Below are 172,503 nucleotides of genomic sequence, written 5' to 3'. Positions count from 1 at the left end.
CGGTCTTGCGTTTCCGACTCTATCAGACTCTTTCCTGTCCGATTCCCCGTCGGAGCGGGGCCGCCTTCCAGTTTTCCGCTTTCGCGTTTCCCTTTTCAGCGATTCCGACTCTATCAGATTCATTCGGCGTGTTCTGCTTCGTGAATTCTGATGACCTTCGGATTGGTCTTGCCTTTCGGCTGATCCGACTTTAGCAGATGCATTCGGGCCGATTCATCGGCCTTGGTGGTCTGGATGTCGAATCGAAGGGGCCGCATGGAAATTCGATTCCCGCTGCGAGCCGCATAGAAATGATCAATTGCTCTCGCAGTATGTCCTACTTCGAGGCAACCGTTCAAATCTACCTCCCCACGCCAACCGTGTCAACGGTCGTTGTGGGGCGAAGAGGAGACTAACAGGTGTCGGGCGGGATACGCACATCAGGCGGCGACAGGGAGTTCGGCGCTGCGGTCTGCGGCCTCGACGTCTCCCGTCTCGCCCTCTCGTACGGCCCGTCCGCCGAGGATGTAGACGTAGCAGAGGAAGGCCGCCTCAGCTGCTACGCCGATGGCGATGCGCGCCCAGGTGGGGAGGCCGGACGGGGTCACGAAGCCCTCTATCAGGCCCGATACGAAGAGGACGAGCGCCAGGCCGATGGCCATGCCGAGCGCGGCGCGGCCCTGCTGGGCCATGGCGGTGCGTCGGCTGTAGGGGCCCGGGTCGATCAGTGTCCATCCGAGTCGGAGTCCCGTACCCGCGGCGACGAAGACCGCTGTCAGTTCGAGCAGGCCGTGCGGGAGTATCAGCCCCAGGAAGATGTCGAGGCGGCCGGCCGAGGACATCAGGCCGATGCCGACTCCCAGGTTGAGCACGTTGACGAAGAGGATCCAGACGACCGGGAGGCAGAGAAAGGCGCCCAGGACGAGGCACATGGCGGCGGCCTGGGCGTTGTTCGTCCAGACCTGCGCCGCGAAGGACGCCGCCGGATGGCTTGAGTAGTACGTCTCGTACTCACCCCCGGGTCTGGTCATCCGGCGCAGCTCGTCCGGGGCCGCGATCGCCGACTGGATCTCGGGGTGTGCCCCGATCCACAAGCCGATGACGGCGGCCAGCAGGGTGGAGAGGATCGCCGTCGGGATCCACCAGCGCCGGGAGCGGTAGACAGCCGCAGGAAAACCGGCCGTAAGGAATCGGGCGGCGTCGCGCCAGGTGGCCCGGCGGGCTCCGGTGACCGTGGCGCGGGCTCGGGCCACGAGCTGGGTGAGGCGCGTCGTGAGCGCCGGGTCCGGGGCGGTGGACTGGATCAGTGAGAGATGGGTGGCCGTGCGCTGGTAGAGAGCGACGAGTTCGTCGGCCTCGGCTCCGGTGAGGCGGCGCCCGCGGCGCAGGAGCTGGTCCAGGCGGTCCCACTCTGCGCGGTGGGCTGTCACGAAGACATCGAGGTCCATGGGCGGCTGCTGCTCCAGGCACTGGGTGCGTACGGTCCCTACTACTGCGCCGCCCACTGCGCGGCCGGCGCACCGCTGCCGCTGCTCCTGCCACTGCCACTGCCACTGCCGCGACGCGCTGCGGGCCAGCTTGGCAGACTGAGGACTTCAGGGGCAGAGAAGGTCCGGCGATGGGTGGGGCACCGGTGAATGAGCTTGTGACGGGCGACGCGGTGGTACTCGGGCTGCGCCCGGCGAGGCTGCCGAGCCGGGCGCTGGCGGTCGCCATCGACCTGGCGGTCGCCTGGACGGCCTATGTGCTGGTGTCGGTCGCCATCGCGCTGTCGACGGGCTCCCTCGACGAGGCGGCGGTCATGGCGCTGTCAGTCGCCTCGTTTGTGCTGGTCCTGGTGGGCGGTCCGATCGCCGTGGAGACCCTCAGCCATGGACGCTCGCTGGGGAAGATGGCGTGCGGACTGCGCGTGGTCCGGGACGACGGCGGGCCCATCCGCTTTCGGCAGGCGCTGGTGCGCGGGGCGATAGGGGTCGTGGAGATTTTGCTGTCGTTCGGGGTCATCGCCTGTATCGCGTCGCTGGTCTCGGCGCGGGGGCGGCGGATCGGGGACGTCTTCGCGGGGACCCTGGTCGTACGGGAGCGGGTGCCGGTGACGCATACGGCCATGGTCCCGCCGCCCCCGCCGTGGCTCGCGGGCCGGTTCGCCGAGCTGGACCTGTCCTCGGTGCCGGACGATCTGTGGCTCGCGATACGCCAGTACCTGACGCGGATGGGGCAGCTCGACGCCGGGGTGAGCTGGTCGATGGCCGAGCGGCTCGCGGGCGAGCTGGCGGCGCGCACCGGAGCGCCGGCGCCGCAGGGGATCCCCTCGGGCGCCTATCTGGCCGCCGTCGTGCATGAGCGGCAGGCCCGGGACGCCCGACGGGCCTTCGGTGCCTCCCTGGGCCCCATGTCTGGGCCCAGCGTCCCCGACGTTCCCCGCCCAGCCCCGGCCCCCGCCCAGGCGGCTGTCCCGGCCCAGGCCGCCGCTCCAGGCCCTTTCCGGGCTCCGGCTCCCGCACCGCTTCCGTCCACCACGCCCACGCAGTCCGAAGCCGGTGCGCCCCCGGCCACCGGGTTCGCCCCACCGGCGTAGGCGTCGGGGCCGGGTCGGGCAGGGCAGGGCACGCGTCGGGGCACCAAGGCGTCGCGGCTCAGAGCGTCAAGGCGTCAGGGCAGGACCGACGGTGGGGATTCCAGGTCTTCGAGCTCGATGCCGGGGGCCGAGAGGACCACATCGCCGGCGAGGTGAACCGTGTGCTGTTCGCCCGTGTCCAGGGCGCTGACCTGGTACTCGTCCACGGTCAGGGGTCCATTGTCAGTGCCGTGCGCTTCACTGTTCACCAGGGCCCAGGACTGATCGAGAGTACGGGGAGCGAGGACGGGATCCGTGAAGGCGACCAGGCGTACGCGGGTCGCGGGGGAACCGGGGGTGAGACGCAGCAGTCGCGCGGTCGCGACGAGGAACGCGGGGGAGGTGCCGGTGAAGGCATGGGCGCGGACGTTGCCTTCGGTGGCGTGGGTGCCGGTGGGGTCGGTACGGACCCAGGTGACGCCGTCGAGTGCGGCGCCACGGATCTGCCAGCTCGCGGCGTGGAGTTGAAGACGGATGGGGCGGCCGAGTTCGTCGAGGGCCAGATCGACGGAGCCGGAGTGGTCGCCGGAGGGAGTGGTGATCTGAGAGACATAGCGCCAGCCGGAGGGGCCGGGGGCGCAGTGGAAGTGTTCGTCACCGAGAGGAGCGTGATCGTGCGGATCATGGAGCGAATAACGGCCGCGGGGCATGGGGGCTTTCCGGTCCTTCGGGTCCTTCGGGTTCTTCCGGTCCTTCGGGTCCTCGGCGTCTGACACCTTTCCTCACCGCGCACGGGACAGGCCCCCGACACGGGGGTGCGGGGGCCTGTCCGGTACCGCGGGGGTACCCATGGCTTACGGGGGCACCTGCTGAGGACCGAGGTAGGCGGCAGTCCGGCTATGAGCTGTCCGGCTGGATCGCCGTGCGGCAGGTGTACAGCCGGACCGCCCGTACCTCAGAGGGTGTGTCAGTAGCGGTAGTGGTCCGGCTTGTACGGGCCCTCGACCTTGACGCCGATGTAGTCGGCCTGCTCGGGACGGAGCGTCGTCAGCTTCACACCGAGCGCGTCGAGGTGGAGGCGGGCGACCTTCTCGTCCAGGTGCTTGGGGAGCACGTAGACGTCGGTCGGGTACTCCTCCGGCTTGGTGAACAGCTCGATCTGGGCCAGGGTCTGGTCCGCGAACGAGTTGGACATCACGAAGGACGGGTGGCCGGTCGCGTTGCCCAGGTTCAGCAGGCGGCCCTCGGACAGGACGATGAGCGTTTTCCCGTCCGGGAAGGTCCAGGTGTGGACCTGCGGCTTGACCTCGTCCTTGACGATGCCGTCGATCTTGGCGAGGCCGGCCATGTCGATCTCGTTGTCGAAGTGACCGATGTTCCCGACGATCGCCTGGTGCTTCATCTTGGCCATGTCCGAGGCCATGATGATGTCCTTGTTGCCCGTGGTCGTCACGAAGATGTCGGCGATGCCGACGACATCGTCGAGGGTCGAGACCTGGTAGCCGTCCATCGCCGCCTGGAGGGCGCAGATCGGGTCGATCTCCGTGATGATCACGCGGGCGCCCTGGCCGCGCAGCGACTCCGCGCAGCCCTTGCCGACGTCGCCGTAGCCGAAGACGACCGCGACCTTGCCGCCGATGAGGACGTCGGTGGCGCGGTTGATGCCGTCGATCAGGGAGTGGCGGCAGCCGTACTTGTTGTCGAACTTGGACTTGGTGACCGCGTCATTGACGTTGATCGCCGGGAAGAGAAGGCTTCCGTCGCGGTGCATCTCGTACAGACGGTGCACGCCGGTGGTGGTCTCTTCGGTGACACCGCGGATCTCGGACGCCAGACGGGTCCACTTCTGCGGGTTCTCGGAGAGGGTGCGGTTCAGCAGACGGAGGATGTAGCCGAACTCCTCGCTGTCCGCGGTGGCCGGGTCGGGGGCCGCGCCGGCCTTCTCGAACTCGACGCCCTTGTGCACCAGGAGGGTGGCGTCACCACCGTCGTCGAGGATCATGTTCGGGCCGCCGGTGGGCGTGTTCGGCCACGTCAGGGCCTGCTCCGTGCACCACCAGTACTCCTCCAGCGTCTCGCCCTTCCAGGCGTAGACCGGGACACCCTGGGGGTTCTCGGGGGTGCCCTCGGGGCCGACCGCGATGGCGGCGGCGGCGTGGTCCTGGGTGGAGAAGATGTTGCAGGACGCCCAGCGGACCTCGGCACCGAGGGCCGTCAGGGTCTCGATGAGGACCGCGGTCTGCACCGTCATGTGCAGGGAGCCGGTGATACGCGCGCCGGCCAGCGGCTGGGTGGCCGCGTACTCCTTGCGGATCGACATCAGACCGGGCATCTCGTGCTCGGCGAGGGTGATCTCCTTGCGGCCGAACTCGGCGAGCGAGAGATCGGCGACCTTGAAGTCCTGTCGGTTGGCGACAGTCGTCATAACGAGCTGCTCCTCGTAAATCGGGTCGAGGGTGGGTACGTGCGGCTGGCTCTGCGGCGGCGGGCATACGAATGCCCGGGCCCCCGCGGCACAGTCCGTCGGAGGCCCTCTCTCCCTCGGCCGGTCCGCGACTGCGGGCCGCCCGACCGCCATCAGCAGCGACGTCTGGCTCTGCAGACGAATCTACACCGACCGGCCCACGGCCCCACAGCCGAACGGAAAACGGATCATGAAGTGATCACGGTCGGGCCATGGGGATCGGGAGTGGAGCCAGGAGGGGAGCCGGGATCGGGGCGGGGAGTGGGGCGGGGAGGGTTCAGGAGTCGGTGGTACCGCCGGGGGCCTGACTGGCCTGGTCCTTACCGGGGTTGGTGCCCGCCGCGGCGGCCGTCTCGCTGTAGATGTCCGGCTCCAGATAGATCACGCGGGCGATCGGGACCGCCTCGCGGATCCGGGACTCGGCGGCGTTGATGGCCTGGGCGACCTCGCCGGCCGTGTCGTTGTGCTCGACCGCGATCTTGGCGGCGACCAGCAGTTCCTCGGGGCCGAGGTGGAGCGTACGCATGTGGATGATGCCGGTCACCACATCACCGTCGACGAGCGCCTTCTTGATCTTCTCCACGTCCTCGGTGCCGGCGGACTCGCCGAGGAGGAGGGACTTCGTCTCGGCTGCCAGTACCACCGCGATCAGGATGAGGAGGATGCCGATGCAGAGGGTGCCGATGCCGTCCCAGATGCCGTTGCCGGTCCCCAGGGCCAGCCCCACACCCGCCAGGGCGAGTACGAGACCGACGAGCGCGCCGAGGTCCTCCAGGAGCACGACGGGGAGTTCGGGGGCCTTGGCGCGGCGGACGAACTGCGTCCAGGAGAGCGAGCCCCGCGTGACGTTCGACTCCTTGATGGCCGTACGGAACGAGAACGCCTCCGCGATGATCGCGAAGACGAGCACGCCGACCGGCCAGTACCAGGCCTCGATCTCGTGGGGGTGCTTGATCTTCTCGTAGCCCTCGTAGATGGCGAACATGCCACCGACGGAGAACAGCACGATCGAGACGAGGAAGGCATAGATATAACGCTCACGGCCGTAGCCGAAGGGATGCTGCGGGGTCGCCTCGCGCTTCGCCTTCTTGCCGCCGAGAAGCAGCAGCCCCTGGTTGCCGGAGTCGGCGAGGGAGTGCACGCTCTCCGCGAGCATCGACGACGAACCACTGAAGAGGAACGCCACGAACTTGGCTACTGCGATCGCGAGGTTGGCGCTCAGCGCCGCCACGATCGCCTTGGTTCCGCCTGACGCGCTCATTGGGTGCGAGGTGTCCCTTCATCGGTGCTGCGGCCCTGGCGCCGCGGTACGGCGGGACATTGTTGCAGCCGCCGGAACGGCCGGCGCATCAGACCACCACTGTGGCCCGGAACACGGTGCCCGTACCGGACAGTTCGGCCTTCTCGCCCGCCGCGACGAAGACCGAGCCGCCCGGGGCCAGCTCGATGTCGTTCGCCAGCGGTGCGCCCGCCGTGCAGAGCAGGATCTGGGGCGTCGCGGCGGTGAGGTCGCGCGGCTCGGCGCCGGGCGCGAGGGCGTAGCGGGAGAGCCTGAACTCGTCGATGGGCGTCTCGTACAGTTCCTCGCCCGTGGGCGACGCCTCCGGGCGCAGGACACCGGGGTCGGTCGCCTCGAAGCGGACGATACGGAGCAGCTCGGGTACGTCCACGTGCTTGGGGGTGAGCCCGCAGCGCAGGACATTGTCCGAGTTGGCCATGATCTCGACGCCGAGGCCGTTGAGATAGGCGTGCGGGACGCCCGCGCCGAGGAAGAGCGCCTCGCCCGGCTGGAGTTGTACGTAGTTGAGCAGCATGGCGGCGATGACGCCCGGGTCGCCCGGGTAGTGGTGGGCGATCGAGACGTACGGCGCGTAGTCCCCGCCGAGCCGGTCCGCCGCCGTGGCCGCGGCGGTGACGGTGGCGGCCATCTCGTCCGGATCGGCGGTGAGGACGGCGGTCAGCACCTCGCGCAGCGCGGCCTCTTCGGGGTGGGCGCGCAGGAGGTCGACGTACGGCTTGAGCGAGTCGACGTCCAGCCGCGCGAGCAGCTCGGCGCTCGCCTCCGGGGCGCGGAAGCCGCACAGGCCGTCGAAGGGGGTGAGCGCGCAGATCAGTTCGGGCTTGTGGTTGGCGTCCTTGTAGTTGCGGTGCGGCGCGTCGACCGGGACCCCGCGGCGCTCCTCCGCCTCGTATCCCTCCTTCGCCTGGGCGAGGTCGGGGTGGACCTGGAGGGAGAGCGGGGAGCCGGCGGCGAGGAGCTTGAGCAGGAACGGCAGCCGGGGGCCGAACTTCCGGACGGCGGCCGCGCCGAGTTCCGCCTCGGGGTCCGCGTCGATGACGGCGGAGAGCGCCTGTGCGCCGGTGACATGGCCCCGGTCGAGACGGGACGGGGCTCCCGGGTGGGCGCCCATCCACATCTCGGCCTGGGGCTCACCCGTGGGAGCGGTGCCGAGCAGCTCCGGGATGGCGGTGGTCGAACCCCAGGCGTAGGGGCGCACGGTGTTGGAGAGGCGGTCCATGGGGTGAGCTTTCTCGTACGGGGTGACGGAACGGCGGCGTGCGGTGGCGGCACGGATGTGGCGAGGGTGAAGGTGTCGTGAGGGTGGGGGTGACGGTGAGGACGGGGACGGGGACGGGGACGGGGACGGGAGTGGGATTCGGGCTGGGGGACGGGGATTCGGGGCTGGTCGGTCGGAGGGCGTGCGGCCGGGTCGTACGGCCGGCGTGTGCGGGGCGGGCCGGGTCGGGCCGGCTCGCGGTCGCGCGGCCGGGTTCGGCTCGCGGTCGCGCGGGGGCCGGGCCCGGCGTACGGCCGCGGGGCCTGGTCCGGCCCACGACTACCGCGGCCGGTCCGGCCCACGACTACCGAGGTGCGCTCGGGCTCACGGCTACCGGGGTCCGCTCCGGCTCAGGCGGGGGCGGCCCCCGCGAGGGCCAGATAGACCGTGGCGAAGTCGGTGACGGCGATCAGCTCGGCGAGGGCCTCCAGCTCGCTGCCCTCTTCGGGCTCCAGTTCGCTGATGGCCGTGTCATGGCCGAGCGCGAGTTCGCGGGCGGCGGGGGCCGCGGTCAGTCCGCCCGCCGGACGGTCGCGGAGCAGGACGACACGGGCGCGCCACGCCTGCGGCTCCTCGACCCGGTCGCGGAAGAAGTCGTCGGGGTCGGCGGCGCCGCCCGCGAAGTGCCCGGCGAGCAGCGCGCTGTGGGCCGGGAGGGCTTCGGGCAGTTCGGCGGCGAGGGCGGGACGGCCGGTCAGTTCGGCCAGTACGGCGGCGAAGCGCCGCCCGGCAGGGGCGGCGGCCGGGCCCTCCGTCCAGATCAGCGGGAGGCTGTCGGCCAGCTCGGCGGCGAGGGTCTTGGCCGGGTTGCTGTACGTCGCGATGGCCAGGCCGCAGCGTTCGGCGGTGCGGTCCAGCCGGTCGGCGACGAGTTGGAGGGTCTCGGCCGGCGCGGTGAGCAGCCCGACGCGGTCCAGGAGCGCGAGCAGCGGGACGAACAGGGCCCAGAGCGCGCCGGGGCCGGTTACCGGTGTCGCCTCGGGCTCGTACCACTCGTCGAGGCCGGACCGACCGGGCTCACCAGCCTGTCCGTACGGACCGTTGCCGCCGTTGCCGCCGTTGCCGCCGTTCTGGGTGGACTGGCCGTACTGGCCGTTCGGTGCCGTGGCCATCGGGACCATCAGTCCGTGCGTCCCGCCGACGACCTCGCTCAGCGGCGACTGACGCGGGGCGACGGCGACGACCGTACAGCCGCGGCGGTACGCCTGCTCGGCGAGGAGCGCGAGGCCGGGCTCGCTGCCCTCCGTGGTGGCGATCAGCAGCAGGTCCACGGGGCCGGCCCAGCCCGGGAGCGTCCAGCGCAGCGCGCCCGCCGCGGCGGCGACGCCGGTGGGCCGGAGCCGGGTGACGGGCGCGGCGTTCGCGGTGAGCGCGGCGATCAGGTCGGCGACGCCGGTCGCGGCGGCGCCGGAACCGGCGATCAGTACGGCACGCGGACGGCCTTCCGGCGCGAGTCCGGTGATCCCGGCCTCCGCGGTGTGCCGAAGGGCGGTGCGCACTCTCGCTCCGGCCTCCGCGGCGCCGCGCAGCAGACCGTTGTGGTCGGCGTGGGCCAAAGCGTCGGGAGCGTCGAGCAACGACTCGTCGAGCATGGGGTTGGGCCTCCGATCGCCGGGCGCGGGCCTCGCGGGCACGGGGCGTTGACGCGGGGCGTTGTGGACAGCGCTTGCGTGGTCAGGCGGGGCGGCGTGCCTCGTCGACGAGGAGGACCGGGATGTCGTCCCGTACCGGATAGGCCAGACCGCAGTCCTCGCCGGTGCAGATCAGCTCGGGGGTGTCGGCCGCGGTGCGGTCGCTGAGCGGCGCGTGGCAGGCCGGACAGGCGAGGATCTCCAGAAGGCCGGCTTCGAGCGGCATGGGGATGGGGTCCCTTCGTGCGGGTGGTTCGGGCCATGTCAGGGTACCGCCGGGCACTGTCGGGCGGGGACCGCCGGCCGCCCCGGGCGGAGCAGGCCGCCCGGGGCCGGACCGACCGGCCACCGCGGGCCGCCCCGGACCGGACCGGCCGCCGCCGCCGTACGGTCGTGCCCCGCGTGGAGCCGCGTGCCGCCCGGACCCGCCCCGGCGGCACACGGCCACGCGGGGCTACGCGCGGATCAGCGCCAGCGTCTCGTCCCTGACCCGCTCCATCGTCGCCTTGTCGCGCGCCTCGACGTTCAGGCGCAGCAGCGGCTCCGTGTTGGAGGGGCGGAGGTTGAACCACCAGTCCGCCGCCGTCACCGTCAGCCCGTCCAGTTCGTCGAACGTGACGCCCTCGCGGGCGGCGAAGGCCGCGCGTACCGCCGCCGTGCGGGCCCGCTGGTCGTCGACCGTGGAGTTGATCTCTCCGGAGCCCGCGTAGCGGTCGTACGAGGCGACCAGCTCGGAGAGCGGTCCCCGCTGGCCGCCGAGCGCCGCCAGGACATGGAGCGCGGCGAGCATGCCCGTGTCGGCGTTCCAGAAGTCGCGGAAGTAGTAGTGCGCGGAGTGCTCGCCGCCGAAGACCGCTCCCGTACCGGCCATCTCCTGCTTGATGAAGGAGTGTCCGACGCGGGTGCGTACGGGCGTGCCGCCGTGCTCCCTGACGACCTCGGGGACCGACCAGGACGTGATGAGGTTGTGGATGATCGTCCCGCCCGGGTACTTGGCCAGCTCGCGCGCCGCGACCAGGGCGGTGATCGCCGACGGGGAGACGCCCTCGCCGCGCTCGTCGACGACGAAGCAGCGGTCGGCATCGCCGTCGAAGGCGAGTCCCAGATCGGCGCCCTCGGCCAGGACACGGGCCTGGAGGTCCACGATGTTCTTCGGGTCCAGCGGGTTGGCCTCGTGGTTCGGGAACGTACCGTCCAGCTCGAAGTACATCGGCACCACATCGAGCGGCAGGTCCGCGAAGACCGTCGGTACGGTGTGTCCGCCCATCCCGTTGCCCGCGTCCACGACGACCTTCAGCGGGCGGATCGCCGAGACGTCGACGAGGGACAGCAGATACGCGGCGTAGTCCGTGAGGGTGTCCCGTTGCCGGAGGTGGCCGGGCCTGGTGACCGAGGCCGGGGCACCGTCCGTCAGCCAGCCCTCGGCCAGCGCGCGGATCTCCGCCAGCCCGGTGTCCTGGCCGACCGGCGCCGCCCCGGCCCGGCACATCTTGATCCCGTTGTACTGGGCCGGGTTGTGGGACGCGGTGAACATCGCGCCGGGCAGGCCCATGTCCCCCGACGCGTAGTACAGCTGGTCGGTGGAGCACAGTCCGATGATCGTGGCGTCGGCTCCGCGCGAGACGGCGCCCCGGGCGAAGCTCGACGCCAGACCCGGTGAGGAGGGCCGCATGTCATGGCCGATCACGATCGCCTCGGCGCCGGTGACCTCGACGAAGGCGGCGCCGAAGAGCTCGGCGAGCCGGTCGTCCAGTTGATCCGGGTACACCCCTCGCACGTCGTACGCCTTCACGATCTGCGACAAATCGGCCACGGCCAACGCCTCCAGAAGTTCCTGTCACCGCGGTCTGCACGGTCTGCACGGTCTGCGGGGTCTGTTCGGTCTGCTCGGTCTGCTCGGTCTGTTGCGATCCGCACCGGCTGCTGTGATCCGCCGCGGCCCGCTTCAAACTACCCGCCGGACACCTGTCGACGGTCCGGCGGACAGCCGTAAGTCCCGGGACCCGGGCGACGGCCCGGGCGACGATCCCGGCGGCGCGTCCCACGGCGCGTCCCACGGCGCGTCCCACAAGGTCAGGGAAGCATCCACCCGAGCACCGCGGTGCTCTGCCCCAGCACGATGAGACACATCACCAGCAACAGGCCCAGGCTCCAGGGCAGTACCTTGCGCAGCAGATCCCCTTCCTTGCCCGCGAGTCCGACCGCGGCGCACGCGATCGTCAGGTTCTGCGGCGAGATCATCTTGCCGAGCACTCCCCCGGAGCTGTTCGCCGCCGCCAGCAGTTCGGGCGACAGGCCGGACTGGGCCGCCGCCGTCACCTGGAGCGCGCCGAAGAGTGCGTTGGCCGAGGTGTCCGAGCCCGAGACCGCGACGCCGAACCATCCCAGGATCGGCGAGAGGAACGCGAGTCCCGCGCCCGCCGCGGCGACGAAGTGGCCGATGGTGCCCGCCTGTCCGGACAGATTCATGACGTACGCGAGGGCCAGTACGGAGGTGACGGTGAGGATCGCGTACCGCAGTTCGTACACGGTCGCCGCCCACTCCCGCGCCGCGTCCTTCGCGCGTACGCCGAGGACGACGGCCGTGAGGAGACCGGCGAGCAGCACGAGCGTGCCGCCCGTCGCGACGAGGGGCAGCGAGAAGACATTGGCGCCGACGCGGTTCCCGTCCGGGTCCGCGGCATCGAGCAACGGCCAGTCGAACACGCGCGTCGCCCTGGCCAGCGTCTCCTTGACCGGCGGGATCTGGGCGACGGAGAAGATCACCACGATCAGTGCGTACGGGGCGTAGGCGCGCAGCACTTCGGGGCGCGGGTCCTCGCGGTCCAGGTCCTCGCTGCGTACGCCCGTGAGCACGGCGGCGCGCACCGGTTCCGACGCGGGCCTGCGTGCCGACGGTACGGCCACCAGCGCCGCCGCTCCGGCCAGCGCGGCGCCGATGTCGGCGAGTTGGGCGGAGACGTAGTTGGCGGCGAGGAACTGCGCGGCGGCGAAGGCGACTCCGCACGCCAGCGCGGGCGCCCAGGTCTCGCGCAGGCCCCGCCTGCCGTCGACGAGCCAGACCAGCACGAGCGGTACGACGAGCGCGAGCAGCGGGGTCTGCCGGCCGACGACGGAGGCGACGGTGTCCAGCGGCAGATCGGTGACCTGCGCGAGCGTCACCACGGGGGTGCCCATCGCGCCGAAGGCCACGGGCGCGGTGTTGGCGACGAGCGAGACGACGGCGGCCTTGACCGGGGAGAAGCCGAGCGCCACCAGCATCACCGAGCAGATGGCCACCGGCGCCCCGAAGCCCGCGAGCGCTTCGAGCAGCGCGCCGAAGCAGAAGGCGATGACGAGTGCCTGGATGCGGGGGTCGTCGGAGAGCCGCCCGAAGGAGCGGCGCAGGATGTCGAAGTGGTGGGTGCGGACCGTCATCCGGTACACCCAGAGGGCGTTGACGACGATCCACATGATCGGGAAGAGCCCGAAGAGCGCTCCCTGGACGCCCGCCGAGAGGGTCTGGCCGAGGGGCATGCCGAAGACGAGCCAGCCGACCAGCACGGCGACGGCGAGACCGATGACGCCCGCGCGGTGGGCTTTCATACGGAGGGCGCCGAGCAGGATCAGCACGGTGGCCAGCGGGAGGGCGGCGACGAGGGCGGAGAGGGCGAGCGAGTCGGCGACGGGTTCCAGTTGCTGTACGTACACGACAGTCCTCCGGATTCCGCGATACGGAAAGTGATCTCTCACGAGTGGAGGAATGGTCGTGTCCGCGCCAAGGCGAGGTCAATGGCCCGTACAGGATCCATACCGGAAAGCCGCAAAGAACGCCCCTGCGGCGCTCGGGACTCAGGGCTGCCGGCTCGGAGGCGCGGGGCGCTCGGGGCTCAGACGCGCGGGGGCTCCAGCGGCTCAGGGCTCAGGGGAGCGCAGTACCCGCAGATGCCCCCGGCGCCCGGCCTCCGTCGGATCCGCCCCGCGTGCGCCGTTGCCGCCACCCCCGGCCGCCCGCTCCTGCGGGCGCGCGGCTTCACGTACGGCGTTGGCGAGCGCCTCCAGATCGTCACCGCTCGGGCGCGCCGGAGCCGAGCCGTCCGTCAGGCGGACGACCTCCCAGCCGCGCGGAGCGGTCAGCCGCTCGCTGTGTTCCGCACACAGGTCGTAGCAGTGAGGCTCGGCATAGGTGGCGAGCGGGCCGAGGACCGCGGTCGAGTCGGCATAGACGTACGTCAGTGTCGCGACAGCAGGGCGGCCGCACGCGGTGCGCGAACAGCGACGTACAGGGCTCACGATGTTGGACGGTACCGCACTCTTGAGCGGGCCGCGACGACTCCCCACCAGGTCACTCCCCCGTGTCGCGGCGTGATATCCCACTCAACTTGGCCGGAAGTAACTGCCCTGACCTGCAGGGAAAGAAGAGTGACCGAACAGCGACACTCCGTTACCTGGTCACGACTTGGGGCAAAAGCCGTCAAGGGCGGCGAGAGCGGTGATCGCGGGGACGCCTGGAATCGAGCCCAAGCTTGGCCTGAATGCTCAATATGCGACATGCCGTACGAGGGTGCGGCAGTCGCGATGTCGGCGGCGCCGGGAGGGCTACCCTGCGTCAGTGATGGACAGTCCTGTACCGCCCCGCCCGACCGAACCACGGCCGCGCCGCCGCGACCGCCACGGCCGCGGTATGCGTGGGCCCGTCGCCCCGCCCCAGGTGCCGCTCTCGACCAGCCGCTCCGAGTCCTTCCACGATCTCGTGCGGGACTCCGTGGACCGGCTGGAACGGCGCTGGCCGCAGCTGGCCGAGGTGGATTTCCTGGTCATGGAGGTACCGAGCCCGCAGGACGACACCGTTCCGCTCGGCAGCTCGGTCCCGGCGGACAAGGACCACCCGGCGCGCATCCTGGTCTACCGGCGCCCCGTGGAGATCCGTACCAAGAACCGCGACGACCGCGCGCTGCTGGTGCACGAGGTCGTGGTCGAGCAGGTCGCGGAACTGCTGGGGCTGGCACCCGAGTCCGTCGACCCCCGGTACGGACAGGAATAGACCGGACGCACGCGGCCGGCGGCCCGGGGCGCCGCGGCGGGCAGCCCTGGGCGGGACAGCCCTCAGCTGCCGTCGTCCAGGATCGACAGGTCTTCCTTGGCCTTCGGTACGGACACGGTCCCCCGGTCGTCCGGCAGCGTCTGGACCGTGAACATGGGGATACCGTCCTCCGGCAGCGCCAGCGTGCGCGCCGCGTGGACCGGACCGCCGCCCGGCTGCGGCTCGACCGTCAGCGCGTACGAGCCCTTCAGGCCACTGGGCACGGGCGGGGTGACCGCCAGGGTCGTACCGCCCTCGACGGTGTACGTCTTCTCGGCCGGCTCGCCCCCTCCGGTCCCCGCCGAGGCCGTGACCTTGACCTTCGCGGTCGCGCCCGGGGCGGTCAGCGAGAGCGTCGAGCCCTTGGCGCGGTTGTCCGCGACGGTCGACCGCGACGCGATCGGCGCGGTCGCCGGAATGAACGCGATCTCCCGCTTCTCGCCCTTGCCGCGCACCACGCGCAGCGCCGCGACCACCGGGGCCGCGTGCCCGCCCTCCGCCGGGGTGAGGATCAGGGAACCCGCCTGCCCCTTGGTGATGTCCGCCAGTTCGAGGGTCGCCGTCATCCGCGACTTGATGTGCATGGTCTCGTTGCCCGCCGGGGTGATCGTGCCGTCGGCGCCCGCCAGTTGCACCTTCAGATCGGCGTCGTCGGAACCCGTCGCGAACGCCACCAGCCGTACGTCGGTCGCGTCCGCCGGGATCCCGGGCAGCACCAGCCGCGACGCCGGGTCCGCCGCGGCGGCCAGCCAGTCGCTGCCGCCCGCACCGTCCGCCACGCGCACCGCCGCGCCGACCCGGCCCGAGCGGGTGGTGACATGCACGGTCACATCGGCCGAGGCGGCGGTGGTCAGAGTGGAGAGCAGCACCGGCACGCTGGACCTGGCCGGCACCGGAATGCCCTCGCCCACCTCGGACTTGACCGCGCCGTCCTTCCCGTACAGCTCGATGTCGGCGACGGCTGCGGTGTCGTCGGGGTTGGTGAGATGGACGTAGTCCTGGCGCGACCTCTCGGTGCTCGCGCCGGGGAACCAGAAGTCCGTGTCGGGGACGGTGCAGCTCAGGCCGAGCACGCCGCGCGCGTCGCCGACGCTGACCGTGGTGGTCTGCTGGGTGGTCCAGCCGGGCGCCAGCCGGCCGGTGGCCGTGCCGACGAGGGCGGGGGCCTCGGCTCCGCTCGCCTCGACGGAGACGGGCTTGCCCGGCTCCTTCAGACTGAGGAACGGCTTGTCCTTCGCCGGGTCCTTCTTCGTGCCCCCCGCGTCGTCCTTCGCCTTGTCGCCGGACGCGCCCTCGTCGGCGGCGTCCACCAACGTGACGACGGACTCCGTCAGTTCGGCCGTGCCGTCCGTCCCGGCGTCGCCCGTGCCCGCCGGTGTGATGGAGGTGTACGTCGTCTCCGCGACGTCCGAGACGCTCGGCGCCGGGCAGAGCTGGCTGGTGCGCTCCACGGGCAGCCGGGCCGGGCTCCGGGCGGCCGCCGTACCAGCCGGGTCGGGCGCGGTGAGGGTGGCGAAGCCGGTGACGGCGGCGAGGGCGGTGGCGGCCGCGATGAGGGAGAGGGTCGTACGGTTCACTGGTTACTGCTCCCGTCGGGGCGCCGGCGCTGGTCGTTCTCCGTGCCGTCGGCGTAGGGCTGCTGGGACTGCGGTGGTTGCTGGGCCTGCTGGGGCTGTTGCGTCTGCTGCCCGTAGCCGTACGGGTCGTACTGCGACGGGTCGTACTGCGACGGGTCGTACTGCCCTTCCTGGTACTGGCCTTCGCCTGGGTACTGGCCCTCCTGGTACTGGCCCTCCCCCTGGTACTGGCCGGCCTGGTACTGCCCCTCCTGGTACTGGCCGCCCGCGGGGTACTGGCCTTCCTGGTACGGGTCGGCCTGGTACTGCTGATACGGCTGCTGCTGGTACTGGCCCTCGCCGTACTGTCCGCCGTACTGCTGCTCGTTCGGGTACTGGGCCTGCGTGTAGTCCGCGCCCGCGTACGTGTTGGCGTCCCACTCTCCGTACGGGGGCTGCTGGGGCACCGCCCCGTACGCCGACTGCCGCTCCCCGTCCCCGACTTGGTCCTGACCGGCGCCGTACGGCTCCTCAACGGGCGCCGCGGGCGCGGCCGGAGAGGCGGGAGAGGCAGGCGAGCCGGAAGGAGCCGGAGGGGCGGCGGGCGCCGGCGGCACGGCCGGCTGCTGCGCGGTCGCGTACTCCCCCGTCACATCCGTCACATCCGTCACGTCCGCGTCCGTCTCGCTCTTCTCCGGTCCCTCGGCCTCCGCCGCCGCACGCAGCCTGCGCGCGCGCCGGCCCTCGCCCGCCACCGGCTGCTCCGGGATGTCGATGTCCTCGTCGGGCAGGTCGTCGTCGATCTCCCGGCGCCGCCCCGGCAGGGCGAGCACCAGCAGGACGACGGTGAGCGCGCCCTGGGCCCAGATCCACGCGGTGTGCGTGATCGGGTCCTCGTACGTCAGGTCGAGACGGCCGCCCTCCGCGGGCAGTTCGAAGCCCTGGGCCCAGCCGTCGACGGTCTTCTTCGTGAGTACCGTGCCGTCGAGCGTGGCCTGCCAGCCCTCGGCGGCCCGGTCCGCGATCCGCAGCACGCGCCCGGAGGCTCCCGCCGGGATCTTCGTGTGCGCCTCGACCTGCGCGGACGCGACGGCCAGCGGCTCGCCCTCGCCCTTGCCGTCGACGATCGTGGCCCGCGAGATCTGCCGGTCGACGCGCCACAGCGCGCTGCCGTCCAGCTGGCTCAGCCGGGTCAGCCCGGGGGTGGCGTCCAGGACCCGGCCGGTCTGCCGCGGCACCCCGTCCCGTACGAGTACGTAGCGGATCGCGAAGCCGCTGAGCTGGTCGGTCTGGTCGGCGCCGGAGCCCGCGACGAGGTTGGCGACGACCTTGTCGAGCCGGGGATCGCCGCCGCCCGACGCGGTCAGTTCGGCGTCACCGAGCCGGCCGCCCGAGCCGCGGACCAGCGAGTACGAGACCTCGGCCGCCGATGTACCGCCGAGGACGAGCGTGCGCGGCTGGTCGCGGGTGATGCTCTCCTCCGCGACGAACGCGGGAACCTGCACCGGATCACGGCGCTCCAGCGGTCCGGACGCGCCGCTGATCATCCAGCCGAACGCGGCCAGCAGCGGGGCGAGTCCCGCCGCCACGGCGATGAGGACGGCGACGGGCTGGCGCCAGCCGAAGCTCTCCGCCGCGACGCGCTCCCTGGCGCCGTCCGCGCCGAGCACGGCCGCCGCGATCAGCGCGAGTCCGTAGAGCAGGGTGGCGGGGCCCGCCCAGCCCGAGTTGTTGGTGAGGACGGCGAAGACCAGCGCGAGGATCGCGACGGCCCAGGCCGAGCGGATCGCGAACTGCCGCTCACCGCGCAGCAGCGCCGCCAGCGCGGCCAGCACGATCCCGATCAGCAGGACACCGCCGGCCGCCTTGGGCCCGCCGGGGCTGATGCCGAGCAGATCGAGCGCGGAGGCCGTTCCCGTACCGAACTCCAGCCCCGCTTCCCGCAGGAAGGCGGACGGCGAGGTCAGCAGCGAGAGCGACCAGGGCGCCAGCAGCAGCAGGGGGGTGCCGAGCCCGGCGAGCACCCGCGGTCCGTAGGCGGCGAGGTCGTCGCGGCGCAGCGCCAGGACGCCGAGGCCGAGCAGCAGCGCCACCGGCCAGACGACGGGCGTGAAGGCCATCGCGAACGTCAGCAGGAAGGCGTACGCCCAGGTGGCGCGCCAGCTGCCGCGGCTCTCCCCGTTCGCGACGCCGCCCGCCCCGCCGCGCATCCCGTACGCGGCGACGGCGGCGCGGGCGATCAGCGGCAGCAGGACGGCGAGGACGGCCGTACCGAGCCGCCCGGTGGCCAGCGCGCCGGTCGCGGCGGGCAGGAAGGCGTACGCGACGCTCGCCCAGGCCCGCAGCAGCCGCGATTCGACCAGCGGGCGCGAGGCGAAGTAGGCGGTGACTCCGGCGAGCGGGACCGAGCAGACGAGGAGCAGGGTCAGCGCGAAGCCGGTGGAACCGAGGAACAGCGCGGAGAGCGCGGCGAGTACGGCGAGATAGGGGGGCGCGGTCTCGGTGACGCCGGTACCGACGGGATGCCAGCCGTCGGCGTACCGCGACCACAGGTCGGAGACATCGGCGGGCGCGGGCAGCAGCGCGCCGCCCGCGAGCGCGCCGCCGCCGAAGAGTCCGCGGCAGGAGACGAGCGAGACGAGCAGCAGGATCCCGAAGAGGACGGGTCCTGGCTTGTGCGCGAGCTTCTTCAGCCGGGCGAACTGCTCGATCTCCATGAAGTCGGCGTCGTCACCGCCGGGTCCCGACTCGACGGCGCCGTGCCGTGAGCCGCCCGCGTCGGCGTCCGAGTCGCCGCCGAGACTGCCGGCGATCTGCTCGACCGTGGCCCGGACGGTGGCGCCGGGCGGCGGGAAGAGCGGGCGCAGCTCGGCCGCCTCGACGACGCCCTTGCCGCGCTGCCGCCGGGCGCTGATGATCCGGCCGGGCCGCAGCAGGGTGCCGGAGAGTCCCATCACCTCGTCGACGGCCTGACCCGGCGCCTTGCCGACGAGATAGGCGAGGGTGCGCAGCAGGGTGCCGACGACCAGACGGAGCAGTACGTAGGGGAGGACGGCGGCCCGCGCGTTGGCGAGCATGGTGTAGACGGCGCCGGCCTTGTCGACGCGGTGCGGGTTGACGACGGAGCGGCCCGCGCAGTCGACCGTACGGCGCTCCCGGGCGGCTGCCTCGGCGTGCCGCAGCACGGCGTCGGGGGCGACGAGCACCCGGTGGCCCGCGGCGTGCACGCGCCAGCACAGGTCCACGTCGTCGCGCATCAGCGGGAGCCGGCGGTCGAAGCCGCCGAGTTCGTCCCAGACGTCGCGCCGGATGAGCATGCCGGCGCTGGAGACGGAGAGGACGGTACGGACCTGGTCGTGCTGGCCCTGGTCCTGTTCGCGCCGGTCGAGTCCGGTCCAGCGGCGTCCGCTGTTGGCGATGGAGACGCCGACTTCGAGGAGCTGCTTGCGGTCGTACCAGCCGCGCAGTTTGGGTCCGACGACCGCCGCGTACTGGTCGGAGTCGGCGACGCGCAGCAGCTCGGCGAGCGCGTCGGGGTCGGGCGCGCAGTCGTCGTGGAGGAGCCAGAGCCACTGCACCGGTTCGCCGTGCGGCAGTTCGGGCATGTCGTACGTGTCGTCGCGCCAGCTCCGGGTCACCGGGTCCCAGCCGCTCGGCCGCTTCAGATACGGCAGATCGTCGGGCGTGAGCACCCCCGCGGTGCGTACCGCCTCGTCCACGGCCGTACCGAATCCGGACCGGCGCGCGAGATGCAGGACGCGTTCCGCGCCGAGCGCTTCGGTGAGCAGCCGGGCGGAGTCGTCGGCGCTGCCGGTGTCGGCTGCCATGACGTTCTGTACGGGTCGTTCCTGGCCCAGCAGCCCGGCGAGGGCGTCGGGGAGCCAGCGCGCGCCGTCGTGGGCGACGAGCACCGCGGTCACGACGTGCCGGGGGAACTCGGGGGCGGTGGCGGCGGAAACGAACGCGGCGGTGGTGGGGGACATTGAGGTAGCGGGCCCTCCGGCCGGGGGGTCGCCCCGAAGGGGCGTGGGAGCGTCTCGGACGGGGCCCCACACTAACGGTAGGGGGGAGGGGCGGCGGACGGGCGGGAAACACAACGGTCCGCCGTCTGCGGGGAGGTGCAGACTGCGGACCGTGCCATACACGCCGTACACGCCGTACATAGGGAGCGGTGCCGGTGGTTCCGGGCGACCGGCCGGTGTTCGGTCCCGGCCACCGCGGCCGGGCGGGCCGGACGGCGGTCAGATCGCGGCCTTCTTCAGCCGGCGCCGTTCACGCTCCGACAAACCGCCCCAGATACCGAATCGCTCGTCATTGGCGAGGGCATACTCAAGGCATTCGGATCGGACCTCACAGGCGAGACAGACCTTCTTGGCCTCACGCGTCGAACCGCCCTTCTCGGGGAAGAAGGACTCGGGATCTGTCTGGGCGCACAAGGCGCGCTCCTGCCAGCCGAGTTCCTCGTCCGCGTCCTCGACCAGCAGTTGCTGGAACAGCTCGGTCATGTGCGCCCCTCGTCTGTCTTTTGCGTCCCCGTGATGTGGCCGCTATCGATTTCGGCCGAACGACACGAGTGAAATTACAAGTGCGGTGCTCCGGCCAGGTCAAGCCGAGATCTGCTATTGGGCCCGGTATTCACTCTGCGGAACCAAGGCTATGTGGAAAGTGTTCAAATCACCAAAAATCTGACACATGCCACTGGCCTGTTCGCATCCACCTCCTTCTCGACAAGAGAGACGTCGAGAATCGCAACCTTGTTGCGGATCACCCCCGGGAAGCGATCCGGATCACAGTCTGATCACAAGGGCGTGAAGGTGTTTACGAGCACGGTCGCTGCCCCATGTGTCCGCGCCCACCATCACCCAAACCGCTCTGCGCGCGGATCAACCGGATGAGGTGAAACATTGCGGCCAAATCGGCCATTGAGTTGACATCCGTCACCGGATTCGCAACCTTGGTTTCCATGCCAGCGAACCCCGCGCCCACCGCGACCCACCTCCGTGGACTCCGCAGCGCTCTCCGGGCCCGCTGTTGCTGTTGCGCTTCCGCCTGCTGTTGACGCCTCCGGGCTCCGGTCGGCCCTCACGCTCCTCCTGATCACTCTTCCGTGATCACCTTCGCGTCTTCCCCGCATTTCCTTCGCGACTCCCCCGCGATTCCACGCGCCCGTCGCGGCACCGCCGCACACCCTCTCCGCCGAGGAACCACCTCCCCCATGAACAGCGACAGCGACATCCAGATCGCCGGCGACCTCCTTGAGGTCCCGCATCTCCTCCAGCCCGCCCGGGAGCACCCGGCGACGGTGGCCGAGTTCGCCGGCCTCGCGCGCGCCCTCGCCGCCGACCGCGCGCAGTGGGCCCCGCTCGTCCAGTACGACGCCACCAGCCGCTGGTACCACCGGCTGCGCACCGGGCCCGGCTATGAGGTGTGGCTGCTCTCCTGGGTGCCCGGCCAGAGCAGCGGATCGCATGACCACGGCCTGTCCTCGGGCGTACTGACCGTGCTCGCCGGTGAACTGACGGAGCGTTCGGAGAGCGGAAGCCGCGCTCTCGCGCCGGGCGCGCAGCGGGTTTTCGCGCCGGGCTATGTCCATGAGGTCGTCAACGACGCGATCGAACCGGCCGTGAGCCTGCACATCTACTACCCGGGGCTGACGGACATGCCCATGCACTCCGCGAGCTGCGCCCCGGCGACCCAGGACGTCGTACCGGCCTGACATGCCCACCCGTCACCCGACCACCGCCCCTCAACGATCAGCCTGCGGCTGACAGACATGCCCACCCGTCACCCGACCACCGCCCCCCAACGATCAGCCCGCGGCTGACAGACTGGCCCACCCGTCACCCGACCACCGCCCCCCAACGATCAGCCTGCGGCTGACAGACTGTTCTTATGCGCATTGTGGTTCTGGCCGGCGGTATCGGCGGCGCCCGTTTTCTCCGTGGCCTCAAGCAGGCCGCGCCGGACGCGGACGTCACGGTGATCGGCAATACCGGTGACGACATCCATCTGTTCGGGCTGAAGGTCTGCCCCGACCTCGACACGGTGATGTACACCCTCGGCGGTGGCATCAATGAAGAACAGGGCTGGGGGCGTACGGACGAGACGTTCCAGGTCAAGACGGAGCTGGCGGCCTACGGCGTGGGACCCGAGTGGTTCGGACTCGGCGACCGCGACTTCGCCACCCATATCGTCCGTACGCAGATGCTCGGCGCCGGCTATCCGCTGAGCGCCGTCACCGAGGCGCTCTGTGCCCGCTGGAAGCCCGGCGTACGGCTGCTGCCCATGTCGGACGACCGCGTCGAGACGCATGTCGCCGTCGATGTGGACGGTGAGCGCAAGGCCGTGCACTTCCAGGAGTACTGGGTGAAGATGCGGGCGTCCGTGGACGCGCAGGCGGTCGTCCCGGTCGGCGCCGACCAGGCCAAGCCGGCGCCGGGGGTGCTGGAGGCGATCGCCGCGGCCGATGTCATCCTCTTCCCGCCGTCCAACCCCGTGGTCAGTATCGGGACGATCCTGGCCGTGCCCGGTATCCGGGAGGCCATCGCCGAGGCGGGCGTCCCGGTCGTCGGCCTCTCCCCCATCGTCGGGGACGCTCCGGTGCGCGGGATGGCCGACAAGGTGCTCGCCGCGATCGGCGTCGAGTCGACGGCCGAGGCCGTCGCCCTGCACTACGGCTCCGGGCTGCTGGACGGCTGGCTGGTCGACACCGTGGACGCGGCGGCGGTGGCCGGGATCGAGGCGGCGGGGATCCGCAGCCGCGCCGTCCCGCTGATGATGACCGACCTGGACGCGACCGCCGCGATGGCCCGTGAGGCGCTGGCGCTGGCCGAGGAGGTTCAGGCATGACGTCGTACCGCGTCCGCGCCCTGCCGGGACTGCCCGAGGTCCGTCCGGGCGACGACCTCGCCAAACTGATCGTGGCCGCCGGTCCCGGGCTCGTCGACGGCGATGTCCTGCTGGTCACCTCGAAGATCGTCTCCAAGGCCGAGGGCCGGATCCTGGCGGCCACGGACCGCGAGGCGGCGATCGACGCGGAGACCGTACGGGTCGTCGCGCGCCGCGGGCCCCTCCGTATCGTCGAGAACAAGCAGGGTCTGGTCATGGCGGCGGCCGGGGTCGACGCCTCCAACACCGCTGCCGGAACAGTGCTGTTGCTGCCGGAGGACTCCGACGCCTCGGCCCGGACGATACGGGAGGGGCTGCGCGACGCGCTCGGTGTGGACGTCGGGGTGATCGTCACCGACACCTTCGGGCGGCCCTGGCGCAACGGCCTCACCGATGTGGCGATCGGCGCCGCGGGCGTACGCGTCCTGGAGGACCTGCGCGGCGGGACCGACACCCAGGGCAACCCGCTGAACGCGACCGTCACCGCCCTCGCCGACGAACTGGCCGCCGCCGGTGACCTGGTGAAGGGCAAGGCCGAGGGGCTGCCGGTCGCCGTGGTGAGCGGCCTGGGCCAGCTCGTCGGCGACACGGACACGGACGCGCGGGCGCTGGTGCGGGTCGCGGCGGACGACATGTTCCGGCTCGGCACGTCCGAGGCGATACGGGAAGCGGTCACCCAGCGCCGTACGGTCCGGGAATTCACGGACGAGCCGGTCGACCCGGGCGCGGTCCGGCGCGCGGTCGCGGCCGCCGTCACCGCCCCGGCGCCGCATCACACGACACCGTGGCGGTTCGTCCTCCTGGAGTCGCCCGAGTCGCGCCTCCGCCTCCTCGACGCCATGCGCGACGCCTGGATCGCGGACCTGCGCCGCGACGGCAGGCCGGAGGAGTCCATCGCCAGGCGCGTACGCCGCGGCGATCTCCTGCGCGCGGCGCCGTACCTGGTGGTGCCATGCCTGGTGATGGACGGCTCGCACACCTACGGCGACCCCCGCCGCGACGGCGCGGAGCGCGAGATGTTCGTGGTCGCCATGGGCGCGGGCGTGCAGAACTTCCTGGTGGCGCTGGCGGGTGAGCGTCTCGGCTCCGCGTGGGTCTCCTCGACGATGTTCTGCCGGGATGTCGTACGGGACGTGCTGGACCTGCCCGAGGGCTGGGACCCGATGGGCGCGGTGGCGGTGGGCCACGCGGCGGCCCCGCCGAAGGACCGCCCGGCGCGCTCGCCGGAGTCCTTCCTCACGGTGCGGTAGGCACGCCGGATCTCTCCCTCACAGTCCGGCTCAGAGCCGGGCTCACAGCCGGGCGATGTTCCGGACCTCCATCCGGGGCGCCCGGCGGGCCGGGGTCCGGCCGCTGAGCAGGATCAGCCGGGTGGCGCGGTGCCGCTGGCCGGCGTACGGGGCGAGGAGTTCGAGCATCGCCGCGTCGTCGGCGTCCCGGTCGCCCGCGAGCGCGTGGCCGATGATGCCGGGAAGATGCAGATCGCCGACGGTGACGGCGTCGGGGGCGCCGTTGGAGCGCTGCACGACCTCGGCCGCGGTCCACGGGCCGATCCCCGGGATCAGCTCCAGCCGGGCGGCCGCACGCTCCGGCTCCATCGCCGCGGCCTCCTCCATCCGGCGCGCGACCCGGACGGCGCGCAGGATCGTCGAGGAGCGCTTGGCGTCGACGCCGGCCTTGTGCCACTCCCAGGAGGGGATCAGGGCCCAGGTCCGGGCGTCGGGCATGACGTACAGCCGCTCGCCCGGCGCGGATCCTGGCCCGGGTCCGGGCGCGGGCTCACCGTGTGTGCGTACCAGGATCCGCCAGGCGCGGTATGCCTCGACGGTGGTGACCTTCTGCTCCAGCACGGACGGGATCAGCGACTCCAGCACCAGTCCTGTGCGGCAGAGCCGCAGGCCCGGCCGGCGCCGCTGGGCCTCGACGACCAGGCGGTGGCGGGGGACGAACGCGTCCGGGTCGTCGCCCGCGCCGAGCAGCTCCGGGAGCTGCTCCAGCATCCACGCGGCGCCGGCGCCCCACGCCTCGGCCTCCACGACCCCACCGCGCCGCACGACCCGCAGCGTGCCGGGCCCGGCGGGCGTCCGGGAGGTCCGCCACACGGAACCGTCCGGGTACGCGCGAAACGTCGGATCGGCGGGCCCGCGCCGAAGCGGCCCGAGGACGAGCCCGAGGTCGTAGGGCTCGGGGGGCGTCCACCGGCGGCGTATGCCCACGGCGTCGGCGGCGCCCGCGGCGCCCGCGGGGCGCGGACGGGGCACCGGTCGTTGTGCGAAGCGGCCTGCCACGGTTGAGGTCCTCGGGGGTCGGGGTCACCCCCGAGGCTAAGCGGTGGACCGTCCGGCGGGGGTGCGGGGGTCTCCGCGGGCGGGGCCGGACGCGGTGCGCCGTCCGGTGCGCTCTCCTACGCGTCGGAGGAGAACCGCACCGCACCCGCCGGCAGTACCGCGTCGCACCACACCCGTACCCCCTGCCGCAGCTCGTTGTCCGCCCCGACCACCGCCCCGTCCCCCACCACCACGTCCGAGAGCACCGCCCGCGCGCCCACCCGGGCCCCCGCGCCTATCAGCGAGTCCGTGATCACCGCGCCCGGTTCCACGACGGCGCCGTCCAGGATCGTGCTGCCCGCGACGCGCGCGCCGTCGCCGATCAGGGCGGCCCGGCCGATCACCGTGCCGCCCGTGATCTTCGCGTCGGGGGCGACCGTGGCCGTGGGCAGGATCAGGCGTTCGCCGCACTGGCCCGGGACCGCCGGGGACGGGGCGCGGCCGAGGACGAGGTCCGCCGAGCCGCGTACGAAGGCCTGGGGGGTGCCCAGGTCCAGCCAGTACGTGGAGTCGACCATGCCCTGGAGGTGCGCGCCCGCGGCCAGCAGACCGGGGAAGGTCTCGCGTTCCACCGAGACCGGCCGGCCCGCCGGGATGGAGTCGATCACCGAGCGCCGGAACACATAGGCGCCGGCGTTGATCTGGTCGGTGACGATCTCCTCGGGCGTCTGCGGCTTCTCCAGGAAGGCCGTCACCCGCCCGTTCTCGTCGGTCGGCACCAGGCCGTAGGCGCGCGGGTCCTCGACCCGCGTCAGATGCAGCGAGACGTCCGCGCCGGATGACGCGTGGGTGCGGACGAGCGCCCGGATGTCGAGGCCCGTCAGGATGTCGCCGTTGAAGATCAGCACCGGCTCGTCGGGCCCGGAGTCCAGTCGGGAGGCCACATTCCGGATGGCGCCTCCCGTACCGAGCGGATCCCGCTCGGTCACGTACTCCAGGCTCAGGCCGAGGGACGAACCGTCGCCGAAGTACGGCTCGAAGACCTCGGCGAGGTAGGACGTCGCGAGGACGATGTGCTCGACGCCCGCCGCGCGCGCCCGCGCCAGCTGGTGCGTGAGGAACGGGACGCCGGCCGCCGGCACCATCGGCTTGGGGGTGCGGGCGGTGAGCGGCCGCAGCCGGGTGCCCTTGCCGCCGACCAGGAGGATCGCTTCTGTCACCGTGTCGTCTCCGCTTCCTGCTGGGGTCGGCGCTTCCGTCGGTACATGCATACACGTACGCGTACACGGAACCGACCAGTGTTCGCGGCCGCTCACGTCAGCGGCGCTGGTATCCGCCCGCCGCCTTCCGTACGGCGCTGAGCTTCCCGTAGAGCCGGTTTCCCGGACAGTCGGTGGAGAATCCGTCCCGGTGCCCGGAGATGGCGTTGAGCCTGACCTTTCTGCCCTTGCCGTACTTTCCGCTGCCCGCGGAGGTCAGCGTGACCTTCCCCCGCGCGTTGACGCCGTGCAGTGCGAGCTTCCACGCGGTGAGCTTGGCGACGGCGGTCGTCGCGGCGGCACGCGGATTCGTTCCGTCGTACGTTCCGAGGACGGCGATGCCCACGCTGTTGGTGTTGAAACCGAGTGTGTGGGCGCCCAGTACGGGCCTGGTCACTCCCCCGGCGCGGCCTTCGTAGATGTTTCCGCACTTGTCGATGGCGAAGTTGTAGCCGATGTCGCGCCAGCCGCTGCTCTTGACGTGGTAGCGGTAGATACTGCGCAGGACGGAGGGCGCCTGTCGGCAGCTGTAGTTGTTGCCCGTGCCGCTGTGGTGGACGAAGGCCGCCTTGAGGGTCTTGGAGTAGCCGAGCCGCTTCTCGCGGAGTCTCTCGTCCGCGCCCCAGCCCTGGCGCGTGATGATGCGCGGGCGCGGTGCGGCGTACGACCGCGCGGAGTCGGGCAGGGCGGCCGGTTCCATGGCCCTGGGCAGGGCCGGGAGCAGGTCCTCTGGGCCCTCGGGGCCCTCGGGGCCCTCGGGGCCCTCGGGGAGTGCCCAATCGCCGCCGCCCTCGGGGGAGATGGCGGTGTCGGGTACGGGCTCGCCGTCGTACGCCGGTTCGGCGCCTTCGTCCGGGGCGCCCCGCTGATCGTTTCCCGGGTCGATCAGTTCGAGCCGGAGCCCCCGCGGCAGCGGCGGGTACGCCGGGCCGTTCCCGGCCTCCTCGGCGGCCTGTACGCGCAGTTCCACGCCGTCCGAGCCACCGACCCAGAGCGGGGCGGTGGAGCCGCGTGTGTGTCCCGAGTCGCGTTCCGCCGTACCGGGGTCGGCGCCGTGTTCCCGGTTGTGCGTCTCCAGGTCCTGCCAGTCGGACCAGACGTGTGAACCGGCCGTGCGGGTGCGGACCTGGACCGTGCCGCGGAGTTCGGCGTCGGCGTCGTCCCATACGACGCCGAGCAGCGAGAAGGGACTGACGTCGCGCCGGGTCACGCCCTGTTCCGTGGCGGCGCCCGAGGACCGGTCCGAGCCGAGTGCGCTCAGCGGGAGCGACTGAGTGGAGCCCGGTACGTCTGCCGAGCCCGTGTTCTCCGTGTTCTCCGTGTTCTCCGTGTTCTGTGTGGCCTGTGGGACTTGTGGGGCGGCGCTCGCGCCCGACGGGGACAGCGGGAGGACCAGGGCGGCGGTGCACGCGACGCCGATCGAGGTTACAAGTGAGGCACGCATGTACCGATCCTGGGCGCGACCCGACCACCGCGCCCGCCGGAAAACTGACGGCCCGTCGGTCCAACCGGTGTACCCCGTCACCGGTACGGCGGTGGCGGTCCGGCCGCCCGGCGTACCCTTTCCCGGGTGAACTCCAGCGACCGTACCCCCGCCGACCTGCTGCGATCCGCTCTCGCCACGGACCCGGCCCGCCCCTTGGTCACGTTCTACGACGATGCCACCGGTGAGCGGGTCGAATTGTCCGTGGCCACCTTCGCCAATTGGGTGTCCAAGACCGCGAATCTGCTGCAGGGCGAGCTCGCCGCGGCGCCCGGCGACCGGCTCGCGCTGCTGCTTCCGGCGCACTGGCAGAGCGCGGTGTGGCTGCTCGCCTGTTCATCGGTCGGTGTGACGGTCGAGATCGGTGGTGACCCGGCCGGCGCGGATCTGGTGGTCAGCGGACCGGACACACTCGACGCGGCGCGCGCGTGCGGCGGCGAGCGGGTGGCGCTGGCGCTGCGTCCGCTGGGCGGCCGTTTCCCGCGCCCGCCCGAGGGCTTCATGGACTACGCGGTCGAGGTGCCGGGCCAGGGCGACCGGTTCGCGCCGTTCGCACCGGTGGACCCGGATGAATCCGCGCTGGTCGTGGGCGGTACGGAGCTGTCGGCGGCCCAACTCGTGGCGCGCGCGGGCGCGGACGCCGCGGAGCGCGGTCTCACGCCCGGCTCACGGCTGCTGTCGGGGCTGGCGTACGACAGTTGGGACGGGCTCTCGGCAGGGTTGTACGCCCCGCTCGCGGCGGGCGGGTCCGTTGTGCTCTGCCGCAACCTCGGGAAGCTGTCGGCGGAGGCGTTCGAACAGCGCGTCGAGAGCGAACGCGTGACCGACCGGGCGATGTGACGCACCGGCGGGCGGGCAAGACCGCTACCGGCCAAACTCGCCCGCCCGCCCCGCTCGTCCGAAGTGGCCGTTCCCCATCTGAGAATCCGCTGAGAAATCGACCCCACAAAGCACACTATCCGCTACATAACGGACCCCACTCTCAAGGCAGTCGCCCAACCTCTGTACGTGATCGGCGATACGCGCGACCCGCAGCACAACCAAGCGCGGCGCTCGCCCGTCTACCCCTGCAACCGGCGGCCCAGTGCGCCGCCGACGCCTTGAAGGATGGACGCAGACGTGACCGACAGAGCTGGCACGGCGACCGAACCGGACAACAAGTCCGGCAGTGAGCCGCCGACCGGAGCGCCTGGGCCCGACGACATCGATGCCGAGCCCGCCGCCACGCCCGCCAACCCCCGCCGCCACTGGCTGCGTTGGGCCGCGCTGGGCACCTCCGTCGTCATCCTGGCCACCGCCGGAGCCGGCTGGTGGTTCTATCAGAAGCTCGACGGGAACATCACCACCGACACCTCCGCCGCCACCGAGTTGCACACGTACGAGAAGGAACGCCCCACCCCGGTCGCCCTCGACGCGCAGAACATCCTGCTCATCGGCTCCGACAGCCGCTCCGGCGAGGGAAACAGCAAGTACGGGCGGGACGACGGCGGTTCACAGCGCTCCGACACCACGATCCTGCTGCACCTCGCGGCGGACCGGAAGAGCGCGACGGCCATGTCGATACCCCGCGACCTGATGGTGGAGATACCCGACTGCGCCAGGCCGGACGGCACCCGCGGCCAGGCCCGGTTCGCGCAGTTCAACTGGGCTTTCGAGACCGGCGGCGCCGCCTGCACGATCCGTACCGTCGAGAAGCTCACCGACATCCGCGTCGACCACCACATGGTGATCGACTTCAGCGGCTTCACGGACGTCGTGGACGCGGTGGACGGTGTCGAGGTCTGCCTCGACCAGCCGGTCAAGGACGTCCAGGCACGGCTCGAACTGCCCGCGGGCCGGCAGACCCTCGACGGCGAGCAGGCCCTCGGCTTCGTCCGCGCCCGCCATGGCATCGGTGACGGCAGCGACACCCAGCGCATGGACCGCCAGCAGCGATTCCTGGGGGCGCTCTTCAAGAAGGTGCAGAGCAATGGGGTGCTGCTCAATCCGGCCCGGCTCTATCCGGTGCTGGACGCGGCGACGAAGTCCCTCACCACCGACTCGGGGCTGGACTCTCTCGGCGACCTTTACGAACTGGCACGCTCGATGCGGAGCGTACCGATGGAAAAGGTGCAATTCCTGACCGTGCCGCGCCAGCCGTACAGTCAGGACCCGAATCGCGACGAACTCATCCCGTCCGCCGCGACCAGCCTCTTCGAGCGGCTGCGCGAGGACCAGCCCGTGTCGGTCTCGGCGGACGGGCAGGACGGGCAGGACGGGCAGGACGGGCAGGACGCGGGGAAGAGCGACGGAGAGGGTGACGGAAAGAGTGACGACACCGTGAAGAATTCGCGGAACGACAGCGGCGGCGGCAGCGAGACCGGGGCGACGGGGAGCCCTTCCCCGGCCCCCACTTTCCAGGGGACAAATGCCGCGGCGGGCATGTGCGGGTAAAGCCCGGCCCAAAGGCAGCTCTTCAGTCCATGAAGATTGGGCGGATTGCCCGCTTGTAAGGGATGAGGAATTTGTCACCAGCGTCGCTGGACGTCGAACGGGGCGGATAGTGTGACGCGATCCGGTGCATCCGGCCGTCAGGTCGCGCACTACAGGATCGAAAGACCGAGCGTCTTCGGGGGAAGACGCCTCGCGTGGCACCGACGGAGGATTCAAGCAACCGTGGATGCGCAAAGCCGTGGACAGGCGGACGAAATCGACCCCGCCGACCAGTGGGTCCTCAACCCGCAGACCGGTAATTACGAACTGCGACTGGACCACTCCACAGAGCAGCCGCCCTCCCCCCGGCCGCGCGGCGCCAGAAGAGCGAACGCTCCGCGAAAGGCGCCCGTGAGCCCCCCGTCCGACGAGGAAGCGCGGACGCGGGGCGACGCGCGCGCGGACTCACGGACGGAATCCCGTGCGGAATCCCGTGCGGAATCCCGTTCCGGAGGCCGTGGCCGGGGCGGGACGCGCGCCGACGTTCCGGGCCAGCGCAGCCGCCGCGCGGGGAAGGCCGAGCCGGCGGCCGCCGTCGGCCGCCGCAAGCGCAAGCCCCAGAAGTCGCGCAAGAAGAAGGCGCTGGTGTGGACCGGCGGTGTGATGGCGTTCCTCCTCGTGGGCCTCTCCGTCACCGGGTACTTCGTCTACCAGCACTTCAACGGCAACATCGACACGATCGACGTGCAGGGCGCGGGCAGTGGTGGCTTCAAGAAGGACGAGCCCATCAACATCCTGCTGATCGGCACGGACAAGCGGACCGGCGCGGGCAACGAGGGATACGGCGACGCGGGGAGTGTCGGGCACGCCGACACGACCCTCCTGTTCCATGTCTCCAAGGACCGTACGAACGCGACGGTGCTCTCCATCCCGCGCGACCTGATCACCGACATCCCCGACTGCGAGACCAAGACCGCCGACGGTACGAAGGTCATCCCGGGCAACTCGCAGGTGCGCTTCAACACCAGCCTCGGCCAGAGCGAGCGGGACCCCGGCTGCACGATGCGTACGGTCAAGGAGCTCACCGGGCTCACGGTCGACCACTTCATGATGGCCGACTTCGACGCGGTCAAGACGATGTCGACCGCGGTGGGCGGTGTGGAAGTGTGCGTGGCCAAGGACGTCGACGACCCGAAGTCGCACCTCAAGCTGAGCAAGGGCACCCACACCATCCAGGGCGAGCAGGCGCTCGCCTTCGTCCGTACCCGGCACGCCTTCGGCAACGAGAGCGACCTGAGCCGGATCGAGACCCAGCAGCAGTTCCTCAGCTCGATGATCCGGAAGATGAAGTCGGGCGACACGCTCACCAGCCCCAGCAAGCTGTTCAAGCTCGCGGAGGCGGCGACCAACGCGCTCACGGTCGACAGCGGGATCGGCAGCATCCAGAAGCTCAGCGATCTGGCCACGGAGCTGGCGAAGGTCAATCCGAAGAACATCACCTTCACGACGCTGCCGGTGCTCGACAACCCGGCGGAGGTCGTCAAGGCCACGGTCGTGGTCAACGACGCCCAGGCCGAGCCGCTGTTCTCGATGATGCAGAACGATGTCTCCCTGACCGAGGTGCAGCAGAAGGAGAAGGCGGACGAGAAGGCCGCCAAGGCCAAGCAGGAAGCACTCCTCAAGGGAACCAAGGCGGACGCGTCCGACGTCCGTGTCGATGTGTTCAACGGTGGCGGTCCGCAGGGCTCCGCGCAGGAGACCCTGAGCTGGCTGCAGAACACCGAGGGCGTGCTGAAGTCCACCAACAAGGGCAACGCCCCGGCGGATGTCGCCAAGACGACCCTGGAGTACGCGCCCAACCAGGCCGACCAGGCGCGGGCACTCGCGGAGATGATGGGCCTGCCCGCCACGGCGATGAAGCCGGGCACCGAGGACGCCGAAGGGCTTGAGGCGATGACGCTGACCCTCGGAAAGGACTTCAAGGGCGCGGGAGTGCCCATCACCGGACCGGCGAAGGCGCCGGAGGGTGTGCAGAAAGTGGAAGCGGACAAGCAGGTCTGCGCCAAGTAACGCCGGAGCGCCGGCCCATACGGACGGCCTGAAGAGGGAGTCTGGATGGGTCAGAGCAGCGTACGACGGGAGGGGACGCGCCAAGGCGTCCCGCATGCCGGAGAGTTGGGCTGGGACGACAGCCTGTACGACAGTGAGGGGCCACGGCAGGACGGCGCGGCCGAGGGCGGCGCGCCCGCGGCCGGCGGAAACGGCGACGACAGCGGGGGCGACGGCAAGGGCCGGCGCAAAAACGGGCGTGGCAAGGGCGGGCGCGGCGGCACGGCGCGCGGACGCGCGAAACGCGGGCCCTGGCGAATACTTCGCTGGGTCGCCGCCGGGCTGTCACTGCTGCTGCTCGCGACGGCCGGCGCCGGCTATCTCTACTACCGCCATCTCAACAGCAACATCCGCAGCGGCGAGCGCAGCAACGGCGCCAGCGGCCTGGACAAGCCCGCGGCCAACTCGGCGGGCCAGACCCCGCTGAACATCCTGCTGATCGGCTCGGACAGCCGGGCCGACCCCGAGAACGTCAAACTGGGCGGCAGCAAGGACACCGCGGGCAACCCGCCGCTCGGCGATGTGCAGATGCTCGTCCATGTCGCCGCCGACCGGAAGAACGCGTCGGTCGTGAGCATCCCGCGCGACACCCGTGTCGACATCCCGGAGTGCAAGGACGCCAAGACGGGAGAAACGTTTCCCGCGACCAACGCCATCATCAACGAGACGCTGGCCCGTGGCGGCCCCGGCTGCACCCTCTCCACCTGGGAGAAGCTGACCGGCGTCTATATCGACCACTGGATGACGATCGACTTCGCGGGCGTCGTGAAGATGGCCGACGCGATAGGCGGTGTCGATGTCTGCGTCAAGGAGAACGTCTGGGACCGGCCGCTGCCCGGCGTCCCGGGAGGCTCGGGACTGAAGCTCACGAAGGGCACGCACCAGATCCAGGGCAAGCAGGCGCTCCAGTGGCTGCGTACCCGGCACGCCTTCGAGAGCGACCTCGGCCGTGCCAAGGCCCAGCACATGTACATGAACTCGATGATCCGCGGGCTCAAGTCGCAGAGTGTCTTCACCGACACCCCCCGGCTGACCGGTCTCGCGGAGGCGGCCACGAAGTCGCTGGAGGTCTCCGAGGAGATCAAGACGGTCACGAAGCTGTTCGATCTGGCCATGCAGCTCAAGAGCGTGCCGACGAACCGCCTCACCATGACGACGATGCCGACCGTGCAGGATCCGCAGGACGCGAACCATCTGATCGCGGCGGAGGCGGACTCCCGCAAGATGTGGACGATGCTCCGCGACGACGTGGCCTTCGACAGCAACGGCGACACGGCGGAGAACGCCAAGAAGAAGCCGGCCGAGTCGGCCACGAAGGACCCGTCGGCGAAGCCCGGTGACACCGGCGTGATCGTACGCAACGGCACCGGCGGCGCGCAGAGCCCGGTGCCGCGCCGCGCGGCCGAGATCGCGAGCACGCTCAACGGCAAGGGCTTCACGCTGGCCAGGGCCGACTCTCAGCTGAGCCCGCAGGAGACGAGCACGGTCAGCTATCCGAGCGCGGACCTGGAGGGGGACGCGCAGGCGGTGGCCAAGGCTCTCGGCATTCCGCTGACGTCGGTCAAGAAGTCGACGGACGTCTCAGGGGTCACGGTGGTCGTGGGCGCCGACTGGCGCAGCGGCTCGTCCTTCCCGAAGGAGGACGAACCGAAGGCGGGCGGCGTACCGGACACGGCGGACGCGCTCAACGGCTCGACGAAGGACGCCTGCATGGACGTCTACGCGCCGTACCGCTTCTAGGCCCGGTACGGACCTGGGCCCTGGTTCGCACACAGACGCGAGCGCCGTCCGGTGGTCCGCCGGACGGCGCTCGCGTCTGTGTCGGGGCGTGGGACCCGGGAGTTACGCCTCGACGGGCCGCGCCGCCGGGCGGCGGCTCGCGATGACCTTCCTGGCGAGCGACCGCGGGCTGGTCAGGAAGCCGTAGCCCCACGACATGTGCATGGTGGCCAGTGCCACCGGAATCTGGAGCCGGGCCTTCAGCGACAGCCCCTTGCCCGCCGGGACGGAGCCCGCGACGATCGCGGCGAGATAGCCGGCCGGTACGACCAGCCCCCAGGGCGTCAGCACGGCGCCCACCACGATGCCCGCGGCGATGGCGCAGACGGCCGTCGGCGGGGCGAGGTAGCGCAGATTGATCGAGCCCGAGTGGTAGCGGGCGACGACATGGCGCCAGCGGCCGTAGTCCTTGTACTGCTTGGCGAGCGCCCGGACCGAGGGCCGCGGCCGGTACTGGACGCGCAGCTCGGGCGAGAACCAGATGGCGCCGCCCGACTCGCGGATACGGAAGTTCAGCTCCCAGTCCTGGGCGCGGATGAACTCCTCGTTGTAGCCGCCCTGCCGCTCCAGCGCCTCGCGCCGGAAGACACCCAGATACACGGTTTCGGCGGGCCCGGCCTCGCCACCGGTGTGGAAGGCCGCGTTGCCGACGCCGATCTTCGAGGTCATGGCGGCGGCGACCGCGTTCTCCCAGTCGTTCTCGCCCTCGGCGTGCATGATGCCGCCGACGTTCTGCGCGCCCGTCTCCTCCAGGAGCCGGACGGCGGTCGCGATGTAGTTCGGCGAGAGCATCCCGTGCCCGTCGACGCGGACCACGACGGGGTGCCTGGACGCCTTGATCGCGGCGTTCAGCGCGGCCGGGGTGCGGCCGGTCGGGTTGGGTACGGTCGTGACGCGGGCGCGCTCGTGGGACGCGGTCTCCCGTACCAGCTCCGCGGCGATCTCGTCCGTACGGTCCGTGGACGGGCCGAGCGCGATCACCACCTCCATCTCGCCGTCGTACTCCTGCTCCAGGATGTGCCGGACGGAGTTCCTCAGATGGCGTTCCTCATTGAGCACCGGCATGATCACGGAGACCGCGGGCGGCAGGGCAGGCATGTGGTCCTTCAGGGGTCCTTCGGCGGCGGTATGGCCGCCCACGTTACCGCGAACGGGGGACAGTGACGCGCGCCGCCCGGTTGCGGACCGGTGTCACTGATCGTATGGGCCTACCGTACACACGCTCCCCTCACCACCCTGTTCGCGCACGATCCCTGTCACGCGGAGGTGTTCCCCGTGCCCACGCCGCCCCGCACCACCCACCGCCCGGCCCCGTCCCGGCGGCCGGGGGAGCCGCAACGGCCGCGCTGGGGAATGCGGGTGGCGACGTCCCTCTCCGTACTGGTGCTGGGGGCGGGCGGGATCGGCCACGCGGTGGTCACCAGCCTCGACACCGGCATCGGCCGGGTCGATCCGTTCAAGGACATGAAGAACCGCCCCTCCGCGGGCCACGGTCTCAACCTCCTGCTCGTCGGCACGGACGGCCGCGACAAGATCACGGAGGAGGAGCGGCAGAAGTACCGGCTCGGCGGCCATCCCTGCCGCTGCACCGACACGATCATGCTGGTGCACCTCTCCGCGGACGGTGAGCGCGCGAGCGTCGTGAGCGTGCCGCGCGACAGTTACGCGGAGCTTCCCGAGCACACCGACGCGGTCACCGGCAAGCGTCACGAGCCGCACGCGGTGAAGCTCAACGCGGCGTACGCGGAGGGCGGCCCGCATCTGACGGTCAGCACCGTCGAACGCATGACGGGGGTGAAGATCAGCCACTATCTGGAGGTCGACTTCACCAGCTTCATGAAGACGGTGGACGCCCTGGGCGGCGTCGAGATCTGTACCCCCCGGGCGCTGAAGGACTCGTACACCGGACTCGATCTGACCCCGGGCACGCACAGCATGAACGGCGGCCAGGCGCTGCAGTACGTACGGTCCCGGCACATCGACGGCGCGGCCGACCTCGGGCGGATGGAGCGCCAGCAGCGCTTCCTGGCCGCGCTGATCGACCGGGCCACGAGCAGCGGAGTGCTGTTGAACCCGGTGCGGTTCAAGGAGGTCTCCTCGACGATGCTCGCGTCGGTACGGGCCGACGCGGGCTTCGGTACGGAGCAGCTGCTCGCCCTCAACGAGGCGATGCGCGGCTTCTCCCCCTCCTCGTCGGAGTTCACGTCGGTGCCGCTGGCCGGTGACAGCGTCGCGGTCAAGGGGGTGGGTTCCACGGTGAAGTGGGATCCGGTGAAGTCGAAGGAGCTGTTCCGGGCACTGCGCGAGGACCGACCGCTGACGACGCGGCACGGCCCGGCGGCCTCGCGGCCCGCCCATGAGCCGGAACCGGGACGGACACCGGGCCCGGGGCAGGAGCCGGGCCCGGGAAAGGAATCGGCGAAGCAGGAGGAGCCCGTGAAGCACGGGGAGCCGGCCGAGCCCACCGGGTCCGCCGGGTCCGCCGGGTCCGCCGGGTCCGCCGAGACGGTCGATGTGAAGCCGCAGGAGATCCGGGTCCAGGTCTACAACGGGACGCGCACGGACGGACTCGGCAAGCGGCTCGACGACGCGCTGCACGCCACCGGCTTCAACACGACCCGTGCCCCGCTCAACTCCGACGGGCCGGACCAGCGGCGCACGGTCGTGATGTACGACCCGCGCTGGGACCGCTCCGCGAAGTCCCTGGCGGCGGCGCTGCCGGGCAGTGAACTGCGCCCGGTGAAGCAGCAGGGCGCGACACTCAAGGTGGTGGCGGGGACCGACTTCACGGCGGTGACGCCGGTACGCCCGCGGGAGGCCCCCAAGGGCCGGTTCGGGGCGAAGACCGGCGACCAGGTGGTGTGTCCGTAGCCACGGCACACCGGGGAGCCGGGCGCGCCGCCGGTCAGCGGTGGTCGTCGATGCCCTCCGCCGCGCGCTTCGCCCGCAGTTCCTTGATCGCCCGCCGCCGGGCGAGCCGGTGCGTACGCCGGATCTGCGCTTCCTGGTAGCGCCGCTTGTCCCGCTCCGACTCGGGGATCACCGGGGGGACGGGCCGGGGGCTGCCGTTCGCGTCCACGGCGGCGAAGACGAGATAGGCGCTGCCGACCTGGGTCGCGGGGGTGGACTCGTTCCAGCGCTCGGCCATGACCCGGACGCCGACCTCCATCGACGACCGGCCGGTCCAGTTGACCTGGGCGCGGACATGGACGAGGTCCCCGACCCGTACCGGCACGAGGAAGACCATCTCGTCCATCGAGGCGGTGACCGCGGGTCCGCCGGAGTGGCGTCCGGCGACGGCGCCCGCCGCGTCGTCGACCAGCTTCATGATCACTCCGCCGTGCACCGTACCGAGGAGGTTGGTGTCGCTGACGGTCATGATGTGGCTGAGCGTGGTGCGCGAGGCGGAGGTGGGCTTACCCGGGATGTCGCTCTCCGGGGAGGGGGCCTGAGCTGTCATGTTCCCCACCCTATGCGGGGCTCCCTCAGGGCCCCGGGGGACTCCCGCCGTACCGCGGGCGGCTCCCTCGGGCGCCCTGGACGTCTTCCCTCAGACCCACGGACGTCTTCCCTCGGGCGCCCCGGACGTCTTCCCTCGGGCCCCGGCGTCGCCGTGGGTGACCACGCGAGCGGCGCCAGTCCACCGATGTGGTCCGCATTGCATCAGCTTGGCAACAGCCCCGACCCGATTTCCCACCTCCCCTGTCTGGCGCGCGGCCCGGCCCGGCACACTGGTCCGCATGAATGATTGGCCCGATGGATGGACCGGCGACCGCGGCGAGCGGGGCAACCGTTACGGGCGCGGCAGCGCGGGCGCGCAGCCCGAGGGCGCGCGCGCGATGCCGCATGTGCAGCCCCGCGGTGTCCCTCAGCAGTCCCAGGGGTACGACCGGGGCTATGAGCCCGGGTACGACAGCGGGTACAACACGGGCCAGGTCTACGGCTCGCCCCCCGGCGGCGGCGGTCGCGACGGCTACGGCGGTCCGCCGCCCGGCGTCCCCAGGGGACCGCGGCAGGCGCCCGACTGGCGCCGCCGTATCAAGGTCGGCGCGCTGACGCTGGTCGTGGTGATCCTCGCCGTCTCCATCGGCACGTACTTCTGGGCGGACGGGAAGCTCAAGCGCGAGGTCGATCTCTCCAAGGTCATCGAGCGGCCGGAGTCGGGCGACGGCACGAACTATCTGATCGTCGGCTCGGACAGCCGCGAGGGCATGTCCGCCGAGGAGAAGAAGAAGCTCCACACGGGCTCGGCCGAGGGCAAGCGCACCGACTCGATGATGATCCTGCACGACGGGTCGAACGGTCCGACGCTGATCTCGCTGCCGCGCGACTCGAACGTGACGATCCCGTCGTTCGTCGGCTCGGAGTCCGGCAAGACGTTCCCCAGCACGGGCCGGCAGACCAAGCTCAACGCGGCGTACGCCGAGGACGGCCCCGAACTGCTCGTCCGCACCGTCGAGTTCAACACCGGTCTGCACATCGACCACTACGTCGAGATCGGCTTCGCGGGCTTCGCCAATATCGTGGACGCGATCGGCGGGGTGGAGCTGGACATTCCGAAGGCGTTCAAGGACAAGAAGTCCGGCGCCGACTTCCAGGCGGGCACACAGACCCTGGACGGCGAGCAGGCCCTCGCCTTCGTACGGACGCGGTACGCCTTCGCCAACAGCGACCTGGACCGTACGAAGAACCAGCAGAAGTTCCTCGCGGCCCTGGCCGCGCAGACGGCGACGCCCGGCACGATCCTCAACCCGTTCGCGTTCTACCCGACCATGAGCGCGGGGCTGGACACGCTGATCGTGGACAAGGACATGTCGCTGTGGTCCCTGGGCCAGATGTTCTTCGCGATGAAGGGCGTCACGGGCGGCGACGGCACGTCCATGAACATGCCGATCTCGGGCAGCGTGGGCGGCAACCTGGTCTGGGACAAGGCCAAGGTCAAGGAGCTGGTGAACCAGCTGAACAACGACGAGAAGGTCACGGTCTCCGGCAACTGACGCCCGGGAGCTGACCGTCGCGGCGGCGGGGATCCGTACGTACGGATCCCCGCACTCCCGCCGGAGAGCCGCGCCGGGGCGCAGGGCGGAGCGTGCCGGCCTCTGGCGGACCGGGCCGGGCGGACCGGGCGGACTGGGCGGACTGGGCAGACCGGGCGGACCAGGTCTGATCACCGTAAACCCGCCTCCAGCACCTCACCGGCGGACATCGCGTACAACCTTCCTCCCGACCGAGAGGTCGAACGTGCCGTAGATCAACGCGTGCATGTCCGATGGAGGACCCTTGAAAAGGATCATGGCCGTGGTGACCACGGCCGTCGCGCTCTCCGCGTCCGCACTGATCGCCGCGCCCACGGCGCAGGCGGCCGAGGTCAGCCTCCGATCGTTCACGTGGAGCGCCGAGAAGGACGGCGAGATCCATGTGCTCTACGAGCACTGGGACCGGAACTCGCTTCCGTCCGATGTCACCCTCCGGGTCCGCGCGAAGGGCGGTGACGCCGTACTCGCCACGCTGGGTCTCGAAGACACCGGGCGCTGCACCACCGCGTCCGACTGTGAGGAGCAGCAGTTCCGGACCGGCCCGGTCGAACTGCCCGCGCTGGGCGTGTACACCGTCGATCTCGTGGTCAGGGCCGGCACGGCGGACGAGGTCGTCGACCGTGACAACGGTGAGCTCAACTACGGCCTCGATCCGGAGCTGATCGCCACCGCCGACCGCCAGCGGGTGTCGTACGACCACCGTGTCGTCACGGTGGACGGCACTCTCGTCGCGCGGGACCCGAACACGCACGAGAAGAAGCCGTTCGAAGGGGCCGGCGTCTACGCCCGCTACAAGTCCCAGGACTTCGTGACGACGACCGCCGACAAGGCGGGCCGCTTCTCCCTGCCCTTCGACTTCAACGGTTACGAGACCGACGCGCGGCTCGACGTCTGGTTCCAGGAGAACCTGGTGTCGTTCCCGGTGACGGTCCGCAAGCAGCCGCTGAACGTGACGGTGGACACCCCCGCCCGCTCGGTGACCGCCCCGTACGGGAGCGACGTCCCCGCGCGCGGCACGGTGACGCGTACGGCCGACGACGGCACGCGGAAGCCGGCGGGCGGCGTCGGCGTCCTGGTCGACGGCCGGCACCTCACGAGCACCAAGGCCGACGGCACCTTCTCGGGCGCCTTCCCCGCCACGAGGAACGGCGCCACGCGCCTTGAGCTGGGCCAGGAGCCGTGGTTCGAGAAGGCCGCGTCCCCGTACGACTTCCAGGTCAAGACGGCCGCCACGAGCACGTTCTCGGCGGTCGAGGCCGGTGTCGACAAGTACCGGAAGGTCACCTTCAGCGGCAGACTGGGCGTCACCTCGGGCTCGTACCCGGCCGGGACAACGGGGCGGGTCTCCATCGATCACTCGCAGGACGGCCAGAACTGGACGAGCGCGGGCCAGTTCACGGCCACGTACGGGGTCCCGTTCACCCAGGCCGCTCCTCTGAAGGGCTCGGCCGGCAGCTACTGGCGCCTGCGCCACCTGGGCGCCACGGGCGTGGAGAGCCGCGTGCACAAGCTCGGCCGTCAGTACACCGAGATCCGGAGCGACGACGTCACGCCCGAGGGCGTACCGAAGGGCACGAAGCTCACGGCCAAGGGCACGCTCATGCGGAAGTCCGGCTCCGCCTGGAAGGCGTACGCCGGCCAGAAGGTCCGCGTCTACTTCAAGGCCGCCACGCGCGGCGCGGTCTGGACGGAGCTGGGCAGCGCCAAGACCCTCACCAACGGCACGTTCAGCAAGCAGTTCACGGCGCTGCGGGACGGCACCTGGCAGATGCGCTACACCGACACGGTGAAGACGCACTACGCGTCGAGCGGCCGCGAGGACTACGTGGACGTGCGCTAGGAACGGGCCGTACGGGCTGTACGGGCCGTACGGGCCGTAGGCGGCGTGCTGGGAGGCCGATCGCGTCGAGCGGCAGCGTGGCGACCGTGGTGTCCGAGTGCTGCCACGCCTGCTGGTAGGGCCCGACGATCAGGTCGCGGGACTCGTCCTCGGTGGCCCCCATGCCGGGCGGTCTCCCACCGGGCACTGACCGCCGGTCCGGCGAGAGCGGCGGCCTCGTTCAGGTGATCGTGCCGCTCGGACCGGGGAACCATGGGGGAACCGGGGTAGAGCAGGAGCGTCGGCCGGCCGGTGAGAGGTGGGGACTGTGGAGCGTACGCAGGACAGAGACTCCGAGGACATCGTCGGTTCCGAGGATGTCGGTTCCGAGGGCACCGTCGGGCTGGCGCCGCAGGCGGCGGAGACGGCGGCGTACTTCGACTCCCTGGGCCTTGGGTATCAGCGAGCCTTCGAGGGCAGGAAGACCTCCCAGATCCAGGCGGCCGAGCGTCTGATGAGCCGGCTGGACCCCGGCGCCCGGGTGCTGGACGTGGGGTGCGGTACGGGGCTGCCGACCGCGGGACAGCTGAGCGAGGGCGGTATGGACGTCACGGGGATCGACGTCTCCGAGGGCCTGCTCGCCCACGCCCGCCGCCAGGTCCCGGGAGCACGTTTCGTCAAGGCCGATCTCTTCGACCGGGGACTGGACCTCGGATCGTTCGACGCTGTCGTGAGCTTCTACGCCCTCGTCGACCTGACGGCGGACGCGTTCATCGCCGCGCTGGAGAGACTGCGGGATCTCGCGGTCACCGGCGGCTCGCTGCTGGTCGCCGTCTCGGAGCGGCGTACGGACGACGAGGTGCGGTTCATGGACACGAGCTACCGTCCTGCCCTGTGCCGACGTGAGGACCTCGCCGACTGGGCCCGCCAAGCGGGGCTGTGGGTGGACGAGTTGGACATCTGTCCCGAGCAGGGATCCGAGGGGCAGCCCGAGACCGGCCTCTATCTCTGGGCCCGGCGCGCGTGAGCGGAAGCCCCCCGGTCCCCGGCGCGGGGTGCGCGGAGCGGATTACAGGCCGGCGCGCTTGGAGTCGAACGTGACCAGCCGGGCCGCGTGGGTTCCGGGCCGGTCGGGGTGCGCGAAGTCGAGGACCCTGTCCATCAGGTAGGGGTCGCCCTTGGCGGGGTACTGGCTGAGACCGGTGGCGCTCAGCCGCAACGGCTCGACGCCGGTGAGCACGACCGGCTCCCGCCCGGGGAGTTCGACGGTCGCGCTGACGAGGATGACATCGTTCTCGTCGTACGCGGGCGGGAAGTGCGAGGCGGGCCGCAGGACGCTCTTCGGGTCGATGTCGACGTCGCTCTGCTCCAGGGTGACACTGCCCCCGCCGGGGAGTTCGGCGCCGACCCGGAACCCGACGGTGCGCAACCGCACGCTGTTGACGGGGTCGTTGGGGTTGACCTCGACACGCTGTTTGATGCCGCCTCTGAAGTCGACGGTGTACGAGGTGCCCCCGTATTCGAAGAGACTCTTGATCGCGAGCATCGAGGAGGGGACCTCGGCGCCGATCGGCGGCAGCGGGTAGGAGCGGGCCGCGGCCGGAGCGGAACCGGGCGGGGCGGTCACGGGACCGACGGCGGCGGCGGGCAGTGCGCTGAGGGCCACGGCGGCGACACCGGCCGCGAGCGCCCGGACCAGTCGGGGGGACAGCAAGGGTTCCTCCTGCGTGTTCTCGAACGATGACAGGAGAATTGCACCGGCGTCGCCACCACCCACCGGGAGATTGCCACGATGGTGGGCCTGCCACGCCCCGACGCTGACGAACTGACGCCCGAGGGGGGCCGGTACTCGCCGGGACGTGACCGCTGACGCGCTGGCGTCCCTCGCGTGCCCGTGATCGGCCCGGGGCGCGGTCAAGCCGCCCGGGAGCCGATCATGGGGCACGCGTCACTTCGCGCGCACGCTGGGCTGTGAGGCCCCGTTACGGCAGGTTCCTCGCCATCACGATGCGCTGGACCTGGTTCGTTCCCTCGTAGATCTGGGTGATCTTGGCGTCGCGCATCATCCGCTCGACCGGGTAGTCGCGCGTGTAGCCGTAGCCGCCGAGGAGCTGGACCGCGTCCGTGGTGATCTCCATGGCCGCGTCGGAGGCGAAGCACTTGGCCGCCGCGCCGAAGAAGGTGAGGTCCTCCTTGGCGCTGCCCGCCGAGACGCGCTCCGACCTGGCCGCGGCGGAGTAGGTGAGCTGGCGGGCCGCTTCCAGCTTCATCGCCATGTCGGCGAGCATGAACTGCACGCCCTGGAAGTCGGCGATCGGCTTGCCGAACTGCTTGCGCTCCTGGACGTAGCCCTTCGCGTAGTCCAGCGCGCCCTGCGCGATGCCGAGTGCCTGGGCCGCGATCGTGATGCGGGTGTGGTCCAGGGTCTTCATCGCGGTGGCGAAGCCCGTGCCCTCCTCGCCGATCAGCCGGTCCGCGGGGATGCGGACGTTGTCGAGGTAGACCTCGCGGGTCGGGGAGCCCTTGATGCCGAGCTTCTTCTCCGGGGCGCCGAAGGAGACGCCCTCGTCGCCCTTCTCGACCACGAACGCGCTGATGCCCTTGGTGCGCTTGTCCGGGTCGGTGACGGCCATGACCGTGTAGTACTCGGAGACGCCCGCGTTGGTGATCCAGCGCTTCACGCCGTTGAGGACGTAGTGGTCGCCGTCCCGTACCGCCTTCGTCTTCATCCCGCCCGCGTCGGAGCCCGCGTCCGGCTCGGAGAGGCAGTACGAGAACATCGCGTCACCCTTGGCCAGCGGGCCCAGGTACGTCTTCTTCAGGTTCTCGGAGCCGGAGAGGATCACCGGCAGCGAGCCGAGCTTGTTCACGGCCGGGATCAGGGAGGACGAGGCACAGACCCGGGCGATCTCCTCGATGACGATCACCGTGGCGAGGGCATCGGCGCCGGCCCCGCCGTACTCCTCCGGCACATGGACCGCGTGCAGATCGGAGGCGACCAGCGCGTCCAGGGCCTCCTGCGGGAAGCGCGCCTCCTCGTCCACCGCCGCGGCGAACGGAGCGATCTTCGCCTCCGCGAGCGCGCGCACGGTGTCGCGGAGCATGTCGTGCTCTTCGGACGGGCGGTACAGGTCGAAATCAGCCGATCCGGCCACGGTCTTTCACTCCCCAAGATGCTAACTACCGTTAAGTAACACAATTTTAGGGGCCGAGGCCCCGCAGGCATAGGTGAGTTTGCCGACAGCCGCTTCGTACAGGAGAAGTGCCCCTGCGAAGCCCCCGCTACGCGCGGCTATGCTCGGGCCCGCACCTGCCCGCATCCCCCTGGAGCACTCACATGGCCCTCAAGATCACTGTGATCGGCACCGGCTATCTCGGCGCCACGCACGCCGCGGCCATGGCGGAGCTGGGCTTCGAGGTCCTCGGCCTCGATGTGGTGCCCGAGAAGATCGAACTGCTCTCCGCGGGCCGGGTCCCGATGTACGAGCCAGGCCTCGAAGAACTGCTGCGCAAACATGTCGCCGGGATCGAGGGATCGACCGGACGGCTGCGGTTCACCATGGACTGGGCCGAGATCGCGGAATTCGGCGATGTGCACTTCGTCTGCGTGAACACCCCGCAGAAGCACGGCGAGTACGCCTGCGACATGTCGTACGTCGACTCCGCGATCGAGAGCCTCTCCAAGCATCTGGGCCGGCCGGCCCTGGTCGTCGGCAAGTCGACGGTGCCCGTGGGCAGCGCGGAGCGGCTCGCGGCCCGCATCGTCGAGCTGGCGCCCGCGGGCGGCGAGGTGGAGTTGGCCTGGAACCCGGAGTTCCTGCGCGAGGGCTTCGCCGTACAGGACACGCTGCACCCCGACCGGATCGTGGTGGGCGTCCGCAGCGAGCACGCCGAGCGGGTGCTGCGCGAGGTGTACGCGACGCCGGTGGGCGAGGGGTCGCCGTTCGTGGTGACGGACTTCCCGACCGCCGAGCTGGTGAAGACCTCCGCGAACTCCTTCCTGGCCACGAAGATCTCGTTCATCAACGCGATGGCGGAGGTCTGCGAGGCGGCCGGCGGGGATGTGGTGAAGCTGGCGGAGGCGCTCGGGTACGACGAGCGGATCGGGAAGAAGTTCCTGCGCGCCGGGATCGGCTTCGGCGGCGGCTGTCTGCCGAAGGACATCCGGGCGTTCATGGCGCGGGCGGGCGAGCTGGGTGCCGACCAGGCGCTGACGTTCCTGCGTGAGGTCGACTCGATCAACATGCGGCGGCGCGGTCACATGGTGGAGCTGGCGCGCGAGGCCGTGGGCGGCGATTCCTCGTTCCTGGGGAAGCGGGTCGCGGTGCTGGGCGCCACCTTCAAGCCGGACTCGGACGACGTACGGGACTCCCCCGCGCTCAATGTCGCGGGGCAGATCCATCTCCAGGGCGGCCAGGTGACGGTGTACGACCCCAAGGGCATGGACAACGCCAAGCGGCTCTTCCCGACGCTGAGGTACGCGCCGTCCGCGCTGGACGCGGTGCGCGGCGCCGATGTCGTCCTGCATCTGACGGAGTGGAGCGAGTTCCGTGAGCTGGACCCGGCCGCCCTGGGCGAGGCGGCGTCGCGCCGGCTGATCCTGGACGGACGTAACGCGCTGGACCCGGCGCGGTGGCGCGCGGCGGGCTGGACGTACCGCGCGATGGGACGCCCGCGCGCCTGAGCCGGTCCGGGCCTGAGCGGTCCGCGCCTGAGCTGGTCCGCGCCTGAGCTGGTCCGGGCCTGGGCGTGCTCGGCCGGCCGCCGGAGCGACGAGCGCCGGAGCGGCCGGCCGCCGGGGCGCCGTGTACGCGCGCCCCGGCGGGAAGGCAGCGGACGTCAGCCGTCCAGTTCCCCGATCGTCGCCAGCGAAGGACCGCGCTCGTTCCGCAGGCCCCGCGCCACGTCCTCCGCCGCGCGCAGCACCCGTACCGCGTTCTGCCACGTCAGCTTCGCCAGGTCCGCCGTGGACCACTTACGGGCGAGGAGCTCCGCGATCAGGTTGGGGTAGCCCGCGACATCGTCCAGGCCGGCCGGGGTGAAGGCCGTGCCGTCGAAGTCGCCGCCGATGCCGATGTGGTCGATGCCGGCGGTCTCCCGCATATGGTCCAGATGGTCCGCGACCGTCGCCGCCGTGGCGTTCGGGCGGGGGTTGGACGCCTCGAACGCCCGGTGGATCTCCATCGCGGGCGCGGTGGTGTCGAGCGGGTGCAGACCGTGGGCCCGCATGTTCTCGTCCGCCGCCTGTGTCCAGGCCACGGCCGCGGGGAGGATGAACTTCGGTACGAACGTGGCCATCGCCACGCCGCCGTTCGCGGGCAGCTTCTCCAGCACATCGTCCGGGATGTTGCGGGGGTGGTCGCAGATCGCCCGTGCCGACGAGTGCGAGAAGATCACCGGCGCCCCGCTCGCGGCGAGCGCGTCGCGCATCGTCGTGGCGGCCACGTGCGAGAGGTCGACCAGCATGCCGGTCCGGTTCATCTCGCGGACCACCTCGCGGCCGAAGGCCGAGAGCCCGCCCACGTTCGGCACATCGGTCGCCGAGTCCGCCCACGCGAGATTGTCGTTATGGGTGAGCGTCATATAGCGGACACCCAGGGTGTGGAGGGCCCGCAGCGTGGCGAGGGAGTTGTTGATGGAGTGGCCGCCCTCGGCACCCATCAGGGAGGCGATCCTGCCGTGCCGCCGCGCCGTCTCCATGTCGTCGGCCGTCAGGGCGCGGGACAGGTCGCCCGGGTAGCGGGTCAGCAGCCGGCCGACCACGTCGATCTGCTCCAGCGTCGCGCTGACCGCGTCGTCCCCGGCCATGTCGGACCGTACGAACACGGACCAGAACTGCGCGCCGACGCCGCCGCGCCGCAGTCGGGGGATGTCCGTGTGCAGCGTGCCGGACAGGTCGTCCGCGATGTCGAGCCGGTCCAGGTCGTAGCGCACATGCTCGCGCAGCGCCCAGGGCAGGTCGTTGTGTCCGTCGACCACCGGGAAGTCGGCCAGCAGGGCTCGGGCCTCGTCGAGGAAGGGCGTGGAGTCCATGGCCGTGGCCGTCACTTTCCGAATCCGAAGTGGTCCGCGCCTTCGGCTTTCGCGCGCAGCCGCTTGCCCTTCACCGTCGCCTGGTCGTTCAACTCCTGCTGGAACTCCCGCATCCTGGCCTGGAGTTCGGGGTCGTGGGCGGCGAGGATACGGGCGGCCAGCAGCCCCGCGTTCCGGGCACCGCCGACCGAGACCGTGGCGACCGGCACACCGGCCGGCATCTGGACGATGGACAGCAGCGAGTCCATGCCGTCGAGGTACTTCAGCGGTACGGGGACGCCGATCACCGGCAGCGGGGTCACCGACGCGAGCATGCCGGGCAGATGCGCCGCGCCGCCCGCCCCCGCGATGATCGCCTTGAGGCCGCGCCCGGCGGCCTCCTCGCCGTACGCGATCATCTCGCGCGGCATGCGGTGCGCGGAGACGACATCCACCTCGTACGGGATCTCGAACTCGTGGAGGGCCTTCGCGGCGGCCTCCATGACGGGCCAGTCGGAGTCCGAGCCCATGACGACGCCGACCAGGGGGGTGGTGCGCGCGTCAGTGCCCGATGAGGGGCGGTGGCCGGGTGACGGGTGGGCTGTCATTCGGTGATCGTTCCTCGGAGGTAGCCGGCGGCGTGGCGGGCGCGCTCCAGCACGTCGTCCAGGTCGTCGCCGTAGGTGTTGACGTGCCCTACCTTGCGGCCGGGTTTCACGTCCTTGCCATACATATGGATCTTCAGCTGCGGGTCCCGGGCCATGCAGTGCAGATAGGCCGCGTACATATCCGGATAGTCGCCGCCGAGCACATTGCACATGACCGTCCAGGGCGCACGCGGGCGCGGGTCGCCGAGCGGCAGATCCAGTACGGCGCGCACATGGTTGGCGAACTGCGAGGTGATCGCGCCGTCCTGGGTCCAGTGCCCGGAGTTGTGCGGGCGCATCGCCAGCTCGTTGACGAGGATCCCGCCATCGCGGGTTTCGAACAGCTCCACCGCGAGATGGCCCACGACTCCCAGTTCGGCGGCTATCCGCAGGGCGAGCAGCTGGGCCTCGCCCGCCAGCTCGTCCGGCAGTCCCGGCGCCGGGGCGATGACGGTGTCGCAGACGCCGTCGACCTGCCGGGACTCCACCACGGGGTACGCCACGGCCTGGCCGTGCGGCGAGCGGACGATGTTCGCGGCCAGCTCCCGTACGAAGTCGACCTTCTCCTCGGCGAGCACGGGGACCCCGGCCAGGAAGGGCTGCGCGGCCTCCTCCTCGGACCGTACGAACCAGACGCCCTTGCCGTCGTAGCCGCCGCGCACCGTCTTGAGGATGACCGGGAAGCCGCCCACCTCGGCGGCGAAGGCCGCCGCGTCGGCCGGTCCTGTGACGATGCGGTGGCGCGGACAGGGGGCGCCCAGCTCGGTCAGTCTGGCCCGCATCACGCCCTTGTCCTGCGCGTGCACCAGCGCGTCGGGGCCCGGCCTGACGGGGATGCCGTCGGCCTCCAGGGCGCGCAGATGTTCGATCGGCACATGCTCATGATCGAACGTGATCACATCGCAGCCGCGCGCGAAGTCACGCAGCGTGTCCAGGTCGCGGTAGTCGCCGACGACGACCTCGCTCACCACCTGGGCAGCCGAGTCTTGCGGGGTGTCACTGAGGAGCTTGAATCTCAGGCCGAGGGGGATGCCCGCCTCGTGGGTCATACGGGCGAGCTGACCGCCGCCGACCATGCCGACTACCGGGAATGTCACGCCCCCAGGGTATCCGCCGCCCGGCGGACCCCGCCCCGCGCACGGCCGCGCCCGCGACTCGCGCGGGCGTCCCCCGTACGGGCGCCACCCACCGTGACCGAGTGTGACGTACGGTCGCCCAGGCGGCCGAAGGGGCCGCTGGTTAGCATGGTTCGGAACTGACGCCGACCGGACGGGGCTGAACGGGCATATGAGCGAACGGGGCGCACTCCGCGTGCGACTGGACCGGCTCGTCCGCGAGGTGGTCAAGTTCGGCGCGGTGGGCGGCGCGGGGCTGCTGGTCAACCTGCTGGTCTTCAATCTCGTGCGGCACACCACCACGCTCCCCGTGGTCCGGGCCAGCATCCTGGCGACCGTCGTCGCGATCGCCTTCAACTACGTGGGCTTCCGCTACTTCACCTACCGGGACCGGGACAAGAGCCGCCGCACGAAGGAGCTGACGCTCTTCCTGCTGTTCAGCGTGGTCGGCCTGGTCATCGAGAACGGTGTGCTCTACGCGGCGACGTACGGCTTCGGCTGGGACAGCCCGCTCCAGAGCAATGTCTTCAAGTTCCTCGGTATCGGGATCGCGACGCTCTTCCGCTTCTGGTCGTACCGGACCTGGGTGTTCCGCGCCCAGCCCGCGGCGGCGGCAGCGGCCGCGGATCTGCCGGACGAATCGTTCCTGGAGCCGAAGCCCCCGCGCCCCGACCGCGTCCGCGGCTGAGCAGCCCGCTCAGCGGACCGGCGACTCCGGGGACTTCGGCGTCTTGCGCGTACCGGCCTCCCGGCTGAGGAAGAGCGCGAAGACCGGCGGCTGCTGCTGGAGCAGCTCAAGACGGCCGCCGTCCGCCTCGGCCAGGTCGCGGGCGACGGCGAGGCCGATCCCGGTGGAGTTGCGGCCGCTGATGGTGCGCTCGAAGATCCGCGCCCCGAGGTCCGCCGGGACGCCGGGCCCCTCGTCGGTCACCTCGATGACGGACTGGTTGCCGGTGACGCGGGTGCGCAGGGCGACCGTACCGCCGCCGTGCATGAGCGAGTTCTCGATCAGCGCGGCCAGCACCTGGGCGACCGCGCCGGGCGTGCCGACGGCCCGCATCCCCTGCCGGCCCGAGCAGACGATGGCCCGCCCGGCGCTGCGATAGGCCGGGCGCCACTCCTCGATCTGCTGTTTGACGACCTCGTCGAGGTCGAAGGCGACGGCGGAGCCGGTCCGCGGGTCGCGCGCGTTGGTGAGCAGCCGTTCCACCACATCGGTCAGCCGCTCGACCTGCGCCAGCGCGACCATCGCCTCCTCCTTCACCGTGTCCAGGTCATCGGTGGCGGAGATCTCCTCCAGCCGCATGGACAGGGCGGTCAGCGGCGTACGGAGCTGGTGCGAGGCGTCGGCGGCGAGCCGCCGCTCGGCGGTGAGCATCCGGGCGATGCGCTCGGCGCTGGAGTCGAGGACATCGGCGACCCGGTCCAGCTCGGGCACCGCGTACCGCTTGTGCCGGGGGCGCGGGTCGCCGGAGCCGAGGCGCTCCGCGGTCTCCGCGAGATCGGTGAGCGGGGAGGCGAGCTTGTTGGCCTGGCGTACGGCGAGCAGGACGGCGGCGATGACCGCGAGCAGCGCCACCGCGCCGATGATCAGCAGGGTGCGGCCGACCTCGCGGGTCACCGAGGAGCGGGGCTCCTCGACGGTGACGATCTCGCCCTCCTCGCCCTTCTCCTTGGCCCGGATGACGCTGCCGGTCGGCCGCTCGCCGATCTCGACGACGGGCCGGCCCGGGATCTCGATCCGGGCGTACCGCGTCCGGTCGATCTGCTCGGCCAGCACCTTGGCGGTGACGTTGTCGCCGCCGAGGAGGCGGCCGTCGACGATGCTCACCAGCCGCACCGCCTCGGAGTCCACGCTCTCCTGGGCGCTGCTGCTGATCGTGCGGGTCTCGACGATGACGAGCGAGACCCCGAAGACGGCGATGACGACGAGCACCACGGCGAGCGTGGAGTTGATCAGACGGCGGCGCAAGGTGCCTTAGCTCTTCTCGAACCGGAAGCCGACGCCCCGTACGGTGGCGATATAGCGCGGGTTGGCCGCGTCGTCCCCGAGCTTCTTGCGGAGCCAGGAGATGTGCATGTCGAGGGTCTTGGTCGACGACCACCAGGTGGTGTCCCAGACCTCGCGCATCAGCTGGTCGCGGGTGACGACCCGGCCCGCGTCCCGTACCAGGACCCGCAGCAGGTCGAACTCCTTGGCGGTGAGCTGGAGTTCCTCGTCGCCCATCCAGGCGCGGTGCGACTCGACATCGATCCGTACGCCATGGGTGGCGGGGGCGGGCACGGGGTCCGAGGCGCCGCGCCGGAGCAGCGCCCGTACCCGCGCCAGCAGCTCCGCGAGCCGGAAGGGCTTGGTCACGTAGTCGTCGGCGCCGGCGTCCAGGCCGACCACGGTGTCCACCTCGTCGGCGCGGGCGGTCAGCACCAGGATCGGCACGGCGTGGCCTTCGGCGCGCAGCCGGCGGGCGACTTCGAGGCCGTCCATCCCGGGCAGGCCCAGGTCGAGTACGACCAGGTCGACTCCGCCCTGGAGTCCGGCGTCCAGCGCGGTCGGACCGTCTTCGCGGACCTCGACCTCGTAACCCTCCCGACGCAGGGCGCGGGCCAGCGGCTCCGAGATGGAAGCGTCGTCCTCGGCGAGCAGTACACGGGTCATGGGGTGATGGTAGACCGCACGGGGCGGCGCTTGGGCCCTGCTCGGCGATGCCTTCAGGATCGTGTGCGATCAGATGATCTACCTTCGAATATAAGAGTCTGACTGCACCAAACCCTGTGATCCATCCCTCAAGTCCTTCCTTATACGACTCTGTCATGTCGTATGGTGTCGAGACGCATGTAGTACCACTAGGAGACCTTTGGCCTGCTGAGTGCCAAGGGTCTCTTCTCTGCGTCTCCGCGCCGGGGACGGCCTGTACCGCCCCGGCCCGCCCCCCCCCACACCGGGCGCGTCACCGCTGACCGAGCGGCGCGTCCCGAGCAAGCAAGGATCGACCCATGGCGTCCAGCCTGACGAAGGACTCGCCCAGCGCCCCCGCCGGACCCGAGAAGACCTTCTTCGGCCACCCCCGCGGACTGGCCACGCTCTTCATGACCGAGATGTGGGAGCGCTTCAGCTTCTACGGCATGAGGGCCCTGCTCACGATCTATCTGATCTCCGGTGGTCCCGACGCCTCGAAGGGGCTTCAGGGCGGCGGCCTCGGGATGGATCTGGCCACCACCACGGCCGTCTACTCCATCTATCTGTCCATGGTCTATCTGCTGGCGATGCCCGGCGGCTGGCTGGGGGACAGACTCTGGGGCCCGCGCAAGACCGTCACGATCGCGGCCTGCACGATCATGGCGGGCCATCTCACCCTCGCCCTGCCGGGCACGGGAAGCTTCTTCGCCGGTCTGGCACTGGTGGCGCTCGGCTCGGGCCTGCTGAAGGCCAATATCTCCACGATGGTCGGCCATCTCTACGACGGCCCCAACGACCCGCGCCGTGACGGCGGGTTCACCATCTTCTACATGGGCATCAACATCGGTGCCTTCTTCGCCCCGCTGATCATCGGCACCGTCGGCGAGACCTACAACTGGCACCTCGGCTTCGCCCTCGCCGCCGTCGGCATGGGTATCGGCCTGGTCATGTTCCTGCTCGGCACGAAACATCTGAGCCCGGAGAGCAGCCGCGTCCCGACCCCGCTCTCCCGCGAGGAGCGCGTCACCTGGCTGCGCAAGGGCATGACGTGGCTGCTGATCGCCGCCGTCTTCTACGGCGCCGTCGGCCTCAGCGGCAACTTCACCCTCAACTGGGCGATGGTCCCGCTGACGCTCGCGGGCATCGCGATCCCGGCCGCCGTGCTGATCAGGATCAAGCGCGACAAGGAGCTGTCGGCGGCCGAGCAGAGCAGGATGTCCGGGTACATCTGGTTCTTCGTGGCCGCGGCCGTGTTCTGGATGATCTACGACCAGGGCGGCTCCACCGTCCAGGCGTTCGGTACGACGAAGGCCGCCGGCGAGCTGTTCGGGCTGGGCTTCCCGTCCTCCTGGTACCAGTCGCTGAACCCCGTGTTCATCATGGCGCTCGCGCCGGTCTTCGCCTGGTTCTGGCTCTGGCTGAGCCGCCGGGGGCAGGAGCCGAGCACGGTCGTGAAGTTCGCCGCCGGGCTGTTCCTCGTCGGCGTCTCGTTCTTCTTCTTCCTGATCCCGCTGGCGATGGCGGCGGACGGCACGCTGGTCAGCCCGATGTGGCTGGTGGGCATCTATCTGATCCAGACCGTGGGCGAGCTGTGCGTCTCCCCGGTGGGTCTGTCGGTGACGACGAAGATGGCGCCGGGGAAGTACGCGAGCCAGATGATGGGGGTCTGGTTCCTGGCGGTCACCGCGGGCGACTCCGTGACCGGTCTGCTCTCCATCGGCGGGGTCGATCTGGGGAAGACGGGTGTGGTGGCCCTGGAGGCGCTGCTGGCGTGCCTCGCCGGCTTCGCGGTCTTCATGTACCGCAGGAAGGTGCGGGCGCTGATGGGCGACATTCACTAGGCGACACGCACCGGGCGCTGTCTCCGGGCCAGTGCGCGGGCGACATCGGCGGCCGCTGTCCGGACGGGGCGTACGCGACGAAGAGGGCCACCGCACCGGGTAAGGGTGCGGCGGCCCTCTCGTACGGGCCTCTCGTACGGGCCTCTCGTACGCGCCTCTCGTACGCGCCTCTCGTACGCGCCTCTCGTACGGGCCTCTCGCGCGGGCCGCGCACGCGCGCCCGCTACGCGCGTCACGACGGAGCGGCCAGCTCCGCCCAGACCGTCTTGCCTGCCGCGCCGGGCGTCCGTACGACTCCCCAGTCCAGGCAGAGCCGCTGGACGATGAACATGCCGTGGCCGCCGGGGCGTCCCGCGCGGTGCGGCGTACGGGGGGCCGGCTGGCCCGTACCGCGGTCCGTGACCTCAAGACGCAGCACTTTGGCGGTCTGCGCGACCCGCAGCCCCTCCGGGCCCTCGGCGTGCAGACACGCGTTGGTGACCAGTTCGGAGACGACCAGCAGTACGTCCTCCGCCGCCGCGCGCCGGTCCGCGGTCGCGGCGGGGAGCCAGCCCCAGTCGTAGAGCGCCTGGCGGGTGAAGTCGCGCGCGAGCGGTACGACACCGCTGGCGCCGGCCAGGACGAGCGACCGCACCCGAGCGTCGGACGTCGTGGCAGCGGTGCCAGCGCCGTCCGGCTCAGGGCCGAGTTCGCCCGGCGGAGGCTGCCGGGTGGTGCTCATCAGCGCTTCACCTCACCGATTCACCAATTAGCCAGTGCTTGCGTACAGAGAGTGCGGGTCCTGCTCGTTCCGCCGGGGATCTTCTGCCCGCCCGAATCGTGACAACACCCACTTCACCGATCCGGAAATCGTGACGCGGGCAACAGGGGAGCAGGAGTGTGCGTCCGGGGGCGGAAACCCGGGATGCAGACGGGATGCAGAGTAGCGGGCCGGCTCAGTCGGCCAGGGCCTCTTCGAGGGAGTCATGGACGGTGAAGACCGCGTCCGCGCCGGTGATCTCGAAGACCCGCGCCACGACGGGCAGCATCGCCGCGAGATGGACCCCGCCGCCGGCCGCGTCCGCCTTCAGGCGGGCGCCCAGCAGGACGTTGAGTCCGGTCGAATCGCAGAATTCCAGTTGCGAACAGTCGACCACCAGACGTGACCGTCCCTGTTCGAGTGCTTCGTCCAGAGGAGTCCGCAACAGGTCGGCGGTGTGGTGATCCAACTCACCCGCCGCTGTCACTACCTCGCTCCGGCCCTCGGTCCGAACTTCGACCCGAAGCCGGCCCCTGTTCGTGCTGCCGACCGTCTGGCGGTCCATGGCCGTCCCTCTTCGCCGTGTCGTGCGCCGTCGTCAGATGGTGTCGTCTCATCGTCATCACATCCCGATGACGCCCGTCGAACATTACGCCTTTCGTACGGCGATCGGTACCCAAACTCCCCCACAATAAGGACATATGAAACAATTAACACTTGCAACTGTCCGTGCCGAGCGGGTAGGGGTTGTAGGGACACATCCGACCACGGCCGGCTTTGGAGGCGCCGCACACCGCAGCAGCGCGTATTGGCATCGGCAGCCATATGCCGAGAACGTATGGAGGAGACCCATGTCACCCCGGCTCGACGACCCGCGTACCCAGCAGGCGCCGTCGGCAACGCCGCCCGCACCTTCCGAGACCGACATCACACCGCCGGCCGGCTTCGAGGGCCCGGCCGAGGGCCTTGAGGGCCTGCCCGAGATCCCGCCCTTCGGCGAGGTGGGCGCGGTGGATGCCCGAGCCCTGTCGAAGACGCTCTTCGCCCGGCTGGAGACCCTTGAAGAGGGCACGCACGAGCACGCGTACGTCCGCAACACCCTGGTCGAGCTGAATCTCGCCCTGGTGAAGTTCGCGGCCGCCCGGTTCCGCTCCCGCAGCGAACCGATGGAGGACATCGTGCAGGTCGGCACGATCGGCCTGATCAAGGCGATCGACCGCTTCGAGCTGAGCCGTGGCGTCGAGTTCCCGACCTTCGCGATGCCGACCATCGTCGGCGAGATCAAGCGCTTCTTCCGCGACACGTCGTGGTCGGTACGGGTACCGCGCAGGCTCCAGGAACTCCGCCTCGACCTCGCCAAGGCGGGCGACGAACTGGCCCAGCAGCTCGACCGGGCGCCCACCGTCGGTGAACTCGCCCACCGCCTCGGCATCACCAACGAAGAAGTCGTCGAGGGCATGGCGGCGAGCAACGCGTACACCGCCAGCTCGCTGGACGCCCAGCCCGAGGACGACGACACCGAGGGCGCGCTCGCGGACCGGATCGGTTACGAGGACCACGGGCTTGAGGGCATCGAGTACGTCGAGTCCCTGAAGCCGCTGATCGCGAGCCTGCCGACGCGGGACCGGAAGATCCTCTCCCTGCGCTTCGTCGCCAATATGACGCAGTCGGAGATCGGCGAGGAGCTCAACATCTCGCAGATGCATGTGTCCCGGCTGCTCTCCCGCACCCTGAGGAAGCTCAGAAAGGGTCTGACGCTGGAGGAGTGACGGGCCGCCCCTTCCGGGGCCGGCGCTCCCCGCTTCCGCGCCCCCGCCCCCGCTTCCGCGCCCCCGCTCCCCGCTTCACCACCCTCGCTCCCGGCTTCGGCGGCCTTATTGACGGCTCGTCCGTTATGGGCCACATTGAGCCGGGCAGGGGAGCGTGGGGAGACGCGATGGCTCGTGGGGAGGGCTGCCCGGCGGAACACTCCGCGTACGCGGAGTTGGAGACGCTGATGCGCCGCCGCCTCGGCAGGGAATGCCTGTACGTGCCGTCGTGCCGGCTCGGGCTGTATGTGGCGCTGCGCCACTGGTGCGCGCCCGGCGGGCGCGTGCTGATGTCTCCGGTCAACGACGACGTCATCCTCTTCGTGGTGCTCGCCGCCGGACTGCGCCCCGTACAGGCGCCGTTGCGCGCCCGGGACGGGTCCATCGACCCGGCGGGCCTCCCGGAGTCCGGCTGGCGCGGGCTGTCCGCCGTCCTCACCACGAACCTGTACGGAAATCCCGATCCGGCCCCCGAACTGCGCGCCCGCTGCGACGCGTTGGGGATCCCGCTCATCGAGGACGCCGCGCACGCCATCGGCAGCGAGGTGGCGGGGCGGCCGGTCGGCGCGTTCGGGGACGCGTCCGTGTTCAGCCTCTCCAAGCATGTGGGCGCCCAGAGCGGCGGCTTCCTCGCGCTCGCGGATCCGGGGCTGCGTACGGAACTTTCCAGGGCCCGTGACGCCCTGCTCGAACCCTCCCGGCTCACCGCCGAACTCGCCTACGCGCTGCGCCCGTACGCCGAGGCCGGGGTCCGGGGACTGCGGCTGGTACGGGCCGCGCGCGCCGCGCTGCGGCTGCTCGGGCGCGAGGAGCGCGCGGAGATCCGGATGCCGCTGCGGCCGGGCGAGCTGAGGCGGGCGCTCGAAACGGCCCCGGGGCTCGGCGGGTTCCACTCCTGGATCCGGGTCGACATGCACGACTACCGGCTGCGCTCGGGCCGCTCCCGGCTGCACCGTACGCGGCGGCTGCTCGGCGGCCTCGACCAGCGGCTCGCCGCGCACCTCGGGGGGACGGAGAAACTGCTGGCCAGTCCGTGGGGCGACGCCGGCGGCACGGCCGGGGCGCAGCCGCTCTTCCGGGTGCCGCTGCTGGTGGAGGACCGGGACGCGGCCATCGCCGCGCTCGCGAGACACCGCGTCACCACCGGCTATCTCTACGATCCGCCGCTCGACGCCTACGCGGGCGAGGTCTTCACCGATCCGTCGCCCGCGCCGGGGCCGGCCGCCTGGTTCGCACGGCACGCCCTGCCCGCCGACCCGCGCCGGGCGGATCAGGTGATCGCCGTACTCGACGCACTGGGCGCGCGGCCCGCGCGCTGGAAGGAACCCGTACGGCAGGTGGAGCGCGGCGAAGGGCATGGCGGCGGTGGCTGACACCACCCGGTTACGCGGGCCGGGGACCGCCGGCCCCGACGCGCCCGGCGGCGACTCGATGTTCCGCAACGCCTATGCCCTGATGCTCTCCACCGGCGTCTCCGCCGCCCTGGGCCTGGGTTTCTGGCTGGTCGCCGCGCGCTACTACACCGAGGAGGCGGTCGGCCAGGGCTCGGCCGCCATCGCCGCGATGCGGCTGCTCGCCTCGCTCACCGCCACCACCATGATCGGCGCGGTGGTGCGGTACGTACCGCGCGCGGGCCGCGCCACCGGCGCGCTGGTGTGGCGTACGTACGCGGTCAGTTCGCTGGTCGTCTGCGCCGCCTGTGTGGTGTTCCTGGCGACGCTCGATCTGTGGGGTCCCTCGTACGCGCCGCTCGACGGGGTCACGGCCGGAATCGTCTTCACCGCGGCCTGTGTCGCCTGGGCGCTGCTCACTCTCCAGGACGGCGTGCTGACCGGGCTGCGCAGGGCGTTCTGGGTGCCCGTCGGCAACGCCGCGTTCTCCCTCGGCAAGCTGCTCCTGCTGGCCGCGTTCGCCACGGCCATGCCGGTCCTCGGGGTCTTCGTCTCCTGGGCGGCGGCCATCGCCCTGTCCGTCCTGCCGCTCGGCTGGCTGGTCTTCCGCAGGCTGATCCCCCGCCAGGCCGCCGCCGACCACGACCGCGAGCCGCCCCGGGCGCGCGACATCGGACGGTTCCTCGCCGGGGACTCGGTCGGGGCGCTGTTCAGTCTGGCGATGATCAATCTGCTGCCGGTGCTGGTCGCGGTCCGCTTCAACGCCGCGCACAATGCCTTCTTCTACACCGCCTACACCGTCGGCGGCACGATGGAGTTCATGGCCATCAACATGGCCTCCTCGCTCACCGCGCACGCCTCGCACAGCCCGGACCGGCTGGCCGAGGGGGTGCGCGGGGCGCTGCGCCGGATGACGGTGCTGCTCGTGCCGGTGGTGCTGGTGCTGGTGGTCTTCGCGCCACAGATCCTCGCGCCGTTCGGGGCGGACTACGCGCGGCACGGCACGACGGTCCTGCGGCTGCTCGCCGCCGCCGCGCTCCCCCGGGTGGTCGTGGAGCTGTACATCGGGGTGCTGCGGGTCCAGGGGCGTACGGGCATGCTCGCCGCGCTCCAGGGCGCCATGTGCGTGCTCGTCCTCGGCAGCGCCCTGTTGCTGCTCGGTCCGGCGGGGATCGCCGGGGCGGGGCTGGCGATGCTGCTGTCGATGACGGTGATGGCGCTGATCGCGGCGCCGGGGCTGCGGGCGGCCCTGCGGAGCACGCGCGGCAGGCGGGCGCCCCGCCGGAAGGACACCGACGGGTACGGCACCGACTGGGCCCGTGAGGCCGCGCGGCTCCGCGCGGAGGCCTTGGCCGCCCCGGTCCATGTGCTGCCCGTACCCGCGAACTCCCCGGTCTCCGCCGCCTCCCCGGACTCCCCCGCGCCCCACCTTTCCGGCGCCTCCGCCGCTTCCGCCGCTTCCGCCGTGGACGAGAGCCGCACCGTCACCGTGCTCTGGCTGCTGTTCGGGCTGGCGGCCGGGCTGTTCTGGCCGCCGCTCGTCCGCCTCGGGGACATCGGCCGCGACCGGCTGACCGGTACCGAACTGCTGGCCGCCCTGCCCCCGTCGACGCTCGTCGCGGGCATTCTGCTGATCGTCGTCCAGTGCGCCGCCGTCTCGCTCGTACGGCCGGGCCCGGCGCTGCTCGCGCTCGGGCCGCCGGCCACCTTCGCCGCGCTGCACAGCGCGCCCGTACTGCTGGGCGTACGGCCCGACCGGGCGTCGGGGCCCTGGCACGAGCCGGTCGCGCGGCTCCTCGCCGATCTCCTCGCCGGTGTCTCCGACGCTGACGGTGTCCTGCGGGCGCTGCCCGTCGCTCTGCAACTGCTCTGCCTGGGGCTGGCCGCCGTCGCCCTGTGGGCGCTGGGGACGGACGGGCGCGTCACGACGGGTGCGGTGTGGGTGCTCGCGGTGGCGGGCTGGGCGGGGCAGCAGGAGTTCGCGGCGCAGGCGGTGCCGCTGACCCTGGGGGTGTGCGCGGTGGCCGCGACCGCGCCGGCCGTACGGGCGGTACGAGCCGTACGGGCCGCACGGGCCGCACGGGCCGCACGGCGGCGTTAGCGTACGGGCCGCACGGCGGCGTCACCGCGCCGGGAGCCGCTGACGGAAGTACGGGGCGCGCCCCGCCTCGCGGTACCCCTCAAGCGCCGGGCCCCTGTCCACCGTCAGATCGCAGCCCTCGCCCGGCACCGGCCGGTTCCAGTGGACCAGCGCCCGCACCCCCGGCAGCGTCGGCACCAGCGCCGGGATCTCGCGGTACCAGTCACGCTGCCGGCCGGGCCGGTCCGGGTCGGGTGCCGTGCTGAACTCGGCGAGCATGACGGGTTTCGTGGCGGACACGTTCGCCCGCAGCCACTCGTAGGACGGCCGCTGGCTGCGCTCGAAGTCCAGCCAGTTCTCCGAATCGTGGCAGCGGAAGTAGTTGTACTGGTCCATGCCGATCCAGTCGACGTAGTCGTCGCCCGGATAGAGGGACTTCATCAGTCCGGCGTTGCCCAGATAGCCGGAGACCGTCCACACCCACACCACGTTGTCCACGCCGAGCCGCTCGAACCGGTCGTGGAGGTGGCGGTAGGCGGCGACGAACTCCTCGGGCGTGCCCGCGTCCGGCGTACGGAAGTCGGCCTCCTGGTCGAAGGAGAGGAAGACGCGCTCGCCGTACGCCTTGAGGCGCCGGGCCTGCGGATCGATGATCTCCTCGTCGAACGTCCCGTCGGCGACCGCGCGCCAGCCGAGCTGGGTCTCGGTCCAGTTCTCGTGGTGCGGCTCGGTCCATACGGTGGACTCCCAGGCCAGCATCAGCAACCGGTCCCGGCCCAGCTCGCGTTCGTCGGAGGTGAGCAGCACTCCGTCCCGTTCGGTGCGGGACATGTCGTGGTAGTTGTGGACGAGGTCGAGCCTGCGCCCGATCTTCTTCTCGAAGGCGTACACCGCGTCCTTGAGCGAGCCGTCGCGCGCGTAGGGGATGTACGCGCCCCACCAGGCCCCGCACGGGGGTTCCAGCAACGCGGTCGGCGCACATGATCCGTGCGCCGCGTCCTGGTCCGTGTCCGCCGTGCCGCCCCGGGCGTGCCAGACACCGATCGCGGCGAGCAGCGCCCCCACGGCGGCCAGGACGAGGGCCGGCCAGGCCGTGCCGCCGGACCGGGGTGTGCCGCGCCGCCGAGCGCCGGAGCCGGGGGTGCGCCGCCGCGCTCCAGGAGCTTCTCCGGACCTGGAAGCGCCCTCCGTGCCCGTCATCGGCCGTTGCCGGCGGCGGGTCCGGCGCGCTCGTCCCTCCTGGGACGCCGCTCCACCGCCCCACGGGTCGCGGCGGGCAGCGGCAGGGCGGGCAGCGGTGCCACGGCCGTGCAGAACGCGGCGAGCGACACCAGGAACACCGTGGCCGTGAAGCCCCGCACCAGAAAGAGCGCGGTGGCCGTGAGCGTCGCGAGGGACAGGCTCAGCGGCGCGGCGAGCGCCAGCGCCTCCAGCCGGGCGCCGGGCCGCAGACCGCGCGGCAGCGGGAGCAGCAGCGCGCAGCCGGGGCCGAGGAGGACGAAGAGCAGGACGGGTATCCAGCGCAGCGGTACGCCGTCGGGCAGTTCCGTCGCGGCGAGCGCCGGCCAGCCGGAGAGCGCGAGGGCGGCTCTGAGCCAGGGCCCGGCCGGTGTCCTGGTGTCGTTCACCGTGGCTTCTCCTCAACCGCGTACGTACCTCGCGTACCTGGCGGGCCTTGGGATCCTGGCGTTTCCCCGGTTTCCCGGGTTCCCCGGGTTCCCCTGGTTCCCCGGGGCACGTGTTCCAGTTCGAGCCCGTGCTCGCTCTCCTCCACGACCCGGAAATACGGCGAGCGCTTCAGCGCCTCGCTCATCCGGTCGAAGCCGCCCGGCGGCAGATAGCCCTCGCCGGTGGTGGCCTCCTCCTGCGAGGGGGTGAGGATCACGAACGCCGGGCGCCCGTCCGGGATGCCCGCGTCGAGATACCCGGCCGGATCCCGGAGCATCTTCAGGTTCTCCGGCACTTCCTGTTCGGTGAAGAACCAGCGCTCGTAGTGGTCGTAGCGATAGTACGCGCCGGGGAACGACCCCGTGGTGGCGAGGATCAGCGCCCCGTCCGGCGCGCGGTCGTAGGCCCGCTTCACGAACGCGGTCTCGGCGGGCGGCGCGTACTGCATGCCTTCCTTGCCGTAGTACGACGGCAGGAAGCCCGCCAGCAGGGCGATGAGCGCCACGGGCAGCGCGACCGCCGACACGCCGCGCGCCACCCGCCGCGCCCTTCCCGTTCCCGCGACGGCGGGGACGAGCGCGGCGGCGGCGAAGAAGGCCGTGCCCGGCAGCCCGAACAGATAGACGCGGAACAGCATTTCGCCGCCGTAGTCGTTGACGGCGAACAGCGGGACGGGGGCGGCGACGGCCAGCAGCAGTGGCAGGGCGCTCCGTACCAGCCGGCGTCTCAGCAGAACGGCCGCGCCGGCGAGGCCGCCCAGGACCAGCACCATCAGGATGTTGGCGTTCCCCACCAGCTCGGGCCCCGGGCCGGTCGGTTCACCGGCGAATCCCGCGCGGGAGTTGTTCAGCAGATCGCCCGCCGAGTCGCGCAGGGTGCTCAGCGTGTCCAGGAACAGCACCCGCCCCATCGTCAGATCCCAGACGAGCATCAGCACGCCGGTGACCACGAGCAGCCCGAGATTGCGGTAACGGCGGGTCAGGCAGAGGGCCGTCAGCGTCATGCAGAGCATCACCGGGGTCAGCTGGTGCGAGGCGTTGACGGCCGCGATGAGCGGCGCCAGGATCGCCACGCCCGCCGCCCGCTGACGTGTGGTGGTGGGCGGCGGCACGGACGCGGCGGCCGGGTCGAGCAGGGACCGGTCGCGCAGCCGCCCGGCGGATCCCGGCCGTACGAAATGCCGTACGACCACGGCGAACACGGTCAGGAAGAGCAGATAGGCGAAGCCCTGCGGGGACAGATAGTCCTGGCCCACCCAGTTGGCGAGCTGGAAGATCCAGACGGCGGACCACACCAGCCGCCAGTCGTCGGTGAAGGTGCGGTAGACCAGGATCAGGACGGGCAGCGTCAGCAGTCCGAACAGGACCGGCGCCCAGTTGGTGTACGAGGCGGCGCCCGTCACCCCGAAGGCCCGGATGAGGGCCGCGTTGAGCGAGAAGAAGCCCGGCCACTGGTCGTACGCGGACATGCCGCCGGAGAGTTCGACGTGCGGGTATACGGTCCCCTCGGCCAGCAGCCTGGCGATCACGGCGTCGTGTTTGGACGCCCAGGCGTAGCGGACGGAGTCGTAGAGGAGGGCGGGCGGCGCCTTGAGCGCCACCAGCATCGCGACGCAGTAGGACAGCGGCCACCAGGGAGCGGTGCCCGCCCGGCGCAGGCTCAGCAGAAAACCGGCCGAGAGCACGACCAGCGAGGCGTAGAAGGCGACGGGGAAACGGTCGAGGAGTCCGAAGTCCCCGATGTCCCGGAAACCTATTCTCGGCAGCGACCAGGCCCAGAGCCCTGCCGCCACCGCCAACAGGAGCCAGGACAGCGGCTGTTGCAGCCGGAACGGCGTGAGCGCGCGGAACGGGGCAGCGGGCGGGCGTGGCGGCATGGCGGACAGGCGGGACGGGCGGGACAGGCGGGACAGGCGGGACGGGGCAGTGGGCAGGTGGGACGGGGTGGCGGACGGATGGGGCGGCGCGGCGGACGGGCGGGGCTCCCGTGGCATGGCCCCGCCTATCCGGCGAACTCGGGCCCGCGTACGCGGGCGCGCACGCGTCGGTACAGCCGCCATCCCAGCGTGGCCGGGGAATCCGGGAACGGCGCGACCCTGACCCGCTCGCCGCGCGCCCCCTCGCCCGCCATCCAGGACTCGATGTCCGCCACGGTGTGGGTGCGGCGGACGATGAGCCGGGCGATGCGGTACGGCTCGTCGCGCCCCGAGCTGAGCGCGTGACGGACGGCGACGGCGGAGGCGTACCCGGCGGCCTCGGCGGCCCGCCGGACCGCGCGGCTGTTGTAGCCGTGCGGATAGGCCAGATGCGCCACCTCATGCCCGAGGACGTCCTCCAACGCGCTTTTGGACTGGCGCAGTTCACGGTGGAGGCCGGGGGCGGTGAGGGTGTCCAGCTGGGGATGGGTGACGGTGTGGGCGCCCACCTCGATGCCGTATCCCTCCAGTGCGGCCGCCTGGGCGAGCGTCATCATCGGAGCGGGTGGCAGCAGACAGCCGTTGCCGGGCGCGAGAGCGGGCGCGAGGGCGCCGGTGGTCAGATAGGCGGTGGCGGGCAGCGCTCGGGCGGCGAGCGCCTCGGCCGTGGGGCCCGGCAGATCGGCGAAGCCGTCGTCGAAGGTGAGGACGACGGGCCGGGGTGGCAGGGCCGTGCCGTGGAGGAGATGGCGGACCAGCCCGCTGATCGGGACCGGTGTACGGCCGCAGGCGACGACGGCGTCCAGCTGGGCCGCGAAGTCCCGTGGAGTGACGGTGAATTCGGCGATCCAGGCGGGCGGGTCGTCCATGACGGCGTGGTAGAGCAGGACGGGGACGAGAGGGACGACGGGAGTGACGGGGATACGGACGGAGGCGGCGGGCAGGTCCTTCACGTCCGGCCCCCGTCCCCGGATATCCGTCTGCGCGCCTTCGCGTAGCCGAGGGGGCCGTAGAGCATGCCTCTGCGTTCCAGCCGGGAGAGGCCGCGCGGCCAGGGATAGGACCGCGCGCCGTGCGCGCCGGGCGCCGGTTCCGCCTCTCCGGCCGGGCGGTGAGCGGTGATCGCGCGGGCGTGGGCCAGGCCGCGCGGCAGCTTCGCCAGCAGGGCGGGCAGCAGCGCGGGACGGCGGACCAGGATCGCGGTGAGATACGCGGTGAGGCCGGCGCCGTATCCGTACGCCTGGTCCTCCAGGTCCCGCCAGGTCTCGCGGTGGTGGTGCCAGACGAGCGCCCACGGGGTGTAGCGCAGCCGGTGGCCGGCGGACAGGACGCGGACGAAGGCGTACAGGTCGTCGCCGCCCCTGGCGGGGGTGCCGGTGCCGGTGGCCGGGTCGAACCCTCCGACGGCCCGCAGCGCCTCGGCGCGGAAGGCCATATTGGCGCCGGAGCCGAAACTGCCTGCGGTGAACGGGAAGAGCGGTTCGTCGGCGGGCGGTCTGGCCGGGTCGTACAGGCGCGGTTCGAGACCCTTGGCGAAGCCGCCGTGGCTCTCCAGCAGGATCTGGGCGGGGGTGGTGAGCCGGGCGGGCAGGATCAGGCCGGTGACACACCCGAGTCCGGGGTCCGCCGCGAAGGGTGCGGTGAGCGCGGTGAGCCAGTGCGGGTCGGCGATCACGTCGTCGTCGGTGAAGGCGACGACCGCGCCGTCCGCCTCGGCGAGACCGCGATTGTGGGCGAGGGCCAGCCCGGGGCGCGGTTCGTGGACGTAGTCGACGCGGCCCGCGTAACGGGACGCCACCAGGTCGCGGGTGGCGGACGTGACGGGCGCGTTGTCGACGACGAGGACGCGGAAGTCCGGGTGGTCCTGGGCGAGGAGCGAGTCGAGGGCGCGGGCGAGCTGTCCGGCGCGCTCGCGGGTCCCGACGACGACGGTGGTACGGGGCGGGGCGTGCGGCTCGGCGGGCGGGTCGACGGCGGACGGCTCGGCAGCGGGCGGGTCGGCGGCGGACGGCTCGGCGGCGGGCGGGGCGTACCGGCCCGGGTCATGCCGCGCGCGGAAGGCGGCGGAGAGCACCTCGGCGGGGTCCTCCCCCGCTCCGACCCGGCAGGACACGGTGGCGGCGGGGCGGCCCCGCAGCCGTACGAGCGCGTAGATGTCCCCCTCGCCGAGGGGCGGCCCGCCGGGCGCGGGGCCCAAGGAGAGGACCGGGCCGTCGGGGCCGCCGAGATCGAGTTCGGCGACGGCGACGGACGCGCGTGCGGCACCGGACGCGTAGGTGGATCCGGACGTGGATCCGGACGTGGACGTCGACGTGGACGTCGATGTGGATGGACGCGTCATCTGCTCCCCCGTAGGTACCGCTCCCGCTCCCCAGACCCTGCCTGCCTCCGCGCGCCGGGGACCCCGCCCGGCCGGTCGCGCGTCACCCGGCACCGCCTCCGTCACCCGTCACCCGGCTCGCAGCCGGCCCAGCCGTTTCAGCGTCCGCCGCGCGTATCCCGCCAGCCCCGGCCTGCTCCGCACGAAGCCGTGCGCCCTGCGGGAGGGCTCCCTGCCCAGCCAGGAGAGGGCCGCCCGCGCGCCGGGCCGCGCCGCGGCTCCCTCGTACACCCGGAGCCCGCCGGTCTTCAGCGCGTCCTTGTACTCCGCGGCGCCGCGCCCCAGATCGAGCATCACGATCCCCGCCGCGGCGGCGGCCTCGGCCATGCGCAGATGCAGGATCAGCCCCGGCGAGAACTTCGCGAACTCCGGGTCGTAGGCGGGGAACCAGCAGGACAGCACCGTGCGCGAGCGCAGTCCGAAGTGCGCGGCGACGGGGCGGCCCGCCGCGTACAGCACGGAGAGCACGCCGGAGCAGCCCGGCGTACGGGTCTCCGCGAGCAGGCGTACCAGCGCGCTGATCCACTCCTGCGCGAACCGGTCGCGGCGGCCGGTCCTGCGGTACTGCGCCGACTTCCACGCCATGAGCGTGCGCAGGGCGGCCGGATCGCGTTCGTCGAAGACGAAGCGGACCTCTCCCGCCTGCCGGCCGAGCCTGCGCTCCTTCGCGGTGGTGGTACGGAAGAACGTGGGCGACCGCGTGCGCAGGGCCGCCTCGTAGGCGGCGTACCCCTCCCCGACCTCGATCACCGGCGACTCGAACCCCTCGGCGGCCGTCGGCACGAACAGCCCTTGCCCCGCCTCCAGGTTGTCGAACTCCCAGGCCGCGAGCGAGCAGCCGCCGAGCAGTTCGCGCGCGGTCAGCGGAAGGCCGGTACGGAGCACGGCGCCCTGGCAGTCGGAGACCCCGAGCCCGATGGCCCGTCCGTACCCCAACGGGCCCTTCTCGTACGGGAAGAAGCCGACGGGCCGGCCGGTGGCCCGCCCCTCCCGCTCCCCCCGCTCCTCCCGCAGGACCGCCACACGCGAGGCCGGTCGTACGCCGCCCACCGCGCGGGTGAACTCCGGTTCCATGAACGGGTTGGCCGGCGCGCCGGAGGCGGCCCGTAACGCGCGCCAGGCCGCGAGGTCGGGCTCGGCCAGCTCCCCCGGTGTCACCACCTCGACGCGCACGCGCGCGGCGCCACGTACCTCGCTCATCTCGACCCCCCGGTCGCGTCCCGCCCCGAAAGGACGGTACCCGCCCAAATCACTCCAGGACAACGGTCCGTAACAGGCCGGAACACCCCGGAAGCCGCCGGAAGCCGCCGGAACAGGCCGGAAGAAGCCGGAAGAGGCCGGAACCGCTCCTGTGCCGCGCCCCCCTCTCCCTCATAGGATCGGGAGCGACCCTGTATCAGGCGTGCCGGGAGGGAGAGTCCAGTGACGGCGTCATATGTGCCCCACCGGATGGACTCCTCCGGCGCCTGCCCGCACGCCTCCAACGCCGCGCTGCTGGCGAAGGGCGCCGCGGCCGAGGTCCTGCTCCCCGGGGACGTGCCGGCGGCGGCGGTGCTCGGGCACGAGGCGCTCAGGGAATTCATCGGCCATCCCGATGTCGCCAAGAACGCGCGGCATTTCACCGCGCTGCGCGAGGGGCGAATTCCGGACGGCTGGCCGCTGCGGACCTTCGCGACCGTGCAGGGCATGGTCACCTCGGACGGCGACGATCACCGGCGGCTGCGGTCGCTGGTGAGCAAGGCGTTCACGGCGCGGCGCGTGGAGGCGCTGCGGCCCGGCATCGAGCGGCTGACCGACGACCTGCTGGACGGTACGGAGACCGCGGCGGCGCGGGCGGACGACGGCGTGGTGGATCTGCGGGCGCACTTCGCGCTGCCGCTGCCCATGAGCGTCATCTGTGAACTGCTCGGCGTGGACGAGGAGTTCCGGGACCGGCTGCACGTACTGTCGAACCAGGTGGTGGCGACCGACATCGCGCCCGAGGAGGCCGTGGCCGCGAACCGGGAGATGGTGGCGGTGCTCACGGCGGTGGCCGCTTCCCGTAAGGACCGTCCCGGCGAGGACCTCACCAGCGCCCTGATCGCCGCGCGCGAGGAGGGCGGCGACCGGCTCGGCGAGGCCGAACTCATCGGCACGATGATCGTGATGATCATCGCCGGTCATGAGACCACGCTCAATCTGATCACCAACGCGGTGCGCGCGCTCTGCGCCCACCCGGACCAGCTGGAGCTGATCAGGGCCGGTGGGGCCGACTGGGCGGACGCGGTCGAGGAGACGCTGCGCTGGGACAGCCCGGTCAGTTTCTTCCCGTTCCGTTATCCGGTCCGGGACCTGACGGTGGACGGCACGCTGATCCCCGCGGGCACTCCGGTACTGGCGGGCTTCTCGGCCGCCGGCCGTGATCCCGCCGCCCACGGCCCGGACGCGGACCGCTTCGACATCACGCGGCGTACGCGCTCCACGACCCGCCATCTGTCGCTGGGCCACGGCACGCACTTCTGCCTGGGCGCACCTCTGGCGAGGATGGAGACGACGATCGCGCTGCGGCGGTTGTTCACACGCTTCCCGGACCTGAGGGTCACGGTCCCGGAAGAGGAGCTTCCGCGCCATCGGAGCTTTGTGGGCAACAGCGTGCGGGAACTGCCGGTGGTACTGCGTTAGCTGAGGCCCGCCGCAGCTGAGATCGGCACCAGAGGGCCTACAGGCGCAGCCCGACTGCCAGGGCGATGGTGAGCCCCAGCGTGCAGACCGCGACCACGAACCACGCCTGATGCTTCGCTTCAGGAGTCATGTCCGGTGCCGCCCTTCACGTTCGTGCAGGTAGTCCATGAACGTGCGGCACATGCGGGCCAGGGCACGCATGTGCACCCAGTTCGCCATGGCGCCGCCACCCGGCCCGCTGCCGGTCAGGTCGTACCAGTCCTTCAGCGCGCCCTTCGCCCTGACCGTGTGCTCGGTCTCGGGGATCCGTTCGACGCATCCGACGAGCAACGCCCCATGGTCGATCAGCCGGTTGGTGAGATCGGCGATCTCCACCGGCGGCGGCATCATGCGATGCGGGGCGAGCGCGCGGTCGATGTTCAGGGCTATGACATCGAAGGCGATATCGTCATATGCCAATGCCTTCCCGTGTGCGTTTTCCTCTGTGCCTCCGGCTCTGCGGTCTGTCACTGTGGTCACCTTGGCCCCCCGCTCTCTTCGTGTGTTCGGCGTCTACTTGAAGAGAAAACCGCGTTATTACCCTCCCCGGGTACCGTGGAGGGCAGGTCCGAGAATGAAAGCCATGAACGCTTGGGGGAGTTAAAGGCATGGCGAGTAACTCACGTCACTCACGCACACCCAATGCCGGGCTGGCCTCTCTGCTTGAGCAGGCGAAGTGGTCCCGTGCGCAGTTCGCACAGATCATCAATCGCATCGGCGCGGAAGCCGGGCTCCAGCTGCGCTACGACCAGTCCGCAGTCTCCCACTGGGTCGCGGGCACCACCCCGAAGGAGCAGGTCAGACCACTGATCGTGGAGGCGTTCGCGCGCAAGCTCAGGCGCCCGGTCACCCATGCCGAGGCCGGTCTGCCGGTCGCGGCCTCCGCGCACGTCCCGGCGGGCTCCGGCGTACCCGGCTCCTCCGTCGCTTCCGGCGTCAACACGTTCGAAGAACTGGTCGACATGGGAAGGGCCGATATGGACCCGTCGCGTCGCAGTTTGATAGCCGCAGGCTTGTTCTCCGCCGCGATTGTGGTACCGCTGTTTCCGGATCTGGCACATGCCGCCACCTCGGCGAGCGCGCCCCCCGGCAAGCGGACGGCCCGGATCGGCGCGCCGCAAGTACAGGCCGTACGTACGATGACCGATCGAATAGCGGACATTCTCGATGAGCTCGGCGGAGGGCACGCGCGCCCGATGGCCGCCGCGTTTCTCGTGAACACCGTCATGCCCTGGCTCAAGGCCGAGGCTCCGGAAGGCGTACGGAGCGACATGCTGTCGGCGGCGTCCGACCTGGTCTATCTGACCGGGTGGATGGCGATGTACGAGCGGGCGCACGGGCTCGGCCAGCGGTACTACCTCCGGGCCCTGGAACTGGCCGGCGCCGCCGAGGACCACACGACGTACTGCCGGACGCTGCGCGGCATGTCCCTCCAGGCGTCCAATCTCGGCTACGGCAAGCGCGCGCTGGAGCTCGCCGACTCGGCCGCCGAGGCGTCCCCGAAGGCCGGGCCGCGGCTGCGGGCCTTCCTCTCCGGGCAGCAGGCCCACTCCGCGGCGATGGTCGGCGACAAACGGCAGGCGTTCGCCCGGCTCAGGGAGACCGAGACGGCGCTGACGAAGGCCGACAACCGGCGTGAGTCCGTGGGCGGTTACGACGCGACCGCGTATCTGTTCCACACATCCCATGTGCTGTACGAGTTCAAGGATCTGCCGGGCTCGATATCCGCGCTCCAGCAGTCCCTGAAGGCGCAGCAGAAGAACGAACGGCAGGGCAGGGTCCACTTCCTCGCGGTGCTGGCGCAGCGTCAGCTGGAGCTGGGGCATCTGGAGGCCGCGTGCGCGAGCTGGTGGCAGTTCCTGGAGGACTACGAGCATGTCTCGTCGGCGCGGGGTGACGAGCACTTCGAGACGATGCAGCGCAGGCTGAAGCCGTACGCGAAGACGCAGGCGGTGCGGAGGCTGCGGGCGAAGATCGATGAGGTGGCCGTACTGAAGGGGTGAGGGCGCGCCGGGCGGCGCGGGTTCAGGACCGGGGGGCCGGCGAACCCGCGCCGGGCGGCGGGGAGCCCGTGGACCGGGGGGTCAGCGGGCCCGCTCGCCGGTGCCGGTGTGGGCCTTGGTCGGCCCGGCCCGGCCGGTCACCCCGGCTTCAGCGGACCCGTTCGCCGGCCCGCCAGACCGCCGTGACCAGGGGCACCCCGGGGCGGTACGCCAGGTGCACATGGCTCGGGGCGTCGAGGAGAGCGAGGTCGGCGCGGGCGCCCGGGGTGAGGCGGCCGATGTCCTGGCGGCGCAGCGCGGCCGCGCCGCCGGCCGTGGCCGACCAGACCGCCTCGTCCGGGGTCATGCCCATGTCGCGTACGGCGAGCGCGATACAGAACGGCATGGACGAGGTGAAGGACGAGCCCGGGTTGCAGTCCGTGGAGAGCGCGACGGTCGCGCCCGCGTCGAGGAGGCGGCGGGCGTCCGGCCAGGCGGCGCGGGTGGAGAACTCCGCGCCGGGGAGCAGCGTGGCCACGGTCGCGCTGTGGGCGAGGGCGTCCACGTCAGCGTCGGTCAGATGCGTGCAGTGGTCGGCGGACGCGGCGTCGAGTTCGACGGCGAGCTGGACACCGGGACCGTACGAGAGCTGGTTGGCGTGGACGCGGGGGTGCAGTCCTTTCGCGGCTCCCGCGGTGAGGATCGCGCGGGCCTGGTCCCCGTCGAAGGCGCCCTTCTCGCAGAAGACGTCGATCCAGCGGGCGTACGGGGCACAGGCGTCGAGCATCTCGCCGGTGACGAGGGCGACATACGCGGCCGGGTCACCGGCGTGGTCGGGCGGGACGATGTGCGCGCCGAGGTAGGTGACCTCGTCGGTCTGCGCGCGGGCGATACGGAGGGCGCGGGCCTCGTCCTCGACGGTCAGGCCGTAACCGGACTTGGTCTCCTGGGTGGTGGTGCCCTGGCGGAGCGCCTCGGCCAGGTAGCGGGCGACGTTGGCGCTCAGTTCGGTGTCGGTGGCGGCGCGGGTCGCGGCGACGGTGGTGCGGATACCGCCTGCGGAGTAGGCGCGGCCGGACATCCGGGCGTTGAACTCCTGGGTGCGGTCGCCCGCGAAGACGAGATGGGAGTGGGAGTCCACGAAGCCCGGGATCACGGCCCGGCCACCGGCGTCGACGGCGTTGTCAGTGGCGGGTGCTTTGCTTGATTCACCGACCCAGACCACGCGGTCGCCGTCGATGACGACGGCCGCGTCCTGGATCAGACCGATGGGGGTTCCGTCACCGAGGGAGGGGTCGTTGGTGACCAGACTGGCGATGTTGGTGAGGGCGGTGGTTCCCGCCGTGGTGGTGGTCGTCATCGTGACGGTCTTCTCCTTCGGCGGCGTCCGCGGCGTCAGCCGCGCAGGGCTGCGATCGACTCGGCGAGGGCCTTGGGCACGTCGGGGACGAGGGCGTGGACACCGTCCCGGACGATCTGGCGGCCCGCGACGACGGTGTGGCGTATATCCGCCGCGGAGGCGGCGAATACGGCTGTCTCCGCTCCGAGCCGGGTGAGCGTGCCCGCTGTTCTGACCGAGTCCAGGGCGAGGGTGGTGAGATCGGCGAGCGCGCCGCGCTCGATCCTGCCCGCCTCGTGCCAGCCGAGGGCCGCGTGGCCGGTGGAGGTCGCCGCGTGCAGGAGGGCGGCGGCCGTCCAGTGACCGCGGCTGCGGGTGCGCAGCCGTTCGTCGAGTTCCATCGCGCGGGCCTCTTCGAGGATGTCGATGACGGCGTGGCTGTCGCTGCCGAGCGAGAGCGGCGAGCCCGCCCGCTGGAGCCGGGCGGCGGGGCCGATGCCGTCGGCCAGATCGCGTTCCGTCGTGGGGCACATGCACGTGCCGGTGCGGGCGGCGCCCAGCAGGGCGATGTCCTCGTCGGTGAGATGGGTGTTGTGCACGCCGGTGGTACGGGCGCCGAGTACGCCGTGGTCGGCGAGCAGACGTGTGGGGGTGCGGCCGTGCACGTCGAGGCAGGCGTCGTTCTCCGCGGTCTGCTCGGAGAGATGCACATGCAGCGGCGCCCGGTGCGCCTCGGCCCACTCGGCGACGGTGGAGAGCTGCTCGGCGGGCACGGCGCGTACGGAGTGGATCGCCGCGCCGATCCGGGCGTGGGCGCTGTCCTTGTGGGCCGAGGCGAGGTCGGAGGCGCGTTCGGCCCAGGCGGTGGCCGTTCCGTCGGAGAAGCGGATCTGATGGCGGTCGGGGGGCGCGCCGCCGCGCCGCTTCGTGATGCCGGAGGAGAGATAGGCGGTGTCCAGGAGCGTGATCCGGATCCCGGCCTCGGCCGCCGCCGCGATCAGCGCCTCCCCCATCGCGTTCGGCCGGTCGTACGGAGCGCCGCCCGGGGTGTGGTGGAGGTAGTGGAACTCCCCGACGGCGGTGATACCGGCGAGCGCCATCTCCGCGTAGACGGCGCGGGCGAGGGCGTAGTACGAGTCGGGGGTGAGCTTGGCGGCGATTCCGTACATGATCTCGCGCCAGGTCCAGAAGGTGCCGGAGCCGACCTGGACGGTGCCGCGCAGGGCGCGGTGGAAGGCGTGGGAGTGGGCGTTGGCCAGGCCGGGGAGGGTCAGTCCGCGCAGGACGACCGCTTCGGGCGGCGGGGTCGTGACGCCGGTGCGGACGTCGGCGATCCGGCCGTCCGTGACGGCGACGGCGACACCCGGCTCGACATGGGTGCCGAGCCAGGCGTGTTCCAGCCAGTAGACGGGGCCGGCGGGCCCGGCCGGGACGGCGCGGCCGGGCGCGGCCGCGGTCCCGGTCCCGGTGCCGGGCTCCGGCTCGGTGGCCGCCCCGGGTGCGGTGGTCCGCCCGCTTCTGGTGGCCGTCCCGTCGTCCGTGACCCGCGTCCTGCCCGGTGCCGCTGTGGGGTGCGTCATGCGCGGGCGAGTCCTTCCAGTACGTCGGCCAGTGCCAGGACCCCGGCCACGCAGTCGTCCTCGGCCGCGGATTCGGCCGGGGAGTGCGAGACCCCGGTGGGGTTGCGTACGAACAGCATGGCGGTGGGGATGGAGCCGGACAAAATACCCGCGTCGTGCCCGGCGCCGGTGCCGAGGACGGGTACGGGAGCGCCGCGGCCGGGGCGCTGCCCGAGGATCTTGGCCAGCTCGTCCCGCAGGGCGTGTTCGAACTCGACGACGGGGGTGAAGGACTCCCGTACGACGGACAGCTCGATCCCGGCCCGGTCCGCGCACGCGCGGGCGGCGGCCTCGATACCGGCGACCACGGTGTCCAGGGCGGACTGGTCGGCGGCGCGGGAATCCAGCCAGCCACGGACGAGGGAGGGGATGGCGTTGACGCCGTTGGGTTCGACGGAGATCTTGCCGAAGGTGGCGAGGGCTCCGGCGAGTCCGGCCTCGCGGCGGGCGGCGAGCACGGTCTCCGCGTACGTCAGCATCGGGTCACGGCGGTCGGCGAGGCGGGTGGTGCCCGCGTGGTTGGCCTCTCCCCGGAAGTCGAAGCGCCATCGGCCGTGGGGCCAGATCGCCGACGCGATACCGACGGGGTCGCCGGACAGGTCGAGGGCGCGGCCCTGCTCGACATGCAGCTCGACGAACGCGCCGATCCGCGCGAGGCGTTCGGGGTCGGGGCCCAGCGTGGACGGGTCGTGGCCGGCCGCCTCCATCGCCTGCGGCAGCGTGATGCCGTCGCCGTCGCGCAGTTCATGGGCCTGCTCCGCGGTGAGCCGGCCCGCGGTGAGCCGGGAGCCGACACAGGCGAGACCGAAGCGGGCGCCTTCCTCGTCACCGAAGTTGGTGATGGCCAGGGGGCGGCTGAACCGCGCGCCCCTGGCACGGAGTTCGTCGAGTGCGGCGAAGGAGGAGACGACACCGAGCGGCCCGTCGAAGGCGCCGCCGTCCGGTACGGAGTCCAGATGCGACCCCGTCACGACGGCGTCCCCGGCGAGGGGATCGCCGAGCCAGGCCCACTGGTTGCCGTTGCGGTCGAGTTCGTAGGCCAGCCCGCGTGCCTCGGCCTGCGCGCGGAACCAGGCGCGGCAGTCGGCGTCGGCGGCGGTCCAGGCGTACCGCCGGTAGCCGCCGCTGCCGGAGTCGCGGCCGAGCGGGGCGAGTTCGCGCCACATCTCCTGGAAGGAGGGTGGCCGGCCGGCGTCGCCGGGCGCGCCCTCGGCGTGCCCCGGCGCGGGGGACGGTGACGCGGTCACTCGCCCTCCCGCATCGGGACGCGGACGTCGCGCTCGTCGGCGACCGCTTCCGCGATGTCGTAGCCCGCGTCGACATGGCGGATGACGCCCATGCCCGGGTCGTTGGTCAGGACGCGGCGGATCTTCTCGCCGGCGAGCTTCGTGCCGTCGGCCACCGAGACCTGCCCGGCGTGGATGGAGCGGCCCATGCCGACGCCGCCGCCGTGGTGGAGGGAGACCCAGGAGGCGCCGGAGGCGACATTGACCATGGCGTTGAGCAGCGGCCAGTCGGCGATGGCGTCGGAGCCGTCGAGCATGGCCTCGGTCTCGCGGTACGGGGAGGCGACCGAGCCGCAGTCCAGGTGGTCGCGCCCGATGACCAGCGGCGCGGCCAGCTCACCGGAGGCGACCATGTCGTTGAAGCGCTCGCCCGCCTTGTCGCGCTCGCCGTAGCCCAGCCAGCAGATCCGGGCGGGCAGGCCCTGGAAGTGGACGCGTTCGCCCGCCATCTTGATCCAGCGGTGCAGGGATTCGTTCTCCGGGAAGAGGTCGAGGATCGCCTTGTCCGTCTTGTGGATGTCGGACGCCTCGCCGGAGAGCGCGGCCCAGCGGAACGGGCCCTTGCCCTCGCAGAAGAGCGGCCGGATATAGGCGGGCACGAAGCCGGGGAAGGCGAAGGCCCTGTCGTATCCGGCGAGCTGGGCCTCACCCCGGATGGAGTTGCCGTAGTCGAACACCTCGGCGCCCGCGTCCATGAAGCCGACCATCGCCTCGACATGCCGGGCCATGGACGCACGGGCGCGCTGGGTGAAGTCGGCGGGCTTCTCGGCGGCGTACGAGGCCATCTCGTCGAAGTCGACGCCGAGCGGCAGATAGGCCAGCGGGTCGTGGGCGGAGGTCTGGTCCGTGACGATGTCGATGGGGGCACCCTCGGCGAGCATCCGGGGGAGCAGTTCCGCCGCGTTGCCGAGCAGGCCGATGGAGAGCGGCCGGCGCGCGTCCCGCGCCTCGGTCGCCAGCTGGAGCGCGTGTTCCAGGCTGTCGGCCCGTACGTCGAGATAGCGGTGCTCGATCCGGCGCTCGATGGCGCGCGGGTCGCAGTCGATACAGATGGCGACACCGTCGTTCATGGTGACGGCCAGCGGCTGGGCGCCGCCCATGCCGCCCAGACCGGCGGTGAGGGTGATCGTCCCGGCGAGCGTTCCGCCGAACTTCTTGGCGGCGACGGCGGCGAACGTCTCGTACGTGCCCTGGAGGATGCCCTGCGTGCCGATGTAGATCCAGGATCCGGCCGTCATCTGCCCGTACATGGTGAGCCCGAGGGCCTCCAGGCGCCGGAACTCCTCCCAGTTCGCCCAGTCGCCGACCAGGTTGGAGTTGGCGAGCAGCACGCGCGGCGCCCACTCATGGGTCTGCATCACCCCGACCGGACGGCCGGACTGGACGAGCATCGTCTCGTCCTGCTTGAGGGTGCGGAGCGTACGCACCATCGCGTCGAAGGAGCGCCAGTCGCGGGCGGCCTTGCCGGTGCCGCCGTAGACGACCAGCTTGTCCGGGTGTTCGGCGACCTCGGGGTCCAGGTTGTTCTGGAGCATGCGGAGGGCGGCTTCCTGCTGCCATCCCAGGGCGCTCAGTTCCGTACCGCGCGGAGCCCGTACAGGGCGTGGTCCTGACATGGCGATGCCTCCTCCGTGGTGACTCTGCCGACTGGCCTGCCGACCGGCCTGTTGGCCAATCTATTCACATCCTTGCCGGATGAATACTTGTAGTCAACAGCTGCGTGGCCGGTCGGCGGATGATTGGCTGGCAGACATGGCTTCGGTTCAGCACAACGATGACGGCGGCGGCACTCCCCCGCACGGCTCGAACGGCTCGAACGACAGGAACGACAGGAACGACAGGAACGGCTCCGCGGACGAAGGCACGAGCGCCGCCCCCGGCGCGGCGGCCCGCCGGGACCTCGCCGTACGGGCCGCCGTGGCACAGGGCCTGATCAGCGAGGCCGAGCCCGTCGTGGCCCTGCTCGACGTGGCCGGAATCCGCGCCTCCGCCGCCGCGCTCCGTACCGCCTTCGACGAGGTCACCGCCCCCGGCACGGCCGTTCTGCACGCCTTCGCGGTGAAGGCCGCGCCGCTGGTGGCCGTCGTGCGCCTGCTCGGCGAAGAGGGCATCGGCGCCGAGGTCGCCAGCCCGGGTGAGCTGGCCCTCGCCCGCGCGGCGGGCGTACGGCCCGAGCACACCGTCCTCGACTCCCCCGCCAAGACCACCGCCGAGCTGCACGAGGCCCTCGCCCTCGGCATCGCGGTCAACGCGGACAACCCCCAGGAACTGGACCGGCTCGACGCCCTCATCGGCTCCGGGCAGGGTTCCGGCCAGGGACCGGCCGCCGGACCCGGGCCGGCCGCCTCCCCGCTCGGGCTGCGGATCAACGCGCAGGTCGGCGGCGGTTCCATCGGCGCCCTCTCCACCGCCACCGCCACCGCCAAGTTCGGCATCGCGCTGCGCGACGAGGGCGCCCGCGCCTGGGTCGTCCAGGCGTTCCTGGACCGCCCCTGGCTCACCCGGCTGCACACCCACTCCGGCTCGCAGGGCGTCCCGCTGGAGCGGATGACCGAGGGCGTACGGACGGTGTACGAACTGGCCGAGGAGATCAACGCGGCGGCCGGCCGCCGGCAGATCGACACCCTCGACATCGGCGGCGGTCTCCCGGTCAACTTCGCCTCGGACGAGGAGACACCGACGTACGCGGCCTACGCCCGGCTGCTGAGGGAGACCGTCCCCGGGCTGCTGGACGGACGCTACGGACTGGTCACCGAATTCGGCCGTTCTCTGCTCGCCAAGCACGGCACGGTCCTCGCGCGCGTCGAATACGCCAAGTCCGCCGGTGGCCGCCCGATCGCGGTGACCCACGCGGGCGCGCAGGTCGCCACCCGTACCGTCTACGATCCCGCCTCCTGGCCGCTGCGCATCGCCGCGTACGACGCCGGGGGACGGCCCAGGACGGGCCCCGCCGTGGCCCAGGACATCGCGGGCCCGGCCTGTTTCGCGGGCGACCTGCTCGCCGAGAACCGGCCCCTGCCGCTGCTGGAGCAGGGCGATCTGGTGGCCGCCCTCGACACCGGCGCGTACTACTTCTCCAACCACTACGCGTACAACAGCCTGGCCAGGCCGGGTGTCCACGGCTTCGTGACGGTGCCGGGCGCGGCCGGCGGCGGGGTGCGCTTCGCGACGGTACGGGCCGCGCAGACGGTCGCGGAGATCGTCACCGAGTCGGGCGGCGGATACGCCGACGCGCTCCTGTAGGCCGGCCAGGACGACCGCCGGCCGGCCGGGACGGCCGGCGGACCGCCGACGGCGGGCCCGGCGGAGCGGTACGGGCGGCCCAGGGGCCGGGACGGCCGGAAGTGGCCGGTCCCCGGCAGCCCGGAGCGCATGTTCCGATGGAAAATGCCAGAACCCCCACCCCCCGCACGAACGTTGCGTAATCTCGCCGTCACTGCCGCACAACAGTGCGCCCGCACGCCCGGCTGGGAGGGGAGTCCGCGTGCCCGGAATCGACGCGTGCCTGCGCGAGGCCATGAACCTGCCGGGAGCGCGCGGAGCGGCGATCGTGGACTGGACGAGCGGTCTCGCGCTCGGCACGGCGGGCGAATCGCCCAACGGCGACCATGAGGCGACCGCCGCCGAGACGGCCGAACTGGCCAGAGCCGCCGCGGAGTACACGGCTTTCGCCCCGGCCGTCGCGGCCGGGCACAAGGGCCCGCCCGTCGAGGACCTCATCGTCACCACCCCTACCGGCTACCACCTCCTGAGCTTCGTCGAGACGACGTTCGACAGCAGCGTCTTCCTTCATCTCTGGCTCGACCGCGACACCGGAAACCTCGCTCTGGCCCGATTACGGCTGAGACAGCTCGCCGAACGGCTGGTGCTGGGATGACGGCGGCGTCCGCGCACCCCCCGACCCCGCCCCCCTCGCAGACCGCGGCCTCCTCTGCTCCCCCGCACTCCCCGGTCCCGCCGGTCTCCCCGATCCCCCCGATGCCCCCGGTCCCCCCGGTCTCCCCGATCCCTCCGATCCCCCCGGTGCCCCCGGTCTCCCCGATGCTCGTCCGGCTGGCCGGCGAACGCGCCACCGGAGCGCTCCTGCGCGACCACGGCACGCTCTATCTCGCCGACGGCCATGTCGTGCACGCGGAGAGCCCCGCCGCCCCCGGGATCGACGTCCTGCTCACCACCGGCGGCCGGCTGCCGCGCGCGGGCTGGGAAGAGGCGGTCGACCGGGCGGGCGCGCGCCGCGAGGTCGGCCGGTTCCTGGTCGACAGCGGCAGGATCGGCGGCGGCGAGCTGGAGATCTGCCATCTGGGCGCGCTGTTCGACGCCGCCTACTTCGCCCTCGCCCCCGGCAGCGGGCCCACTCGCTTCCGCTACGGCGTCGCGCACTGGATCGGTCCCGTACGCCCCGTCTCCGCGTCCGCCGTCGAGCGCGAGACCCGGCGCAGACGCGAACTCCTCGACCAGGTCTGGCCGTACGCGGCCGTGGACACCGCGCCCGTGCGGGCGCGCGAACCGGCGGCGGGCCAGGCGGTCACCCGCCGCCAACGCGTGCTGCTGGAGCTGGCGGACGGGGTACGGACACCACTGGCCATCGCCTGGGCGCTGGGCAGGCCCGCGTTCCACACCCTGCTGGACATCCGCCGGCTGGCCGCGGCCGGGCTGGTCGAGACGCCCGCCGAACCGGCGGCGGCCACGCCCACGGCGGTCCCCTCCTGGGTCGCGACGGTCTCGGCCGATCCCGACATCGCCCTGTTACGCCGGCTCCGCGACGCCCTGGAGGCAAGCCTGTGACTCCCCGTTCCATCCACCGGGCCCGGACAGGACCCGCCGTGTCCGACGTCGTGCCGGACCGCGCCACGCCGTCATGAGGCGCGCGCTGCGGGCACGTGCCGAGAGGAGACAGCTGATGACGGCGGAAGCCGAGGTACTGGGCGAGCTGAGGCGCCTGCGGGCCCGCCTCCCCCAGCTCACCGGCGCGCTCGCGGCCAGTACCGACGGACTGGTGCTGGCCCAGGACACCGCCGACGTGGAGGCGGAGGGGGTGGCCGCGCTCACCGCCGCCGCGCTGGGCGTCGCCCTGCGCCTCACGGACACCACGGGACAGGGCGGGTTCCGGGAGCTGCTGATCCGGGGCGAGCTGGGGTACGTCGCGACGTACGCGGCGGGCTCCTCCGCGGTGCTGACGCTCCTCGCGGAGCCCCGGATCAATGTGGGCCGGCTCCATCTGGAGGCCCGGCGGTCCAGCACCCGGATCGGTGAGCTGGTCGACGGGGCCCTGGAACGGCTGGAGAACGCCTGACCCATGAACCCATGACAGCCCCCGCCTCCACCCCCGCCCCCAGCCCCGCCCTCACCCCCAACTCACGCGAAACACACGGAACACACGGAAGACACGGAACACGCGCCACCCGGGCCCCGGGGACCTCCCGGACCGCCCGCACCGGACGGAAAGGAAGTGCGACATCCATGGCCAACACCGAAGCCGCCCTCAAGCAGGCCACCACCGTCATCGACGGCGCCCTGGGAGCCGCCCTCGTCGACTACGCCAGCGGCATGGCCCTCGGCACGGTCGGCGGTGGCAAGGACCTCGATCTGACGGTGGCCGCGGCCGGCAACACCGATGTGGTCCGGGCCAAGGTCCGCACCATGGAACTGCTCGGGCTCCAGGACGAGATCGAGGACATCCTGATCACCCTCGGCAGCCAGTACCACCTGATACGGCTGCTCAAGGGACGGGGCAACAACGGTCTGTTCCTCTATCTGGCGCTGGACAAGTCACGGGCGAATCTGGCGATGGCCCGCCACCAGCTGACGAGAATCGAGGCCGACCTGGAGGTCTGACGGCCCGCGCGCGGCGCTCGCGTCACGCGCGGGCCGGCCGTAGTACGGCCGCTCAGCGGCGGCGCCGTGCCCCGCCCGGCACGGCGTCACCGGCCGCGGTCCCCGTGGTCCGGTAGCCCTTGACCTTCTTGCCCACGGGGTGCCCGGTGCCGGCCCAGTCGGTGCGTACCCACAGCAGCGTGTCGTCCCGGCGCTCCCGGCGCCCCAGCCAGGCCGCCTTGAGCCACAGCCCGACGCCGGCGCCCGCCAGGGCCGGGCCCCCCGCGCCGGGCAGCGCGAACGAACTCCCCACCGCGACGGCGAAGGCGCCCAGCAGCCACCAGCGGTTCGCCTTGCGCCAGTTCCGCAGTGTCACGGCGCGGTCCTGGAGGAAGTCGAACTTCCCCGCCCGCTCGGCACGGTCCGCCCACTCCGTGTACCGGCGCCGGCGTACGAGCGCGACCACTCCGGCGCACACCACGAACAGCGCCGCTCCGGTGTAGCCGCCGATCCCGCGCCCGGTCAGTCCGGGGAGCAGGACACCGACGCCGGTGGCGAGGACCCCCAGCCACCACAACGGGACCGCACCGGCCCGTACGATCACGGCCACCCGTGCCAGAGACTGCCCTCCGCGCCCCACGATCCGCCTCCTCAAGCCTGTGTTGTGGCGGGCAGACTAATGAGGTTCTCTGAGCATTTCGTGAGAAGCGGCGCTCTCGGGCGGCAGCGGCCGCCGTCAGGGCAGCAGCAGCCGGCGCTCGCCCGCGACCGCCACCGCGGCGGCCCGGGTGTCCACGCCCAGCTTTCCGTAGATCCGTCCCAGATGGGTCTTGACCGTGGTCTCGCTGATGAACAGGGCCCGTGCGATCTCCCGGTTGCCCAGGCCAAGCGCCAGTTGGCGGAGGATGTCGCGTTCGCGCTCGGTCAGCACGGGGCGCGGGCTGCGCATCTGGGCCAGCACCCGGTCCGCGACCGGGGCCGACAGCGCGGTACGGCCCGCCGCCGCGTCGCGGATCGCGGCGAACAGTTCCTCCGGTCGCTCGGCCTTGAGCAGGTAGCCGGTGGCGCCCGCCTCGATGGCGCGGGTGATGTCGGCGTCGGTGTCGAACATGGTGAGCACCAGCACGCGCGGGCCCGGTGTGCCGGAACCCTCCGCACCACCCGGCGTCGGAGCCGGTGCCGGAGCCGACGTCAGCTGCCGGGTGGCCGTCACGCCGTCCATGCCACCACCGAGCTGAAGGTCCATCAGTACGACATCGGGGCGTACGCGGGCGGCCAGGGCGAGGGCCTCCTCACCGCTGCCCGCCTCGCCGACCACCTCGAAGCCGTCGGTGCTGGCCAGCAGCGCGCGCAGCCCGGCACGCACCACGGCGTGGTCGTCACAGAGCAGCAGCCGGATCGGCGACGGGGACTCCAGCGGGCTCACGATGCGGTCTCCCTCAGCGGATCGGGCGGGTCGAGCGGGCCGGGCAGATCTGGCGGGCCGGGCTGGCCGGGCGGGCCGGGCGGGTCCAGCGAGGCTACGGGGACGAGGGGCACGGCGGCCGACACCACCGTGCCCTCACCCGGCGTGGATTCCACGGTGAGCGCGCCGCCCGCCTGCCCCGCCCTGATACGCATCGCGGGCAGCCCGTGCCCGCGCCCGTCACCGGAGGCGGGCGCGGGCGCGCCGTCCGGGTCGAAGCCCCGTCCGTTGTCGGCGACGTCCAGCGAGATCTGGTCGTCCAGCCAGGTCAGGGTCAGCACGGCGCGCGTGGCGGTGGCGTGCTCCCGCACATTGGCCAGCGCGCCCTGGGCGATCCGCAGCAGCGCCGCCTCGGTCCGCGCCGGCAGCGGGCCGGGGGTGCCGTCGAGCCGGAAGGCCACCGTCAGGCCGGGACCGCTCTCGCGCGCGGCGAGGGCGTTCAACGCCTCGGGCAGGGCGACCCCGGCGAGGTCGGCCGGGGCCAGGTCATGGACGAACCGGCGGGCCTCGGCGAGGCCGCGCGAGGTGATCTCGGCCGCGTCCCGGATATGTCCGCGGGCCACGTCCGGCTCCGTACGCCAGACGCGTTCGGCGGCCTGGAGCAGCATCCGCTGGCTGGACAGGCTCTGCGCGAGGGTGTCGTGGATCTCCGAGGACAGCCGCTGCCGCTCCGCCAGGACGCCCGCCCGCCGCTCGGTGGCGGCGAGGTCGCGGCGGGTACGGACCAGGTCGTCGATCAGGGTGCGCTGCCGGGCCGCCTGGCGTCGCAGATGGACCAGGACGGCGGTGGCGACCGCCGCGATGGCCGGCGGGGCGATGACCATGTTGGGGTTGGGCATGCCCTCCGAGACCCGTATCTGGGAAGCGACGACCAGCGCGGTGAGAACGGCCACCACCGGCACCGCGATCCGCGCGGGCAGCGTGTGCAGTCCGGCGAAGAGCAGCGGCATGGCGCACCAGGTGGCGCTCGGCGCGAGGACGAGCAGCACGATCCAGACGGCCGAGACCGCGCCCAGCCAGACCAGATGCCGTGCGGTGGGCCGGGCGCCGGGCCGCGGCGCGGGCGCCAGCAGCTGCCCGAGGACGTAGAGCAGCCAGAAGACGGCGAACAGCGCGACGGTCCACGACGACGTACGCGCGTCGCCCTGATCCCGCGTCAGGAAGCGGACGAGCGAGGAGCCGAGCAGCAGGAAGAACGCGGCGTGCATGACCGCCGTCAGCCACCGCCCGTCCGGATCGGCCCGCGCGCCCGCCGGATCGGCCCCTTCGGCCTCCGGAGCGGCCCGATCGGCCTTCGTATCGGCCCGCGCGCCCTTTCCCGGAGCCGGGCTCGCGCCCACCGCCGTCACGGGCCGCACGACCGGCATGACTCCGTACGGTGCCGCACCGCCGGCCTCCTCATCGCTCGGGGTCTTCCGTGCTCCTCCCGGCCATAGCCTGCACGACGCGCCGCCGCAACCTCCAATCGGCTGATACCCGCGTCCTCAGGACCGACCGCGCGGGAGGGCCGGTCGGCCGCGTCCGGCGCGCGCCCGCGCACCCAGGCTGGTACCGAGAAAACCCGCGAGGCGAAGCCAGGCCCTGTCCGGTCCGGCACGGCCGCCGCGTCCGCACCGTACGAGGAGGAAGTGCCCCCGTGGCCACCAAGAACGTCACCGTCAATCGCGCCGCCCTCGGGCACCGCGTCTCCTACGCGCTGCGCCACCCCGACCGTGTGCCGCGCCATCTGGTCCGCGCGGCGCGGGACGCGTGGCTGCGGTACCGCTGGCCGGACCATGTCGCGTACTACCGCGCGGTGATGCGGTCCGACACCCGCGCCGACCCGGACGCGGCGGTCGGCAGCCGCAGCCGTGAGCGGTGGCTGGCGCTGGGCGCGATGCAGTTCGACTATCTGCTCGCCCACGGTCTGCGTCCCGAGCACCGGATGCTGGAGATCGGGTGCGGCAATCTGCGGGCGGGCTGGCGGTTCATCAGGCACCTGGAGCCGGGGCACTACTACGGCATCGACATCTCCCCCGACATCCTCGCCGCCGCGCAGGACACGATGGTGCGCGAGCGCCTGCAGAACCGGCTGCCCACGCTGACCCCGGTCCGCGATCTGACCCTGCGCTTCCTGCCCGACGCGCACTTCGACGTGGTGCACGCGCACAGCGTCTTCTCGCACTCCCCGCTCCCGGTCATCGAGGAGTGCTTCGCCAACGTCGGCCGGGTGATGGCCCCCGGCGGCTGGTTCGACTTCACCTTCGACCGCACCGAGGGCAAGGAGCACCAGGTACTGCGGGAGGACTTCTACTACCGCACCGAGACGCTGATCGCCCTGGCCGAGAAGCACGGTCTGGCGGCCCGCTTCATGGCCGACTGGGAGGAACTGCCGCACGGCCAGTCCAAGATCCGTGTCACCCACGGCCCGTCCTGAAGGCCCCCGGCCGAAGGTCCACCGGCCGAGGTCCACCTGCCGAAGGTCCACCGGCCGAAGGTCCACCGGCCGAAGGTCCACCGGCCGAAGGTCCACCGGCCGAAACGTCCCTGACCGGAGGCCCTGGGAAGAGGGCCTCCGACGAGGGTCACTCCACGAACAGCCCCCGCGCCGCCGCCCGCGCGTCGAACTCCTCCAGCCGCGCCTGCGCGTCCGGCAGCCCGTCGCACATCGCCTCCAGCAGCACCCGCCCCAGCAGCATCGGCGCGCACGCCGTGTCGAAGGCGAGCCCGGTGCCGACCGCCGCCGGGATCAGCAGGTCGCTGTGGCCCGCGACCGGCGCGAACGCCGAGTCGGCGACCGTCACCACCGTCAGCCCGGCCGACCGCGCGTACGCCAGCGCGTCCACGACCTCCTTCGGGTGGCGCGGCAGCGCGAAGCAGAGCAGCGCGGTGGCGCCGGCCGTCCTGGCCGCGTCGATCCGGTCGGCGAGCATCGTGCCGCCCTCGTCCAGCAGCCGTACGTCCGGATGGACCTTGGCCGCGAAGTAGGCGAAGCCGCGCGCCTGCGAGGAGGCGGCGCGCAGGCCGAGTACCGGCAGCGGGCGGGAGGCGGCGAGCAGTCGCCCGGCCTGTTCGACCGGGCCGGGATCGGCGAGCAGTTCGGCCAGCTGGCGCAGGTTCTCGATCTCGCCGCGTACGGCCTGCTGGTACTCGTTGTACGTGGACTCGCTCTCCTCAGGGCCGACGGGCGCGACATCGCGCAGATGCCGGCGCAGCGCCGGGTAGCCGTCGAAGCCGAGGGCGACCGCGAAGCGGGTGACGGACGGCTGGCTGACTCCCGCCAGGTCCGCCAGCTCGACGCTCGACAGGAACGGGGCGTCCGCCGGCCGCCGCACCATGCTGTGCGCGATGCGCCGCTGAGTGGGGGTCAGCCGGTGGCCCTCGAAAAGCTGCTGGAGTCGGGCGGCAGGGCTGTCGCTCATGCGATCCCCCTTGTCTGTTCGGTCGGTTCGGCCATGGTCCCGCCCGCCGTGGCCGGACCGTTCACCGGATGCGTCACGAGATCCGTGACCAGGTCGGTGAATTGATCGAGCAGCGCGGCGGCGGCTGTCACATCATCGGTCAACGGCCGGTCGGCGGCCTCGTCCTGGAGTACGGTCTCGGCCAGTTCGAGGGCCCTGCCGGCCGGAAGCCCGGGGTCCGGCCGCAGTCCGCGCTGGCGCAGGGCCCGTACGGCGGCGACCAGTTCGCAGCCGACGACCAGCCGGTACGCGCTGCCCAGGCGCAGGGTCTGGCGCGCGGCGAGCGAGGCGAAGCTCGCCTGCTCCTCCACGCCACGGGACAGTACCGCGTGGCCGAGCGAGGCCGGCGCGGAGAACGCCCGCAGATCGCCGAGCGCCGCCCCGGCCGCGTACTCCAGGATCATCACCCCGGAGCTGGCGGGCTCGGCGTCGGCGAGGAAGGGCCGCAGCCGGGTGAAGGCGGGTTCGTTGAGCGCGGAGAGCCGGGAGGTGGAGAGCCGCGCCGTCTGCACGAGCGAGAGCCTGAAGTGGTCGAGCGCCAGCGCGACCTGGGCCAGATAGAAGCCGCCGTGGTGGTACGCGGCGGGGATCGGGTCCGCCTCCGTGCCGGGGCGGATCAGCGGGTTCTCGGCGGCGGCGTTGATCTCGACGGCGAGGGCGTTCTCCAGCGCGTCGGCGGCGTCACGTGCCGGGCCGTGTATCTGCGGGACACAGCGGAAGCCGTACGGGTCCTGGATGCGGCCGATGGGTGGTCCCGGCCGTTCGGGGGCGCCGAGGATCGCCCGCATGTCGGCGGCGACGGCGTACGAGCCGGGGTGCGGGCGCGCGGCGTGCACGGGCTCCGCGTACGCCTCGTACGAGCCGTCGACGGCGAGCAGGGAGAGCGCGGCGACCAGTTCGGTGGCGGTGGTGAGCCGGCGCAGTTCGTGGAGGGCGAGCGCGGACTGGCCGAGGGTGAGGGCGTTGCTGCTGATCAGGGCGAGGGCGTCGTTGTTGTCGAGGGGCTGTGCCTCGGGCGCGGGGCCGCCCTGCCAGGGATGTTCACCGGCGAGGGCCAGCCCCATCTGGGCGAGGGCCGCGATGTCGCCCGTGCCGACCGAGCCGAACTCGTTCACCACGGGGTACGCGCCGGACTCCAGCGCCTCGCAGAGGGCGGTGACGACGGTGGGCCGCAGTCCCGCGCCGCCCGCGAGGAGCTGGTTGGCCCGTATGGCGAGCATGGCGCGGACCTCGCGGGCGGGCAGGGGGTCGCCGATGGCACCGGCGTGGCTGCGCAGCAGCCGCAGTCCGTGGTCGGCGGCGGCCTCGGTGGGCACGGCCTCGGTGCGGTTGGCGCCGACGCCGGTGGAGCGTCCGTACACCCGGCCGGAGGCGGCCAGCTCGCGCGCGAGGTGCCAGCTCTGTTCGACACGCTTCATCGCGTCGGTTCCGGGTACCGGACGAGCGGCGCCGTCCGCCAGGCGTACGACATCGGTCACCGGGAGGCTCTGTCCGTCCAGTACGACGATGGCCGTGCTCGGGGTGGTGCGCGGAGCCGATGGGTCCATCATGTGGGACGACATCATGCGCGAACGCCTCCTTATCGGACGCTATGTCTTGCCCTGCGGCCATCCGTAACCAGTGATTTACCCGGGGGCATTGACAATCTATTCAGACAACGAGAACTCTGCATGACTATATGCAGCCGGGCAAGGGACGCGGGGCAAGGGACGACTGATGATCAAATTCGACGCGGTGAACAAACGCTTCCCCAACGGCACCACGGCGGTTCACGACCTCACGCTGGAGATGCCGGAGGGCGGGATCACCGTTCTGGTCGGCTCCTCGGGCTGCGGCAAGACCACCACCCTCCGCATGATCAACCGGATGGTCGACCCGACGTCCGGGACCATCCGGCTCGGCGGCCGGGACGTGCTCGAACAGGACGCCGCCGAGCTGCGGCGCGGTATCGGCTATGTCATCCAGCAGTCGGGCCTCTTTCCACACCGTACGGTCCTCGACAACATCGCGACCGTGCCGCTGCTGCTCGGCTGGGGCCGCAAGAAGGCCCGTGCGCGGGCCGCCGAGCTGCTGGACACGGTCGGACTGACCGCCGAGGCGGGCAAGCGCTACCCGCACCAGCTCTCCGGCGGCCAGCAGCAGCGCGTGGGGGTGGCCAGGGCGCTCGCGGCCGATCCTCCCGTGCTGCTGATGGACGAGCCGTTCGGCGCGGTCGACCCGGTCGTACGGACCCAGCTCCAGGACGAGCTGGTCCGGCTCCAGCGCGACCTCAACAAGACCATCGCGTTCGTCACCCACGACATCGACGAGGCGGTACGGCTCGGCGACCGGATCGCCGTCTTCCGGACCGGCGGCCACCTCGTCCAGTGCGCCGCCCCCGCCGAGCTGCTGGCCCGTCCGGCGGACGAGTTCGTCGCCGACTTCCTCGGCGCGGAGCGCGAGCTGAAGCTGCTCTCGCTGACGACGCTCGCCGGGGTGCCGCTCCAGCGGGCCACGACGGTACGGGAGGACGCGCCGGCGCCGCCGGCCGGCTCGGGGCCCTGGCTGGTCGTCTCCGCGCGGAACGAGCCGCTGGGCTGGCTCGACCCGTACGGCACGGCCGCCGCCTCCCCCGGCGCCCCGCTCGCGCCCGTACGGCCGCTGCGCGACACCGACTCGCTGCTCGCCGCGCTGAACGAGTCGATCGCCTCCCCGGCCGGTCTGATAGCCCGGGTCGACGCCGACGGCGTGCTGACCGGGGTCACCTCGCGCGAGGCGATCCACGAGCACGCGGGCCGCAGGCACCAGGAGGCGGCGCGGGCCGCCGTGAGCGAGGCGGCGCGGGCGGCCGAAACCCTCACCGGAACGACGGGCCCCTCGCAGGACACCGCCACGGCCCTGGCGAAGACCCCGGGCGGGACGACCCCGGGCGGGACCGCATGACCATCGAGTGGGCGTGGATATCCGACCACGCGGGCGATCTCACCACCCTCACCCTCTCCCATCTCCAGGCCGCCCTGACCGCCGTGCTCCTCGGGCTGCTGATCTCGCTCCCGCTGGCCGTACTCGCCCATCGCGTCCGGCCGCTGCGCGGTTTCCTCCTCGGGCTCTCCAACGTCCTGTTCACGATCCCGTCCATCGCGGTCTTCGTCCTGCTGCTGCCCGTCTCCGGGCTGACCAGGACCACCACCGTCATCGGCCTGACGATCTACACGCTGGTCGTCCTGCTGCGGAACACCGTCGAGGGACTGGAGTCCGTCCCCGCCAAGGCGCGTGAGGCCGCCGTCGCCATGGGCACGCGCCCGCTGCGTACGCTCCTCACCGTCGAGCTGCCCCTCGCGCTCCCGGTGATCATGGCGGGCGTACGGATCGCCACCGTCATGTCGATCTCGCTGGTCAGCGTCGCCACCTACATCGGCGACGGCGGCCTCGGCCAGCTCTTCACCGACGGCTTCCAGCGCGATTTCCCCACCCCTGTGGTCGTCGGCGTCGTCCTGACCCTGCTGCTCGCGCTGGTCGCGGACGCGCTGCTGGTGGCCGTGCAGTACGTGCTCACGCCCTGGACGAGGCGGCCGGAGCGGCAGCGAAGGCAGCGGCACCCTCAGAGCGGGAAGGCCTGACCCGGCATGTACGAACTCTTCAAGGACCTCGGCTCCTGGCTGGTGTCGAGCGAGCAGTGGACGGGCCCGGACGGCATCGGACACCGTCTCGCCGAGCACCTCCAGTACTCGCTGATCGCGACCGTGATCGCCGCGCTGATCGCGCTGCCCGTCGGGCTGCTCATCGGGCACACCGGCCGGGGCGCGTTCCTCGCCATCAACCTCGCCTCGTTCGGCCGGGCCCTGCCCACGGTCGGGCTCGTCGTGCTGGTCTTCCTGGCCAGCGGGCTGTCCATGACCCCCGTGTACGTGGCGCTGGTGGCCCTCGCCGTCCCGTCGATCGTGACCAATACGTACGCGGGGATGAGCGCCGTCGACCCGGAGGTGAAGGACGCGGCCAGGGGCCAGGGCATGCGCGGCCGTCAGGTGCTGCTCCAGGTCGAGATCCCGCTCGCGCTGCCGCTGATCATGACCGGGCTGCGGCTCGCGCTGATCCAGGTGGTGGCGACGGCGACCATCGCCGCGTACGTCAGTTTCGGCGGGCTCGGCCGGTACGTCTTCGACGGCCTGGCCCAGCGCGACCTGGTCCAGGTACTGGGCGGGGCCGTGCTGGTCGCGGTCGTCGCCGTGGTCCTCGATCTGGCGCTGTCAGGGCTGCAGCGCGTCCTCTTCCGCCACCGCACCGCCGCCTAGGAGACCACTCCCGTGACCTCGGACTCACCCATGAACGCGCATGCGCACTCGCACTCGCACCCGAACTCACCGATGAACCGGCGCAGGCTGCTCGGCGGCCTGTTCGCCGCGGCCTCCGTCCCCGCGCTCGCCGCGTGCAGCAGCGGGATCACCTCCCTCGACGGCCAGGGCGGCGCGGGCGGTGGCGGCGGTTCCAGCGCGGACGGCATCACCATCGGCACCGCCAACTTCACCGAGAACCAGATCCTCGGCCATCTCTACGCGGCCGTGCTCGGCGCCGCGGGGGTGAAGACGAACGTCCGCGCCAACCTCGGCACCCGCGAGATCCTCATCCCGGCGCTCAAGGGCGGCGACATCGATCTGCTCCCCGAGTACCAGGGCGCCCTGCTGCACTACCTGGACCCCAAGGCGACCGCCACGGAGGAGGGCGAGATGCAGAACGCCCTCGCCGTCGCCCTCCCCGCGGGCCTCCAGATCCTCCCGTACGGGAAGGCCGAGGACTCCGACGCCTTCGCCGTCACCCGCGAGACCGCCGACCGGTTCGGCCTCAGGACGCTGGCGGATCTCGCGAAGCGGAACGGCAAGCTGGTCATCGGCGCGGCGCCCGAGGTGAAGAAACGGGTCGTCGGCGTCGTCGGGCTCAAGGACGTGTACGGCGTGGAGTTCAAGGAGTTCAAGTCGCTGGACTCCTCGGGACCGCTGGTCAAGGGCGCGCTGAAGAAAGGCGATGTGGACGTCGCCAATCTCTTCACCACGGACACGGACATCGCCGCCGAGGGCTGGGTGGTCCTCACCGACCCCAAGAACCTCGTCCCCGGCCAGCACATCGTCCCGCTGATCGCCGACCGCAAGGCCGACTCCACCGTCCGCAAGGCGCTGGCCCGGCTGGGCAACGCCCTGACGACCGAGGCCCTGACGGAACTCAACCGCCAGGTGGACAAGGACAAGAAGGACCCGGAGGACGTCGCGAACGCCTGGGCGGCGGACCACGGCCTGAGGAACCCCGCGGGGAAAAACGGGGGCTAGCCCCAATGCGCGGGGGACATCCCGCTTCGTACCGTAGCCGCCATGGAAGCCCGCGACCCTGAGCTCAAGAAGGAGCTCGACGCCACCCTTCAGGCCCGTAACGAGCTGGGGGCGGACTACGAGCCCGCACTGATCGAATCGTTCCTCGAAAAGGTGGAGCAGCGCATGGACGGGATGACCGACCGTCATGTCCGGCGGCGGCTCGCCGAGCAGCAGATGGCGGCCGCCCGGGGCGGCGGCCCCCGCCCGCCGAGCGCCTCGACGGGGTTCGGCGGGCGCTTCGGGTTCGGCGTCGTCTCGCTGGTCCTCGCCATTCCGCTGACCGCCATAGCCGCGGCGAACACCGGCTTCAAGGGCCTGGTCGTCTGCTGGCTGGGCATCGTCGCGGTGAACGCGGTGCATGCCGCCCACGGCTGGCCCTGGGCCGACCGCAGGCGGCGCGAGGACTCCGACTGGGAGGGGTGACCGGAACCGGCCGGTCCCCCGCGGGCTGTGACCGATGGCCCGGCGGGCCTTCGCCCGGGGTCCCGCAGGCCTCCGGCCGGGGCCCCGCGGCCGCTCCCCGCGGGCTGAAGGGTCACTCAAAAGATCACTCGAAAGAAGTAGTCGCGGGGACCGCCGCACCCCCGTTGCCGGGGGGCGGGACGACGACGGTCCCCGCGAGGGACACGTTCCGGGTCAGGGCCGGTCTCGTGTCCGGGCGTCCATGGAGTCCGGGAGCCGCTCCGGAGGTCCTTGACGCCGACAACCACCAATGTGCCGGACGCGTGTTAAGCCGGTGCTGCGCTGACGTGTCGCGCTCGTACCACTTTCGCGAACCCGCGCCTTCGCGGCTCCGGCCGGGCCGTTCCCGGCGCTACTTCACGTCCTTCGAGAGGTAGGCCAGCAGATCCTGCCTGCTCACGACGCCTGTCGGCTTGCCCTCCACCAGCACGATCGCGGCGTCGGCGCCGTTCGAGCCGCTCAGCGCCGCCATCAGATCGGCCACCGGCTCACCGGAGCCCACCTGCGGCAGCGGGGAGGACATGTGCTTCTCCAGCGGGTCACCGAGCGAGGCGCGCTGGGTGAAGAGCGCGTCGAGCAGCTCCCGCTCCACGACCGAACCGATGACCTCCGCGGCCATCACGTCCGGGTGGCCGGCGCCCGGCTTCACGATCGGCATCTGCGAGACGCCGTACTCCCGCAGGACCTCGATGGCCTCGCCGACCGTCTCCTCCGGGTGCATGTGGACGAGGGTCGGGATGGCGCCCTCCTTGTGCCGCAGGACGTCCCCGACGCTCACCGCGTCGCCGCCCTGCTCCAGGAAGCCGTAGTCGTTCATCCACTCGTCGTTGAAGATCTTGCTGAGATAGCCCCGGCCGCTGTCCGGCAGCAGAACGACCACGACATCGTCCGGGCCGAGCCCCTCGGCGACCTTCAGCGCCGCCACCACCGCCATGCCGCAGGAACCGCCGACGAGCAGGCCCTCCTCCTTGGCGAGGCGCCGGGTCATCTGGAAGGAGTCCTTGTCGGACACGGCGACGATCTCGTCGGTGACCGTACGGTCGTACGCCGTCGGCCAGAAGTCCTCACCGACGCCCTCGACCAGATAGGGCCGGCCGGAACCGCCCGAGTAGACCGACCCCTCCGGGTCGGCGCCCACGATCCGTACCCGCCCGTCGCTGGCCTCCTTGAGGAAGCGGCCGGTGCCGGAGATGGTGCCGCCGGTGCCGACGCCCGCGACGAAGTGGGTGATCCTCCCGTCCGTCTGCTTCCACAGCTCGGGACCGGTCGTCTCGTAGTGCGACCGCGGGTTGTTCGGGTTGCTGTACTGGTCCGGCTTCCAGGCCCCCGGTGTCTCATGGACCAGCCGGTCCGAGACGTTGTAGTACGAGTCGGGGTGCTCGGGATCGACGGCCGTCGGGCAGACGACGACCTCGGCGCCGTAGGCCCGGAGCACATTGATCTTGTCCGTGGATACCTTGTCCGGGCAGACGAAAATGCACTTGTAACCCTTGCGCTGGGCCACGATGGCGAGGCCGACGCCGGTGTTGCCGCTCGTCGGTTCGACGATCGTGCCGCCGGGCTTGAGCTCCCCGCTCTCCTCGGCTGCCTCGATCATGCGCAGGGCGATGCGGTCCTTCACCGAACCGCCGGGGTTGAAGTATTCGACCTTGGCAAGGACTGTCGCCTGAATGCCTTCGGTCACGCTGGTCAGCTTCAGCAGCGGGGTATTGCCGACCAGGCTGATCATCGAGTCGTGGAATTGCACCGTTGTCTCCGGGGTCTCCGTGATGGTCCGGCCAGCGTATGCGCATACGCGTGAGATTGGGCGACAGTCCTTACGGGGCAGTTAGCTGATGTACACGCGCGTACTCGTGCGTACGGCGGCTTGGAGGAGGTGGCACGGACTGTGTCGAGGGCGAGGGTGGCGCGGCGGATCGCCGCGGGCGCGGCCTACGGCGGCGGCAGCATCGGGCTCCTGGGAGCGGCGGGCGTCGGAGTGCTGCTGGCGGAGGTCCAGCTGGCGAAGCGGTCGGTGGGCGGCGGGACCGCCCCCGTACCGCCCAGTGGCGACGGATGGTACGGACTGGCCTTCGGCCACACGGAACCGCTGCGCATGGGCATGCTCGGCGATTCCACGGCCGCCGGACAGGGCGTACGGCGGGCGGGACAGACCCCGGGGGCGCTGCTGGCCTCGGGGCTGGCGGCGGTCGCCGAGCGGCCCGTGGATCTGTGGAACGTGGCGCTGCCGGGGGCGCGGTCGGACGATCTGGACCGGCAGGTGACGCTGCTGCTGTCGGATCCGTCCCGGGTGCCGGATGTCTGCGTGATCATGATCGGCGCGAACGACGTCACGCACCGGCTGCCCGCGACGCAGTCGGTGCGGTGTCTGGCGGCGGCCGTACGGCGGCTGCGTACGGCCGGGGCGGAGGTGGTCGTCGGCACCTGCCCGGATCTCGGCACGATCGAGCCGGTGTACCAGCCGCTGCGCTGGCTGGCGCGCCGGGTGAGCCGGCAGCTGGCCGCCGCGCAGACGATCGTGGCGGTCGAGCAGGGCGCCCGTACGGTCTCGCTGGGCGATCTGCTGGGGCCGGAGTTCGCCGCGAATCCGCGGGAGCTGTTCGGCCCTGACAACTACCACCCGTCCGCCGAGGGGTACGCGACGGCCGCGATGGCCGTTCTGCCCACGCTGTGCGCGGTGCTCAACCTGTGGCCGGAGACGGACCGCCTCGACGCGACCCGCGACGAGGACATGCTGCCGGTGGCCAAGGCGGCCTCGGCCGCGGCGGCCCAGGCGGGCACCGAGGTCACCGGCGCCCGTGCCCCGTGGGCCCTGCTGAAGCACCGTCGCCGCCGTCATCTGCCGACGGCGGCCGAGGCGACCCCGGCGGGGGCCGTCCCGAACGGAGCCGTCCCGGCGGGGGCCGTCCCGCCCGGAGCCGTCCCGTCGGGCGCGACACCGCCGGACGGGCCTCCGGACGGACCTCCGGACGCCGAGGAGACCCGTCAGGTGGGCTGGGAGGCATGACACCGGCTCCCGGCAAGGTCCCGGTCCCGGCCACCGCCACGTGAGCAAGCGCTTAGAAAAGAGGTCCGCATCACATGTCCCGCCCGGTGCCCCCGGCACTACGTGCGGGTAACTTCCCAGACAGACCCGCCCCCCGTCCGTCCCCCGTCAACCCTCGCCCTCATGGAGCCGTGATGCCCGAAGCCGTGATCGTCTCTGCCGCCCGTTCCCCGATCGGCCGGGCCTTCAAAGGCTCGCTGAAGGAGCTGCGGCCCGACGACCTGACCGCCACGATCATCGAGGCCGCGCTCGCCAGGGTCCCCGAGCTCGACCCGCGCGACATCGACGACCTGATGCTCGGCTGCGGGCTGCCCGGCGGCGAGCAGGGCCACAACCTCGGCCGGATCGTCGCCGTACAGCTGGGCATGGACCACCTCCCCGGCTGCACCATCACCCGCTACTGCTCCTCGTCCCTCCAGACCTCCCGGATGGCGCTGCACGCCATCAAGGCGGGCGAGGGCGATGTCTTCATCTCGGCCGGGGTCGAGATGGTCTCGCGCTCGGTGAACGGCTCCTCGGACGGCATGCCGGGCACGCACAACCCGGTCTTCGCGGACGCCGAGGCCCGCAGCGCCGAGGTCGCGCAGAGCACGGGCGCCGGGTGGCACGACCCCCGCGAGGACGGCCTGGTCCCCGACGCCTATATCGCGATGGGCCAGACCGCCGAGAACCTCGCCCGGCTCAAGGGGATCACCCGCCAGGACATGGACGAGTTCGGCGTACGGTCCCAGAACCTCGCCGAGGAAGCGATCAAGAACGGCTTCTGGGAGCGCGAGATCACGCCCGTGACGACCCCGGACGGCACGGTCGTGGCGAAGGACGACGGCCCGCGCGCGGGCGTCACGCTGGAGGGCGTCCAGGGCCTCAAGCCCGTCTTCCGCCCCGACGGCCTGGTGACGGCCGGCAACTGCTGCCCGCTCAACGACGGCGCCGCCGCGCTCGTGATCATGTCCGACACCAAGGCGCGCGAGCTGGGCCTGACCCCGCTGGCCCGGATCGTCTCCACCGGCGTCACCGGCCTGTCGCCCGAGATCATGGGCTACGGCCCGGTCGAGGCGTCCCGGCAGGCGCTCTCCCGCGCCGGGCTGACCATCGACGACATCGATCTGGTCGAGATCAACGAGGCGTTCGCCGCCCAGGTCATCCCGTCCTACCGGGACCTGGGCGTCCCGCTGGAGAAGCTGAACGTCAACGGCGGCGCCATCGCCGTCGGCCACCCCTTCGGCATGACGGGCGCGCGGATCACGGGCACGCTGATCAACAGCCTCCAGTTCCACGACAAGCAGTTCGGTCTGGAGACGATGTGCGTAGGCGGCGGCCAGGGCATGGCCATGGTCATCGAGCGTCTGAGCTGAACCGGACCCCGCCGGATTCTTAGCGGAGAGTAGTCGCGCGAGTCGGATAAGCGCACCTCAACCCCCTCGATCCTCAGTTGTGACTGAATCTCCCCCAGGATGTGACCTACGCCCGGGGGAGATTCCTTTTCCCAGGTCAGAGCAGCGATCAGGAGAGATATAAGGCCCAAAGACCTGTCCAATTCGTGACGTAATGCACTGACGGACGGCTCTCGCCTTCGACAAGCTGAGGTAGGAAGTCGGGGGTATCGATCGGAATCGGGAGTAGTCAGTGAGCGCCATGTCTCTTGCCCTGCTGCTGACCACAGCCGCCGCCACGGCCGTGGGCGTCGCCGCCCTGCACGCCGCCCACGGGCTGCGCAGGCAGGTCCGCGCGCTGCGCGGTGAGCTGGCCGCGTCGGTCCCGGGCGACCTCACCGCGGCCGTACCCCAGGCCAGAAGCGCCACCCACACCGACGACATACGGACCGCCGTCGCGGAGGCCCTCGCCGAGGAGCGCGAGCGCGAGCTGGCCGAGGCGCGCGCCTTCTGGGCCGCCCAGGAGGCCCGTGACGCCGCCGACACCCCGTCGCTGCTGGGCGGACTGCCCGGGTTCGGTACCGAGGAGAGCCCGTACTACGTGCCCCGCCAGGTGGACTTCACCGGGCTGGAGGCGCTGGACCTCGACGCCGCCGACGGACTCGACGACCTCGCCGACTACCCGGAGCTGACCGAGGTCAGCGAGGTGAGCGGGGTCGGTGAGGCAGGTGAGTTCGCGGAGGACTCCGCCGAGCTGGCCGCCGCCCGTCGCCGGCACCCCTCGCACCCGGACTTCGTACCGGTGCAGGCCCCCGTCGTCACCGACCACGAGCGCACGGTGTCGCGGCTCGACGCGCTCGCCGAGACCGGTACGGCGCTCGCGGACGTCCGTCCCGGCCCGCTGGGCACCCTCGACGTCTATGTCTTCGCCGACGGCACGACGCTCTGCATGACCCCGGGCCACCGCGAGACCGCCGAGCGGCTCGCCGTGGCGCTGCGGGAGGGCGAGGCCCCGGTCCTGCTGGGCGGCTCCGGAGTCTCCGGCGCGTACGCCCTGACGTTCTCGTGCGGCGGTGAGCACGTCTACATCCTCGCGGACCGCGTCATCGCGTCCCTGTAGCCCGGGTAGCCCCTCAGGTCCCTTGTGGCCCCTCCGGGAACCCCGCCGTCGCGGGGCGCGCTCAGAGCGCCGCCCGCGCCGCCGCCTTCTCCACCGATCTCACGGCCTCGTCCAGCTCTCTCACGGACGGGGCCGTTCGCAATGCTTCGGCCAGATCCCCGGCCGCGACCGTGAGCTGGTCCGCGACCACGAAGACGCCGGAGTCCGGCATGATCCTGGGCTCCTCGCCCGGGGCGTCGAGCCGCTGGGCCCGTACGGAGAGTTCCCTGGCCAGCGCCAGTGCCTCGGCGGCGGCTCCGCGTTGGAGCCGGCTCTGCGGGGCGGCCCGCAGCCGGTCGGCGAATCGGTCCACTGCGGCCGTCAGCGGCGTTGTATCGAGCACGCCGCGACCTTACGCGACCGGACAAGCGCTCCTACGGGACTGTTGCCAACGGGCGAACGCTCAGGCACGGTGGCGTGAAGGACCAGTACGCGCACAACGTCCGGAGGCGCCGATGTCCCTTGTCTTCTCCGAAGAGACCCATCGCAACATGCTCTCCCGCATCCCTCACTGCACCGGCAGAGAGATCTCCGACTGGCTTCGCACAGTCGAGGAAGGTCCGGCCCTCTTCCGCTTCGAGGAGAAGGTCAGCTGGCTGAGGAGCGAGCACAACCTCGCGTACGGCCACGCGAAGGCGATCATCCACGAATACGACCTGCGGCGGGCGGCCCGCCGCCTGCTCTGATCCGCCAACCGACACCCGACACCCGAGCCGTCGGACTCCGCGGAGTCGGACACAGCGGAAGGGGTCCGCGGGCACTGTGCCCGCGGACCCCTTCGTGCTGCTCAGCCTGTGCTACCCGGCCGTGCCGCGTCAGTCGTTGCCTTGCAGGATCGAGAACAGCCGCAGCATCTCCAGGTAGATCCACACCAGCGTCAGCGTGAGACCGAAGGCCGCGAGCCAGGACTCCTCGCGCGGAGCGCCGTACGCGACGCCGTCCTCGACCTGCTTGAAGTCGAGCGCGAGGAAGCAGGCGCCGAGGATGATCCCGACGATGCCGAAGATGATGCCCAGACCGCCGCTGCGGAAGCCGAGGCCGTCACCGCCGCCGAAGACGCTGAAGAGCAGGTTGGCGACCATCAGGAGCACGAAGCCCATGGCGGCGGCCATCACGAAACCGTAGAAGCGCCGGGTGACCCGGATCCAGCGCATCTTGTAGGCGAACAGCACACCGGCGAAGACCGCCATCGTGCCCATGACCGCCTGGACGACCACACCGGGCGCGAGGTACGTGCTCACCGCGGAGCTGATCACACCGAGGAAGACACCCTCGAAGGCGGCGTACGCCAGGATCAGCGCGGGCGTCGGCTTGCGCTTGAAGGACTGGATCAGCGAGAGGACCATCGCCACCAGCGCGGCACCGATCGCGATGCCGTACGACTTACCGAGGTTGGCGGGGTCCACCGGCAGCAGGACCCACGACAGGACGGCGGTGAGCACGACCGTGCCCAGCGTCATGCCGGTACGGCTCACGACGTCGTCGATCGTCATGACGTCGGGGCGCGCGGGCGCCTGCGGGCCGCCGAGCTGGGTGCCCTGCTGCGGGGCGTAGGGGTTGGTGGCGTACGGATTGGTCGCGTACGGGTTCGTCGCTACAGCGGGGCCCCCGGCCTGCGGCGCCGCGTTGAAGCCCGCGTGGCCGTTGTCGCGGCTGAAGCCCCGTCGCGAGAAGACCGGGTTACTGCTCCTCATCTCACTCCTCCATGGCCGCCCTGCGCGGCCTTGCGACAAGAGTAATGGGGCAGCAAAGCGTACGCCCTAGTGCTCGGGGAGGATCTTTCCTGGATCGTGACGCCCGGCGGGTGGGTCTCGTCACATCGGAGGGCCGTACCGGAGCGTCGCGCCGGAGCCTCCCGGGCCAGACCGGCGCGCCCACCGGCGCCGGCCGTCCCGTCCATCACCGGTGATGTGCCCGGAGCCGGACTTGAACCGGCACGCCCCCGAGGGGCAGCGAGGTTTAAGCTCGCCGTGTCTGCATTCCACCATCCGGGCAAGCGCGCAACGGCGCGTTGGCACAGGAGCCTATCGGGGCAGGCCACTCGAACAGCCGAGCGCCTACCCGATGTTGTCTTATTTTATTGACTTCTGAGGGTGCGTCAGGACACAAACGGAGCCATCGACACATGCCGGGCCCGGGGTGGTCATCTCCGACCCCGGCGTGCAGGAATGACGAAAAGTCGCCGCCCGGTCACGCATTTGGCATCGTCGGCTCGTACGCGCGGCTCGGAGACGACCTCCGGAGGACCCCCTGAGGGGGCGTGTCATCCCCGAGGAGGAGGGCGCGGCACGGCGGTCAGACCCAAGAGGGCCCCGGGAACGGTTACCGGGACGGACGACTCGTGCTCCCCCCGCCGTGAGGATGGAGGAGTCCTCACAGCGCACCACCGACAGGAGTGTCCTCCCGTGACCACCACCCAGTTCGCCCACCGCGCGACCGCCGTGGCCGCCCGCGCCTCCGATCTGTCGAAGGTCTACGGCCTGGGCGAGACCCAGGTGGTGGCACTCGACCGGGTCTCCGTGGACTTCCGGCAGGGAGAGTTCACCGCGATCATGGGCCCGTCCGGCTCCGGCAAGTCCACGCTGATGCACTGCGTGGCCGGCCTCGACAGCTTCAGCAGCGGCTCCGTACGGCTCGGCGAGACCGAGCTGTCGACCCTCAAGGACAAGCAGCTCACGCAGTTGCGCCGGGACAAGATCGGCTTCATCTTCCAGGCGTTCAACCTGCTGCCGACCCTGACCGCCCTGGAGAACATCACCCTCCCGATGGACATCGCGGGCCGCAAGCCCGACAAGCAGTGGCTGGACCAGGTGATCTCGATGATCGGGCTCGCCGACCGGCTCGGCCACCGGCCCACCCAGCTCTCCGGCGGCCAGCAGCAGCGCGTGGCCGTGGCCCGCGCGCTGGCCTCCCAGCCCGAGATCATCTTCGGCGACGAGCCGACCGGGAACCTGGACTCGCGCTCCGGCGCCGAGGTGCTGGGCTTCCTGCGCAACTCCGTACGCGAACTGGGCCAGACCGTCGTCATGGTGACGCACGATCCGGTGGCCGCCTCCTACGCGGACCGCGTCATCTTCCTCGCCGACGGCCGCATCGTCGACGAGATGCTGGACCCGAGCGCCGACGGCGTGCTCGACCGGATGAAGGCCTTCGACGCCAAGGGCCGTACGAGCTGACGCTCCGTCGGCTCCGTTCCGCCCGTACACGACCGCCGGCCCCCGGCCCGTCACCCGTCGGTCCGTACAACCCGCACGATCCGCACGCCCGGCACGACCCGCACATGACCGTTGACCCGTACGTGGTGTTTCACCCGTACGTGGCGCTCCGTCCGCGCGTGCTCGTTGACCTGTACGCGGCCCCCTCGGGCCGACGCCCCGGCGGCCGGCCCCGCTTCCGCCCCCTCGGTCCGGTCCGTCGTGCCGTCCCGTCTGTTCGGCCTGCCCTCTCCGCCCACCCTCACCAGGACTTCCACCATGTTCCGTACCGCCTTGCGCACCGTGCTCGCGCACAAGGCCAGGCTGCTGATGACCGTCCTCGCCGTCATGCTCGGCGTCGCCTTCGTCTCCGGCACCCTGGTCTTCACCGACACCCTCGGCAACGCCTTCGAGAAGCAGTCGTCCAAGAGCTACCAGGACGTCGCCGTCGGCGTCACCGCGTACGACACCCGCGACTCCGGCGACACCGACGCCGCCAAGGCGGCCCCCGGGGTCGCCCAGGAGACCGTCGGCAAGATCGAGGGCCTGGACGGGGTCGCCTCCGTCACCGGCCGGGTCAACGGCTTCGCCGGGGTCGCCGACCCCGACGGCAAGCTGATCGGCGACGGCTGGAGCAACACCGGCTCCAACTTCGCGCCCGGCAGGAACGGCAAGGACGCCGCCTACTCCTTCACCGACGGCGCGGGTCCCACCAAGGACGGTGAGATCGCACTCGACAAGACGACCGCGGCCAAGGGGAAGTACACGGTCGGCGAGCCGATACGGGTCGCCACCAACGGGCCGGTGAAGGAGTACACCCTCACCGGTGTCTTCACCACCGACGACGGACAGGTCAACGCGGGCGGCAGTCTCGTCCTCTTCGACACCGCCGTCGCGCAGAAGCTCTATCTGGAGCCCGGCTTCTACAGCGATCTCACGATCACCGCCGCCGCCGGGGCCTCCGAGAGCCGGATCCTGGACCAGGTCAAGCCCCTGCTGCCGAAGAACGCCGAGGCGAAGACCGGTGGGCAGCTCGCCACCGAGCAGGCCGACCAGATCGAGAGGGGCCTCTCCGGCCTCAACCAGATCCTGCTGGCCGCCGCCGCCGTCGCGCTCTTCGTCGGCATCTTCCTGATCTCCAACACGTTCACCATGCTGGTCGCCCAGCGCACCAGGGAACTGGCGCTGCTGCGCGCGGTCGGCGCCTCCCGCCGCCAGGTCAAGCGCTCGGTGCTGGCCGAGGCCGCGGTGGTCGGCGTGATCGCCTCCACGATCGGTTTCCTCTTCGGTCTCGGCCTCGCCATCGCGCTGCGCTCGCTGATGGGTGTGACGGGCGCGAAGATACCCGCGGGCGCGCTGGTGGTCTCGCCGACCGCCGTCGGCGCCGCCTTCGGTGTCGGGGTGCTGATCACGCTGCTCGCCGCCTGGCTGCCCGCCCGCAGGGCCGCGAAGATCCCGCCGGTGGCCGCGATGAACAGCGTGCACGGCGTGGCCACCACCAAGTCGCTCGTCGTACGGAACTCCATCGGCGGCGCGCTGGCCCTGCTCGGCTCCGCCATGATCGTCGCGGGCGCCGCGGCCGGTTCCGACGGCCGGATCCTCATCGGCGGCGGCGCGTTCCTGACGATGATCGGCGTGATCGTGCTGATCCCGCTGCTGTCGCGTCCGGTCATCGCGCTGGTACGGCCGCTGCTGCGCGGGGTCTTCGGGGTGTCCGGCAAGCTGGCCGGGCTGAACGCCGTCCGCAATCCGCGGCGTACCGGCGCCACCGCCTCCGCACTGGCCATCGGGCTCACGCTGGTCACCGGGCTGACGGTGATCGGTGTCACCGTCGGCCAGGCCGTGGACAGGATGACCACGGACAACATCAAGGCCGACTACATGGTGACGATGGCTGCCGCCGGTGATCTGGACGAGAGCGTGCTGACCGCGCTGGAGAAGGCGCCCGGCGTGAGCGCGGTCTCCCCGCAGCAGCTCGCCGCGCTGGAGATCAAGGGCGACTACCACTCCGCCTCCGCGGTCACCCCCGGGGACATCGAGAAAGTCATCAACATCGCCTCGGTCTCCGGCTCTCTGGACACGCTCGCCCAGGGCGAGATCGCGGTCGCCGAGGACACCGCGAAGTCCAACGGCTGGAAGGTCGGTGACACCGTGCAGGTCACCTTCAGCGACAAGAAGACGGGCGAGCTGAAGATCGGTGCCACCTACAAGAAGAACGAGTTCCTCTCGCCGGTGCTGATGTCGACCGAGCTGGCGTCCGCCCACGAGGCCAAGCCGTACATCCCCGAGGTGTGGGTGAAGATGGACGGCGGCGCGAGCGCCGCGAACGAGCAGGCGCTGGTGGACTCGCTGGGCAAGAACCCGGCGATCACGATGATGGACCAGCAGGACATCAGGAACGAGTTCGGCGGCTTCATCAACACCGCGCTGAACATCATGTACGGCCTGCTGGCGATGGCCCTGGTCATCGCGATCCTGGGGGTCGTCAACACGCTGGCGATGTCCGTCTTCGAGCGTCAGCAGGAGATCGGCATGCTGCGGGCCATCGGCCTGGACCGGGCCAAGGTCAAGCGGATGATCCGGCTGGAGGCCATCGTCATCTCGCTCTTCGGCGCGGTGATCGGGGTGGGGCTCGGGTCCTTCCTGGCCTGGGCGGCCGGCCAGACCATCAAGGACCAAGTCCCTGGCTACGCGCTGGTCATCCCGTGGGACCGGATCGGGATCTTCCTGGTCCTCGCCGGTCTGGTGGGCGTGCTCGCCGCGCTGTGGCCGGCGCGCAGCGCCGCGAAGCTGAACATGCTGACGGCCATCAAGACCGAGTAACGCGGTCCCGGTCGAGGAGAGAGCGGGAGAGGGACGGCAGAGGGCAGACGACGGGAGAGAGCGGGAGAGGGCGGGACCCCGGCGCGGGGTCCCGCCCTCTCCCGCGTACTCACGTGCCGGCGCAGTAGCGCATCAGCTGATCGTGGTTGGCCTTGTACTGGTCGTGGATCACGGCGTCGTCGATCTTCAGCAGGGTCTCGTCATTGGAACGCAGCGCCTGCCACGAGTAGTTGTGGCTTCCGGTCCAGACGATCTTCTTGTTGGCGACGCCCTCGTATGTCCCCTTCACCAGCACGTACTTGGAGTGCAGCCCGATCTTCGGCGCCCCGCTCGTGGGCGGGTCCTCCCAGCACTCCACGCGCTGGGTGAGCTTGCCGGAGACGAGGGAGGTGACGGTCCTGCCGAGCGACGGTACGCCGGTGCCCCCGCCGTTCGGATTGCCGTCGCCCGCGAGATACACCAGGCAGCCCGCCTTCTTCATGGCCACGAGCTTGCTCGCGATCTGGTCGCGGTAGAAGAGGTTCGCCGCCATCCGCACCTCGGAGTGGCGCGTCGACGAGCACGCGACCTTGTCGAGGAGGAGCTTGACCGTGTCGGTGGCCGGGTCCTTCCGGTAGTCCGTGCCGGAGGTCTCGCGGCGCGGGAAGAAGTACGTCTTGTACGCGGGGTCGGTCGCGCTGGACGGCGTCCGGTAGTACGTCGCGAGCCCCGGGCCCGCGGCGCCGTACCTCAGCTGGTCGGAGAAGTACGCCGCGTAGTTGTCGTAGAGACCGGGGTCGGCGATCGTCACGGCGTTGTTGAACAGGTCGGTGCGCTGGGTGCCGGTCATATTGGCCGAGGTCTGCACGACGACGTTCTCCGCGCCTCCCGTACGGGAGAAGAGGAAGAACTTGTTGTGGTTGATCGCGCGGCTGCCGATCGTGCGGTTGCCGACGCACGAGCGGTTCGACGGGCAGGACATCACCCAGGACGGCCGGGCGCGGTCGGTGCCGAGGCCCGCCGCGAGGTTCTCGTACTCGCCGCCCGCGGTCACCGTCTCGTGCGATTTGTAGTCGAGGAGCGCCCGGACGGCGACGCCGCGTTCCTTGGCCGCGATCAGGGCCTTGCGGACGCTGTCGTCGGTGAAGGTGTAGAGGGACAGGCCGATCGAGCTGCCCGCCGGGGAGCCGTCGATGAGCGAGACGACATGGTTCCTGATCCTGTCCCGCTGGGCGGTGGTGCCCGCGGGGTCGTTGAAGATCGCGCCGGTGGTGACCGGGGCGGCGGGGGCCCCGGCCGGTAACCCCGACGGCGCCGGGGATTCGCCCCTGGACGGGGGCTCGGCCTCGGACGGGGCCCGGAACTCGGACCCGTCGTCCCCGTCGGCCCACGCGGCGCCGGGAACGGCCAGGACGCACATCAGGGCGGCGGCCAGGCCCAACAGCCGGGTTCCGCGGTGTCCATGGCGACGGCGATGGTGGTGACGGTGGTGGTGGCGGTGCACACCGGTCTCCTGTTCGGTTCGGCTCGGGGAGCACATGACTCACGAAGCACGGACCTGGTGAAACCCCGCGGAAAGCGGAAAACGGAGCCGCCGGGCAGGGGTGTGCCCGGCGGCTCCGTCATCCAGGCCCGGACGGCAGAACGTACCAATTCGCCGTCACTGTCCGGGCCTGATCACCTCTTTGTCACCCGCATGGTGTGCCGCGTCAGCCGCCCCACACCCGCGCTCGCGCCGGCATCCCGGAGGCACCGCTCTCCGGGGTCTTCACGGCCAGGATCTGGTTGACGCCGATCTTGTTCCGCTCGAAGGAGACCGCGGAGGCCGCCATGTAGAGGCGCCAGACGCGGGCGCGTCCGGCGGAGGTGGCACGTACGGCCTCCGCCCAGTGGTCCTCCAGATTGGCCACCCAGCGGCGCAGGGTCAGGGCGTAGTGCTCCCGGATCGACTCGACGTCGCGGACCTCGAAGCCCGCCTCCTCCAGCGTGCCGACCGTCCTGCCGACCGGCGCCAGCTCGCCGTCGGGGAAGACGTACGCGTCGATGAACTCGTCGATGCGGTACTTGCTCTCGTCCTTCTCGGGACGGCGGGCGATCTGGTGGTTGAGCAGCCGGCCGCCCGGCGTGAGCAGGGCGTACAGATCGTCGGCGTACTCGCGGTACTTGACCGAGCCCACGTGCTCGGCCATCCCGATGGACGAGATCGCGTCGTACGGGCCGTCCCTGACGTCCCGGTAGTCCTGGACCCGCAGCTCGATACGGTCGGTGAGGCCCTCCTCCGCGACCCGCTTGCGCGCGTAGGCGGCCTGCTCCCGGGAAAGGGTGACGCCGGTGACGCGGGCGCCGTACTCGCGGGCGGCGTGGATGGCCATCGAGCCCCAGCCGCAGCCGACGTCGAGCAGCCGGTCGCCCTCCTTGAGGGCGAGCTTGCGGCAGATCAGATCGAGCTTGTCGCGCTGTGCGTCCTCAAGGGTGAAGCGGTCGTCGTAGCCGTTGCCGTCGCCCTCGCCGTTACCCCAGTAGGCGCACGAGTAGACCATCGAGGGGCCGAGCACCAGCTCGTAGAAGTCGTTGCCCACGTCGTAGTGGTGGCTGATCGCCGCCCGGTCGCGGCGCTTGGTGTGCAGCGCGCCGTGCCGCCGCCGGATCTCCTCGGCGGGCGGGGCGGGCGGCGGCCAGGGTCCCGCGATCTGTACGAACCCGCGCGCGAAGGCCCGCATACGGGGGTCGAGTACGGGGTGCACCTCGTCCTTGGCGTCGGCGCCGCGCTCCCAGATGAGCCCGGCGAGGAGGCCGAGGGCCTCGTAGAGATCGCCCTCCACATCGATCTCACCGGCCACCCAGGCGCGCGCCAGGCCCAGTTCGCCGGGTTTCCACAGGAGGCGACGCAGGGCACGACGGTTACGGATGATCAGGGCCGGGGCGTCCGGGGGACCGGATTCGCTGCCGTCCCAGGCACGGATACGGACCGGGAGCGGGGCCCCCAGCAACTCTTCGGCAAGAGTGGTCAGCCGCAGCGCGGCGTCGGCCATGGCGTACACCTCCGTGATGAGGAATACCGGAAATGCTCAACACCACGTAAACACCGGTCGGGTGCGGATGCAGTCCCGACGACGCGCAATGGGACGGCAAAATACCTGCATCTACCACGCACTTTAGGGTGGATGTGCCCGCTTTTCTCCCGGCGCTCGCGAGAACCCGCGCAGATGGCTGGTGGGCTCGGGGCGCGTAACCGGCGGGCGGGGGGCGCGCATCCGGCGGCTCGCGGGGGCGCGCGCGGGCACGCGAAAGGGCCGCCCGCACCACGGATGGCGGACGGCCCTTTCGGGGTTCAGCGCGGCGGCGTCAGGACGCCTTCGCCTTCTCCGGAGCGGACGGCGCGGCGGCTGCCGCCGGGGCCGGCTTGGCGGCCTCGTAGAACTCCTCGCGCGGCGTCTCCATGGCGCCGAGCGAGACGACCTCGCGCTTGAGGAACATCGCGAGCGTCCAGTCGGCGAAGACCCGGATCTTCCGGTTCCAGGTCGGCATGGCCATGCCGTGGTAGCCACGGTGCATGTACCAGGCCAGCCGGCCCTTGACCTTGAGCTTCATCTTGCCCAGGACGATCATCGCGACGCCCTTGTGCAGACCGAGACCGGCGACCGCACCCTTGTTGGCGTGGCTGTACTCCTTCTGCGGGAAGCCCCGCATACCGGAGATCACGTTGTCGCCGAGGACCTTCGCCTGCCGCAGCGCGTGCTGCGCGTTCGGCGGGCACCAGGCGTTCGGGTTGCCGGCCTTGCGGCCCACGACATCCGGGACCTGCGCGTTGTCGCCGGCGGCCCAGATGTAGTCGGTGCCCTGGACCTGGAGCTTCTCGCTGGTGTCCACATGGCCGCGGGGGCCGAGCGGCAGACCGAATCGGGCGAGGGCCGGGTTCGGCTTGACGCCGGCCGTCCACACGATGGTGTTGGAGTCGACCTCAAGGCCGTTGTTGAGCACGACACGGCCGTCCACACAGGAGTCCATGCCGGTCTTCAGGTAGACCTCGACACCGCGGCTCTCCAGGTGCTCCTTGCCCCAGGCGCCCAGCTTCGGGCCGACCTCGGGAAGGATCTTGTCGGCGACGTCGACGAGGAGGAAGCGCATGTCCTCGCGCTTCACGTTCGTGTAGTACTTGGCCGCGTCGCGCGCCAGGTCCTCGACCTCACCGACGGTCTCCGCGCCGGCGAAGCCGCCGCCCACGAAGACGAAGGTCAGCGCCTTGCGGCGGACCTCCTCGTCGGTCGTCGAGTCGGCCTTGTCGAGCTGCTCCAGTACGTGGTTGCGCAGGCCGATGGCCTCCTCGATGCCCTTCATACCGATGCCCTGCTCGGCGAGGCCGGGGATCGGGAAGGTACGGGAGACGGCGCCGAGCGCGATGACGAGGTAGTCGAAGGGCAGCTCATAGGCCTCGCCGACGAGCGGCGCGACCGTGGCGACCTTGCGGTCCTGGTCAATGGTCGTGACCCGGCCGGTGAGCACCTCAGCCTTGGGCAGCACGCGTCGCAGCGGGACGACGACATGCCGAGGCGAAATGCTGCCGGCGGCGGCTTCGGGGAGGAAGGGCTGGTACGTCATGTACGAGCGAGGGTCGACAACCGTGACGGTCGCCTCCCCGTAGCGCATCTTCTTCAGAATGCGACGAGCTGCGTACAGGCCTACGTACCCACCGCCTACAACGAGGATCCTGGGACGCTCCGTGGTGCTCATGCCATCGAGTATCCACCCCTCTCAGGGGGGTGGCTCGTGAGCCCCTTCACAAGGTAGGGGGCCCCTAGTGCTACACTGCGCGGCTCGCGTGACCGAGGTCATGGTCCATTGGGGGAACCACATAGCGGGTTTGGTCGTTGCCCACCCCTCGTGAGCTGGCCCTCCGCACTCAGGCGGGGGTGTACCGCCGCACCCTGTTCATACGCGCGTAACGCGCCCGGAACCGCCCGGTATAAGGGCGCAGGGCCCCCTTGGGCCTAACAGACCGCCCTCTGCATCAGCCCCGCCACCCCACAGGGCCGATTTCCTTGTGAAGAAGTTCACGAACTTTCTCGCGGCGGCCTCGCGGAGGGCTCACGGAGGATTCGCAGCGCCCTCCGAGAGCCCTCGGGGTGATGGGGTGGCCGACCCTGTCAGATGCCTTGTCCGATACCTAGGGGAAATCGGCACGGGCCTTGTTGACCAGGCGGTTCAGGGGCGGGCCGCCGGCCGCCCAGTTGTCGTCGTCGAAGTTGAGCGTGCCTTCGGCACTGGTCACCGATACGACGCGGGGGAAGTCCTCGTTTGCCCAGAACGCGAAGAACGCACTGCCCGAGGCACCGTGGTCGACGCTCGCCGTCTCCGTGTCCATGTAGAGGCCGTCGCCTTCCTGGCCGACGATTCCGGGGTTGTCGGCGTCCTCGAACGACACCTGGTCCTGGAAGAACGGCACTTCGTCGTTCCCGCGGTCGTGCGGGTACGACACGTTGAACCAGAACGGCTTGTCGTCCCAGTCGTTGCTGTACTCCCGCGTTCCCATGAAGCCCAGCTGGCTGCCGAGCGGCCGATCGAGCACGAAGACGATGTAGTCCAGCGAGACGCTGATCTCGTCGTCCGGGTTGTCCACCTCCCTGAACCAGTAGGTGCGGGTGGCGTTGGCGACGCCGAAGGGTGCCGCTCCTCGGTTGAACGACGGGGTGAACGCGACCGGGGCGAGGCTGGGGCCCGGCCAGTGCCAGTTCATGACGTGACTTGCCGTCAGCACATGGCGGGGACCGATCAGCGTGCCTGTCCCGATCTTCACCTCGGCCGAACCGGGGGCCACCGGGACCGTGACCCGGCCGACCGTGCTGAAGGGGTAGGCAAGGCTGTCCATCTCGACCCGCCGGTCGGGCTGGTACACGTTCAGCGGCCGGACCGGCCGGCCCTTGATCGGGCTCAGGCGCGTCGGCCGGTACCGGACGGGCTCCCGGCCCTCCGGCAGCCGGACCAGATCGAGGTGGGCGGGCCGGTAGCCGTCGGCGGCGTGATCGGGGACGTCACGGTCGACGACGTGCAGCCGGTTGACCACAGGTGCGAACGACTGCCGCCTCCCATTGGCCACCCGGACGTCCACCCGATGCACCTCGCCCGGCCCCAAGTGCTCGTCCAGCGAGGTGATGGACACCTCGACCTCCGGCTTGTCGACCTCGGTGCGGACGTAGAACGAGCTCTGGCACCCAGCTGACAGACCGGGCGGCTTGTCACGGCTCGCGGGCTCGGTCGGTCGCGCACGAAGTTCTTCGATGCTCATGGGCGGTGCCGGCTTGGACATGGCGCGCTCCTTCCCGGATCACCCGTTACTCCCAGTCTGGGCACGGCTGACGGGGCCCGCGACTCGGGCTTTGTTGCATGGGATGCGCATGGGACGCGCGAATGCCATGGATGCTGGGTGCGGGTTCGTACCGAGGGGTAGCCGGGGTGGGCCGGGAGGTGTGGATGCGGGTGGGGGCCGCCCCTGGGTTTGAGTTTCGCGGCTCCGGGCCGGGTATCAAGGGCGCTCCTGCGTCGCGTCGGCTGCGCCGATTCCGCTTCGCTCCACCCTTGACACCCGCCCCTCCACCGCAAGTGCGGCTTTGAGGGGGGCGGCCCGGGGGAGGGGTCCCCGGGGAAGCACCCATGTTCCGGGGACCGGTTGCCGACCGCAGGTCGGCGGGTGGTCCGCGCGGCAGTGGAGTGGGGCGGCCCGGCACCGGCTCGGCGGGCCGATGCGGGTGGGAGGCCGGGACTCATGCCCCGCTGTGCGGGTCCGTTGTCGCCTGCACCAGCCGACTGGCGCGGACGGGCCTGCACCCGACCTGTATGTCCCAGTTTGGCGGGCTGTTCTGGGGCTCCCCCGCCGGTGATGCGTCCTGAGCGCGGTTAAGTCGTCCCCACGACACATCACCGCCTCTGACCGGCCCAATCAGCGCCTCACCAGTCACACCCACCCCACCACCCACACACCCTCACCAGCGGGGCATGAGTCCCGGCCTCCCACATGCGGCCAGTCGCTTTGCCGGGGCCGGGCCGCCCCACTCCACTCCCGCGCGCCCCGCAGGGTCCACTCACCCGAGGCCGGGAGACAGCCCCCGGAACATGGGTGCTTCCCCGGGGACCCCTCCCCCGGGCCGCCCCCCTCAAAGCCGCACTTGCGGTGGAGGGGCGGGCGTCCAGGGTGAAGCGCAGCGCAATCGGCGCAGCCGACGCGACGCAGGAGCGCCCTTGACACCCGACCCGCAACCGCGAAACTCAAACCCAGGGGCGGCCCCCACCCGCATCCACACCCCCCGGCCCACCCCGGCTACCCCTCGGCACGAACCCGCACCCAACAACGCACCGCCACCAGCGGGGCATGAGTCTCAACTACCCACTCACATCAGCCCGCTGAGCCGGTGCCGCGCCACCCCACACCACTCCCGCGCAGACAAGCCACCCACCGTCACAGCCGGCCCAGTATGAGGGCCACGACAATCACCCACAGGCTCGCGCCGACCGTCACCGCGATGGCGGCGAGACGCGTCATTCACGGTCCCTCGTGCCCGGCGGCGGACAGCCGAAGATCCGCTCGTACAGAGCCGCTTCGTCCGGCGCCTGGTAGGCGAACAGCGCTTCCCAGCGCTTGTACTCCCGGTGAGCACGCCTTCGGCGTGGACTGACGAGCCGCACCGAGACGGAGAGCGCGCCCGCGAACCAGCGCCGCGCGCGCTTCACACTCCACCCCTGCTGCTCCACTTGTTGCGTTCCGCCACCCGCGCCCTGAGTTCTTCCGGCGACCCACCGGGAGGCCCGTCGCCGGGCGGAGTCTCCCCCGTACCGTCCCCGCCGAGCGGGTCCTTCCACACAAGGAGCGCGCCGTCCGCGCCGAACGTGGCGATCAGCAGGGACAGCAGCCGTCGTGCCTCGCTAGTCGCCATCGGACAACCGCCGCATCAGTCCGGCCTCAACTTCGCGCATCAGCGCGGGGGTTGCTGTCGCGTATCCGTCGCGCGGTACCCACTCCGGCACGAGCCGCCAGAAGTCCTCGGTCACGCCTTCGGTCGGATCCACCAGGCTTCACCCTTCTTACGATTAGTTACGAACCGTGTTCAGAGTGCGATGGGTCGCGCTACGTTGGGAAGCGGTTCACCGTCCGACCTGCGCATTGGTCTCACTGGCGCGCCTCCACACGCCTGACCTGCACGGATACGACGAGTGACGTCGAGTCTCAGGTCAGTGGTCAAGGAGGTTTCGCATGACGGAGCGACGCGATGTTGACGAACCGGTGAGGAGTCCCCGGGAGGCATTCGGCGAGGCGTTGCGCAACGCCCGCGAACTGCGGGCGGCCGGCAGGCTGTCGCAGTCGGCCCTGGCGAAGAAGGCGCGTACGTCGAAGTCCACCATCAGCCGCATCGAGCGCGGAGTCCCGCCGATCGCCAGCAACTTGCCCGCCGTGTTCGATCAGATCTTTGAGACCGACGGGCAGTTCAAGCGGCTCTACGAGGAGGTGGTCTCGCGATCCTTCCCAGCCCTGTACCGGCGGCGCATGAGCCTGGAACGGGAGGCCATCGCGATTTGGGAGTGGGCTCCCGCCGTCATTCCTGGTCTCTTTCAGACTGCCGAGTACGCTCGTACGCTTTTCCGGGCCGACAATCCGCGGGCATCTGACGATGAGATCTCCGCGTCAGTGCGGGCGCGACTCGCTCGGCAGGAACTACTCCGGGGTGATGCTCCCCCGAACGTCCGCGTTGTGCTGTGCGAATCCGTGATCCGGCGCCGCTTCGCAAGCCGCGATGTGATGCGCGAGCAACTTGCCGTGCTGCTGGGTCTCGCCGAACGACCCACCACACGCCTACAGGTACTGCCGCTCGATGCGGAACCGCATTCCCTCATGGAATGGCCGGTCACGTTCCTCACGACGTCAAACCATATGACGGTGGTGTGCGTTGAGACCTACCGTACGACGGGCATCATCGAAGAGTCCGAACACGTTCGAACAGCGGTGCGTGCCTACGATGGTTTGACGAGTGAGGCGCTTTCGGCCCGGGACAGCGCTGCCCTCGTTAGAGAGCAGATGGAGACACTGTGAGCCCCAATCCCGTCCCCACCACGTGGGTCAAGTCCACCTATAGCGGTCCTGCTGACGGCAGCAACTGCCTGGAGTGGTCGCCTTTGTACGCCCGCGCCCACAACCTCGTCCCCATCCGCGACAGCAAAGCCCCCCACCTCCCCCACCTCACCGTCACCCCCCACGCCTGGACCAGCTTCGTGGCCTTCGCCACCACCCACGCCGCCAAAAGCTGACCCCGTACCGCTCGCGGATTTCACCTGTTCGGACAGGAATGCGCGGCCTACGATGACTTGACCAGCTAGGCGCTTTCATCACGGGAGAGCGCTGCGTTCATCAGAAAGCAGATGGAGAGACTGTGAACCCCAACCCCGCTCCAAGCGCATGGGTGAAGTCGAGCTACAGCACGTACGAAGGCGGCAACTGCGTCGAGTGGTCCCCCTCCCACGCCCGCGCCCACAACCTCGTCCCCATCCGCGACAGCAAAGCCCCCCACCTCCCCCACCTCACCGTCACCCCCCACGCCTGGACCGACTTCGTGGCCTTCGCCACCACCCACGCCGCCAATGGCTGACCTCGTGCCGATCGCGGACTTCGCGGCACTGGACGAGGCGGCCGATCGACTGCTGGCACGTGAGGCCGAGGCAGTCCTGGCCGGTGGCAGTCCGACCGTAACGATGGCCGAGTTGCTTACGGACCTTTTCACCGACCGCGGTGAGCACCCCGAGGGCGCGGCGTGTACTGCTGACCTCCACGCTCTGGTCGTACGAGATCGCCTACGACGATGTCGGCCAGTAGCGGATCTCCAGCATTGTGCAGCCCGTCTCCGTCCGGTACGGACCGTGCGGCATCCCCGGCGGTCGCGACGCGTAGTAACCCGCCCCGAACGTCGCGCCCAGCGTCAGGTCGTGCAGTTCGCCTTCGAGGAGGTAGACCTCTTCGTAGTACTCGTGCCGGATGACCCCCGCCTCGGAGGTGTCCAGCCCCGGTGCCCAGCGCGCGAGACGAGTCAGCTCTCCCTCGTCGCCCGGCGCCGCGCTGAGCACCCGTTCCGTCACGCCCGGGTGGCCGTCAACGGCCCGCCACGGCAGGTCCGTTGTGTCGAGGAACTCGTGCATCGCCTTCATCCGGCGGTCGCCGCCGCCCAGGCGATCCCGTCCAGGATGTCGTGTTCGCTGACCACGACCTCCTGGGCTCCGGTCCGTTCCATGATCGCGAGGAGTACGAGGGCGCCCGCGCCGATGACGTCCACCCGGCCCGGGTGCATCACGGGGATCGCGGCGCGCTGCGCGTGCGTGGCGTGGAGCAGACGGGTGGTGATCTCCTGGACCTGGTCGTACCGGATCACGGAGTGGTGGATCGCGGCGGAGTCGTACTCGGTCAGGCCGAGCGCGATCGCGGCGACCGTGGTCACGGAACCGGCCAGTCCGACCAGGGTGCGGGCCTCGCGCAGCGGGACCGTCTGTTCGGCCTGGTCGAGTGCGGCCTCGATGTCGGCGCGGATCGCGGCGATCTCCGGCTCCGTGGGCGGATCGCTGACGGCGCCGTCCCGTACGAGGTGGCGCTCGGTCAGCCGTACGCAGCCGATGTCCACGGAGCGCGCGGCGCGCACCTGGTCGTCGCCGACGACGAACTCGGTCGAGCCCCCGCCGATGTCCACGACCAGGTAGCTGTCCCCGTCGGACGGGCCCAGTTCCTTCGTCGCGCCGGTGAAGGAGTACGCCGCCTCCTGGTCGCCGGTGATCACCTCGGGCTCCACGCCCAGGATGTCCAGGATCCCGCCGACGAACTCGTCGCGGTTCTCCGCGTCGCGCGAGGCGGAGGTGGCGACGAAGCGGACGCGCTCGGCGCCGTGTTCCTTGATGGCTGCGGCGTACTCGCGGCAGGCGGCGAAGGTACGTTCCAGCGCCTCGGGGGCGAGCCGGCCCGTCCTGTCCACGCCCTGGCCCAGGCGGACGATCTTCATCCGGCGGTCGAGGTCGACCAGTTCACCCGTCTCGGGGTGGGCGTCGGCGACGAGCAGGCGGATCGAGTTCGTACCGCAGTCGATGGCGGCGACCCTGGTCATTCCGTATCCCCCTCGTCGTCGGACGGACCACCGGACGGACCACCGGAAGGACCGTCGGAAGGACCGGACACGCACGGCGTCACACACGGGCCCTTCGCCCACCACTCCGGCAGCATCGCGATCGCCTCGTCTCCCAGCGGGTTCACCCCGGGCCCGGCCGCCAGTGAGTGGCCGACCAGGACATGCAGGCACTTCACCCGGTCCGGCATGCCGCCTGCGCTCGGGAAGCCCTCCAGGACCTCGATGGCGTCGCGGCGCGCGAGGTAGTCCTCATGGGCCGCGCGGTACGCGGCGGCCAGCTCGGGGTCGGTCGCGAGGCGCTCGGTCATCTCCTTCATGACGCCGTTCGCCTCCAGCGTGCCGATGGCCGAGGCCGCGCGCGGGCAGGTGAGGTAGTACGTCGTCGGGAAGGGCGTGCCGTCGGGGAGCCGCGGGGCGGTCTCGACCACGTCCGGCTGACCGCAGGGGCAGCGGTGCGCGATGGCGCGCAGGCCGCGCGGCGGGCGGCCGAGCTGTTCTTTGAATGCCGCGACGTCCGCGTCGGTGGGTTCCGTGCGTTCGGTCTGCGGAGGGGGCGTGTCCATGCCTGCCTAGGTATGTTCTGCGGTTCTCGGGTGTTCCGCGGTTCTGGGCTGAGTCTCTTGTGTCCGGCCGTATGGGTCCGGACCATCTGCATTGTCCGGACTATCTGCGTTGTCCGGACTATCTGCGTTGTCCGGACTATCTGTCCTGGCGGTCCGCGTTGTCCACGCCGTCCAGCACGTTCGAGTACCAGGGGCGGTCCGTCGCCCCCCGCTCCTCGCGGCGCTGCTCGCGAACGTCCGGGTCGATCACGGTGTAGCCGGTCTCCCCCGGCATCACGTAATGCAGATGCTCCCGGGCCAGCCGCTGGATATACGCGTCGTCCTGGAGCCGCGCCTTCTCGTCGCGCAGCTCCTCGACCCGCTGCTTCGCCTCGCGGGCCAGCCGCTCCTGGTCGGCGATCTCGTTCCGCTGCGACACGTACTGCCGCATCGGATACGCGAGCGCCACCACCAGTGTGCACACGACCAGGGCGAGGAAGGCGGCCCGGCCGGTGAGCCGGGAGCGGCGGTCCTGCCTGCGGTTCTGCGAGCGGTAGACCCGGGCGGCCGTCTGCTCGCCGAGCAGTCGCAGCCTGGTCGCGGTGGAGAACCGGTCCCGGTTCCCGGCCATGGCTCGCCTCCCCTGTTACGTCCCCTGTTGTACGTACGTCCCCGGACACGGTACGGGACCGCGACCGGGGACGTACGGACGACGGGCGGAGCCGCCCCTCGCCCTCATATCCAGAGGAACAGGATCAGGCGGAACGGAACCGCGGGAACGCGCTGCGGCCCGCGTACACCGCCGCGTCGTCGAGGATCTCCTCGATGCGCAGCAGCTGGTTGTACTTGGCGACGCGCTCGGAGCGGGCCGGGGCGCCGGTCTTGATCTGGCCGCAGTTGGTGGCGACGGCGAGGTCGGCGATGGTGACGTCCTCGGTCTCACCGGAGCGGTGGGACATCATGCACTTGAAGCCGTTGCGCTGGGCCAGCTCGACGGCGTCCAGGGTCTCGGTCAGCGAACCGATCTGGTTGACCTTGACGAGCAGGGCGTTGGCCGAGCCCTCCTCGATGCCGCGGGCGAGGCGCTCCGGGTTGGTGACGAACAGGTCGTCGCCGACGATCTGGACCTTGGAGCCGAGCTTGTCCGTGAGGACCTTCCAGCCGGCCCAGTCGTCCTCGAAGAGCGGGTCCTCGATGGAGACGAGCGGGTACGCGGCGACGAGCTCCTCGTAGTACTCGGTCAGCTCGGCGGCCGAGCGGGACTTGCCCTCGAACTCGTACGAGCCGTCCTTGTAGAACTCGGACGCGGCGACGTCGAGCGCGAGCGCGATGTCGCGGCCGGGGACGTAACCGGCCTCCTTGATCGCTTCGAGGATGAGGTCGAGCGCGGCGCGGTTCGACTCCAGGTTCGGCGCGAAGCCGCCCTCGTCGCCGAGGCCGGTGGAGAGGCCCTTCTGCTTCAGGACCTTCTTGAGCGTGTGGTAGACCTCGGCACCCCAGCGCAGGGCCTCGGAGAAGGACTCCGCGCCGATCGGGGCGATCATGAATTCCTGGATGTCGACATTGGAGTCGGCGTGCGAGCCGCCGTTCAGGATGTTCATCATCGGAACGGGCAGCAGGTGCGCGTTCGGGCCGCCGAGGTAGCGGAAGAGCGGGAGGTCCGAGGCCTCGGAGGCGGCGTGCGCGACGGCGAGGGAGACGCCGAGGATGGCGTTGGCGCCGAGCGACGACTTGTCCGGGGTGGCGTCCAGGTCGAACATCGCCTGGTCGATCAGGCGCTGCTCGGTGGCGTCGTACCCGACCAGCTCCGGGCCGATCTGCTCGATGACGGCGAGGACGGCCTTCTCGACACCCTTGCCCTGGTAGCGGTTCTGGTCACCGTCGCGGAGCTCAAGGGCCTCGAACGCACCGGTGGAGGCACCGGAGGGGACAGCAGCACGACCCGTGCTGCCGTCGTCGAGGCCGACCTCGACCTCGACCGTGGGGTTGCCTCGGGAGTCGAGGATTTCCCGGGCTACGACGACGTCGATGGACGGCACGAGCATCTCCTTCTGGGATGTGACGCTTGGAGTGCAGGGTCTCATTGGCCTTGCGACACGAGACTATCCGGCGCGGGGTCATCGGTCGGCCGGTGCCCGCCACCTAAGACGAACCTAAGACGAAATGAGGCCCGATTCCCGCACCGCGGGAGCCGGCGGGAGCCGTGGCCCGCCCGCGGGCGGGCCACAGCCGAAACCCCGGCCCGGCGCGTACGGGGGATTACGCGCCCGGCCGGGGTGGTCTCGGGTGGGGCCAGGGGCCCTTCGCGGGGGCGCGGGTTCCCTGGTTCCCGGGGCCGGCCTCGGGACATCCCCGGGTTCCCTGGTGGGTCCCGGGGGCCGACCCCGGGACCATCCCGGGGGCCGACCCCGGGATCCCCGAGTGGGCCCCCGGGGGGGGAGGCCCCGGTGGGAGGCCCCGGTGGGGTCAGCTCAGGTGGAGCTGCTGGCCCGGGTAGATCACGTCGGCGTCGCTGACGATGTCCTTGTTCAGGTCGAACAGCTTCTTCCAGCCACCCTTGACCTTCTCCGCCTTGGCGATCTTGGAGAGGGTGTCGCCGGACTCGACCTTGTACTCGCCGTCGCCCTTCTTGATCGTGGTGGGACGGCTCTCGCCGCGCGAGGCGGGCTGGGCGGCACCGCGCGTGGTCTCCGCGCTCTCCCGCTGCTGCGGCTGCGACTGCTGCTTCGGCTGGGTCTGCTGCTGCGACCGCTGCTTGGGCTGCGACTGCTGCTGGGTGCTCCGGTCGGCCGAGCCACCGTCGTACGCGGCGCTGGACAGGCCCACGCCGCAGTTCGGCCACGCGCCCTTGCCCTGGCCGGCGAGGACCTTCTCGGCGACGGCTATCTGCTGGGACTTGCTGGCCAGGTCGGCGCGGGCGGCGTACGCGGTACCGCCGTAGGCCGCCCAGGTGGACGGCGTGAACTGGAGGCCGCCGTAGAAGCCGTTCTCGGTGTTGATGGACCAGTTGCCCCCGGACTCGCACTGCGCGACCTTGTCCCACTCGGAGGCGGTCGCGGCGGTGGCCGAGGTCGCGCCGAGCAGCGGGGCGGCGACGGCGGCACCGGTGACGCCGGCGAGCGTGGCGTAGCGGGCGGCCTTCGACGGGCGGCGGTGCTTGGCCTTGCTGGAACGCAGCAGCATGGAACATCTCCTCACCGACGCCTACGAGGTCAGCTGTCGGGTTCGGGCCAAGTGAGTTGCCCGGCCTTGTGCTCTGGCGCACAAGGCTTCACCCCAAGCCGGTCCTCGGCCGTCTCTCGACGGCCGGAGCCCGGCGCGAACCTTTGGGTCCCCCGCTCCTGCCTACGGCGCATGACGCGTCGGTTACTCCCCCCGACCGACGGCAGGATTCGGCGTGACGGTCGACGGGGCCCGCGGTGCGAGCGGTTCAGACCGTAATCACAGGTCTGCCCGTTGTTCAAAGAAGCACATCAAGGAAAAATCGCCCTTACCTCCCCCTGGGGCGACCTCATTTGCGCAGGTGGGAGACGAAACGGCGCGACCCGTTGAGCAATTGGCCCCAGTTGCGGCGAAGAGACCCTTGTCTCACTTTCACAGAAGCGGACATAGAGTCTCTAACTGCCTCTACTTCACGCCCAGATCAAGGGTCTGGCCAGGAAGGATCAAGTCGGGGTCGGCGCCGACGGTGTCCTTGTTCGCCTCGTAGAGCGCGGACCATCCGCCGGGCACCTCGCGCTCGTCGGCGATGAGCCAGAGGCAGTCGCCGGCGCGGACGGTGTACTGACCATCCACCGCGTCCGCGCCGTCCGTTCCGTCCGCCGCGCCGCCCGCGTGACGTGCCGATCCGTCACCTCGCGAGGCATGACGGCCGGATTCGCGCTCTTCACCCGAATTGCCCGGTACGGAGTCCTCCGGAGAGGCGTCGCCACGGTGCTTGCCGTTGGCGCTGCCCCCTGCCTCCGCGTCACGGGCGGCGCCTGAGGCGCCGGAGGACTCGGAGGGGGCGGGCGTCGTGCCGTCAGGGGCGGTCGCGTCCGGGGTGGACGAGGACGTGCCCGGGGAGGCATCCGACGGGGAGCCCCCGGCCTTGTCCGACGCGTCGGAGGATCCGGACGGCTCGGACGGCTCGGACGTCCCGGTCTTCCCTGACGTCCCGGTCTTCCCTGACGTGCCGGAGGGCTTGGGGGTCCCGGACGACGCGGGCGCCGTCTCCCGTTCCGCCTCGGGCGCCGCACCGGGGTCCACGCCCGGCGCGGCGCTGCCCGCCGTCAGCCCGGAGATCGCGGCGCAGCTGGCCCATGCCTTCGGGCCCTGCGCGTCGAGGATCTTCTCGGCTATCGCGATCTGCTGCGATCTGCTGGCGAGGTCGGCACTGGCCGCGTACTCCGCGCCGCCGAAGTCGTCCCAGGTCTCCTGGGAGATCTGGAGTCCGCCGTAGTAGCCGTTGCGGAGGTCGGCGCTCCACATGCCGCCGCTCTCGCACTCGGCGACGCGGTCCCAGGTGGAGGCGTCCGCCGCGCCGGCGCTGGTGGCACCGAGCAGCGGAATGGCGATCGCGGAGCCGGTCACCCCTGCCGCGACGATCAGAGCGGGGGCCTGGCGAGGTCGACGGTGTCGGCCGTTCCCGGAGCGCATGCGATTGCCTTCCGTGTGACTGATGTTTCGACTACTGCGTGTGGCGGCTGAGTTTTCGAGAACGTAGCGGTACTCGAACTGCTGTCACAAGTCGATGCAGCGGAGATCACGTGAAAGTCACAGTCTTGACGGGTCGTCAGTAAACTTTCAGCCGGACAATGGCGTGAACTGCACCGGAAGCGTGCGCAATCCACGCATGATGAGCCCTCCGCGCCACCGCAAATCGGCAGGATCTCCCGCAAGCCGCACATCGGGCAGCCGGGTCAGCAGGGTGGCGAGCGCGGTCTGCCCCTCCACTCGGGCGAGCGGCGCGCCGAGGCAGTAGTGGATGCCGTGTCCGTAGCCCAGGTGCTGATTGTCACGCCGGGAGAGGTCGAGGGTGTCCGGATCCGTGAAGCGCTCGGGGTCGCGGTCGGCGGCGGCGAGGACGACGAGCACCGGATCGCCCGCCGCGATCCGCTGTCCGCCGAGCGTCAGCGGCTCGGTCGCGAAGCGCCAGGTCGCCAGCTCCACGGGGCCGTCGTAGCGGAGCAGTTCCTCGACCCCCGTCGCGAGCAGGCCGGTCTCCCCCGCTCCGAGCGAGCGCTGGAGCAGCGCGCGCTGCTCGGGGTGACGCAGCAGCGCGAACATGCCGTTGCCGATGAGGTTCACGGTCGTCTCGAAACCGGCGAAGAGGATGATGAAGGCCATCGCCGCGGCCTCGTTCTCGGTGAGATGTTCCCCGTGGTCGCCGGCCCGGATGAGTCCGGAGATCAGATCATCACCGCGGTCCGCCCTCTTGCGGTGGATGAGGTCGGCGAGATAGCCCCGCATCTTCTTGACGGAGCGCCCGACTCCGCCCCGTGGCCCGCCCGTGTGGCCTGGTTTTGAATGCCGCAGCATCATGCCCGCCCAGTCGCGGAAGTCGTCCTGGTCCTCGCGCGGCACCCCGAGCAGATCGCAGATCGCGTAGATGGGGAGCGGGAACGCGAAGTCATGGATCAGGTCCGCCTCGCCCTTCGCGGCGAAGTCGTCGATGAGCCGGTCGGTCAACTCCTGCACGCGCGGCGCGAATTCGGCCACGCGGCGGGGCGTGAACGCCTTCGACACCAGCCGCCGCAGCCGGGTGTGATCGGGCGGATCGATATTGAGCAGATGTGTCATCAGCTCCGCCTTGCGCTCGCCGGGAATGCCCGTCTTCCCCTTGGCGTGGGCCGGCTCGGCGTGATGCGTGGGGTTCTTGGACAGCCGCGCGTCGGCGAGGGCCTGCCGGGCATCCGCGTACCGCGTCACGAGCCATGCCTCGACCCCACTGGGCAGCGTGGTCCTGTGCACGGGCGAGTGCTCGCGCAGCCAGGCGTAAGCGGGATAGGGATCGGTGGCGAACTCCCAGGTGAACAGCTCGGGAGCGGGCGGGGCGGAAGGTGCGGAGGCGGGCTGGTGCGGCATCCCCCGACAGTAGCCGTCCCCTTTTACCCCGGCCCCGTCCAGTTCCCCCGCTTCCCTCTGCCGGCCGCCCGGAGGGGCGGGCCCGCCCACCGTGGTGGGGTGAGAGGACGGCGGGCCGGTCGCGGTAGAGCGCGTGGGCTATCCGACGGCGGGGACCGGATGCTCCGGGGAGTCGAGCCACGCCCACGGCGTACCGTCCGGTTCCAGAGTCAGTCCGAACTGCTCGAACCCCGGGCGCCCCCGGCCGTCCCACCAGACGTACACGGCGGTGAGCTCGCTCCACAGATCACGTGGTCCGCCCTGGTAGACCTCGAAGGTGTCCCTCCCCGGTTCGTAGTCGGCTGTGGCCCACGACGTCACGGCCGTGTCGCGGAGCCACAGCGTGTAGGAACCGTCCGCGTAGTGCTGAGCCCAGGGGAACATCCCCCGTGTCTGGAGTCCGATGGCGAACATCGGGAGCCAGTCGCTCACGGCTTCCGGGGAGAGCGCCGTCTCCGTACGGCGTCCACCGGCCGGCCAGGGCCTGCGCAGGTACTCCCGCGTGTCAGTCCGGAACGCACGTTGCCGGCGGAGGCGCATGAACGCGGACGGCCCGATGAACGGACCGCCGGCGCCGCCGTCCTCCTGGACAGTGAGCCGGACGACGGCCTCCCCGCCGTACTCCGTGGCGTACGGGCAAACGATGAGCCCACCGGGCTCGGTCTGTCCGATGATCTCCGCCGGGATCTCCCGGAGCGAGGCCGTGATGAGCACCCGGTCATACGGAGCACGTGCCGGCCAGCCCAGGGAGCCGTCCCCGACGACGGCCACCGGGCTGTATCCGGCGGCATCCAGCCGAGCGTGGGCGGTGAGCGCGCTTCGCGGGTCGCACTCCACGGTCACCACGTTGTCGGAGCCGACCCGCTCGGACAGCAGGCCCGCGTTCCAGCCGGTACCGGTTCCCACCTCCAGGACGGCGGACTCCGGCCGCACGTCCAGAGCCGTCAGCATGGAGAACACCATGGAAGGCTGAGAGTTGGAGCAGGTCGGGTTCTTTCCCCGGCGTTTCCCGGTGTGCTCCCCGTCGTCCCACTGAGTGGTGAGGGACACGTCCGAGTAGACAGCCCGGAACCAGGCTTCAGGGGCCGTGCGGCGGTCGATGGCGTCAGCGCCTCCGGTACCGTCGGTCACACCTGGCCAGATCAGGTCCGGAACGAACGCTTCTCTGGGTACGGCCCGGTATGCCGGGAGCCAGTCGGACGCGAGGACCTTCATGTCCGCGAGGACCTTCATGTCCATGAGCCGGGAGGCCAGCCCCTCCGGGCCGGCCCCCGTCACGTGTCGCTCGCTCACCGCTTGGTGGGCCGGGTGTCGTCACGGTTCACATCGCCGTCACCGGAGCCGCCGCCTCCATGCTTGGCGCCGGAGTTGCTGTCGTCCTGCTGACTTCCGCCCTGACCCGATCCGGTCCCGCCGCCGTGCTTGGGATCACCCATGAACGCTCTCCTCAGTTGGTGCGAACTGTCCATGAGGAGACGCTAGGGCCGGTTGTCCGGCCGTGTCGGGGCTGATTCGCCGGATTTCGCGAGCCTGCCGGTGATCTTCCGAGGGATTCTCAGACGGTGTCGAGCGCCCGCCTGGCACGAGCGATCACGCGGTGGGCATCGGCACCGTAGACGGCGGAGTCGGAGAGCGTCTGCCACACCTTCCGGTAGACGCCGACGCTGTCCGCGTCGTCCAGCCAGAGTTCGGCGTGCCAGTCCTCCGCGATCACCAATCGATCGTCGTACAACCAGAACCCGTTGGCCGGTGGAATGCCGAGCGGGGCACCGAACGGGACGATGCCCAGGGAGACGGTGTCCAGCCCCAGTACACCCGCCAGGCGGTCGAGTTGCGCGGCGAGCACCGCGGGTGGGCACACCAGAGCCCGGAGCGCTGCCTCCCACATCACGATGTGGAACGTCCTGCCCGGCTCGTACAGCAGTTCCTGCCGCCTCACGCGCGCCCGCACGGCTTCCTCGGTGTCCCGCACCGATTGGTGCAGGTCCGTGTAGCGGGTGAAAACGTGGCGGGCGTACTCGGCGGTCTGGAGCATCCCGGCAACCATGGAGCTTTCCCAGCCCCGGATCCTCCTGGAGCGCTCGTACTGCACGGTGAGCGTGTCCTGGACCGGTCTGTGTCCTGCGGCCAGTTGTCTGCGCCACGCACGGGAACGTGACTCCAGACTTCTCAGCCTGGTGATCAGCTCCTCTGCCGCCTGCGGATGGCCCGTGCCGCCGGCCCATGCCAGCAGATCGTCCGCGGTCGCGGTCTGCCGACCGGTCTCCAGCTTGCTGACCTTGGACTGCGTCCAGCCCAGTCGTGCCGCAAGCTGCCGCCCGGTGAGACGCCGATCGGTGCGCAGCTCACGGAGCCGCGCACCGAGGGCCACCCGTGCTCGCTGGAAGTCGGAAGTCACACGCCGGACGGCATCTGTTCCGCGAACCGCTGGTAGGGGACGGCGTGGTGCCAGGCGGCGTCCCGTACCTGGCAGGCACGCGAGACCTCCACGGGGTCGGTGATCAGCTCGACTCCGGTGAGCTGATCCTCGTCATCGAAGTGCAGGCGGGCGATGACCCGGGAGTCGAACAGCCAGAAGTCGTCCTCCGGCAGCTGGAGACGCGTCGCGTCGGCGCGCCACAGGTTGCGGATGTTCTCTCCCACCGCGCTGTTCCGGCGCGCGTTGTCGAGCAGGTAGCGCTGTCCCACCGTCGGCGGGCTGTCCACGACGCGTACGCGCTCGAACCGCTTGCCCAGGGCCGTCTGCTCGCGGCGCACCACGCACCAGGGGTCGTCCAGGTCCCAGCCGGAGTCCTCCCCACGCGCGAAGCGCCGGTACGTCTCGGTCTCCTCGTCGGAGGCATAGCGGCTACGGGACTCCAGCCGCCACGCGCTGTGCTCACACGTCTCAAACATGGACTCGAACTCTTCGAAGCTGATCATCACGGGAACCCTCTCGGCCTCCTTCGGTGCGAAGTCCGCCAACAGCACACGCGGAACAATCACGAAGCTTTCCCCGGCCTTGACGTTCCGAAGCTGAGCGACGTCGTCGGGATCGGTCACCGCGTCGCCCTGTACAAGGACCTCCCCGCTGTCCAGGTCCTCGTACAGGGTCGGGCACCCGCTGTTGCCGGAGTTGGTACCGATACACCGGAGCCGTCGTGCCATTTCCGTTCCCCTCTCACCACCGGACGAGTCCCGACCAGGATGAGACGGGCATGGCCGTGCCGTCCTGCGTGATTCGCGATGATTCGCGTGATCACGCGCAAGAGACGCCCTCTCCCTACGGAGTGGCCTCCGGCTCCACGGCGTGGCCCTCGGCCGTGCGGATCGCGTCCCTGTATACGCGGGCCGCCGCGCGCAGGGCCGCCTCCGGGTCGGCGCCCGCCTCTTCCGCCCGTACCGCCATGGCCAGGAGTTCGTAGCCGATGCCCTCGCCCTTCGGGAGCGGGACGTCGAGGCCGGCCGTGCGGGTGCGGCCTGCCAGTTTGGCGGCGAGGGCGAGGCCGGGCTGGCCCAGGGGGACTCCGTCGGTGACCGAGTCGCGCTGCTTCTCGACCGCTTTCATCCGGAGCCAGTGGGTCTTGACGTCCTCGGGGGTCTCGGCCGTCTCGTCGCCGAAGACATGGGGATGGCGGTGGATGAGCTTGTCCACGATCGTGCCGGCGACGTCGTCGATGGAGAACGGCCCCCCGCCGTCCTCACCCTCCTCCGCGGAGCGCTCCTCCGCGATACGGGCGTGGAAGACGACCTGGAGCAGGACGTCCCCCAGCTCCTCGCGCAGTTCGTCGGCGTCGCCGTCCTCGATCGCCTCGACGAGTTCGTACGCCTCTTCGATGGCGTACTTGGCGAGCCCCTGGTGCGTCCGGGTCGACGACCACGGGCACTCGACGCGGATCCGGTCCATGACCTGGACGAGGTCGAGCAGCCGGGCGCCCGGCAGGTCGTACGAGCCGGGGAGCAGTTCCAGGTCCGGCATCTGGACGCGGCCGGAGCCGGCCAGTCGTGCCAGGCCGTCGGTCAGCCGCGCGTCGGTGCCGTCGCCCCCGCTTGAGGGGACGACCACGACCGTACGGCCGCCCGCGCACGCGTCGACCAGTTCCCGGGCGGTGGGCGCGGCGTGCTCGACGGTGATGCCCGCCTCGCGCAGGTAGGGCAGCTGCGGATGGCCGGCGTCGGGGCACAGCACCGCGTCGGCGGCGCGCAGCAGCTGCCAGGCGGGCCAGGACAGCAGGCCGGGGGCGACCCGGTGGCTGGCGGTCAGCAGGACGATACGGCCGGGGGCGGCGTGAGCGGCGGGAGCTTCGTCTGTCACCTCTCGAACCTACCTCCGGCCGCCCGGCCGCCCTCCCCCGCCGTCGGATCAGACGCCCGCCGTGCGATCAGGTGCCCGCCGTGCGATCAGGTGCCGGCCGGTGGCTCCTGCTCCGGGGCCTCGCTGGTGAGCTGCGTGATCCACGGCGTCCTGGCCTCGCCCAGCCTGACCTGCTTGTTGTCCCAGCTGCCGTACCGCGGATTGACATCGATACCGAGCTGCTCCGACGTCTTCGTCAGCTCGTTGAGGACCGCCTGCTGGCCCTGCGGCGTCGTGGTGTTCGCGCCGAGCGCCACGGCCAGCTTGGTCAGCAGCACCTCGCGGCGGATCGCCGACTCGATCTGGCCGGCGGAGAGCGCGCCCTGCTGGAGCAGCATCGCGGCGAACTGCTCGTCACCGCCGGACTGGGCGGCGGCCTGCTGCCGGGTGGTCTGGATCTCCTTGCGGCTGACCGTGACCCCGGTGTTGTCGGCGGCCTTCTCCAGCACCCGGTCGAAGATCATGCTGTTCAGCTTGGCCTGGCTGAGCTGCCCGGTGTTCTTGATCAGCTCCTCGGACTCCGGCACGCCGCGCTGCGCGTCCCGTACGTCCTGTACCTGGGCCTGGAGCGCGGACACCTCGATCCGCTGCCCGCCGACGACGGCCGCCGCTCCGGGGTGGGCTTCGTTGCCGCAGGCGGTGAGGAGTGGGGCCGCGGCGAGGAGCGCGACGGAGACGGAGAGCGCGGTGCGACGACGGCGGTGCAAAGGGGGCCTCCCGGCGTGATTGTGCGGCGATGCACAAGGCCTTGCAGTGATCGATGGTAGGCAGTGGACGTGGTCCGGGCCACTGGTTCGACCAACGATTCGCGGGCGGATCGGGGCACGTGTGCCGGGCGACCGGGTGGCCCCGGGTCCCGGCACCCGGCTCAGTCCCGGGCCGGACGCTTTCCCGCCCTCGCGGCCACCGCCGACCGGAACGCCTCGAACCGGTCCGTATCGGGGTCCACGAACTCCAGAATGTCCAGCGCGGTCTCCGTATCGCCCGAGACGGCCTCGCGGTAGAGGAGCCAGATACCCTCGCGCGCCGCCTCGCTGCACTCCTCCTCCAGCTCCGGCTCGCCCGCCTCGCTCTCGCTGCGATGCGACTCACCGGTCACGAGCCGCCAGAGCGTGGTCAGGAGGTGGCCCCTGACGAAGGGCGGCAGGTCCTCGGTGAGCGCCGCCAGGATCACGGGTACGGCGTGCGGGGCCACCTGGAACAGCATCGACTGCTCCTCCAGGTGTCCCGCGAGACCGTGGCCGACCGTCTCCTCGACGCTGCGGGCCTCAAGGAGCCGGGTGAAGGTCTCCGGGAGATGCGCTCCCGACTCCCGGCATCCGCAGCGCAGGCCGGCCCAGTCGTGGCGGGCCAGCTCGATCAGCGACGCCCTCATCCCGCCCCGCCGATCATCCAGGGTCCCTTGGGGTCGTAGAGCACCCCTGGGACGAAGTTGTCGGGCGGGTAGTTCCCCTGGCAGACGACACAGATCTCCTTCTCCTGGAGCACCTTGCCCAGTCCGTCGTCGATGTCCTCGCGCCGGACCGCCCGGGTGAAGATCACGTCGTCGGCCCCCCAGCCGGTCGCGTCGAGAATGTTGGGTTCCGCACAGCTTCCGTTCCCCGAGCAGCCTACTGCGATGTCGCCCGTCTGCCGGTGCACGGCGGCTGTGTACGTCCGTGACTTCGCCTTGCCCGTGGCGGCGCGCGCGGCCTCGTCCCGCAGTGCCGTCGCGTCGGAGATCCGCTCGTCCATGTCCCAGTCGCCCTGGGCCCGGTGGACGCTCACCGTGGGCTGGAACTTGCCCTTGAGACCTCTGGTGCCCTTACCGGCCGCGCAGTTGTGGACCAGGGCTGTCGAGGGGCCCGCCGCCACATAGAAGGTGTGCGCCCTGTCGACGCTCAGGTTGTGGACCGTCGCCTGCTGCGTCCATGCCTGGACCGTCTCGACCTGGACCCAGCTGCCGTTGCCCGTCCTGAGCCACTGGCCCGGCTTCAGTTCGCCGGCCTTCTGCCACTTCTTGAGGTCCGGGATCCAGAAGGAGTGGCCCTCCGTGGCCGTGATCGTGTCGGTGGCGTCGCCCTTGGCGCCGTCCGTGTCGACCGTGAGCTTGACCAGGTTCTTCAGGCCCTTGCCCTCGATCGTCTCGGTGACCTCCCGCGCGGAGGTCTTTCCGGTCGTCGGGTCCGTGGCCGTGACCTTGTCGCCGGCCTCCACGTCCTCGATCGGTTTTCTGCTGCCGTCGGCCATCACCACTTCGGTACCGGGCAGGAAGCTGTTCCCGGTCAGGTCGGCGGCGAGTTGCAGACACGACACGGCCGAATCGACCCGCTCGGCCACGTCACCGATCTTGTCGGCCGCCTTCGCGATGTCGTCCGCGTACTTCACGGCCTTCATGCCCATCCGGCCGGCCTTCGCCGCCCGGACCGCGCCCGCGCCCACTCCTCCCAGGGCCAGGCCGCCCACCGTGGCGACGGCCCAGGCGCAGGCCTCCATGTCGCCCTTGGTGACGCAGTTCTTGATGTCGTTGAAGCCGGTGACCTCTCCGACGACATTGCCGACCGCCTTCACCCCGTCCCAGACCGCGGGGGCGACATCGATCGCGTAGTCGATCGCCGTCGAGACGGACTCGACCACGATGCCGATCTGCTCCACCGCCGCGTCGCGGATGGCGTTCGTGACCTTGGCGACGTCCGCGATGACATCGCGGGTCGCCGAGACGATGATCGCCGGGAGGTTGGGGTTGGCCGTGACGATCGCGTGGGCCACCGCCATCAGGGGTTTCGCCGCGGCGACGATGTCCGGGATCGGATTGTGCTTGGCCACGAACGCGGCCACCGACTTGGCCTTGCGGGTGACGGCCTCCCGGGCCGCGCGGTACTGGCGTTGGGCCTCCGCCGCTTTCTGTCTGGCCCAGTCGGCCGTCGAGGAGGCCGCCGCGCTGATCTTGCTGCCGACCCATCTCGACACGCTGACGACGGCGTTGACGACCGTCTTCAGGCCCGACTTCTCGTACACCCAGCTCGCGGCGCGGCCCAGGGCCTTCGTGGCGATCCGCAGCGCGGAGAGCGGATGGCGCACGGTGTAGACCACCCCGCTCCACACCGTCTTGGCGGTCTTGGCGACGAACTTCCCCGCCTTGCTGTTCTTGACCTTGTTCCAGGTCTTCTTGCACCAGCCGCAGCTGGGCCAGTTGCCGTCCGGGTCCGTGAAGTCCATCGGCGAACCGGCGCCGTACGTATAGCGGTTGGCGAGGATCGAGGCGCCCGAGGCGTAGGTGTACGCGTCGCGCGAGTCGAAGGTGCCGGTGCCCGGGTCGTACCAGCGCGCGCCCATATTGACCTGGTCGGTCTCCGGGTCGGTCCAGTCGCCCTGGAAGCCGGCGGCGCCCGCCTCCTCGGACGCGCCCGCGGTGCCGATCGTCGTGCCGAAGGGGTCGTACGCCGTCGAGGACGCCAGGGACGTCCGCGCCCCGTCCGTCGCCGACATGCCGCCGATCACGTCGCCGTGCTTGTCGCTGACGGACAGCTGCGCCTGGCCGCCCTCGGCGACCGAGAGCAGTTCGTCCGCGGCCCCGCGCCCGTACGTCGCCGAGTTGTCCTTGACCGGGTCGGGGGCGAATCCGGCGTACGTGAAGTCCGCGCCGTTGCGGTCGGCAACCCGGTTCAGCGCGTCGTACGTGTACGCCGTCCCGGACTCGCCCGCCTTCGTCATCCGGTCGAAGGCGTCGAAGGCGAACTCCTCCGTCAGCCCCGAGCTGGTGCGCGAGGCGAGGGTGCCGCGCGCGGTGTAGTCGTAGGTGTAGTCGCCGTCGGTCAGCAGCCGGTTGCGTTCGTCGAACGTGGCGCTCTTGGCACCGTTCTTGACGCGGTTGCCGCTGTCGTCCCAGCCGTACTCGGTCGTCGCGCCGTCCGCCGTCCAGGACGTGAGCCGGCCCGCCTGGTCGTAGCCGTAGGTGTTCTTCGCGGCCTTGGCGGTGCCGGTGGTCGTCTTGCCGGTCAGCTGGTCGTTCGCGTCGTAGTCGTAGTCCGTGGACGCGATGGACCCGCCGCCGCTGCTCCTGACCGTGTCGGTGTCGAGCCGGCCCAGGTTGTCGTAGGTGTACGCGCGCGACTGCCCGGCGCCGTAGTCGACCCGCTCGATCGCGCCCGCGCCGTCGTAGTCGTAGCTCTGCTGAACACCCGTCAGCGGATCCTCGGCGGAGGCCAGTTGCTGGCGCGCGTAGGTGAAGGCCGCGGTTCCGGCGGCGTCGGTGCGGCCGGTCAGCATGCCGTCGCCGTTGTACGTGTACGAGGCGTCGCCCGAGGGACCCTCGGCCTTCAGCAGCAGGCCCCGGTCGTTGTACTCGTATCCGTTGTCGCCCTTGGGGGACGAGGCCCTGGTGAGCCGGCCGGCCGCGTCGTAGCCGTAGCGCTTCTCCGCCGTGGCGGCCTCGGCGCCCGCGCCGCTCTCCCGGATCAGGTTTCCGGCCTCGTCGTACTCCCGCTCGCGCGTGACCCCGCCCGGCGCGGTCACCTTCACGGCCTGGCCGGTCGCGTCGTACGCCGTCGTCCAGGTGCGGTCGGCGGGCGACGGGTCGCGCGCGGTCGACGGCTCGATGACGGACTCGGGCAGCCCGAGCGTGTTGACGGTGTAGGCGGTGCTGTTGCCGCGTCCGTCGGTGTAGCGGGTGCGGTTGCCGAGCGCGTCGTAGCCGAAGGACGTGGTGATCGACGTGGTGTCCGAGACCGGTTCCGTCTGGCTGGTCAGCCGGTCCAGCGCGTCATAGGCGTAGAGCGTGCCGCGGCCCCGCGCGTCGGTCGCGCTGGTGAGGTTGCCCGCCGGGTCGTAGCCGTAACCGACCTTGCGCAGCTCGCTGTTGGTGGAGTCGAGGTCGGCGTCGCTGACCAGCTGGCCGAGCCCGTCGTACAGCTTCGACGACGTCCGTCCCTTGCCGTCGGTGCGGCGCACCTCGCGCCCGGCGATGTCGTACCCGAACTGGGTGACCACACCCGCCGCGTCGGTCATCCGGGTCAGCTGGCCGACCGCGTCGTAGACGAACTGCGTGCCGGCGCCGCTCGGCGCGGTCTGCCGCACCACATTGCCCGCGTCGTCGTACTCGTTGCGGGTGGTGAAGGAGGCCGGCTGCGGGGCGCGTTCGATCTGGGTGGTGGTGACCGGCCGGTCCATGTCGTCGTACGTGGTCTCGGCGCGCGCCCCGTTCGGGTCGGTGACCGAGAGCACCTCGCCGGTGCGGGTGTACGTGTACGACCAGCGGGCGCGGTCGTCGCCCGGACCCGAACCGGTCGGCTCGTCCCTGACGGTCAGCCGGTTCTGCCGGTCGTACTCGTAGCGCGTCACCCGCCCCAGCGGGTCGGTCGACTCGGTGACATTGCCCAGCGCGTCATAGGAGTTGGTGACGGTCGGGGTGACGGGGGTGGCGGAGCCGGGCGCCGTGTAGCCGGGCGCTGTGGTGGAGACGAGCCGGCCGAGCCGGTCGTAGGTGGAGCGGTTGATCCGGCCGAGCGCGTCCACCGACTCGGTCGCCGCGCCGAAGGTGTCGTAGCCGGTGTAGGTGACGGGGCGGGTGGTGACGGGCGCGCCGCCGCCGGACTCCGTCCGTACCTCCGGGGCCTTCGAGGACAGCGGCCGGCCCAGCTCGTCGTAGGTGAACTCGGTGGTGCGGCCGCCCGGGTCGGTCCGGGAGACCGTCAGCCCGCGCTGGTCGTAGCCGTACTTCGTGGTGCGCGACTGGGCGCCGTTCTCGATGGTCTCCTCGATCGCGTTGCCCGCGTCGTCGTACTGGTAGGTGACGGTCTCGGGGTTGACGCTCACCGGCCACGGCACATTGGACGCGAGCCCTCCGGAGGCGGAGGTCTTCACATTGCCCGCGAGGTCGTAGGTCAGCGTGGTGCGGCGGGCCACCCCGCTCGGGTCGGTGACGGTCGACTTGGTACGGCCCACCGCGTCGTAGGTGTACTGCGTGACGAGCTTGCCGTTGCCCGCCGTCTCGGTGAGCACATTGCCCGCGCCGTCGTAGGTGTTGGCCTCGATGACGAGGTCGCGCTTGGTGCCGTCGGGGTTGTGGAAGTCCTTGAGCGTGACGGACTTGACCAGGTCGTCGCCGAAGTACTCGTAGACGACGGTGCGCCCCATCGAGTCGGTGTTCCTGGCGACCCGGCCGCCCATGTCGTACGCGAAGGACTCCAGGACGGTGTAGTCGTCGTCCCCGCCGTCGTCCTCCCAGTCGCGCAGCCGCGTCTCGGCCATCATGTTGCGCGCGGTGTAGAGGTAGTCGAAGTGGTTGCCGTTGGCGTCGACCATCGAGGTCTTGTTGCCGAAGACGTCGTAGGTGTACGCGGTCTCGCTGCCCTCGGCGTCGGTGACCGTCTCGGGGCGGCCCCGGTCGTCGAGAGCGAAGGTCATCACGCGCGTCGCGTCGCCGCCGAGCAGATCGCTGACTTCGGTGCGCACCACATTGCCGTCGGCGTCGTAGCTGGTCGCCGTCTTCTGCTGGTGCTTGCCGAGGGTGACGGCGTTGGTCGCGGCGGGGTCGGTGACGGTGGCGACCCGGGAGAGCTTGTCGTAGGTGAAGGTCGTGGTGACCCCGGCCGGCTGGGCGTCCGAGACGGTCGTCTCGGTGCGCTTGCGGCCCAGCGTGTCGTAGGTGTACTTGGTGATCTGGCCGGACGGTTCGGTCAGCTGGGCCAGGTCACCGCTCTTGAAGTACCGGTAGCGGGTGATCTTGCCGAGCGGGTCGGTGGTGGTCAGCGGGAGGCCGGTGGGCGTGTTGCCGCCGTCGACCGCCGGTTCCGCGCCGGTGGTGTACGCATGGCGCACGACCCCGCCGTCGGGCGCCGTCTGGGTGAGCAGCGCCCCCTTGTCGTTGTACTGGTACTGCGTGCGGAAGCGGTTGTCGGTGGCGCTGGTGGAGCGGCCGTCCCGGGTCTCGGAGGGCTGGTCCGCCCGCAGGTCGAAGTCGCCGCTCGCCGCCGGATAGGTGGTGTACGCGGTCTGGCAGTCGTCCTTGGCCCGGCAGGTCGTACGGCGGACCACGTTGCCGCGGTCGTCGTAGCCGAGCGCGACGGTGTCACCGTTCTCGCTGGTGATCGCGGTCTGGAAGCCCTTGTCGTCGTAGCCGAAGGTACGGATGGCCACGCCGTCCGCGGGGTGCCGGATGAAGTCGGGCTCGCTGCCGCCGTCCCCCGGCGGATTGGTGCAGAAGGCCGGGTCGCCCGGGTCGGGCTTGGTGCAGATCTCGGCCGGCGGCTCCGGCGGCTGCGAGGACGAGGGCGTGGCGGGTTCGCGGGCGCCCAGCGCCATCGGCTCGCCGTAGCGCAGCATCCGCGAGGTCAGGCCGTCGTACTCGTAGAAGTAGGGGGCGTCCATGGGGTCACGGACCTCGACGGTGCGGCGCAGGTCCTTGTCGTTGCCGAAGACCGCGGGCGTGCCGATCTTCCACGTACCGCCGTTGCGGTCGGTGTACTCCTCGACCCGGTCGCGGGAGGTGTCGTACTGCACCTCGGTGGCGGTACGGCCCGACGGCAGCGTCGTGGACGTCAGCAGATCGGCGGCCCGGCCGCCCTCGCGGTAGTGGCTCGCGACGGCGGCGGCGCCCAGCGGACGGTGGTAGACGGCGACATCGTCGATGGTGCCCGCGAAGGACTTGGCGGCGGCGGGGCCCCAGCTGGGCCAGGACGCCGGGGTGACCGTACGCGCGGCGCCGATCTGGTTGTACGTCAGATCGTTCTGGCTGAGCTGGGCGCCGGTGAGGGTGCCGGAGAGCTTGCCGTCCAGGTACAGGTTCTGGGTGGAGCCGGAGACGGAGAGCACGGCGTGGTGCCACTTGCCGTCGTTGACGTTCTTGGTGATGTCGGTGATGGGCGCGGCGGTGCCGGTCCAGAACTGGCCGCGCAGCTTGCCGTCCGTACCGACGTAGAGCAGCGGCGCCCCGCTGGTCGGGGCCGTGCCCCAGGCCTTGTTCTGGTAGCCGACGAGCGGACCGCCGAGCCCCGACGCGATGGTCTTGAACCAGACCTCGACGGCCGCGTCGCGGCTCTTCTTGAGCGTGCCCGAGGGCAGGTCGACCCGGGAGGTGGTGCCGTTGAACGTGCCGGCCGTGCCGGGGTCGCCGGTGATCCCGCCGGCCGTGCCCAGCGTCACATCGGTGTACGTGCCGCGGTCCTTTCCGAGGTTGACCTCGACGGCGCTGTTCGCGGCGGTGCCCTCCGCCTCGCCGAGCCGCCAGTAGGACTCGGGGCGGGAGTCGAGGACGCTGGTGCGGTAGTGGCTGCCCGCGCCGTAGCCGTACCGCGTACAGCCGGCCGCCGGGTCGCACACCGAGTCCAGCCGGTCGCCGGTGTAGGTGTAACTCCAGCTCAGCGCGGCGCCGTCGACGGCGTTGGTGGCCACCTTGGTGACATGCGCGCCGGTCCAGGTGAAGGTGAGGGAGCGGCCGGTACGGGCGTTGACCGCCGTCGAGAGCTTCCCTCCGGAGTAGGTGTAGGTGACGGCCGTGGAGAACGGGTCGGTGACCTTCACCAGCAGGCCGGAGGAGCTGAAGTCGTAGACCGTGCCCGACTTGTCCTGGAGCCGGTACGTACCGGCCGCGGCGTCCGCCGTCAGCTTGGCGAACCGGCCGGGCGGCGGGGCGAACGTACCGTCGGCGTTCTTGCCGAAGCGGACGTCCTGCCCGTCCGGGTAGCGGATGACGACATTGCCCGTGCCGTCGTCGTCGGGGGTCAGCCGCATGTCGTACCGCGTCGACCAGCCCGCGCCGAAGGCGGCGTCACGCCTCGGGTCCAGGCTGTTGTACGTCCGTACGAGCGTCAGGTCGGGGCCCACCCCGGCCACGGACGCGTCGATGGCGGCGGTGGTGAAGTTGCCGACGTTCGGGTCGAACTCCTTGCCCTGGGCCTCGGCGAGACGCGAGGTGATCTCGGGCTGCGGGACGGCCGCGACCAGCGCGACCTGCGCGGTCGGCACCTCGTTCGACGCGTCCTTGACGAAGCCGCGCCACAGATACGTCGTGCCCCACTTCAGCCGCCCGGCGGGCACCGGATAGGCGGAGCCCGGCTGGTACGCGGAGGTGGTGCAGGCGGTCGGCTTGCCCTCCTTGTCCGCCTCACAGATCTCGAACTTGTACTGGAGTGACAGGCCGGGCGGCGCGTCGATGTCGACGCCGGCCGCCCACAGCTGCGGGGTGAGGGTCTGCGCCTGGTAGCCGTTGGGCGGGAACTGCTCCTTGACCACCGGCGCGATGTCGAAGACCTGGAGGACGAGCCGGCCCGGCGGCACCTGCTCGTCGGTGAAGACCTTGCCGCCCGTGCGGACCATCGTGAAGTCGAGCATGTAGGTGCCCGGCGGCAGCGCCTTGATGGTCGCGTCGAAGGTGATGCGCCCGCCGTGGGCCACCGACCCCGTGACATCGGCGGCGCGCTGCTGGGTGACGAGCTTGCCCTTGGAGTCGTACGCCCGGTAGGCGAGGTAGTAGCCGCCCGTGGTCCAGGTCTCCGCGCCCTTGTTGGTGACGGTGACCTTGACCTTGCCCGCCTGGTTCTGGAGGACCGGCGGGTCGGGCACCGGCTTGGGGAAGGAGTAGGACGCGTTGTACGGGGAGTGCGTGACGAACAGCTTCGGCGGGTTGGCGGTGGAGTCGCCGGTGAACTTCTTGAACCCGAGCGGGTCGGACGCCGAAGCGCGCAGCGAGAGCCCGTAGTTGGGCTGGCTGCCGTCCACCCAGCGCTGCACCAGATCGCGGCCGCCCTTGCCGAGGTCGAACAGCTCACCGGCGGCGGGGCAGCCGGACTTCGACGAGCCGACGGCGATGTGCCCGTACGCGAAGGACTTCGACGCCAGCGAGCCGCCGACCGAGGGACCGGGGTACGAGCCGCCGGTCGCGGTCGTCCAGGACTGGGTCACCGGATGGACGGAGACCGAACGTGGCTTGCAGGAGGGCGCGTCGTAGTTCACGACCTGGAGCTGCGCGCCGAAGATCTTGTGGTTCCTCAGCTCCGTGTCGAGGCCGGGGAAGCCGAGGTAGGAGGCGGTGGAGCCCGCAGTGCCCTTGCCGACGTGCAGTTCGTTCGACCCCGCGACCGGTCCGTTCTCCGTGACGTACATGGAGCGGGAGGCCGTGGTGGTGTCGACGGACGGGTCGAGCCGGACGGGGAAGGCGCGGGCCGGATCGGCGAGCCAGTCGCGGTCGGCGCCGACCCGGAGGGCCTGGCCGCCGTCCCGCGCGATCAGTTCGTAGCGGACGGCGTGGGAGACGGCGCCGTTGGCGTCCTCCATGAAGCCGGCCGGGATGACGGCTTTCGTGCGCCCCCGGTCGTCGACGAGGACGACGGAGCCCTCGCCGCCGAGCTGCGCCGTGCCGGGCTTCGCGGTCAGGCCGGTGAGCGTGAGCGGGAAGTCGAAGCTGGTGGGGGCGTCGGTGGAGCGCAGGACGAGCGTCTCCTTGACGCCGCCCGCCCGCGAGTCCAGCCACAGATCGGTCTCCGGCAGGACCTCGCGGTAGCTGACGCGGCTGTCCGCCGCGCCGCCTTCCGCCGCGTCCCCCGCACTGCCCTTCGCGGCGGCCGCGCCCTCCAGCCCGTACGCGAAGGACTCACCGGAGGGGAGGGTCACGGCCGTGAGCCGCTCCGCGTCCGCCCGGCCGGCGAGCCGTACGTCCACGGAGCCCGCCGCGCCCGTCCAGCCGCCGTCCGACACGACCAGCGCGGGATCGACCGGCTGCCAGGCGCCCGCGCGGTCGCGGAAGTGGAGCGGGGTGGTGGAGAGTTCGGTCGTCTCGGTGCCGTCGGCGTTCGCGTACGTACGGCTGTGCGCGTCGCGCTCGGAGACGATCTCCTCGCTGGTCGCGCGGTCGAAGCCGGTGACGGCGGCGGGCGTGGGCGGCGTGCCGACGGAAGCGGTGTTGCGCCCCTCGGCCGCCTTCCGCACCGACGGCGCGCGCAGCGGGTACTTGGCGCGCAGCGACTGGCCGGTGGTGCGGTTGGTCCCGTCGACGGCCAGATGGTCCCGGCCCTCGGCGCTGCCCCAGCGCTGCCCCGGGCCCTTGGCGCCGGGCAGCGGCTCGGGGAACAGCGGGAACCCCACACCGGCCACCGCCAGGGTGCCGACGGCGACGAAGCCGATCGCGGCGAGCGCGATCAACTTGGCCCAGCCAGTGCGGCACAGACGGGCCATCAGAAATGTCCGTACATGCCTTCGGTATGCCGGCACGGTCCCCCCACCGATCCGAAACGAAACGATCAACCAGATCATGAGGAGGATGTGATGGACATGTCGAGACTCGCACGCAGGGTTCACCTGTTGGCCTCTTTGGCCGACGCGTTGTTCACCCAACCGCTACCGCACCGTTCACCCAGAGACGCTTAGCGTCCAGCGCATGACTCTCAATTCGCCCCGAAGAACCGGGCGTTGGACGGCACTCGCCACGGCCGCGGTGGCCGCTCTGCCCCTGCTGGGGGCCCTTCCCGGCACCGCGCACGCGGCCGTGCCGCTCACCTGCAACACCAGCGGACCGACGTACGCGATCGACACGGCCGGCAAGCTGCTGCGCCAGGACATGCCGGGGCCGGGCGTCGGCAACGCCCTGCCCGCCGCCACCACCATCGACACGGGGTGGTCCGGCTACGGCAGGATGCTGGCCGGGCCCGCCGGCGCGTTCTACGGGATCAAGGCGGACGGGCTGTACTACAGCCACCGCATCAGCGCGACGGCCACCTGGGACGTGCACCACAAGAAGATCAGCACCGGCTTCGCCGAGTTCCGCACGGGCACCAGGACCGACGACATCACGATGGACCGCGGCGGGAACCTCTGGACGTTCCAGCCCTCCAGCGGCGGACTGCGCTGGTGGCGCTACGACGCGGCGGCCGACGACTTCGTGGCCGAGGGCGGCAAGATCGTCGACATGGGCTGGGACCGCTACGACGCGATCTACGCCGGTGACAGGGGCGTGCTGTTCGGCCGCGCCGCCTCCGACGGCAAGCTCTACCGGTCCCGTTACGACTACGCCAGCCAGCGCTGGCTGGAGCGCCATGTCCTGGTGTCCGCCGCCGACTGGAGCGACACCAAGTACATGAGCTCGTACGGCGGGGACACGCTGTTCCGGGTCAAGGGCAACGGCGAGGTCCGCTACTACCGCTACGACGAGACGCTGGGCAACTTCCCCGTCTACAACAAGCTGGTGGAGAGCAGCGGCTGGGCGGCGTACACCTCGGTGTCCACGACCCCCGACTCCTGCCGCCTCGACTCCAACCACACGCCGCCGTCACCGGCGCTGGAGCTGGAGCAGTACAGCCGCGGCTCCGCGATGCGCTCGTCCTCGGGCGGGCTGGAGTACGCGTACACCGACAGCATCGGCCGGCTGGTGCACGGCAGGCAGTCCGACCCGTCGGACTTCAACGGCGTCAAGTGGGCGCCGATCCTGGAGACGGAGACCCTCACCGGGCAGCCGTCCCTCGCCGAGCACGCCGACGGCCGGGTCGTGGTGACGGCGCAGAACACCGCGGGCAACGTCTGGCAGCGCAACCAGGCCGCCGTGTCGTCCGCGGACTGGGGCAACGTGATCAACCTCGGCGGGGCGATGGCGCAGAACGTCGTCACCGGGAAGACCCCGTCCGGGCTGCTCGTCCAGTTCGCGTCGGACGCGAGCGGCAAGCCCTGGTACCGCATCCAGCAGCGCGCCGACGTGGACTTCATGGGCTGGATGCCGCTCGGCGGCAGCGGCTTCGCGGGACCGTTCACCGTGGTCACCGTCCGCGACGGGATCCAGCTCTTCGGACGGGACGCCTCGGGCGTGCTGAGCACGGCGCTGTTCAAGGAGGCCGGCACGCTGTCCGCGTGGACCGCGCTCGGCGCGCAGGGCGTGACCGGCACCCCGGCCGTCGTCGTCTACCCGGGCTTCCGGCTGCGGGTCTTCGCCACCGACGGCAACGGAACGGTCGTCACGACCGTCCAGTCCGCCGAGGGCGGTGCCTACGGGGCGTGGTCCACGATCGACGGGGTCACCGCGAAGGGGTCGCCGACCGCCGTGATCAGCCCGGTCAGCGGGATCACCGAGATACTGGTGCTCGGCACGGACGGCACGATCCACAACACCGGTGAGACGTTGCAGGGCACGGGGGTCTGGCGGCCCTGGCAGCAGCCGAGCACCGAGGAGGCGGCCACCGAGCCGACCGCGTTCGAGTACAGCAACGCGTCGGGGCGGACCTGGGCCTATATGTTCCGTACGGCGGCCCACCAGACCCGGGTGTACACCCTGGACCTGGGCTTCTCGCGGATGGCGCGGAGTGCCGCTCAGGACACGGCCGGTTCCCCGGCCGACGCGCCGGTCTTCACCGGCCGGAGCCTGCCGGCCCCGCCGCAGGCGAAGTGACGGCGGGGGCGTCGGCCGCGGACACGTGGCCGACGCCCCCCGCGTGGCTCTTGACGGGGCGGGGGTCCTTGACGGGGCCGGGGCTCTCGACGGCCTCGGCGCCCATGCCGGGGCCGGCGCCCTTGACGGGGTCGGGACGGAGCATGATCGCACGGGAGACGACGAACGTGATCGGGATGGCCCCGGCCGCCGCGATCAGCGGCGCGTACCGGCTGCCGAAGTGCAGGACGTCCACCAGCAGATAGACCCCGACGGTGGTGATGACGAAGTTCGCCGCGTTGGTGAGCGGGAAGAGCAGGAACTTCCGCCAGGTGGGACGGGTCCGGTAGGTGAACCAGCTGTTCAGGAAGAACGAGCCGATCATGCTCAGCACGGACGCGACGACATGCGCGGCGACATACGGCAGCCGGGTCAGCAACAGCAGGTAAAAGGCGTAGTACGTCGCCGTGTTCGCCGCACCGACCAGCGCGAATCTGACCATCTGGATCCGGACCGTCATGTGCGTGCGCGCTCCCCCTGGTTACGGCTCCGGCGGAGGCCGCTTCACTCCAGGAGAACAGAATCCGGCGGGAATGTCGCGGAAGGACATCCCGTACGACCCGTGGGCAACCGTTCGATGAACGGGGCGAATTGATGACTCTTTTCCTGTTCTGTACGGGTATATCCGGTCTTTACCGCGCCGCTGGAATCCTGACGCGGCCGGACCGCGGCGTCCGCCACCGGGACCGCCGTAACCGTGCTGGTCACCGTCGTTTCCGTCACCACCGCGCGCCGTCGCGCCATGCGCGCGTCGCTCCCGCGACACCAACACTTCACCGACTGAGCACTGAGGCGTGGCCCGCCGTGCCCGTGCCGGAGCGTAGTTTCCGCGCATGTCTTCTCTTTTGAGCAACAAGCTGGCGAAGCGGATCCTGCGGCCGGCCGCCGGTATGGTCGACCGGCGCATCAAGCACTCGCCCCTGCGCAAGGATCTTGACGCCCTCAAGCGCGAGGTCGCGGACCTGCGCGCTCAGCAGTACGCGTTCGGCCTGCTGTTCGACCGGACGGGGCGCAGCGGCCACCGGGTGCCCACGCCCGCCCAGATCGACACCCTCGTACGGCAGATAGCCGAGGTGACGGGAGAGGACGGCGGCCACGCCCGGCGGAATGTCACCGTCGCGTACCGCAATGTGATCGCGCTGGAGGCGCTGGCCGTTGGCCGGCTGGCCGGCTCCACCTCCAATGTGTGCGGCAAGCTCGCCACCGTCCCGCTGCTCGCCCCGCCGAACGGCGACGTCCTGGAGATCGGCACGCTGTACGGCCTGTTCTCGGCCACGATGACGCGCATGCTGCACCGGGCCGGTACGGAGGCGCGGCTGACGATCGTCGACCCGCTGGTGGGCAGCCAGCTCCAGCCCGGCGCGAAGCAGTCCGCCGAGCCGACGGGTACGCCGGTGCGGCTGGACGTCGTACGCGCCAACCTGGCGCTGGGCGGCCGGGCCGGCGAGGAGGCCCGCATACAGCAGGGCTTCTCCGGGGACCCCGAGGTGCGGGCCGCGGTCTCCGACCGCGAGTACGGCGTGATCGTGGTGGACGGCGACCACTCCGCGGAGGGCGTGCAGGCCGACCTGGAGTGGGTCGAGGAGATCGTGGCACCGGGCGGGATCGTCGTTCTCGACGACTACGGCGACGGCCACTGGCCGGGCGTCCAGGAGGCCACGGACAAGCACCTGGCGAGCGGCTCGTCGCGGCTGGAGATGCTGGGACGCGTCTCTACGTCGGCGTTCCTGCGGGCGCGACCGGCCTGAGGGCTGTTCCGCGGACGCGGCAGCCCGAAGTCCCTGTCCGGCGCCGGGCGCGTGACGAATCCGCCCGGCCCGCCAGGGGCCGGCCCCAGCCGGGCGGCCGCAGCCGCGGACAGCGGCGGGCGACCGCGGGGATCAGCCGCGGGGCGGGCGCGGGGCAGCCGCGCGGGGCGGGCGCGGGCTTGGACAGCAGGAGCCGGCCGCGGGGATCAGCCGCCGCACTGCTGGAGCATCGCCCGCTTGTCCGCCGCGGTCACCGGCATCTCGTACTTGAGCGCGACCTGACCGAACCGGACCGCGTACGCGCACCGCACCGATTTGTCCGGCGGAAGCCAGGACGCCGGGCCGGAGTCGCGCTTGGCCGAGTTGGCGCGGCCCTCCACCGGCAGCAGGTTCAGCACGTCGTTCGCCAGCTGCCGGCGCTTCTTCTCGGACCAGCGGGAGGCGCCGAGCTGCCAGCTGTAGGACAGCGGGACCACATGGTCTATCTGGACCTCGCCCGCCCGCTCTTTGCGCCACTCCACGGTCTTGCCGGTATAGGGGTCGTGCAGCGTCATGGCGGCGACCACGCAGTCGGAACCGGAGCGGAAGCGCAGCTCCTGGCCGTCGCGCTGGAGGAGGTCGTTCCGGGTGTCGCAGCCGTTGCGCGCCAGCGGTACCCCGTCCGCCGTGTCCATCCACGCGTAACCGAACTCGTCCCGGTCGTAACCGGTCTTGGGCCCCCGCCCGGCGGTGCGCACCCGCTCGATGAGCCCGCGCGCGGTCTTCCGGCCGGCCTCGGAGCCGATCGCCGCGAGCCCCGGCTTCGTCCCGTCGGGATTCCCGAGCGGCCCGACGCCGTACCCTCCGCCACCGCCACCGCCACCGCTGCCGCCGCTGCCACTCGGCGCCGAACCGGAAGCGGAAGCCGGCGCATCGGGATCCGCGCCCAGCTCCCCCGAACATCCCGTCAGCACCACCACGGACACGACGGGGAGGGCAAGAGCCCTTCCCCCACGACACGTTCGCGCTATGCGTTCCCCAAGTCTGGTCACCGCCGAACTCTAGTACGCGGCGCCTGAGAGCCCTTGAAGGCCTTGACGTGAAGGCCCTTGGGCTATGCGACCACGCGTTCGGCGAACCATCGGAGGGCGTCCTTCGCCCCTTCGAGGTCCACGCGCTCGGGGCCGAGCAGGAGGTTCAGATGCAGCCCGTCGATCAGCGCGAGAGCGCGGGTGGCGTGCGTGTCGACCTCGTCGGGCACCACGTGCCCCTGATCGGCGAGCGTTCCGAGCCACCGCCGGAGCACCCGCGTGGACGAGTGGTGCCCGCTCTCCAGTAGCCCGTGTACCGCCGGGAGGGGCTCCGGGCCCAGGGCGAGACGGTACAACTCGAACCAGCCGCCCAGTACCGCCTCCTGATGCTCCGCCGGAGGAAGGAACTGCAGGAGGCAGTCGTACAGCCGCTGGACCGGCTCACGGGTGTCGTCCGCGATGTCCAGGTCGTCGAGGGACCCGCCGACGACCGCGCCCGCGACGGCTTGGTACAGCTCGGCCTGGGACGGGAAGTAGTGGCGCAACGTCGTCGGCCCGATGCCCGCCGCGTTCGCGACGGCCCGCACGCTCAGGGCGCCGACGCCCTCGGCCCTCGCCAGTCGCAGGGCCGCGTCGATGATCTCTTCCCGTCTGGACATACGGGCATAGTAGTACGCCGTGCGAGGTACGCTGTACCAGTACGATGTACCGGTACACCATGCTGGCACGGCGTACCCGTCAGTGATCGGGTCCCGGCACCCGACCCCTCACTGAGCGCTGCCTGACGCCTGCCCCCGGACCCCTGACCCCTGACCCCTGACCACCAACGGGAAGCACCATGTCGAACGATCACCTGAGCCCTGCCCCCGCGACGGCACTCCCCGACGCACCACCGGCGCGCACCGCGAAGCGTCCCGGCCGGCCCGAGATCGCGGCCGCGGCGGTGACGTACGCCGTACTCGTCGCCGCGGGTATCGCCCTGATCGTTTCCATACCGGACGAGCAGGCCGTCGCCCGCGGGATCGTGAGCTACGCGGTGTCCGCGCTGGCCGGCCTCGGGGCGTTCGGGATCGCCTTCGCCCTCCGCGTCCGGGACCTGGGGGCGTTCGGGCTACGACGAGTGGCCGGGAAGTGGCTCCTGCTCGGGGCCGGACTCGGGGCCGGCGCGTATCTGCTGAACATCGTGGTGGCGATCGCGTACGTCCAGATCTCCGGCGATACCAGCAATCCGCAGGGTGATTACCGCGCCGCCGCGGGCGGAGGAGCGCTCTCGTTCGCCCTCACGATCCTCTTCGGCGCGGTCGCCACCCCCATCGGGGAAGAGCTCGCCTTCCGCGGTGTCCTGGCCAACGCTCTCGGCCGCTACGGCCCCTGGGCCGGCGTCATCGGCAGCTCCGCGATCTTCGCCCTCGTGCACGGCATGAACATCATCCTGCCGATCGCCTTCGTGGTCGGTGCCACCTCCGCGCTCCTGCTCCGCAGGACCGGGTCGGTATGGCCCGGCGTATGCGTCCATGCCGTCAACAACGGAATGAGCGTGCTCGCACCCGCGCTCCTGGCACTCTCCGCCGCCTGACGCCGCTCAGTCGGTGGCCTTGGGGTGTCCGGTACCCGCGTACGTGACTCACACGGTGTGGGTGTCGCTGTCCACCAGGTACCAAATGCGGCCGCTGCCGGTGACCTCGTACTGCCGGCGTTCCAGAGGCTGGCCTTTGTACACGGCGGTGCCGAGTGCGCCTTTGAGCCGGTGCTGACGGTCCGGATTGTCCTGGGCCCGCGGCGTCGCACGGATCTTCTCGAAGGCCCGGCGCAGGTTGCGCGCCGCGTGGCGGGAAAGGTGCTCCCAGCCCTCTGCGGCCTCGGAGTTGGCGAAGCGGAGGTCGTACTCGTCGCCGACAGGAGGCGGCGCAGCCCGGTCGCCGCGCTTCGGACTCACTCGTCCGCCTGAGGAACGGGCACAGGGCCGAGGTCCCCCTCCGGCTCACGCGTGACGACCGCCAGCAACGCGGGGTCCGCGTAGATCTCCACGCTGTGCCTCCACTGGGTCAGCAGAAGCGCGATCGGAGCCAGATTATCCAGGGCCACGGCACCCCTGGCCGTGGCCACCAGCTCGGCGAGCAGGGTGTCCATATCCTCGGCCGGCAGGAAAGTGCTCCACGGCAGCGCCTCGGGCAGGGCCTGGCGCAGGGCCTCGATGTTGTCGGTACGCACCAGCCCGACGAGCAGGCGCGAGGTGAAATCCACGACCGAGGCGTCCCGCTCCATCCGGTCGACCCGCATCAGTGCCAGGTCTCCGGCGTCACGTCTCCGCAGCCGCAACGCGCGCGCGCCGTCCAGTTTCCGGGCAGTCGCGGCCGGGTGGTGGAGCAGTTCACTGAAGGAAACGTCCTCAAAGGCCGCAGTCATGACATCCACAGTAGCTCGGATGTCGCCTCCCCGACAGTGGAGAAGGCCGGAGCCCACGCACCTTGTAGGACCACATGGAGGACAGGACAGTCCCCGCGGCGAGCGGGCGGCGCCCCGGAACGTGCCATCGCCGCGCCGGCCACGTCAGCCGCTGTCGACGTGACCGTCGCCCGTGGTCCGTCGGCCGTGGTCCGCCGGCCGTGGTGCGCCGGCCGCCGGACTAGGAGCCCAGGATCGTCGTCAGGAACTCGCCCGTCCACGCCAGCAGTTCACGGCCCACCACCGGCTTGCCGCCGATCTTCCCGCTCGTCGGACGCGGTACCAGGATCTGGTGCGCCGGCGCCTTGATGACCGTACGGGGATAGAGCCGCTTCAGCCTCAGCTCCTGCGACTCCCGCAACTCCACCGGCGCGAAGCGGATGTTCGCGCCCTGGAGCACGATCTCGCCGACCCCGCACGCCCGCGCGAGCATCCGCAGCCCCGCCACCAGCAGCAGGTTCTCCACCGGCTCCGGGAGCTTGCCGTAGCGGTCGGTCAGCTCTTCGCGGACCGCCGCGATGTCCTCCTCCGTATTGGCGGAGGCGATCGACCGGTACGCCTGGAGCCGCAGCCGCTCGCCCGGCGCGTACTCGTGCGGGACATGCGCGTCGACCGGCAGCTCGATCTTGACCTCCAGCGGCGGCGCCTCCTCCACCCCGCCCTCGACGGACGCGCGGTAGTCGGCGACCGCCTCGCCCACCATCCGTACGTACAGATCGAAGCCGACGCCCGCGATATGCCCGGACTGCTCGCCGCCGAGCAGATTGCCCGCGCCGCGGATCTCCAGGTCCTTCATCGCGACATACATGCCCGCGCCCATCTCCGTGTGCTGCGCGATCGTCGCGAGGCGCTCATGGGCGGTCTCGGTCAGCGGCTTCTCCGGCGGGTAGAGGAAGTACGCGTAACCGCGGTCCCGGCCGCGCCCCACCCGGCCGCGCAGCTGGTGCAGCTGCGAGAGGCCGAAGTTGTCGCCGCGCTCCACGATCAGGGTGTTGGCGTTGGAGATGTCGATCCCGGACTCGACGATCGTCGTGGAGACCAGCACATCGAATCTCTTCTCCCAGAAGTCGACCACGACCTGCTCCAGCGCGCTCTCGCCCATCTGGCCGTGCGCCGTCGCGATCCGCGCCTCGGGGACGATCTCGCGCAGCCGCGCCGCCGCCCGGTCGATCGACTCCACGCGGTTGTGGATGTAGAAGACCTGGCCCTCGCGCAGCAGTTCGCGCCGGACGGCCGCGCCGATCTGCTTCTGCTCGTACGGGCCGACGAAGGTCAGCACCGGATGGCGCTCCTCCGGCGGCGTGGTGATCGTCGACATCTCGCGGATGCCGGTCACGGCCATTTCGAGCGTACGGGGGATGGGCGTCGCGGACATGGTGAGGACGTCGACATTGGCGCGCAGCTTCTTCAGCTGCTCCTTGTGCTCCACACCGAACCGCTGCTCCTCGTCCACGATGACCAGCCCCAGGTCCTTGAACCTGGTCTCGGACGAGAAGAGCCGGTGCGTGCCGATGACGATGTCGACCGCGCCCTCCCTGAGGCCCTGGAGCGTCGCCTTCGCCTCCGCGTCCGACTGGAAGCGGGAGAGCGCCTTCACGGCGACCGGGAACTGCGCGTACCGCTCGGAGAACGTGCCGAAGTGCTGCTGCACCAGCAGCGTCGTCGGGACGAGGACCGCGACCTGCTTGCCGTCCTGGACCGCCTTGAAGGCCGCCCGTACGGCGATCTCCGTCTTGCCGTAGCCGACGTCGCCGCAGATCAGCCGGTCCATCGGGACCGTCTTCTCCATGTCCTCCTTGACCTCGGCGATGGTGGAGAGCTGGTCGGGCGTCTCCACGTACGGGAAGGCGTCCTCCAGCTCCCGCTGCCAGGGGGTGTCGGGTCCGAAGGCATGGCCGGGGGCCGCCATCCGCGCCGAGTAGAGCTTGATCAGGTCGGCGGCGATCTCCTTGACCGCCTTCTTGGCGCGCGCCTTGGTCTTCGTCCAGTCCGCGCCGCCGAGGCGGTGCAGCGTCGGGGCCTCGCCGCCGACGTATTTGGTGACCTGCTCCAGCTGGTCGGTGGGGATGTAGAGGCGGTCGCCCGGCTGGCCGCGCTTGGCCGGGGCGTACTCGACGAGCAGATACTCCCGGGTCGCGCCCTGCACCGTGCGCTGCACCATCTCGACGTACCGGCCGACGCCGTGCTGTTCGTGGACGATGTAGTCGCCCGTCTCCAGCGTGAGCGGATCGATGGTCTTGCGGCGCTTGGCCGGCATCCGCGCGCCGTCCTTGCCCGCCGCCTTCTGGCCGGAGAGGTCGGTCTCGGTGAGCACGGCGAGCTTGAGGTCCGGGTCGACGAAGCCGTAGTCGATCGAGCCGCAGGCGACATGGACGAGGGACGGGGTGATGTCTTCGAGACCGCGGGCGGTGCGGGCGCCGGGCGTGTCGAGCCGGGCCGGGATGCCCTCGCCGCCGAGGACCTCGACCGTACGGGCCGCCGTGCCGTGCCCCTCCGTCACGAAGACCGTGCGCCAGCCGTTCGCCAGCCAGCCCTTGGTGTCGGCGAGCGCGCGTGCGGTGTCGCCGCGGTACGTCTCCGGGGCGCGCATCCCCAGCGTGATGGCCTCGCCCGACGCGTCCTCCAGCTCCTCGTCCACGGCGAACGGGGAGACCGACCACCACATCATGCCCAGCTCACGGGCGTGCTCCCGGATGTCCGCGATGCCCCACAACGAGGCCGCGCCGACATCGATCGGGGCCTCGCCGCCGTCGGCGCTCGCCGCCCACGACGCCTGGAGGAACTCCTGGCTCGTCGCCACCAGGTCCGCGGCCCGGGTCCTCACCCGCTCCGGGTCGCAGACCAGCGCCATCGAACCGGCGGGCAGGACGTCCAGCAGCAGTTCCATGTCGTCGACGAGGACCGGGGCCAGGGACTCCATGCCCTCGACCGCGATCCCCTCCGCGATCTTGCCGAGCAGCTCGCCCAGTTCCGGATGGAGCTCGGCGAGCGCGGCGGCCCGCTCCCGTACCTGCGGGGTGAGCAGCAGCTCCCGGCAGGGCGGCGCCCACAGTCCGTGTTCCGCCACCTCCAGGGAGCGCTGGTCGGCCACCTTGAAGTAACGGATCTCCTCGACGTCGTCCCCCCAGAACTCCACCCGCAGGGGGTGCTCCTCGGTGGGCGGGAAGACGTCCAGGATGCCGCCGCGCACGGCGAACTCGCCACGCTTCTCGACCAGCTCGACCCGGGCGTACGCGGCGGCGGCCAGCGCCTCCGTGATCTCGTTCAGATCGGCGCTCTGGCCGCTGCGCAGCGCGACCGGCTCCAGCTCGCCGAGCCCCTTGACCTGCGGCTGGAGCACCGAGCGTACGGGCGAGACGACCACGCTGACCGGGCCGGCCGTGGGGTCGTCCTTCACCGGGTGCGCGAGCCGGCGCAGCACGGCGAGCCTGCGGCCCACGGTGTCGGAACGCGGCGAGAGGCGCTCGTGCGGCAGGGTCTCCCACGACGGGTACTCGACGACGGTGTCCGGGTCCAGCAGCGAGCGCAGGGCCGCCGCCAGGTCCTCGGCCTCCCGCCCCGTCGCGGTCACGGCCAGCACGGGCCGCCCGGCCTCACGCGCCAGCGCGGCCACCGCGAAGGGCCGCGCCGCGGGCGGTCCGACGAGGTCGAGGTGCGGGCGGTGACCATCGGTGGCGGCCTTCACCGCTTCGGCGAGCGCCGGGTCACGTACGACGGCGTCCAGCAGACCGTGCAGGCTCATGAAGGGGGGTTCCATCCAGGTCCGAGATCGAGCGGGGGCTGACAGATCGAGTGAGGCTGAGAGTGCGGGAAACGCAAGGGGCCCGACACGTCTCACGGGCCGGGGGTTCTCCAGCGTACGACGCCGGTGTGACACCCGGGACCGGAAGCCGACCGGAGCGGGATCCGGTGACGGGAAGTGACAGGAAGTGACGGCAACCAGGAATGATCGAACCCGATCGGTCATTGAAGGAAGCACGGGACGCGGGCCGCGACCGGCGCCACGTCCGATGCCGGATTCCGATGATGGGATGGGATGAGCATGCCTCTTGAGGGTGAGTACGAGCCCAGCTCGATGCAGATGGCACGTGAGCAGGTCGAGGTGTACGAGAGCTCGGGCGGCACGAAGGGGACGACGCTGAACGGCCTGCCCGTCATCGTCCTCACCACCCTGGGCTCGAAGAGCGGCAAGATCCGCAAGAGCCCGCTGATGAGGGTGGTGCACGAGGGCGTCTACGCGGCGGTCGCCTCACTGGGCGGCGCCCCCAAGCACCCGGTCTGGTACCACAACATCAAGGCCGACCCCCGGGTGGAGCTCCAGGACGGCCCCGAGCGTCAGGACATGATCGCCCGCGAGGTCACCGGGGAGGAGAAGACCGTGTGGTGGAACCGCGCGGTCGAGGCGTTCCCGCCGTACGCCGAGTACCAGACGAAGACGGACCGCGAGATCCCGGTCTTCATCCTGGAGCCGTCCCCGACCCCGCACTGACCGGCTGCCCTTCCTGCGCCCGGGGCACCTGAGCGTGCCCCGGGCATGGAGGGTGCCGTGAAACGGCGTCTGCGCCAGGGGTTCGCCGATGCCGTGAAGTCCGGGGAACTCGACTTCAGCGAGATCATCGAGAACACCGGCCCGGCCGGCTCTCGTCCCCGGGACCGGAAGACCGCTGCGTGAGCGTCTCCTCGCGGACAAGCCGGCCCCGGCCCGATGGGGACAGCCCGCGGCGAGTGAGGTGCTGGACGACCTGAACGACCGTGGCCTCCTGACGACCTGCGCGGTCGTCGAGTACGAGATGGTCTCCAGCGCGCGCACCGAACAGGACGCGTCCCGCGTCCGCCTCAGCCTCCGCGGACTCGACTACTCGCCCTGCAACGACGAGGAGCACGAGCACATTTCCGTCCGCGTCATCCCGTTTGGCACCGGCAGCTATCCGAGTTCCGGATCGGGCATCATCTACTTCAAGGACGCGGTACCCCAGCTCGACTCCGTGCAGCTCGACACAGATACTTTCTCAGGCTATGTAGGCGCACAGCCACAACTGGTCAGGTATCGGGCGGTACTGAACCAGCTGGAGGGAACCGCTCTCACACCGGAGAAGTCCCGAGACCTGATGCACAACGTCGCGCAAAGCATGTGATGAGGTAAAGAGCATGTCCACCCACGGCTGGCAGAAGTCTTCCTACAGCGAACCCGGCGGCAACTGCGTCGACGTTGCCGCAGCCGACGACGGCACCATCAAGCTCCGTGTAAGCGACGACCCGGACGTCATCGTCACCACCACCCCCGAAAAGCTCCGCGCCTTCATACTCGGCGTCAAAGCAGGCGAGTTCGACCACTTCGCCGCCGACCCCGACCCCGGCACCGGCACCGGCACCGGCGCCTGAACGAGCCAACGTGAACACAGGCCCCCGGGCCAACGGGCCGGGTACGGCGTTCTCGTACCCCACCGCGAACTCCCCGCGAACTCCCCGCGAGGCGCCGCGAATCGCCCGGGTTCGGCGGGACTGTCGTCCGGAGCCCCGTAGATCCGCACGTACTCGGCCTGAAGGCGTGGGACCGATGAGGAGACGTCCGGGTGCTCGTACGGGCGGTTCGAAGTCGACGAGGAACAAAGGACGCGCGTTGCCCGCACACCACAACATCGACCATGAGCGAGAACTCTGGGACGCCTACGCCCGGAGCACCAAGGACACCGTGCTCGACGCCGACCCCGTCTTCGGCTGGACGCAGTACGCCGGTCACGGGCCGGGACCTGAGCTGCTGGGCTCCCCCGGGACAGCTCTGGAGATCGGGTGCGGCACGGGGAGCGCCTTGGCCTATCTCGCTCAGCGAGGCGTCAAGACGACTGGCGTCGACCTCTCCCCGGTCATGGTCGAGCAGATCACCGAGCGCTGGGGGCCGGGAGGCTCCCGGTTCGTCTGTGCTGAGGTGATCGAACACCTGCGAAGCGATACGGAGACGTACGACGCCATCTATTCCGTCTTCGGGGCGGTCTGGTTCACGGACCCCGAGGCGTTGCTTCCGCTGATCGCCCGGCGGCTCAACCCTGGTGGCGTCCTGGTCTTCTCCCATCCACCGGCCATCCCCGGCACATCCGGCGCGCAGGGCATGTACAAGGGTGGCTTCGCGGGCAGGGCGATGTACACCTACCGCTACAGCCACACACCCGCCGCCTGGAAAGCGCTGCTGCTCAGCGCCGGGTTCGCCGAAGTGGACGCACAGGTACTCGACGCGCCGGCTCCCGGCCACATCGGGACTCTGATCGTCCGGGCCGCCGTCGCCCGGGTCCCGTAAGCGGAGAGCGGACGTGCTCGTTCAGCCCCGGGCCCCAACGGCTCCGCCCGCCCGGTTCCAGGGCGCTGAAACCATCCTGAAACCGCGCTGAATGCGCCCTGCCGCAACCTCCGCTCCATGACGACATCGACTTCGCGCTCTCTCGCCATCGCGGCCAGGGGGCTGCGCAAGGCCTACGGGGACAAGACGGTCCTCGACGGCATCGACCTGGCGGTGCCGACCGGCACGGTCTTCTCCCTGCTCGGGCCCAACGGCGCCGGCAAGACCACAGCCGTCAAGATCCTCTCGACCCTCATCACCGCCGACGCCGGCGAGCTGCGGGTCGGCGGCCACGACCTGTCCGCCGACCCGCAGGCCGTGCGGGCCGCGATCGGCGTCACCGGGCAGTTCTCCGCCGTGGACGGCCTGATCACCGGCGAGGAGAACATGCTTTTGATGGCGGATCTGCACCATCTCTCCCACGACGAGGGCCGGCGCACCGCCGGCGAACTCCTCGCGCGCTTCGATCTGGTGCAGGCGGCGAGGAAGCCCGCCTCCACCTACTCCGGCGGCATGAAGCGCCGCCTCGACCTCGCCATGACCCTCGTCGGCGATCCGCGGATCATCTTCCTCGACGAGCCGACCACAGGGCTCGACCCGCGCAGCCGCCACACGATGTGGGGGATCATCCGCGAGCTGGTGTCCGGCGGCGTCACCGTCTTCCTCACCACCCAGTACCTGGACGAGGCCGATGAACTCGCCGACCGCATCGCGGTATTGCACGACGGCAGGATCGCCGCGGAAGGGAGCGCCGACGAACTGAAGCGGATCGTTCCGGGCGGGCACGTGCGGCTGCGGTTCACCGATCCGGCCGCGTACCTGTCCGCCACCGTCACCCTGCGCGAGGTCACCGGGGACGATGAGGCGCTGACGCTGCGGATCCCGAGCGACGGGAGCCAGCGCGAGCTGCGCTCCCTGCTCGACCGGCTGGACGCGGCCGGCATCGAGGCGGACGAACTGACCGTGCACACCCCCGACCTCGACGACGTGTTCTTCGCCCTCACCGGCGGCACCGACATCCTTGGCCGGCCCGAGGAGACTGTCCGATGAGCGCCCTCTCCCTCGCCGTACGCGACTCGCACACGATGCTGCGCCGCAACCTGCTGCACGCGCGCCGCTACCCCTCCCTCACCCTGAACGTCCTGCTGATGCCGGTCGTCCTGCTGCTGCTCTTCGTCTACGTCTTCGGCGACGTGATGAGCGCGGGCATCGGCGGCGGCGGCGCCGACCGCTCCGACTACATCGCCTATCTCGTCCCGGGAATCCTGCTGATGACCATCGGCGGCACCCCGGCCGGGACCGCGGTGTCCGTCTCCATGGACATGGCCGAGGGCATCATCGCCCGGTTCCGTACGCTGGCGATCCACCGTGGCTCGGTGCTCATCGGGCACGTCGTCGGAAGTGTGCTGCAGGCGGTCGTCAGCGTGGTCCTGGTCGGCTCCGTCGCCGTGGCCATCGGCTTCCGGTCCACCGACGCCACGGCCGTGGAGTGGCTGGCGGCGTTCGGGCTGCTCACGCTGGTCGCCACGGCGTTCACCTGGATCGCGGTCGGGACGGGCATGGCCAGCCCGAACCCGGAGGCGGCCAGCAACAACGCGCTGCCGCTGATCGTCCTCCCGCTCATCTCCAGCGCCTTCGTCCCCATCGACGCGATGCCGGGCTGGTTCCAGCCGATCGCCGAGTACCAGCCGTTCACCCCGGCCATCGAGACCCTGCGCGGCCTGCTGCTCGGCAGCGAGATCGGCGACAACGGGTGGATCACGATCGTCTGGTGCCTGGGCCTGTCGGCGCTCGGCTACCTCTGGTCGGCCTCGCTGTTCAAGCGCGACCCGAAGTAAGTTCGCGGGCCGCATCCCGCAGCTCGTCCCGTCCCAGGGCGGCGTACTCCGACACCGCGTCGGCGTACGCCGCCCGGTCGGCGTCCTCGGCCGCCCGCCGGGCGCGCGCCGCCGACATCGTCGGCTGGAACTCGCGCAGCACCCGCAGCCGTTCGGCCAGCGCGATCATCCGTACGGCACGGGCGTCGCCGGACGCGAGCCCCGCCATGCCGAGCGCGTGCAGCGCCGTCCCGGACACGGGCAGCTCCATGGCCGTGCGGGACGGGCCGCGCAGCAGCGTCCGCAGCCGCTGCCGCAGCCGGTCGAGCGGCTCCGCGACGAGTTCGACACGGCCGGCGTGGGCGTGTGCCGTCAACGCCGCCGACTGGATCTGGAGCGCCCACGGGTTGAGCCAGGGGTCTCCGCCGTGCGCCGAGCCCGCCCGGGACAGCCGCTCCACGGCGTCGCGCCACAGGCCGAGCCCGGCCTCCGTCAGCCCGCGGATCAGTGCGATCTCGGCGCGCGCGCCGAGATCGGGGCTGTAGAAGTCGTCCTCCCGCGGGGCGTTGTCGCCCTCCGCCTGCCGCAGCCAGTACTCGGCCTCGTCGGGGTCGCCGCGCTGTAGACAGGCGAGGGTGAGCCCCCAGCGAACGCCCAGATAGTCGTGTTCGTCGCCGAGCCGCGGCAGGGTGCCGAGCGCCGTCTTGAGGTGCCCGTACGCGGTCTCTCCCCGTCCCGTCTTCAAGCACAGCTCGCTCAGCCGGGCGTGCACCATGAGGCGCAGGGACGGGTTGTCGGCCGGCGCCAGCGCGGCGGTCATCCGGCGGGCCGAGGCGAGCGCGCGGTCGATGTCGTGCTCGTACTCCCAGACGTAGGAGGCGACGCATTCGGCGATGCCGGCGATCAGCGGCTGCCCGCTGCCGCAGAGCTCCCGCAGCGCGTCGTAGTCGGGGGGCCGCATCTCGGGGACCGCGCTCAGCACCGCCGCGGTGGCGCGCAGCAGCGTGTCCGGCGGGGCCGGGGGCAGCCGCCGGAGGGTGACGAGGTGGCGTACCACGTCGGCGTACGGGCCGTAGTCCATGAACAGGCTCACCGTGCACAACACCGCGGCGGCGCGGGCGACTTCGACGTACTCGGGCTCGGGGCGGTAGCGCGACAGCGGCGGGCCGGTGTCGGCGGCGAGGGCGACGAGGCGCGGGTGATGGGAGTCGGTGGACCACAGGGCGGCGAGGACGGCGGTGAGGGCAGCGGTGGTGGGGCCGTCCGTACGGGCGAGGGCGTGCCGCAGGGCCGGCACGAGGTTGTCCTGCTCGGCCCTGATCCGCTCCCAGGCGGTCCGCGGTTCCGCACCGAAGACCCAGTCGTGGTACGCGACGCCGAAGTCCCGCGCCCAGGCGAGGAACCGGCCGACGGCGTCCTCGTCCTCGCCCGCCTCCGCGCGCCGGGCCGCGCTGAACTCCCGTACGGTCTCCAGCATCCGGAACCGCACGCCGGCCGGGGTGTCGGCGACGGTGAGCAGCGACTGACCGGCCAGCTGCTCCAGCAGGAACAGCGCGTCCTCGCCGAGCACCTGCTCCGCCGCTTCGCCGGAGAAGCCGCCGGGGAAGACGGACAGCGTACGCAGCGCGGCTCCGGCCTCGTCCGTGAGCAGGTTCCAGCTCCACTCCACGACCGCGTGCAGTGTGCGGTGGCGCTCCGGCGCGTCCCGTGCCCCGCCGCGCAGCAGCGCGAACCGGTCGCCGAGACGGCGGGCGATCTCCGGCACCGAAAGGACCCGCACCCGTGCGGCGGCCAGCTCCAGGGCGAGCGGCAGCCCGTCGAGGTGGCGGCAGAGCTCGGCCACCGCGTCCGGCGGCAGCCGCACGCCGGTCCTGGCGGCCCGGGCCCGCTGAGTGAACAGCTCGACGGAGGTGCCGAGGCCGAGCTGCGGCAGCGCGTACACCGCCTCCGAGGTGAGGCCCAGCGGGGCCCTGCTGGTGGCGAGTACGCGCAGGTCCTTCGAGGACGAGACCAGGGCCCGTACGAGGTCGGCGGCGCCCAGGACGACCTGCTCGCAGTTGTCGAGGACCAGCAGCGCGGGCCCGGAGCCGAGCAGTCCGCGGATACCGGACAGCGGGTCGGACGAGAGGTGGCCGCTCATGGCGGCGTGCCGCGCCTCTCCCGCGCCGAGCGCGGAGGCCACCTCCGCGGCGACGTCCTCGTCCGCGGTGACGCCGGCGAGCGGCACAAAATACACCACGCGCTGCTCGGCCCGGCGGCTGACGGCGTGCGCGAGCCGGGTCTTGCCGAGTCCGCCGGGGCCGACGACGGTGACGGCGCGGGAGGCGCGCAGCAGCCGCTCCACCGCCGCGACGTCGTCGTCCCGGCCGAGGAGCGGGTTCGGTTCGTGCGGCACGCCGTGCCTGACCACGGGCGGCTCGCCGCGCAGCAGCTCCCGCTGTACGGCCCTGAGTCCGGCGCCCGGATCGGTACCGAGCTGGTCGCGCAGCTCACGGCGGTACGCCTCGTACCGCGTGAGCGCGGCGGACGGGCCCGCCGTCGCCGCCTCGCCGCGCAGCAGTTCGGCGAGCACTTCCTCGTCGCGCGGACGCTCCGCGGCGGCCATGGCCAGCGGTCCCGCCGCCTCCGCGTGCCGCCCGAGGCGGGCGAGCGCGAGCGCCCGCGCGCGTATGAGCGTGCCGCGGACGGGGGCGCGCTCGGCGCGCAACGCGGCGACGGGGCCGCCGGTGCCGTCGGCCCCGTCGGGAGTGCCCTCCCACAGCGCGAGCCCGGACTCGGCCGCGGCCAGTGATCCCGCGTGGTCCCCGGTCCTGGCCCGGTCCGCGCTCGCGGCGGCGTACAGCAGCAGGGCGGAGGTGTCGACCTGGTCCTCGGCGAGGGTGAGCCGGTATCCGGTCGGTGTGCCGGCGATGACGTCGGCGCCCAGCTGCGCCCGCGCCCTCGACACGAGGACCTGCACCGCTTTTCCCGGCCGCTCCGGCAAGGCGTCCGGCCACAGCCCCGCCACAAGCCGCTCGGTGCTGCATCCCCTGCGCGCGTCACCGGCGAGCAGCGCGAGGAGACCGCGGAGCCGGGGCGCGGTGACCTCCTGTCCGCGATAGGCGACACGCGGCAGCAGGGTCAGGTCGGTAGTCACCCGTGCAGATTAGGGCGTGTCGCGAAAGTCCCGTCCGGCGTGCGACGCCCGGCACGGCACCGGCACGGCACCTCGCGGTGTTGCCGGGGTCGTCCTCGTACGTCAGGTACCCAGTACGAGGACGACCCGCCGCTTCGGACGACCCGCCGCTTCAGACGACCAGCGCCCTCAGGGGCCGGTTCAGTTGAGGACGGTCACGTCCGTGCGGATACGGAGCGGGGAGTCCCAGGCGATGTTGATTTTGGCTGTCACGATTCCGGAGCCGGGGGCGATCCCCGTCACCGTGATGGGGGCGGCCCCGATGAAACGGACGCCGTTGGCGTCGACTTCGGAGGCGGTGACGATGACTGTCGAGTTGGGGTTGATCACGTTCCAGGTGATGGGGAAGTTGACCCAGCCCCTGTAGGCGCCCCAGACGACCCAGCCTCGCCACAGATCGGCGACATTGCCGCCGGTCACCGCGCGCCCGTCGGTCCTGGCCGCCATCTCTACGTTGGTTTCCGGTGCGTTGGTTGTGGACACAGCGGTCCCCTCTCTCCTCATTCTGAGCGGGCCCGGGATGTCGGCCGGATCGTCCGGCCGAGAGAGTCCGTCGCTCTCAGTGTCCGGCCGACTACATGGTGCTACAACCCCTCGTAAGGGTGAACTCGCCCGACTCGCGCACGGTCTGGGCGCGTTCTGCCTGACACGACCGTCGCGCGGTGATAATGCCCTCCGGCCCCGGTGGACGTTGGAGGAACGCCCACCGAGGCCGGAGTCTCCACCGTACCGTTCTAGTCGGTGGCGATCGCGTTCAGTACGTTCATCCGACCGGCGCGGAAGGCCGGGACCAGCGCGGCGAAGAGTCCGACGAAAGCCGAGGCCACGAAGACCGTCAGAATCGTCGGCCACGGTATCTCCAGGACGCCGAGACCCTCCAGGGCCAGCAGCTTCTGGGCCGATGTGCCCCAGCCCATGCCCAGCCCCAGTCCGAGCACGGCGCCGAAGAGGGCGATGACCACCGACTCCAGCCTGATCATGCGGCGCAGTTGGCGGCGGGAGAGCCCGATCGCCCGCAGCAGACCGATCTCCCGGGTCCGCTCCACCACCGACAGCGCCAGGGTGTTCACCACTCCCAGCACCGCGACGATGATCGCGAGCGCCAGCAGACCGTAGACGATGTTGAGGAGTTGGCCTATCTGGTCCTTCAAGTCCTGCTTGAAGTCGGTCTGGTTCTGCACCGTGTACTGCGGGTACGCCGCGAGCGAGTCCTTGAGGGCGGCGTACGCCTCCTTCTCCTTGCCCTCCTCGGCCGCCGCGAACATGATCAGGTTCTTGGGCATCTTGTCGGCCGGCACATACCGCTGGGCGGTGGTGATGTTGGTGTACATCGCGCCCTTGTCGACATTCGTGTCGTCCGAGGTGATCGCGGCGACCGTCAGCTCGGCGCTCTTCCCGCCCGGGAAGACGACCGGCATCCGGTCTCCGAGTTCGACGCCGTGCTCCGTGGCGTAGGCGTCCCCCACCGACATCGCGTCCTCCCCGTACGCGGCGGACAGCTCACCCGCGACGGTCTCGCGGCGCAGGTCCTCGGCGTAGGTCGGGTCGGCGGCGACGATGCCGTCGGACTGCGTCGTTCCGTCCGGGGCGGTCACCTTGACGTCGACCCACTTGTACTCGGTGACATGCGCGATGCCCGGCGCCCTCTCCAGCGCCGCCTGGGCCTGCGGCATGATCGGCTGGCCGTTGTCGGACTGGACGATGAAGTCCGCGCCGACCGACTTGTCCAGCTCGTCGGTCGCGGAGGCGACCATCGAGGACCCGACCACCGACAGACAGGCCACCAGCGCGAGCCCGATCATCAGCGCGGCGCCCGTCGCCCCCGTACGCCGTGGGTTGCGCAGCGCGTTGCGCTCCGCCATCCGGCCGACCGGGCCGAACACCCTCAGCACGACCGCGCCGAGCGCCCGGACCAGACCGCCGGCGAGCAGCGGACCGATCACGACGAAGCCGATCAGCGTGCAGACCACGCCCGCCCCGAGGTAGACCGACCCCTCACCGGCCTCGTCCGCCCGCGCCGCCAGAAGCAGCGCGGCACCGCCGGCCCCCGTGAGCACCAGCCCGATGACCGCCCTGATCCATCCGGCCCGGCCGTCGGCGGGCGTGCCCGCGTCCCGCAGCGCCGCCATCGGCGAGATCTTCCCGGCCCGACGGGCCGGAATGTACGCCGAGACGACGGTGACGACGACACCGAGCACCAGCCCGATCGCCGGCGTCGTCCACTTCACCGTCAGGTCCCCGGTGGACAGATCCATGCCCATGGACGACATGAGCTTCATCAGCCCGACGGCGAGTCCCACCCCGGCGCCGACCCCGGCGACCGAACCGAAGACCCCGAGGAGCACGGCCTCCAGCAGCACCGAGCGGTTGACCTGCCGGCGGCTGGAGCCGAGGGCCCGCAGCAGACCGATCTCCCGGGTCCGCTGCGCGACCAGCATCGAGAACGTGTTGACGATCAGGAAGATGCCGACGAGGAAGGCGATCCCGGCGAAGCCGAGCATCGCGTACTTCAGCACGTCGAGGAAGGAGCCGACATCCGCGCGGTTCGCGTCCGCGGCCTCCTGCCGCGTCCGCAGCTTGTACGCGCCGCCGTCGAGGGCGGCCGCCACGTCCCGTTTCAGCCGGCTGTCCTCGACGCCCTCGGCCGCGGTGACATTGACGTGCGTGAACCGGCCGGTGCTCCCGAGCAGTTGACGCTGGGAGGTCGCCGTGTCGAAGAAGATGACCGCCGCACCGGGGTTGGTGACGGTGAACGTGGCGATACCGGAGATCTTCGCCCGGAAGTCGCCCGTGACCGCGATGGTGCGCAGTTCGTCGCCCAGCGCGAGACGGTGCTTCTCGGCGGTGTCGGCGTCGACCATCACTTCGGTGGGCCCGCGCGGCGCGTGGCCCGAGGTGATCTCCATCGAACGGAGGTCATTGCGCGTCCAGTTGCCCGCGATGGTCGGCGCACCGCTGCTCGCGCCCACGTTCTTGTCGCCCGCGTCCACGACGGTCACGCTCGTGCTGCTGACCGCGCCCTCGGCGGACTTCACTCCGTCCGCCGTCCTCACCGTCTCGACGACCGAGGCGGGCAGCGATTCGGGCTTGCCGGTCTGGGACGTCTCGTCCACGCCCTTGGCGGCCTTGGGGCTGACCGTCACATCCGCGGACGTCGCGGCGAAGAGCTTGTCGAACGTGGTGTTCATCGTGTCCGTGAACACCAGGGTGCCGGTGACGAACGCCACCGACAGCAGGACGGCGACGGCGGAGAGCGCCATCCGCCCCTTGTGCGCGAAGAAGTTGCGCAGGGAGGCTCTGAGGACGGTCATGACGTACGCCCCCGGGCGTCGAAGTCCTTCATGGGGTCGAGCACGGCGTCGGCCGTCGGACGGAACATCTCGTCCACGATCCGGCCGTCCGCGAGATACAGCACCCGGTCCGCGTACGACGCGGCGACCGGGTCGTGCGTCACCATCACGATCGTCTGGCCCAGTTCGTCGACCGACCGGCGCAGGAAGCCCAGCACCTCGGCGCCCGCGCGCGAGTCCAGGTTCCCGGTCGGCTCGTCACCGAAGATGATCTCGGGCCGGGCGGCGAGCGCCCTGGCCACCGCGACCCGCTGCTGCTGACCGCCCGACAGCTGGGTCGGCCGGTGCGAGAGCCTGTCGGCGAGCCCCACCGTCTCCACGACCCGCCGGAGCCACGGTCCGTCCGGCTTACGGCCCGCGATGTCCATGGGCAGCGTGATGTTCTCCAGCGCGTTGAGCGTGGGCAGCAGGTTGAACGCCTGGAAGATGAAGCCGATCCGGTCCCGGCGCAGCTGGGTGAGCCGCTTGTCCTTCAGCTTCGTGATCTCGGTCTCGTCCAGATGGATCTCACCCGAGGTCACCGTGTCAAGACCCGCGAGGCAGTGCATCAGCGTCGACTTGCCGGAGCCGGACGGGCCCATGATCGCGGTGAACTGCCCTCGGTCGATGTCCACATCGACATGGTCGAGCGCCACGACCCGGGTCTCCCCCGCGCCGTACGCCTTGACGACCTGCCGCGCTCGCGCCGCGACGGCCGTACGCCCTCCCGTACCCCCGTGCCTGGGAATGGTCACAGCCGTTGTCACGGTAAGTCTCCTATATCGCTCAATACGCCGAGTGTTGGTCGGGCGCGGTCCGAGTCTGCTGGCATGCGGGGCCCCGGCGCGCTGGGGCACAGCGCAGTCTTCACCTGGGGTTTTCCCCACCCCCCTGCTGCGGTCGGCCCCCCTCACGGGCCCTCGCGGCGGTAGGACCAACGTAAAGAACCAGCCACCGTCTCCTCGTCGTCCGGCGGAACGAACGACCCCTGGGCGGAAGTAGGGAGGAGTCCCTAGGGGAACTCCGCCGCCAGGGTGAGCGCACGGCGGACGAACGTGTGCGGCGCACGCCCTCCCCGGGGAAAGGGCCCGGGTGAGAGGCTGTCCCCTGGAGATACATGCATAGGGAAGGCATAGGGAAGGGATCCCGTGAGCGGCGCCGGCGGAAGTACCGAGGACTCCGGACGTACCGAAGCGATACCCGAGGCGGCTTCGTCGGCCGCACCCCCGCCGTCACCACCGCCCGCCACACCGCCGGCGCCCGCCGCGCCCGCCGCGTCCGCCACACCGCCGGCGCCCGCCGCGTCCGGCAAGGACGGCCGGGCGCGCGGTCGCGGCCCCGTCGTCGCCGCCCTGATGCTCGGCATGGCGCTCGCCGCGCTCGACGGCACCATCGTCTCCACGGCCGTCCCGCAGATCGTCGGCGACCTCGGGGGATTCGCCGTCTTCTCCTGGCTGTTCTCCGGCTATCTGCTCGCCGTGACGGTCACCCTGCCCGTGTACGGAAAGCTTTCCGACACCTTCGGCCGCAAGCCCGTCCTGATCGCGGGCATCATCCTCTTCCTCATCGGCTCACTGCTCTGCGCCACCGCCTGGAACATGGCCTCCCTGATCGCCTTCCGCGTCGTCCAGGGGCTCGGCGGCGGGGCACTCCAGGGCACGGTCCAGGTCATCGCCGCCGACCTCTACCCCCTCAAGGAACGCCCCAAGATCCAGGCCAGACTGTCCACGGTCTGGGCCACCTCGTCCATCGCCGGACCCGCCCTCGGCGGGCTGCTCGCCGGGTACGCGGACTGGCGCTGGATCTTCCTGATCAATCTGCCGGTGGGCGCGGTCGCGCTCTGGCTCGTCATCAGGTACCTGCGGGAACCGCACCGGCCCGCCTCCACCCGGCTGACGGCCCCGGGCCCGGCGCCGCGCCGCCGCGTCGACTGGGCGGGCGCGCTCGCCGTCTTCGCCACCGGAGCCCTGCTGCTCACCGCCCTCGTCCAGGGCGGCGTCGCCTGGCCCTGGGTCTCCGTGCCCTCGTTCGCGTTCCTCGGCGGCAGCGCGGTCCTCGCCGCCGTCACCGTCGTCATCGAACGCCGCGCCACGGACCCGATCATCCCGGGCTGGGTCTGGCGCCGCCGTACCATCGCGGCCGTCAATCTCGCCCTCGGCGCACTCGGCCTGCTGATGGTCGCCCCGACCGTCTTCCTCCCCACATACGCGCAGTCCGTACTCGGACTCGGCCCGATAGCCGCCGGCTTCGTCCTCTCCGCCATGACGCTGAGCTGGCCCATCAGCGCGGCGTTCTCCAGCCGCCTCTACAACCGCATCGGCTTCCGGCTCACCGCCATCACCGGGATCTCCCTCGCCCTGCTGGTCCTGCTCGCCTTCCCGCTCCTCCCCTATCCCGGCCGGCCCTGGCAGCCGGCACTGATCATGCTGCTGCTCGGCGCCGCGCTCGGGATGTTCCAACTGCCCCTGATCATCGGGGTCCAGTCGACCGTGGGCTGGTCGGAACGCGGTACGGCCACCGCGTCCATACTGTTCTACCGCCAGATCGGCCAGAGCGTGGGCGCCGCCCTGTTCGGGGCAGTGGCCAACGGCGTCATGGCCGCCCGCCTCGCCGACGCCCCCATGCCAGGACTCCCCGGCGACCTCGACTCCGTCTCCAAAGCCCTGGAGAACCCGGCCACACTCACCGCGGAGGCGGCGGACTATCTGCGCCGGGCGATGGACTCCGCGGTGGACTACGTCTACCTGGGCGCGGCGGGCGCGGCCGCCGTCTCGCTGCTGGTGCTCATCTTCGTGGCGCCACGGCGGTTCCCCGTACTCAAGGATCCGGAATGACCCAAGGATTCCGGGGCCAGCCCCGTCACCCCTCCGCCGGCGCGCGTCCCGTGAGTGCCGCCAGCGTGTTCCGTACGTGCGCCATGTGCGCCTGCATCTCCTCGCGCGACTCCGCGTGTTCCCGCAGGAGCCGCTCGGTCTCGCGCACCACACCGTCCGCGTCCGCGCGTGCCCGCGCGAGCAGTTCCTCGGCCCGCGCCGCCGCGTCCTCCTGCCCGTGCCTGGCCTGTTCGCCCGCCTCGGAGAAGGCCCGCTGCGCCGCCACCAGCTGGACCTGCGCGTACGCCGCGAGTTCGTCGTGCTCGACGCGCGACGCGGCGTCGCGGGCCGCGAACTCGCGCTCCGCCGCGGCCAGTTCCTCGCCCTGCTTCTGCTCCTGCTCGTCGATCACCCGCTGCGTGCGCCGGCGCACCTCCTTGAGCGCGGCGAGCGATTCCGCGCGCTGCGCCGTGACCTCGCGCCGTGCCTCGGCCCGCGCCGCCTCGGCCGCGCCCTTGGCGGCGCGCAGGACCTGTTCCGCGTACGCCTCCGCCTCCGCCCTTACGGCGTCGGCCCGTTGACGCGCCGCCTCGCGCACCCGCTCGGCCGCCGCACGCGCCGCGTCGACGACCGCCTGGGACTCCTCGCGCACCTCGGTCCGCAGCGTCTCGTCCTCCTGCCGCGCGAGGGCCAGGATCTGCTGGGCGCGGTGGCCGAGCTTCTCGTACGTCTGCGGCGGCAGTGCCGCCACCCGCTCGCGGAGCAGCTCCGCCTCGCTCTCCATCTCCTTGGCGAGGACGGTGAGCCGCGCCACGCGCTCCCAGGCGTCGTCACGGTCCCGGAACAGCGCCGTGACCTCCCGCTCGACCTGCTCGGGGCGGTAGCCACGGCCACGTACGGGCACGAAGCCATGAGCCGACAACGGTGCGGCAACCATCCTTGAAGCCCCTCTCCGACACACGACACAGAACGCCATCCGGCACAATCCTGCGGGAGCGAGCCGAAGTGCCCATACCACGACACTCCGCCCAACCGCCCCGCTCAAGGATGCGGCATCAACCCCGAAAAGGTGGAAAGGCGGAAAAGCGGAAACGTCGAGGCGTGGAGGCGTGTAGGCGCCTGGCCCCGGGTGGCGGGAGAGTCGGGGACGCGGAGACGCGGAACGGCCGGGGCGCGCCCCGCGTGTCGCGGTGGGCGCCCCGGCCGTCCGTCCGGTTCAGGTCGCTGCGTTCAGGTCACTACGTACAGGTCGCTGCGTTCAGGCGTCAGAGCAGTCCGTCCCACATCTGCTCCAGCAGCACCGACCACCAGTTCTCCGGCGACGACAGCGCCGCCGGGTCCAGCGCCGCGAGCTGCGCCTGGAAGTCGACGGTCCAACGGCCCGCCTGCTCCGGGTTGAGACCGAACCTCAGCCGCCACATCCGGCCGAGCAGCGCCAGCGAGCGCGTGAACTCCGGCAGTCCGGTGTTCACGAACTGCGGAGGCACCGGCTGTCCGCCAGGACCCGCCTCGACCGGTACGGCCATGATGTGCGCCGTACCGTACTGGACACACAGCGCCCGGCCGAAGTCCGTGCCCATCACCAGATAGGACCCGGCGTCAGCGGCCGGCCGCACCTGCCGCTGCGCGGCCAGTTCGGCCAGCGTCGGCACCACCGGCTGGGCGGGCTGCGCCCAGAAGAACGGCCCGAAGTCGGCCGGCAGACCCGCCCATACGAGCGTACGCGCCACGAGCTCCGGCACGCCCTGACGGGACACCGCCCGCTGGTCGAACCGGCAGATGCCCTGCGGACCGAACGCGCCCATCAGCTCCTGCGCGACCCCCTCGGGCGGGATCGGCGGCGCGGGCGGCAGCTGCGGCAGCGGAGCGCGCACCGGCGCGGGCCGCGCGGGGCCGTCCGCGACCTGGTGCAACTCGCCCTGATGGGTGAGCAGATGCTGCATGCCCTGCTGCCTGCTGGCGTGGTCCTGGCCGTACGGGGCGACGCTGGTGATCCGTACCTGCGGCCAGGTCTCCCGGATCATCCGGGCGCAGTAGCCGCCGGGCAGCTCGCAGGACTCCAGCTCCGTGTGGAGTTCGAGCACCTGCTGCGGCGGCACGTTCATGGCGCGCAGCTCGTGCAGGATCTGCCACTCCGGGTGCGGGGTGCCGGGCGCGGAGCGGCGGATGAGCTGGGCCTCGGAACCGTCGGGCGCGCGGTAGCGCAGCACGGCCTGATAGCCGGGGCCGACGGTCGGCAGACCGGACGGCTGCTGCGGATAGCCGTAGGCCGGGGGCTGGGCGTGCGGGGCCGACGGCGGTACGGGACCACCGGGTACGGAGCCGCCGGGTACGGGACCACCCGGTACGGGACTCCCTGGTGGCATGCCGGGTGGCGCTCCCGGCGGACCGGGCGGGTTGGGCGGCTGCGGGCCCGTCTGTCCCGGGCCCGCGAGCATGGTCGCCGCGTGATGCACGCCGCCCGGAGGCGTACCAGGAACCCCAGGCGCACCCGGAGGCTGCGGAGCACCCGGAGGCGTTCCCGGAGCGCCCGGCGGCCGTGGCGGCTGCGGCGCCTGGCCGCCCAGGCTCGCGTCCGCGAACATCGTCGCCGCGTGGTGCACCCCGCCCGGAGGCGTACCAGGAACACCGGGCGCACCCGGAGGACCGGGAGGGCCAGGAGGACCCGGAGCGGCCGGAGGCCGTGGTCCGTTGGCGCCGGATCCGCCGAGGCTCGGAGCCAGCTGCGTCGGCAGATAGCCACCCGCCGGGACACCGGGCGTACCGGGGCCCGACGGCGGCGGGGTCGCGCCCGGCGGACGTGCGCCGGGGACGCCGGGCGCGCTCGGCGGTGGCGGAGTCGACGCACCACCACCGCGCGCACCACGCGGCGGTACGGGCGCCTTGCTGGTCGCGGCATCGGCGATATCGGCGGCCCCAGCCTGGGCACCAGCACCAGCACCAGCACCGGCACCAGGACCAGGCCGCCCGGATCCCCCGGACTCCACCGCCCCCGGCGTTGCCGGCGTTCCCGGCGCCTCTCCCGCCGGCCCCGGAGCGACCGTCGTACGCGACAGGTGACTGCCGCCCGACATCAGCGCGGTCGGCGCCTCGGCAGCCACGCCCGGCGGCGGCGTGTCCTCGTCGTCCGTCCCCGAGAGCGGCGGGGCGAAGACCGTCGCGGGCAGCGGTACGGAACCGTCCTCCGGCGAGACGGACGCACCGTTGGTATCGGTCCCGGTCCAGGGCGTGGCCCCGGTCGGCACACCCCGCGTCGAGGCGGGCACTCCCTCGGCGGGCACTCCGTCGTTGGAGGTGGGCTCGTACCCACCGGACCAGGCGGAGCTGCCCTGCGAGGCGTTGCCACCGCCGAGCGACCCGCCCGTACCCGAAGCGCCTCCACCCGAAGCGCCTCCACCCGAAGCGCCTCCTCCCGAAGCACCTCCAGCCGAAGCGGCGGGAGCGGGTGACGGAGCGGAGGACGGATCCTCCGACGCCCGCCGGTCCGGAATGCCCAGCTTGTCCGCCGCGTCCTGGAGCCACTCCGGCGGCGTCAACAGGAACGACGTCTGGTTCAGATCAATACGCTGCGGCGCCTCGGGAGCGGCCGACGCCACCGCGGGCGCCCCGTACTCCTCCTCGTACCGGCGGATCACCTCACCCACCGGCAGCCCCGGCCACAGCGTCGCCTCACCGCTGTCCCTGGCGATCACCAGCCGCTGCCGGCCCCCGTCCGACGTCGGACCGCCCTCGCGGTCCTCCGCCCACACCACGAAACCCAGCTCGAACTCCCGTACCCGCACCTCACGGTGCTGGTAACCGGGCAGATCGGCGTTCACCCACTCGTCCGCGCGCTCCTGCGCCTGCGCGAAGGTCACCATCGCGCTCACCCCTCCACCGGGACGGCGCGCGCGAAGCCGCCGTCCACCATCAGGTTCGCCACGGTCTCCAGCTCCGGCGGATTGCCCGCCAGCCGCAGCAGGAAGGCGTCGAAGTCGTCACCGCAGGGCAGCAACAGCCGCTCCACCCGCTCCGCCACGCTCCAGCCGTCCTGGTCCCTGGCGTCGTCGTACGCGCAGAACCAGACAGAACCGACCCGGTCGCCCTTGACCTTGACCGCCAGAATCCCGCCCTGGACGAAACCGACGGCCAGATAGTCCTTGGTCAGATGGTCCCGCAGGCACTTGTTGACGTACACCAGGTCATTGACTGCGGCCACGTCCCGCACGGTCAGGAACGGCTGGTCCACCAGCAGCCCCAACTCCGCGTCCAGCGCCGCACCCACCGGCGCGCAGCCGCCGGCCGCCTTGAGGAACGAACGGTAGGCACCCGGCAGCCGGTAACCGAAGTCCTCCTCCACCCCCTGCAACTGCTGCTCGCTGACCGGCAACGAGCCCTTCGGCAGCCCGAAATGGGCCGGCCGGGTCTCCTGGAGAGGACGCGTCCCCCGCTTGCCGTGGTCCACGCGCGTCGTCGCCAGCCCGCCGTGATGGCGCAGCAGCGCCTTCACCTCGACCGGTATCAGCAGCATCCGGCGTGAGGCCGGCAGATGGTGCCATGTCCAGCCGTGCGGCGTGGCCACCGACGGGATCGTGTCCCACAGCTCATGCCCCGCGGCAGCCAGCGCGGCGTTGGCCGACACATAGTCCGTGAGCCGCAGTTCGTCCACGCCGAACCCCTCGGGGGGCTCGGCTATCTCCGCGGCGGCACGCGCGTACGGCGAGAAGTCCGGATAGCCGTCGTCATCCACCCGTACACCTCTGGGGTGACGGGAGGCCCGGACCGGATCCGGGAAATGCACGACCTGCCCGGCGTAGGCCGCGTTCGGTGGCGCGGCTTGCTGCCCGAGCCGACCTGTCGTCATGGCGGTTGCCCCCTGCTGCGCTTCCGGCTGGTTCCACAGCCCTGGTTGCAGGACAGCCTATGTGGTGGGGCAAGAGGGGATCCGACGCTCCTCCCCCGGCCGTATCCGCCCCTCCCGACGCCCCTCCCCGCGCCCCTCCCCGCGCCCCTTTTGATTCCTGCCCGGCCCCCGCCCCGCCTACGTCCCGCCTACGTCCCGCCTACGTCCCGTACGCCGATCGGGCGTACTCCCACGGGACCGCGCGGCCCCGTAACCAACGGTCACGCGGGTGTGACCCAGCGCCGACGCCACGCCACGATCCACGCCCCAGCTTCCCGACAGCGCGCCGCATTTGGCAGGCTGTGCAGACAAACAGGGGCGTGACAGCGGGAATACGGGGGCGTGAACGAGCGGCTGTCCGGCCGCCGGCACCGGGAGGGGACAGCACATGCACACCGCACCAACCGACACGTCCGGGGACCCACGCCTCAGCTGGAGCAGCACCGAAGCACACCGTCCACCGGTGCTCCACCGGCGCAGGGACGGCATCCTGCCCGCCGTCGCCGCCGCGCTCTCCGTCCGCGGCGAGACCCTCACCTGCACCGCAGGCAAGGCCGACCAGCCACCCGTACTCCACCCGCTCGTACAGGACTTCCTGGACACCCTCACCAGCGGCCAGCGCGAACGCTTCACCGGCCGCTGCCCCGAGGCGATCCTGCTCTCCCGGCAGCTGACCGCCGCCGAGGCCGGACGCTCCAAACGAGCGAGACGAAAACCCCTGTCCCACAGCGAGGCACGCCGCTCCCTCAAACACGCCAAGCTGACCGCCCGCCGCATCCGTGAGGACGGCGACCCGCAACACGGCAGCTACGCCCCGCCCTGCCGCTCCTGCGCGCCGCTCCTCGCCCACTTCGGCGTACGGCCCGTCGACCCCACCGAGAACGGCTGAGCATGCGCGACCTCCACACCCCCCGCTTCCCCGTCCCCGTCGACGCGGCATTGCGCGAGGCCGGCTGGCAGCCGGGGCGCTGGGACATACGGCAGGCCGAGGAGTGGGCCGACGCCCTGCGCGCGCACATCACCCCCGCCGGCCACCGGCACGCCGTCTTCCCCGCCGCGGTCGAGGCGTGGGCGGAATTCGGCGGACTGCGCGTCATCGCGCCCGGCCCCGGCCGGCAGATCGCCCCGGCCGTCGTACGGATCGACCCCATGGCGGGCGTCCACCTCGCCCGTACGCTCGCCGACCTCGGCCGCTCCCTGGACACGGAGATCAGCCCGCTCGGCGAGGAGGGCGACGGTCAGGCCACCCTCGCGATCGACAGCACGGGCCGCGTCTTCAGCATCGACCACACCGGCGACTGGTACCTGGGACCGGACCTCGACCGGGCGCTCGGCACGCTGCTCACGGGCCTGGAACCGGCCCGTCTGACCTCGGGCTGAAGACCGACGTACGGGACCCAGGCGTACGGGACCCACGCGTACGGGAACCACGCGTCCGACCGAGGCTTCGGGAACTGAGGCTTGCGGAACCGAGGCGTCCGAGATCAAAGCGTCCGGAACGAGGCTTCCGGAACCGGGGCGCTCGGAACCGAGGCGTCCGGGATCCGGACGCCCGCGTCCAAGTCTCCGGAACCGGCCAGACAGGCGTCAGGCGTCAGGCGTCAGGCGTCAGGCGGGCCGGCGATGCGGCAGCACCGCCGACACGCGGAAACCCCCCGCGTCCGTCTCACCCGAGACGAACACCCCGCCCAGCGCCATCACCCGCTCCCGCATCCCCAGCAGACCATTGCCGCCGCTCGGCAGCCCCACATCCTGCGCGCCACCATCCGAAGGCCCGTTCTCCACCTGCATCGCGACCTCCTCGTCGCGGTGCGCCAGCCGGACCATCACCTTCGCGCCCGCCGCGTGCTTCAGCACGTTCGTCAGCGCCTCCTGCACCACGCGGTACGCCGTCTGTTCCACCTCGGGCGCGTACGTACGGGACTCGCCCTGGACCGTCAGTTCCACGACCATCCCCGTGTCCCGGGACTCCCCGACCAGCGCCTCGATGTCCCCCATACCCGGACCGTCCTCCGCCGCGGCGGCAGCGGCGGCAGCGGCAGCCGCGCCCACGGCCGCCAGCGGCACCGCCGCCGGAGCGTTCGCCGGCATCGCGTCCGACGCCTGGCGCGCCGCCACCTGCTCCCCGGCCCGCAGCACCCCGAGCATCTCCCGCAGCTCCGTGAGCGCCTGCCGCCCCATGTCCCCCACCAGCGCGGCGTTCTTCACCGCCTTCGACGGATCCTTCAGCGCCACCGCCTGGAGCGCCGCCGCGTGCACCACCATCAGACTCACCCGGTGCGCCACGACGTCATGCATCTCACGCGCGATCCGCGTCCGCTCCTCCGTACGCGCCCACTCCGCGCGCTGCTCGGCCCGGTCGGCCAGCAGCGACAGCTCCTGCTCCAGACTGTCCGCACGCTCGCGCAGGCTCTCCATCAGCCGCCGCCGCGCCCCGACGTAGAGCCCGAACAGCACCGGCGGCGCCGTCAGCCCCAGCGACATCAGGACCGCGACCATGGGCACGTACCACTGCGCCGAATCGAACCCCGAGTCGGCCACCACGTTCTGCCGCATCCGTACGTACGTCACGATCAGCGTCCCGACCAGCGACATACCGGCCAGCGCGCCGATGATCCGGCGCGGCGTCTCCGAGGCGGCGAGCGTGTACAGCCCGACCAGGGTCATCAGATAACCCATCTCCGCCGGTGTGATCGCGATCGAGACAAGCACCACGGCGAACGGCCACCGCCGCCGTACCAACAGCACCGCCCCGGCCAGCAGCCCGAAGGCCACCCCCAGTGGCACGGGCAGCGCGCTCGCGCCCGCGAACCTGATCCCCTCAAGCCCGCACTCCAGAGCCGACACCAGCGCCAGCCCCACGTCCAGTACGGCACTGCGCCGCCGTCCCCACCACCACCAGCCGCGAGCGTGCGCGCCCGCAGCGTCCTGATGTGCCCCCGTTGTGGTCATGTCTCCCAGCCTACGGGCGCCCGCTCCCCATTTTCCGGCGACCGCCACAGCACGGTCCGGGACGTGACACGCGGGGAAGGCGCATCGATAGCTCGAACTGGTGAATCGCCCGCGCATTCGAGCCGGACGTCCGTATTCCGGCACGGCGATCTCCGCGTGACAGGAATCCACGGCCGGCGGGGCGTCGACGGGAGCGACCGTGGCATCAGGTGCGGACCCACGACTCCGCCGACGTGCCGGCCGCCGGACGCTTCCGGGCGGACGTCGCGGGCATCGGTATCGCCGCCCTCGGCAAGGCGACGTCCAAGAGACGCAACCCGAAGACCGTCCGCACGAATGTCGGCGACGACTACCACGGGTGCTTCGTCGTTCGAGTGTCACAAAGCGCCGATATGTACCGTCGCATCGAGGGCTGGTGGTACGGCATAGTGGGGGCTGCACTCGCGCCCGACCCACCAAATCGGGCATAGGCGACGAACCATCCCGGGTCGTCTAAAGGCAGGACAAATGGTTTTGGTCCATTGAATGAGGGTTCGATTCCTTCCCCGGGAGCTGCGCAGTTCGGGTCCTGACCTCGCCGGTCGGGACCCGTCCTCGTTTCCGTCCCGAAACCCACCGGTATCCTGCGGTTGTCCATCACCCGAAGCCGAAGGGCATTCCCGTGAGCGCCAACCTTCCCCACGTTCTCGGCTCCGCTGGAACAGGGGAGACCCCACTGGCCGCCGTCGTCGTTCTCGCAGCGGGTGAAGGAACCCGCATGAAGTCGAAGACCCCCAAGGTTCTGCATGAGGTCTGCGGGCGCTCGCTCGTCGGGCATGTCGTGTCCGCGGCCCGTGAGCTGGGCCCCGAGCAGCTCGTCGTGGTCGTCGGGCACGCCCGCGAGCAGGTCGAGGGGCATCTCTCCGCCGAGCACGCCGGCGTCCGCACCGCCTACCAGGCCGAGCAGCACGGGACCGGCCACGCGGTACGGATCGCCCTCCAGGAGCTGGGGGCCACGCCGCACGGGACCGTGATCGTCGCCTGTGGCGACACCCCGCTGCTCTCCGGCGACACGCTCAAGGCGCTGGCCGCGACGCACGCCGCCGACGGCAACGCGGTGACGGTGCTGACCGCCGAGGTCCCGGATTCGACCGGGTACGGGCGGATCGTCCGGGACGGGGCGAGCGGCGCGGTCACGGCGATCGTGGAGCACAAGGACGCCACCGACGCGCAGCGCGCGATCCGCGAGATCAACTCGGGCGTCTTCGCGTTCGACGGGCCGCTGCTGGCGGACGCGCTGGGCAAGGTGCGTACGGACAACAGCCAGGGCGAGGAGTACCTCACCGATGTGCTCGGCATCCTGCGGGAGGCGGGCCATCGCGTCGGCGCGTCGATCGCCGTCGATCACCGCGAGATCCTGGGCATCAACAACCGCGTACAGCTGGCGGAGGCGCGCCGGCTGCTGAACGGGCGGCTGCTGGAGCGGGCGATGCTGGCGGGGGTGACGGTGGTGGATCCGGCGTCGGTCTTCGTCGATGTGTCGGTCACGTTCGAGCAGGACGCGGTCGTGCATCCCGGTACGCAGCTGCTGGGCGCCACGCATCTGGGCGAGGGCGCCGAGGTGGGGCCGAATTCGCGGCTGAAGGACACGGCGGTCGGCGCGGGCGCGCGGGTGGACAACACGGTGGCGGACGGCGCGGAGATCGGCGAGGCGGCCTCGGTGGGGCCGTACGCGTATCTGCGGCCGGGTACGCGGCTGGGTGTGCGGGCGAAGGCCGGTACGTACGTGGAGATGAAGAACGCGACGATCGGTGAGGGCACGAAGGTGCCGCATCTGTCGTATGTCGGGGATGCGACGATCGGTGAGTACACGAACATCGGCGCCGCCAGCGTGTTCGTGAACTACGACGGCGAGGCGAAGCACCACACGACGGTCGGCTCACACTGCAAGACGGGCTCGGACAACATGTTTGTGGCGCCCGTCACGGTGGGGGACGGCGCGTACACGGCGGCGGGGTCGGTCATCACGAAGGACGTACCGCCCGGTTCGCTGGCCGTGGCCCGGGGCCAGCAAAGGAATATCGAGGGTTGGGTGGCCAGGAAGCGGCCGGGAAGTGCTTCCGCTCAGGCGGCTCAGGCGGCCGGGACCACCTCCGTCGGCAGCGAGAACGAAAGCTGACCGGAAAGAGATGCGCCGATCTCGGCGTACCGTGATAACTGCACGATTCGGCTGGCTCGCAGGGACGCGCGGGTGCAGCGGCCATCAACACGTCTGAGGAGACAGTGCTGTGACCGGGATCAAGACGACCGGCGAGAAGAAGTTGATGCTCTTCTCCGGCCGCGCCCACCCCGAGCTGGCCGAGGAGGTCGCGCAACAGCTGGGTGTCGGGATTGTGCCGACCAAGGCATTCGATTTCGCCAATGGTGAGATCTACGTGCGCTATCAGGAGTCGGCCCGTGGCGCGGACTGCTTCCTGATCCAGAGCCATACCGCTCCGATCAATAAGTGGATCATGGAACAGCTGATCATGATCGATGCGCTGAAGCGGGCCTCGGCCCGGAGCATCACCGTGATCGTGCCGTTCTACGGCTATGCCAGGCAGGACAAGAAGCACCGTGGCCGGGAGCCGATTTCGGCCCGGCTGGTCGCCGATCTGATGAAGACCGCGGGGGCTGACCGGATTCTGACGGTCGATCTGCACACGGACCAGATCCAGGGCTTCTTCGACGGTCCTGTGGACCATCTCTTCGCGCTGCCGGTGCTGGCGGACTATGTGGCCGGGAAGGTGGACCGGTCGAAGCTGACGGTGGTCTCGCCGGACGCGGGCCGGGTACGGGTCGCGGACCGCTGGTGTGACCGGCTGGGGGCGCCGCTGGCGATCGTGCACAAGCGCCGTGACAAGGACGTCGCCAATCAGGTGACCGTCCACGAGGTCGTCGGAAATGTGGCCGGCCGGGTCTGTGTCCTGGTGGACGACATGATCGACACCGGTGGCACGATCTGCGCGGCGGCGGACGCGCTGTTCGCGCACGGCGCGGAGGACGTCATAGTGACGGCCACGCACGGCGTGCTGTCGGGTCCGGCGGCGGACCGGCTGAAGAACTCGAAGGTCAGTGAGTTCGTCTTCACGAATTCGCTGCCCGACCCGGGGAACCTCGACCTCGACAAGATCACGGTCCTGTCGATCGCGCCGACGATCGCCCGTGCGGTGCGCGAGGTGTTCGAGGACGGTTCGGTGACAAGCCTCTTCGAGGAGCAGGCGTAACGGTACTTCTGGGTCCAGGGCTCAGACCTCTGGACTCTGGATTCACGGTTCCGGAGCGGTTCCGGAGCGGTTCCGGAGCGGTTCCGGAGCGGTTCTGAGGCGGTTCCGGAGCGCCCGGAGCGCCTCGCAGGGGCCTCGGGGCCCTGGGCCCGCAAGATCGATTTCTGAGGCGGCCTCCCCGCCGGGTAGACTCAGCGAGTTGCTCGGCGAGGGAGGCCGCACTCATGTGCGGCGGTCCGTTATCGACGCGCTCTTCGTAGCAGGCCTGTCGTGGCCGGGTGACGGCCGATTTCCTGTCACCTACGAGGAGTGCCGTCATGGCTGAAGTGAAGATCAGCGCCGAGGTCCGTTCCGAGTTCGGCAAGGGCGCCGCCCGCCGTACCCGTCGTGCCAACAAGGTCCCCGCCGTCATCTACGGCCACGGCGCCGACACCGTCCACGTGACCCTGCCGGGCCACGAGCTGATGATGGCGCTGAAGACGGCGAACGCGCTGATCTCCCTGGACATCGAGGGCCGCAAGGAACTGGTCATCCCGAAGGCCGTCCAGCGCAACGCGATCAAGGGCCACATCGAGCACGTCGACCTGCTCGCGGTGAAGCGCGGCGAGAAGGTCACCGTCGAGGTCGCGGTGCACACCGAGGGCGAGCTGGCCCCGGGCGCCAACCTGCTGGAGAACGTTCTCAACACCCTGACCGTCGAGGCCGAGGCCACCCACATCCCGGAGTCCGTCACGGTCTCCATCGCGGGTCTGGACGCCGGTGACTCGATCGTCGCCAAGGACGTCCCGCTGCCGTCCGGCACCACGCTGGTCACGGACGAGGACGCGGTCGTCATCCAGATCCTGGCCGCGCAGGCCGAGGAGCCGTCCGGCGACGAGGCCGAGGCGGCCGAGGGCGCCGAGGGCTGATCCGTACGCTGTGCCCCACGGGGTGGGGGGGGGGGGGGGGGCCCCCCCCCCCCCCCCCCGTTCCCCCCCCCCCCCCCCCCCCCCCCCCCCCGCCCCGTGCCGGCGTTGTTCGCGCTGCCGCTCGTACCGCTGCTACGTCGTCACGTCACATCGCCGCATGACCGCCGACAGCGCCATCCGTGTCTCGC

Annotated in this window: 140 protein-coding genes, 2 tRNA genes, 2 pseudogenes and 1 riboswitch; of the genes and pseudogenes, 59 read left to right on the top strand and 85 right to left on the bottom strand. The window is 71.2% G+C overall.

Features of this window, described 5'->3' with window-relative positions; genetic code table 11:
• Positions 1-419: 419 nt before the first annotated feature.
• Positions 420-1,427: a stage II sporulation protein M gene (locus tag ACZ7LS_RS29760; protein WP_385136960.1), complete on the bottom strand. Its 1,008-nt coding sequence runs from the start codon at positions 1,425-1,427 to the stop codon at positions 420-422.
• Positions 1,428-1,612: 185 nt separating this feature from the next.
• On the opposite strand from ACZ7LS_RS29760, the gene ACZ7LS_RS29755 reads away from it, so the two are divergent.
• Positions 1,613-2,557, top strand: a complete 945-nt coding sequence (locus tag ACZ7LS_RS29755; RefSeq protein WP_385136962.1) for an RDD family protein — start codon at positions 1,613-1,615, stop codon at positions 2,555-2,557.
• Positions 2,558-2,631: 74 nt separating this feature from the next.
• Here ACZ7LS_RS29755 and ACZ7LS_RS29750 read toward each other — a convergent pair whose 3' ends face one another.
• The 9 genes from ACZ7LS_RS29750 to ACZ7LS_RS29710 form a co-directional block, all read right to left on the bottom strand.
• Entirely contained in the window at positions 2,632-3,246 is a 615-nt protein-coding gene (locus ACZ7LS_RS29750; RefSeq protein WP_382530509.1) for a hypothetical protein, read from the bottom strand.
• A 257-nt stretch (positions 3,247-3,503) separates the two neighbouring features.
• On the bottom strand, positions 3,504-4,961 hold the full coding sequence (ahcY, locus tag ACZ7LS_RS29745) for an adenosylhomocysteinase (RefSeq protein ID WP_385136964.1): 1,458 nt from the start codon (positions 4,959-4,961) through the stop codon (positions 3,504-3,506).
• A 316-nt stretch (positions 4,962-5,277) separates the two neighbouring features.
• Complete coding sequence (locus ACZ7LS_RS29740; RefSeq protein WP_382530500.1) at positions 5,278-6,261, bottom strand: cation diffusion facilitator family transporter; 984 nt, start codon at positions 6,259-6,261, stop codon at positions 5,278-5,280.
• 88 nt (positions 6,262-6,349) lie between these two features.
• Positions 6,350-7,519, bottom strand: a complete 1,170-nt coding sequence (manA, locus tag ACZ7LS_RS29735) for a mannose-6-phosphate isomerase, class I (protein ID WP_382530498.1) — start codon at positions 7,517-7,519, stop codon at positions 6,350-6,352.
• A gap of 389 nt (positions 7,520-7,908) precedes the next feature.
• On the bottom strand, positions 7,909-9,150 hold the full coding sequence (locus ACZ7LS_RS29730) for an SIS domain-containing protein (protein WP_385136966.1): 1,242 nt from the start codon (positions 9,148-9,150) through the stop codon (positions 7,909-7,911).
• 82 nt (positions 9,151-9,232) lie between these two features.
• Complete coding sequence (locus ACZ7LS_RS29725; protein WP_046508144.1) at positions 9,233-9,415, bottom strand: Trm112 family protein; 183 nt, start codon at positions 9,413-9,415, stop codon at positions 9,233-9,235.
• Positions 9,416-9,643: 228 nt separating this feature from the next.
• Positions 9,644-11,002 (bottom strand): phosphomannomutase/phosphoglucomutase, encoded by a 1,359-nt coding sequence (locus ACZ7LS_RS29720; protein WP_382530494.1) that lies wholly within the window; start codon positions 11,000-11,002, stop codon positions 9,644-9,646.
• A gap of 260 nt (positions 11,003-11,262) precedes the next feature.
• On the bottom strand, positions 11,263-12,879 hold the full coding sequence (locus tag ACZ7LS_RS29715) for an L-lactate permease (RefSeq protein ID WP_382530492.1): 1,617 nt from the start codon (positions 12,877-12,879) through the stop codon (positions 11,263-11,265).
• Positions 12,880-13,083: 204 nt separating this feature from the next.
• Positions 13,084-13,509 (bottom strand): DUF3499 domain-containing protein, encoded by a 426-nt coding sequence (locus tag ACZ7LS_RS29710; protein ID WP_382673023.1) that lies wholly within the window; start codon positions 13,507-13,509, stop codon positions 13,084-13,086.
• 274 nt (positions 13,510-13,783) lie between these two features.
• Between ACZ7LS_RS29710 and ACZ7LS_RS29705 the strand changes: the two genes are divergently transcribed.
• The gene (locus ACZ7LS_RS29705; RefSeq protein WP_382530507.1) at positions 13,784-14,212 is read left to right on the top strand and encodes a metallopeptidase family protein; all 429 of its coding nucleotides are present in this window, start codon (positions 13,784-13,786) and stop codon (positions 14,210-14,212) included.
• Positions 14,213-14,274: 62 nt separating this feature from the next.
• On the opposite strand, the gene ACZ7LS_RS29700 is transcribed toward ACZ7LS_RS29705, so the two are convergent.
• The 3 genes from ACZ7LS_RS29700 to ACZ7LS_RS29690 form a co-directional block, all read right to left on the bottom strand.
• Entirely contained in the window at positions 14,275-15,828 is a 1,554-nt protein-coding gene (locus ACZ7LS_RS29700) for a DUF5719 family protein (protein WP_385136969.1), read from the bottom strand.
• A complete protein-coding gene (locus ACZ7LS_RS29695) occupies positions 15,825-19,790 on the bottom strand; it encodes a glycosyltransferase (RefSeq protein ID WP_385136970.1) in 3,966 nt (1,321 codons plus the stop codon). The genes ACZ7LS_RS29700 and ACZ7LS_RS29695 overlap by 4 nt, the downstream gene beginning before the upstream one ends.
• Positions 19,791-20,048: 258 nt before the next feature.
• Positions 20,049-20,312: a WhiB family transcriptional regulator gene (locus ACZ7LS_RS29690; RefSeq protein ID WP_014046372.1), complete on the bottom strand. Its 264-nt coding sequence runs from the start codon at positions 20,310-20,312 to the stop codon at positions 20,049-20,051.
• Between the two features lie 710 nt (positions 20,313-21,022).
• Here ACZ7LS_RS29690 and ACZ7LS_RS29685 point away from each other — a divergent pair.
• The 3 genes from ACZ7LS_RS29685 to ACZ7LS_RS29675 all read left to right on the top strand — a co-directional run bounded on the left by ACZ7LS_RS29685 (position 21,023) and on the right by ACZ7LS_RS29675 (position 23,945).
• On the top strand, positions 21,023-21,523 hold the full coding sequence (locus tag ACZ7LS_RS29685; protein ID WP_382530485.1) for a cysteine dioxygenase: 501 nt from the start codon (positions 21,023-21,025) through the stop codon (positions 21,521-21,523).
• A 176-nt stretch (positions 21,524-21,699) separates the two neighbouring features.
• A complete protein-coding gene (gene cofD, locus ACZ7LS_RS29680; RefSeq protein ID WP_382530483.1) occupies positions 21,700-22,656 on the top strand; it encodes a 2-phospho-L-lactate transferase in 957 nt (318 codons plus the stop codon).
• Positions 22,653-23,945, top strand: a complete 1,293-nt coding sequence (locus ACZ7LS_RS29675; RefSeq protein ID WP_382673031.1) for a coenzyme F420-0:L-glutamate ligase — start codon at positions 22,653-22,655, stop codon at positions 23,943-23,945. Before cofD ends, ACZ7LS_RS29675 begins: the two co-directional genes overlap by 4 nt.
• A 42-nt stretch (positions 23,946-23,987) precedes the next feature.
• Here ACZ7LS_RS29675 and ACZ7LS_RS29670 read toward each other — a convergent pair whose 3' ends face one another.
• From ACZ7LS_RS29670 to ACZ7LS_RS29660, 3 genes are all read right to left on the bottom strand, one after another.
• Positions 23,988-24,983, bottom strand: coding sequence for a DNA-3-methyladenine glycosylase family protein (locus tag ACZ7LS_RS29670; RefSeq protein ID WP_382530480.1), 996 nt, complete (start codon positions 24,981-24,983; stop codon positions 23,988-23,990).
• Positions 24,984-25,099: 116 nt separating this feature from the next.
• Positions 25,100-26,233, bottom strand: a complete 1,134-nt coding sequence (gene manB / locus ACZ7LS_RS29665) for a mannose-1-phosphate guanylyltransferase (RefSeq protein WP_385136973.1) — start codon at positions 26,231-26,233, stop codon at positions 25,100-25,102.
• Between the two features lie 46 nt (positions 26,234-26,279).
• Entirely contained in the window at positions 26,280-27,665 is a 1,386-nt protein-coding gene (locus ACZ7LS_RS29660; RefSeq protein WP_385136975.1) for a peptidoglycan recognition protein family protein, read from the bottom strand.
• A gap of 126 nt (positions 27,666-27,791) precedes the next feature.
• Between ACZ7LS_RS29660 and ACZ7LS_RS29655 the strand changes: the two genes are divergently transcribed.
• The 4 genes from ACZ7LS_RS29655 (at position 27,792) to ACZ7LS_RS29640 (ending at position 33,965) form a co-directional block, all read left to right on the top strand.
• Positions 27,792-28,544 (top strand): TIGR03089 family protein, encoded by a 753-nt coding sequence (locus ACZ7LS_RS29655; RefSeq protein ID WP_382673042.1) that lies wholly within the window; start codon positions 27,792-27,794, stop codon positions 28,542-28,544.
• Positions 28,545-28,811: 267 nt separating this feature from the next.
• The gene (locus ACZ7LS_RS29650; RefSeq protein WP_385136977.1) at positions 28,812-30,137 is read left to right on the top strand and encodes an LCP family protein; all 1,326 of its coding nucleotides are present in this window, start codon (positions 28,812-28,814) and stop codon (positions 30,135-30,137) included.
• 222 nt (positions 30,138-30,359) lie between these two features.
• Positions 30,360-32,186: an LCP family protein gene (locus ACZ7LS_RS29645; RefSeq protein WP_385136979.1), complete on the top strand. Its 1,827-nt coding sequence runs from the start codon at positions 30,360-30,362 to the stop codon at positions 32,184-32,186.
• Positions 32,187-32,231: 45 nt separating this feature from the next.
• Positions 32,232-33,965, top strand: a complete 1,734-nt coding sequence (locus ACZ7LS_RS29640) for an LCP family protein (RefSeq protein ID WP_385136981.1) — start codon at positions 32,232-32,234, stop codon at positions 33,963-33,965.
• 102 nt (positions 33,966-34,067) lie between these two features.
• Here ACZ7LS_RS29640 and ACZ7LS_RS29635 read toward each other — a convergent pair whose 3' ends face one another.
• Positions 34,068-35,102 (bottom strand): glycosyltransferase family 2 protein, encoded by a 1,035-nt coding sequence (locus tag ACZ7LS_RS29635; protein WP_382530864.1) that lies wholly within the window; start codon positions 35,100-35,102, stop codon positions 34,068-34,070.
• 177 nt (positions 35,103-35,279) lie between these two features.
• On the opposite strand from ACZ7LS_RS29635, the gene ACZ7LS_RS29630 reads away from it, so the two are divergent.
• On the top strand, positions 35,280-36,875 hold the full coding sequence (locus ACZ7LS_RS29630) for an LCP family protein (protein WP_469448412.1): 1,596 nt from the start codon (positions 35,280-35,282) through the stop codon (positions 36,873-36,875).
• 34 nt (positions 36,876-36,909) lie between these two features.
• Here ACZ7LS_RS29630 and ACZ7LS_RS29625 read toward each other — a convergent pair whose 3' ends face one another.
• Complete coding sequence (locus ACZ7LS_RS29625) at positions 36,910-37,464, bottom strand: acyl-CoA thioesterase (RefSeq protein WP_382530865.1); 555 nt, start codon at positions 37,462-37,464, stop codon at positions 36,910-36,912.
• A gap of 280 nt (positions 37,465-37,744) precedes the next feature.
• Between ACZ7LS_RS29625 and ACZ7LS_RS29620 the strand changes: the two genes are divergently transcribed.
• The 3 genes from ACZ7LS_RS29620 (at position 37,745) to ACZ7LS_RS29610 (ending at position 41,886) form a co-directional block, all read left to right on the top strand.
• On the top strand, positions 37,745-39,001 hold the full coding sequence (locus tag ACZ7LS_RS29620; RefSeq protein ID WP_385135891.1) for an LCP family protein: 1,257 nt from the start codon (positions 37,745-37,747) through the stop codon (positions 38,999-39,001).
• Between the two features lie 283 nt (positions 39,002-39,284).
• Positions 39,285-40,880: a hypothetical protein gene (locus ACZ7LS_RS29615; protein WP_385135888.1), complete on the top strand. Its 1,596-nt coding sequence runs from the start codon at positions 39,285-39,287 to the stop codon at positions 40,878-40,880.
• A gap of 307 nt (positions 40,881-41,187) precedes the next feature.
• Complete coding sequence (locus ACZ7LS_RS29610; protein WP_385135885.1) at positions 41,188-41,886, top strand: class I SAM-dependent methyltransferase; 699 nt, start codon at positions 41,188-41,190, stop codon at positions 41,884-41,886.
• 42 nt (positions 41,887-41,928) lie between these two features.
• Here the strand turns inward: ACZ7LS_RS29610 and ACZ7LS_RS29605 are convergent, their stop codons facing one another.
• Together ACZ7LS_RS29605 and ACZ7LS_RS29600 are read right to left on the bottom strand one after the other, a co-directional pair.
• Positions 41,929-42,573, bottom strand: a complete 645-nt coding sequence (locus ACZ7LS_RS29605; RefSeq protein WP_385135882.1) for a hypothetical protein — start codon at positions 42,571-42,573, stop codon at positions 41,929-41,931.
• Between the two features lie 268 nt (positions 42,574-42,841).
• A complete protein-coding gene (locus ACZ7LS_RS29600) occupies positions 42,842-44,014 on the bottom strand; it encodes an acyl-CoA dehydrogenase (RefSeq protein ID WP_382530882.1) in 1,173 nt (390 codons plus the stop codon).
• 182 nt (positions 44,015-44,196) lie between these two features.
• Here ACZ7LS_RS29600 and ACZ7LS_RS29595 point away from each other — a divergent pair, with 182 nt between their 5' ends.
• Complete coding sequence (locus ACZ7LS_RS29595) at positions 44,197-45,543, top strand: UDP-glucose dehydrogenase family protein (RefSeq protein WP_382530883.1); 1,347 nt, start codon at positions 44,197-44,199, stop codon at positions 45,541-45,543.
• A 155-nt stretch (positions 45,544-45,698) separates the two neighbouring features.
• Here the strand turns inward: ACZ7LS_RS29595 and ACZ7LS_RS29590 are convergent, their stop codons facing one another.
• Genes ACZ7LS_RS29590 through ACZ7LS_RS29580 form a run of 3 tightly spaced genes read right to left on the bottom strand, consistent with a single transcriptional unit; the run spans position 45,699 to position 48,615 of the window.
• Positions 45,699-46,892 (bottom strand): dipeptidase, encoded by a 1,194-nt coding sequence (locus ACZ7LS_RS29590; protein ID WP_385135879.1) that lies wholly within the window; start codon positions 46,890-46,892, stop codon positions 45,699-45,701.
• An 11-nt stretch (positions 46,893-46,903) separates the two neighbouring features.
• Positions 46,904-47,479, bottom strand: coding sequence for a 5-(carboxyamino)imidazole ribonucleotide mutase (purE, locus tag ACZ7LS_RS29585; protein WP_385135876.1), 576 nt, complete (start codon positions 47,477-47,479; stop codon positions 46,904-46,906).
• Positions 47,476-48,615, bottom strand: coding sequence for a 5-(carboxyamino)imidazole ribonucleotide synthase (locus ACZ7LS_RS29580; RefSeq protein WP_382521679.1), 1,140 nt, complete (start codon positions 48,613-48,615; stop codon positions 47,476-47,478). Before ACZ7LS_RS29580 ends, purE begins: the two co-directional genes overlap by 4 nt.
• A 190-nt stretch (positions 48,616-48,805) precedes the next feature.
• Between ACZ7LS_RS29580 and ACZ7LS_RS29575 the strand changes: the two genes are divergently transcribed.
• Positions 48,806-49,321: a GtrA family protein gene (locus ACZ7LS_RS29575; RefSeq protein ID WP_385135872.1), complete on the top strand. Its 516-nt coding sequence runs from the start codon at positions 48,806-48,808 to the stop codon at positions 49,319-49,321.
• 9 nt (positions 49,322-49,330) lie between these two features.
• Here ACZ7LS_RS29575 and ACZ7LS_RS29570 read toward each other — a convergent pair whose 3' ends face one another.
• Both ACZ7LS_RS29570 and ACZ7LS_RS29565 read right to left on the bottom strand, forming a co-directional pair.
• A complete protein-coding gene (locus ACZ7LS_RS29570; protein WP_382521685.1) occupies positions 49,331-50,605 on the bottom strand; it encodes an ATP-binding protein in 1,275 nt (424 codons plus the stop codon).
• Positions 50,606-50,611: 6 nt separating this feature from the next.
• Positions 50,612-51,289: a response regulator transcription factor gene (locus tag ACZ7LS_RS29565; protein ID WP_030351003.1), complete on the bottom strand. Its 678-nt coding sequence runs from the start codon at positions 51,287-51,289 to the stop codon at positions 50,612-50,614.
• A 338-nt stretch (positions 51,290-51,627) separates the two neighbouring features.
• Here ACZ7LS_RS29565 and ACZ7LS_RS29560 point away from each other — a divergent pair, with 338 nt between their 5' ends.
• Positions 51,628-53,151: a peptide MFS transporter gene (locus ACZ7LS_RS29560; RefSeq protein WP_385135869.1), complete on the top strand. Its 1,524-nt coding sequence runs from the start codon at positions 51,628-51,630 to the stop codon at positions 53,149-53,151.
• A gap of 232 nt (positions 53,152-53,383) precedes the next feature.
• Here the strand turns inward: ACZ7LS_RS29560 and ACZ7LS_RS29555 are convergent, their stop codons facing one another.
• Both ACZ7LS_RS29555 and ACZ7LS_RS29550 read right to left on the bottom strand, forming a co-directional pair.
• Positions 53,384-53,872, bottom strand: a complete 489-nt coding sequence (locus ACZ7LS_RS29555) for an ATP-binding protein (protein WP_356512765.1) — start codon at positions 53,870-53,872, stop codon at positions 53,384-53,386.
• Positions 53,873-54,086: 214 nt separating this feature from the next.
• Positions 54,087-54,455, bottom strand: coding sequence for an STAS domain-containing protein (locus ACZ7LS_RS29550; protein WP_382521694.1), 369 nt, complete (start codon positions 54,453-54,455; stop codon positions 54,087-54,089).
• Positions 54,456-54,741: 286 nt separating this feature from the next.
• On the opposite strand from ACZ7LS_RS29550, the gene ACZ7LS_RS29545 reads away from it, so the two are divergent.
• From ACZ7LS_RS29545 to ACZ7LS_RS29535, 3 genes are all read left to right on the top strand, one after another.
• Entirely contained in the window at positions 54,742-55,659 is a 918-nt protein-coding gene (locus ACZ7LS_RS29545; RefSeq protein WP_382521697.1) for an RNA polymerase sigma factor SigF, read from the top strand.
• 227 nt (positions 55,660-55,886) lie between these two features.
• Positions 55,887-57,071 carry a DegT/DnrJ/EryC1/StrS family aminotransferase gene (locus tag ACZ7LS_RS29540; RefSeq protein ID WP_382673153.1) on the top strand — a complete coding sequence of 395 codons (1,185 nt, stop codon included), beginning with the start codon at positions 55,887-55,889 and terminating at the stop codon, positions 57,069-57,071.
• Complete coding sequence (locus ACZ7LS_RS29535; protein WP_469448425.1) at positions 57,064-59,190, top strand: lipopolysaccharide biosynthesis protein; 2,127 nt, start codon at positions 57,064-57,066, stop codon at positions 59,188-59,190. The genes ACZ7LS_RS29540 and ACZ7LS_RS29535 overlap by 8 nt, the downstream gene beginning before the upstream one ends.
• A gap of 21 nt (positions 59,191-59,211) precedes the next feature.
• On the opposite strand, the gene ACZ7LS_RS29530 is transcribed toward ACZ7LS_RS29535, so the two are convergent.
• The 6 genes from ACZ7LS_RS29530 to ACZ7LS_RS29505 all read right to left on the bottom strand — a co-directional run bounded on the left by ACZ7LS_RS29530 (position 59,212) and on the right by ACZ7LS_RS29505 (position 66,332).
• A complete protein-coding gene (locus ACZ7LS_RS29530) occupies positions 59,212-60,369 on the bottom strand; it encodes a glycoside hydrolase family 26 protein (protein WP_385135862.1) in 1,158 nt (385 codons plus the stop codon).
• A complete protein-coding gene (locus ACZ7LS_RS29525; protein ID WP_385135860.1) occupies positions 60,366-60,797 on the bottom strand; it encodes a hypothetical protein in 432 nt (143 codons plus the stop codon). The genes ACZ7LS_RS29530 and ACZ7LS_RS29525 overlap by 4 nt, the downstream gene beginning before the upstream one ends.
• A complete protein-coding gene (locus ACZ7LS_RS29520; RefSeq protein WP_385135857.1) occupies positions 60,794-62,713 on the bottom strand; it encodes a hypothetical protein in 1,920 nt (639 codons plus the stop codon). The genes ACZ7LS_RS29525 and ACZ7LS_RS29520 overlap by 4 nt, the downstream gene beginning before the upstream one ends.
• A 125-nt stretch (positions 62,714-62,838) precedes the next feature.
• Positions 62,839-63,621, bottom strand: coding sequence for a polysaccharide deacetylase family protein (locus tag ACZ7LS_RS29515; protein ID WP_385135902.1), 783 nt, complete (start codon positions 63,619-63,621; stop codon positions 62,839-62,841).
• An 80-nt stretch (positions 63,622-63,701) separates the two neighbouring features.
• A complete protein-coding gene (locus tag ACZ7LS_RS29510; protein ID WP_385135854.1) occupies positions 63,702-65,093 on the bottom strand; it encodes a glycosyltransferase family 2 protein in 1,392 nt (463 codons plus the stop codon).
• A 108-nt stretch (positions 65,094-65,201) separates the two neighbouring features.
• On the bottom strand, positions 65,202-66,332 hold the full coding sequence (locus ACZ7LS_RS29505; protein WP_385135851.1) for a GNAT family N-acetyltransferase: 1,131 nt from the start codon (positions 66,330-66,332) through the stop codon (positions 65,202-65,204).
• A gap of 249 nt (positions 66,333-66,581) precedes the next feature.
• On the opposite strand from ACZ7LS_RS29505, the gene ACZ7LS_RS29500 reads away from it, so the two are divergent.
• A complete protein-coding gene (locus tag ACZ7LS_RS29500; protein WP_382522222.1) occupies positions 66,582-67,793 on the top strand; it encodes a cytochrome P450 family protein in 1,212 nt (403 codons plus the stop codon).
• A gap of 126 nt (positions 67,794-67,919) precedes the next feature.
• On the opposite strand, the gene ACZ7LS_RS29495 is transcribed toward ACZ7LS_RS29500, so the two are convergent.
• Positions 67,920-68,252, bottom strand: coding sequence for a DUF6415 family natural product biosynthesis protein (locus tag ACZ7LS_RS29495; protein WP_129769974.1), 333 nt, complete (start codon positions 68,250-68,252; stop codon positions 67,920-67,922).
• A gap of 188 nt (positions 68,253-68,440) precedes the next feature.
• On the opposite strand from ACZ7LS_RS29495, the gene ACZ7LS_RS29490 reads away from it, so the two are divergent.
• Positions 68,441-69,835 (top strand): hypothetical protein, encoded by a 1,395-nt coding sequence (locus tag ACZ7LS_RS29490; protein ID WP_382521719.1) that lies wholly within the window; start codon positions 68,441-68,443, stop codon positions 69,833-69,835.
• A gap of 148 nt (positions 69,836-69,983) precedes the next feature.
• On the opposite strand, the gene hutI is transcribed toward ACZ7LS_RS29490, so the two are convergent.
• The 4 genes from hutI to hutU form a co-directional block, all read right to left on the bottom strand.
• Complete coding sequence (gene hutI, locus ACZ7LS_RS29485; protein WP_382521722.1) at positions 69,984-71,174, bottom strand: imidazolonepropionase; 1,191 nt, start codon at positions 71,172-71,174, stop codon at positions 69,984-69,986.
• Positions 71,175-71,209: 35 nt separating this feature from the next.
• Positions 71,210-72,733, bottom strand: coding sequence for a formimidoylglutamate deiminase (locus tag ACZ7LS_RS29480; protein WP_385135846.1), 1,524 nt, complete (start codon positions 72,731-72,733; stop codon positions 71,210-71,212).
• Positions 72,730-73,938, bottom strand: a complete 1,209-nt coding sequence (locus ACZ7LS_RS29475) for an allantoate amidohydrolase (RefSeq protein ID WP_382876396.1) — start codon at positions 73,936-73,938, stop codon at positions 72,730-72,732. The genes ACZ7LS_RS29480 and ACZ7LS_RS29475 overlap by 4 nt, the downstream gene beginning before the upstream one ends.
• 77 nt (positions 73,939-74,015) lie before the next feature.
• Complete coding sequence (gene hutU, locus ACZ7LS_RS29470) at positions 74,016-75,674, bottom strand: urocanate hydratase (RefSeq protein ID WP_385135843.1); 1,659 nt, start codon at positions 75,672-75,674, stop codon at positions 74,016-74,018.
• Between the two features lie 136 nt (positions 75,675-75,810).
• On the opposite strand from hutU, the gene ACZ7LS_RS29465 reads away from it, so the two are divergent.
• The 5 genes from ACZ7LS_RS29465 to ACZ7LS_RS29445 all read left to right on the top strand — a co-directional run bounded on the left by ACZ7LS_RS29465 (position 75,811) and on the right by ACZ7LS_RS29445 (position 79,893).
• On the top strand, positions 75,811-77,301 hold the full coding sequence (locus ACZ7LS_RS29465; RefSeq protein WP_385135841.1) for a type III PLP-dependent enzyme domain-containing protein: 1,491 nt from the start codon (positions 75,811-75,813) through the stop codon (positions 77,299-77,301).
• Positions 77,302-77,542: 241 nt separating this feature from the next.
• The gene (locus tag ACZ7LS_RS29460; protein ID WP_382521733.1) at positions 77,543-77,935 is read left to right on the top strand and encodes a hypothetical protein; all 393 of its coding nucleotides are present in this window, start codon (positions 77,543-77,545) and stop codon (positions 77,933-77,935) included.
• Between the two features lie 164 nt (positions 77,936-78,099).
• Positions 78,100-78,843: a transcriptional regulator gene (locus ACZ7LS_RS29455; protein ID WP_382673123.1), complete on the top strand. Its 744-nt coding sequence runs from the start codon at positions 78,100-78,102 to the stop codon at positions 78,841-78,843.
• 73 nt (positions 78,844-78,916) lie between these two features.
• A complete protein-coding gene (locus ACZ7LS_RS29450; protein WP_382673126.1) occupies positions 78,917-79,351 on the top strand; it encodes a roadblock/LC7 domain-containing protein in 435 nt (144 codons plus the stop codon).
• Positions 79,352-79,518: 167 nt separating this feature from the next.
• The gene (locus ACZ7LS_RS29445) at positions 79,519-79,893 is read left to right on the top strand and encodes a hypothetical protein (RefSeq protein ID WP_382521739.1); all 375 of its coding nucleotides are present in this window, start codon (positions 79,519-79,521) and stop codon (positions 79,891-79,893) included.
• 52 nt (positions 79,894-79,945) lie between these two features.
• On the opposite strand, the gene ACZ7LS_RS29440 is transcribed toward ACZ7LS_RS29445, so the two are convergent.
• From ACZ7LS_RS29440 to ACZ7LS_RS29430, 3 genes are all read right to left on the bottom strand, one after another.
• Positions 79,946-80,512 carry a hypothetical protein gene (locus ACZ7LS_RS29440; RefSeq protein ID WP_385135836.1) on the bottom strand — a complete coding sequence of 189 codons (567 nt, stop codon included), beginning with the start codon at positions 80,510-80,512 and terminating at the stop codon, positions 79,946-79,948.
• Positions 80,513-80,608: 96 nt separating this feature from the next.
• Positions 80,609-81,298: a response regulator gene (locus ACZ7LS_RS29435; RefSeq protein ID WP_382673129.1), complete on the bottom strand. Its 690-nt coding sequence runs from the start codon at positions 81,296-81,298 to the stop codon at positions 80,609-80,611.
• Complete coding sequence (locus ACZ7LS_RS29430; protein ID WP_385135897.1) at positions 81,295-82,545, bottom strand: sensor histidine kinase; 1,251 nt, start codon at positions 82,543-82,545, stop codon at positions 81,295-81,297. Before ACZ7LS_RS29430 ends, ACZ7LS_RS29435 begins: the two co-directional genes overlap by 4 nt.
• 428 nt (positions 82,546-82,973) lie before the next feature.
• Here ACZ7LS_RS29430 and ACZ7LS_RS29425 point away from each other — a divergent pair, with 428 nt between their 5' ends.
• Positions 82,974-83,753 (top strand): class I SAM-dependent methyltransferase, encoded by a 780-nt coding sequence (locus tag ACZ7LS_RS29425; RefSeq protein ID WP_382521748.1) that lies wholly within the window; start codon positions 82,974-82,976, stop codon positions 83,751-83,753.
• Positions 83,754-83,901: 148 nt separating this feature from the next.
• On the opposite strand, the gene ACZ7LS_RS29420 is transcribed toward ACZ7LS_RS29425, so the two are convergent.
• Both ACZ7LS_RS29420 and ACZ7LS_RS29415 read right to left on the bottom strand, forming a co-directional pair.
• Complete coding sequence (locus tag ACZ7LS_RS29420) at positions 83,902-84,738, bottom strand: MurR/RpiR family transcriptional regulator (protein ID WP_382521751.1); 837 nt, start codon at positions 84,736-84,738, stop codon at positions 83,902-83,904.
• On the bottom strand, positions 84,735-86,339 hold the full coding sequence (locus ACZ7LS_RS29415) for an aromatic amino acid ammonia-lyase (RefSeq protein WP_382970294.1): 1,605 nt from the start codon (positions 86,337-86,339) through the stop codon (positions 84,735-84,737). The genes ACZ7LS_RS29420 and ACZ7LS_RS29415 overlap by 4 nt, the downstream gene beginning before the upstream one ends.
• A 154-nt stretch (positions 86,340-86,493) precedes the next feature.
• Between ACZ7LS_RS29415 and ACZ7LS_RS29410 the strand changes: the two genes are divergently transcribed.
• From ACZ7LS_RS29410 to ACZ7LS_RS29390, 5 genes are all read left to right on the top strand, one after another.
• On the top strand, positions 86,494-87,699 hold the full coding sequence (locus ACZ7LS_RS29410) for an ABC transporter ATP-binding protein (RefSeq protein ID WP_382521754.1): 1,206 nt from the start codon (positions 86,494-86,496) through the stop codon (positions 87,697-87,699).
• The gene (locus tag ACZ7LS_RS29405; RefSeq protein WP_382521757.1) at positions 87,696-88,376 is read left to right on the top strand and encodes an ABC transporter permease; all 681 of its coding nucleotides are present in this window, start codon (positions 87,696-87,698) and stop codon (positions 88,374-88,376) included. Before ACZ7LS_RS29410 ends, ACZ7LS_RS29405 begins: the two co-directional genes overlap by 4 nt.
• Before the next feature lie 6 nt (positions 88,377-88,382).
• Positions 88,383-89,048 (top strand): ABC transporter permease, encoded by a 666-nt coding sequence (locus ACZ7LS_RS29400; RefSeq protein WP_382521760.1) that lies wholly within the window; start codon positions 88,383-88,385, stop codon positions 89,046-89,048.
• A gap of 72 nt (positions 89,049-89,120) precedes the next feature.
• Positions 89,121-90,074, top strand: coding sequence for an ABC transporter substrate-binding protein (locus ACZ7LS_RS29395; RefSeq protein ID WP_382522237.1), 954 nt, complete (start codon positions 89,121-89,123; stop codon positions 90,072-90,074).
• A 42-nt stretch (positions 90,075-90,116) separates the two neighbouring features.
• On the top strand, positions 90,117-90,539 hold the full coding sequence (locus tag ACZ7LS_RS29390) for a hypothetical protein (protein ID WP_382521763.1): 423 nt from the start codon (positions 90,117-90,119) through the stop codon (positions 90,537-90,539).
• Between the two features lie 391 nt (positions 90,540-90,930).
• On the opposite strand, the gene ACZ7LS_RS29385 is transcribed toward ACZ7LS_RS29390, so the two are convergent.
• On the bottom strand, positions 90,931-92,325 hold the full coding sequence (locus tag ACZ7LS_RS29385; protein ID WP_382521766.1) for a cystathionine beta-synthase: 1,395 nt from the start codon (positions 92,323-92,325) through the stop codon (positions 90,931-90,933).
• Positions 92,326-92,481: 156 nt separating this feature from the next.
• On the opposite strand from ACZ7LS_RS29385, the gene ACZ7LS_RS29380 reads away from it, so the two are divergent.
• From ACZ7LS_RS29380 to ACZ7LS_RS29370, 3 genes are all read left to right on the top strand, one after another.
• Positions 92,482-93,585: an SGNH/GDSL hydrolase family protein gene (locus ACZ7LS_RS29380; protein WP_382522240.1), complete on the top strand. Its 1,104-nt coding sequence runs from the start codon at positions 92,482-92,484 to the stop codon at positions 93,583-93,585.
• A 173-nt stretch (positions 93,586-93,758) separates the two neighbouring features.
• On the top strand, positions 93,759-94,979 hold the full coding sequence (locus ACZ7LS_RS29375) for an acetyl-CoA C-acetyltransferase (RefSeq protein WP_385135829.1): 1,221 nt from the start codon (positions 93,759-93,761) through the stop codon (positions 94,977-94,979).
• Between the two features lie 280 nt (positions 94,980-95,259).
• Positions 95,260-96,117, top strand: coding sequence for a hypothetical protein (locus tag ACZ7LS_RS29370; protein WP_385135827.1), 858 nt, complete (start codon positions 95,260-95,262; stop codon positions 96,115-96,117).
• A gap of 61 nt (positions 96,118-96,178) precedes the next feature.
• Here ACZ7LS_RS29370 and ACZ7LS_RS29365 read toward each other — a convergent pair whose 3' ends face one another.
• Positions 96,179-96,499, bottom strand: a complete 321-nt coding sequence (locus tag ACZ7LS_RS29365; protein ID WP_129769993.1) for a hypothetical protein — start codon at positions 96,497-96,499, stop codon at positions 96,179-96,181.
• A 112-nt stretch (positions 96,500-96,611) separates the two neighbouring features.
• Here ACZ7LS_RS29365 and ACZ7LS_RS29360 point away from each other — a divergent pair, with 112 nt between their 5' ends.
• Entirely contained in the window at positions 96,612-96,842 is a 231-nt protein-coding gene (locus tag ACZ7LS_RS29360) for a DUF4287 domain-containing protein (RefSeq protein WP_382521775.1), read from the top strand.
• Positions 96,843-96,971: 129 nt separating this feature from the next.
• Here the strand turns inward: ACZ7LS_RS29360 and ACZ7LS_RS29355 are convergent, their stop codons facing one another.
• Both ACZ7LS_RS29355 and ACZ7LS_RS29350 read right to left on the bottom strand, forming a co-directional pair.
• Positions 96,972-97,850: a Bax inhibitor-1/YccA family protein gene (locus tag ACZ7LS_RS29355; protein WP_382521778.1), complete on the bottom strand. Its 879-nt coding sequence runs from the start codon at positions 97,848-97,850 to the stop codon at positions 96,972-96,974.
• Between the two features lie 217 nt (positions 97,851-98,067).
• Positions 98,068-98,150 (bottom strand) — tRNA-Leu (locus ACZ7LS_RS29350).
• 411 nt (positions 98,151-98,561) lie between these two features.
• On the opposite strand from ACZ7LS_RS29350, the gene ACZ7LS_RS29345 reads away from it, so the two are divergent.
• A complete protein-coding gene (locus ACZ7LS_RS29345; protein ID WP_382673141.1) occupies positions 98,562-99,332 on the top strand; it encodes an ABC transporter ATP-binding protein in 771 nt (256 codons plus the stop codon).
• A gap of 50 nt (positions 99,333-99,382) precedes the next feature.
• Here ACZ7LS_RS29345 and ACZ7LS_RS29340 read toward each other — a convergent pair whose 3' ends face one another.
• Positions 99,383-99,631 (bottom strand): hypothetical protein, encoded by a 249-nt coding sequence (locus tag ACZ7LS_RS29340; RefSeq protein ID WP_385135822.1) that lies wholly within the window; start codon positions 99,629-99,631, stop codon positions 99,383-99,385.
• Here ACZ7LS_RS29340 and ACZ7LS_RS29335 point away from each other — a divergent pair.
• The gene (locus ACZ7LS_RS29335) at positions 99,630-102,173 is read left to right on the top strand and encodes an ABC transporter permease (RefSeq protein ID WP_385135819.1); all 2,544 of its coding nucleotides are present in this window, start codon (positions 99,630-99,632) and stop codon (positions 102,171-102,173) included. The two genes, ACZ7LS_RS29340 and ACZ7LS_RS29335, sit on opposite strands and share 2 nt — an antisense overlap.
• Before the next feature lie 109 nt (positions 102,174-102,282).
• On the opposite strand, the gene ACZ7LS_RS29330 is transcribed toward ACZ7LS_RS29335, so the two are convergent.
• From ACZ7LS_RS29330 to ACZ7LS_RS29300, 7 genes are all read right to left on the bottom strand, one after another.
• Positions 102,283-103,656, bottom strand: coding sequence for a phospholipase D-like domain-containing protein (locus tag ACZ7LS_RS29330; RefSeq protein WP_382877106.1), 1,374 nt, complete (start codon positions 103,654-103,656; stop codon positions 102,283-102,285).
• Positions 103,657-103,861: 205 nt separating this feature from the next.
• Complete coding sequence (locus ACZ7LS_RS29325) at positions 103,862-105,184, bottom strand: class I SAM-dependent methyltransferase (RefSeq protein WP_382521791.1); 1,323 nt, start codon at positions 105,182-105,184, stop codon at positions 103,862-103,864.
• A gap of 313 nt (positions 105,185-105,497) precedes the next feature.
• The gene (locus ACZ7LS_RS29320; RefSeq protein ID WP_382671415.1) at positions 105,498-106,883 is read right to left on the bottom strand and encodes an NAD(P)/FAD-dependent oxidoreductase; all 1,386 of its coding nucleotides are present in this window, start codon (positions 106,881-106,883) and stop codon (positions 105,498-105,500) included.
• Between the two features lie 433 nt (positions 106,884-107,316).
• Entirely contained in the window at positions 107,317-108,456 is a 1,140-nt protein-coding gene (locus ACZ7LS_RS29315; RefSeq protein WP_385131414.1) for a trypsin-like serine peptidase, read from the bottom strand.
• A gap of 1,226 nt (positions 108,457-109,682) precedes the next feature.
• Complete coding sequence (locus tag ACZ7LS_RS29310; RefSeq protein WP_382671418.1) at positions 109,683-109,874, bottom strand: hypothetical protein; 192 nt, start codon at positions 109,872-109,874, stop codon at positions 109,683-109,685.
• On the bottom strand, positions 109,871-110,077 hold the full coding sequence (locus ACZ7LS_RS29305) for a hypothetical protein (protein WP_382521802.1): 207 nt from the start codon (positions 110,075-110,077) through the stop codon (positions 109,871-109,873). The genes ACZ7LS_RS29310 and ACZ7LS_RS29305 overlap by 4 nt, the downstream gene beginning before the upstream one ends.
• Positions 110,067-110,210 (bottom strand): hypothetical protein, encoded by a 144-nt coding sequence (locus ACZ7LS_RS29300; RefSeq protein ID WP_382671421.1) that lies wholly within the window; start codon positions 110,208-110,210, stop codon positions 110,067-110,069. The genes ACZ7LS_RS29305 and ACZ7LS_RS29300 overlap by 11 nt, the downstream gene beginning before the upstream one ends.
• A gap of 184 nt (positions 110,211-110,394) precedes the next feature.
• Between ACZ7LS_RS29300 and ACZ7LS_RS29295 the strand changes: the two genes are divergently transcribed.
• The 4 genes and pseudogenes from ACZ7LS_RS29295 to ACZ7LS_RS29280 form a co-directional block, all read left to right on the top strand.
• A complete protein-coding gene (locus ACZ7LS_RS29295; RefSeq protein ID WP_129769339.1) occupies positions 110,395-111,228 on the top strand; it encodes a helix-turn-helix domain-containing protein in 834 nt (277 codons plus the stop codon).
• Entirely contained in the window at positions 111,225-111,443 is a 219-nt protein-coding gene (locus ACZ7LS_RS29290) for a DUF397 domain-containing protein (protein WP_385131418.1), read from the top strand. Before ACZ7LS_RS29295 ends, ACZ7LS_RS29290 begins: the two co-directional genes overlap by 4 nt.
• 122 nt (positions 111,444-111,565) lie before the next feature.
• Positions 111,566-111,781 carry a DUF397 domain-containing protein gene (locus tag ACZ7LS_RS29285; protein ID WP_385131421.1) on the top strand — a complete coding sequence of 72 codons (216 nt, stop codon included), beginning with the start codon at positions 111,566-111,568 and terminating at the stop codon, positions 111,779-111,781.
• A pseudogene (locus ACZ7LS_RS29280) lies at positions 111,771-111,920 on the top strand (type II toxin-antitoxin system Phd/YefM family antitoxin); the annotation flags it as partial. The gene ACZ7LS_RS29285 and the pseudogene ACZ7LS_RS29280, both read left to right, overlap by 11 nt.
• 63 nt (positions 111,921-111,983) lie before the next feature.
• On the opposite strand, the gene ACZ7LS_RS29275 reads toward ACZ7LS_RS29280, so the two are convergent.
• The 16 genes from ACZ7LS_RS29275 to ACZ7LS_RS29200 form a co-directional block, all read right to left on the bottom strand.
• Positions 111,984-112,334, bottom strand: coding sequence for a cupin domain-containing protein (locus tag ACZ7LS_RS29275; RefSeq protein ID WP_385131423.1), 351 nt, complete (start codon positions 112,332-112,334; stop codon positions 111,984-111,986).
• Entirely contained in the window at positions 112,331-113,275 is a 945-nt protein-coding gene (locus ACZ7LS_RS29270; RefSeq protein WP_385131426.1) for a Ppx/GppA phosphatase family protein, read from the bottom strand. The genes ACZ7LS_RS29275 and ACZ7LS_RS29270 overlap by 4 nt, the downstream gene beginning before the upstream one ends.
• A complete protein-coding gene (locus ACZ7LS_RS29265) occupies positions 113,272-113,859 on the bottom strand; it encodes a DUF501 domain-containing protein (RefSeq protein ID WP_385131429.1) in 588 nt (195 codons plus the stop codon). The genes ACZ7LS_RS29270 and ACZ7LS_RS29265 overlap by 4 nt, the downstream gene beginning before the upstream one ends.
• Before the next feature lie 136 nt (positions 113,860-113,995).
• Positions 113,996-114,469, bottom strand: coding sequence for an FtsB family cell division protein (locus ACZ7LS_RS29260; RefSeq protein ID WP_382521820.1), 474 nt, complete (start codon positions 114,467-114,469; stop codon positions 113,996-113,998).
• 124 nt (positions 114,470-114,593) lie between these two features.
• The gene (eno, locus tag ACZ7LS_RS29255; RefSeq protein WP_356512691.1) at positions 114,594-115,883 is read right to left on the bottom strand and encodes a phosphopyruvate hydratase; all 1,290 of its coding nucleotides are present in this window, start codon (positions 115,881-115,883) and stop codon (positions 114,594-114,596) included.
• A gap of 421 nt (positions 115,884-116,304) precedes the next feature.
• Entirely contained in the window at positions 116,305-117,015 is a 711-nt protein-coding gene (locus ACZ7LS_RS29250) for a transglycosylase family protein (RefSeq protein ID WP_382522243.1), read from the bottom strand.
• 9 nt (positions 117,016-117,024) lie between these two features.
• A riboswitch (cyclic di-AMP (ydaO/yuaA leader) is annotated at positions 117,025-117,201 on the bottom strand.
• A 264-nt stretch (positions 117,202-117,465) separates the two neighbouring features.
• On the bottom strand, positions 117,466-118,476 hold the full coding sequence (locus ACZ7LS_RS29245) for a transglycosylase family protein (RefSeq protein WP_385341612.1): 1,011 nt from the start codon (positions 118,474-118,476) through the stop codon (positions 117,466-117,468).
• 147 nt (positions 118,477-118,623) lie between these two features.
• Positions 118,624-119,904 carry a cytochrome P450 family protein gene (locus tag ACZ7LS_RS29240; RefSeq protein ID WP_385131435.1) on the bottom strand — a complete coding sequence of 427 codons (1,281 nt, stop codon included), beginning with the start codon at positions 119,902-119,904 and terminating at the stop codon, positions 118,624-118,626.
• Between the two features lie 138 nt (positions 119,905-120,042).
• On the bottom strand, positions 120,043-121,236 hold the full coding sequence (locus ACZ7LS_RS29235; protein WP_385131438.1) for a methyltransferase domain-containing protein: 1,194 nt from the start codon (positions 121,234-121,236) through the stop codon (positions 120,043-120,045).
• Positions 121,233-121,379 (bottom strand): hypothetical protein, encoded by a 147-nt coding sequence (locus ACZ7LS_RS29230; RefSeq protein ID WP_382521832.1) that lies wholly within the window; start codon positions 121,377-121,379, stop codon positions 121,233-121,235. The genes ACZ7LS_RS29235 and ACZ7LS_RS29230 overlap by 4 nt, the downstream gene beginning before the upstream one ends.
• A 119-nt stretch (positions 121,380-121,498) precedes the next feature.
• On the bottom strand, positions 121,499-122,341 hold the full coding sequence (locus tag ACZ7LS_RS29225) for a helix-turn-helix domain-containing protein (RefSeq protein ID WP_382671450.1): 843 nt from the start codon (positions 122,339-122,341) through the stop codon (positions 121,499-121,501).
• A complete protein-coding gene (locus ACZ7LS_RS29220) occupies positions 122,338-123,090 on the bottom strand; it encodes a DUF6879 family protein (protein ID WP_385131441.1) in 753 nt (250 codons plus the stop codon). Before ACZ7LS_RS29220 ends, ACZ7LS_RS29225 begins: the two co-directional genes overlap by 4 nt.
• A 115-nt stretch (positions 123,091-123,205) precedes the next feature.
• Positions 123,206-124,237, bottom strand: a complete 1,032-nt coding sequence (locus ACZ7LS_RS29215; RefSeq protein ID WP_385131444.1) for a nucleoside triphosphate pyrophosphohydrolase — start codon at positions 124,235-124,237, stop codon at positions 123,206-123,208.
• Between the two features lie 86 nt (positions 124,238-124,323).
• Entirely contained in the window at positions 124,324-124,983 is a 660-nt protein-coding gene (locus ACZ7LS_RS29210; RefSeq protein WP_385131447.1) for a SurA N-terminal domain-containing protein, read from the bottom strand.
• A 161-nt stretch (positions 124,984-125,144) separates the two neighbouring features.
• The gene (locus ACZ7LS_RS29205; protein ID WP_382521847.1) at positions 125,145-125,651 is read right to left on the bottom strand and encodes a hypothetical protein; all 507 of its coding nucleotides are present in this window, start codon (positions 125,649-125,651) and stop codon (positions 125,145-125,147) included.
• The gene (locus tag ACZ7LS_RS29200) at positions 125,648-135,424 is read right to left on the bottom strand and encodes a LamG-like jellyroll fold domain-containing protein (protein ID WP_385131450.1); all 9,777 of its coding nucleotides are present in this window, start codon (positions 135,422-135,424) and stop codon (positions 125,648-125,650) included. Before ACZ7LS_RS29200 ends, ACZ7LS_RS29205 begins: the two co-directional genes overlap by 4 nt.
• Before the next feature lie 202 nt (positions 135,425-135,626).
• On the opposite strand from ACZ7LS_RS29200, the gene ACZ7LS_RS29195 reads away from it, so the two are divergent.
• Positions 135,627-137,621, top strand: coding sequence for a tachylectin-related carbohydrate-binding protein (locus tag ACZ7LS_RS29195; protein WP_382521852.1), 1,995 nt, complete (start codon positions 135,627-135,629; stop codon positions 137,619-137,621).
• Positions 137,622-137,742: 121 nt separating this feature from the next.
• Here the strand turns inward: ACZ7LS_RS29195 and ACZ7LS_RS29190 are convergent.
• Positions 137,743-138,120 (bottom strand): annotated as a pseudogene (locus ACZ7LS_RS29190) (GtrA family protein); the annotation flags it as partial.
• A 373-nt stretch (positions 138,121-138,493) separates the two neighbouring features.
• On the opposite strand from ACZ7LS_RS29190, the gene ACZ7LS_RS29185 reads away from it, so the two are divergent.
• Positions 138,494-139,408, top strand: coding sequence for a class I SAM-dependent methyltransferase (locus ACZ7LS_RS29185; RefSeq protein WP_382521855.1), 915 nt, complete (start codon positions 138,494-138,496; stop codon positions 139,406-139,408).
• 206 nt (positions 139,409-139,614) lie between these two features.
• On the opposite strand, the gene ACZ7LS_RS29180 is transcribed toward ACZ7LS_RS29185, so the two are convergent.
• Positions 139,615-140,373: an HNH endonuclease family protein gene (locus tag ACZ7LS_RS29180; protein WP_385131454.1), complete on the bottom strand. Its 759-nt coding sequence runs from the start codon at positions 140,371-140,373 to the stop codon at positions 139,615-139,617.
• Positions 140,374-140,501: 128 nt separating this feature from the next.
• A complete protein-coding gene (locus tag ACZ7LS_RS29175) occupies positions 140,502-141,077 on the bottom strand; it encodes a TetR/AcrR family transcriptional regulator (RefSeq protein ID WP_385131456.1) in 576 nt (191 codons plus the stop codon).
• Between the two features lie 179 nt (positions 141,078-141,256).
• Between ACZ7LS_RS29175 and ACZ7LS_RS29170 the strand changes: the two genes are divergently transcribed.
• Entirely contained in the window at positions 141,257-141,994 is a 738-nt protein-coding gene (locus tag ACZ7LS_RS29170; RefSeq protein ID WP_382671476.1) for a CPBP family glutamic-type intramembrane protease, read from the top strand.
• A 48-nt stretch (positions 141,995-142,042) separates the two neighbouring features.
• Here ACZ7LS_RS29170 and ACZ7LS_RS29165 read toward each other — a convergent pair whose 3' ends face one another.
• From ACZ7LS_RS29165 to mfd, 3 genes are all read right to left on the bottom strand, one after another.
• The gene (locus ACZ7LS_RS29165) at positions 142,043-142,354 is read right to left on the bottom strand and encodes a hypothetical protein (RefSeq protein ID WP_385131459.1); all 312 of its coding nucleotides are present in this window, start codon (positions 142,352-142,354) and stop codon (positions 142,043-142,045) included.
• A complete protein-coding gene (locus ACZ7LS_RS29160; RefSeq protein WP_385131462.1) occupies positions 142,351-142,824 on the bottom strand; it encodes a hypothetical protein in 474 nt (157 codons plus the stop codon). Before ACZ7LS_RS29160 ends, ACZ7LS_RS29165 begins: the two co-directional genes overlap by 4 nt.
• A 220-nt stretch (positions 142,825-143,044) precedes the next feature.
• Complete coding sequence (mfd, locus tag ACZ7LS_RS29155) at positions 143,045-146,605, bottom strand: transcription-repair coupling factor (protein ID WP_382521889.1); 3,561 nt, start codon at positions 146,603-146,605, stop codon at positions 143,045-143,047.
• A 300-nt stretch (positions 146,606-146,905) separates the two neighbouring features.
• Here mfd and ACZ7LS_RS29150 point away from each other — a divergent pair, with 300 nt between their 5' ends.
• The 7 genes from ACZ7LS_RS29150 to ACZ7LS_RS29120 all read left to right on the top strand — a co-directional run bounded on the left by ACZ7LS_RS29150 (position 146,906) and on the right by ACZ7LS_RS29120 (position 151,032).
• On the top strand, positions 146,906-147,352 hold the full coding sequence (locus tag ACZ7LS_RS29150) for a nitroreductase family deazaflavin-dependent oxidoreductase (RefSeq protein ID WP_382522246.1): 447 nt from the start codon (positions 146,906-146,908) through the stop codon (positions 147,350-147,352).
• A 57-nt stretch (positions 147,353-147,409) separates the two neighbouring features.
• The gene (locus tag ACZ7LS_RS29145) at positions 147,410-147,535 is read left to right on the top strand and encodes a hypothetical protein (protein ID WP_382876179.1); all 126 of its coding nucleotides are present in this window, start codon (positions 147,410-147,412) and stop codon (positions 147,533-147,535) included.
• A gap of 58 nt (positions 147,536-147,593) precedes the next feature.
• Positions 147,594-147,998 (top strand): Scr1 family TA system antitoxin-like transcriptional regulator, encoded by a 405-nt coding sequence (locus ACZ7LS_RS29140; protein WP_385131466.1) that lies wholly within the window; start codon positions 147,594-147,596, stop codon positions 147,996-147,998.
• A gap of 13 nt (positions 147,999-148,011) precedes the next feature.
• The gene (locus ACZ7LS_RS29135; protein WP_382876174.1) at positions 148,012-148,245 is read left to right on the top strand and encodes a DUF397 domain-containing protein; all 234 of its coding nucleotides are present in this window, start codon (positions 148,012-148,014) and stop codon (positions 148,243-148,245) included.
• A 238-nt stretch (positions 148,246-148,483) separates the two neighbouring features.
• Positions 148,484-149,155: a class I SAM-dependent DNA methyltransferase gene (locus ACZ7LS_RS29130; protein WP_382521898.1), complete on the top strand. Its 672-nt coding sequence runs from the start codon at positions 148,484-148,486 to the stop codon at positions 149,153-149,155.
• Positions 149,156-149,272: 117 nt separating this feature from the next.
• Positions 149,273-150,244: an ATP-binding cassette domain-containing protein gene (locus tag ACZ7LS_RS29125; RefSeq protein ID WP_385131470.1), complete on the top strand. Its 972-nt coding sequence runs from the start codon at positions 149,273-149,275 to the stop codon at positions 150,242-150,244.
• On the top strand, positions 150,241-151,032 hold the full coding sequence (locus ACZ7LS_RS29120) for an ABC transporter permease (RefSeq protein WP_385131472.1): 792 nt from the start codon (positions 150,241-150,243) through the stop codon (positions 151,030-151,032). Before ACZ7LS_RS29125 ends, ACZ7LS_RS29120 begins: the two co-directional genes overlap by 4 nt.
• Here ACZ7LS_RS29120 and ACZ7LS_RS29115 read toward each other — a convergent pair.
• The 4 genes from ACZ7LS_RS29115 to ACZ7LS_RS29100 all read right to left on the bottom strand — a co-directional run bounded on the left by ACZ7LS_RS29115 (position 151,013) and on the right by ACZ7LS_RS29100 (position 158,282).
• On the bottom strand, positions 151,013-154,147 hold the full coding sequence (locus ACZ7LS_RS29115) for an ATP-binding protein (protein ID WP_385131475.1): 3,135 nt from the start codon (positions 154,145-154,147) through the stop codon (positions 151,013-151,015). The genes ACZ7LS_RS29120 and ACZ7LS_RS29115 overlap by 20 nt on opposite strands.
• 180 nt (positions 154,148-154,327) lie before the next feature.
• Positions 154,328-154,669 (bottom strand): hypothetical protein, encoded by a 342-nt coding sequence (locus ACZ7LS_RS29110; protein WP_382521909.1) that lies wholly within the window; start codon positions 154,667-154,669, stop codon positions 154,328-154,330.
• Between the two features lie 251 nt (positions 154,670-154,920).
• Entirely contained in the window at positions 154,921-157,497 is a 2,577-nt protein-coding gene (locus tag ACZ7LS_RS29105) for an ABC transporter permease (protein WP_385131478.1), read from the bottom strand.
• Entirely contained in the window at positions 157,494-158,282 is a 789-nt protein-coding gene (locus ACZ7LS_RS29100; RefSeq protein ID WP_385131481.1) for an ABC transporter ATP-binding protein, read from the bottom strand. Before ACZ7LS_RS29100 ends, ACZ7LS_RS29105 begins: the two co-directional genes overlap by 4 nt.
• 429 nt (positions 158,283-158,711) lie before the next feature.
• Between ACZ7LS_RS29100 and ACZ7LS_RS29095 the strand changes: the two genes are divergently transcribed.
• Entirely contained in the window at positions 158,712-160,349 is a 1,638-nt protein-coding gene (locus ACZ7LS_RS29095) for an MFS transporter (protein WP_385131666.1), read from the top strand.
• A 25-nt stretch (positions 160,350-160,374) separates the two neighbouring features.
• Here ACZ7LS_RS29095 and ACZ7LS_RS29090 read toward each other — a convergent pair whose 3' ends face one another.
• From ACZ7LS_RS29090 to ACZ7LS_RS29080, 3 genes are all read right to left on the bottom strand, one after another.
• On the bottom strand, positions 160,375-161,265 hold the full coding sequence (locus ACZ7LS_RS29090; RefSeq protein ID WP_382521918.1) for a coiled-coil domain-containing protein: 891 nt from the start codon (positions 161,263-161,265) through the stop codon (positions 160,375-160,377).
• A gap of 328 nt (positions 161,266-161,593) precedes the next feature.
• Positions 161,594-164,188 carry an SUKH-4 family immunity protein gene (locus ACZ7LS_RS29085; RefSeq protein ID WP_385131669.1) on the bottom strand — a complete coding sequence of 865 codons (2,595 nt, stop codon included), beginning with the start codon at positions 164,186-164,188 and terminating at the stop codon, positions 161,594-161,596.
• Positions 164,189-164,193: 5 nt separating this feature from the next.
• Positions 164,194-165,171 carry an SMI1/KNR4 family protein gene (locus ACZ7LS_RS29080; RefSeq protein WP_382521920.1) on the bottom strand — a complete coding sequence of 326 codons (978 nt, stop codon included), beginning with the start codon at positions 165,169-165,171 and terminating at the stop codon, positions 164,194-164,196.
• Between the two features lie 427 nt (positions 165,172-165,598).
• Here ACZ7LS_RS29080 and ACZ7LS_RS29075 point away from each other — a divergent pair, with 427 nt between their 5' ends.
• Together ACZ7LS_RS29075 and ACZ7LS_RS29070 are read left to right on the top strand one after the other, a co-directional pair.
• On the top strand, positions 165,599-166,099 hold the full coding sequence (locus tag ACZ7LS_RS29075; protein ID WP_382521923.1) for a YwqJ-related putative deaminase: 501 nt from the start codon (positions 165,599-165,601) through the stop codon (positions 166,097-166,099).
• Between the two features lie 2 nt (positions 166,100-166,101).
• Positions 166,102-166,590 carry an SUKH-3 domain-containing protein gene (locus tag ACZ7LS_RS29070; RefSeq protein ID WP_382521926.1) on the top strand — a complete coding sequence of 163 codons (489 nt, stop codon included), beginning with the start codon at positions 166,102-166,104 and terminating at the stop codon, positions 166,588-166,590.
• Between the two features lie 228 nt (positions 166,591-166,818).
• Here ACZ7LS_RS29070 and ACZ7LS_RS29065 read toward each other — a convergent pair whose 3' ends face one another.
• Positions 166,819-168,162, bottom strand: a complete 1,344-nt coding sequence (locus ACZ7LS_RS29065) for a sensor histidine kinase (RefSeq protein WP_385131486.1) — start codon at positions 168,160-168,162, stop codon at positions 166,819-166,821.
• A gap of 481 nt (positions 168,163-168,643) precedes the next feature.
• Here ACZ7LS_RS29065 and ACZ7LS_RS29060 point away from each other — a divergent pair.
• From ACZ7LS_RS29060 to ACZ7LS_RS29045, 4 genes are all read left to right on the top strand, one after another.
• Positions 168,644-168,714: transfer RNA gene (locus tag ACZ7LS_RS29060), tRNA-Gln, on the top strand.
• A gap of 163 nt (positions 168,715-168,877) precedes the next feature.
• Positions 168,878-170,320 carry a bifunctional UDP-N-acetylglucosamine diphosphorylase/glucosamine-1-phosphate N-acetyltransferase GlmU gene (gene glmU, locus ACZ7LS_RS29055; protein ID WP_382522255.1) on the top strand — a complete coding sequence of 481 codons (1,443 nt, stop codon included), beginning with the start codon at positions 168,878-168,880 and terminating at the stop codon, positions 170,318-170,320.
• Positions 170,321-170,429: 109 nt separating this feature from the next.
• Positions 170,430-171,407 (top strand): ribose-phosphate diphosphokinase, encoded by a 978-nt coding sequence (locus ACZ7LS_RS29050; protein ID WP_129767009.1) that lies wholly within the window; start codon positions 170,430-170,432, stop codon positions 171,405-171,407.
• Between the two features lie 317 nt (positions 171,408-171,724).
• A complete protein-coding gene (locus ACZ7LS_RS29045) occupies positions 171,725-172,315 on the top strand; it encodes a 50S ribosomal protein L25/general stress protein Ctc (protein ID WP_382521932.1) in 591 nt (196 codons plus the stop codon).
• Positions 172,316-172,503 lie beyond the last annotated feature (188 nt).

Source organism: Streptomyces sp. NPDC039430, from assembly GCF_055639435.1.
This window is presented reverse-complemented; position numbering and strand designations above follow the sequence as displayed.

Coding starts and splice junctions, on each gene's coding strand:
- ACZ7LS_RS29185 (WP_382521855.1), top strand. CDS start 138,494: ATGTCTTCTCTTTTGAGCAACAAGCTGGCGAAGCGGATCCTGCGGCCG.
- ACZ7LS_RS29260 (WP_382521820.1), bottom strand. CDS start 114,469: ATGGCCGGGAACCGGGACCGGTTCTCCACCGCGACCAGGCTGCGACTG.
- ACZ7LS_RS29305 (WP_382521802.1), bottom strand. CDS start 110,077: ATGGCGACTAGCGAGGCACGACGGCTGCTGTCCCTGCTGATCGCCACG.
- ACZ7LS_RS29445 (WP_382521739.1), top strand. CDS start 79,519: ATGGCCAACACCGAAGCCGCCCTCAAGCAGGCCACCACCGTCATCGAC.
- ACZ7LS_RS29455 (WP_382673123.1), top strand. CDS start 78,100: ATGCTCGTCCGGCTGGCCGGCGAACGCGCCACCGGAGCGCTCCTGCGC.
- ACZ7LS_RS29575 (WP_385135872.1), top strand. CDS start 48,806: ATGAGCGAACGGGGCGCACTCCGCGTGCGACTGGACCGGCTCGTCCGC.
- ACZ7LS_RS29410 (WP_382521754.1), top strand. CDS start 86,494: ATGATCAAATTCGACGCGGTGAACAAACGCTTCCCCAACGGCACCACG.
- ACZ7LS_RS29660 (WP_385136975.1), bottom strand. CDS start 27,665: ATGCGTGCCTCACTTGTAACCTCGATCGGCGTCGCGTGCACCGCCGCC.
- ACZ7LS_RS29220 (WP_385131441.1), bottom strand. CDS start 123,090: ATGGCACGACGGCTCCGGTGTATCGGTACCAACTCCGGCAACAGCGGG.
- hutU (WP_385135843.1), bottom strand. CDS start 75,674: ATGTCAGGACCACGCCCTGTACGGGCTCCGCGCGGTACGGAACTGAGC.
- ACZ7LS_RS29080 (WP_382521920.1), bottom strand. CDS start 165,171: ATGACGACAGGTCGGCTCGGGCAGCAAGCCGCGCCACCGAACGCGGCC.
- ACZ7LS_RS29295 (WP_129769339.1), top strand. CDS start 110,395: ATGACGGAGCGACGCGATGTTGACGAACCGGTGAGGAGTCCCCGGGAG.
- ACZ7LS_RS29450 (WP_382673126.1), top strand. CDS start 78,917: ATGAGGCGCGCGCTGCGGGCACGTGCCGAGAGGAGACAGCTGATGACG.
- ACZ7LS_RS29070 (WP_382521926.1), top strand. CDS start 166,102: ATGCGCGACCTCCACACCCCCCGCTTCCCCGTCCCCGTCGACGCGGCA.
- ACZ7LS_RS29125 (WP_385131470.1), top strand. CDS start 149,273: ATGACGACATCGACTTCGCGCTCTCTCGCCATCGCGGCCAGGGGGCTG.
- ACZ7LS_RS29725 (WP_046508144.1), bottom strand. CDS start 9,415: ATGCCGCTCGAAGCCGGCCTTCTGGAGATCCTCGCCTGTCCGGCCTGC.
- ACZ7LS_RS29270 (WP_385131426.1), bottom strand. CDS start 113,275: ATGACCAGGGTCGCCGCCATCGACTGCGGTACGAACTCGATCCGCCTG.
- ACZ7LS_RS29620 (WP_385135891.1), top strand. CDS start 37,745: ATGAATGATTGGCCCGATGGATGGACCGGCGACCGCGGCGAGCGGGGC.
- manB (WP_385136973.1), bottom strand. CDS start 26,233: ATGCATGTACCGACGGAAGCGCCGACCCCAGCAGGAAGCGGAGACGAC.
- ACZ7LS_RS29240 (WP_385131435.1), bottom strand. CDS start 119,904: ATGCCGCACCAGCCCGCCTCCGCACCTTCCGCCCCGCCCGCTCCCGAG.
- ACZ7LS_RS29550 (WP_382521694.1), bottom strand. CDS start 54,455: ATGGACCGCCAGACGGTCGGCAGCACGAACAGGGGCCGGCTTCGGGTC.
- ACZ7LS_RS29370 (WP_385135827.1), top strand. CDS start 95,260: ATGTCTCTTGCCCTGCTGCTGACCACAGCCGCCGCCACGGCCGTGGGC.
- ACZ7LS_RS29045 (WP_382521932.1), top strand. CDS start 171,725: ATGGCTGAAGTGAAGATCAGCGCCGAGGTCCGTTCCGAGTTCGGCAAG.
- hutI (WP_382521722.1), bottom strand. CDS start 71,174: ATGACGACCACCACCACGGCGGGAACCACCGCCCTCACCAACATCGCC.
- ACZ7LS_RS29320 (WP_382671415.1), bottom strand. CDS start 106,883: ATGAGCACCACGGAGCGTCCCAGGATCCTCGTTGTAGGCGGTGGGTAC.
- mfd (WP_382521889.1), bottom strand. CDS start 146,605: ATGAGCCTGCACGGTCTGCTGGACGCCGTCGTACGTGACCCGGCGCTC.
- ACZ7LS_RS29685 (WP_382530485.1), top strand. CDS start 21,023: ATGAACAGCGACAGCGACATCCAGATCGCCGGCGACCTCCTTGAGGTC.
- ACZ7LS_RS29590 (WP_385135879.1), bottom strand. CDS start 46,892: ATGGACTCCACGCCCTTCCTCGACGAGGCCCGAGCCCTGCTGGCCGAC.
- cofD (WP_382530483.1), top strand. CDS start 21,700: ATGCGCATTGTGGTTCTGGCCGGCGGTATCGGCGGCGCCCGTTTTCTC.
- ACZ7LS_RS29640 (WP_385136981.1), top strand. CDS start 32,232: ATGGGTCAGAGCAGCGTACGACGGGAGGGGACGCGCCAAGGCGTCCCG.
- ACZ7LS_RS29160 (WP_385131462.1), bottom strand. CDS start 142,824: ATGACTGCGGCCTTTGAGGACGTTTCCTTCAGTGAACTGCTCCACCAC.
- ACZ7LS_RS29510 (WP_385135854.1), bottom strand. CDS start 65,093: ATGACGCGTCCATCCACATCGACGTCCACGTCGACGTCCACGTCCGGA.
- ACZ7LS_RS29245 (WP_385341612.1), bottom strand. CDS start 118,476: ATGCGCTCCGGGAACGGCCGACACCGTCGACCTCGCCAGGCCCCCGCT.
- ACZ7LS_RS29205 (WP_382521847.1), bottom strand. CDS start 125,651: ATGAGGGCGTCGCTGATCGAGCTGGCCCGCCACGACTGGGCCGGCCTG.
- ACZ7LS_RS29265 (WP_385131429.1), bottom strand. CDS start 113,859: ATGGACACGCCCCCTCCGCAGACCGAACGCACGGAACCCACCGACGCG.
- ACZ7LS_RS29730 (WP_385136966.1), bottom strand. CDS start 9,150: ATGCTCGACGAGTCGTTGCTCGACGCTCCCGACGCTTTGGCCCACGCC.
- ACZ7LS_RS29650 (WP_385136977.1), top strand. CDS start 28,812: ATGGACGCAGACGTGACCGACAGAGCTGGCACGGCGACCGAACCGGAC.
- ACZ7LS_RS29555 (WP_356512765.1), bottom strand. CDS start 53,872: ATGAGCACCACCCGGCAGCCTCCGCCGGGCGAACTCGGCCCTGAGCCG.
- ACZ7LS_RS29085 (WP_385131669.1), bottom strand. CDS start 164,188: ATGGTGACCTTCGCGCAGGCGCAGGAGCGCGCGGACGAGTGGGTGAAC.
- ACZ7LS_RS29390 (WP_382521763.1), top strand. CDS start 90,117: ATGGAAGCCCGCGACCCTGAGCTCAAGAAGGAGCTCGACGCCACCCTT.
- ACZ7LS_RS29175 (WP_385131456.1), bottom strand. CDS start 141,077: ATGTCCAGACGGGAAGAGATCATCGACGCGGCCCTGCGACTGGCGAGG.
- ACZ7LS_RS29505 (WP_385135851.1), bottom strand. CDS start 66,332: ATGAGCGAGGTACGTGGCGCCGCGCGCGTGCGCGTCGAGGTGGTGACA.
- ACZ7LS_RS29420 (WP_382521751.1), bottom strand. CDS start 84,738: ATGAGCGACAGCCCTGCCGCCCGACTCCAGCAGCTTTTCGAGGGCCAC.
- ACZ7LS_RS29480 (WP_385135846.1), bottom strand. CDS start 72,733: ATGACGCACCCCACAGCGGCACCGGGCAGGACGCGGGTCACGGACGAC.
- ACZ7LS_RS29705 (WP_382530507.1), top strand. CDS start 13,784: ATGGACAGTCCTGTACCGCCCCGCCCGACCGAACCACGGCCGCGCCGC.
- ACZ7LS_RS29520 (WP_385135857.1), bottom strand. CDS start 62,713: ATGCCGCCACGCCCGCCCGCTGCCCCGTTCCGCGCGCTCACGCCGTTC.
- ACZ7LS_RS29170 (WP_382671476.1), top strand. CDS start 141,257: ATGTCGAACGATCACCTGAGCCCTGCCCCCGCGACGGCACTCCCCGAC.
- ACZ7LS_RS29475 (WP_382876396.1), bottom strand. CDS start 73,938: ATGTGGCGCGAACTCGCCCCGCTCGGCCGCGACTCCGGCAGCGGCGGC.
- ACZ7LS_RS29500 (WP_382522222.1), top strand. CDS start 66,582: ATGGACTCCTCCGGCGCCTGCCCGCACGCCTCCAACGCCGCGCTGCTG.
- ACZ7LS_RS29565 (WP_030351003.1), bottom strand. CDS start 51,289: ATGACCCGTGTACTGCTCGCCGAGGACGACGCTTCCATCTCGGAGCCG.
- ACZ7LS_RS29325 (WP_382521791.1), bottom strand. CDS start 105,184: ATGGCCGACGCCGCGCTGCGGCTGACCACTCTTGCCGAAGAGTTGCTG.
- ahcY (WP_385136964.1), bottom strand. CDS start 4,961: ATGACGACTGTCGCCAACCGACAGGACTTCAAGGTCGCCGATCTCTCG.
- ACZ7LS_RS29195 (WP_382521852.1), top strand. CDS start 135,627: ATGACTCTCAATTCGCCCCGAAGAACCGGGCGTTGGACGGCACTCGCC.
- ACZ7LS_RS29690 (WP_014046372.1), bottom strand. CDS start 20,312: ATGACCGAGCTGTTCCAGCAACTGCTGGTCGAGGACGCGGACGAGGAA.
- ACZ7LS_RS29430 (WP_385135897.1), bottom strand. CDS start 82,545: ATGCACGCCGCGTTCTTCCTGCTGCTCGGCTCCTCGCTCGTCCGCTTC.
- ACZ7LS_RS29405 (WP_382521757.1), top strand. CDS start 87,696: ATGACCATCGAGTGGGCGTGGATATCCGACCACGCGGGCGATCTCACC.
- ACZ7LS_RS29740 (WP_382530500.1), bottom strand. CDS start 6,261: ATGAGCGCGTCAGGCGGAACCAAGGCGATCGTGGCGGCGCTGAGCGCC.
- ACZ7LS_RS29065 (WP_385131486.1), bottom strand. CDS start 168,162: ATGACCACAACGGGGGCACATCAGGACGCTGCGGGCGCGCACGCTCGC.
- ACZ7LS_RS29105 (WP_385131478.1), bottom strand. CDS start 157,497: ATGACCGTCCTCAGAGCCTCCCTGCGCAACTTCTTCGCGCACAAGGGG.
- ACZ7LS_RS29315 (WP_385131414.1), bottom strand. CDS start 108,456: ATGTCCAAGCCGGCACCGCCCATGAGCATCGAAGAACTTCGTGCGCGA.
- manA (WP_382530498.1), bottom strand. CDS start 7,519: ATGGACCGCCTCTCCAACACCGTGCGCCCCTACGCCTGGGGTTCGACC.
- ACZ7LS_RS29415 (WP_382970294.1), bottom strand. CDS start 86,339: ATGTCGTCCCACATGATGGACCCATCGGCTCCGCGCACCACCCCGAGC.
- purE (WP_385135876.1), bottom strand. CDS start 47,479: ATGACAGCCCACCCGTCACCCGGCCACCGCCCCTCATCGGGCACTGAC.
- ACZ7LS_RS29335 (WP_385135819.1), top strand. CDS start 99,630: ATGTTCCGTACCGCCTTGCGCACCGTGCTCGCGCACAAGGCCAGGCTG.
- ACZ7LS_RS29490 (WP_382521719.1), top strand. CDS start 68,441: ATGGCGAGTAACTCACGTCACTCACGCACACCCAATGCCGGGCTGGCC.
- eno (WP_356512691.1), bottom strand. CDS start 115,883: ATGCTCGTGCCGTCCATCGACGTCGTCGTAGCCCGGGAAATCCTCGAC.
- ACZ7LS_RS29545 (WP_382521697.1), top strand. CDS start 54,742: ATGTCACCCCGGCTCGACGACCCGCGTACCCAGCAGGCGCCGTCGGCA.
- ACZ7LS_RS29695 (WP_385136970.1), bottom strand. CDS start 19,790: ATGTCCCCCACCACCGCCGCGTTCGTTTCCGCCGCCACCGCCCCCGAG.
- ACZ7LS_RS29515 (WP_385135902.1), bottom strand. CDS start 63,621: ATGGACGACCCGCCCGCCTGGATCGCCGAATTCACCGTCACTCCACGG.
- ACZ7LS_RS29400 (WP_382521760.1), top strand. CDS start 88,383: ATGTACGAACTCTTCAAGGACCTCGGCTCCTGGCTGGTGTCGAGCGAG.
- ACZ7LS_RS29360 (WP_382521775.1), top strand. CDS start 96,612: ATGTCCCTTGTCTTCTCCGAAGAGACCCATCGCAACATGCTCTCCCGC.
- ACZ7LS_RS29635 (WP_382530864.1), bottom strand. CDS start 35,102: ATGCCTGCCCTGCCGCCCGCGGTCTCCGTGATCATGCCGGTGCTCAAT.
- ACZ7LS_RS29760 (WP_385136960.1), bottom strand. CDS start 1,427: ATGGACCTCGATGTCTTCGTGACAGCCCACCGCGCAGAGTGGGACCGC.
- ACZ7LS_RS29625 (WP_382530865.1), bottom strand. CDS start 37,464: ATGACAGCTCAGGCCCCCTCCCCGGAGAGCGACATCCCGGGTAAGCCC.
- ACZ7LS_RS29750 (WP_382530509.1), bottom strand. CDS start 3,246: ATGCCCCGCGGCCGTTATTCGCTCCATGATCCGCACGATCACGCTCCT.
- ACZ7LS_RS29200 (WP_385131450.1), bottom strand. CDS start 135,424: ATGGCCCGTCTGTGCCGCACTGGCTGGGCCAAGTTGATCGCGCTCGCC.
- ACZ7LS_RS29355 (WP_382521778.1), bottom strand. CDS start 97,850: ATGAGGAGCAGTAACCCGGTCTTCTCGCGACGGGGCTTCAGCCGCGAC.
- ACZ7LS_RS29540 (WP_382673153.1), top strand. CDS start 55,887: ATGCGCCGCCGCCTCGGCAGGGAATGCCTGTACGTGCCGTCGTGCCGG.
- ACZ7LS_RS29675 (WP_382673031.1), top strand. CDS start 22,653: ATGACGTCGTACCGCGTCCGCGCCCTGCCGGGACTGCCCGAGGTCCGT.
- ACZ7LS_RS29230 (WP_382521832.1), bottom strand. CDS start 121,379: ATGGGTGATCCCAAGCACGGCGGCGGGACCGGATCGGGTCAGGGCGGA.
- ACZ7LS_RS29075 (WP_382521923.1), top strand. CDS start 165,599: ATGCACACCGCACCAACCGACACGTCCGGGGACCCACGCCTCAGCTGG.
- ACZ7LS_RS29595 (WP_382530883.1), top strand. CDS start 44,197: ATGGCCCTCAAGATCACTGTGATCGGCACCGGCTATCTCGGCGCCACG.
- ACZ7LS_RS29090 (WP_382521918.1), bottom strand. CDS start 161,265: ATGGTTGCCGCACCGTTGTCGGCTCATGGCTTCGTGCCCGTACGTGGC.
- ACZ7LS_RS29395 (WP_382522237.1), top strand. CDS start 89,121: ATGAACCGGCGCAGGCTGCTCGGCGGCCTGTTCGCCGCGGCCTCCGTC.
- ACZ7LS_RS29560 (WP_385135869.1), top strand. CDS start 51,628: ATGGCGTCCAGCCTGACGAAGGACTCGCCCAGCGCCCCCGCCGGACCC.
- ACZ7LS_RS29275 (WP_385131423.1), bottom strand. CDS start 112,334: ATGAAGGCGATGCACGAGTTCCTCGACACAACGGACCTGCCGTGGCGG.
- ACZ7LS_RS29135 (WP_382876174.1), top strand. CDS start 148,012: ATGTCCACCCACGGCTGGCAGAAGTCTTCCTACAGCGAACCCGGCGGC.
- ACZ7LS_RS29375 (WP_385135829.1), top strand. CDS start 93,759: ATGCCCGAAGCCGTGATCGTCTCTGCCGCCCGTTCCCCGATCGGCCGG.
- ACZ7LS_RS29150 (WP_382522246.1), top strand. CDS start 146,906: ATGCCTCTTGAGGGTGAGTACGAGCCCAGCTCGATGCAGATGGCACGT.
- ACZ7LS_RS29340 (WP_385135822.1), bottom strand. CDS start 99,631: ATGGTGGAAGTCCTGGTGAGGGTGGGCGGAGAGGGCAGGCCGAACAGA.
- ACZ7LS_RS29120 (WP_385131472.1), top strand. CDS start 150,241: ATGAGCGCCCTCTCCCTCGCCGTACGCGACTCGCACACGATGCTGCGC.
- ACZ7LS_RS29465 (WP_385135841.1), top strand. CDS start 75,811: ATGGCTTCGGTTCAGCACAACGATGACGGCGGCGGCACTCCCCCGCAC.
- ACZ7LS_RS29530 (WP_385135862.1), bottom strand. CDS start 60,369: ATGACGGGCACGGAGGGCGCTTCCAGGTCCGGAGAAGCTCCTGGAGCG.